Annotated in this window: 211 protein-coding genes, 6 tRNA genes, 1 pseudogene and 1 riboswitch (2 of these 219 running past the window's edge); of the genes and pseudogenes, 135 read left to right on the forward strand and 83 right to left on the reverse strand. The window is 73.6% G+C overall.

Annotated elements, in window-relative coordinates:
- A protein-coding gene (locus FB458_RS08925) for a deoxyribonuclease IV (RefSeq protein WP_141848188.1) crosses the window boundary here: on the forward strand, nt 1–449 show its 3' portion. It extends 355 nt beyond the left edge of the window; only the last 449 of its 804 coding nucleotides appear in the window; its start codon lies beyond the left edge, outside the window; it ends in the stop codon at nt 447–449.
- A 51-nt stretch (nt 450–500) separates the two neighbouring features.
- On the opposite strand, the gene FB458_RS08930 is transcribed toward FB458_RS08925, so the two are convergent.
- Genes FB458_RS08930 through FB458_RS08945 form a run of 4 tightly spaced genes read right to left on the reverse strand, consistent with a single transcriptional unit; the run spans nt 501 to nt 2,949 of the window.
- Nucleotides 501–1,784: a Gfo/Idh/MocA family protein gene (locus tag FB458_RS08930; RefSeq protein ID WP_141848189.1), complete on the reverse strand. Its 1,284-nt coding sequence runs from the start codon at nt 1,782–1,784 to the stop codon at nt 501–503.
- A 23-nt stretch (nt 1,785–1,807) separates the two neighbouring features.
- Entirely contained in the window at nt 1,808–2,209 is a 402-nt protein-coding gene (locus FB458_RS08935; RefSeq protein ID WP_141848190.1) for a hypothetical protein, read from the reverse strand.
- 12 nt (nt 2,210–2,221) lie between these two features.
- Nucleotides 2,222–2,608, reverse strand: a complete 387-nt coding sequence (locus FB458_RS08940; protein ID WP_141848191.1) for a hypothetical protein — start codon at nt 2,606–2,608, stop codon at nt 2,222–2,224.
- The gene (locus tag FB458_RS08945; protein WP_246061133.1) at nt 2,605–2,949 is read right to left on the reverse strand and encodes a PadR family transcriptional regulator; all 345 of its coding nucleotides are present in this window, start codon (nt 2,947–2,949) and stop codon (nt 2,605–2,607) included. Before FB458_RS08945 ends, FB458_RS08940 begins: the two co-directional genes overlap by 4 nt.
- A gap of 63 nt (nt 2,950–3,012) precedes the next feature.
- On the opposite strand from FB458_RS08945, the gene FB458_RS08950 reads away from it, so the two are divergent.
- Nucleotides 3,013–3,522, forward strand: a complete 510-nt coding sequence (locus tag FB458_RS08950) for a hypothetical protein (protein ID WP_141848192.1) — start codon at nt 3,013–3,015, stop codon at nt 3,520–3,522.
- Between the two features lie 15 nt (nt 3,523–3,537).
- Here FB458_RS08950 and FB458_RS08955 read toward each other — a convergent pair whose 3' ends face one another.
- Nucleotides 3,538–4,419, reverse strand: coding sequence for an alpha/beta fold hydrolase (locus tag FB458_RS08955; RefSeq protein ID WP_141848193.1), 882 nt, complete (start codon nt 4,417–4,419; stop codon nt 3,538–3,540).
- Nucleotides 4,420–4,454: 35 nt separating this feature from the next.
- Entirely contained in the window at nt 4,455–5,258 is an 804-nt protein-coding gene (locus FB458_RS08960; protein WP_141848194.1) for an exodeoxyribonuclease III, read from the reverse strand.
- 24 nt (nt 5,259–5,282) lie between these two features.
- On the opposite strand from FB458_RS08960, the gene FB458_RS08965 reads away from it, so the two are divergent.
- The 7 genes from FB458_RS08965 to FB458_RS08990 all read left to right on the forward strand — a co-directional run bounded on the left by FB458_RS08965 (nt 5,283) and on the right by FB458_RS08990 (nt 10,919).
- A complete protein-coding gene (locus FB458_RS08965) occupies nt 5,283–6,065 on the forward strand; it encodes an SDR family NAD(P)-dependent oxidoreductase (protein ID WP_141848195.1) in 783 nt (260 codons plus the stop codon).
- A 153-nt stretch (nt 6,066–6,218) separates the two neighbouring features.
- Complete coding sequence (locus FB458_RS21275) at nt 6,219–6,383, forward strand: hypothetical protein (protein ID WP_170185612.1); 165 nt, start codon at nt 6,219–6,221, stop codon at nt 6,381–6,383.
- Nucleotides 6,384–6,755: 372 nt separating this feature from the next.
- Nucleotides 6,756–7,514, forward strand: coding sequence for a 2-phosphosulfolactate phosphatase (locus FB458_RS08970; protein ID WP_246061134.1), 759 nt, complete (start codon nt 6,756–6,758; stop codon nt 7,512–7,514).
- A 10-nt stretch (nt 7,515–7,524) separates the two neighbouring features.
- Complete coding sequence (pyrE, locus tag FB458_RS08975) at nt 7,525–8,079, forward strand: orotate phosphoribosyltransferase (RefSeq protein ID WP_141848197.1); 555 nt, start codon at nt 7,525–7,527, stop codon at nt 8,077–8,079.
- Nucleotides 8,080–8,138: 59 nt separating this feature from the next.
- Complete coding sequence (locus FB458_RS08980) at nt 8,139–8,798, forward strand: LemA family protein (RefSeq protein ID WP_342778046.1); 660 nt, start codon at nt 8,139–8,141, stop codon at nt 8,796–8,798.
- A gap of 13 nt (nt 8,799–8,811) precedes the next feature.
- Complete coding sequence (locus FB458_RS08985) at nt 8,812–10,017, forward strand: polysaccharide biosynthesis protein (RefSeq protein ID WP_141848198.1); 1,206 nt, start codon at nt 8,812–8,814, stop codon at nt 10,015–10,017.
- On the forward strand, nt 10,014–10,919 hold the full coding sequence (locus FB458_RS08990; protein WP_170185613.1) for a glycosyltransferase: 906 nt from the start codon (nt 10,014–10,016) through the stop codon (nt 10,917–10,919). Before FB458_RS08985 ends, FB458_RS08990 begins: the two co-directional genes overlap by 4 nt.
- Before the next feature lie 165 nt (nt 10,920–11,084).
- Here the strand turns inward: FB458_RS08990 and FB458_RS08995 are convergent, their stop codons facing one another.
- Nucleotides 11,085–11,603 (reverse strand): winged helix-turn-helix transcriptional regulator, encoded by a 519-nt coding sequence (locus FB458_RS08995; protein ID WP_141848200.1) that lies wholly within the window; start codon nt 11,601–11,603, stop codon nt 11,085–11,087.
- 81 nt (nt 11,604–11,684) lie between these two features.
- Between FB458_RS08995 and FB458_RS09000 the strand changes: the two genes are divergently transcribed.
- Both FB458_RS09000 and FB458_RS09005 read left to right on the forward strand, forming a co-directional pair.
- Nucleotides 11,685–13,178 carry an MFS transporter gene (locus FB458_RS09000; RefSeq protein ID WP_141848201.1) on the forward strand — a complete coding sequence of 498 codons (1,494 nt, stop codon included), beginning with the start codon at nt 11,685–11,687 and terminating at the stop codon, nt 13,176–13,178.
- A 33-nt stretch (nt 13,179–13,211) separates the two neighbouring features.
- A complete protein-coding gene (locus FB458_RS09005; protein ID WP_141848202.1) occupies nt 13,212–13,622 on the forward strand; it encodes a PaaI family thioesterase in 411 nt (136 codons plus the stop codon).
- A gap of 36 nt (nt 13,623–13,658) precedes the next feature.
- On the opposite strand, the gene FB458_RS09010 is transcribed toward FB458_RS09005, so the two are convergent.
- On the reverse strand, nt 13,659–14,315 hold the full coding sequence (locus tag FB458_RS09010) for a DedA family protein (protein WP_141848203.1): 657 nt from the start codon (nt 14,313–14,315) through the stop codon (nt 13,659–13,661).
- An 18-nt stretch (nt 14,316–14,333) separates the two neighbouring features.
- Nucleotides 14,334–14,981: a VTT domain-containing protein gene (locus tag FB458_RS09015; RefSeq protein WP_141850430.1), complete on the reverse strand. Its 648-nt coding sequence runs from the start codon at nt 14,979–14,981 to the stop codon at nt 14,334–14,336.
- A gap of 82 nt (nt 14,982–15,063) precedes the next feature.
- On the opposite strand from FB458_RS09015, the gene FB458_RS09020 reads away from it, so the two are divergent.
- From FB458_RS09020 to FB458_RS09070, 11 genes are all read left to right on the forward strand, one after another.
- Nucleotides 15,064–15,678, forward strand: a complete 615-nt coding sequence (locus tag FB458_RS09020; protein WP_211355983.1) for a TrmH family RNA methyltransferase — start codon at nt 15,064–15,066, stop codon at nt 15,676–15,678.
- A 203-nt stretch (nt 15,679–15,881) separates the two neighbouring features.
- Entirely contained in the window at nt 15,882–17,192 is a 1,311-nt protein-coding gene (locus tag FB458_RS09025; RefSeq protein ID WP_141848205.1) for a glycoside hydrolase family 125 protein, read from the forward strand.
- Nucleotides 17,189–18,355, forward strand: a complete 1,167-nt coding sequence (locus FB458_RS09030) for an ROK family protein (protein WP_170185614.1) — start codon at nt 17,189–17,191, stop codon at nt 18,353–18,355. Before FB458_RS09025 ends, FB458_RS09030 begins: the two co-directional genes overlap by 4 nt.
- A gap of 88 nt (nt 18,356–18,443) precedes the next feature.
- Nucleotides 18,444–19,814, forward strand: coding sequence for an extracellular solute-binding protein (locus tag FB458_RS09035; RefSeq protein ID WP_211355984.1), 1,371 nt, complete (start codon nt 18,444–18,446; stop codon nt 19,812–19,814).
- Nucleotides 19,815–19,817: 3 nt separating this feature from the next.
- Entirely contained in the window at nt 19,818–20,798 is a 981-nt protein-coding gene (locus FB458_RS09040; RefSeq protein WP_141848207.1) for a carbohydrate ABC transporter permease, read from the forward strand.
- Nucleotides 20,795–21,700 carry a carbohydrate ABC transporter permease gene (locus FB458_RS09045; RefSeq protein ID WP_211355985.1) on the forward strand — a complete coding sequence of 302 codons (906 nt, stop codon included), beginning with the start codon at nt 20,795–20,797 and terminating at the stop codon, nt 21,698–21,700. Before FB458_RS09040 ends, FB458_RS09045 begins: the two co-directional genes overlap by 4 nt.
- Nucleotides 21,697–23,004 (forward strand): alpha-L-fucosidase, encoded by a 1,308-nt coding sequence (locus FB458_RS09050; RefSeq protein ID WP_141848208.1) that lies wholly within the window; start codon nt 21,697–21,699, stop codon nt 23,002–23,004. The genes FB458_RS09045 and FB458_RS09050 overlap by 4 nt, the downstream gene beginning before the upstream one ends.
- 2 nt (nt 23,005–23,006) lie before the next feature.
- Nucleotides 23,007–25,535 carry a glycoside hydrolase family 2 protein gene (locus tag FB458_RS09055; RefSeq protein ID WP_141848209.1) on the forward strand — a complete coding sequence of 843 codons (2,529 nt, stop codon included), beginning with the start codon at nt 23,007–23,009 and terminating at the stop codon, nt 25,533–25,535.
- Nucleotides 25,528–27,606, forward strand: a complete 2,079-nt coding sequence (locus FB458_RS09060; protein WP_141848210.1) for a glycoside hydrolase family 3 protein — start codon at nt 25,528–25,530, stop codon at nt 27,604–27,606. Before FB458_RS09055 ends, FB458_RS09060 begins: the two co-directional genes overlap by 8 nt.
- Before the next feature lie 37 nt (nt 27,607–27,643).
- Nucleotides 27,644–27,799, forward strand: a complete 156-nt coding sequence (locus FB458_RS21280) for a hypothetical protein (RefSeq protein ID WP_170185615.1) — start codon at nt 27,644–27,646, stop codon at nt 27,797–27,799.
- Between the two features lie 15 nt (nt 27,800–27,814).
- Nucleotides 27,815–30,916, forward strand: a complete 3,102-nt coding sequence (locus FB458_RS09070; RefSeq protein ID WP_141848211.1) for an alpha-mannosidase — start codon at nt 27,815–27,817, stop codon at nt 30,914–30,916.
- Nucleotides 30,917–31,018: 102 nt separating this feature from the next.
- On the opposite strand, the gene FB458_RS09075 is transcribed toward FB458_RS09070, so the two are convergent.
- Nucleotides 31,019–31,801 carry an exodeoxyribonuclease III gene (locus FB458_RS09075; RefSeq protein ID WP_141848212.1) on the reverse strand — a complete coding sequence of 261 codons (783 nt, stop codon included), beginning with the start codon at nt 31,799–31,801 and terminating at the stop codon, nt 31,019–31,021.
- A gap of 73 nt (nt 31,802–31,874) precedes the next feature.
- Between FB458_RS09075 and FB458_RS09080 the strand changes: the two genes are divergently transcribed.
- Nucleotides 31,875–33,215, forward strand: coding sequence for a flavin-containing monooxygenase (locus FB458_RS09080; protein ID WP_211355986.1), 1,341 nt, complete (start codon nt 31,875–31,877; stop codon nt 33,213–33,215).
- Here the strand turns inward: FB458_RS09080 and FB458_RS09085 are convergent.
- Nucleotides 33,188–34,408, reverse strand: coding sequence for a DUF480 domain-containing protein (locus FB458_RS09085; RefSeq protein WP_211355987.1), 1,221 nt, complete (start codon nt 34,406–34,408; stop codon nt 33,188–33,190). The two genes, FB458_RS09080 and FB458_RS09085, sit on opposite strands and share 28 nt — an antisense overlap.
- Before the next feature lie 106 nt (nt 34,409–34,514).
- Between FB458_RS09085 and fbaA the strand changes: the two genes are divergently transcribed.
- From fbaA to FB458_RS09120, 7 genes are all read left to right on the forward strand, one after another.
- Complete coding sequence (gene fbaA / locus FB458_RS09090; protein WP_141848214.1) at nt 34,515–35,537, forward strand: class II fructose-bisphosphate aldolase; 1,023 nt, start codon at nt 34,515–34,517, stop codon at nt 35,535–35,537.
- Nucleotides 35,534–35,947, forward strand: coding sequence for a DUF3151 domain-containing protein (locus FB458_RS09095; protein ID WP_141848215.1), 414 nt, complete (start codon nt 35,534–35,536; stop codon nt 35,945–35,947). Before fbaA ends, FB458_RS09095 begins: the two co-directional genes overlap by 4 nt.
- A gap of 201 nt (nt 35,948–36,148) precedes the next feature.
- Entirely contained in the window at nt 36,149–37,027 is an 879-nt protein-coding gene (locus tag FB458_RS09100) for a helix-turn-helix domain-containing protein (RefSeq protein WP_141848216.1), read from the forward strand.
- Between the two features lie 50 nt (nt 37,028–37,077).
- Nucleotides 37,078–38,436: an adenylosuccinate synthase gene (locus FB458_RS09105; protein WP_141848217.1), complete on the forward strand. Its 1,359-nt coding sequence runs from the start codon at nt 37,078–37,080 to the stop codon at nt 38,434–38,436.
- Between the two features lie 2 nt (nt 38,437–38,438).
- Complete coding sequence (locus FB458_RS09110; protein WP_141848218.1) at nt 38,439–39,662, forward strand: glycoside hydrolase family 32 protein; 1,224 nt, start codon at nt 38,439–38,441, stop codon at nt 39,660–39,662.
- Between the two features lie 111 nt (nt 39,663–39,773).
- Nucleotides 39,774–40,292: a SigE family RNA polymerase sigma factor gene (locus FB458_RS09115; protein WP_141848219.1), complete on the forward strand. Its 519-nt coding sequence runs from the start codon at nt 39,774–39,776 to the stop codon at nt 40,290–40,292.
- Nucleotides 40,289–41,569, forward strand: coding sequence for a hypothetical protein (locus FB458_RS09120; protein ID WP_141848220.1), 1,281 nt, complete (start codon nt 40,289–40,291; stop codon nt 41,567–41,569). Before FB458_RS09115 ends, FB458_RS09120 begins: the two co-directional genes overlap by 4 nt.
- Here FB458_RS09120 and FB458_RS09125 read toward each other — a convergent pair whose 3' ends face one another.
- Entirely contained in the window at nt 41,570–43,804 is a 2,235-nt protein-coding gene (locus FB458_RS09125) for a HelD family protein (RefSeq protein ID WP_141848221.1), read from the reverse strand. It lies immediately after the preceding gene.
- 109 nt (nt 43,805–43,913) lie between these two features.
- On the opposite strand from FB458_RS09125, the gene FB458_RS09130 reads away from it, so the two are divergent.
- The gene (locus tag FB458_RS09130) at nt 43,914–44,561 is read left to right on the forward strand and encodes a GNAT family N-acetyltransferase (protein WP_141848222.1); all 648 of its coding nucleotides are present in this window, start codon (nt 43,914–43,916) and stop codon (nt 44,559–44,561) included.
- A 52-nt stretch (nt 44,562–44,613) separates the two neighbouring features.
- Here the strand turns inward: FB458_RS09130 and FB458_RS09135 are convergent, their stop codons facing one another.
- The gene (locus FB458_RS09135) at nt 44,614–45,645 is read right to left on the reverse strand and encodes a helix-turn-helix domain-containing protein (RefSeq protein WP_141848223.1); all 1,032 of its coding nucleotides are present in this window, start codon (nt 45,643–45,645) and stop codon (nt 44,614–44,616) included.
- A 251-nt stretch (nt 45,646–45,896) separates the two neighbouring features.
- On the opposite strand from FB458_RS09135, the gene purD reads away from it, so the two are divergent.
- The 6 genes from purD to purL all read left to right on the forward strand — a co-directional run bounded on the left by purD (nt 45,897) and on the right by purL (nt 52,043).
- The gene (gene purD / locus FB458_RS09140; protein ID WP_141848224.1) at nt 45,897–47,180 is read left to right on the forward strand and encodes a phosphoribosylamine--glycine ligase; all 1,284 of its coding nucleotides are present in this window, start codon (nt 45,897–45,899) and stop codon (nt 47,178–47,180) included.
- Between the two features lie 15 nt (nt 47,181–47,195).
- Nucleotides 47,196–48,116: a phosphoribosylaminoimidazolesuccinocarboxamide synthase gene (locus FB458_RS09145; protein ID WP_141848225.1), complete on the forward strand. Its 921-nt coding sequence runs from the start codon at nt 47,196–47,198 to the stop codon at nt 48,114–48,116.
- Complete coding sequence (locus FB458_RS09150; protein ID WP_141848226.1) at nt 48,113–48,724, forward strand: LURP-one-related family protein; 612 nt, start codon at nt 48,113–48,115, stop codon at nt 48,722–48,724. The genes FB458_RS09145 and FB458_RS09150 overlap by 4 nt, the downstream gene beginning before the upstream one ends.
- Before the next feature lie 63 nt (nt 48,725–48,787).
- A complete protein-coding gene (gene purS, locus FB458_RS09155) occupies nt 48,788–49,072 on the forward strand; it encodes a phosphoribosylformylglycinamidine synthase subunit PurS (RefSeq protein ID WP_141848227.1) in 285 nt (94 codons plus the stop codon).
- On the forward strand, nt 49,069–49,740 hold the full coding sequence (purQ, locus tag FB458_RS09160) for a phosphoribosylformylglycinamidine synthase subunit PurQ (RefSeq protein ID WP_141848228.1): 672 nt from the start codon (nt 49,069–49,071) through the stop codon (nt 49,738–49,740). Before purS ends, purQ begins: the two co-directional genes overlap by 4 nt.
- A complete protein-coding gene (purL, locus tag FB458_RS09165; protein ID WP_141848229.1) occupies nt 49,737–52,043 on the forward strand; it encodes a phosphoribosylformylglycinamidine synthase subunit PurL in 2,307 nt (768 codons plus the stop codon). Before purQ ends, purL begins: the two co-directional genes overlap by 4 nt.
- Nucleotides 52,044–52,103: 60 nt before the next feature.
- Here the strand turns inward: purL and FB458_RS09170 are convergent, their stop codons facing one another.
- From FB458_RS09170 to FB458_RS09195, 6 genes are all read right to left on the reverse strand, one after another.
- A complete protein-coding gene (locus FB458_RS09170) occupies nt 52,104–54,191 on the reverse strand; it encodes an acyltransferase family protein (RefSeq protein WP_170185616.1) in 2,088 nt (695 codons plus the stop codon).
- 240 nt (nt 54,192–54,431) lie between these two features.
- Complete coding sequence (locus tag FB458_RS09175; protein WP_141848231.1) at nt 54,432–55,733, reverse strand: UDP-glucose dehydrogenase family protein; 1,302 nt, start codon at nt 55,731–55,733, stop codon at nt 54,432–54,434.
- Between the two features lie 39 nt (nt 55,734–55,772).
- Nucleotides 55,773–57,545, reverse strand: a complete 1,773-nt coding sequence (locus FB458_RS09180; protein WP_141848232.1) for a glycoside hydrolase family 26 protein — start codon at nt 57,543–57,545, stop codon at nt 55,773–55,775.
- Nucleotides 57,526–58,938 carry a glycosyltransferase family 2 protein gene (locus tag FB458_RS09185; RefSeq protein ID WP_141848233.1) on the reverse strand — a complete coding sequence of 471 codons (1,413 nt, stop codon included), beginning with the start codon at nt 58,936–58,938 and terminating at the stop codon, nt 57,526–57,528. The genes FB458_RS09180 and FB458_RS09185 overlap by 20 nt, the downstream gene beginning before the upstream one ends.
- Nucleotides 58,939–58,943: 5 nt before the next feature.
- Nucleotides 58,944–61,202 (reverse strand): acyltransferase family protein, encoded by a 2,259-nt coding sequence (locus FB458_RS09190; RefSeq protein ID WP_170185617.1) that lies wholly within the window; start codon nt 61,200–61,202, stop codon nt 58,944–58,946.
- Between the two features lie 240 nt (nt 61,203–61,442).
- Nucleotides 61,443–62,330: a spermidine synthase gene (locus FB458_RS09195; RefSeq protein WP_246061135.1), complete on the reverse strand. Its 888-nt coding sequence runs from the start codon at nt 62,328–62,330 to the stop codon at nt 61,443–61,445.
- Nucleotides 62,331–62,352: 22 nt separating this feature from the next.
- Between FB458_RS09195 and FB458_RS09200 the strand changes: the two genes are divergently transcribed.
- The 6 genes from FB458_RS09200 to purM all read left to right on the forward strand — a co-directional run bounded on the left by FB458_RS09200 (nt 62,353) and on the right by purM (nt 69,582).
- Nucleotides 62,353–63,231 (forward strand): LLM class flavin-dependent oxidoreductase, encoded by an 879-nt coding sequence (locus FB458_RS09200; RefSeq protein WP_342778047.1) that lies wholly within the window; start codon nt 62,353–62,355, stop codon nt 63,229–63,231.
- Nucleotides 63,231–63,608, forward strand: a complete 378-nt coding sequence (locus FB458_RS09205) for a sterol carrier family protein (RefSeq protein WP_141848235.1) — start codon at nt 63,231–63,233, stop codon at nt 63,606–63,608. The genes FB458_RS09200 and FB458_RS09205 overlap by 1 nt, the downstream gene beginning before the upstream one ends.
- 20 nt (nt 63,609–63,628) lie before the next feature.
- A complete protein-coding gene (locus FB458_RS21285; protein ID WP_170185618.1) occupies nt 63,629–63,835 on the forward strand; it encodes a hypothetical protein in 207 nt (68 codons plus the stop codon).
- Nucleotides 63,836–63,895: 60 nt separating this feature from the next.
- Entirely contained in the window at nt 63,896–65,500 is a 1,605-nt protein-coding gene (gene purF, locus FB458_RS09215; RefSeq protein WP_141848236.1) for an amidophosphoribosyltransferase, read from the forward strand.
- 109 nt (nt 65,501–65,609) lie between these two features.
- A complete protein-coding gene (locus FB458_RS09220; RefSeq protein ID WP_211355989.1) occupies nt 65,610–68,426 on the forward strand; it encodes an FAD/NAD(P)-binding protein in 2,817 nt (938 codons plus the stop codon).
- 34 nt (nt 68,427–68,460) lie between these two features.
- Complete coding sequence (gene purM / locus FB458_RS09225; RefSeq protein ID WP_141848238.1) at nt 68,461–69,582, forward strand: phosphoribosylformylglycinamidine cyclo-ligase; 1,122 nt, start codon at nt 68,461–68,463, stop codon at nt 69,580–69,582.
- Nucleotides 69,583–69,632: 50 nt separating this feature from the next.
- Here the strand turns inward: purM and FB458_RS09230 are convergent, their stop codons facing one another.
- Complete coding sequence (locus tag FB458_RS09230) at nt 69,633–71,240, reverse strand: HNH endonuclease signature motif containing protein (RefSeq protein WP_170185619.1); 1,608 nt, start codon at nt 71,238–71,240, stop codon at nt 69,633–69,635.
- Between the two features lie 631 nt (nt 71,241–71,871).
- On the reverse strand, nt 71,872–72,072 hold the full coding sequence (locus FB458_RS09235) for a DUF3073 domain-containing protein (protein WP_141848240.1): 201 nt from the start codon (nt 72,070–72,072) through the stop codon (nt 71,872–71,874).
- Between the two features lie 481 nt (nt 72,073–72,553).
- On the opposite strand from FB458_RS09235, the gene FB458_RS09240 reads away from it, so the two are divergent.
- Entirely contained in the window at nt 72,554–72,745 is a 192-nt protein-coding gene (locus FB458_RS09240; RefSeq protein ID WP_141848241.1) for a BldC family transcriptional regulator, read from the forward strand.
- Between the two features lie 124 nt (nt 72,746–72,869).
- Entirely contained in the window at nt 72,870–74,075 is a 1,206-nt protein-coding gene (locus FB458_RS09245) for an AI-2E family transporter (protein WP_141848242.1), read from the forward strand.
- A 67-nt stretch (nt 74,076–74,142) separates the two neighbouring features.
- Here the strand turns inward: FB458_RS09245 and FB458_RS09250 are convergent, their stop codons facing one another.
- Together FB458_RS09250 and FB458_RS09255 are read right to left on the reverse strand one after the other, a co-directional pair.
- A complete protein-coding gene (locus FB458_RS09250; RefSeq protein ID WP_141848243.1) occupies nt 74,143–75,726 on the reverse strand; it encodes a hypothetical protein in 1,584 nt (527 codons plus the stop codon).
- Between the two features lie 66 nt (nt 75,727–75,792).
- A complete protein-coding gene (locus FB458_RS09255) occupies nt 75,793–77,247 on the reverse strand; it encodes an MFS transporter (RefSeq protein WP_141848244.1) in 1,455 nt (484 codons plus the stop codon).
- An 80-nt stretch (nt 77,248–77,327) separates the two neighbouring features.
- On the opposite strand from FB458_RS09255, the gene FB458_RS09260 reads away from it, so the two are divergent.
- The 6 genes from FB458_RS09260 to FB458_RS09285 all read left to right on the forward strand — a co-directional run bounded on the left by FB458_RS09260 (nt 77,328) and on the right by FB458_RS09285 (nt 85,721).
- Entirely contained in the window at nt 77,328–77,966 is a 639-nt protein-coding gene (locus FB458_RS09260; protein WP_141848245.1) for a TetR/AcrR family transcriptional regulator, read from the forward strand.
- A 119-nt stretch (nt 77,967–78,085) separates the two neighbouring features.
- Entirely contained in the window at nt 78,086–79,318 is a 1,233-nt protein-coding gene (locus tag FB458_RS09265; RefSeq protein WP_141848246.1) for an ROK family transcriptional regulator, read from the forward strand.
- Between the two features lie 204 nt (nt 79,319–79,522).
- Nucleotides 79,523–80,875, forward strand: coding sequence for an extracellular solute-binding protein (locus tag FB458_RS09270; protein WP_141848247.1), 1,353 nt, complete (start codon nt 79,523–79,525; stop codon nt 80,873–80,875).
- Nucleotides 80,872–81,807 carry a carbohydrate ABC transporter permease gene (locus FB458_RS09275; protein ID WP_141848248.1) on the forward strand — a complete coding sequence of 312 codons (936 nt, stop codon included), beginning with the start codon at nt 80,872–80,874 and terminating at the stop codon, nt 81,805–81,807. Before FB458_RS09270 ends, FB458_RS09275 begins: the two co-directional genes overlap by 4 nt.
- A 1-nt stretch (nt 81,808) precedes the next feature.
- Nucleotides 81,809–82,660 carry a carbohydrate ABC transporter permease gene (locus FB458_RS09280; RefSeq protein WP_141848249.1) on the forward strand — a complete coding sequence of 284 codons (852 nt, stop codon included), beginning with the start codon at nt 81,809–81,811 and terminating at the stop codon, nt 82,658–82,660.
- A 73-nt stretch (nt 82,661–82,733) separates the two neighbouring features.
- Nucleotides 82,734–85,721, forward strand: a complete 2,988-nt coding sequence (locus FB458_RS09285; RefSeq protein ID WP_141848250.1) for an alpha-mannosidase — start codon at nt 82,734–82,736, stop codon at nt 85,719–85,721.
- Here the strand turns inward: FB458_RS09285 and FB458_RS09290 are convergent.
- From FB458_RS09290 to FB458_RS09305, 4 genes are all read right to left on the reverse strand, one after another.
- The gene (locus tag FB458_RS09290; RefSeq protein WP_141848251.1) at nt 85,696–86,529 is read right to left on the reverse strand and encodes a glycerophosphodiester phosphodiesterase family protein; all 834 of its coding nucleotides are present in this window, start codon (nt 86,527–86,529) and stop codon (nt 85,696–85,698) included. The two genes, FB458_RS09285 and FB458_RS09290, sit on opposite strands and share 26 nt — an antisense overlap.
- Nucleotides 86,526–87,620: a glycosyltransferase gene (locus FB458_RS09295; protein WP_141848252.1), complete on the reverse strand. Its 1,095-nt coding sequence runs from the start codon at nt 87,618–87,620 to the stop codon at nt 86,526–86,528. Before FB458_RS09295 ends, FB458_RS09290 begins: the two co-directional genes overlap by 4 nt.
- Before the next feature lie 10 nt (nt 87,621–87,630).
- Nucleotides 87,631–88,725: a glycosyltransferase family 4 protein gene (locus FB458_RS09300; RefSeq protein WP_246061136.1), complete on the reverse strand. Its 1,095-nt coding sequence runs from the start codon at nt 88,723–88,725 to the stop codon at nt 87,631–87,633.
- A 122-nt stretch (nt 88,726–88,847) separates the two neighbouring features.
- Entirely contained in the window at nt 88,848–89,051 is a 204-nt protein-coding gene (locus tag FB458_RS09305; RefSeq protein ID WP_141848254.1) for a hypothetical protein, read from the reverse strand.
- A gap of 203 nt (nt 89,052–89,254) precedes the next feature.
- Here FB458_RS09305 and FB458_RS09310 point away from each other — a divergent pair, with 203 nt between their 5' ends.
- Nucleotides 89,255–89,764, forward strand: coding sequence for a DUF4395 domain-containing protein (locus FB458_RS09310; RefSeq protein ID WP_141848255.1), 510 nt, complete (start codon nt 89,255–89,257; stop codon nt 89,762–89,764).
- A 110-nt stretch (nt 89,765–89,874) separates the two neighbouring features.
- Nucleotides 89,875–91,743 (forward strand): CocE/NonD family hydrolase, encoded by a 1,869-nt coding sequence (locus FB458_RS09315; protein ID WP_141848256.1) that lies wholly within the window; start codon nt 89,875–89,877, stop codon nt 91,741–91,743.
- Nucleotides 91,744–91,913: 170 nt separating this feature from the next.
- Here the strand turns inward: FB458_RS09315 and FB458_RS09320 are convergent, their stop codons facing one another.
- The 4 genes from FB458_RS09320 to FB458_RS09335 all read right to left on the reverse strand — a co-directional run bounded on the left by FB458_RS09320 (nt 91,914) and on the right by FB458_RS09335 (nt 97,064).
- Nucleotides 91,914–93,536 (reverse strand): GAF domain-containing sensor histidine kinase, encoded by a 1,623-nt coding sequence (locus FB458_RS09320; RefSeq protein WP_211355990.1) that lies wholly within the window; start codon nt 93,534–93,536, stop codon nt 91,914–91,916.
- Nucleotides 93,533–94,249 (reverse strand): response regulator transcription factor, encoded by a 717-nt coding sequence (locus FB458_RS09325; RefSeq protein ID WP_141848257.1) that lies wholly within the window; start codon nt 94,247–94,249, stop codon nt 93,533–93,535. The genes FB458_RS09320 and FB458_RS09325 overlap by 4 nt, the downstream gene beginning before the upstream one ends.
- A 63-nt stretch (nt 94,250–94,312) precedes the next feature.
- On the reverse strand, nt 94,313–95,059 hold the full coding sequence (locus FB458_RS09330; RefSeq protein ID WP_141848258.1) for an LLM class flavin-dependent oxidoreductase: 747 nt from the start codon (nt 95,057–95,059) through the stop codon (nt 94,313–94,315).
- Nucleotides 95,060–95,069: 10 nt separating this feature from the next.
- Nucleotides 95,070–97,064, reverse strand: a complete 1,995-nt coding sequence (locus tag FB458_RS09335) for an acetoacetate--CoA ligase (protein ID WP_141848259.1) — start codon at nt 97,062–97,064, stop codon at nt 95,070–95,072.
- Between the two features lie 164 nt (nt 97,065–97,228).
- Here FB458_RS09335 and FB458_RS09340 point away from each other — a divergent pair, with 164 nt between their 5' ends.
- Together FB458_RS09340 and FB458_RS09345 are read left to right on the forward strand one after the other, a co-directional pair.
- Nucleotides 97,229–98,221, forward strand: a complete 993-nt coding sequence (locus FB458_RS09340; RefSeq protein ID WP_141848260.1) for an LLM class flavin-dependent oxidoreductase — start codon at nt 97,229–97,231, stop codon at nt 98,219–98,221.
- A gap of 2 nt (nt 98,222–98,223) precedes the next feature.
- Nucleotides 98,224–98,664, forward strand: coding sequence for a PNPOx family protein (locus FB458_RS09345; RefSeq protein ID WP_246061137.1), 441 nt, complete (start codon nt 98,224–98,226; stop codon nt 98,662–98,664).
- Nucleotides 98,665–98,758: 94 nt separating this feature from the next.
- Here the strand turns inward: FB458_RS09345 and FB458_RS09350 are convergent, their stop codons facing one another.
- Nucleotides 98,759–101,782, reverse strand: coding sequence for a sensor domain-containing protein (locus FB458_RS09350; protein WP_170185620.1), 3,024 nt, complete (start codon nt 101,780–101,782; stop codon nt 98,759–98,761).
- Between the two features lie 120 nt (nt 101,783–101,902).
- Here FB458_RS09350 and FB458_RS09355 point away from each other — a divergent pair, with 120 nt between their 5' ends.
- The 4 genes from FB458_RS09355 (at nt 101,903) to FB458_RS09370 (ending at nt 106,358) form a co-directional block, all read left to right on the forward strand.
- The gene (locus FB458_RS09355; protein WP_141848262.1) at nt 101,903–102,529 is read left to right on the forward strand and encodes a 2'-5' RNA ligase family protein; all 627 of its coding nucleotides are present in this window, start codon (nt 101,903–101,905) and stop codon (nt 102,527–102,529) included.
- 193 nt (nt 102,530–102,722) lie between these two features.
- Nucleotides 102,723–103,175, forward strand: a complete 453-nt coding sequence (locus FB458_RS09360) for a MarR family winged helix-turn-helix transcriptional regulator (protein ID WP_141848263.1) — start codon at nt 102,723–102,725, stop codon at nt 103,173–103,175.
- A 55-nt stretch (nt 103,176–103,230) separates the two neighbouring features.
- A complete protein-coding gene (locus tag FB458_RS09365; RefSeq protein WP_246061138.1) occupies nt 103,231–104,517 on the forward strand; it encodes an ArgE/DapE family deacylase in 1,287 nt (428 codons plus the stop codon).
- Nucleotides 104,518–104,798: 281 nt separating this feature from the next.
- Entirely contained in the window at nt 104,799–106,358 is a 1,560-nt protein-coding gene (locus FB458_RS09370; protein WP_211355991.1) for a methyl-accepting chemotaxis protein, read from the forward strand.
- A 266-nt stretch (nt 106,359–106,624) separates the two neighbouring features.
- Here the strand turns inward: FB458_RS09370 and FB458_RS09375 are convergent.
- A tRNA-Phe gene (locus FB458_RS09375) sits at nt 106,625–106,701 on the reverse strand.
- A gap of 140 nt (nt 106,702–106,841) precedes the next feature.
- Nucleotides 106,842–107,672 (reverse strand): SDR family oxidoreductase, encoded by an 831-nt coding sequence (locus tag FB458_RS09380; protein WP_141848265.1) that lies wholly within the window; start codon nt 107,670–107,672, stop codon nt 106,842–106,844.
- 115 nt (nt 107,673–107,787) lie between these two features.
- On the opposite strand from FB458_RS09380, the gene FB458_RS09385 reads away from it, so the two are divergent.
- Both FB458_RS09385 and FB458_RS09390 read left to right on the forward strand, forming a co-directional pair.
- Entirely contained in the window at nt 107,788–108,078 is a 291-nt protein-coding gene (locus FB458_RS09385) for a metal-sensitive transcriptional regulator (protein WP_141848266.1), read from the forward strand.
- 73 nt (nt 108,079–108,151) lie between these two features.
- Entirely contained in the window at nt 108,152–109,492 is a 1,341-nt protein-coding gene (locus FB458_RS09390) for a chloride channel protein (protein WP_211355992.1), read from the forward strand.
- A 115-nt stretch (nt 109,493–109,607) separates the two neighbouring features.
- Here FB458_RS09390 and FB458_RS09395 read toward each other — a convergent pair.
- The 8 genes from FB458_RS09395 to FB458_RS09430 all read right to left on the reverse strand — a co-directional run bounded on the left by FB458_RS09395 (nt 109,608) and on the right by FB458_RS09430 (nt 114,168).
- Nucleotides 109,608–109,681: transfer RNA gene (locus tag FB458_RS09395), tRNA-Asp, on the reverse strand.
- A 23-nt stretch (nt 109,682–109,704) separates the two neighbouring features.
- Nucleotides 109,705–109,777 (reverse strand) — tRNA-Glu (locus tag FB458_RS09400).
- A 98-nt stretch (nt 109,778–109,875) separates the two neighbouring features.
- The gene (locus FB458_RS09405; protein WP_141850439.1) at nt 109,876–110,928 is read right to left on the reverse strand and encodes a PHP domain-containing protein; all 1,053 of its coding nucleotides are present in this window, start codon (nt 110,926–110,928) and stop codon (nt 109,876–109,878) included.
- A 22-nt stretch (nt 110,929–110,950) separates the two neighbouring features.
- Nucleotides 110,951–111,649 carry a hypothetical protein gene (locus FB458_RS09410; protein ID WP_141848268.1) on the reverse strand — a complete coding sequence of 233 codons (699 nt, stop codon included), beginning with the start codon at nt 111,647–111,649 and terminating at the stop codon, nt 110,951–110,953.
- Nucleotides 111,646–112,182 carry a SigE family RNA polymerase sigma factor gene (locus FB458_RS09415; RefSeq protein ID WP_141848269.1) on the reverse strand — a complete coding sequence of 179 codons (537 nt, stop codon included), beginning with the start codon at nt 112,180–112,182 and terminating at the stop codon, nt 111,646–111,648. Before FB458_RS09415 ends, FB458_RS09410 begins: the two co-directional genes overlap by 4 nt.
- A 24-nt stretch (nt 112,183–112,206) precedes the next feature.
- Nucleotides 112,207–112,884 (reverse strand): hypothetical protein, encoded by a 678-nt coding sequence (locus FB458_RS21290; protein WP_170185621.1) that lies wholly within the window; start codon nt 112,882–112,884, stop codon nt 112,207–112,209.
- A gap of 78 nt (nt 112,885–112,962) precedes the next feature.
- Nucleotides 112,963–113,553 carry a peroxidase-related enzyme gene (locus FB458_RS09425; protein WP_141848270.1) on the reverse strand — a complete coding sequence of 197 codons (591 nt, stop codon included), beginning with the start codon at nt 113,551–113,553 and terminating at the stop codon, nt 112,963–112,965.
- A gap of 33 nt (nt 113,554–113,586) precedes the next feature.
- Nucleotides 113,587–114,168 (reverse strand): TMEM165/GDT1 family protein, encoded by a 582-nt coding sequence (locus tag FB458_RS09430; protein WP_246061139.1) that lies wholly within the window; start codon nt 114,166–114,168, stop codon nt 113,587–113,589.
- A 283-nt stretch (nt 114,169–114,451) separates the two neighbouring features.
- On the opposite strand from FB458_RS09430, the gene FB458_RS09435 reads away from it, so the two are divergent.
- The gene (locus FB458_RS09435; RefSeq protein WP_141848271.1) at nt 114,452–115,297 is read left to right on the forward strand and encodes a PrsW family intramembrane metalloprotease; all 846 of its coding nucleotides are present in this window, start codon (nt 114,452–114,454) and stop codon (nt 115,295–115,297) included.
- Here the strand turns inward: FB458_RS09435 and FB458_RS09440 are convergent.
- On the reverse strand, nt 115,287–115,478 hold the full coding sequence (locus FB458_RS09440) for a hypothetical protein (protein ID WP_141848272.1): 192 nt from the start codon (nt 115,476–115,478) through the stop codon (nt 115,287–115,289). The two genes, FB458_RS09435 and FB458_RS09440, sit on opposite strands and share 11 nt — an antisense overlap.
- 498 nt (nt 115,479–115,976) lie before the next feature.
- Between FB458_RS09440 and FB458_RS09450 the strand changes: the two genes are divergently transcribed.
- Complete coding sequence (locus FB458_RS09450) at nt 115,977–116,555, forward strand: AAA family ATPase (RefSeq protein WP_141848273.1); 579 nt, start codon at nt 115,977–115,979, stop codon at nt 116,553–116,555.
- 13 nt (nt 116,556–116,568) lie between these two features.
- Here the strand turns inward: FB458_RS09450 and FB458_RS09455 are convergent, their stop codons facing one another.
- The 3 genes from FB458_RS09455 to FB458_RS09465 all read right to left on the reverse strand — a co-directional run bounded on the left by FB458_RS09455 (nt 116,569) and on the right by FB458_RS09465 (nt 118,125).
- Nucleotides 116,569–117,072 (reverse strand): hypothetical protein, encoded by a 504-nt coding sequence (locus FB458_RS09455; RefSeq protein ID WP_141848274.1) that lies wholly within the window; start codon nt 117,070–117,072, stop codon nt 116,569–116,571.
- Between the two features lie 97 nt (nt 117,073–117,169).
- On the reverse strand, nt 117,170–117,706 hold the full coding sequence (locus tag FB458_RS09460) for an endonuclease V (protein ID WP_141848275.1): 537 nt from the start codon (nt 117,704–117,706) through the stop codon (nt 117,170–117,172).
- Nucleotides 117,703–118,125, reverse strand: a complete 423-nt coding sequence (locus tag FB458_RS09465; RefSeq protein WP_141848276.1) for a hypothetical protein — start codon at nt 118,123–118,125, stop codon at nt 117,703–117,705. The genes FB458_RS09460 and FB458_RS09465 overlap by 4 nt, the downstream gene beginning before the upstream one ends.
- Nucleotides 118,126–118,229: 104 nt before the next feature.
- Here FB458_RS09465 and FB458_RS09470 point away from each other — a divergent pair, with 104 nt between their 5' ends.
- Nucleotides 118,230–118,889, forward strand: a complete 660-nt coding sequence (locus FB458_RS09470; RefSeq protein ID WP_141848277.1) for a GntR family transcriptional regulator — start codon at nt 118,230–118,232, stop codon at nt 118,887–118,889.
- Nucleotides 118,890–118,921: 32 nt separating this feature from the next.
- Entirely contained in the window at nt 118,922–119,944 is a 1,023-nt protein-coding gene (locus tag FB458_RS09475) for a 1-aminocyclopropane-1-carboxylate deaminase (protein WP_141848278.1), read from the forward strand.
- Between the two features lie 40 nt (nt 119,945–119,984).
- Here FB458_RS09475 and FB458_RS09480 read toward each other — a convergent pair.
- Nucleotides 119,985–120,057: transfer RNA gene (locus FB458_RS09480), tRNA-Lys, on the reverse strand.
- A gap of 140 nt (nt 120,058–120,197) precedes the next feature.
- Nucleotides 120,198–122,021, reverse strand: coding sequence for an AAA family ATPase (locus FB458_RS09485; RefSeq protein WP_170185622.1), 1,824 nt, complete (start codon nt 122,019–122,021; stop codon nt 120,198–120,200).
- A 490-nt stretch (nt 122,022–122,511) separates the two neighbouring features.
- Here FB458_RS09485 and FB458_RS09490 point away from each other — a divergent pair, with 490 nt between their 5' ends.
- From FB458_RS09490 to FB458_RS09500, 3 genes are all read left to right on the forward strand, one after another.
- Nucleotides 122,512–123,663, forward strand: coding sequence for a tyrosine-type recombinase/integrase (locus FB458_RS09490; RefSeq protein WP_141848280.1), 1,152 nt, complete (start codon nt 122,512–122,514; stop codon nt 123,661–123,663).
- Nucleotides 123,664–123,733: 70 nt separating this feature from the next.
- Entirely contained in the window at nt 123,734–124,081 is a 348-nt protein-coding gene (locus FB458_RS09495; protein ID WP_141848281.1) for a hypothetical protein, read from the forward strand.
- A gap of 80 nt (nt 124,082–124,161) precedes the next feature.
- Nucleotides 124,162–124,476 (forward strand): hypothetical protein, encoded by a 315-nt coding sequence (locus FB458_RS09500; protein ID WP_141848282.1) that lies wholly within the window; start codon nt 124,162–124,164, stop codon nt 124,474–124,476.
- Between the two features lie 78 nt (nt 124,477–124,554).
- On the opposite strand, the gene FB458_RS09505 is transcribed toward FB458_RS09500, so the two are convergent.
- Nucleotides 124,555–125,685, reverse strand: a complete 1,131-nt coding sequence (locus tag FB458_RS09505) for a hypothetical protein (protein WP_141848283.1) — start codon at nt 125,683–125,685, stop codon at nt 124,555–124,557.
- 1,087 nt (nt 125,686–126,772) lie between these two features.
- On the opposite strand from FB458_RS09505, the gene FB458_RS09510 reads away from it, so the two are divergent.
- The 3 genes from FB458_RS09510 (at nt 126,773) to FB458_RS09520 (ending at nt 129,770) form a co-directional block, all read left to right on the forward strand.
- Nucleotides 126,773–127,192, forward strand: coding sequence for a hypothetical protein (locus FB458_RS09510; protein WP_141848284.1), 420 nt, complete (start codon nt 126,773–126,775; stop codon nt 127,190–127,192).
- 383 nt (nt 127,193–127,575) lie between these two features.
- On the forward strand, nt 127,576–128,235 hold the full coding sequence (locus FB458_RS09515) for a helix-turn-helix domain-containing protein (protein ID WP_141848285.1): 660 nt from the start codon (nt 127,576–127,578) through the stop codon (nt 128,233–128,235).
- Nucleotides 128,236–128,297: 62 nt separating this feature from the next.
- The gene (locus FB458_RS09520) at nt 128,298–129,770 is read left to right on the forward strand and encodes a type IV secretory system conjugative DNA transfer family protein (protein WP_141848286.1); all 1,473 of its coding nucleotides are present in this window, start codon (nt 128,298–128,300) and stop codon (nt 129,768–129,770) included.
- Here the strand turns inward: FB458_RS09520 and FB458_RS09525 are convergent.
- Nucleotides 129,758–130,929: pseudogene (locus FB458_RS09525) on the reverse strand (IS3 family transposase). The gene FB458_RS09520 and the pseudogene FB458_RS09525 sit on opposite strands and share 13 nt — an antisense overlap.
- 183 nt (nt 130,930–131,112) lie before the next feature.
- Here FB458_RS09525 and FB458_RS22250 point away from each other — a divergent pair.
- Nucleotides 131,113–131,679 (forward strand): DUF2958 domain-containing protein, encoded by a 567-nt coding sequence (locus FB458_RS22250; protein ID WP_141848287.1) that lies wholly within the window; start codon nt 131,113–131,115, stop codon nt 131,677–131,679.
- A 110-nt stretch (nt 131,680–131,789) separates the two neighbouring features.
- Here FB458_RS22250 and FB458_RS09535 read toward each other — a convergent pair whose 3' ends face one another.
- A complete protein-coding gene (locus tag FB458_RS09535) occupies nt 131,790–132,230 on the reverse strand; it encodes a PIN-like domain-containing protein (protein WP_211355993.1) in 441 nt (146 codons plus the stop codon).
- The gene (locus FB458_RS09540) at nt 132,205–133,083 is read right to left on the reverse strand and encodes a DUF433 domain-containing protein (RefSeq protein WP_211355994.1); all 879 of its coding nucleotides are present in this window, start codon (nt 133,081–133,083) and stop codon (nt 132,205–132,207) included. Before FB458_RS09540 ends, FB458_RS09535 begins: the two co-directional genes overlap by 26 nt.
- Nucleotides 133,084–133,091: 8 nt before the next feature.
- Between FB458_RS09540 and FB458_RS09545 the strand changes: the two genes are divergently transcribed.
- Nucleotides 133,092–135,014, forward strand: a complete 1,923-nt coding sequence (locus FB458_RS09545; protein WP_141848288.1) for a hypothetical protein — start codon at nt 133,092–133,094, stop codon at nt 135,012–135,014.
- A gap of 133 nt (nt 135,015–135,147) precedes the next feature.
- Here the strand turns inward: FB458_RS09545 and FB458_RS09550 are convergent.
- Nucleotides 135,148–135,237, reverse strand: a tRNA-Lys gene (locus FB458_RS09550).
- A 74-nt stretch (nt 135,238–135,311) separates the two neighbouring features.
- Here FB458_RS09550 and FB458_RS09555 point away from each other — a divergent pair.
- From FB458_RS09555 to FB458_RS09575, 5 genes are all read left to right on the forward strand, one after another.
- Nucleotides 135,312–136,508 carry an MFS transporter gene (locus FB458_RS09555; RefSeq protein ID WP_141848289.1) on the forward strand — a complete coding sequence of 399 codons (1,197 nt, stop codon included), beginning with the start codon at nt 135,312–135,314 and terminating at the stop codon, nt 136,506–136,508.
- A 58-nt stretch (nt 136,509–136,566) separates the two neighbouring features.
- Nucleotides 136,567–136,872, forward strand: coding sequence for a DUF6349 family protein (locus FB458_RS09560; RefSeq protein ID WP_141848290.1), 306 nt, complete (start codon nt 136,567–136,569; stop codon nt 136,870–136,872).
- A gap of 274 nt (nt 136,873–137,146) precedes the next feature.
- Nucleotides 137,147–138,607: an NAD-dependent succinate-semialdehyde dehydrogenase gene (locus FB458_RS09565; protein ID WP_141848291.1), complete on the forward strand. Its 1,461-nt coding sequence runs from the start codon at nt 137,147–137,149 to the stop codon at nt 138,605–138,607.
- 164 nt (nt 138,608–138,771) lie between these two features.
- Nucleotides 138,772–139,962 (forward strand): RCC1 domain-containing protein, encoded by a 1,191-nt coding sequence (locus tag FB458_RS09570; protein ID WP_170185623.1) that lies wholly within the window; start codon nt 138,772–138,774, stop codon nt 139,960–139,962.
- 115 nt (nt 139,963–140,077) lie between these two features.
- Nucleotides 140,078–141,988: a glycoside hydrolase family 76 protein gene (locus FB458_RS09575; RefSeq protein WP_211355995.1), complete on the forward strand. Its 1,911-nt coding sequence runs from the start codon at nt 140,078–140,080 to the stop codon at nt 141,986–141,988.
- 89 nt (nt 141,989–142,077) lie between these two features.
- On the opposite strand, the gene FB458_RS09580 is transcribed toward FB458_RS09575, so the two are convergent.
- Nucleotides 142,078–143,454, reverse strand: a complete 1,377-nt coding sequence (locus FB458_RS09580) for a S53 family peptidase (protein WP_141848293.1) — start codon at nt 143,452–143,454, stop codon at nt 142,078–142,080.
- Nucleotides 143,455–143,649: 195 nt separating this feature from the next.
- On the reverse strand, nt 143,650–144,396 hold the full coding sequence (locus tag FB458_RS09585; protein WP_141848294.1) for a S1 family peptidase: 747 nt from the start codon (nt 144,394–144,396) through the stop codon (nt 143,650–143,652).
- Nucleotides 144,397–144,616: 220 nt separating this feature from the next.
- Between FB458_RS09585 and FB458_RS09590 the strand changes: the two genes are divergently transcribed.
- Nucleotides 144,617–145,378: a hypothetical protein gene (locus FB458_RS09590; protein ID WP_211355996.1), complete on the forward strand. Its 762-nt coding sequence runs from the start codon at nt 144,617–144,619 to the stop codon at nt 145,376–145,378.
- A 33-nt stretch (nt 145,379–145,411) separates the two neighbouring features.
- Complete coding sequence (locus tag FB458_RS22055) at nt 145,412–146,086, forward strand: PspC domain-containing protein (RefSeq protein WP_141848295.1); 675 nt, start codon at nt 145,412–145,414, stop codon at nt 146,084–146,086.
- A gap of 132 nt (nt 146,087–146,218) precedes the next feature.
- On the opposite strand, the gene eccCa is transcribed toward FB458_RS22055, so the two are convergent.
- Nucleotides 146,219–150,103, reverse strand: coding sequence for a type VII secretion protein EccCa (gene eccCa, locus FB458_RS09600; protein ID WP_170185624.1), 3,885 nt, complete (start codon nt 150,101–150,103; stop codon nt 146,219–146,221).
- 282 nt (nt 150,104–150,385) lie between these two features.
- Between eccCa and FB458_RS09605 the strand changes: the two genes are divergently transcribed.
- The 6 genes from FB458_RS09605 to FB458_RS09625 all read left to right on the forward strand — a co-directional run bounded on the left by FB458_RS09605 (nt 150,386) and on the right by FB458_RS09625 (nt 155,438).
- Nucleotides 150,386–150,706 carry a WXG100 family type VII secretion target gene (locus FB458_RS09605; RefSeq protein ID WP_141848297.1) on the forward strand — a complete coding sequence of 107 codons (321 nt, stop codon included), beginning with the start codon at nt 150,386–150,388 and terminating at the stop codon, nt 150,704–150,706.
- A 55-nt stretch (nt 150,707–150,761) separates the two neighbouring features.
- Entirely contained in the window at nt 150,762–151,067 is a 306-nt protein-coding gene (locus FB458_RS09610) for a WXG100 family type VII secretion target (RefSeq protein ID WP_141848298.1), read from the forward strand.
- Nucleotides 151,052–152,527, forward strand: coding sequence for an EsaB/YukD family protein (locus tag FB458_RS09615; protein WP_141848299.1), 1,476 nt, complete (start codon nt 151,052–151,054; stop codon nt 152,525–152,527). Before FB458_RS09610 ends, FB458_RS09615 begins: the two co-directional genes overlap by 16 nt.
- The gene (eccB, locus tag FB458_RS21295) at nt 152,524–154,065 is read left to right on the forward strand and encodes a type VII secretion protein EccB (protein ID WP_170185625.1); all 1,542 of its coding nucleotides are present in this window, start codon (nt 152,524–152,526) and stop codon (nt 154,063–154,065) included. Before FB458_RS09615 ends, eccB begins: the two co-directional genes overlap by 4 nt.
- A gap of 199 nt (nt 154,066–154,264) precedes the next feature.
- Nucleotides 154,265–154,882 (forward strand): hypothetical protein, encoded by a 618-nt coding sequence (locus tag FB458_RS09620; protein ID WP_246061140.1) that lies wholly within the window; start codon nt 154,265–154,267, stop codon nt 154,880–154,882.
- Nucleotides 154,883–155,249: 367 nt separating this feature from the next.
- A complete protein-coding gene (locus FB458_RS09625; protein WP_141848301.1) occupies nt 155,250–155,438 on the forward strand; it encodes a hypothetical protein in 189 nt (62 codons plus the stop codon).
- A 47-nt stretch (nt 155,439–155,485) separates the two neighbouring features.
- On the opposite strand, the gene pstB is transcribed toward FB458_RS09625, so the two are convergent.
- From pstB to mshD, 7 genes are all read right to left on the reverse strand, one after another.
- The gene (gene pstB, locus FB458_RS09630) at nt 155,486–156,262 is read right to left on the reverse strand and encodes a phosphate ABC transporter ATP-binding protein PstB (RefSeq protein ID WP_141848302.1); all 777 of its coding nucleotides are present in this window, start codon (nt 156,260–156,262) and stop codon (nt 155,486–155,488) included.
- 33 nt (nt 156,263–156,295) lie between these two features.
- Nucleotides 156,296–157,252 carry a phosphate ABC transporter permease PstA gene (gene pstA / locus FB458_RS09635; protein ID WP_141848303.1) on the reverse strand — a complete coding sequence of 319 codons (957 nt, stop codon included), beginning with the start codon at nt 157,250–157,252 and terminating at the stop codon, nt 156,296–156,298.
- Complete coding sequence (gene pstC, locus FB458_RS09640) at nt 157,249–158,256, reverse strand: phosphate ABC transporter permease subunit PstC (RefSeq protein WP_141848304.1); 1,008 nt, start codon at nt 158,254–158,256, stop codon at nt 157,249–157,251. Before pstC ends, pstA begins: the two co-directional genes overlap by 4 nt.
- Nucleotides 158,257–158,342: 86 nt before the next feature.
- The gene (gene pstS / locus FB458_RS09645; RefSeq protein WP_211355997.1) at nt 158,343–159,449 is read right to left on the reverse strand and encodes a phosphate ABC transporter substrate-binding protein PstS; all 1,107 of its coding nucleotides are present in this window, start codon (nt 159,447–159,449) and stop codon (nt 158,343–158,345) included.
- A 210-nt stretch (nt 159,450–159,659) separates the two neighbouring features.
- A complete protein-coding gene (locus tag FB458_RS09650) occupies nt 159,660–160,613 on the reverse strand; it encodes an NUDIX hydrolase (RefSeq protein ID WP_141848306.1) in 954 nt (317 codons plus the stop codon).
- A 20-nt stretch (nt 160,614–160,633) separates the two neighbouring features.
- On the reverse strand, nt 160,634–162,913 hold the full coding sequence (locus tag FB458_RS09655; protein WP_141848307.1) for an RNA degradosome polyphosphate kinase: 2,280 nt from the start codon (nt 162,911–162,913) through the stop codon (nt 160,634–160,636).
- Nucleotides 162,910–163,869 carry a mycothiol synthase gene (gene mshD, locus FB458_RS09660; RefSeq protein WP_141848308.1) on the reverse strand — a complete coding sequence of 320 codons (960 nt, stop codon included), beginning with the start codon at nt 163,867–163,869 and terminating at the stop codon, nt 162,910–162,912. The genes FB458_RS09655 and mshD overlap by 4 nt, the downstream gene beginning before the upstream one ends.
- A gap of 154 nt (nt 163,870–164,023) precedes the next feature.
- Between mshD and FB458_RS09665 the strand changes: the two genes are divergently transcribed.
- Complete coding sequence (locus FB458_RS09665) at nt 164,024–165,907, forward strand: bifunctional metallophosphatase/5'-nucleotidase (protein WP_141848309.1); 1,884 nt, start codon at nt 164,024–164,026, stop codon at nt 165,905–165,907.
- Nucleotides 165,908–165,971: 64 nt separating this feature from the next.
- Here FB458_RS09665 and FB458_RS09670 read toward each other — a convergent pair whose 3' ends face one another.
- On the reverse strand, nt 165,972–166,670 hold the full coding sequence (locus tag FB458_RS09670) for a response regulator transcription factor (RefSeq protein WP_141848310.1): 699 nt from the start codon (nt 166,668–166,670) through the stop codon (nt 165,972–165,974).
- 150 nt (nt 166,671–166,820) lie between these two features.
- Here FB458_RS09670 and FB458_RS09675 point away from each other — a divergent pair, with 150 nt between their 5' ends.
- Together FB458_RS09675 and FB458_RS09680 are read left to right on the forward strand one after the other, a co-directional pair.
- A complete protein-coding gene (locus FB458_RS09675; RefSeq protein WP_246061141.1) occupies nt 166,821–167,060 on the forward strand; it encodes a MoaD/ThiS family protein in 240 nt (79 codons plus the stop codon).
- Between the two features lie 16 nt (nt 167,061–167,076).
- Complete coding sequence (locus FB458_RS09680) at nt 167,077–167,979, forward strand: hypothetical protein (protein WP_141848312.1); 903 nt, start codon at nt 167,077–167,079, stop codon at nt 167,977–167,979.
- Between the two features lie 102 nt (nt 167,980–168,081).
- Here the strand turns inward: FB458_RS09680 and FB458_RS09685 are convergent, their stop codons facing one another.
- Nucleotides 168,082–168,462: a DsrE family protein gene (locus tag FB458_RS09685; RefSeq protein ID WP_246061142.1), complete on the reverse strand. Its 381-nt coding sequence runs from the start codon at nt 168,460–168,462 to the stop codon at nt 168,082–168,084.
- A 46-nt stretch (nt 168,463–168,508) separates the two neighbouring features.
- Between FB458_RS09685 and FB458_RS09690 the strand changes: the two genes are divergently transcribed.
- The 3 genes from FB458_RS09690 to ygfZ are packed head-to-tail and all read left to right on the forward strand — an operon-like array spanning nt 168,509 to nt 170,567.
- On the forward strand, nt 168,509–169,009 hold the full coding sequence (locus tag FB458_RS09690) for a heme-binding beta-barrel domain-containing protein (RefSeq protein ID WP_141848313.1): 501 nt from the start codon (nt 168,509–168,511) through the stop codon (nt 169,007–169,009).
- 38 nt (nt 169,010–169,047) lie between these two features.
- Nucleotides 169,048–169,533, forward strand: coding sequence for a Fur family transcriptional regulator (locus FB458_RS09695; protein ID WP_211355998.1), 486 nt, complete (start codon nt 169,048–169,050; stop codon nt 169,531–169,533).
- A complete protein-coding gene (ygfZ, locus tag FB458_RS09700; RefSeq protein WP_141848314.1) occupies nt 169,530–170,567 on the forward strand; it encodes a CAF17-like 4Fe-4S cluster assembly/insertion protein YgfZ in 1,038 nt (345 codons plus the stop codon). The genes FB458_RS09695 and ygfZ overlap by 4 nt, the downstream gene beginning before the upstream one ends.
- 93 nt (nt 170,568–170,660) lie before the next feature.
- Here ygfZ and FB458_RS09705 read toward each other — a convergent pair whose 3' ends face one another.
- Nucleotides 170,661–171,494 (reverse strand): beta-keto acid cleavage family enzyme, encoded by an 834-nt coding sequence (locus FB458_RS09705; RefSeq protein WP_246061143.1) that lies wholly within the window; start codon nt 171,492–171,494, stop codon nt 170,661–170,663.
- 106 nt (nt 171,495–171,600) lie between these two features.
- Here FB458_RS09705 and FB458_RS09710 point away from each other — a divergent pair, with 106 nt between their 5' ends.
- The 6 genes from FB458_RS09710 to FB458_RS09735 all read left to right on the forward strand — a co-directional run bounded on the left by FB458_RS09710 (nt 171,601) and on the right by FB458_RS09735 (nt 175,227).
- A complete protein-coding gene (locus FB458_RS09710; protein ID WP_141848316.1) occupies nt 171,601–172,065 on the forward strand; it encodes a helix-turn-helix domain-containing protein in 465 nt (154 codons plus the stop codon).
- Between the two features lie 29 nt (nt 172,066–172,094).
- The gene (locus FB458_RS09715) at nt 172,095–172,829 is read left to right on the forward strand and encodes a hypothetical protein (RefSeq protein ID WP_141848317.1); all 735 of its coding nucleotides are present in this window, start codon (nt 172,095–172,097) and stop codon (nt 172,827–172,829) included.
- A gap of 103 nt (nt 172,830–172,932) precedes the next feature.
- Nucleotides 172,933–173,940 carry an asparaginase gene (locus FB458_RS09720; protein WP_141848318.1) on the forward strand — a complete coding sequence of 336 codons (1,008 nt, stop codon included), beginning with the start codon at nt 172,933–172,935 and terminating at the stop codon, nt 173,938–173,940.
- Complete coding sequence (gene dtd, locus FB458_RS09725; protein ID WP_141848319.1) at nt 173,941–174,366, forward strand: D-aminoacyl-tRNA deacylase; 426 nt, start codon at nt 173,941–173,943, stop codon at nt 174,364–174,366.
- 42 nt (nt 174,367–174,408) lie between these two features.
- Nucleotides 174,409–174,738 carry a DUF2516 family protein gene (locus FB458_RS09730; protein ID WP_141848320.1) on the forward strand — a complete coding sequence of 110 codons (330 nt, stop codon included), beginning with the start codon at nt 174,409–174,411 and terminating at the stop codon, nt 174,736–174,738.
- A gap of 75 nt (nt 174,739–174,813) precedes the next feature.
- A complete protein-coding gene (locus FB458_RS09735; protein ID WP_141848321.1) occupies nt 174,814–175,227 on the forward strand; it encodes a phosphomannose isomerase type II C-terminal cupin domain in 414 nt (137 codons plus the stop codon).
- Here FB458_RS09735 and FB458_RS09740 read toward each other — a convergent pair.
- Entirely contained in the window at nt 175,215–176,045 is an 831-nt protein-coding gene (locus tag FB458_RS09740) for a class I SAM-dependent methyltransferase (RefSeq protein ID WP_141848322.1), read from the reverse strand. The genes FB458_RS09735 and FB458_RS09740 overlap by 13 nt on opposite strands.
- Before the next feature lie 172 nt (nt 176,046–176,217).
- On the opposite strand from FB458_RS09740, the gene mshA reads away from it, so the two are divergent.
- Both mshA and FB458_RS09750 read left to right on the forward strand, forming a co-directional pair.
- Complete coding sequence (gene mshA / locus FB458_RS09745) at nt 176,218–177,480, forward strand: D-inositol-3-phosphate glycosyltransferase (RefSeq protein WP_141850446.1); 1,263 nt, start codon at nt 176,218–176,220, stop codon at nt 177,478–177,480.
- Between the two features lie 3 nt (nt 177,481–177,483).
- On the forward strand, nt 177,484–178,041 hold the full coding sequence (locus FB458_RS09750; protein WP_141848323.1) for a type III secretion system chaperone family protein: 558 nt from the start codon (nt 177,484–177,486) through the stop codon (nt 178,039–178,041).
- A gap of 156 nt (nt 178,042–178,197) precedes the next feature.
- On the opposite strand, the gene katG is transcribed toward FB458_RS09750, so the two are convergent.
- Nucleotides 178,198–180,432, reverse strand: a complete 2,235-nt coding sequence (gene katG, locus FB458_RS09755; RefSeq protein ID WP_141848324.1) for a catalase/peroxidase HPI — start codon at nt 180,430–180,432, stop codon at nt 178,198–178,200.
- A 97-nt stretch (nt 180,433–180,529) separates the two neighbouring features.
- On the reverse strand, nt 180,530–180,958 hold the full coding sequence (locus FB458_RS09760; RefSeq protein ID WP_211355999.1) for a Fur family transcriptional regulator: 429 nt from the start codon (nt 180,956–180,958) through the stop codon (nt 180,530–180,532).
- 117 nt (nt 180,959–181,075) lie between these two features.
- Between FB458_RS09760 and FB458_RS09765 the strand changes: the two genes are divergently transcribed.
- On the forward strand, nt 181,076–181,819 hold the full coding sequence (locus FB458_RS09765) for a phosphoglyceromutase (RefSeq protein ID WP_141848325.1): 744 nt from the start codon (nt 181,076–181,078) through the stop codon (nt 181,817–181,819).
- Between the two features lie 67 nt (nt 181,820–181,886).
- Here FB458_RS09765 and phoU read toward each other — a convergent pair whose 3' ends face one another.
- Complete coding sequence (phoU, locus tag FB458_RS09770; RefSeq protein ID WP_141848326.1) at nt 181,887–182,585, reverse strand: phosphate signaling complex protein PhoU; 699 nt, start codon at nt 182,583–182,585, stop codon at nt 181,887–181,889.
- 171 nt (nt 182,586–182,756) lie between these two features.
- On the opposite strand from phoU, the gene FB458_RS09775 reads away from it, so the two are divergent.
- Both FB458_RS09775 and FB458_RS09780 read left to right on the forward strand, forming a co-directional pair.
- Entirely contained in the window at nt 182,757–184,007 is a 1,251-nt protein-coding gene (locus tag FB458_RS09775; protein WP_211356000.1) for a sensor histidine kinase, read from the forward strand.
- Nucleotides 184,004–184,687 (forward strand): response regulator transcription factor, encoded by a 684-nt coding sequence (locus tag FB458_RS09780; protein WP_141848327.1) that lies wholly within the window; start codon nt 184,004–184,006, stop codon nt 184,685–184,687. The genes FB458_RS09775 and FB458_RS09780 overlap by 4 nt, the downstream gene beginning before the upstream one ends.
- Nucleotides 184,688–184,821: 134 nt before the next feature.
- On the opposite strand, the gene FB458_RS09785 is transcribed toward FB458_RS09780, so the two are convergent.
- Nucleotides 184,822–185,466, reverse strand: a complete 645-nt coding sequence (locus tag FB458_RS09785) for a hypothetical protein (RefSeq protein ID WP_141848328.1) — start codon at nt 185,464–185,466, stop codon at nt 184,822–184,824.
- A gap of 272 nt (nt 185,467–185,738) precedes the next feature.
- Here FB458_RS09785 and FB458_RS09790 point away from each other — a divergent pair, with 272 nt between their 5' ends.
- From FB458_RS09790 to FB458_RS09860, 15 genes are all read left to right on the forward strand, one after another.
- Nucleotides 185,739–186,221 (forward strand): CarD family transcriptional regulator, encoded by a 483-nt coding sequence (locus FB458_RS09790; RefSeq protein ID WP_141848329.1) that lies wholly within the window; start codon nt 185,739–185,741, stop codon nt 186,219–186,221.
- Nucleotides 186,221–186,952: a 2-C-methyl-D-erythritol 4-phosphate cytidylyltransferase gene (ispD, locus tag FB458_RS09795; protein WP_141848330.1), complete on the forward strand. Its 732-nt coding sequence runs from the start codon at nt 186,221–186,223 to the stop codon at nt 186,950–186,952. The genes FB458_RS09790 and ispD overlap by 1 nt, the downstream gene beginning before the upstream one ends.
- Nucleotides 186,953–187,036: 84 nt before the next feature.
- Complete coding sequence (locus FB458_RS09800) at nt 187,037–187,798, forward strand: SDR family oxidoreductase (RefSeq protein ID WP_141848331.1); 762 nt, start codon at nt 187,037–187,039, stop codon at nt 187,796–187,798.
- Nucleotides 187,791–188,294: a 2-C-methyl-D-erythritol 2,4-cyclodiphosphate synthase gene (ispF, locus tag FB458_RS09805; RefSeq protein ID WP_141848332.1), complete on the forward strand. Its 504-nt coding sequence runs from the start codon at nt 187,791–187,793 to the stop codon at nt 188,292–188,294. The genes FB458_RS09800 and ispF overlap by 8 nt, the downstream gene beginning before the upstream one ends.
- 81 nt (nt 188,295–188,375) lie before the next feature.
- A complete protein-coding gene (locus FB458_RS09810; RefSeq protein WP_141848333.1) occupies nt 188,376–189,458 on the forward strand; it encodes an S-(hydroxymethyl)mycothiol dehydrogenase in 1,083 nt (360 codons plus the stop codon).
- Nucleotides 189,455–190,126 carry an MBL fold metallo-hydrolase gene (locus FB458_RS09815; RefSeq protein WP_211356001.1) on the forward strand — a complete coding sequence of 224 codons (672 nt, stop codon included), beginning with the start codon at nt 189,455–189,457 and terminating at the stop codon, nt 190,124–190,126. Before FB458_RS09810 ends, FB458_RS09815 begins: the two co-directional genes overlap by 4 nt.
- A gap of 29 nt (nt 190,127–190,155) precedes the next feature.
- Entirely contained in the window at nt 190,156–191,052 is an 897-nt protein-coding gene (locus tag FB458_RS09820; RefSeq protein WP_141848334.1) for an AAA family ATPase, read from the forward strand.
- 1 nt (nt 191,053) lies between these two features.
- Nucleotides 191,054–192,463 carry a vWA domain-containing protein gene (locus FB458_RS09825; RefSeq protein WP_246061144.1) on the forward strand — a complete coding sequence of 470 codons (1,410 nt, stop codon included), beginning with the start codon at nt 191,054–191,056 and terminating at the stop codon, nt 192,461–192,463.
- A gap of 149 nt (nt 192,464–192,612) precedes the next feature.
- A complete protein-coding gene (locus FB458_RS09830; protein ID WP_141848335.1) occupies nt 192,613–194,199 on the forward strand; it encodes a carboxylesterase/lipase family protein in 1,587 nt (528 codons plus the stop codon).
- 59 nt (nt 194,200–194,258) lie between these two features.
- Nucleotides 194,259–195,302 (forward strand): adenosine deaminase, encoded by a 1,044-nt coding sequence (locus FB458_RS09835; RefSeq protein WP_141848336.1) that lies wholly within the window; start codon nt 194,259–194,261, stop codon nt 195,300–195,302.
- Between the two features lie 28 nt (nt 195,303–195,330).
- Nucleotides 195,331–195,723, forward strand: a complete 393-nt coding sequence (locus tag FB458_RS09840; protein WP_141848337.1) for a PPOX class F420-dependent oxidoreductase — start codon at nt 195,331–195,333, stop codon at nt 195,721–195,723.
- 63 nt (nt 195,724–195,786) lie between these two features.
- Nucleotides 195,787–197,256 carry a cysteine--tRNA ligase gene (gene cysS / locus FB458_RS09845; RefSeq protein WP_141848338.1) on the forward strand — a complete coding sequence of 490 codons (1,470 nt, stop codon included), beginning with the start codon at nt 195,787–195,789 and terminating at the stop codon, nt 197,254–197,256.
- Nucleotides 197,256–198,230 carry a 23S rRNA (guanosine(2251)-2'-O)-methyltransferase RlmB gene (rlmB, locus tag FB458_RS09850; RefSeq protein ID WP_141848339.1) on the forward strand — a complete coding sequence of 325 codons (975 nt, stop codon included), beginning with the start codon at nt 197,256–197,258 and terminating at the stop codon, nt 198,228–198,230. The genes cysS and rlmB overlap by 1 nt, the downstream gene beginning before the upstream one ends.
- Before the next feature lie 72 nt (nt 198,231–198,302).
- Nucleotides 198,303–199,172, forward strand: a complete 870-nt coding sequence (locus tag FB458_RS09855) for a DUF929 family protein (protein ID WP_170185626.1) — start codon at nt 198,303–198,305, stop codon at nt 199,170–199,172.
- A 13-nt stretch (nt 199,173–199,185) separates the two neighbouring features.
- Nucleotides 199,186–199,662 (forward strand): vitamin K epoxide reductase family protein, encoded by a 477-nt coding sequence (locus tag FB458_RS09860; RefSeq protein WP_141848341.1) that lies wholly within the window; start codon nt 199,186–199,188, stop codon nt 199,660–199,662.
- A 271-nt stretch (nt 199,663–199,933) separates the two neighbouring features.
- Here the strand turns inward: FB458_RS09860 and FB458_RS09865 are convergent, their stop codons facing one another.
- Complete coding sequence (locus FB458_RS09865; RefSeq protein ID WP_141848342.1) at nt 199,934–201,190, reverse strand: DUF4032 domain-containing protein; 1,257 nt, start codon at nt 201,188–201,190, stop codon at nt 199,934–199,936.
- 68 nt (nt 201,191–201,258) lie between these two features.
- Complete coding sequence (locus tag FB458_RS09870) at nt 201,259–202,362, reverse strand: ABC transporter ATP-binding protein (RefSeq protein WP_141848343.1); 1,104 nt, start codon at nt 202,360–202,362, stop codon at nt 201,259–201,261.
- A gap of 177 nt (nt 202,363–202,539) precedes the next feature.
- Here FB458_RS09870 and FB458_RS09875 point away from each other — a divergent pair, with 177 nt between their 5' ends.
- From FB458_RS09875 to FB458_RS09905, 7 genes are all read left to right on the forward strand, one after another.
- Complete coding sequence (locus tag FB458_RS09875; RefSeq protein WP_141848344.1) at nt 202,540–203,538, forward strand: cation diffusion facilitator family transporter; 999 nt, start codon at nt 202,540–202,542, stop codon at nt 203,536–203,538.
- A gap of 233 nt (nt 203,539–203,771) precedes the next feature.
- On the forward strand, nt 203,772–205,100 hold the full coding sequence (locus tag FB458_RS09880) for a sugar ABC transporter substrate-binding protein (RefSeq protein ID WP_141848345.1): 1,329 nt from the start codon (nt 203,772–203,774) through the stop codon (nt 205,098–205,100).
- A gap of 117 nt (nt 205,101–205,217) precedes the next feature.
- Nucleotides 205,218–206,834, forward strand: a complete 1,617-nt coding sequence (locus FB458_RS09885; protein WP_141848346.1) for an ABC transporter permease subunit — start codon at nt 205,218–205,220, stop codon at nt 206,832–206,834.
- A 1-nt stretch (nt 206,835) separates the two neighbouring features.
- A complete protein-coding gene (locus tag FB458_RS09890) occupies nt 206,836–207,759 on the forward strand; it encodes a sugar ABC transporter permease (protein WP_141848347.1) in 924 nt (307 codons plus the stop codon).
- A gap of 73 nt (nt 207,760–207,832) precedes the next feature.
- Nucleotides 207,833–209,755, forward strand: a complete 1,923-nt coding sequence (locus FB458_RS09895) for a glycoside hydrolase family 13 protein (protein ID WP_141848348.1) — start codon at nt 207,833–207,835, stop codon at nt 209,753–209,755.
- Nucleotides 209,752–210,780: a LacI family DNA-binding transcriptional regulator gene (locus FB458_RS09900; RefSeq protein WP_141848349.1), complete on the forward strand. Its 1,029-nt coding sequence runs from the start codon at nt 209,752–209,754 to the stop codon at nt 210,778–210,780. Before FB458_RS09895 ends, FB458_RS09900 begins: the two co-directional genes overlap by 4 nt.
- Nucleotides 210,781–210,830: 50 nt before the next feature.
- A complete protein-coding gene (locus FB458_RS09905; RefSeq protein ID WP_170185627.1) occupies nt 210,831–211,826 on the forward strand; it encodes a glycoside hydrolase family 26 protein in 996 nt (331 codons plus the stop codon).
- Between the two features lie 7 nt (nt 211,827–211,833).
- Here the strand turns inward: FB458_RS09905 and otsB are convergent, their stop codons facing one another.
- Both otsB and FB458_RS09915 read right to left on the reverse strand, forming a co-directional pair.
- Nucleotides 211,834–212,643 carry a trehalose-phosphatase gene (gene otsB / locus FB458_RS09910; RefSeq protein WP_246061145.1) on the reverse strand — a complete coding sequence of 270 codons (810 nt, stop codon included), beginning with the start codon at nt 212,641–212,643 and terminating at the stop codon, nt 211,834–211,836.
- Nucleotides 212,640–214,184, reverse strand: coding sequence for an alpha,alpha-trehalose-phosphate synthase (UDP-forming) (locus tag FB458_RS09915; RefSeq protein ID WP_141848351.1), 1,545 nt, complete (start codon nt 214,182–214,184; stop codon nt 212,640–212,642). Before FB458_RS09915 ends, otsB begins: the two co-directional genes overlap by 4 nt.
- Before the next feature lie 100 nt (nt 214,185–214,284).
- Here FB458_RS09915 and FB458_RS09920 point away from each other — a divergent pair, with 100 nt between their 5' ends.
- From FB458_RS09920 to FB458_RS09950, 7 genes are all read left to right on the forward strand, one after another.
- Nucleotides 214,285–214,713: a CBS domain-containing protein gene (locus FB458_RS09920; protein WP_141848352.1), complete on the forward strand. Its 429-nt coding sequence runs from the start codon at nt 214,285–214,287 to the stop codon at nt 214,711–214,713.
- Between the two features lie 175 nt (nt 214,714–214,888).
- Nucleotides 214,889–216,787, forward strand: a complete 1,899-nt coding sequence (locus FB458_RS09925) for a serine/threonine-protein kinase (RefSeq protein WP_141848353.1) — start codon at nt 214,889–214,891, stop codon at nt 216,785–216,787.
- 354 nt (nt 216,788–217,141) lie between these two features.
- Nucleotides 217,142–217,230: riboswitch (cyclic di-AMP (ydaO/yuaA leader) on the forward strand.
- Between the two features lie 27 nt (nt 217,231–217,257).
- The gene (locus FB458_RS09930; RefSeq protein ID WP_141848354.1) at nt 217,258–217,986 is read left to right on the forward strand and encodes a LysM peptidoglycan-binding domain-containing protein; all 729 of its coding nucleotides are present in this window, start codon (nt 217,258–217,260) and stop codon (nt 217,984–217,986) included.
- A gap of 104 nt (nt 217,987–218,090) precedes the next feature.
- Nucleotides 218,091–218,163, forward strand: a tRNA-Thr gene (locus FB458_RS09935).
- A 40-nt stretch (nt 218,164–218,203) separates the two neighbouring features.
- Entirely contained in the window at nt 218,204–219,037 is an 834-nt protein-coding gene (locus FB458_RS09940; RefSeq protein ID WP_141848355.1) for a class II fructose-bisphosphate aldolase, read from the forward strand.
- Nucleotides 219,038–219,086: 49 nt separating this feature from the next.
- A complete protein-coding gene (locus FB458_RS09945; protein WP_141848356.1) occupies nt 219,087–220,535 on the forward strand; it encodes an aromatic amino acid lyase in 1,449 nt (482 codons plus the stop codon).
- A gap of 37 nt (nt 220,536–220,572) precedes the next feature.
- Nucleotides 220,573–220,857, forward strand: coding sequence for a Dabb family protein (locus FB458_RS09950; RefSeq protein WP_141848357.1), 285 nt, complete (start codon nt 220,573–220,575; stop codon nt 220,855–220,857).
- A 19-nt stretch (nt 220,858–220,876) separates the two neighbouring features.
- Here the strand turns inward: FB458_RS09950 and FB458_RS21300 are convergent, their stop codons facing one another.
- The 4 genes from FB458_RS21300 to FB458_RS09970 all read right to left on the reverse strand — a co-directional run bounded on the left by FB458_RS21300 (nt 220,877) and on the right by FB458_RS09970 (nt 224,100).
- Nucleotides 220,877–221,077, reverse strand: coding sequence for a hypothetical protein (locus FB458_RS21300; RefSeq protein WP_170185628.1), 201 nt, complete (start codon nt 221,075–221,077; stop codon nt 220,877–220,879).
- Between the two features lie 131 nt (nt 221,078–221,208).
- Nucleotides 221,209–221,712 carry a hypothetical protein gene (locus FB458_RS09960; RefSeq protein ID WP_141848358.1) on the reverse strand — a complete coding sequence of 168 codons (504 nt, stop codon included), beginning with the start codon at nt 221,710–221,712 and terminating at the stop codon, nt 221,209–221,211.
- On the reverse strand, nt 221,709–223,442 hold the full coding sequence (locus FB458_RS09965) for a PHP domain-containing protein (protein ID WP_246061146.1): 1,734 nt from the start codon (nt 223,440–223,442) through the stop codon (nt 221,709–221,711). The genes FB458_RS09960 and FB458_RS09965 overlap by 4 nt, the downstream gene beginning before the upstream one ends.
- A 157-nt stretch (nt 223,443–223,599) precedes the next feature.
- The gene (locus FB458_RS09970) at nt 223,600–224,100 is read right to left on the reverse strand and encodes a MarR family winged helix-turn-helix transcriptional regulator (RefSeq protein WP_141848359.1); all 501 of its coding nucleotides are present in this window, start codon (nt 224,098–224,100) and stop codon (nt 223,600–223,602) included.
- Nucleotides 224,101–224,189: 89 nt separating this feature from the next.
- On the opposite strand from FB458_RS09970, the gene FB458_RS09975 reads away from it, so the two are divergent.
- Both FB458_RS09975 and FB458_RS09980 read left to right on the forward strand, forming a co-directional pair.
- A complete protein-coding gene (locus FB458_RS09975) occupies nt 224,190–226,487 on the forward strand; it encodes an MMPL family transporter (RefSeq protein WP_141848360.1) in 2,298 nt (765 codons plus the stop codon).
- A 342-nt stretch (nt 226,488–226,829) separates the two neighbouring features.
- Nucleotides 226,830–227,111 (forward strand): ANTAR domain-containing protein, encoded by a 282-nt coding sequence (locus FB458_RS09980; protein WP_170185629.1) that lies wholly within the window; start codon nt 226,830–226,832, stop codon nt 227,109–227,111.
- Nucleotides 227,112–227,130: 19 nt separating this feature from the next.
- Here FB458_RS09980 and FB458_RS09985 read toward each other — a convergent pair whose 3' ends face one another.
- Genes FB458_RS09985 through FB458_RS09995 form a run of 3 tightly spaced genes read right to left on the reverse strand, consistent with a single transcriptional unit; the run spans nt 227,131 to nt 229,998 of the window.
- Complete coding sequence (locus FB458_RS09985) at nt 227,131–227,982, reverse strand: FAD:protein FMN transferase (protein WP_246061147.1); 852 nt, start codon at nt 227,980–227,982, stop codon at nt 227,131–227,133.
- A complete protein-coding gene (locus FB458_RS09990; protein ID WP_141848362.1) occupies nt 227,979–228,536 on the reverse strand; it encodes an FMN-binding protein in 558 nt (185 codons plus the stop codon). Before FB458_RS09990 ends, FB458_RS09985 begins: the two co-directional genes overlap by 4 nt.
- Before the next feature lie 40 nt (nt 228,537–228,576).
- Nucleotides 228,577–229,998, reverse strand: coding sequence for a ferredoxin reductase family protein (locus FB458_RS09995; RefSeq protein ID WP_141850454.1), 1,422 nt, complete (start codon nt 229,996–229,998; stop codon nt 228,577–228,579).
- A 220-nt stretch (nt 229,999–230,218) separates the two neighbouring features.
- On the opposite strand from FB458_RS09995, the gene FB458_RS10000 reads away from it, so the two are divergent.
- A complete protein-coding gene (locus FB458_RS10000; protein WP_141848363.1) occupies nt 230,219–230,440 on the forward strand; it encodes a hypothetical protein in 222 nt (73 codons plus the stop codon).
- A 186-nt stretch (nt 230,441–230,626) separates the two neighbouring features.
- Here the strand turns inward: FB458_RS10000 and FB458_RS10005 are convergent, their stop codons facing one another.
- Nucleotides 230,627–230,686, reverse strand: the end of a protein-coding gene (locus FB458_RS10005; RefSeq protein ID WP_141848364.1) for a right-handed parallel beta-helix repeat-containing protein. The gene runs 1,413 nt beyond the window's last position; only the last 60 of its 1,473 coding nucleotides appear in the window; its start codon lies off the right edge, out of view; the stop codon is at nt 230,627–230,629.

The raw sequence follows: 230,686 nt of genomic DNA on the forward strand, positions 1-230,686 counted from the left end.
TCGACAACTGGCGCAAGTGCATCGAGGGCCTCGAGATGCCTGTGCCGCTGCTCATCGAGAACACCGCGGGCGGCGACAACGCGATGGCCCGCCGGCTCGAGGCGATCGCGCGGCTGTGGGACGCCATCGGGCAGGCCGAGGGCGGGGACACCGTCGGGTTCTGCCTCGACACCTGCCACGCACACGCCGGCGGCAACGAGCTCGAGACCGTCGTCGACAAGGTCCGCGGCATCACCGGCCGCATCGACCTCGTGCACTGCAACGACTCGCGCGACGAGTTCGACTCCGGCGCCGACCGGCACACCAACCTCGGCTCGGGCCACATCGACGGCGCCGACCTCGCCCACGTCGTCCGCGAGGCGTCCGCTCCCGTCGTCGTCGAGACGCCCGGCGGCGTGCAGGGCCAGACCGACGACATCGACTGGCTGCGCGAGCAGGTCGGGTCCTAGCGTCCGAGGTCGCGGCGGTCGCCGCCGCCACCCTCTCGGACGCAGCGCGGGTCAGAGCACGCCGAGACGGTCGAGCCGCTCGACCGTCCCGAGCCGGCGGGCCCGCTCGGCGGCGAACACCGTGCGGTGCGTCTCGAGCGAGACGTCGATGCCGGACCAGACCCCCGACCGGTCACCCGTCGCCACGGCGTGGACCACCGCGTCCATCAGCCCGCCGTCGCCGCCGCCGTGCCCACCACCGGCGGTCGCGTCGCCGAGCGACCCGACGTCGATGCGCTCGCGCCGACTCTCCCCGGGCAGCCCGCCGAACTCGACGACCTCGACCGTCCCCCCGTCGCACCGCACCTCGCCGTGGGTGCCGAAGATCCGCGTCTCGCGGTGGCCCGCCTCGGCGAACGCCGTCATCGTGAACGACGCCGTCGCCCCCGAGGCGTACTCGAGGGCGACGACCTGGTGGTCGACGACGTCGTTGTCGCAGTCGTAGACGCACCGTCCCCACGGCCCGGTCGCGAGCGCCTCCTCGAGCGCCGCAGGCGTCACCTCGTCGACGACGGTCGAGACCGGCCACCCGGTCTCGCCCCGCGCGAGCAGCCCCCGGTAGAGCCGGGTCGCGGAGTACGGGCAGGTGTCCTGCAGGTCGCACGTGACGCACCGGTCCGACGCCCGGTCGGGCCGGTCCTTGGCCGTGAAGTGCTGCAGCGAGCCGAAGCTCGACACCGCGACCGCCGGCTCCCCGACGACGTGCTGGAGCCAGTCGACGTCGTGGCACGACTTCGCGAGCAGCATGAACGCGCCGTCGTCCTCGCGCGCCCAGTGCCCGCGCACGAACGAGTGCGCCTGGTGCCACCACCCGACCGGTTCGAGGTGCTGCACGCTCATCACCCGCCCGATCCGCCCCGACCGGACGACGTCGCGGACGACCTGCGTGTACGGCGTGTAGAGCAGCACGTGGCAGACGGCGACCAGGACCCCGGCGGCGTGCGCGGCCGCGGTGATCTCCCGGCACTCGGCCTCGGTCGGCGCCATCGGCTTCTCGAGCAGCAGGTGGTAGCCGGCCCCGGCGAGCGCGACCGCGGGGTCGCGGTGCTCGCGGTCGCGCGTCGCGACGACGACGAGGTCGGCGACCCGCGGGCCCTCGAGCAGCGCGCGCCAGTCGTCGTACCGCTGCCCGGCCGGCACCTCGTGCGCGTCGGCGAGCCGCTCGCGCCGTACGGCGTTCGGTTCGGCGACCGCGACGACCCGCGCCCGGTCGGGGTGGTCGGCTGCCCAGGCGGCGTAGGCGCTGCCCCGGTCGCCGGCCCCGACGACGGCGATCCGGACGGGGGAGGTGCTCATCCGGTCACGCTAGACCGGGCGGGTCACAGCAGCCCGCCGGTGGGGTCCAGCTGCGACCCGAGCACGAGAAAGAGGGTGATCGCGGCGGCGGCCCCGAGCACCGCCGCCGCGAGCTGCCACGCCGTACGGCGTCGCGCCCGCCGACGCGCCGCCTCGACGAGGGAGTCGAAGCCGACCGCCGCCGGCAGGCCGTCCACCGTCCGGGCGGCGCGCTGGGCGCGCTCGCGCAGCCAGGCCTCCGGGTCGGGGGCGACCGCGAAGGCGCGCGGTCGCCCGAGCGCGTCACGGACGGCCGCCTGCAGGCAGCGCTCCGCCTCGGCGTCGTCGGCGGTCAGGGGTCGGACCTGGTCGAGCAGGGCGGCGTGCCGGTCCTCGTAGACCCGGCGCACCCGCTCGACGTCCGTGGTGCCCGTCGTGGTGGTCATCGAGCTCCCCTGTCAGTGGATGGTCTGGGAGAGACCCCAGGCCAGGTCGTCGCCGGGGCCACCGGCGGGCTCGAACCAGGCGTCCCGGACGCGCCCGCAGCGGCAGCACTCGCGGCTGACGACCTGGGGGTCCTCCGGGTTGTCGTGCACCTCGATCTCGCGGTGCAGGTGCAGCCGGCACAGCACCGGCAGGCCGGGGGCGTCGTCCTCGCGCAGGGCGGCGCGCAGGGCCAGCACCCGGGCGAGGACGCCGACGGCGTAGGGCAGCACCTCGTGCTGCGGCGCCCAGGCGAGGTCGGCGCGCCACTCGTCGAGGTAGCGCTCGCGGACCTCGGCGGGCAGCAGCCGGGCCGCGGCGCCGCAGGCGGCCCGACCCAGCAGGTGCGCGGCGGAGGTCACGACGCACCCCCGGCCAGGCCGTCGGCGGGGCGCAGGACGCCGGTCCGGGCGCGGCGCTCGGCGGTCACCCGGGCGATCGCGAGCCGGGTCGACTCCAGGCCGTCCGGCGTGAGCCGGTAGTAGCGGCGGGCGGGGCGGCGGACCTCGCTCGGGTCGACCTGCTCCCAGCCGCTCTCGAGCCAGCCGCGCGCCTCGAAGCGGGCGAGGATGGGGAAGACGGTGCCGCTCGGCAGCCCCGTCTCGGACATCACCTGCAGGCCGTAGAGCTCCTGCTGCGGGTCGGTGAGGAACGTGCGCAGGACGTCGACGGTCGTGGCCGTCATCCTCGGGTCGGTCGCCATACGTAGAACTCTACATAGGTTGACGGCGTGGTGGAAGGGTGTCGGCGCGACTAGCGTGGCGCCATGTCGACCGACTGGGGCACCGCGCTGCTCGCCTTCCTCGGCGGTGCGGTCGGGGCGGCTTTGTCCTACCTCGCCGTCGTGCGGGGCGACGCGCTGCGCGAGACCGCGGCCCGCCGCGAGGAGTGGGGTCGGCGCTTCACCGCGGCGCTGGACGACCTCGGCGACGACAGCGCCCGCCGCCGGCTCCTCGGGCAGACCCTCCTCGAGGAGCTGTCCGGCAGCCCGCTGGCCACCGACGAGGAGCGGCGGCTCGCCGTCGAGGTCCTCACCCAGGCGGCGGCGACGACGCCCGACGGGCACGACCTGCGCGCCCTCGACGACCACCAGGTCCAGGCACTGACGGTCGTCCGCGCGGACGACGTGCCCCGGGCCGGCGCCCGGCCCGACGCCGTCGGCGGGACCGGGCTGGTCGTGGTGTCCGCCGAGCAGGTCGCCGCCGCGCGCGCGGTGTTGCGGCTGGAGCCCTCGGTCGGCTCCGCCGTGGTGCGGGCGGTGGCCGCCGCCGAGTGAGCGGGGCCGCCGGGGTCAGCCGCCGCTCGACACCGGGACCAGCAGGTCCGCGATCGCGGCGGTGACCTCGCCCGTGGCCTCGTAGGGGAGCATGTGACCGGCTCCGTCGAGCACCTCCAGCCGGGCGTGCGGCAGGGCGGCGACGAGGGCGCGGGCGTGGCGCTCGGGGGTGAGCCGGTCCCGGGTGCCGACGAGCACGGTGACGGGCACGTCGGCGAGGACGGCCAGTGACGCCACCTCGTCGTGGGCCATCAGCGCGCCGTAGAACCCGCCGAAGGACGCCAGCCGGGTCGCCGCGACCTGGTCGCGGGTGGCCGCGACCGCGCCCGGGTCGGCGTGCTCGCCGAAGAGCAGCGCCCGCTGCCCCTGCAGCGTGATGGTCCGCCCGAGCGGGACGGCAGGGGCGTGCGCCGCGAGCCGGGCGCCCCACCGCTGGGCGGGTCGGGTCCCCTCGGCCAGCCCACCGGCCGACGTCGCGACGAGCGCGACCCCGCGCACCCGGCGCGTGACGAGGCCGGGGTCGCGGCCGGCGAGGGCCATGACGGTCATCCCGCCCATCGAGTGCCCGGCGAGCACGAGCGGGCCCTCCGGGGCGGTGGCGTCCACCACGGTGCGCAGGTCGGCCGCCAGCCGCCGGACGGACACCCCACGGGGTCGCCGACGTCCCCGCGCGAGGGTCGAGCGGCCGTGCCCGCGCTGGTCCCAGGTGACGACGCGCAGCCCGGGCCGGCCGGCGAGCCCGGCGACGACGGGGTCCCAGGTGCGGTGGCTGAGCGTCCACCCGTGCGCGAGGACGAGGGTGGTCACCTCGTCGTCGGGGCCGTCCGCCGGGTCGTGCACCTGGACGGCCAGCAGGGCGCCGTCGTCGGCGAGGACGGTCAGCTCACGCGCGCTCACGCCGCGATGCTACCGAGAGTAGGGAAGCGTCCGCGTCACGACGGGTCGGTGACCTGCACCACGACCGGCGCGTGGTCGCTCGTGCCCGCCGCGGCCCGCTCGGCGACGTCGACGGCGGCCCCCTCGACCCGCGCCGCGACCGCGGGCGAGCCGAGCAGGAAGTCGATCCGCAGCCCCTGCCGCTTGACGAACCGCTCGTGCAGGTGCTCCCAGAACGTCCAGCCCCCCGGGCCCGGCGTGTGCGGCCGGGCCAGGTCGACCAGCCCGACCTCGAGCAGCGCCGCGACGGCGGCGCGCTCCGGGGGCGAGAAGTGCGTGCGGGTCGACCAGAAGTCGACGCTCCACACGTCCTCCTCCTGCGGGGCGACGTTGAAGTCGCCGGCCAGCACCAGCGGCAGCCCCGGGTCGGCCGCGAGCCAGCCGGCGCTCGCCGCCCGCAGGGCCTCGAGCCAGGCCAGCTTGTACTCCCAGTGCGGATGCCGCAGCCGGCGCCCGTTCGGCGCGTAGAGCGACCACACCCGCACGCCCCCGCAGGTGGCGCCGACCGCGCGCGGCTCCGACCGGCCGTCGTACGGCGGCTCGTCCGGCAGCCCCCGCTCGACGTCCTCGAGCCCGACGCGCGAGGCGATCGCGACGCCGGCGTACCCGCCCGTGCCGTGGTGCGCGACGTCGTACCCGAGGGCGGCCAGACGCCGCTCGAGCCCGGCGAGGGCGGGGTCGTGCGTGCTGAGCTTGGTCTCCTGCAGCGCGACGACGTCCGGCTGCACCCGCTCGAGCCACGGCTCCAGCCGCGGCATCCGCGAGCGCAGGGAGTTGACGTTCCACGTCGCCAGCCGCACGCGGGCCACCTTAGGGTGGAGCGCATGTCCTGGGTCCTCGTCACCGGCGCGACCGCCGGCATCGGAGCGCAGTTCGCGGGGGTCCTGGCCGAGAAGGGCCACGACGTCGTCCTCGTCGCGCGCGACCGCGCACGGCTGGAGAACGTCTCGGACGACCTGCGGCGCACGTACGGCGTCGCGACGGAGATCCTCGTCGCGGACCTCGCCGACCGGGCCCAGGTGGGCAAGGTCGCCGAGCGCCTCGCCGACGAGGCCGAGCCGATCGACCTGCTCGTCAACAACGCGGGCTTCGGCATGTCGCGCTCGTTCCTGCGCAACCCCGTCGAGCAGGAGGAGGAGCTGATCGACGTGCTGTGCCGGGCCGTCCTCGTCCTCTCCCACGCCGCGGCCACGGCGATGCGCGCCCGTGGCCGCGGGGCGATCGTCAACGTCTCCTCCGTCGCCGGCTTCGCCGCGATGGGGACCTACTCGGCGGCCAAGTCGTGGGTGACGGTGTTCTCCGAGTCGCTCGGGACCGAGCTGGCCGGCACCGGGGTGACCGTCACGGCGCTCTGCCCCGGCTTCGTGCGCACCGAGTTCCACGAGCGCGCGGGCATCGACATGGGCGCGCTGCCCGGCCCGATGTGGCTCGACGCGCGGCGCCTGGTGGTCGACGCCCTCGACGACGTCGCCCGTGGCCGGCTGGTGTCGGTCCCGGGCCGGTCGTACCGCCTCCTGGTCGCCGCGATGCGCCTCGTCCCGCGGTCCGTGGTCCGTCGAGGTTCGAGATCCGTGCAGAAGCGGCGCAACCACGAACGGAATTCGTAGCACCACCCCGGACTAGTCCCGGAAACCGCGAAAGATAGTCCTAACGGGTGAAGGTAAAGGGCTGGTCAAGAAACCGTCAGGTGCGTACATTTGAGGCACACCGGTCGTCACGGCCGGAACCGCCCGACCCACCCGACGCACAGGAGGACCGCGATGACCGTCTCCATCGCTCCCCGCCCGGCACGCGCTGCCGGCGGGTGGCAGCCGACGGACGCCCCGCTGGTCCCCGGCTGGTGGTGGGTGGCGGTCGCCGCCTGGGGGATCCCCGAGCCGCGACCGACCTCGTCCCCGGATCCGCAGGAGACGCCGACGAGGTGAGGCGGGTCGGACCTCGCTGGGGAGCAGGGGATCCGACCGCCGGGAGGCGCCCGTGGGGGGCGTCGTTCCGAACCCGCTCGACGCGGGGAGCAGGACCGGGCTGGGGAGCCCGGAGCACGGACCCGGCTGGGGAGCCGGTGCCGCGCACCCGACCTCGGTCGGGAGGCATCCGGCTGGGGAGCCGGACACGCAGGACCCGACCACCAGGTCGGTGGCTCGAGCCCGGTGGGGACCGGGGAGCAGGATCCGACGACGCGCCGGGTCGCTGCTCGACTCGAGGACACACGGATGAGGCGCGGGTCACCCGCTGGGGTGGTGACCCGCGCCTCGTCATGTCCGGGGCCGGCGGCGCACCGTCGGCATGATGGGGGCGTGCCCGCCCCGTCCGCACGCGCCCGGGTCCGCCTCGAGTGGGGACCCGTCGGCGCCGCCGCGCTGCTGCGCGAGCTCGACCCCGCCGGGGCCCTCGCCGTCGTCGTCGACGTGCTGAGCTTCACGACCACCCTCACCGTCGCCGCCGACCGCGGCGTCGTCGTCCACCCGCACCCGTGGCACGAGGACGCCCACGAGCGGGCCCGCGCCCTCGGCGCCACCCTCGCGGTCGGCCGACGGGCGGCCGGTCCGGGCGAGGTCAGCCTCTCGCCGCGCACCGTGCGCGACGCCGTGGGGCTCGAGCGGCTCGTCCTGCCCTCGCCGAACGGCGCGTCCATCGCGCACGCCCTCGCCGCCACCGGGGCGACCGTCCTCGCCGCGAGCCTGCGCAACCGGGCCGCGGTCGCCGCGCACCTGCGGGCCCGGCTCGCCGCCGACGAGCGCGCGGTCGTCGTGCTCGTCGCCGCCGGCGAGCGGTGGCCCGACGGGTCGCTGCGCCCCGCGGTCGAGGACCTGTGGGGGGCGGGTGGCGTCGCTGCCGGGCTCGAGGAGGCGACGCTCGACGAGGAGTCGCGGGCCGCGAGGGCGTCGTACGCCGTCGTGGCCCCGCGGATCGGCGACGCGCTGCTCGCCTGCACGAGCGGGCGCGAGCTGGTCGACGGCGGGTTCGACGGCGACGTGCTCGTCGCCGCCGAGCTGGACGCGAGCCGGGTCGTCCCGGTGCTCGGGGCCGACGGCGCGTTCCGGCCCGCGCACTAGGCTGCCGACCGTGAGCGACGTGAACCAGGACCGCGCCCGGCTGCTCGAGGTCATCAGGGAGAAGGCGATCGTCCACGGGCGCGTCACCCTCTCCTCCGGCAAGGAGGCCGACTACTACGTCGACCTGCGCCGGATCACCCTCGACGGCGAGGCCGCCCCGCTCGTCGGGCGGGTGCTGCGCGACCTCACGGCCGACCTCGGGTACGACGCCGTCGGTGGCCTCACCCTCGGCGCCGACCCCGTCGCCACGTCGATGCTCCACGCGGCGGCCGCCGCGGGCGAGCGGCTCGACGCCTTCGTCGTGCGCAAGCAGGGCAAGGCTCACGGGCTCCAGCAGCGCATCGAGGGCCCGTCGGTCGCGGGGCGGCGCGTGCTCGTCGTCGAGGACACGACGACCACCGGCGCCTCGCCCCTCGACGCCGTGGCCGCGTGCCGCGAGGCCGGCGCCGAGGTCGTCGCGGTCGCGACGATCGCCGACCGCGACACCGGGGCGGGCGAGAAGATCCAGGCCGAGGGCGTGCCCTACCGCTTCGCCTTCACGCTGCAGGACCTCGGGCTCGCCTAGGCTGCCTCACCACCTCGTTCGCCGTCCGGAGAAGGGGGACTCCTCGCATGATGATGGGAATGGGCATGGTCGTCGGGTTGGTCGTCCTGGTCGTCGTCGTCCTCGCCGTCGTGGCGCTCGTCGGGATGTACAACGGGCTCGTCCGGCTGCGCAACCGGGTCCAGGAGGCGTGGGCCCAGGTCGACGTCGAGCTCAAGCGCCGCCACGACCTCATCGGCAACCTCGTCGAGACGGTCAAGGGGTACGCCGCCCACGAGGCCGGCACGCTGCAGGCGGTCACCGCGGCCCGCACCGCGGCGATGACCCCCGGGCAGAGCCCGGCGCAGGCCGCCGAGTCCGAGGCGGCGCTGAGCCAGGCCCTGGTCCGGCTCAACGCGGTCTCCGAGGCCTACCCCGACCTCAAGGCCAACCAGGGCTTCCTCGCGCTGCAGACCGAGCTGTCCTCGACGGAGGACCGGATCGCCAGCGCCCGGCGCTACTACAACGCCACCGTGCGCGAGCTCAACACCAAGGTCGACACCATCCCCACGAGCTTCCTCGCCGGCCCGGCCGGGGTGAGCCGGATGGAGTACTTCGAGGCCGAGGGCCTGGAGCGGCAGGCCCCGCAGGTCAGCTTCGGGAGCTCGAGCGGCGGGTACGGCGCCGTGCCGCCACCGGCGGCCCCGCCGTCGGTGGGGTCCGGCCCGCAGGACGCGCCGCCCACCTCCCCGCAGGCCTGAGCCGGGCCGCCGGGTGCTGCGCCGGCTCGGCGGCTTCACGCTCCTCCCGCTGCTCTCGCTCGTCACCCCCTTCGTGCTGCTGCCCGTCGTCGCCCGGGTGGCCGGCCCGCAGGGGTGGTCCAGCGTGGTCGCCGGGCAGTCGGTCGGGACCTTCGGGGCCACGGTCGTCTTCTGGGGGTGGAACGTCATCGGCCCGGTCGAGGCCGCCCGCGCCCGCGGGCCCGAGCTCACCGGCCTCTACGGCAGCAGCCTGCGCACCCGGCTGCTGCTGCTCGCCCCCGTCCTGCCGGCCGCGGCGCTCGTGAGCGCGGTCGTCGCCCAGCCGGGCTACCGCGCCGTCGCGGCGTCGATGGCGCTCGCGACGTCGCTGCTCGGGCTGTCGCCGGCCTGGTGGGGGATCGGGGTCGGCCGTCCGGCCGTGCTGTTCTGGTACGACACCGTCCCGCGCGTCGCCGCCGCCGCGCTCGCCGTCCCGGTGGTGCTGGCGACCCGCGCCATCTGGACCTACCCGCTGCTGCTCGTCGTCGCGACGGTCGTCGGGCTCGTCGCCTTCCAGCGCCGCCACGCGCCGGGCGCGGACTGGTCGCCGCTGCCGCTGGGCCGTGCGGCCCGCGAGCTGCAAGCGCAGGCCGGCACCGCCGGGGTCAACCTCGTCGGGACGGCGTACGCCGCCACGCCCGCCCCCGTCGCGACGGCCGCCTTCCCCGGCGCGGTCGCCTCGCCGCTCAGCTCGGCCGACGCGGTCTACCGGCTGGGGCTCTTCGCCGTCGTCGCCACCGGCAACGCCTTCCAGGGGTGGACCCTCGAGCCGGACGCCGACCGGGGCGAGCGAGCGCGGCGCCACCGCACCGCCGTCCTCGCCCACCTCGCGCTCGGCGTCGCCGGCCTGCTCGTCCTCGCCCTGCTCGGGCCGTGGCTGACCGGGCTGCTCTTCGGTGCACCGGTCGCCGCGTCGCGCGAGCTGGGGGTCGCGTACGGCGCCGCGTTCCTGCTCATCTCGGCCAGCACGCCGTACGTGCGCAACCTGCTGCTGCCGGCCGGCCGCACCCGGCTCGTGCTCGCCTGGACCGCCGCGTCGGCCGTCGCCGGGCTGGCCGTCATGCTCGTGGCCGCCGCCCGCGGGTGGCTCGCCGGAGTGGCCTGGGGGATGGCGGCCAGCGAGCTCGTCCTCCTGCTCGGGGTGCTCGGGCCGGCGCTGCGGGTGCGGAGGGCGCTGTGAGCCCGCCGCCGCCGCTGCACCCGGACCGCGTCGCGGCGGTCGTCGCCGCCCTCGACCCGCCGGCGTCGCTCGTCGACGCAACCCGCGAGACCCTGCGCCAGGTCGGGCGCGTCGTCGTCGTCGACGACGGCTCCGGCCCGGCGTCGGCTCCGCTGTTCGCGGCGCTCGAGGACCTCGGGGCCGAGGTCCTGCACCGGCCCAACGGTGGGATCGCGGCCGCCCTCAACACCGGTCTCGAGCACGTCCGGCGCACCGGCGGGGCGCCGTACGTCCTCACGCTGGACCAGGACAGCCGGCTCGGGCCGGACTACGTCGTGCGCGCGCTCGCGACGGCGGCGCGGCTCGAGCGCGCTCGCGTGGGGTACGGCGTCGTGGCGGCCGAGAGCTACCGCGGGCACCGCTCGCCCACCGACGGCGGGGTGGACCTGCTCGAAGGGAGGGTGCGGTGGGCGTTCGACCCGATGCAGTCGGGGTGGCTGCTGCCGGCCCGGACGGTCGCCGCCGTCGGGCTCCTCGAGGAGGGGCTCGTCATCGACGCGGTCGACTCGGAGTACACCGCCCGCTGCCGCGCCCACGGGCTGCCGCCGGCGGTGGGCGAGGGGTGCGCCCTCGAGCACGGGCAGGGCGAGCGGCGGCCCGCCCGGGTGCTCGGTCGCGCGGTCGGCGGCTTCAACCGGCACTCCCCGCTGCGGGTGCGCTACCTCACCCGCAACGGCACGCTGCTCACCCGCCGCTACCTCGCGACCCAGCCGCGGTGGGTCCTGCGGCGGCTCGCGACCGAGACCGTCGCCCACCTGCTGCGGCTCGCCTTCGACCACGAGCAGCGCGGCGCGCTGGTGCGGGCGGTGGTGCTGGGCTGGCGGGACGGGCTGCTCGGTCGCACCGGCCGGATCGAAGGCTGACCCACCCGAATCGGATTCGGCCCGGTCGGCTCGGGTCGGGACGGGAGCCGAGTGGGCCGAATCCGAGTCGGCCGGCTCACTCGAATCGGATTCACCGGTCTTGGCTCGGGTCGTGACGGGAGCCGAGTGGGCCGAATCCGATTCGCGGGGGTTGCGCCGGGCGCGTCAGGAGGCGGCGTCGAGGTGGAACCGACGGCGGACCTCGGGGCGGTCGCGCAGTCGCTCGGGGAACCCGGGGCCCATGACCATCTCCACGTCGCCGGAGCCGAGCCGCTCGTGGCACTCGCCGCACACCAGCTCGGGGGTCGCGACGTGCTCGCCGTGGCGGTGGCTGCGGTGGCGGACCTGGACGGCCGGACCGTCCTCGTCGGCGAGCCAGCGGTTGCCGAACTCGAGCAGCGCCATGAGGACCGGCTGCACGTCGCGGCCCTTGGGCGTGAGGACGTACTCGTACCGCACCGGGTCGCTCGCGTACGGCTCGCGCTCGAGCAGGCCGTGCTCGACGAGGAGCCCCAGCCGGTCGCTCAGCGTGCTGCGGGCGATGCCGAGCGAGGCCTGCAGGTCCTCGAAGCGCCGCAGGCCGTAGAACGCCTCGCGCAGCACGAGCGGGGTCCACGGGTCGCCGATGACGTCGAGGGTGCGGGCGATCCCGCACGGCCAGGTGGCGAAGGAGGTCCGGCGCATGAGGGACATCGTACGCCCCTTATCGGGGTCTTGACGTGCACCGTTGCATCATCAGACTTCAGCGGGCTATCGTCCCGTCTCATGACGAGACCCACTGCCGACGGGGTGCACGCCCGCCGTACGGCGTCCCCGCGGCTGCTGTTCGCGATGGTGTCCCTCGGGGTCTTCGCGGCCTCGCTCGACCTCTTCGTCGTCAACGTCGCCATGCCCGACCTCGTCCGCGAGTTCGCGCAGCGGGACCTCGGTGCCCTGTCGTGGGTGCTCAACGGGTACGCGATCGTCTACGCCGCGCTCCTCGTCCCGGCCGGCCGGACGGCGGACCTGCTCGGGCGGCGGCGGTCGTTCGTCGTCGGGATGCTGCTCTTCACGGCCGCGTCGGCGGCCTGCGCGCTGGCCCCGTCGGTCGGGCTGCTCGTCCTCGCCCGCCTCGTCCAGGCGGCCGGGGCCGCGATGCTCACGCCGGCCTCGCTCGGCCTCGTCCTGCCGGCCTTCGCGCCCGCCGCCCGGGGCGGCGTCATCGCCGCCTGGTCCGCGGTGGGCGCCGTGGGGGCGGCCACCGGTCCGGTCCTCGGCGGGGCGCTGACCGAGGTCAGCTGGCGGCTGATCTTCGCCGTCAACCTGCCGCTCGGGCTGGCCGCGGCGGTCTTCGCCGCCCGGCGGGTGCCCGAGACGCGCCCGGAGGGCGGGGGACGGCTCCCGGACCTGCTCGGGTCGCTGCTCGTCATGGTCGGGGTCGCCGGGGTCGTCCTCGCCATCGTCCAGGGCCGACCCTGGGGCTGGACCTCGGGCGGCGTGGTCGCGTCCGCGGTCGTCGGGGTCCTCGCGCTCGCCTCCGCCGTCGTCCGCTCGACCCGGCATCCCGAGCCGGCCCTCGACGTCGCCCTGCTGCGGGTGCCGTCGCTCGCCGTCGCGGTGGCCGCGGCGACCGTGTTCTTCACCGGCTTCGCCGCCATGCTCATCGCCGGGGTCCTCTTCCTCACCGGCGTGTGGGGGCACTCGGTCCTGCGCGCCGGCGCCGAGATGTCGGTCGGGCCGGCACTCGCCGTCGTCGGCGCGGTGGCTGCCTCCCGCCTCGGGCCGCGGTACGGCGCCGGCCGCGTCGGGGCGGCCGGGGCGGTCGTCGTCGCCGTGGGCTTGAGCACGTACCCGCTGCTCGTCACCGCGACCCCGGCCTACACCCGGACGTTCCTGCCCGGGCAGGTGCTCACCGGACTCGGCGTCGGCCTGGCGCTGCCGGCCTTCACCTCGCTGGCCGTGGCCGCCGCCCCGCCCGCGCGGTTCGCGACGGCGATCGGGCTGTCGACCGCGTTCCGGCAGGTGGGCAGCGCGCTCGGCGTCGCCGTCTTCGTCGCCGTCCTCGGCACCCCCGGACCGGGCCAGGCGGTCGCCGCGTTCGGCACGGCGTGGCACGTCATGGCGGTCTGCGTGCTGGCCGCCGCGGTCCTGCTCGCGACGGCGCGTCGTACGGCCCCGGCGACGGCCCCGGCGACGGCCCCGGTGACGGCCCCGGCGACGGTCTCCGAGCCCGCGGGGGAGGCCGACCCGGTGCGGGTCGTGGCCGACCCGGCCACCTGACACCCCTCCAGCCACCCGACCCGAGAGGCCCCCATGACCGACCCCACCCCCCTCACGCCGGGCACGACCTTCGAGCACGCGACGACGGTCACGGTCCTCGAGACCGCGGCGGACCGGGTCGTCGCCCGGGCCACCCTCGGCCCGGCGAACCACACCCCGTGGGGCATCGTCCACGGCGGCACCTACGCCTCGTTCGTCGAGACCGTCGCCAGCGTCGGCGCCTCCGCGGCGGTCGCCGGTCGGGGCCAGGTCGCCGTCGGCCTCAGCAACGCGACGCACTTCCTGCGCGCGCTCACCGCCGGCGAGGTGACCGTCACCGGCGAGCCGGTGTTCCAGGGCCGCACCCACCAGCTGTGGCAGGTGCGTGTCGTCGACGAGGAGGACCGCCTCGTCGCGCACGGCGAGGTGCGCCTGCAGAACATCGACCCGCCCGGCGCGCGCTGACCTCGTGGACCACCAGGGCGCCGTACGGCGGCGTGCTCAGCCCAGGTCGGTCGCGCCCGACCGTGCCCGCAGCCGGCGGACGACGACGACGACGGCCGCGACGGTGACGGCCGCGACGACGAGCTTCTGGACGATCCCGGCGTAGTCCTCGACGAGGTACCAGCTCTCGCCGAGCAGGTAGCCGGCGGTGACGAAGACGGTGTTCCAGACCAGGCTGCCGAGCGCGGTGAGGCCGAGGAAGAGCGGCAGCGGCATGCGCTGGATGCCCGCCGGCACGGAGATCATGCTGCGGAACAGCGGCACCATCCGGCCGAAGAACACGGCCTTGGCGCCGTGCCGGGCGAACCACGCCTCCGACCGGTCGACGTCCTCGACCTTGAGCAGCGGCACCCGCGCGACGAGGGCGCGGGTGCGCTCGCGGCCGAGCGCCGCCCCGACGGCGTAGACGACCCAGGCGCCGACGAGCGAGCCCAGCGTCGTCCAGAACAGCGCGCCGACGAACGAGAAGGTGCCCTGGCTGGCGGCGAACCCGGCCAGCGGCAGGACGAGCTCGCTCGGCACCGGCGGGAACACGTTGTCCAGTCCGACGAGGACGGCGGCGCCGGGCCCTCCGAGGGTCTCCATGAGGCCGACGGCCCAGCCGGCCATCCCCTCGGGCTCGGGCGTGGCGCGCGGCAGCGTCGTGGTGGTCATCGGGGCATCACTCTCGGGTCAGAGGGCGTCGTCGACGGCCTTGCGGTGGCGCCACCACTCGATGGCGACGGGGATGAGGGACAGCACGACGATGACGACGATGGCGGCGTCGAGGTTCTTGCCGATGGCGGGGAAGGCGTTGCCGAGGAAGTAGCCGAGGAGGGTGACGAGCAGGACCCACAGCAGCGCGCCGACGGCCGACCACTCGAAGAAGCGACGCCGCGACATCTGCGAGGCGCCGGCGACGAGGGTGACGTAGGTGCGCACGATCGGCACGAAGCGGCCGATGACGAGGGCCTTGTTGCCGTGGCGGTCGAAGAAGGCGCGGGACTGGTCGAGGTACTTGCGCTTGACGATGCGGCCGTCGCGTTCGTAAAAGCGGTGCCCGAGCAGGCGTCCCAGCTCGTAGCCGACGACGTTGCCGAGGAACGCGGCGAGGACCATGAGCGCCAGCGCGACCGGGAGCGAGGGCAGGTGCGGCTTGCCGGCGGCGATGAACAGGCCGACGGCGAAGAGCAGCGAGTCGCCGGGCAGGATCGGGAAGAGCAGGCCGCACTCGACGAAGACGATGACGAGGGTGAGCACGAAGAAGGCGGCCCCGTACGTCTCGAAGAGGTAGTTCGGGTCCAACCAGCTGGGCCCCAGGGCCGGCGCGAGCGTCGTCATCACCTGGCAAACGGTAGGGGGTCGCGGCGGGTTCCGCGGTCGCCGTCCGGCGCCGCGGCCCCGGGCGGCTAGCGTGCCGTCGGTGAGCGAGCAGCCGCCGGTGGGCGTCGGGCCGTGGGAGGGCCCGTGGCCGGCCGGCAACCACTGGGACCCCGAGCTGCTCGCGGGCGGCGACCGGCGCAACGTCGTCGACCGCTACCGCTACTGGCGGCTCGAGGCCGTCGTCGCCGACCTCGACCGGACCCGGCACCCGGTGCACGTCGCCGTCGAGAACTGGGGCCACGACTTCAACATCGGCTCGGTCGTGCGGACCGCCAACGCCGTCAACGCGGCCGCCGTCCACATCGTCGGCAAGCGGCGGTGGAACCGCCGCGGGGCGATGGTCACCGACCGCTACCTGCACGAGGTGCACCACCCGGACGTCGCCGACCTCGTCGCCTGGGCGGGCGAGCGCGGGCTGCCGCTCGTGGCGATCGACAACGTCCCCGGGTCGCGGCCGATCGAGCGGGCGCGGCTGCCACGGGAGTGCGTCCTGCTCTTCGGGCAGGAGGGTCCGGGGCTGACCCCGCAGGCCCTCGCGGCCGCCGCAGACGTCCTGCACATCACCCAGTTCGGGTCGACGAGGTCGATCAACGCCGGCGCCGCCGCCGCGATCGCGCTGCACACCTGGGTGGTCCAGCACGCCGACTTGGGCTAGCCCCGAGGGGCGACTCCTTGCTCCGGAAGTGACCAAATCCGACTGCACGACAACGGATCCGGGCACATCCGGAGCAAGGAGACGTCGTCCTGGCGGGAGCGGCGGAGCCGAGCGCGTTCCCTGGCAGTTCGCCCGGAGGGGTTGACGCCGGACCGTCGTGCGCTGTTATCTATTAGGCAACCTTCCTGATAGAAAGGCTCACCATGACGACGACGTCCAGCGGGGTCCGGCTGCGCAGCCGGCGCGCCACCGCCCTCGTCGACGCCGTCGCGTCCCTGGGTGACCCCGCCGTCACCGCCCTCGTCGAGGCGTGCCTGCACCGCACCCCCGAGCGCGCCTTCGTCCCCCAGCCCGACGGCACGACCGCCGTCCTCACCGGCGACATCCCGGCCATGTGGCTGCGCGACGCGAGCATCCAGGCCGGCACCTACCTGCGCTTCACCGACGACGCCGACCTCCAGGACGTCCTCGCCGGCGTCGTCGCCCGGCTCACCGCCGCCGTCGTCCACGACCCCTACGCCAACGCCGTCAACCTCGGCCCGACCGGCGCCAGCTGGGACGCCAGCGACGGCCACGACGACCCGTGGGTGTGGGAGCGCAAGTACGAGATCGACTCGCTCGCCCACGTCCTGGACCTGCTCGGCCGCTGGTGGCGCACCACCGGGCGCACCGACGTCCTCGGCGAGGCCGCCCGCGCCGCCGTCGCCACCGCCCTCGAGATCCTCGAGCTCGAGCGGGACCACGCGGCGTCGTCGTACCGGTTCACCCGCGACACCCACCTGACCATCGACACCCTCGGCCGGGGCGGTCTCGGCAGCCCGGTCGCCGTCACCGGGATGAGCTGGACCGGCTTCCGCCCCAGCGACGACGCCTGCACCTTCCACTTCACGAGCGCCGGCAACCTCTTCGCCGCCGCCGCGCTCGAGCGGCTCGCCCCGCTCGCCCGGGCGGTGTGGGCCGACGAGGCCCTTGCCGCCCGGTGCGTCCGCCTCGCCACCGGTCTGCGCGACGCCACCCTCGAGCACGCCGTCGTCGACGACCCGCACCACGGACGCGTCCTCGCCTACGAGGTCGACGGCCTCGGTGGCACCCTGCTGGCCGACGACCCGAACAGCCCGAGCCTGCTCGGTCTGCCGCTGCTCGGCGCGCTCCCGTACGGCGCCCTGTACGCCGCCACCCGCACGCTCGTCCTCTCCGGCGCCAACCCCTGGTACTACGCCGGCGTGCACGCCGCCGGCCTCGGCTCCCCGCACACCGAGCCGGGCTACGTGTGGCCGATCGGCCTCGTCGCGGCCGCGCTCACCGGCACCGCCGACGACCGCCGCGCGACCCTCGGGCGGCTCGCGCGGACCGACGGCGGCACCGGCCACGTCCACGAGTCCTTCCACGTCGACGACCCCTCGCGGTGGACGCGGGAGTGGTTCTCGTGGGGCGACTGCACCCTCGTCGACCTCGCCGCCGCGGTCGCCACCGACCGCGGCCGGCTCGTCGCCGACCCGCTGGAGGCCCCGTGAACGCCGCCGCCGCCCCGCGCCGCGCGGGCACCTTCGAGCGGGCCGTCGTCGACCAGCTCCTCGAGCGCGGTCCGCTCGACCGGCCCACCCTCGCCTCGCTCGTCGGCATCTCCCGGCCGAGCGCCGGGGAGCTCGTCTCCCGCCTCGTCGCCACCGGCCTGCTCGAGGCGCGCGGCGAGGTGGCGACCGGGCGTCGCGGCCCCAACTCGACCCTCTACGCGCTGCGCCACGGCGTGGCGCGGGTCGCCGGCGTCGAGCTCCAGCCCGAGGGCGCCTGGTGCCGGGTGGCCGACCTCGACGGCACCGTCCTCGCCGGCGTCGGGCGCCGCGCCCGTCCCGACGACACCCCCGAGCGGCTGGCCCGCCGGGTCGTGCGCGCCGCCGCCAAGCAGGCGGGGACCACCGCCGACGCCCTCGACCGCGTCACCGTCGCCGCCCCCGGCGTCGTCGGGCCCGACGGCGAGATGCGCTACGTCGAGGGCCACCCCGGCTGGAGCCAGGGGCTGCGCGCCCGGCTCGCCGACGCCCTCGAGCTGCCGACCCGGCTCGAGAACGACGTCAAGCTGGCCGCCCTGGCCGAGCAGCACGGCGGCGCGGCCGAGGGGGTCGGCAGCTTCGTCCTGCTGCGCCTCGCCGAGAGCGTCAGCGCCGCCGTCGTCCTCGAGGGCCGCCTGCTGCGCGGCTCCGGGGGCGCGGCCGGCGAGATCGGCTACCTGCCGGCCTGGTCGACCGAGGTGGGCGGGTTCGGCGCGCCGCACCTGCACGAGTTCCTCGGCGCCCGGGCGCTCTCCGCCCTGCTCGGCGACGACGCGGACGGCGCGTCCGGCGGCGCCGGCGTCCAGCACCCCAGCCGCGCCGACGACCTGCGCGAGCTGGTCCGGCGCACCGCGGTCGCCGTCGTCAGTTGCTGCGCGGTCGTCGACCCGGAGCTCGTCGTCGTCACCGGGGCCTCGGTCCGGGCCGCGGGCGCCGAGTTCCCCGCCCTGCTCGAGGCCGTCGTCCACGAGGCCACCCCGTTCCGGCCCCGGGTGCGCCGCAGCGCGCTCGACACCGACGACGTCACCCCGGCCACCGTCGGCGCGCTGTCGTCCGCCCTCCTCGAGGCCCGCGACGCGACGTACGGCGTCGGCCCGGCCTACCAACCGGCGTCCTCGCCGCTCTGACCCACCCGCCGCCCCACCCACCGCGCGCGGCGGCCCGCCGCTCCCCGGCACCCGTTCACCCACCCACCCATCCCGCAGGAGTCCGACCATGTCCGTCCGTACCCCCCTGGCCGCGCTGTCGGCCGTCACCGTCGCCGGCCTGCTCGCCGCGTGCGGCGTCGGCGGCAGCTCGGCCTCGTCCGCGCCCGGCTCGGGCACCCAGGCCGGCAACTGCGACGTCAATAGCCAGGTCGCCGCCGGCACGCCCCTCACCGGCACGCCGAGCGGCTCGATCACCTTCCAGACCACGGCCCTCAAGGCCGACTTCTCGCCGTACTTCGAGAAGGTCATCGCCGACTTCGAGAAGAAGTACCCCGGCACGAAGGTCACCTGGCAGGACGACCCCGGCGACTCGACCTTCACCCAGCGCATGGTCGGTGACGCCCAGGCGTGCACGCTGCCCGACGTCGTCAACCTCAACCAGATCACCGCCTACGCGCTGCAGAAGTCGAACTTCCTCGTCGACCTCGACAAGAACGCGCCCGGCGCGGGCGACGAGTTCATCCCGAGCCTGTGGTCGAGCCTGAAGATGCCCGGCAGCGACGGCCACTTCGTCATGCCGTGGTACTGGGGCCTGACCGGTCTGCAGAGCTTCAACGCGAGCCTGCTGAAGAAGTCCGGGCTCAACCCCGACCAGCCGCCGCAGACCGTCTTCGAGCAGTTCGCCGACGCGGCGACGATCGCCAAGACCTCCGGCGGCGCCTACTACGCCTTCTCGGCCAACCCGGCCTTCCGGCTGCCGTCCGACTGGCAGCTGATGAAGGTGAGGATCAGCTCCGAGGACCAGAAGACGTTCACCTTCGCCGACGACCCGAAGGCCGTCGAGTGGGTGCAGAAGATGGCCCAGCTCTACCAGGCGGGCGCGCTGCCCAAGGACTCGCTCGCCAGCTCGGACGACCCGGTGAAGCTCTACACCGAGGGCCAGCTCGTCTGGGGCTCGACCAATGCCTCGTCGCTGCGCACCGTGCAGTCCGGCAACCCCACCGTCTACGCGAGCACCGGCGTCAGCCAGCTGCTCGACGCCCGCGGCCAGGCCATGGAGGACGGGCAGCTCGTCGGCGTGACGAGCACGTCGAAGAACCCGGTGACGGCCCTGGCCTTCGCGAGGTACCTGCTGAGCCCGGACGTGCAGACCGCGTTCATCTCCGACCCGCGGATCCAGAACTTCCCGAGCACCACCGCGTCGCTCAAGGCCGACAAGTTCACGAAGATCAGCGGCACCGACGCCTACGCGCAGGCGGCCAAGCTGTCGGCGCAGCTCGCGCAGAACGCCCAGAACGCGTTCCTCTACTCCTGGAACGACGCCGTCAACACCGTCGTCGTCCAGCAGGTCCAGCTCGCCATGCAGGGCAAGAAGACCCCGCAGCAGGCGCTGAGCGACGCGCAGTCGCAGGCCAACGCGATCGTCGCGAAGAGCTGACCCGTGGCGTCCACCACCGCTCCAGGCACCGTCGCCGGCCCCCGCGCCGGCCGACGAGGCCGTTCCCGGTCGCCGCGCCCGTCGGGCGTGTCCGGCGCCGCGCTCTACCGGCGGTGGTGGACGCCGCTGGTCTGGGTGGCGCCCACCGTCGTCGTCATCGCGATCTTCGGCGTCTTCCCCTTCGTCAACACCGTCGTGCTCTCCTTCACCGACGCCAAGCCGCTCGGCGGCGGCGGGCAGTTCGTCGGCCTGGAGAACTACCGCACGCTGCTGAGCGACCCCAGCTTCTGGCAGGCCACCCGCAACAGCTTCCTGTACGCCGCCATCGCGGTCCCGCTGCTCGTCGTCCTGCCCCTCGTGCTGGCCGTCCTCGTCCAGGACAAGATCCCGTTCATCGGGGTGTTCCGGTCGGCGTTCTACGCGCCGGTCATCGCCTCGGTCGTCGCCGTCGGCCTCATCTGGCAGAACCTCTTCGCCGAGCAGGGGCCGATCAACACGGTGCTCCAGCGGCTGCACGTCGTCAGCTCGCCGATCCCGTTCCTGTCCGACTCGACGCTCATCCTGCTGTGCGCCGTCGCGCTCACGGTCTGGAAGGGCCTGGGCTGGTACATGATCTTCTACATGGCGGCGCTCGGCAGCGTCCCCAAGGAGCTGTACGACGCCGCGAAGGTCGACGGGGCGGGCGCCGTGCGCCGGTTCCTCGTCGTCACCGTCCCCGGGGTGCGGCTGACGATGCTGCTCGTCGGGCTGATGTCCGGCATCGGGTCGCTGCGCGTCTTCACCGAGATCTACGTCCTCGGTGGGCCCACCGGCGGCCCGGGCGGCGGCGCCCAGACGCTGCCCTTCTACATCCAGCGCGCCGCGCTCGACCCCATCTCCGGCAACGCCGGGTACGGCGCCGCGATCAGCGTCGCGCTCTTCCTCATGACCGGGGTCCTCGCCCTCGTCTCGCAGCGGCTCGGATCCGACCGGGAGGACTCGTGAGCACCCTGACCGCCCCGCGGCCGACGACGGCCGCCCCCGTCCCCGCCCGGCCACCGCACTCGCCGTGGCCGCGGCGCCGGGCCCGGCTGCGCAGCCTCGGGCCGCGCTACCTCGCGCTCCTGTTGCTGCTCGCGCTGACGGTCGGGCCGCTGCTGTGGCAGCTGTCCGCCTCGCTCAAGGGCCGCAGCGAGCCGGTCTACGGACCGGACGCGACGCTCCTGCCGCGCCACCCCTCGTTCCAGGCCTACCTGACGATCTTCGACCAGGTGCCGATGGCGCTCTACATCCGCAACAGCCTCATCATGTGCGCGCTCGGCATGGTGTCCCAGCTCGTCTTCCCGACGCTGGCCGGCTTCATGCTCTCCCGCAAGGGCTGGCGCGGCACCACGGTGTTCAACCTGCTCCTCGTCGCCTCAATGATGTTCCCGTTCGAGGCCGTCATGGTCAGCCTCTTCCTCATGACCCAGAGCATGGGTCTGGTCGACTCCTTCGTCGGCGTCTGGCTGCCCGGCGCGATCTCCGCGGTCAACGTCTTCATCATGCGGGCCGCCTTCTCGGCCGTCCCCGACGAGGTCGAGGACGCCGCCCTGCTCGACGGCGCGACCGAGTGGCAGCGGTTCTCGCGGGTCTACCTGCCGGCGGCGAAGGGCGCGCTCACCGTCGTCGCCATCAACTCGTTCATCAGTGCCTGGGACGACTTCCTCTGGCCGTTCATCGTCCTGCGCAGCGAGAACCACTTCACCCTCAGCCTCGGCCTGTCTCGGCTGGCCCAGTCCTCGCTGGGGTACGACCCCCGCGTCGTCATGGCCGGGTCCATGATCGCCATCGTCCCCATCATCGTCCTGTTCGTCCTGGCCCAGCGGTGGTTCTACCGCGGGGTCTCCGAAGGAGCCGTCAAGTGACCTCCACGATCCCGACCCCCGTCGGCGACCGTCTGCGCCCCACCCCCGCCCAGCTGCGCTGGCAGCAGCTGCGGCTCGGCACGTTCGTCCACTACGGGCTCAACACCTTCCACGGCAAGGAGTGGAGCGACGGCACGCTGCCGCCGTCCTCGTTCGACCCGACCGCGCTCGACGCGCGGCAGTGGGCGCGGACCGCGCGCGAGGCCGGCTCGCGCTACCTCGTGCTCACCGCCAAGCACCACGACGGCTTCTGCTTGTGGCCGACCGCGACGACGTCGTACGGCGTCGTGTCCTCGCCCTGGCGCGGTGGGCGCGGCGACCTCGTCGAGGAGGTCGCGCAGGCCTGCGCCGACGAGGGGCTGCAGCTCGGGCTCTACCTCTCGCCGTGGGACCGCAGCCACCCGGCGTACGCCGACCCGGCCGCCTACGACGAGGTCTACTGCCGGCAGCTGGCCGAGCTGTGCACCCGGTACGGCGCCCTCACCGAGCTGTGGTTCGACGGCGCCGGCTCGGAGGGCCGCGTCTACGACTGGGCCCGGATCATGGACGTCGTCGGCGAGCACCAGCCGGACGCGATGGTCTTCAACATGGGCCGGCCGACGATCCGCTGGGCCGGCAACGAGGACGGCATCGCGCCGGACCCGGTCGACTACGTCGTCGGGCACAGCAAGATGAGCCAGTACACCGTCGTCACGACGACGTTCCAGGAGGCGCTCTACCTCCCTCCGGAGTGCAACGTCTCGCTGCACCGCGGCTGGTTCTGGCACCCGCAGGCCGAGGCGAAGACCGTCGACCACCTCATGGCCGTCTGGTACCGCTCGGTGGGCCGGGGTGGCAACCTGCTGCTCAACGTCCCGCCGGACACCCGCGGTCTCGTCGCCGAGGGCGACGTCGAGCGGCTGCGCGAGTGGACCGCCCGCCGCGAGGAGCTCTTCGGCCGACCGGTCGAGGTCGACGTGGTCCCGTCCTCGGAAGCAGGTGACGAGGACGAGGTCCGGACCGTGTCGCTGACGCTGCCGACCGGCACCCGGCTGGACCACCTCGAGCTCCGGGAGGAGCTGAGCGGCGGCCAGCGGGTGACGTCGTACGTCGTCCGCGCGGGCGACCGCGTGGTCGCCGCGGGCGACCGGGTAGGCGCCCAGCGGGTGCTCGTCACGCAGCCGCTCACGACCGACCGGCTCGAGGTCGAGCTACACGGACGCGGCGCCGGGCTCGTCGGCGCCACCGCGTGGGACACCGGCGGCGCGCAGGTGCCGGGGCTGCCCGAGGGCTACCGCGCCCCCACCGACTACCCGGAGGACTGAGCGTGCTCGAGCCCGTCGACCTCGGCGGGGACGGCTGGACGCTGCGGCTGCTCGGCGGGTGGGACGACCTGCCCGCGGGGATGCCGCTCCCGGCCGTCCCGCCCCCCGCCGTGCCCGCGCAGGTGCCCGGCACGGTCCACACCGACCTCATGGCCGCCGGCCTGCTCGCCGACCCGCACCTCGGTCTGCAGGAGGCCGCGGCGCAGTGGGTCGGCCTCCTCGACTGGTCGTGGTCCCGCCCGCTCCCCGCGGAGCTCGCGCCGCAGCAGGGGGAGCGGGTCGACCTCGTCCTCGAGGGACTCGACACGGTGGTGACGGTGCGCGTCGGCGACGAGGTCGTCCTGCGCAGCGAGAGCATGCACCTGGCGCACCGGGTCGACGTGACCGACGCGCTGTCGCGGGCCGCGGGTGAGGGCCCGCTCGTCGTCGACGTCCGCTCGGCGATCCGCTTCGCGCGGGAGCGGCGCGACGCCCTCGGCGACCTGCCCCAGGACTACGAGCACCCCTACAACTTCGTCCGCAAGGCCGCGTACTCGATGGGCTGGGACTGGGGGCCGACGCTGTCGACCGCCGGCGTCTGGCGGCCGGTGCGGCTCGAGCGCTGGCGGACCGCGCGGCTCGGTGAGGTCCTGCTGCGCGCGGACCTGCCGCCCGGGTCCGACGTCGCGACGGTCGTCGTCGAGCCCGACGTGGTCGTCGCCGACGGTGTCGACCCCGCGGGTCTGCGGGTCGAGGTCGAGGTGGCCGACGCCGACGGCGTCGTCGTCGCGTCGACGGACGCCGGCGGCGACGCGGCCCGGGTCGAGGTCGCCGTCGCGGCTCCCCGCCGCTGGTGGCCGCGGGGGTACGGCGCGCCGTACCGGCACCGGGTGACCGTCCGCCTGCGCGACGCCGACGGCGGGCTGCTCCACGAGCACGTCCGGCACGTCGGCTTCCGCAGCGTCGCCCTCGACACCACGCCGGACGAGATCGGGCGGCCCTTCACCCTGCTCGTCAACGACCGTCCCGTCTTCGTCCTCGGCGCGAACTGGATCCCGCGCGACTCCTTCCTCCCGCGGGTCACGCCCGACCGGCTGCGGGCGAGCGTCGGCGACGCCCTCGACGCGGGGATGAACCTGCTGCGCGTCTGGGGCGGCGGCGTCGTCGAGGACGACGCCCTCCTCGAGCTCTGCGACGAGGTGGGGCTGATGCTCTGGCAGGACTTCCCCTTCGCGTGCGCCGCCTACCCGCAGGACGAGGGGACCGTCGCCCTCGTCCGGGCCGAGGCGCAGGACGCCGTACGGCGTCTCGTGCCGCACCCGAGCGTGGTCCTGTTCAACGGCAGCAACGAGAACGAGCTCGCCGCGTCCGACTGGGGCTGGGACGTGCGCGCCCCCGGTCGTCCGTGGGGCGAGCGGCTGTGGGAGGAGGTGCTGCCCGCCGTCGTCCACGAGCTGGCCCCGCAGCACCCCTACATCCCGTCGAGCCCGACCTCGCTCGACCCGCAGGTCCACCCCAACGACCCGGACCACGGCGCCACGCACCAGTGGGACGTGTGGAACCGGCTCGACTTCACCCACTACCGCGACGCGGTGCCGCGGTTCGCCGCGGAGTACGGGTTCCAGGGACCGCCCGGTCGCAGCACCTTCCGCCGGGCGCTCGGCCAGGACCCCGTCGACTGGCGGTCGCCGCTGGTCCGCGCGCACCAGAAGCAGGCGGGCGGCACCGAGCGGCTCAACCGCAACCTCGCCGGCCACACCGCGCCGCCGGCGACCTACGCCGACTGGCACCTCGCCACCAGCCTGAACCAGGCCTGGGCGCTGCGGACCGCCGTGACCCACCTGCGCTCGTGGTGGCCCCGCAGCGCCGGGTCCGTCATCTGGCAGCTCGACGACTGCTGGCCGGTCGTGTCCTGGTCACTGGTCGACGGGGACGGGGTCCGCAAGCCGGCCTGGTACGCGGTCCGCGCGGCGCACGCCCCGCGCCTGGTCACCGTCCAGCCGCGCGAGGCGGGCCTGGTCGCCGCCCTCGTCAACGACACGGACGAGGAGTGGGCGGCGACGCTGCGGCTCGTCCGTCGGCACGTCGACGGCCGCGAGCTCGCCACCGCGGTGCGCGAGGTGCGGGTGCCGGCGCGCGACGTGGCGACCGTGCCCGTGCCGGTCGCGGTGCGCTCCGCGCGACGGCGCCGCGAGGAGCTGGTCGTCGCCTCGGTCGACGGCCTCGAGGGCGTCGTCGGCGGTCGCGACGTCTGGGCGCTCGTCGACCAGGACGCGCTGCTGCTGCCCGCAGGGCGTCGTACGGCGTCGGTCGTCGTCACCGGCCCCGGCGAGGCGGACGTCGTCGTCGAGGCGCAGGAGACCATGCTCGACACCGTCCTGCTGCCCGACCTCGTCGCCCCCTCGGCCCGCGCGGAATCCTGCCTGGTCACCCTCTTCCCGGGGGAGCGACACGTCTTCCGGGTCATGGGTCTCGGCGACGCCGACCCGACGCTGCTGACCGGCCCCGAGGTGCTGCGCTGCGCCAACGAGGTGACCCGGGCGCATGGCTGACGTCGTGATCCAGGACGGGGTCGAGACGCTGCTCGACGGGCTCGACCCGGTCGCCCTGGCCGGACAGGTCAACCAGCGGCTCAAGGGCTGGGACTGCGTCGAGCGACGCGGCGGCGGCTTCGTCGTCACCGACGCGCTGCGCGCCGAGGTCGACCGGTGGGGCGGGCTCGGCGCGCTCTACGGGCTGTTCCGCGCCGACGCGTGGAGCGGGCGCACCTGGGAGTCCGGGGTGCGACCGGAGGAACGCGCCGAGGTCGCGGCCCTCGTCCAGGACGAGGTCCGGCGCCGGTCCGGCCGCCCGACCGGGGTGCTGCTGTCGGAGGAGGCGCCGCACGGGCACCAGGCCCTCGGCGCCGCCCTGCTCCCCGTCCACCTCAACGTCGCCGCCGCCCTCGACCCCGCGTGCTACGAGCAGGCCTGCGCCGCGGTGGCGCTCGGCCTGCGCCAGGACGGGGTCCACCTGGCGCTGGTCTCCGCGCTCGACCTGCTGCGCGACCCACGGTGGGGGCGCAGCGAGGAGTGCTTCGGCGAGGCTCCGGCGGTCGCGGCGCAGCACGCGGCCGCGCTGGTGCGCGGGTTCCAGGGCGAGGACCGGGCCGGGATCGCCGACGGCAGCGGCGTCGGCGTCGTCCTCAAGCACTTCGTCGCGCAGGGCGCCGCGACCGGCGGCCGCAACGGCCAGTCCGCGCCGATCGGCCCCCGCGAGCTCGAGGAGGTGCACCTGCCCGCGGCGGTCGCCGGGGTGGAAGCCGGGGCCGTCGGCATCATGGCGGCGTACGACGACGTCGACGGCGACCCCTGCTGCGGGTCGCGCGCGCTGCTCACCGACCTGCTCCGCGGCCGGCTCGGTTTCGACGGCGTCGTCATGGCCGACGGCGGCGCCGTCGACCGGCTCGTCGAGATGACGGAGAGGCGGGCCGCGGCCGCGTGGCGAGCCCTCGACGCCGGCGTCGACCTCTCGCTGTGGGACGAGTCGTGGACCCTGCTGCCGCGGCTGGCCGCCGACGACGAGGTGGTCCACGCCGCGCTGCGCCGGGCGGCCGGTCGGGTGCTGCGGCTCAAGGCCGCCTTCGGGCTGCTCGGCGAGGGCGGTGCGCCGACGCCCGGTGCCGGGCGCGCGGCCCGGGCCCGGGTCGAGCTCGTCGACCTCTCGCGGCGGCTCGCCGCGCGGTCGCTCGTCCTCGTCGCGGGCGACCTGCCGCTGCCGACGACCGTCGACGGACGACCGGCGCGGGTCACCGTCACCGGTCCCTACGCCGACGAGCACACCGCGCTGCTCGGCGACTACGTGGCGCCGCTCGCGCCCGAGGAGCAGGTGAGCGTGCGTGACGCCCTCGCCGACCGGGTCGAGGTGGTGGGGGCCGGGCCGGTCGACGCCGCGGTCGTCGTCGTCGGGGGGACCAGCCACCGTCGGTACGACGACGCCTTCGCCGACAACGGCGCCCTCGCCTCGATCGGCGCAGGCACCCGCGCCACCTGCGGCGAGGGCGTCGACCTCGCCGACCTCCGGCTCCCCGCCGACCAGCTCGCCGCCCTCGACGCGGCTCGGGCGTCGACGAGCGGGCCGGTGGCGGCCGTCGTCGTCAGCGGCCGACCGCACGTCCTCGACGACGTCCTCGCCCGCGCCGACGTCGTCCTCGTCGCCGGCTACCCCGGTCCGTACGGCGCTCCCGCCGTCGCCGACGCGCTGCTCGGCGACCTCGTCCCGTCCGGTCGGCTGCCCGCGACGTGGCCCTCGGGTCACGGGTCGTCGGGCGTCCTGCACGACGACCGCTACGCCGTCGACGGGGGTCTACCTCGACCTGCCGCACCCGGTCGGTCTGCCCCTCGGCTTCGGCCTCGGACCCGGGCCGGCCCCGGTCCCGCAGGTCGACCTCTCGCTCGAGGACGACGAGGTCGTCGTCGTGGTCCGCCCCGGCGCCGACGGGATCGCCACCCCGGCCCACCCGTTCGTGCTGCTCGGCCGGCGCGCCGGCGGCCGCGACCGCCCCCGCGGCGCCGAGGTCCTCGCCACCGGCCGCTGGCCCGACGCCGACACCTCCCCGCCCGACACCCCACCTGTTGCCACTGATGACACGGCCCTCACGTGGCGGCTGCCCGCGTCGGCCGTGTTCGCCGCGCCGTGGACCGACGCGGCCGGCCGCCCCCAGGGCGACCCGGCGACCCGGCTGTGGCTCGGCACCGGCCCGACCCGCCTCGATCTCGGCACCCTCCACCCCGACGGCCGTCTCGACGCGCCCGGCCGGCCCCCCCGACCCAGCTGACCCGCGAGAGGTCCCGTGCACTCCCACCCCGACACCGTCCTCGGCCGGATCCGTCGCCTCGTCGACGAGCGGGTCACCCCCGCCCGCGTACGACGCCGCCACCCCCTGACCGTCGCCTCGTGGGCGGCTCCCGGCGAGCCGGTCGACGTCGCCGAGGCGCTCGGGGCGTCGTACGGGCCGGCGGAACCGGGGCTGCGCTGGGGCGCGCCGTGGAGCACGTGGTGGTTCCGCGTCACCGGGGAGCTGCCACGCGAGTGGCGTGACGACGGTCTCGACCCGGCCGACCCGGAGGTGCTCGCGCGGCTCGACGTCCGCGTGGACCTCGGCTTCGTCACGGGGTCGCCCGGCTTCCAGTGCGAGGGGACGGCGTGGTCGCCGGACGGCCGGGTGCTCAAGGGGATCTCGCCGTTCAACCACCACGTCCCCGGCCGCGCCGTCCTGACGCGAGGGGGCGAGGACCGTTGGGACGTCGACCTGCTCGTCGAGGCGGCGGGCAACCCCGACACCAACCCCGACTTCGACTTCGCCCCGACCGGGCTCGGCTCGCTCGACACCGCGGGCGACGAGCCGCTCTACGTCCTCGGCGCGGTGGAGCTCGTCGAGCGCGACCTCGAGGTCGAGGCGCTGGCCGCCGACCTCGCGACCCTGCGCGGGCTGCTCGACACCCTCGACCCGACGCGCCCGCGTCACGGCCGGGTGCTCGAGGCGCTCGACCGCTGCGCCGACGCGCTCGACCCCGACGACGTCGCCGGCACCGCCACTGACGCCCGCGCCGAGCTGGCCGCCGTCCTCGCCAGTCCCGCCCACGCCAGCGCGCACCGCGCCGTCGCCGTCGGCCACGCGCACATCGACTCGGCCTGGCTGTGGCCCGCGCGCGAGACCGTGCGCAAGTGCGCGCGCACCTTCGCCAACGCGCTGTCGCTCCTCGAGGAGGACCCCGACGCCGTCTTCGTCGCGTCGTCGGCGCAGCAGTACGCGTGGGTCGAGGAGCGTTACCCCGACCTCTTCGCGCGGATCCGCGACGCCGTCGCCGCCGGGCGCTGGGTGCCCGTCGGCGGGATGTGGGTCGAGTCCGACACCAACCTGCCGAGCGGGGAGTCGCTCGTGCGGCAGCTCGTCGAGGGCACCCGCTACTTCCTCGAGCGCTTCGGCGTCGAGACCGACGACGTCTGGCTGCCCGACTCGTTCGGCTACACCGCGGCGCTGCCGCAGCTCGCGCGCGCGGCCGGCAAGAAATGGTTGCTCACCCAGAAGATGTCGTGGAACGACAGCAACCGCGTCCCGCACAGCACCTTCTGGTGGGAGGGCCTCGACGGCACCCGGTTGCTCACCCACCTGCCGCCCGTGGACACCTACACCTCGCACCTGTCGGCCGCCGAACTGACCCACGCCGAGACGTCGTACGCCGAGCACCGGGTCGGCACGGTCTCGCTCGTCCCCTACGGCTACGGCGACGGCGGTGGTGGACCGACCCGCGAGATGGCCGCGCAGGCGGCACGGACCCGTGACCTCGAGGGGTCGGTCCGCGTCGGGCACGGCGTGCCCGACGACTTCGCACGCGCGGCGCGGGCCGAGCTCGTCGCCGCCGCCCGGCCCGGGCGACCGGCGCCCTCGTGGTCGGGCGAGCTCTACCTCGAGTTCCACCGCGGCACCTACACCTCGCAGGCACGGACCAAGGCGGGCAACCGGCGGGTCGAGCACCTGCTGCGCGAGGCCGAGCTGTGGTCGGCGACCGCGACGCTGCGCACGGGCCGGCCCTACCCGGCCGACCTGCTGCGCGCGTCGTGGCGCGAGCTGCTGCTGCACCAGTTCCACGACGTCCTGCCCGGCAGCTCGATCGCCTGGGTGCACGACGACGCGCAGGCCGCGCACGCCCGGCTCACCGAGCGGCTCGAGACCGTGGTCGCCGACGCGCTCGCCGCGCTGGCGGGCGACGGTGACGACGAGCTGGTCGCCAACGCGGCACCGCATTCCCGGGACGGGATCCTCGCCCAGGGCCTCGGCGCCCCGACCCCGGTCGAGGACCGGCCGGTGCGCGAGCGCGACGGTGACGGGTGGCGGCTCCGTACGGGCTCGGTGTCGGTCGGGGTTGACGCCGCGGGCCGCGTCGTCTCGCTGCGCGGGGCGGACGGTCGCGAGGCCGTCCCGCCCGCCGGGGCGGTCGGGGCCCTCGCGCTGCACCGCGACCTGCCCAACCGCTGGGACGCCTGGGACCTCGACCGGCACCACCGCCAGGTCGTGCTGCCGCCGACCGCCCCGGCGAGCGTCGAGCCGGTCGACGTCGACGGCCTGCCGGCGCTGCGGGTCACCCACCGGCTGGGCGCCTCGACCGTCGTCCAGGACCTCGTCCTGCGGCCCGGTGCGGTCGGGCTCGAGCTGCGGCTCGACGTCGACTGGCACGAGCGGGCCAAGGCGCTCGTGCTCACCGTCGACACCGACCTGCGCGCCGACGACAGCGCGGCCGAGATCCAGCACGGGCACGTGCGGCGGCCGGTGGCCGAGAACACGTCGTGGGACGCGGCCCGTTACGAGGTCTGCGCGCACCGCTGGCTGCACGTCGGGGAGCGGGGGTACGGCGTCGCGGTCGTCAACGACGCGACGTACGGGCACGGCGTGACCCGGGCGGTGCGTGAGGCCGACGGCGGCACGACGACGACCGTCGCGCTCACCCTGCTGCGGTCGGCGACCTACCCGGACCCGCGCGCCGAGGAGGGGCGGCACGTGCGCACCGTCCTCGTCGTCCCCGGCGCGGACGTCGCCGACGCCGTCGTCGAGGGCCACCGGCTGGGCCTGCCGCGCCGCGTAGTCCGCGGGAGCGGGCCGGTCGACCCGGTCGTCACGGTCGCGCCGGTGGCCGGCGCGGGTGACGCCGTCGTCGACGCGGTGAAGCTCGCTGACGACGGCTCGGGCGACCTCGTCGTGCGCCTGTACGAGGCCCTCGGTGCCCGGACCACGGTCCGCGTCGACGCCCCCGGTGTGCCGGGCGGGTGGCAGGCGGTCGACCTCCTCGAGCGCCCTCTGACGCCCGACCGCCCGGTCGCGCTCGAGGCCGACGGCACCCTCGTCCTGCGTCCCTTCGAGCTCGCCACCCTCCGCCGGAGCCCGGGGGCCTACTGACCCCTCCATCCCGTCGACACCCCACATGTTGCTGCGTCTGGACCAGCCGGAACCGTCCAGACGCAGCAACAAGTGGGGTGTTCGCCCCGGGGGAGGGCTCGGTCAGGTGAGGTCGACGACGACGGGGGCGTGGTCGGACGGCGCCCCACCGAAGACCGCCGGGTCGCGCTCCTCGCGGTCGACGAAGGCGCCGGTCACCCGGCCGGCGACGGACGGCGTGCCGAGGAGGAAGTCGATCCGCATGCCGCGGTTCCGCTCGAAGCGCTGCCGGTAGTAGTCCCAGTAGGTGAACTGGTCGGGAGTGCGCTCGCGCGCCAGGTCGACCCAGCCGGCGTCGAGGAAGGCCCCGAAGGCGGCCCGCTCGGGCGGCGTCACGTGAGTGTCCTTGGCGAACGCCGCCATGTCGTACACGTCCTCGTCCCGCGGCGCGATGTTCCAGTCGCCGACGAGGACGGCGTCGTCACCGAGCCATTCCTGGGAAGCGACCTCCAGCCGGGCCAGCCAGTCGAGCTTGTAGTGGTAGTGAGGGTCGTCGACCTTGCGGCCGTTCGGGACGTAGAGCGACCACACGCGCACACCGCCGCAGGTCGCCCCGATGGCCCGCGCCTCGGCGACCGCCGGGTCGCCCCAGGTCGGCTGCTCGGGGAAACCCACCTGGACGTCCTCCAGCCCGACCCGCGAGATGACCGCGACCCCGTTCCACTGGTTCGTCCCGGCGGCCGCGACCTCGTAGCCGGCGGCCTGCAGCCCCATGACCGGCAGCTGCTCGGGCGTCGCCTTGGTCTCCTGGACCGCGAGGACGTCGATGTCGTGCCGGGCGAGGAAGGCCTCGACCCGGCCGATCCGGGAGCGGACGGAGTTGACGTTCCAGGTCGCGATGCGCACGGCCCCGAGGCTAGCCGGACCACCTCGCCCCCCGACCCTTGACCGGTCCCCTCCGGCGCTCCACGCTGACCCTGTGTCCGACGCCACCGCCCGGGTCCTCGTCATCGGCGCCGGCCCCGCCGGGCTGGCCACCGCCCGCGCCCTCCTCGGCCACGGCGTCCCCTACGACCACGTCGAGCGCCACGCGAGCGTCGGCGGCATCTGGGACATCGAGGCCCCCGGCTCCCCGATGTACGACGCCGCCCACCTCATCTCCTCGCGCACGATGTCGGGCTTCGACGGCTACCCGATGCCGGACGACTACCCCGACTACCCGAACCACCGGCTGGTCCTGGCCTACCTGCGCGCCTTCGCCGACGCCTACGGCCTGACCGGCCGGATCCGCTTCGGCGTGCAGGTCGAGCGCGTCACCGCCGCGCCCGGCGGAGGCTTCGAGGTCCGGCTCGACGACGGGACGACCACCCGGTACGAGGCCGTCGTCTGCTGTCCCGGGATGCAGTGGAACGAGTCGATGCCCACCCTCCCGGGGGAGTTCGCCGGCGTCCTGCGGCACAGCCGCACCTACCGCTCCGCCGACGAGGTCGCGGGCCGGCGGGTCCTCGTCCTCGGTGGCGGCAACAGCGCCTGCGACATCGCGGTCGACGCCTCGCGCACCGCTGCCCGCGTCGTGCTCAGCATGCGGCGCGGCTACTGGTTCATCCCCAAGCACCTCTTCGGGCTGCCGTCCGACGTCTTCGCCGCGTCGGGGCCGCACCTGCCGGTGCGGGTGCAGCAGGTCGCCTTCCAGGGGGCGCTGCGGCTGCTGCTCGGCGACCCGCGCAAGGTCGGGCTGCAGCGGCCGGAGCACCGGCTCTTCGAGACCCACCCCGTCCTCAACAGCAGCCTGCACCCGGCCCTCCAGCACGGCGACGTCGTCGCCCGCCCCGGCGTCGCCGCCGTCGACGGGCTCCGCGTCACCTTCACCGACGGACGGAGCGAGGAGGTCGACGAGATCATCGCCGCCACCGGCTACCGGCACGGCATCCCCTACGCCACGGAGGTCTTCGGCCCCGGTCGGCCGGACCTCCACCTCACCGCGTTCTCCCGCGACCACGAGGGCCTCTTCGCCGTCGGGCTCATCGAGACCAACTCCGGCGCGTACGGCCACCTCGACGGTGTCGCCCAGCTCGTCGCCGCCCACCTCGACGACCGGGTGCACGACCCGGAGCGCTACCGCCGCTTCCGCGACCTGGTCCGCACCGACCACCCGGACCTCAGCAGCGGCATCCGCTTCGACGGCTCGCCGCGGCACGAGGGGTACGTCGACGCCGACGCGTTCACCCGCTATCGCCGCAGGATCGTGGAGCGGATGGGCTGGTCGACCCGGCTCCCCGAGCGGGTCCCGGTTCAGGCCGGGGCGCGCCCCAGCACGTAGAGCCGGTCGGTCGTCTCGCCGCGCTCGGCAATGGGGCCCCGCAGGTACCACTCGACGTCCACCAGGCCCGCGGCGGCGACGGCGGCGCGCACCGCGGCCGGGTCGTGCAGGACGACGTCGAGGTCGACCTCCTGCTCCAGCCACTCGTCGGCGTGCTTGATGCCGGCGCCGGCGTGCATCGCCAGCACGAGCAGGCCACCCGGCGCGAGCGGCCGCGCCACCGCCGCGACCGCGGACGCGAGCTCGCTCTCGGCGAGGTAGATGAGCGAGTACCAGGCCAGCACGGCCCCCCACCCGTGCGCACCCGCCGGCCGCATGAGCCGCCGCAGGTCGCCGACCTCGAACGTCAGCCCCGGGTGGAGGCGCCGCGCCTCGGCGACCATCTCCGGCGAGAGGTCCACGCCCTGCGCCGCGACCCCGCTCTCGGCCAGCCACGCGGTCACCTGGCCCGGGCCGCAGCCCACCTCGACGACCGGTGCCTCGTCGACCTCGACGGCGACCCGGTCGAGGAGCCAGCGCTCGAAGGGCAGCCGACGGATCTCGTCGCCGAACGTCTCGGCGTACGGCGTCGCGACCGCGGCGATGCTCGCGAGCACCCGCCGGTCGCGGGCGTCGGGGCCGTCGCGCAGCACCGACTCGCGGTCGACGACCGGGGCGCCGGCCGCGCCCGCCGCCGGGCCCGTGTCGACCGGTCCCAGCAGGTGCACCCAGCGGTGGTCCTGCTGCCCGGGTCGACGCTCGAGCTGCGCGACGAGCGGCAGCGACCTCGCGGCCAGCCGCTGGAGCACCGCCTCGACGGCCTCCCGGTCGGCGAACGGGTGCAGCCGCTCGGTCCGTGTCCGCAGCTCGCCGGGCGCCTGCGCCCCGCGCAGGAGCAGCACCGTCAGCAGCGCGCGCTCGTCGTCGGCCAGCTCGAGCACCTCGTCGAGCGTCTGGTGGAACTTCAGGGTCCGCTGCCCCGCACCGGCCCACACCACCCGCACCAGGCCGCGGTCCTTGAGCGAGCGGGCCGCCCGCTCGACGGTGCTCTCGTCGTAGTCGACGACCGGCTCGCGGCTGCTGCTCTGGTTGCACGCGGTCCGCAGCGCGTTGACCGACAGGGGGTACGACGCCGGGACGGTCCGCTGCTTCTCCAGCAGGCTCCCCAGCACCCGCTGGTCGACGGCATCGAGGACGGGCAGCTCGTCGGGCACGAGCCGACCCTACGGCCCCGTGACCGAGCGGTGGGCGGCTCCGCCGACACCGCTCGCCCCCGTGGAAGGATGGCGCCGACCCGCCGGCCCGTTCGAAGGAGAGCAGATGCCCATCGCCACCCCCGAGGTCTACGCCGACATGCTGGACCGCGCGAAGGCCGGGAAGTTCGCCTACCCGGCCATCAACGTCTCGTCGTCGCAGACCCTCAACGCCGCCCTCAAGGGGTTCGCGGACGCGGGCAGCGACGGCATCATCCAGGTCTCGACCGGTGGCGCCGAGTACCTCTCCGGCTCGCTCAAGAGCATGGTCTCCGGCTCGCTGGCCTTCGCCGCCTACGCCGAGCAGGTCGCCAAGGACTACCCGGTCCACATCGCGCTGCACACCGACCACTGCCCGAAGGACAAGCTCGACGGCTTCGTCCGTCCGCTGCTCGCCGCGTCGACCGAGCGGGTGAAGCAGGGCGGGCTGCCGTGGTTCCAGTCGCACATGTGGGACGGCTCGGCCGTGCCGCTCGACGAGAACCTCGAGATCGCCCGAGACCTGCTCGAGAAGTGCGTCGCCGCGAAGATCGTCCTCGAGATCGAGGTCGGGGTCGTCGGCGGCGAGGAGGACGGCGTCGTCGGCGAGATCAACGACAAGCTCTACTCGACCCCCGAGGACGCCATCGCCACCGCGAAGGCCCTCGGCACCGGCGAGAACGGCTACTTCATGACCGCCCTCACCTTCGGCAACGTCCACGGCGTCTACAAGCCGGGCAACGTCAAGCTGCGCCCCGAGGTGCTCAAGGCGGCCCAGGACGCGGTCCACCGCGAGTTCTCCACGAGCGACGACAAGCCGTTCCACCTCGTCTTCCACGGCGGCTCCGGCTCGGCCCCCGAGGAGATCGCCGAGGCGGTCTCGTACGGCGTCGTGAAGATGAACGTCGACACCGACACCCAGTACGCCTTCACCCGCCCGATCGCCGGCTGGATGCTCGCCAACTACGACGGCGTGCTGAAGATCGACGACGAGGTCGGCGACAAGAAGAAGTACGACCCGCGTGCCTGGGGCAAGGCCGGCGAGGCCGGCATGTCGGCCCGCGTCGTCGAGGCCTGCGAGCACCTCGCCTCCGCCGGGAAGCACGCGTGAGCGGGCTCGACGGGGGGCTGCTCGGCATCCCCGAGACCCGCCTGCCCGTCGACCCGGCGGCCGAGCGGCTCGCGGCCGGGGAGGACCCGGCCGCGGTCGCCGCGGACCACCCCACCTCGTCGCTGGCCTGGGCGACCCTCGCCGAGCAGGCGCTCGCCGCCGGCCGGACCGTCGAGGGCTACGCCTACGCGCGCACCGGGTACCACCGCGGGCTCGACGCCCTGCGCCGCGCGGGCTGGCGCGGTCAGGGCCCCGTCCCGTGGTCGCACGAGCCGAACCGCGGCTTCCTGCGGGCGCTCGCCGCGCTCGGCCGGGCCGCACGCGGGATCGGCGAGCAGGACGAGGAGGCGCGGATCGCGACCTTCCTGCGGGACTCCTCGCGCGAGGCCGCCGAGGCCCTCGACACCTGAGCCCGTACGGCGCCCCGTCCGGCGCCCCGTACCGCCCCCGTACGGCGCGCTCGGCGGACGCGGGTTGGCGCCCCTGCCGGCCGGGCGGGGACGGATCCCCGAGTGCGTCCGCCTCGTCCGGCCGGCGGGGCGGGCCCATCGAAGCATCTCGTCGGGCGAACGAACACGTGTTTTCGTGCCAATGGCCCTAACATGCCATTGGTGAGCACCACCGCACCCGGACGCCGCCCCGCGGCCCGCTCGACGCTCGTCGACGAGGACCCGCGCGCCATCCTCGCCCGTGCCCTGGCCAGCGTGCAGGAGCGCCGGACCCAGGACGACATCGAGCTCGCCGAGGCCCGCCACGCCCTGGCCCGTCTGCGCGACACCGGCGAGGACCGCGAGCCCGGGGTCGCCCGGGTCACGCTCGAGGTCGCCTCGAGCCTGGTCCAGGAGCTCGTCGCGACGACGACCGGGCCGATGCGCCAGCTGATCATGTCGACCTCGGTCGGGGCCACCCCCCAGGACGACGCCGTCGACGCCTACACCCGCGACGTCATCGCCGCCGGGCGCCCGCAGCTGGCGGTCTACGACGCCAGCCTGCTCGACGACCCCGAGGCGGTGGCCAACGCGGCGTCGTACCGGCAGATCGGCGAGCAGCAGCGGATCGTCGAGGACGTGCCGACCGAGTTCGGCGTCTACGGCACCGAGGCCGTCGTCTGCGTCGAGACCTGGGGCGACCCGGGGTCCGACTACGTCCTCGTGCGCGAGCCGATGCTCGTCGCCGCCTTCATCGCGTACTTCGACGAGGTGTGGGCCCGGGCCCTGCCGATGCCGTCGGGGCGCGTCGGGGGCGACGACGACGACGAGCAGCTGCTCGACCTGCTCGCCCGCGGCTACAAGGACGAGGCCATCGCGCGCTACCTCGGCTGGAGCCTGCGCACCGTCCGCCGCCGGGTCGCGCGGCTGATGGAGGAGCTCGGCGCGCGCACCCGCTTCCAGCTCGGCGCCCAGGCCGTCCGATCCGGACGGCTCAGCGAGGCGCCCCGGCCGGGCACCCTGCCGGGGGCACGGTTGGGCCGGGCTCCCGCCAGCCGATAGCCTCGTCCGGGCCGACCGCCGTCGGCCCGACGGATCGGGAGGAGCCGCGGATGCCGGCGATCGTGCTGGTGGGTGCCCAGTGGGGCGACGAGGGCAAGGGCAAGGCGACCGACCTGCTCGGGTCGAGCGTCGACTACGTCGTGAAGTTCAACGGCGGCAACAACGCCGGCCACACCATCGTCATCGGCGAGGGCGAGGCGGCGCAGAAGTACGCGCTGCACCTGCTCCCGAGCGGGATCCTCACCCCGACCTGCACGCCGGTCATCGGCAACGGCGTCGTCATCGACCTCGGCGTCCTCTTCGAGGAGATCGACGGGCTGTCGGCGCGCGGCGTCGACCCGTCCCGCCTGGTCGTCAGCGCGACGGCGCACGTCATCACGCCGTACAACCGCACCCTCGACAAGGTCACCGAACGCTTCCTGGGAAAGCGGAAGATCGGGACGACCGGTCGCGGGATCGGCCCGACCTACGCCGACAAGATGTCGCGCACCGGCATCCGCGTGCAGGACCTCTTCGACGAGGGCATCCTGCGCCAGAAGGTCGAGGGCGCCCTCGAGGTGAAGAACCAGGTCCTCACGAAGATCTACAACCGCCGCGCCGTCGAGGTCGACGAGGTCGTGCAGGAGCTGCTCTCCTACGCGGAGCGGCTGCGCCCGATGGTCGCCGACACGACGCTGCTGCTCCAGCAGGCCCTCGACCGCGGTGAGACGGTGCTGCTCGAGGCCGGGCAGGCGACGCTGCTCGACGTCGACTTCGGCACCTACCCGTTCGTCACCTCCTCGAGCGCGACGGCCGGCGGCGCGTGCACCGGCTCGGGCATCCCGCCGACGCGCATCGACCAGGTCATCGCCGTCCTCAAGGCCTACTCGACCCGCGTCGGCGAGGGCCCGTTCCCGACCGAGCTGCACGACGACATGGGCGAGTTCCTGCGCAAGACCGGCGCCGAGTACGGCACGACCACCGGCCGCCCCCGCCGGTGCGGCTGGCTCGACACCGTCGTCGGCCGCTACGCGACGCGGGTCAACGGCGTCACCGACTTCGTCGTCACCAAGCTCGACGTCCTCACCGGCCTGGAGAAGGTCCCCGTCTGCGTGGCGTACGACGTCGACGGCGTCCGGCACGACGAGATGCCGGTCGACCAGAGCGACTACCACCACGCCACGCCGGTCTACGAGGAGCTGCCCGGCTGGTGGGAGGACATCTCCGGCTGCCGCCGCTTCGAGGACCTCCCCGCCAACGCGCAGGCCTACGTCCTGCGCGTCGAGGAGCTCGTGGGCGCGCGGGTCTCGGCCATCGGCGTCGGCCCCGGCCGCGACGCGATCATCGAGCGCTTCGACATGCGCGAGACCGCCGCGGCCGCCCGTACGGCGCCCCGTACGGCCCCCGCCACCTCGGGCACCGCGGGCTGACCGTGCCCGCCGCCTACCACCCGAGGCCGCGCCGGGGCTGGCTCAACGACCCCAACGGGATGATCTTCCGCGGCGGGCGCTGGCACGTGTTCTTCCAGCACAACCCGGCCGCCGCCCGGCACCACGCCATCGCCTGGGGGCACCTGTCGTCCGAGGACCTCGTGCGCTGGCACGCGCACCCGGTGGCCTTCGGGCCGGAGCCGGGCGCGGTCGACGCCTTCGGCTGCTGGAGCGGGGTCGCGACCGACCTCGGCGACCACGTCGCCGTGCTCTACACCGGCGCGGAGGTGACCCCGGCCGACACCACGGTCTGCCTGCGCCGCTCGCTCGACGACGACCTCGAGACGTGGTCGGCACCGCAGGTCGTCGCCGCCCAGGCGCAGGTGCCCGCGGAGGTGGGGCTGGTCGAGATGCGGGACCCGTTCCTGCTCGAGGCCGGAGGGCGCCGGTGGGCGCTGCTGGGGGCCGCGCTCTCGGTCGAGGGCGAGCGGCGCCCGGCGCTGCTGCTGTGGGACGCGAGCGACCTCGAGCACTGGGAGTTCGCGGGCGTCTGGCTCGACCACACCGACCCGGTCCTCGCCGGCTGCGCGCCCGCCCAGATCTGGGAGTGCCCGCAGCTGCTCGACGTCGACGGCACCGCCGTCCTGCTCGTCTCGCGCTGGGTCGACGACCGGCTCGAGGGGGTCGCGCAGGTGCTCGGCGAGCTGGGCGTCGACGAGCAGGGCCGCCCGTCCTTCGCCGCCCGCGCCGGCGGCGACCTCGACTCCGGCCCGTCCTGCTACGCGCCGCAGGTCGCCGTCGACGACGACGGCCCGTGGCTGCTCGGGTGGGTCAAGGAGGACGGCGTGCCGCAGCGCACCGACGGCACCGACGACCCGGACGCGCAGGTCGGCTGCCTCACCCTCGTGCGGCGGCCGGTCCTCGTGGAGGACGACGTGCGCTGGCGGACCGACCCCCGCTGCGAGGCGCTGCTCGGCGACCCGGTCGCGTGGGCCGACGGTGACGAGGTCCCGGCGGCCGCGCAGGTCGTCGTACCGCGGGGTGGGCGGCTGGAGCGCGGCGGGACGTCGCTCGACCTGCCGCCCGGCGCGCAGGCCTGGGTCGACGGCGACGTCGTCGAGACCTACCCCGGCGACGCCGTCCCGGCGACCACCCGGGCCGCCGGCTCCGGTGGGTGGCGCCTGTCGGCGCAGCAGGCGCGGGTCCGGGTCGTCCGCACCCCCTGACCCGCTCCCTGGCCGCTCGGCAGGAAAGTCCGGTGCGGGAGGCAACCTCCCGGGGGGTCTGCGCGACCTCCTCCCGCGACCACCACCGACACGATGCTGAGGGGGACGACCATGACGGTCGGCACAGCACACACCGTTCGCGAGGACGTCGACGTCCCCGCGATCTACCAGACCCACTGGCGACCCATGGTCCGGCTGGCGCTCCTGCTGGTCGACGACGTCGCCGCCGCCGAGGACGTCGTCCAGGACGCCTTCATCGCGCTGCACCGGCAGCAGGACCGGCTGCGCGACCCGCACGCCGCCATCGGCTACCTGCGCACCACGGTCGTCAACATGTCCCGCTCCGCCATCCGGCGCCGGGTCGTCGCCCGCAAGCACCTGCGGGTCGCCGAGCCCGAGGGCCTGCCCGGCGCCGACGAGAACGTCGTCCTGCGCGAGGAGCACGCCGAGGTCCTCGCAGCCCTGCGCACCCTGCCCGACCGGCAGCGCGAGGTCCTCGTGCTGCGCTACTTCTCCGGGGTGTCGGAGAACGAGATCGCCGCGATCCTCGGCATCTCGACCGGCACCGTCAAGTCAAGCGCCAGCCGGGGCCTCGCCTCGCTGCGCACCGTCATGGGAGGCCGAGCATGAGCCCCTGGGACCCCCGTCGGCCGTCCGACGAGCACGACGACACCCCGTACGACGACACCCCGAGCCCTCAGGGCTCGCCCAGCCCGGAGACCGCCGACATGAGCCGCACACCCACCCCCGACCTGCCCCGCCTCCCCGAGCTGGGGGACGACGACCTCGAGCGGCTGCTGCGCGGCGCCTTCGAGGAGCGGACCCGCGCCGAGGTCCCCGACGACCGGGTCCCGCCCGCCGTCGAGTGGCCGTCGGCCCGGGCCGCGCGCCGCACCTGGCTCACCCCGCTCGCCGTCGCCGCGAGCATCGCGGTCGTCGCCGCCGGGGGCGGGCTCGCGCTCGCCCAGCAGCACCGGACCCAGGAGGCGCCGCCCGCGACGCAGACGGTCACCGCGGAGCCGACCTCGGCCTCGCCGACCTCCTCGACCGGCACCCCGAGCACCACGGCGACCGGGACGGCGACCGGGACGGCGACCGCCACCGGGACCGGCACGGTAGCCCCGCCCGCCACGTCGAGCGCGCCCAGCTCGGCGACCACGACCCCGGCCCAGCGGGTGACCGCCGGGTCGGCGACGCTCCTCGTGCCCGCCGGCTACACCGTGACGCAGAAGAGCGCCCAGGGCGCCGCGGTCCCGACCTGGTGCCTCAACAGCCCCGGGACCGCCGACTGCGTCATCACGTTCATCGACTACCACGGCACGACGAGCCAGGCCCTCAGCTCCGACACCCCGGGCGGTTACGCCGCCAACCCGGAGTACTGCGGCGCCGGCGTCGTCGACTCCAACCCCACCAAGCCGGGGACGTCCTCGGTGCAGCTCGTCGACTACAGCGAGGGGCAGTGGAGCGGCCGGGCCGCCGAGTTCCGGCACTGGAGGTACGACTGCACGGACGGCACGACGTACGACGTCGCGCAGTACACCGTGATGACGGCCGCGCCGTACGGTCTCTTCACCGAGAAGGCCAGCGCGGACGTCATCGCCACGATGGCGCAGGTCGTCGCCGGCTCGACCCTGCCCCCGGCCACCTCGAGCGTCCGGCTCTACGACCACGGCATCGTCCGCTCCGTGACGACCGCGCCGGACGGGTCCGCAGTCATCGCCGTGGACCGGGTCGTCATCGGCCGCGCTAATGGCAGCACGCAGACCTACCCCTACACCGTGCCGAGCGGGACGACGTTCCCCGACCTCAAGGGGGGACCGGCCCCCCTCACCGCCGCCCAGCTGGACGGCAGGACCGTGACCCTGACGACCGACGGGTCGGTCGTCACCGAGGGCTACGCCTCCTGATCAGCGCAGCACTGTCATCCGGTGCGCCGCCCGGGTCATCGCCACGTAGGTGACCCGGGCGCCGCCGGGTGACTCCGCGGTGATCCCGTCGGGGTCGACGAGGACGGTGGCGTCGTACTCCAGACCCTTGGTCGACATCGGGTTGGCGACCCGCACCCGGCCGGACGCGCTCCCGTCGAGGTCGGCCAGCCCGGCTGCCCACCGGTCCGGCGTGATGACGGCGACCGAGCCCTCGACCTCCTCGAGGAGGTCGTCGACGGCCGTCTTCACGGCACGCCGTACGGCGTCGGGGGTGTCGCCCAGCGGCCGCTCCAGCGGCTCGACCCCCGTCTCGCGCACCGCCCGCGGGATGTCGGCGTCGGGCACGTGCCGACGCACGAACTCCTCGGCGTAGGCGAAGATCTCGCGGGCGTTGCGGTAGTTGGTGTCCATGTGGAAGCGGTGGCGCGGCAGCCGCGCGAACGCCTCCTCGCGGGCCGTCTCCGACTCCCGCGCGTCGGGCCAGGAGCTCTGCGCGGCGTCGCCGACGACGGTCCACGAGGCCCGGCGACCGCGGCGGCCCAGCATCCGCCACTGCATGGGGGAGAGGTCCTGCGCCTCGTCGACGAGGACGTGCGCGTACTCCTCGGGGCGGCCGACCGTCCCGACGAGCAGCCGGTCGCGCAGCGACTGCGGCGTGGTCGTGTAGGCGCGCTCGGCCCGGTCGCCGCCGGGGGCCGGCTGGACCTCCGCGACGCCGAAGCGGCTGACGTCCTGGAGCTCCTCGATCTCGTAGAAGCCGCGCTCCTCGCGCTCGCCCTCCTGCACGCCGCCGAGCCGTGACGCCAGCTCGTCGACGAGGGCGGCGTCGGCGACCGACCAGGTGCCGGTGCCCAGGGCCGCCCGGAGCGACTCGCCGAGGACGCTCGACTCGCGTTCGTCGAGCAGGCCGCGGGTCGCCTCGCGCCGGCGGTCGTCGTCGGCCAGCCAGAGCAGCACCTCCCGCGGATCGAGCTGCGGCCACCAGGCCGTCATGAACGCGTCGACGTCACGGGAGTCGGCGAAGCGGTCGAGGAAGAGCGGGCGGTCGTCGTGCCCGCTCTGCCGGTAGGCCGCCTCGGCGAGCAGCAGCCGCGCGGCGGAGGCGCCGAGGTTGCGCTGGTGCCCGCGCAGCACGCGGCTGCGGACCTGCTCGAGCGCGCGCCGGTCGAGGCGCACGGCCTGGCCGGCGACGAAGACGCGCAGCTCGGTCGGGGAGTCCGGCGCGTCCATCCGCACGAGGCGGCCGAGGACGGGCCGGATCCGCAGCGAGCCCTTGACGGCCGCCGCCTCGGGCGGGTCGAGCCGCTCGGTGCCGATCGCGTCGACGACGTCGCCGAGCGAGCGCAGCGCGACCGAGTCCTCTCCGAGCGAGGGCAGGACGCGCTCGATGTACGCGGTGTACGCGGCCGACGGGCCGACGACGAGGATCCCGCCGCTCTCGTAGCGGCGCCGGTCGGAGTAGAGCAGGTACGCCGCCCGGTGCAGCGCGACGACCGTCTTGCCCGTCCCAGGACCGCCGGTGATCTCGGCGACGCCGCGGCCCGGGGCGCGGATCGCCTCGTCCTGGTGGGCCTGGATGGTCGCGACGATGTCGCGCATCTGCGCGCCGCGGCTGCGGGTCAGGGCGGCCATCAGCGCGCCGTCACCGACGACGACGAGGTCGTCGGGGGCCTCGGGGACCATGAGGTCGTCCTCGACCCCGACGACGTCGGCGCCCTTGCAGCGCAGCACCCGGCGGCGCAGCACGCCGAGCGGCTCGACCGGCGTGGCCCGGTAGAACGGCGAGGCCGCCGGGGCGCGCCAGTCGATGACGAGCGGCTCGTACTGGTCGTCGCGGACCCCGAGCCGGCCGATGTAGCGCACCTCGCGCTCGAGCGCGCCGTCCGTGGCGTCGGGGGCGCCGCGGACCGGCATGTCGAGGTCGAGCCGGCCGAAGACGAGGCCCTCGTACTGGCTCTCGAGCGCGTGCCGGCGGCGGGCGGCGTGCAGGACGAGCGCGTCGCGCTCGAACAGACCGGTCAGCTCCTCGTCGCGGGCCTCGCCGACCCGGTCGGTGCGGCCGCGGGCGAGGCCGTCCGCCTCGACGGCGCCGGCGCGGACCCCGGCCTTGGCCAGCTCCTCGTACACCCGGTCGACGTGCCGCTGCTCGGCGGCGATCTCCTCCGCGACCTGCACGGCGACCGCCTGGTCGCCGCCCCCCTCGGTGCCGCTCACGCGTCCCCCGCCTCTTCTGCCGTGCCGTGCTGACCGTGATCGTCCGGTGGTGCGGGCGCCGACCGGGCGCCGCGACCCTCGGGCCGACCGTCGAGTCTAGTCTGGCGGCGTGCCGCGCCCCGCCGTCCGTCCACCGTCCGGGCAGCCGCTGGTGGGCAGGGTCGTGCGGCTGGACCCGGTGTCCGTCGGCGACGTCGACGGCCTGCACGACGTGTGGTCCGACCCGGAGGTCTACCGGCACGGCTTCCTCATGGCCCGCCCGCCGGCGGACCGGGACGAGGCGGCGGCGATGGTCGCGGCGCAGCTCGACGCCCGCCCGTCGCGGTGGGCCTACACGGTGCGGCTCGTCGACGACTCCCCGCTCGGCCCGGCCGGCACCGTCGTCGGCACCAGCTCGCTCGGCGACGTCGACCTCGGGAACGAGCACGTCCACCTCGGCTGGACGACCTACGGCTCGCGCTGGTGGGGCACCGCCGTCAACCCCGAGACCAAGCTGCTCCTGCTCGGCCACGCGGTCGACGACTGCGGCTTCGGCCGGGTCCGGATCCAGACCGACGTGCTCAACGAGCGCTCGCAGGCCGCCATCGCCCGGCTCGGCGCGGTCCGCGAGGGGGTCCTGCGCCGGGTCGTCCGCCGCGCCGACGGCACCTGGCGCGACACCGTGGTCTTCTCCGTCCTGCACGACGAGTGGCCGAGCGTCCGCGCCGGGCTGCTCGAGCGGGTCGACCGGGCGCTCGCCCAGCCGTCGGCGGGCTGAGCGGGCGCCGTACGGGGTCCTGCGCCCCCGCGTCCGTACGACGCCCCGTGGCTCAGAGCCAGCCGCGCCGCACCGCCTGCGCCCCGGCCTGGAACCGGGTGCCGGCGCCCAGCCGGTCGAGCAGCGAGCGGATCCGGCGCTCTACCGTGCGCTGGGACACGCCCGTCTGCCGGGCGATCGAGGCGTCGGCGACGCCGGCGGCGAGCAGCCGCAGGATGGTCAGGTCGCGCCGGTCGACCTCGTCGGTGACCGACCCGCGGTCCACCGGCGACGACAGCTCCCACAGCCGCTCGAAGAGCCGGCGGACGCCGCCGACCAGCCCGGGGGTGTGCAGCACGACCCCGACCGGGGCGTCGTCGGCGCCCTCCGGCGCGTCGCTCTCGGCCCCGGTCCACTCGACCAGGCACACGGAGTCGTCGACGAGCACGAGGCTGAACGGCACGCGCAGGAAGAAGCGCTGCTCCTCGCCGCCGGCCCGCCGGGCCCGCATGACCTCGTCGGCCCCCTCCTCGTCGAGGACGTCGGTGTCCCAGATCGTGCGGTGCCGCAGCGGCTGCGAGTCGAGGCCGACGGTCGGCTCGCGCTGGGACTCGAGCGGGGCCGCGAGCAGCTGCTGCGTGCGCGCGCTCGTGGCCCGGACGACGCAGATCTGCTCGAGCCCGCCGGCGACGAGCACGTTGGTCTGGGAGGCGACCTCGTCGAGGTCGTGGAGCAGCGTGATCCCCGAGTCGGGGTCGCGGCGGCGGGCGCGCGCGTTGAAGAAGACCTGGGTGAGGTCGTGCGCCGTCGCGCGGACGACCGCGGCCCGGCGCTCGAGGTCCGAGGCGAGCTGCGGCATGGCCGTCAGGGGCGGCGGCACGTCGATCTCGCCGGTCGGGCCGGGGCGCACCAGCCCGCGCTGGGCGAGCAGGGCGAGGGCTGGGTCGAGCACCCCCGCCGGGATGCCCTGCGCGATGAGCAGCGCCCGGGACGGGCGCGGGACCCGGAGCACGGACAGGTAGACGCGTGACGCGGCCGCCTCGAGGGCGCTGTCGCCGATGGCCGAGGCGATCGCCTCGGCGTGATCGTCGGCCGGGATGGACACGACGGACCTCCACATGGTGCCTGTCCCCGAGGCTTGTGGCGGGATGCCGACACTGACTTTACCCCGCCAGGCCACAGCATGTTGTGAGGACGCTGAATTTGCCAAGGTGTGATCAGGCGGGCGCGGGGTAGACCTGGCGAGCGCCACCACAGACTGCGCGGTGTTCCCGGGTGATTGTCCCCCCTGCCTCTCGGGAGCACCGCGCTCTGCGTTGTCCGGCCCCCGTCGTGCGGGGCCCCTAGGGTTGGGCCGTGGTCGTCCTCGTCCTCGGCTCCGGAGCCCGTGAGCATGCCCTCGTCCGCACGCTGCTGGACGACGACGGCGTCGACACCGTCGTCGCCGCGCCCGGCAACCCCGGGATCGCCGCCGAGCCCGGCGCCTCCTGCCGGGCGATCGACCCGACCGACCCCGCCGCCGTGGTCGCGCTCGCCGACGAGCTGCGCCCGTCCCTGGTCGTCGTGGGCCCCGAGGCGCCCCTGGTCGCCGGGGTCGCCGACGCGCTGCGCGCGGCGTCGTACGACGTCCTCGGCCCGTCCGCCGAGGCGGCACGGCTCGAGGGGAGCAAGGCCTTCGCCAAGGAGGTCATGGCGGCGGCCGGCGTGCCGACCGCGCTCGCCCACGTCTGCACCACCGACGCGGAGGTGACCGACGCGCTCGACGCCTTCGGGGCGCCGTACGTCGTCAAGGAGGACGGGCTCGCGGCCGGCAAGGGCGTCGTCGTCACCGACGACCGCGACGCCGCCCTCGAGCACGCGCGCGCCTGCCTGGCCCGCCCCGGCGGGCGGGTCGTCGTCGAGGAGTACCTCGACGGCCCCGAGGTCTCCGTCTTCTGCGTCAGCGACGGCACGAGCGTCGTCGCGCTCCCCCCGGCCCAGGACTTCAAGCGCGTCGGCGACGGCGACGCCGGCCCCAACACCGGCGGCATGGGCGCCTACTCGCCGCTCGACTGGGCGCCCGCCGACCTCGCCGAGCAGGTCCTCGCGCGGGTCGCGCAGCCCACGGTCGACGAGATGCGCCGCCGCGGCACCCCCTTCGTCGGGGTCCTGTACGTCGGCCTCGCCCTCACCTCCCGCGGGATGCGCGTCGTCGAGTTCAACGTCCGCTTCGGCGACCCCGACGGTCAGGTGTCGCTCGCCCGGCTGCGCACCCCGCTCGGCCGGCTGCTCACCGCCGCCGCCACCGGCACCCTCGACGAGCTCGGCCCGCTGCGGGTCTCGCCCGACGCCGCCGTCACGGTCGTCCTCGCCGCGCCGGGCTACCCCGCCGCGCCGACCACCGGCGGCCCCCTCACCGGTCTCGACGAGGCCGCCGCCGTCGACGGCGCCTGGGTGCTGCACGCCGGCACCCGGCTCGACCGCGACGCGCTGGTCAGCGCGGGTGGCCGCGTCCTCGGGGTCGTCGCCACCGGCGGCACGCTCGCCGCCGCCCGCACGACGGCGTACGACGCCCTCTCGCGGATCCACCTCGACGGCGGCCACCACCGCACCGACATCGCGCTCGCCGCAGAGCGCGGCGAGATCGCCCCCGCCTCCTGAAGGGAAGGACGACCGATGACCTCAGCGGCTCCCGAGCTCGACGGCTACCGGCACCTCTACAGCGGCAAGGTCCGCGACCTCTACGCGCCGGTCGGCGCCGACGGGCAGCCGTTGGAGGACCGGCTGCTGCTCGTCGCCTCGGACCGGCTCTCCGCCTTCGACCACGTCCTGCGGACCCCGATCCCCGACAAGGGCCGGGTGCTGACCCAGCTGTCGCTGTGGTGGTTCGAGCAGCTCGAGGACCTCGTGCCGCACCACGTGCTCGCCAGCGACGGCCCCGAGATCCCGGCCTCCGTGGCGGGGCGGGCCGTGCTCGTGCGACGGCTGGAGATGGTGCCGGTCGAGTGCGTCGCCCGGGCCTACCTCACCGGCGGCGGCCTGCGCGAGTACGTCGAGACCGGCACGGTCAGCGGGGTGCGGCTGCCCGAGGGGCTCGTCGACGGCGACCGGCTGCCCGAGCCGGTCTTCACCCCGTCGAGCAAGGCGCCCGCCGGCCAGCACGACGAGCCGATCGACGAGGCGCAGGTGGACGCGCTCGTCGGCGAGCCGATGCGCCGCCTGCTGTCGTCGCTCACCACGCGGATCCTGGCCCGCGGCAACGAGATCGCCACCGAGCGCGGTGTCATCATCGCCGACACCAAGGTCGAGTTCGGGCTGGCGCCGGGGTCCGACCCGGCCGACCCGCAGGTCGTCCTCGCCGACGAGGTGCTCACCCCCGACTCGTCGCGGTTCTGGCCCGTGGAGGGCTGGGAGCCGGGGCACACCCAGCCGTCGTACGACAAGGAGTTCGTGCGCGAGTGGCTGCTGGACCCGGCCACCGGCTGGGACCGTCACTCCGGCGAGGCGCCGCCGCCCATGCCCGAGGCGATCGCTCTGCGGACCCGGGCCAAGTACGTCGAGGCCTACGAGCGGCTGACCGGGCGGACCTTCTCGTGAGCACCCCCGCCGTCCCGGGCCTCGAGCGCTTCCGGGTCCGGCAGCGGGTGACCCTCATGGTCAACCGCTACGAGATCCACCACGTCGACGCGTCCGGTCGCGAGGCCGGGTTGGTCGCCTTCGCCGAGCAGAAGCGGTTCGCGTTCAAGGAGCAGGTCACCTTCTTCACCGACGACACGCGCAGCGTCCCCCTCTTCGGGTTCAAGGCCCGGCAGCGGATCGACCTCGGGGCGACGTACGACGTCACCGACGCCGCCGGGGCGCCCATCGGCTGGTTCAGGAAGGACTTCGGCCGCTCGCTCGTCTCCTCGACCTGGCACCTCGGGACGGCGGACGGGTTCCAGGGCACAGGCACGGAGCGGAACGCGACCGTGGCGATCCTGCGGCGGGTGTGGGACTTCCTGCCGTTCCTCGGGGACGTCTGGGTGCCGTGGATCTTCCACTTCGACTTCCGCGGCCCGGACGGCTCGCTCGTGCTCAGCAGCTCCCGCAAGCCGCAGCTGCGCGACGTCTACGAGGTCGAGGTGCCGGCCGTCGGCGGGTGGCGGCTCGACTGGCGCGTCGCCGCCGCCATGGCCGTCGCGCTGGACGCGTTGCAGGGACGGTGACCGCAGGCCGGTAGCCTTCGGTCGTACGCGGCCGGACCCACCTTTGCGAGGAGCCCCCCAGCCATGGGAGCGATCGTCGTCGACGTCATGCTCAAGCCCGAGATCCTCGACCCCCAGGGACAGGCCGTCGCCGGTGCCCTGCCGCGGCTCGGGTTCGAGGGGATCACCGACGTGCGCCAGGGCAAGCGCTTCGTCCTCACGGTCGAGGGTGAGGTGACCGACGCGCACCTCGCGCAGGCGCGGCAGGCCGCGGAGACCCTGCTGTCCAACCCCGTCATCGAGGACGTCGTGGCGGTGCACGCGCTCGACGACTCCGAGGTCTCGGCGGCCGCCGGAGCCCCAGCGTGAGGGTCGGGGTCGTCACCTTCCCCGGCTCGCTCGACGACCGCGATGCGCAGCGCGCCGTCCGGGCCGCGGGCGCCGAGCCCGTCGCCCTCTGGCACGGCGACGCCGACCTGCACGGTGTCGACGCGGTGGTGCTCCCCGGCGGGTTCTCGTACGGCGACTACCTGCGCTGCGGCGCGATCGCCCGCTTCGCCCCCGTGATGGACCGGCTCGTGCCGGCCGCCCAGGGCGGCCTGCCGGTCCTCGGGATCTGCAACGGGTTCCAGGTGCTCTGCGAGAGCCACCTGCTGCCCGGCGCGCTCATCCGCAACGACCACCGCAAGTTCGTCTGCCGCGACCAGCGGCTGCGCATCGAGAACGCGTCGACGGCCTGGACGGGCGACTACGCGGCCGGCCAGGAGATCGTCGTCCCGCTGAAGAACGGCGAGGGCGGCTACGTCGCCGACGAGCGCACCCTCGACGCGCTCGAGGCCGAGGGCCGCGTCGTCGCCCGCTACCTCGGCGACAACCCCAACGGCTCCTACCGCGACATCGCCGGCGTGAGCAACGAGCGCGGCAACGTCGTCGGGCTCATGCCGCACCCCGAGCACGCGGTCGAGCCCGGCTTCGGGCCGACGACCGACGGACTCGCCTTCTTCACCTCCGTCCTGCACCAGGTGGTCTCCGCGTGAGCAACGAGCTCGACACCGTCGCCGTCGCCGGCGGCACCCCCGACACCGAGCAGCCGTGGTCCGAGCTGGGCCTCAAGGCCGACGAGTACGAGCGCATCCGCGAGATCCTCGGGCGCCGACCCACCTCGGCCGAGCTGGCGATGTACTCCGTCATGTGGAGCGAGCACTGCTCCTACAAGTCGAGCAAGGTGCACTTCTCGCTCTGGGGCGAGAACACCACCGACGAGATGCGCGAGAAGCTCCTCGTCGGCATCGGCGAGAACGCCGGCGTCGTCGACATCGGCGACGGCTGGGCGGTGACCTTCAAGGTCGAGTCGCACAACCACCCGTCGTACGTCGAGCCGTACCAGGGCGCCGCGACCGGCGTCGGCGGCATCGTGCGCGACATCATGTCGATGGGCGCGCGGCCGATCGCCGTCATGGACCCGCTGCGCTTCGGCAACCTGCACCACCCCGACACGCTGCGCGTCCTGCCCGGCGTCGTCGCCGGCGTCGGCGGCTACGGCAACTGCCTCGGCCTGCCCAACATCGGTGGCGAGGTCGTCTTCGACGACTGCTACCAGGGCAACCCGCTCGTCAACGCCCTCTGCGTCGGGTCGATGCGCGTCGAGGACATCCACCTCGCGTCGGCGCGCGGCGCCGGCAACAAGGTGGTGCTGTTCGGGGCCAAGACCGGCGGCGACGGCATCGGCGGCGTCTCGGTGCTCGCGTCGGAGACGTTCGACGAGGGCGGCCCGACCAAGCGACCCGCGGTCCAGGTCGGCGACCCGTTCGCCGAGAAGGTGCTCATCGAGTGCTGCCTCGACCTCTACGCGGCCAAGGTCGTCGCCGGCATCCAGGACCTCGGCGGCGCCGGGCTGTCCTGCGCGACGAGCGAGCTGGCCTCCAACGGCGACGGCGGCATGGCCGTCGAGCTCGACCTCGTGCCGCTGCGCGACGCGTCGTTGCGGCCCGAGGAGATCCTCATGTCCGAGTCCCAGGAACGGATGATGGCCATCGTCGAGCCGGGCCAGCTCGACGCGTTCCTCGCCATCACGACGAAGTGGGACGTCGAGGCGACGGTCATCGGCGAGGTCACCGACGGCGACCACCTCGTCATCACCTGGCACGGCGAGACGATCGTCGACGTGCCGCCGCGGTCGGTCGCGCACGACGGGCCGGTCTACCACCGGCCGCTCGCCGAGCCGTCGTACCGGCAGGTGCTGTCCCAGGACACGACCGCGCGCTTCGAGAAGCCGGCCACCGGCCCGGCCATCCGCGAGACGCTGCTGACCCTGCTCGGCAGCCCCAACCTCTGCGACAAGTCGTGGGTCACCGACCAGTACGACCGCTACGTCATGGGCAACACCGCGCTGGCCATGCCCGACGACGCGGGCGTCGTCCGGGTCGACGAGGAGACCGGGCGCGGGGTCGCGGTCGCGACCGACTGCAACGGCCGCTTCGCCAAGCTCGACCCGTACGTCGGCGCGCAGGCGGCGCTCGCGGAGGCCTACCGCAACGTCTCGACGAGCGGGGCCGCGCCGCTGGCCGTCACCGACTGCCTCAACTTCGGCTCGCCCGAGGACCCGGGCGTGATGTGGCAGTTCCGCGAGGCGGTGCGCGGGATCGCCGAGGGCTGCAAGACCCTCGGCATCCCCGTCACCGGCGGCAACGTGTCCTTCTACAACCAGACCGGCGACGTCGCGATCCACCCGACGCCGGTCATCGGCGTGCTCGGCGTCCTCGAGGACGTGTCGGTGCGGACCGGGTCCGGCTTCTCGGTCGACGGGTCCCGGGTCTACCTGCTCGGCGAGACCCGCGACGAGCTCGACGGGTCCGAGTGGGCCAACGTCGTCCACGGCCACCTCGGCGGCCGGCCGCCGGTCGTCGACCTGGAGCACGAGATGCGGCTGTCCGCGCTGCTCCAGCAGGGCGTGGCCGCTGGGTGGTTCAGCACGGTGCACGACCTGTCCGAGGGTGGTCTGGGCCAGGTGCTCGCCGAGTCGGTGCTGCGGCACGGTCTGGGCGCGCGCATCGACCTGTCCGCGCTGCAGGAGGCGTCGGGTCTCGACGCGTTCACCGCGCTGTTCTCCGAGTCGACCGGGCGGGTGCTCGTCGCCGTGGCCCCGGGCCGCGACGAGGAGTTCCTCGCCGCCGTCGGCGACCTCCCGGGCGTCGAGCTCGGGGTCGTCGACGACGAGCACGTCGACGGTCTGCTCGTCACCGCTCGCGGTGCCGACGGCTCCGACGCCGGCTTCGGCGTCGACCTCGCCACCCTCGACGCCACGCACACCCAGACCCTGCCGGCGCTCCTCGGTCGCTGACGTCCCCGCAGCGTCCGAGGGGTTGGCGGGTGCCGCTGCCGTCGTCTCGGACGCAACGGGTCAGGGTGCGGCGCCGTCGAGGAGGGGACGCAGGACCGGGGTGAGGTACAGGCTCCAGGGCACGGTCACGTGGCTCTCGTTGCGGTAGACGAGCAGGTCGCCGACGACGACCGGGCAACGGGTCTCCCCGCACAGCAACGGGACGAGCTCGAGCACGGGGATGCCGGCCCTGGCGAGCGCGGACGCGACCGCCGCGTGCCGGTCCGGGAACGGCAGGGCGCGCGAACGCTCGAAGGTGCACGCCGACACGTCGTCCAGGTGCGCGGCCAGGCAGGCCGGGACGTCGACCCCGGGCGTGGGGATCTCCCCGACGACGGCGACCCGGGGCACCCCGGCGGCCCGCAGCCGCTCGAGGGTCCCGACGGTCGCGGCGGCGAAGAGCGCCGGTGACACCTCCGGCGGGGCGTTGCCCTCGGACTGGCTGGCGATGACGAGGTCCGGGTGCAGCGCCGCGATCCGCGCCACCGTCGCCGCCCGCCAGGTGTCGCACTCGGTGTAGTCGCGCTGCAGGGTCTCGTTGAACACGGGGACGTCGGCGACGGCGCACGCCGCCTTGGTCCAGCTGACGACCCGCCAGTGCTCGTCGCGCCCGAGTCGGTCCAGGGCGGGCAGCCACTGCTCGGCGTGCGAGTCGCCGAAGAGCACGACCGTACGGCGAGCCGACGGGTCGCCGTACCGGCAGTCGCCCTGGGTCAGTGCGAGATAGGGGGCCTGGCACCCGTTCCGCGTGGTCGGTGGCACGGAGTCAGCGGCGTCACGCAGGGCCGGGGTGAGGTTCACAGGCACCGAGGTCGCGCCGAGCGAGCTGCGGGCCAGCCCGGACAGGGTCGTCGCCGCGGCCACGGGGTCCCGCGGGAGGGACGGGACGGTGGCCGCCGCGCCGGGGCCGGTGACGTCGGGCGGGAGCACGAGCACCGCGGTGGCGGTGACGAGGGAGACGAGGGTGGCGCCGGCCGCGAACGCGAGCCATCGTGCGGTCGACCACGTCGCCGCGCGGGCGGGCTGCTCGACGAACCGGTACGCCGCCGCGGCCACCGCGAGGGACGCGAGCGCCACCGCGGCGCGGCCGACGAGCGCGCCGGCCCCGTCGGCCGGGACCGGCACGAGGACGAGCAGCGGCCAGTGCCAGAGGTACCAGGAGTACGACCGCCGACCCACCCACTGCGTGGCGGGGTGGGCGAGCACCGGTTCCGCGCCGGCCCGCCCGTCGCACCCGGCGGCGACGACGGCCGCCGTCCCCAGGACCGGGAGCCACGCGGCCGTCCCGGGGAAGACCGTGCGGTCGCTCAGCCCGAAGCACGAGGCGGTCACGACGAGCAGCCCGGCCACCGACAGCGGTCCGGTGAGCCGGTGCGGAAGCCGTTCGAGCCGGGGGAGGGCCACCGCGAGCAGGGCGCCGACGCCGAGCTCCCAGGCGCGTGTGGTGAGCCAGAAGTACGCGGGGCCCGCGTCGGCGGCGGTGACGACCGCCGACCGCCAGGCCGACCAGGCGACGAGGCCGACCAGCAGGACGAGCAGCGCGCCGCGCACCCGGGCTCGCAGGAGTCGCGCGACGACGAGGACGACGAGCGGCCAGCCGAGGTAGAACTGCTCCTCCAACCCGAGCGACCAGTAGTGCGTCAGCGGTGACAGGGCGCCCGTGCCGGCGTGCAGGTAGTCGACCTGCAGCGTGGCGAGCCGCCGGTTCAGCACCGAGAGCGCGGCGTGCAGGCCGTACGCCGCCGTCTGGTCCGAGTCCAGCGGCGGCCCGAGGAAGCGGGCGGCGAGGAGCGTCGTGACGAGGACGAGCGTCGACGCCGGCAGGAGCCGGCGGACGCGGTGCGCGTAGAACCGGCCGAGGGCCGGCAGGCCCCCGTCGGGGAGGTCGCGCAGGAGCCGACCGGTGATGAGGAAACCGGACAGGACGAGGAAGACGTCGACGCCGACGTAGCCGCCCCGCACGCCGAGGTGGGCGTGGTACGCCACGACGGCCGTGACGGCGAGGGCGCGCAGACCCTCGATGTCGGGCCGGAAGGCGCGCCCCGGCCCGTCCGGCGGCGGGGAGGACGCCGTACGGACGGGCTGGGGGCGCAGGGTGGTGGTCGTCATGGCAGGCCGGGGGAGGTGCTCAATTCTGGACATACCGCACCGGGGTGCGGCAGGCCGGAACGGTCCGGCGTCCCCCGCCGTTCGGCCGACCCCTGCGTCCGAGGGGGTGGCGGCTCTGACGACCGCGGTCTCGGACGCGACGCCGTCGCGTTCGGGAGCGTCCGTGGAGCTGGCAGCCGCCGCCACCAACTCCTCGGACGCATCCGGGGGGGGGGGGGGGGGGGGGGGGGGGGGGGGGGATCAGATGCTGCGGCGGCCGAGGGCGCGGTGGGTCCAGCCCTCGGCGGTCCAGCGCTCGCGGTCGAGGGCGTTGCGGGCGTCGACGACGTTGCGCTGGCGCACGACCTCGCCCAGCGCCGCCGGGTCCATCTCGCGGAACTCGCGCCACTCGGTCAGGTGCAGGACGACGTCGGCGTCGCGGCAGGCCTCGACGGCGGAGTCGGCGTAGGCGAGCGTCGGGAACGCGGTGCGGGCGTTGGCCATCGCGTGCGGGTCGTAGACGCGGACGGCGGCGCCGGCCTGCTGGACCCCGAGCGCGACGTCCAGCGCGGGGGAGTCGCGGATGTCGTCGGAGTCCGGCTTGAACGCCGCCCCCAGCACCCCGACCCGCATCCCCGCGAGCGACCCGCCGCACATCTCGCGGGCCAGGTCGACGGTCCGCGCCCGACGGCGCACGTTGATGGCGTCGACCTCCTTGAGGAAGGTCAGGGCCTGGTCCGCTCCGAGCTCGCCCGCCCGGGCCATGAAGGCGCGGATGTCCTTGGGCAGGCAGCCGCCGCCGAAGCCGAGCCCGGCGCCGAGGAAGGCGTGCCCGATCCGTACGTCGTGCCCGATCGCCTCGGCGACCATCGTCACGTCGGCGCCGACGACCTCGCACACCTCGGAGATCGCGTTGATGAAGCTGATCTTGGTGGCGAGGAACGAGTTCGCGGAGACCTTGACCAGCTCGGCGGTCGGCAGGTCGGTGACGACGACGGGCGACCCCTCCGCGACCATCGGGGCGTAGACGTCGCGCAGCACCTTCTCCGCCCGCTCGCTCGTCACCCCGAGGACGATGCGGTCGGGGTGCAGCGTGTCGGCCACGGCCTTGCCCTCGCGCAGGAACTCCGGGTTCCACGCCAGGTCGGCCCCGCGGGCCTCGACCAGCGCGGCCAGCCGCGCGGCCGTCCCGACCGGGACGGTCGACTTGCCGGCGACGAGCGACCCGACCGCGAGGTGCGGCAGCAGCCCGGTGACGGCGGCGTCGACGTACGTGAGGTCGGCCGCGAGCTCGCCCTTGCGCTGCGGCGTGCCGACGCAGAGGAAGTGCACCTCGCAGTCGGCGGCCTGCGCCAGGTCGGTGGTGAACCGCAGCCGGCCGGTCCCGAGCATCGCGGTGAGGAGCTCGGGCAGACCCGGCTCGTGGAACGGGACGACGCCGGCGTTGAGGCTGGCGACCTTGGCCGGGTCGACGTCGATGCCGACGACGTCGTGGCCGATCTCGGCCATCGCGGCCGCGTGGGTGGCGCCGAGGTAGCCGGTGCCGATGACGGAGAGCTTCACGGGTGTCCTCCTGGGACGATGCTGACGAGGAAGGGAGGTTCAGGGGGTGGTGTCGGCGTCGAGACCGACCATGCCGGTGCGGAAGACGTCCGACGCGATGTCGGTGACGAACTGCTTCTGCGCCGCCGGGTTGCTGACGAAGCGCCAGTCGTTGCTGATCGGGATGCCGTCGACGACCTGGGTGGCGATGTTGTTGTTCCACAGGAACCCGACGATGCGCGGGTCCGCCGCGAACGCCGACAGGGTGTTGTGGATGAAGTCCGTCTTGAGCCCCGCCTCGTCGGTGGTGCCGTCGGTCTCGATGGCGCCGACCTCGCAGAAGAAGATGGGCTTGCTCGTCGTCGCCTTGAGCGCGGTGACCGTCTTGGCGAAGCTGGCGTCGTACGTCGACCCGGTGGTGGCCCGCCGCAGGTAGACCGAGGCGCCCACCCAGTCGACGTACTGGTCGCCCGGGTAGTCGTCGGCCATCGCGGTGATCCCGTTGGTGGGGCTGGGCTTGAGGTTGTCGACGCGGCTCGGCGACCAGATCCACACGACGTTGTCGTTGGCGCCGACCGACTGGAAGACCTGCCACACGTGGATCCAGGCCTGCTTGAACTTGTCGGGCGAGTTGTTGAAGTCCTTGCGGCCCGCCGACCACGGGTACCAGCCGCCGTTCATCTCGTGGCCGAAGCGGATGCCGACCTGGAGGTTGGTCCGGACGACGTCGCCGGCGAACTTGCGCAGGTAGTCGTCGTTCGCGCCGGAGATGATGGTCGAGAGGCTGTAGTGGTTGCCGCTCTGGCCGTTGTCCGTGGGCATCCACGTCATGACCGGCAGGGCGCCGCGCCGCCACGCGTTGGTGACGAGGTCGCCCCGGAAGGTGTCGTCGAAGGACTCGTACCAGCCGACCGAGCTCGGCGCCTTGCCGGCGGCGGCCTCGACGGTGTCGAACATCGTCGTGTCACCCGGCAGCCCGTCCTGGGAGAAGCCGAAGTACTTCGTCGTCGAGCCGACGATGGTGGCCTTGGTCTGCGCCGACGCCTTCGGGGCGACGTACTGCCCGACGGGGATCGAGGCGGCGCGGTTGGGGTCGACCGGCAGGTCGCTGCAGGCCAGGCCGTCGGCGTCGTACGGCCCCGGCAGGCCGTCGAGACCGTAGGGGTCGGACAGGTTGGCGACGTAGACCGCCTGCGCGTCCTGCTGCCAGTCGAACTGCCAGCACTTGGTCTTGGCCGGCGGCGCCGTCGTCGTCGGCGAGCTCGGCGTGCCGCCCGTCGGGCTCGTCGTGCCGGCCGGGTCGCTCGGGGTCGGCGTCCCCGTCGTGTTCGGCGTCGCGGGACCCGGCGCCGGCACCGGCACGGTGCGCGTGAACACCGTGCTCGGCGTGCGGACGGTCACCGTGTAGCCCGCTCCGCGCGCGAAGAACGCGGAGGACGACAGCGGTGCGCGCAGCGCCGACACCGACGAGGCCGTGCCGCCTGTGCGGGTGCCGGTGGTCCTGCGGCCGGAGGAGGTCGAGACCGACGGGGCGTACGGCGCCCCGTACCGCGACCGCACCACGGACCCGGTGACGGAGCCGGTCGACACCGGTCGCGGCTCGGACGCGGCGGACGGCACCGACAGGTTGCGCTGCACCTCCTGGCGCAGCGGCGAGGCGACGGGCGAGAGGTAGAGCCCGGCCGAGATCGACGTGAGGGCCAGCACCAGCAGCGACAGGTTGAGCTTGCTCACCCGGACGATGCCGTCGGGCGGCGTGACCGCCGGCGTCACCGCCGGCGGCGTCGTCGACGCCACGGGCGCGGTGGTCTGGTCAGCGGACGTGGATGTCATAGAGGACTCCGAGGGGGACGAGGGCGGTCACGAGGAGGTAGGGGATCAGTCCGCGCGGGTCACCGCTGACCAGCGCGGGGAGGGGCCGCGACCGGGTGGGACCCCCGGCCGGGACGGTGGAGGGGGTGGCGGCGTCGCCGGCCTGGTCGGCGCTGTACGCCGCCGCCCGGGTGCCCCAGCCGCCGACGTGCCCGAGGCGCAGGAAGCCGTAGGCGCGGATGGGCATGAGGAAGGCGGTGGAGAACAGGACGTAGGCGGGCAGCCACAGCAGGTCGCGCGGACGCTCCTCGATGTGGCGCAGCTGGCGGATCGTCATGCCCAGCGCCGAGAGCAGCATGGTGATGGCGACGATGCCGGGCAGCATCCACGGCCGGCCGGAGGCGTTGAGCAGACCGGCGTACAGGTTGACGTCCGAGCCGTTCCACCACCGGATGCACCAGGCGACGAGGATCGTCGCGAGGAGCATCGGCATGACGATGTCGCTGACGAAGAAGAAGGCCAGCACGGGCGTGTGCCGCAGCATCCACGGCAGCATCCGCAGGGTGTTGTACTGGCTGCCGCGCGACCACCGCAGCTGCTGCTTGAGCAGCTTGCGGATCTGCAGGGGGGCGTCGGTGTAGCACAGGCTCGTGGACTGGTAGACGGTGCGGAACCCCTTCTTGAGCGTGAGGTTCGTCAGGGTCCGGTCGTCGGAGACCTCGAGGAAGACGCCGAGGAAACGCTGGTTCATGAAGTCGTCCATGACGTCGACGAGGATCGAGCGGCGGAAGGCGATCGTGCGCCCCGGCAGGCAGCCGACCGACCCGAGCACGCTCTGGGCCGGCATCGAGTACTGCGCGCGGGTGTTCTCCATCCAGTCCGCCCAGCGGGTGTAGAACGAGCGCTCCGGCTCGAGGATCCGTTGGCGCGTGGTGACCCCGCCGATCGCCTTGTCCGCGAAGGGCTTGACCAGCTCAGGGAGCGTCCCCGGCGTCCACACGGTGTCGCTGTCGACGAGCAGGACGATCTCGCCGGAGCAGCGCTCGACGCCGACCTTGACCGCGTTGCGCTTGCCCGCGATCGGCGTCCAGGTCCACTGCACGTGCGGCGCGAACTCCTCGCAGACCCGCTCGAGGTCGGGGTTGCGGGGACCGTTGATGACGACGACGGTCTCGGTCGGCCCCTGCTCGACGATGCGGCGCAGGACGTCGCGGAAGAGGTCGAGCGGCTCGTCCACGACGGGGATGACGACGCTCGTCGTGCACGAGTACGGCGCCCGCCACGGCCGGTAGCGCGCGGCGAGACCGACCTTGGCGAGCCACACGACCCAGGTGAGGGCGACGTAGAAGATGAACAGGTAGAGGTGGCCGTGCTCCGTGAGGGCATGGCGCAGCTGCAGGAGGGCGATGAACACGGCGATCAGGCTCCGGTCGTGGTGAGGACGGGGGCGAGCACCGGCGCGAGCCACCGGCTGAAGGGCACGGTCAGGTGCGACTCGTTGCGGTAGACCAGGACGTTGCCGACGACCGCCGGGCAGCGGGTCGCCGTGCACAGCCACGGTGCCGGGTCGAGCACCGGCACGGAGGCCGTGGCCAACGCGGGCGCCAGGGCGGCGTGCCGGTCGGGGTAGCGGTAGGCGGCCGACCGGTCGTAGGTGCACGGCCGCACGTCGTCCAGGTGCGTCGCGACGCAGCCCGGCAGGTCGGTCCCCGGGGTCGGGATGTCCTGCACGTAGGCGACCCTCGGCGCCCCGGCGGAGCGCAGCGCCCGCACCGTCGCGACCGTCGCGGCCGAGAAGGCCTGCGGCACCACGCTGCTCGAGGCGACGTTCTCGCTCTGGCTCACGACGACGAGCGCCGGGTGCAGGGCGCCGATCCGCGCCACGGTGGCGTCGCGCCAGGTGTCGCACTCGGTGTAGCTGCGCCCGAGCGAGGGGTTGTCGACGGTGAGCCGCGCCGCCGGGCACGCGGCCTTGGTCCAGCTGACGACCTGCCAGTGCTGGGCCTTGCCGAGCTGGTCGAGCGCGGGCAGCCACTGCTCGGCGTGCGAGTCGCCGAAGAGGACGAGCGTGCGGGCGGCGGTGAGGTCGCCGTACCGGCAGTCGCCCTGGCTGACCGCGGTGAAGCCGGCGTGGCAGCCGTTGCGCGAGGTCGGCGGGAGCGAGTCGGCGGCGTCCTGCGGCAGGGGCGTGAGGTTCGAGGGGACCTGGACGGTCCCCACGGCCGCGGCGACGGTCCGCGCGACGGCCTGCTCGGCGGCGCTGGTGGCCGCGCTCGCGGCCGGCCCCGTGCCCGCCACCGCCGGGGCGACGGTGACCGCGGCCGCGCCCGGGGCGTCGACGGAGGCGAGGACCGCGGCGGCACCGGTCCCGGTGGTGACCGGGCCGAGGACCATGACCAGGGCGGAGCAGGCGGTGACGACGCCGCCCAGGGTCGCGCCCGTCCCGATCCAGCCCCAGGTCGGCCAGTGCAGGAGGCGCACCGGCTGCTCGACCCACGTGAAGGAGGCGATGGCGAGGACCAGCGAGACCCACACGACCGCGAGCCGCTCACCGACGCCGAGGGCGTGCCCGAGGGCGTACGGCGCCACGACGAGCAGCGGCCAGTGCCAGAGGTACCACGAGTAGGAGACCCGCCCGAGGCACTGCACGAGCGGCTCGCCGAGCAGCCGCTCGGCCCCGACCCGCGGGCCGCAGCCGGACGCCACGACGAGCGCCGCCCCGCCGACGGGCAGCCAGGCGGCCACACCGGGGAAGGGGGTCGCGTCGGTGAACCGCACGGCGGCGACCGCGATCGCGGCCAGCCCCAGCCAGGCGGCGAGACCGGCGAGCCGGCGCGGGAGCGCGACGAGCCGCGGCGCGGCGAGGGCGAGCAGCGCGCCGACGCCGAGCTCCCAGGCGCGGGTGTGCAGCGAGAAGTAGGCCCACGGCGCGTTGGCCGGCGTGAGGGTCGCCGACGCCCAGCCCGACGCGGCGACGACGCCGACGACGAGCAGGGCCAGGACGAGGCGCAGGTGCCGGCGCCGGGTGGCCACCGCCACGACGGCGATGACGAGCGGCCAGACGACGTAGAACTGCTCCTCGACCGCCAGCGACCAGAAGTGCTGCAGCGGGCTGGCCGCCGCCCCCATGTGCTGGTAGTCCGTGCCGACCCACGCGAGGCGGTAGTTCAACCCCGAGAACGCGGTGAAGAGCGCGTCGGTCGCGACGTCGCGGACCTTGAGCGGCGGCCCGACGAAGCGGAACGCCACCGTCGTCGCGAGGACGACGACGACCGCGGCCGGCAGCAGCCGGCGCACGCGGTGCCCGTAGAAGGTCGGCAGCGCGCGCAGCCCGCCCCGGCCGACGCTCTTCAGCAGCTGGCGCGTGATGAGGAAGCCGGAGATGACGAGGAAGACGTCGACGCCGACGTACCCACCGGGCAGGGCGAGCCCCGCGTGGTAGACGACGACCGCGACGACGGCGAGCGCGCGCAGGCCCTCGATGTCGGGGCGGAAGTCGCGGTCGGCCGGCCGCCGGCGAGCGGCGAGCACGCGGCGGGCGCGGCGGGCGCGTCCGGTGGTGAGGGGGGCGGGGGAGCGACCGGCTCGGCGGTGCCCGACCAGCCCCGCGGGCGCGGGGGAGCGCACGAGGGTGCTGACGGAGGACACGACGGAGGGGGTCGGCGAGGTGGCGGTCATGGGAGGAGGGGGCTCCTGGGCCGGGGCGTGGGGTGACCTCCGCGCGGGGAGGCGGAGGGTGTCGGGAGCGGCGCCGATGCCGTCGGCCGCGACATGTCCACTTTGTCGGTTCGGGACGGATCGCCACCACCCGCAAAACGTTGTCTTTCGGTCAAGAAACGGCATGTTAAGCGGATATTTCCTGAACCGACCCACTTGCTCTCCGGTGCAGGACGCCTCCCCCGAGGTGGGTCGTCCCCCTCAGGTCCGGCGCCAGGCGTCCCCCGGGGGCGCCGGCGACGGCTGCGGGTCGGCCGCGGTGAGGGGCCGCGCCGACCGGGCCATCCGGGTCACGTCGGCGCCGCGGCGCAGCCCCGTCGGCAGCGCCTCGCGGGCGACCTCGCGCGCCAGCGCCGCGACGTCGAGCGGCGCGCCGCCCACCCGCGTCGCGGCGAGCACGACGTTGCCGAAGCGTCGTCCCTTGAGCACCTCGCCGGTCGCGAGGAGCACCGGCGCCCCGTACGACGCCCCCTCCGCGCCCGCCGTCGCGACCGTCGCGACCGTCGCGACCGTCGCGACGACCCGCGAGACCCACCGCAGCCCGGGCTCGTCGGTGAGGTTCATCAACAGGGTCCCGCCGGGTCGCAGCACCCGGGCCACGTCGGCGAGGTACTCCCGGGTCACGAGCCCGGCGGGGACCCGGCCACCGGCGAACGCGTCGACGACGACGGCGTCCGCGCTCGCGTCGCGCAGCGCCGCGGTGCCGGGCTCACCGGCGACCGGCCGCACGCGGATCCGGTGCCGACGCGGCAGCGGCAGCTCGCGCCGGACCAGCTCGGTGAGGGCGCTGTCGGGCTCGAGGACGACCTGCGGCGAGCCCGGCCGCGTCGCCTCGACCCAGCGGGCCAGCGTCATCGCGGCGCCGCCGACGTGGGTGACGGCGAGCGGCGCGGGCGGCGGCGGGGTCAGCGTGCGCAGGACGAGCGCGAGGTGGGCGACGTACTCGAAGGCGAGCAGGTGCGGGTCGCCCGGGTGGACGTGCGACTGCGGGGCGCCGTCGACGAGGACGGTCACGCCACCGCGGTCGTCGGGCACGAGCCGGACCCGGTCCCCGGCCACCTCGTCCCGCCGCCGGCCACCGCCTGTCACCGGCTCAGCCTAGGGTCGGACCATGACCACCCTGCGCGTCGGCGTCACCGTCCTGCCGGAGCTGCGCTGGCGCGAGGCCGAGCCGCGCTGGCGCGCCGTCGAGGACCTCGGCTTCGACCACGGCTGGACCTACGACCACCTCGTCTGGGGCGGCCTGCCGCAGTCGCCCTGGTACGGCACCACCCCCACGCTCGCCGCCGCCGCGCTCGTCACGAGCCGGATCGGGCTGGGCACCTTCGTCACGAGCCCGAACTTCCGGCACCCGGTGACGCTGCACCGCGACGTGCAGTCCCTCGACGACCTCTCGGGCGGCCGCTTCGTCCTCGCCGTCGGCGCCGGGGCCACCGACGTCGACGCCCGCATCCTCGGCCTGCCCGCGCTGTCGGCGCGCGAGCGCGCCGACCGGTTCCACGAGTTCGTGCGCCTGGCCAAGCGGCTGCGCGACGAGGACCACGTCAGCCAGGAGGGCCGCTGGTTCTCGGCCGACGACGCGCGCACCCTCCCGCGCGTCGAGCACGTGCCGATCGTCGTCGCCGCCGGTGGCCCCCGCGGCATCGACCTCGCCGCCGAGGTCGCCGACGGCTGGATGACGCTCGGCCGCCGCACCGACGACCTCGAGCAGTGGTACGACGGCCTGCGCGAGGAGGGCGGTCGGCTCGACGACCGCCTGGCCGCCCACGGCCGCGACGCGGCGAGCGTCGCCCGCTACGTCAACCTCGACTCCTCGCCGCGCTTCAGCCTCGAGTCGGTCGACCTGTTCGAGGAGATGGCCGGCCGCGTCGCCGACCTCGGCTTCACCGACGCCATCACGCACTGGCCCCGGGCCGAGTCGCCGTACGCCGGCGCGCAGGCCACCCTCGAGGCGGTCGCCGCCGACGTGCTGCCCCGGCTGCGCGGCTGATGCCGCCGCGTCGTCGTACCGACCCCGCCGCCGGCCGCTCCGCCCTCGAGGCGGTCCGGGCCGCGGGCGGCGACCCGTCGGGTCTGGACCGCGCCACGGTCGGGGCCGCGGTGCGCTACACCCTCGAGGAGTTCGCGGTCCGCCACCCCGGCCGCTCGGTCGAGCTGCGGGTGCCGCCGTACGGCGCCGTGCAGGGCATCGAGGGCCCCACGCACAAGCGCGGCACCCCGCCCAACGTCTTCGAGACCGACGCGGCGACCTGGCTGGCCCTGGCCACCGGGACGCTGGCCTGGGACGAGGCGCTGGGCTCCGGCGCCGTCCGGGCCAGCGGCCTGCGGGCCGACCTCGCGCCGTACCTGCCCCTCGGTGCGCTGTGAGCGCGACCTACCCTGGACCCATGCCCCGTCGCTCACCCGCCTTCCTGCGCTGGATCGGCACCGGCGCGGTCGTCGGCTTCCTCGTCGGCCTCGTCATGGCGGTCGTCTCGGCTGACGCCGCCAACTACGGTCTCGGCTCGCAGGTGGCCTACCTCGGGGTGATGTTCGCCTTCCTCGGCGCGCTGCTCGGGGCGCTCGTCGCCGTCCTCGTCGACCGCCGCGCCTGACCCGCCCACGCCTCGGGCGGCGGCGGTGGGCGGCCAGGTCGCTGTGCGAGACTGAGGCACGTGGCTCGCGGAGACGGACGACTCTCGCACGACCTCGACTCCCTCCAGGGGGGTGACAAGGGCCCGCAGGACGCCTGCGGCGTGTTCGGCGTCTGGGCCCCCGGGGAGGATGTCGCCAAGCTGACGTACTTCGGGCTCTACGCGCTGCAGCACCGCGGCCAGGAGTCCGCGGGCATCGCCACCGGCGACGGCAGCAAGATCCTCGTCTACAAGGACATGGGGCTGGTCAGCCAGGTCTTCGACGAGACCGCCCTGTCCTCGCTGCGCGGGCACCTGGCCATCGGCCACACCCGCTACTCCACGACCGGCGGCTCGACGTGGGAGAACGCCCAGCCGACCCTCGGGGGCGGCGGTGACAGCACCGTCGCGCTCGCCCACAACGGCAACCTCATCAACACCGTCGAGCTGCGCGACCTCGTCACCGAGCGCCTCGGCGCCGGCGCCTCGCGACGCGGTGAGCTCGGCCGCGGCAACACCAGCGACACCGCCCTCGTCACGACGCTGCTCGCCGCCGACCCGGACCGCAGCCTCGAGGCCACCGCGCTCGAGGTCCTCCCGCTGCTGCGCGGTGCGTTCTGCTTCGTCTTCATGGACGAGAACACGCTGTACGCCGCCCGCGACCCGTACGGCGTGCGCCCCCTCGCCCTCGGACGGCTCGAGCGCGGCTGGGTGGTCGCCTCCGAGACGGCCGCGCTGCAGACCATCGGGGCCAGCGTCGTGCGCGAGATCGAGCCCGGCGAGCTCGTCGTCATCGACGAGAACGGGCTGCGCTCGCACCGCTTCGCCGAGGCCCAGCCCAAGGGCTGCGTCTTCGAGTACGTCTACCTCGCCCGGCCCGACGCGGTCATCCGCGGCAAGGTCGTCCACGAGGCGCGCGTGGAGATGGGGCGGCAGCTGGCCCGCGAGCACCCCGTCGAGGCCGACCTCGTCATCGGGGTGCCGGAGTCGGGCGTGCCCGCCGCGGTGGGGTACTCGCAGGAGTCGGGGATCCCCTTCGGGCAGGGCTTCGTCAAGAACGCCTACGTCGGGCGGACCTTCATCCAGCCCTCGCAGACGCTGCGGCAGCTGGGGATCCGGCTCAAGCTCAACGCCCTCGAGCACACGATCCGTGGCAAGCGGCTCGTCGTCGTCGACGACTCGATCGTGCGCGGCAACACCCAGCGCGCTCAGGTGCGGATGCTGCGCGAGGCGGGCGCCGCCGAGATCCACGTGCGGATCTCCAGCCCGCCCATCACCTGGCCGTGCTTCTACGGCATCGACTTCGCGACCCGGGCCGAGCTCATCGCCACCGGGCTCGGCGTCGAGGAGATCCGCGCGTCGATCGGCGCCGACTCGCTCGGCTTCATCTCCGAGGAGGGGATGACGGGCGCGACCGAGCAGCCGCCGAGCCAGCTGTGCACGGCGTGCTTCACCGGCCGCTACCCGATCGAGCTGCCCGAGGACGGGCGGATCGGCAAGCACGTCCTCGAGACGCTGCCGATCTCGGTCCGCACCGGCCACGACGCGGCCCTCGACCTCGGGGTCGACGAGCGGACCGAGCGCGACGCCGAGGGCGTCCCCCTCGGGCTCGGCGGCGGGGCCGCCGACGCGCTGCTGCGCCCCTGACGACGCCCTCGTGCGCCGGATCGGCGTACGGTGCCTCCCGGCCCGTGGCACACTGGCGGCCAAGACCTACTTGAACGGTAGGAATTGACAGGGGATGCAGGAGGACACGGTGGCCGGGGCGGACGTTCACAGCGACACGCAGGGGTACGACGCAGCGGGTCACCCGGGTCCGGCCCGGGTCGCCGTCGTCGGCGCGGGACCGGCCGGCACGCTCGTCGCCGCGGCCCTGGCCCGGCTCGGCGCGCTCCCGACCGGCCTCGAGGTGCTGCTCGTCGACGACGACGCCGGCGACGGCCGCGGGACGGCGTTCTCCACCTCGTGCCCGGACCACCTGCTCAACGTGCGGGCCCGCGACCTGTCGGCCCGGCCGGAGGTCGCCGGCGACTTCGTCGACTGGGTCCGCGCGCACCGCGACCCGGCCGCCGGACCCGACGACTTCCTCCCGCGCGGGTGGTTCGGCGACTATCTCGCCGCCCTGCAGTCGCAGCTGCTCGCGCCCGACGCCACCGACGCCACCGACGCCATCGACGCCACCGGCGTGACCGTCCGCCGGGTGCCGGCCGGCGCGCTGGCGGTCGACGAGTCCGGTGAGGGGGCCGAGCGCCGCACGGCGCTGGTGCTGCGCTCGGGGGAGCGGCTGCCCGTCGACGCCGTCGTGCTCGCCGTCGGGACGGAGCGGCCCGGCCTGGACTGGGTGCCGCCGACCCTGCTCGCCTCCGACCGGCTCGTCGCCGACCCCTGGCGCCCGGGAGCGCTCGACCGACCGGCGGGCGCGCCTCCGGGTACCGTCCTCGTCGTCGGCACCGGGCTGACGATGGCCGACATCGCCCTCACCGTCGCCGCCGACGGCGACCGCGTCGTCGCCCTGTCGCGGCGCGGCCGCCTCCCCCTGCCGCACAGCGCGCAGCGCCGCGCCCCGCGCCCGTCGACCGCGCTCACCGCCGCCATCGGCGACCAGGTCGCGCTGCCGGCGGAGCGCGTGGAGCGGCTCGTGCGCGAGCACCTGCTCGCCGGCGCCCGCGGCGGCGACTGGCGACCCGCGATGGACGGCTTGCGCCCGCTCACCGCCCTGCTGTGGCAGCGGGTGCCCGAGGACGAGCGCCGCGCCCTGCTGCGCGACGGGATCCCCGCGTGGGAGGTGCGCCGGCACCGGATGCCCCCGGCCACCGCCGCGGCCCTGGCCCGGCTGCGCCGCGAGGGCCGGCTGGAGGTGCGCCGCGGCGAGGTCGCCGACGTCGAGCCGCTGCCCGACGGCCGGCTGCTCGTCGCGCTCGCCGACGGCGGGCGCGTCGTCGTCGACCGGGTCGTCAACGCCACGGGGCCCGAGCGCGAGGTCTCCCGCAGCCGCAACCCCGTCGTCGTCGACCTGCTCGCCTCGGGCCTGGGCACCGCCGGACCGCTCGGCATGGGGCTGGCGACCGACCCCGGTGGCCGGCTGCTGGGGCGTCGTACGGCCCCGGCGGTGTGGGCGGTCGGCGCGCTGCGCCGCGGTGAGCTGTGGGAGACCACGGCCGTCCCCGAGCTGCGGGCACAGGCCGTCTCGGTCGCCGCCCAGGTCGTCGCCCGGCTGCGCACCCGCCCGACCGCCACGGGTCCCGCGAGCCGGCCGCAGGTCCCCCGTCGGGACCGTCCGTCGCGCCCGCTCGACCGGCACGGCAACCCCCTGACGACGACAGCCGAGGCCGCGGCAGCGTTCGACCGCGGCCTGCTGCGGGTGCTGCGCGTCCAGTCCGGCGCCGAGGAGGCCTTCGCCGAGGCGGTCCGCCTCGACGGGGGGTTCGCGCTCGGGCACGCCGCGCTGGCCCTGGTCACCCACGAGCTCGGGTCGACGGGGGACCCGGCGGAGGCGCTCGCCACCGCCCGGGCCACGCTCGACCACCGGGCGACCGACCGCGAGCGCAGCCTCGTCGACGTCGTCACCCGCCGCCTGCACGGCACGCGCCTCGACGGCGACCGCGCGCTGCGGGCCCACGTCGACGCCTTCCCGCGCGACGGGCTCGCGGTGAGCGTCGCCGTCCCGACCATCGCCTTCTCCGGCGTCACCGACCTGCAGCACGAGGCGTGGGCGCTCGTCGAGTCGCTGCGCCCGGCCTGGGGGGACGACTGGTTCTTCACCGGGCTGCTCGCCTTCGTGCGCCAGGAGCAGGGCCGGTACGACGAAGCCGACCGCCTGTCCGCCCGTTCCCTCGCGCGGGAGCCGGGCGCCGGTCACGCCGTGCACGCCCGCACCCACGTGTTCTACGAGACCGGCGCGCACGCCGAGGGTCTGCGGTGGCTCGACGGCTGGATCCGCGGGGGCGGGCACGAGGCCTCGCACCGGGCGCACTTCGCCTGGCACGCGGCCCTGCACGAGCTCGCCCTCGGCTCCGTCGAGGACCTGCGGCGCCGCTACGAGGCCCAGCTCGCCCCGCCGATGGTGTCCGGCGTGCGGGCCCTCGTCGACTCGGCGTCGCTGCTGTGGCGGTGTCGGGTCACCGGCAGCTGGGACGACGAGCTGCCCGTCCGCGCGGTGCTCGACAGCGTCGACGACCGGCTGCTGGCGCAGCCGACGACGCCGTTCACCGCCCTGCACGCGGCGGTCGCCCTCGCCGCGGCGCGCGACGTCGCGGGGCTGGCCCGGCTGCGGGCCCACGCCGCCGCGCGGCCGCACCCGGTCATGCGCGACGTCGTCGTCGCCCTGTGCGACGCGCTCACCGCGGTCGCCGAGGAGCGCTGGGACGACGCCGTCCGGACCCTGCGGCTGCTCGGGCCGTGGGTGGCCCAGCTGGGCGGCAGCGACGCGCAGCGCGAGGTCGTCGAGGAGACGCTGCTGCTCGCGCTCGTCCGGGCCGGACGGTGCGGCGAGGCGCGCCGGCTGCTCGAGGCCCGGCTCGACCGGCGCCCGTCGCCGATCGACACCCGGCGTCTCGCGGGCGTCCCGGGCTGAGGCCCGGGGGCGCGGCGCCGATACGCTGGCGGGCGTGACTGACGACGCGCCGATCACCTATGCCGCCGCCGGGGTCGACGTGGAGGCGGGTGACAAGGCCGTCGAGCTGATGAAGGCGGCCGTCGCGCGGGCTCAGCGCCCCGAGGTGCTCGGCGGCCTCGGCGGGTTCGCCGGGCTGTTCGACGCGAGCGCGCTGGCCCGGATGAGCCGTCCGGTGCTCGCGACGTCGACCGACGGCATCGGCACCAAGGTCGCCATCGCCCAGGCCCTGGACCGCCACGACACGATCGGGCTCGACCTCGTCGGCATGGTCGTCGACGACATCGTCGTCTGCGGGGCCGAGCCGCTCTTCATGACCGACTACATCGCGACCGGCAGGGTCGTCCCCGAGAGGGTCGCCGCCATCGTGTCCGGCATCGCCGCCGGCTGCGCCCAGGCCGGCTGCGCCCTCGTCGGCGGCGAGACCGCCGAGCACCCCGGGCTGCTCGAGCCGGACGAGTACGACGTCGCCGGCGCCGCGACCGGCGTCGTGGAGCACGCCGACCTGCTCGGGCCCCAGCGGGTCCGCGCCGGGGACGTCGTCGTGGCCCTGGCCAGCAGCGGGCTGCACTCCAACGGCTACTCGCTGGTGCGCCGGGTCGTCGCCGCCGCGGGCTGGGCGCTCGACCGCGACGTGCCGGAGTTCGGCCGCACCCTCGGTGAGGAGCTGCTCACCCCCACCCGGGTGTACGCCGCCGACCTGCTGGCCCTCGTGCGCACGCCCGGCGTCGACGTGCACGCGCTCAGCCACGTCACCGGGGGCGGCCTCGCCGCCAACCTGGCGCGGGTCCTGCCCGGCGGGGTCACCGCCGTCGTCGACCGCGCCACGTGGACCCCGCCCGCCGTGTTCGGGACCGTCGCCGCGCTCGGCCGCGTGCCACGGGCCGACCTCGAGCGCACCCTCAACCAGGGCGTCGGGTTCGTCGCCGTCCTGCCCGCCGAGGACGCCGACGAGAGCCTCGCCGTCCTCCGCTCGCGCGGCATCGACGGGTGGGTCGCCGGCCGCGTCCACGCGGACGAGGACGCGCCGTACGGCGACGCGGTGGAGACCGTCCGCGGCGCCAAGGGCGTCGACGGCGGGTCGGTCCGGATGGTCGGCGAGCACCCGCGGGCCTGACTCCTCCCGTCGTCTCCCCACGTCGTCTCCCCCCGTCGTCGCCTCCCCGGTCACGCTGCACGCTCCCGGACCGCTGCCGGTTCGGTGGCGTACGTGCGTCCTAGGGGCGAGGTCCACGTGCAGATCCCGTCGGTGGTGAGGGCGTAGGTCCACGGTGTGTGGGTCTTGAAGCGGTGGTGGGTGACGCAGAGGCAGGCGAGGTTGTCGACGGTCGTGGGGCCGGTGGGGAACGGGACGACGTGGTCGAGCTGGGTGCGGGCGGCGGGGACGGAGCAGCCGGGGAAGCGGCAGTGGCCGTCGCGGGCGCGTACCGCTCTGGCGACCGCGACGGCGGGTCGGTAGGTCGTCGGGTCGTGGGTCAGGAGGGCGCCGGTCCTCGGGTGGCACCCGTGGAGGCGTACCCGGGTGTCGGGGTCGGCCAGCAGTCTGGCGACCGCCTCGGCGAGGACGAACCCGACCATGGGGTGCTGCACCCCGATCGACCAGCCGATCGACCAGCCGACCGACCAGCCGACCGCCGGATCCGCAGGGGCGGCGGCCCGGGGTGGTCTCGACGACGGCGGCGGGTCCGTTGGTGCGCCGCCGGTCGTCGGGACGAGATGGAGGTCCCGCTCCTGCTCGGCGACCTCCACGAGCGCGGCCAGCCCACGCTCGGCCACCGACCACGTGAGGTCGGGGACCAGACTGAGCGCCGGGCGGCGATCGCCGTGCACGTCGGTTATGGAGGCATCGGCCCCGCGATCGTCTACCACGCCGTCGCCTGCCATGCCGACCGTCTCGGGCCAGGCGTCGAGGGGGACGGTCAGGTCGACCGTCGTCGTGATGGTGGCCCGACCGAGGACGAGCGAGACCAGCGCCTGGGCCCGGGCCGGACCGACGGTGAGGGACGGGTCGGCCCGCAGGTACTCCCCCGCCAGCTCGTCGATGGCCGCCCACACGGACAGCGAGTCCTCGGACGGCAGCGACGCCGACCAGGTGCTCATCCCGGGGTCCAGGCCGGGTCCGACGCGCACGAACGCGTCGCGTCGGGCGCTCTCGGCCCGCCGCTGCTGGGACTCGGGGTCGACGTGGGCCGCGGCCGCGGCGACGCGCTTGCGCAGGGCCGGGACGTCGAGGTCGGTGGGGCCGAGGCGGTACCGCGTCGACACGAGCTCGGGGTGGACGACGGCGTCGTCGTACGCCGGACGGTGCTCACGGGCGACCTCGAAGGCCTGGTGGGCGACGACCCGCGCGCGGGCCAGGTCGAGCCGGCCGGCGCGCACGAGCCCGAGGGTCTGCGGCAGGTCCCGGGCGAGCATGCGGGCGTCGTCGAGCAGCGCGCTCACCGCCCGACGGCCCAGCCGCAGCGCGGGGGCCAGCTCGACGGCGGCGACGTCGTCCCCCTCGGGACCGAGGGCGCACCTGCCTCTCGCGCGCAGGTCGGCCTTGTCCTGCTCCACCTCCTCGACCGTGCGGCGGGCGAAGGCCTCCAGGGCCAGCACCTGGATCGCGTCCAGTGCCGAGGTCGCCCGGCGGACCAGCTCCACGACGGCCAGCGCCTCGTCGACCTCGAGGTCCACCAGGGCGGTGTCCGTCAGCGACTCGAGGTCCGGGACGACACCCAGCGGCGAGCGCAGGCCGTCACCGACCTGCTCCATGGTCCCCCGCCACCCGGTCATCGCCGTCTCCTCGTTCGAACGTGTGTTCGATTCTACGACGAGAGCGTCACGGGGACAAGGGTGATGTCTCAGGACATCGGTGACGGCCCACCGTGAGATCGCCAGACGGGCGCCTGCATCTGTGGGGTCATGAGGAGGCATCGTCGGACACCCGGGGCAGAAGTGTCACCACCTCGCCGCGCGGAAGAGTCGCGACGACATCGGCAACCCCGGGGCGCCCGCTGCCGACGTCGGATCCGCCGGGGGAGGGGCAGGTGCAGGCGGGGGACGACGCCGTGCCCTCAGCTGACGACGGTGTCGCCGTCGACGTTGCCGTCACCAGGGTACCGGTACGTCACGGCAGCAGTGAGTGAACGCGGTGCCGTCCAGCAGGACACCGGTGACGATCCCGCACCAAGATCGGACGCGCTCGGCCTCCGCAGGCGGCGCAGAGCAACCGCGCCGGCGCCCTCGCCGCTCAGCCGTCCCGGGCTGGCGACAGGAAAACCAGCAGGATCGCACCGTGGAGACCACAGCGGGGCAGCAAGGACCCGCTTCACCTGGTACGACGACGTGCGTCACCGACGCGGTCCTGGCGGACCGAGCACACGACCCGCGGGGCGGGTCAGACCGACCGGAGGGCCGGCGAGCGTCATCGCTCGCCGGAGGCCCACCGTCCGAAGTCGTCCTCGTCGTCGTCCCCGGCGTCGTCGGTCCCGGGGGACCACCGCTCGGGAGCGTGCGACGTGGAATGCAGTTCTCGCTCAAGCGAACTGAAGTCGGTGTTGGGAGAGAAGTACTTCAGCTCCCGAGCGACCTTGGTCTGCTTGGCCTTCGCCCGGCCGCGCCCCATGGCGTGACCCCCTCGTGCGTCTGCCGGGGCAGCATCACAGGATCAGGCAGCGCAGGCCGCTCGACCCCGCGGAGCGGACCCGGGAATCGTGTGTACTCGTGGTGACAACGCTACCTCAGCCCTGCGCCGTTCGCGTAGCAGGGCGCGAGAGCGGTCGGCGGCGGCAGCCGGGCCCGGCCGGCGGGAGGGCCGCGGTCGGGGCCGAGTGTCGGCAATCCGCCGTCGCGGATCTCGACGGTGACTCTGGACCGCCTACCCTACTTCGGGTAAATTGACCGATTGGGGCTGGATGCACGGTCGGTCCGCGGCGGGGAGCCGTGGCCGGCAGGACGCGCGGGGGCGCGTTCACGAGGCGCGTACGACATGGCGACAAAAGACTCCAAAGTCCGTTTTGTCGGTGTATCGTGGGCGTGGGGAAACAGCACGATCACCTGGTGGGGGCACCGGTGACCAACCGATGAGGAAAAGCGGGGAGAACGACATGGCAGTTTCCATCGAGACGCAGGAGCACGAGAAGCTCCTGACGCCGGCCGAGGTGGCCGCGATGTTCCGTGTGGACCCGAAGACCGTGACGCGCTGGGCCAAGGCCGGCAAGCTCACGGCGATCCGGACCCTGGGCGGGCACCGGCGCTACCTCGAGAGCGAGGTCAGCCGCCTCCTCGGGTCGCACTGACCCGGGCGGCGCAGCACCGCTCGACGCAGCACCAGCACCACCAGCAGCACCAGCACGACGGACGGCCGTGACCCGCGGGGGCGGGGAGCGGCCGTCCCGTGCGTCCGGGCCCTAGGCTGACGCGGTGGAGCGCAGCACGCAGGGGCACGACGAGAACGCCGTACGACGCCCCACCTGGGTGGCGATCACCCCCGGGTCGGCCAAGCGCACGGCGCTGCTCGCGATCCTGCTCGTCGCCGGGCTCCTGCTCGGGATCTGGGCCTTCGGCGCCCTGTCCGGGTTCCTCTTCCTCCTCGTCCTGTCCTGGCTGCTCTCGATCGCCATGGAGCCGCCGGTCGTGTGGCTCATGCGGCACGGCGTGCGCCCGCGGGGCCTCGCGACGGGCCTCGTCATGCTCGTCCTGCTGCTCGTCACGGGCGCGATCCTCCTGCTCTTCGGGCAGGTCTTCTTCCTCCAGGCCACCCAGCTCGGGCAGACCCTGCCGGGGACGACGGCGTCGGCGCTGGCCTGGGTCAACGAGCACCTCAACACCGACATCGACCTGACCAAGATCCAGACGACCCTCGACCTCACGCCGTCCAGGCTGGGCGAGCTCGCGGGTCGCTACGGCGGCGGCATCCTCGGCGTCTTCGGCTCGGTGCTCACCTTCCTCTTCGACCTGCTGACCATCCTCGTCTTCGCCTACTACCTGTCGGCGGACAGCCCGCGTCTGCGCCAGACCATCGGCTCGTTCCTCAACCCGCGCTACCAGGAGGTCATGCAGACCGTCTGGCAGATCGCGGTCGAGAAGACCGGCGGCTACGTCATCTCCAAGGTCGTCCTCGCGACCCTGTCCGCCGTCTTCCACGCGGCGTTCTTCTGGTACATCGACGTGCCGTTCTGGCTGCCGCTCGGCCTGCTGGCCGGCATCGTCGGGCAGTTCATCCCGACCATCGGCACCTACATCGGCATCCTGCTGCCCGCGCTCTTCACGGTCGTCTACAACCCGCGCAACGTGCTGTGGATCGTCCTGTTCGCGACGGTCTACCAGCAGGTCGAGAACTACGTCTTCACCCCCCGCATCAGCCGGCGCACGATGGACGTGCACCCCGCCGTCGCGCTGGGGTCGGTCTTCGTCGGTGCCGCGCTCTTCGGACCGATCGGGGCCATCATCGGCATCCCGGTCGCGGCCGCGGCCATCACCATCATCGACACCTTCCGCCGGCGGCACGAGCTGCTGCCGCAGCTGGCGGCCCTGCGCGAGGACGAGCTGCCGCCGGAGTCGGAGGAGGACGACGCCCCGGACGACGGCCCGGCGCCACCGGACCGCGTCCCCACCACCACCGGATGAGCCGGCGGCCCGGGGAGGAGCGCCGCCCGGGGGGTGCGGCCGACCCCGGTGAGAAGGCCCGGCCCGGTCAGCCGGCGCGCGGGACGGGCGGCCGCAGCACCTCGGGCAGCGTCGCCCACCACGTGAGGGCGCTGACCCACGCCGCGTCGTCGCGCGGGTGCGCGCGGTCCAGCAGGTCCTCGAGCAGGTCGAACCGGCCGCGCATCCCGAGGGCGTAGCAGACGCCCCACGCGTTGCCCGGGTCGACGGGCGTCCGCGGCGCCGCCGGGTCGGTGAGGTGCGCGACGGCGTACGCGTGCAGCTGCGGGTCGACGGTGTCCGCCCCCGGGGCCGGTGGGGGGACGTTGCCGAGCGCGGCGCCCGCGTGCGACATCAGCTCGGCGTCGCCGCGTCGGCCGAGGGCCAGGTCGAGCAGGAGCGGGACGTCCTCGGGCTGGGCGAGGAAGGACAGCATCGACAGGTCGGCGACGGCGCGACCGGTGTCGTCGGCGTCGACCGCCCCGGCGAGGTCCTGGGCCACCACCCGTCCCAGCGTGCGCCCCTGGGGCGCGAGGAGCAGGACCGCGAGCGCGGTGTCGCGCCGGTCCAGGTGCGGCTCGTCGAGCGCGGTGTCGAGCAGCGCGGCGAGGTCCGGGTCGCGCACGTCGGAGGGCACGTCGCGGGCCAGCGCGTCGAGGGTCGCCGCCCGTACGGCGTCCTGCCGCTCGCGCTCGAGCCCCGTCCAGGCCAGGACGTCGCGCACCTCGCGGCGCTGCTGCGCCGTGAGCCGCAGCCGACGTCCGCGGCCCGTCGCGTCGGGGAAGGTGCGGCTCTCGGCGCGCAGGGCGAGGCTGGCGCCGGCCTTGCGGGTGCGCAGCGGCTGGGCCTCGTCGGCGACGACGTCGGCCGCGACGGCGAGCATCTCCTGGGCCACGCCGTGGTCGACCAGCCCGTGCCGCACGAGGGTCGTCGCGGTCGACAGCGAGGCCCACAGCGAGCGCGGGTTCGGCGGGGCGGTCAGGGCGCGCAGCAGCACGTCGTGACCGCGGGGGTCCGGCGTGTAGCGCAGCAGCGTCGCGTAGTCGGAGTAGAGCTGGACGTCGTCGTCGATGAGCGCGCTCTCGATGAGCTCGATGAGGACACCGGTCACCGACCGGTCACCGCCGAGCCGGACGGCCGCCTCCCACCGGTGCGCGTACTCCAGCCCGGTGGACACCGACGTCTCGAGGGTCAGCCGGTGCAGCAGCGTCTCCCAGTCGCGGGAGCGGACGAGGACGTGCGGGACGAGCGAGACGAGCATCGAGAAGCGGTCCCACTCGACGCCGGTCATCGGCTCGTAGGTGAGCACCTTCTCCAGCAGCGGCATCGCCTCGAGGACGACGTCGTCGGGGACGGTCGTCGGTGGCAGGGCCGGGCCGCGGCGCAGCGGGTCGTCCTCGCGCGCGAGCAGGTCGACGGAGCGCAGCAGCTGGCCCTCGGGCAGCTCGAGCGCGGTCTCGTAGCGCCGGACGAGGTCGTGGCCGAGGACGACCGACCCGTCCTCCCAGCGCTTGACCTGTGCCCGGTGCGGCTGGTCGGGCAGCACCCGGACGAAGCCGGCGGCCGAGCGGCGGGAGCGGTCGGCGGCGTGCCGGCGCGCGGTGCGCAGCACCCACTGGAACCGACCGATCACGGCTTCCCCGACCCTTCCTGCAGGCCGTTTCCCTCCCCGTGCGCTGCGGGAGCCCATCGTAGGCGGTCAGGCGTCCGTACGGGCCCGACCGGCGGGCAGGCGCGTCGCGACGAGCGTCGCGACGACGAGCGCGGCGGCCCCGACGAGCACCGCCGGCCGCGCCGCATCGACGTACGACGTCGGGAGCAGGCGCCCGCCCGCCCCGGTGAACACCGCGGTGAGCACGGCCGTCCCGAGAGCGACGCCGAGCTCGCGCACCGTCGAGTTCACCCCCGAGGCCTTGGCGTGGTCGGCCTCGTCGAGCTCGGCGAGCAGCGCGGTCGCCGACGGGGCGAAGACGAGCGCCATCCCCACCCCGGCGAGCAGGAACGAGGGGACGAGGACGCCGTACGCGACCGTGGGCGACATCGTCAGGGCGATGGCCGCGAGCGCGACCGCCTGCAGGGCGAGTCCCGTGACCATGAGCGCGCGGGTGCCGACCCGGGGCGCGACCGCGCCCGCGATCGGCGCGACGACCATCGGCGCGAGGGTCCACGGCATCGTCTGGACGGCGGCGTGCAGCGGCGAGCTCCCCTGGACGACCTGGAGGAACTGGATGAGCAGGAAGATGGCGCCGAAGGTGCCGAAGCTGAAGGCGAACCCGACGACGTTGGTCACCGAGAACGAGCGGTCGCGGAAGAGCCGCAGCGGCACCAGCGGCGAGGCGGTGCGGCGCTGGCGCTGCAGGAAGGCCGCGAGGAGGACGACGCCGACGGCGAGCTCGCCGACGACGCCCGCGCTGGACCAGCCGTCGTCGTTGCCGCGGACGACGGCGTGGACGAGCGCGAGCACGCCGAGCGCGGCCAGCCCGGCGCCGAGGACGTCGAGCGGGGCGCGGACCCCGCGGTCGTCGCGCAGCGCCCAGACGGCGAGCGGCACGGCGACGACGGCGACGGGGACGTTGATCCAGAAGATCGCCTGCCAGCTCCAGCCCTCGAGGACGGCCCCGCCGACGAGCGGGCCGACGGCGACGCCGAGGCCGGAGATCCCGCCCCACACGCCGATGGCCAGGGCGCGCCGCTCCCGGCTCACGGCGCCCGCGATGAGGGCGAGCGACAGCGGGAGGATGGCCGCGCCGCCGAGCCCCTGGACGGCGCGGGCGGCGATGAGCTGAGCCGGGGTCGAGGAGAGCGCGGCGAGGGCCGAGCCGACGGCGAAGACCGTGGTGCCGGCGAGGAAGACGGTCCGCCGGCCGAGCCGGTCGCCGAGGCCGGCGGCGAGCAGGATGAGGCTGGCGAAGGCGAGCGTGTAGGCGTTGACGAACCACTGCAGCTGCTCGACCGAGGCGCCGAGCCGCTCGTGCAGCACCGGGAGCGCGTTGGTCATGACGAGGTTGTCGAGCGTCGCCATGAACATCGGCAGCGACGCGGCGGCGATGACGAGGGCGACGGGACGTCGCCGTCCCGTCGGTGGCGCGGGGGCGTCCGCCCCGACGGGCAGGACGGGGGTCGGGGGGACGGCGGGCGTGGTGTCGAGGCTCATGGGTGGCTCCGGGGACTTGTAGTAATCGGATGATTACCTCTCACGGCAGACGGTAGTAATCAACTGATAACCTTGTCAACATGGTCGACGCGCAGCCCCCCCAGCCCGCCGCGCGCCGGATGTCCGCCACCGAGCGCCGGGAGCAGATCGTCCAGGCCGCCACCGCGGTCTTCGGCGCCCGGGGGTACGGCGGCACGACGACGGACGACATCGCCCGCGCCGCGGGGGTGAGCCAGCCGTACGTCGTCCGGCTCTTCGGCACCAAGGAGGCGCTCTTCCTCGCCGCCCTCGAGGACGCGGTCGAGCACCTCGTCGTCACCTTCCGCGGGGTCCTCGAGCAGGAGGCTGGCACCGCGCCGGTCGACGTCGAGCAGCGCTACGGCACCCTCGGCGAGGCCTACGTCGAGCTCCTGCGGGTGCGCGGTCTGCACCTGCTGCTCAGCCAGGCCTTCCTGCTCGGCGCGCACCCGGTCATCGGCGCGGCGGCCCGGCACGGGTTCGCCCGCATCTGGCGGCTGCTGCGCGACGAGGCCGGGCTGAGCGGCGAGGAGGCGCACGAGTTCCTCGCCCACGGCATGCTCATCAACACGATGCTGGGCCTGCGCGTCACGGAGGACTACGGCCGCGACGACGACATGACCGAGCTCCTCGACACCTGCTTCCCGACCAAGATCCACTCGGTGCTCGCCGTCGCCCCCCGCGTCGCCGAGCCCTGGTGAGCGGCGGGCACGCGACCGGCCTGCCACGTCACTGGGCGTAGCCTGCGACACCACGGCCCGCAGGACGGGACCGACGCCGACCGGGCACCGGCGGGCGGAGCGCGCGAGGAGGGGAGCGGATGCGTCGCGGCACCAACCTCCCTGCCGTCGGCGGGTTCAACCAGTCGGTCGTGCTCGACCTCGTGCGCCGCGCCGGCGAGGGCATCTCGCGGGTGGAGATCGCCGAGGCGAGCGGCCTGTCGCCGCAGACGGTCAGCAACCTCACCCGACGGCTGCTCGCCGACGGTCTCGTCCGCGAGAGCGGCAAGCGGATCGCCGGGCCGGGCAAGCCGCGCACGATCCTCACGCTCGACCCCCGAGGGGGGTACGCCGTCGGGGTGCACCTCGACCCGAGCGTCGTCACCTACGTGCTGGCCGACCTCGAGGGTCGCGTCGTCCTCGACCGGCGGGTGCGCACCCCTCGCCAGGTGCAGCCCGAGGCCGTGGTGACGCAGATGGCGCAGACCATCGGCGCCCTCGTCGAGGCCTCCGGGGTCGCGCCGGACCGGGTGCTCGGCGTCGGCATCGCGGCGCCGGGGCCCATCGACCGAGAGACGGGCACGGTCCTCGACCCGCCGCTGCTCGCCGGCTGGCACCGCGTCCCGTTGCGCGCGGCGCTGGCCGAGCGGCTCGGCCTGCCGGTCGGTCTCGAGAAGGACGTCACCGCCGCCGCCACCGCGGAGCTGTGGTCGCCGGAGGGGACGTCGCACCCGCACCAGGCCTTCTTCTACTACGGCACCGGTGTCGGGCTGGGGGTCGCCCTGGACGCCGAGGTGGTGCGCGGGTCGTCGGCCAACGCCGGCGACATCGGCCACCTCCTGGTCCGCGGCGACGGACCGCCCTGCGCGTGCGGGCAGCGCGGCTGCCTGGGGGAGAGCGCGAGCCCGGCGCGGATGGTGCGCGAGGCGGCGGACCTCGGCGTGCTCGACCTCCCGGCTCGCGACCTCACCCTCGTCGAGGTCGACCGCGCCTTCACCCGGCTCGCGACCGCGGCGGCCCGCGAGGACCCTCAGGCGATGGAGATCCTGCGCCGCGCCGGGCACGACATCGGCCGCGCCCTCGTCCTCGTCGCCAACCTCCTCGACATCGACACGGTCGTCTGCGGCGGACCGTTCTGGGACCGGCTGGCGCCGGTGGCGCTGCCCGAGGTGCGTCGCGTCGTCGACGGCGACCCGGCCGTCGTCACCACCCACCCGGTCCGGGTCCTCGAGACCGCGCTGGGCTCCGACGTCACGGCGCTCGGCGCCGCCGCGCTCGTGCTCGACGCGGTGCACTCGCCGCGCCCGGCCGGGCTGCTCATCACCGCGCCCTGACCGCCGGTCGGGCGCGAGGAGGTCGGCGCTGCCGGCCTCCTCGAGGCGGTGGGGCGTCGTACCCCGTCGGGCCCGGGATCGAACCCACGGTTCGGTGACGATTCCCGGGAAGGCCTTGACAACGGGTTCGTCCACCGTCTTTATTAACTCCCATCGGCACGGCTGCGGGGTCGCACCGGCCACCGTCACGAAGGAGTGAATGGGATGAGCAAGCGCGTCGCTGCGGTCGTGTCCGTGGGGCTGGTGGCCGGACTGGCGTCGGCCTGCGGCGGTGGGGGCAGCAGCTCCTCGTCGTCCGACACCATCAAGGTCGCCTACCAGAAGTACGGCACCTTCACGCAGATGGACGACCTCATGCAGAAGGTCAAGAAGGACTTCGAGTCGACGCACAAGGGCGTCACCGTCCAGCTGGTGCCGATCCAGGCGACCGAGGGCGACTACTACACGAAGCTCGCGCTGATGAACAAGTCCGCGTCGACGGCGCCGGACGTCATGTACGAGGACACCTTCCAGGTGAAGTCCGACGTCAAGGCGGGCTACCTCGCGCCGATGGACGACTACCTCGCGAAGTGGTCGGACTGGAGCCAGTTCTACGACAACGCCAAGCAGGCCGGCCTCGGTGACGACGGCAAGACGTACGGCGTCTCGATGGGCACCGACACGCGCGCCCTCTGGTACAACAAGGAGCTGTTCGCCAAGGCGGGCCTGCAGGTGCCGTGGCAGCCGAAGACGTGGGCCGACATCCTCACCGCGGCCAAGACGATCAAGGCCAAGCTCCCCGGGGTCATCCCCTTCAACATCTACTCGGGCAAGGCGCAGGGCGAGGGCGCGACCATGCAGGGCTTCGAGATGCTGCTCTACGGCACGAAGGACACGCTGTACGACGCCTCGTCGAAGAAGTGGATCGCCGGCTCGCAGGGCTTCAAGGACTCGCTCGGGTTCCTGGGCAACGTCTTCTCGCAGGGTCTGGCCCCGACGCCCGAGCAGTCGCTGGACAAGAACATCGGCACGACCATCGCGACCGAGTGGCTCCCCCAGGGCAAGCTCGCCATCGACCTCAACGGCTCGTGGCAGAGCGGCACCTGGATCGAGGGCGGCTCGAAGCCGTGGCCGGAGTGGAGCACCGTGATGGGGCAGGCCGCGATGCCGACCCAGGACGGGCAGGACCCGGGCTCGACGTCGATGTCGGGTGGCTGGACCCTCGCCATGGGCTCGAAGAGCAAGAACAAGCAGGCGGCGTTCGACTTCATCTCGACGGCGCTCAACAAGGACAACTCGATGGCCTACGACATCGCGGCCAGCCAGATCGCCGTCCGCAAGGACGTGTCCGAGGACCCGTCGTACGACAAGGCGAACCCGTCCTTCGCGTTCTTCTCCTCGCTGGTCAAGGTGACGCACTTCCGTCCCGCGACCGCCGACTACCCGAAGATCTCCAACGACATCCAGGTCGCGATGGAGTCGGTCATGACGAGCCAGCAGACCCCGGAGCAGGCGGCCTCCACCTACGACCAGGCGCTCGAGGGCATCGTCGGCCCGGACAACGTCACCAAGCAGTGACCGCCCAGGTCGCTCCCTCCGCCGCCGCCCGGGTCGCCCCGGGCGGCGGTGGGGAGCGCCGCTCCGGCTGGCGCTCCGCCGGCCGCGCGGCGCCGCTCCTGCCGGCGGTCGTCCTGCTGGCGATCTTCCTGCTCGGCCCGGTCATCAGCGCCTTCGTCGGCGCCTTCACCAACTCGGCCCTCACCGGCGCCGCGGCGCAGGACACCCAGTTCGTGGGGTTCGCCAACTTCACCGAGCTGTTCGCGGACCCGAACTTCCCCAAGTCCGTCGTCCTCACGCTGGTCTTCCTCATCGGGTCGGCCGTCGTCGGGCAGAACGTCCTCGGGATGACGCTGGCGGTGCTCATGCGCTCGGCCTCGTCGGTGGTGCGCACCATCACCGGCACCGTCGTGGTCGGGGCGTGGATCCTGCCTGAGATCGTCGCCAGCTTCGCCGCCTACGCGTTCTTCGGCAAGGACGGCACGGCCAACGCGATCCTCGGTCTCGTCGGGATCACCGGTCCGTCGTGGCTCTACAGCCTGCCCATGCTGTCGGTGATCATCGCCAACGTGTGGCGCGGCACGGCCTTCTCGATGCTCGTCTACTCCGCCGCGCTCAACGACGTCCCCCTCGAGATCGTCGAGTCGGCCGAGGTCGACGGGGCCTCGGGGTGGCAGCGGCTGACCCGGATCACGCTCCCGATGATCCGGCGCAGCATCTCCACCAACCTCATGCTCACGACGCTGCAGACCCTGTCGGTCTTCACGCTCATCTACGTGATGACGGGCGGCGGCCCGGGGACCAACTCCTCGACCCTGCCGATCCTCGCCTATCAGGAGGCCTTCTCCTTCGGGCAGCTCGGCTTCGGTACGGCGATCGCCCTCATCCTGCTGCTGGTCGGCGCGCTCTTCTCGTTGATCTACATCCGCGCCCTGCGACCGGAGGTCGACTGACATGTCTGCCGGGAGCCTCGCGCTCACCTCACCGCGCCGCCGCAACCTCGCGGTGGTCTCCAACCTCCTCCTGCTCGTCATCGCGCTGCTCTTCGTCCTGCCGATCGTGTGGATCGTGCTCGGCGCGTTCGACGCCACGACGAACCTCTCCGTCAAGATCCCCGACCCGTTCACGCTGCAGAACTTCCAGGACGTCCTCACGCCCGACCAGGCGTGGATCCCGTTGCTCAACAGCGTGATCCTCTCGGGCGGCTGCGCCGTCGTCACGGTCGCCGTGGCGGTGCTGGCGGCCTACCCGCTCTCGCGCTACCGGATGCGGATCAACAAGCCGTTCCTGTACGGCGTCCTGTTCGGCACCTGCCTGCCGATCACCGCGATGATGGTGCCGGTCTACTCGCTCTTCGTCCTCTTCAACGGCCTCAACTCGTTCGTCGCGATCATCTTCTTCCTCGCGGCGACGAGCCTGCCGATGGCGATCTGGATGATGAAGAACTTCATGGACGGGGTGCCGATCGTCCTCGAGGAGGCGGCCTGGGTCGACGGCGCGTCGATGCTGCAGACGCTGTGGCGGGTCGTCGTCCCCCTCATGCGCCCGGGCATCGGGGTGGTCTTCATCTTCGTCTTCATCCAGGCGTGGGGGAACTTCTTCGTCCCCTACATCCTCATCACCAACCAGGAGCAGATGCCGGCGGCGGTGACGATCTACAACTTCTTCGGCGCCTACGGCACCGTGGCCTACGGCCAGCTCGCCGCGTTCTCGCTGGTCTACTCGCTGCCGGTCCTCGGCCTCTACGCCCTCGTGCAGCGCTTCTCCGGCGGCAGCTTCGCGCTCGCCGGAGCCGTCAAGGGCTGACCCGGGCCGCACACCGGACCCCCTCACGTCCACCCGCCCTCCCCTCACCTCGACGACCCCGGAAGGTCCTCCCGTGCACGACACCGTCGCCCTCATCGAGGCGCGTATCCGCCGCAGCTACAGCCAGCGCGTCGCCCGCGCCACCCACACCGACCACGTGCAGGTCACCGTCGAGACCTGGGACGTGCCCGACGAGCCGGTCCCCTTCGCGCAGGCCGTGACCCGCGAGTTCGCGCCGCTCGAGGCCGGCACCCCGTGGGGCCGCCCCTGGGGGACGACGTGGTTCCGGATCTCCGGCACCGTCCCGTCGTCCTGGGCCGGCGACACCCGGCGCGAGCTGCTCGTCGACCTCGGCTGGGTCGGCGGCAACCCCGGCTTCCAGTCCGAGGGCCTGTGCTACACCCCGGACGGCACCGTCATCAAGGCGCTCGAGCCGCGCAACTCCTGGGTCCCCGTGACGGCGGCACCGGGCGAGGACTTCACCGTCCTCGTCGAGGCGGCCTCCAACCCCGACGTCGGCGGCACCTGGACCCACGAGCCGACCCCGATGGGCGACCTCGCCACGGCCCCGCGCCGACCGCTCTACACGTTCGCGTCGGCCGCCCTCGCGGTCCTCGACGAGGACGTCTTCGCGCTGGAGCGCGACATGTGGGTCCTCATCGGCGTCATGGACGAGCTGCCCGCGTCGTCGCCGCGCCGGGCCGGGATCCTGCGCGCGCTCGAGCGGGCCGTCGACGTCCTCGACCCCGACGACGTCCCGGCCACCGCGAAGCAGGCGCGCATCGAGCTGGCCCCCGCGCTGGCCTCGCCGGCCGCGGCCACCTCGCACCGGCTCGTCGGCGTCGGCCACGCGCACATCGACTCGGCGTGGCTGTGGCCGGTGCGCGAGACCAAGCGCAAGGTCGCCCGCACCTTCTCCAACGTCCTCGACCTCATGGACCGGTACGACGACTTCGTCTTCGCCGCCTCGAGCGCGCAGCAGTACGCGTGGCTCAAGGAGGACCAGCCTGAGGTCTTCGAGCGGCTGAGGAAGCGCGTCGCCGACGGTCGCTTCGTCCCCGTCGGCGGGATGTGGGTCGAGTCCGACACCAACCTGCCCGGCGGCGAGGCGATGGCGCGCCAGTTCGTCGCGGGCAAGCGGTTCTTCCTCGAGGAGCTCGGGGTCGAGACCGACGAGGTGTGGCTGCCCGACAGCTTCGGCTACTCGGGGGCCCTCCCGCAGATCGTCGCCGCGTCGGCCTCGCACTACTTCCTCACCCAGAAGATCAGCTGGAACGAGACCAACGTCATGCCGCACCACACCTTCCAGTGGGAGGGCATCGACGGCACCCGGGTCTTCACCCACTTCCCCCCGGTCGACACCTACAACGCCGAGCTCACCGCGGTGGAGCTGGCCCGGGCCGAGCGGCAGCACGCGGAGCGGGGGGTGAGCGACCTGTCGCTCGTCCCGTTCGGCTACGGCGACGGCGGCGGCGGGCCCACCCGCGAGATGGTCGAGACGGCGCGCCGCAAGGCCGACCTCGAGGGCTCGCCGAAGGTCCAGCTGGCCCGGCCCGACGAGTTCTTCGGCCAGGCCGCGCAGGAGCTGCCCGAGCCGGCCGTCTGGGCGGGCGAGCTCTACCTGGAGTTCCACCGCGGGACCTACACCTCGCAGGCCCGCACCAAGCTCGGCAACCGCCGCTGCGAGCACCTGCTGCGCGAGGCCGAGCTGTGGGCCGCCACCGCGACGGTGCGCACCGGGGCGACGTACCCCGTCGACGTGCTGCGCGAGGCCTGGGAGACGGTGCTGCTGCAGCAGTTCCACGACATCCTGCCCGGCTCCTCCATCGCCTGGGTCTACCAGGTGGCCGAGGAGAACTACGCCCGCGTCGAGGCGGCGCTGACCGCCGTCGTCGACGAGGCGCAGCGCGCGCTGGCCGGCACGGGAGGGCGCACCCTCGTCTTCAACGCCTCCCCCTTCGCGGTCGCCGGGGTCCCGGCCCTCGGGGCGGGCACCGCCACCCCGGCCGCCGCCCGGGTCGCCGCCGACGGCGACGGCGTCGTCCTCGAGTCCGACGCGGTCACCGCCCGGCTCGACGCGCAGGGCCACGTCGTCTCGCTCGTCGACCGGCGCACCGGCCGTGACGCGATCGCCCCGGGGGAGAAGGGCAACGAGCTCCTCGTCTTCCGCGACACCCCCAACCAGTGGGACGCCTGGGACGTCGACAAGGCCTACGAGCGGATGCCGCTCGACGTCGTCGCGACGACCGGGGTCGAGGTCGACGGCGACACCGTCGTCGTGCGTCGTACGGTCAGCGCGTCCACCGTCGTCCAGCGGGTGCGGCTCTCACCGGACGGCGGGGCGCTGGAGATCGAGACCGAGGTGGACTGGCACGAGAAGCAGAAGCTGCTCAAGCTCGCGTTCGTCCTCGACGTGCACGCCGAGACCTCGGCGAGCGAGATCCAGTTCGGTCACGTCCGCCGCGCCACCCACACCAACACCTCGTGGGACATGGCCCGCTTCGAGATCTCCGGCCACCGCTGGGTCCGCGTCGACGAGCCCGGCTTCGGTGTCACTCTCGCCAACGACCGGGTCTACGGACGCGACGTCACGCGGCGCCCCCGCGAGGGCGGCGGCCTGGTCAGCGTCGTGCGCGAGTCGCTGCTGCGCGCCCCGCTCTTCCCCGACCCGCACGCCGACCAGGGCACCCACGTCTTCCGGCACGCGCTGCGGGTGGGCGAGCTCCTCGAGGGCGTCGCGGAGGGCTACCGGCTCAACCTGCCCTCGCGCACCGTCGACGGTGCCGCCGTCGACGCGCTCGAGCCGCTCGTCGCGGTCGAGGGGGAGGGGATCGTCGTCGAGGCGGTCAAGCTCGCCGAGGACGGGTCGGGCGACGTCGTCGTGCGCCTCTACGAGGCGCGCGGCACCCGCGCCCGCGGCCGCGTCGTCCCCGGCTTCGACGCCGGTACGGCGACCCGCACGGACCTGCTCGAGCGCGCCTGGCCCGAGCAGCCCGCCGACGCGCTCGAGCTCGACCTGCGGGCCTTCGAGCTGGTCACCCTCCGGCTGCCGCGCGCCTGACCCGCGGCCGGGCGGGCCCGGGCGCGGGGACGACCCACTCGCCGCGGGACAGCAGGACCTCGCGCAGGACGTCGGGGCGGTCGGTGACGACCGCCCCGACGCCCGCGTCGAGCAGGTGCCGCATGGTCGGGGCGTCGTCCACCGTCCAGACCGCGACCCGGACGCCGAGGCCGTCGGCCATCCCGACGAGCCGGGTCAGCACCGCGGGCCGTCGCACCAGCGCCCACGGCACGTGGGCGAACTCGCCCGTCGCGACCGTCCGGTGCGGCCGGACGCCGGTGCGGGCCGCGGTGACCAGCGCGGCCAGCGCCCGCCACCCCAGCGCCGTCCGCACGCCCGGGAGGTCGGCGCGCACCTGCGCCAGCCAGCCGTCCCACGCCCCGGCGACGCACACGCGCTCGGCCGCACCGGCCCGCGCCACCGCCTCGACGAGCGGGCCGACGGCGGCCCGGTCCTTGACGTCCACCGCGATACGGCTTCCCGGGAAGGCGTCGAGCACCTCGTCGAGGGTCGGCACGAGCCCGCCGCCGGTGACCCGCAGGCGACGGACCTCCTCGAGGGTCCGGTCGCGCGCCCGCCCGCGGCCGTCGGTGGTCCGGTCCAGCCTCGCGTCGTGCAGGCAGAGCAGCCGGCCGTCGGCGGTGAGCCGCACGTCGGTCTCGAGGTAGCGCACGCCCAGCGCGGCGGCGAGCGCGAAGGCGGCGTAGGTGTTCTCGGGCGCCAGCCCGGCACCGCCGCGGTGCGCGAGGGCCAACGGCCCCGGCTCGTCCCCGTACGGCGCGCCGGACCTCCCGGTCGACGTGCTCACGCCGCCGCCCCGTGCAGGGCGAGCAGCCGCGCCGTCGTGCGGTCCCAGGGGAACTCCTCGGCCCGGGCGCGGGCGGCGGCCCGGCGTCGGGCCGGGGGGACGGCGAGGACCTGCGCCACCGCGTCGGCGAGCGCCGCGGGGTCGGGGTCGGCCACCGCGCCGGCGTCCCCGACGACGAGCTCGGCGAGGGCGGAGGTGCGGGCGGCGACGACGGGGGTGCCGCAGGCGAGGGCCTCGAGCGCGGCGAGGCCGAAGGTCTCGATGGGGCCGGGTGCGAGCACGACGTCGGCGGCGCCGAGCAGGTCGGCGACGGCGCGCCGCTCCGGGAGGTGGCCGACGAAGGTCACCGGCCGGCCCCGGGCCATCCGCTGCAGCGTCCGGCGGGCGGGGCCGTCGCCGGCGACCACGAGCCGGGCGCGCACGCCGCGCCGGGCCAGGTGGTCCAGGGCGTCGACCGCGAGGTCGGGCCGCTTCTCCCGGGAGAGGCGGCTGCACACGACGACGAGGGGCGCGTCGGGCGGCCGCACCGCGCGCAGCCGGGGACGGAAGAGCGCCAGGTCGACGCCCAGGGGCACGTGCTCCGTCGCGGCGCCGATCCGCTCGAGCTCGCGCGCGGCGAACCTCGTCGTCGTGACGACGCGGTCGAACCGCTCGACGGTCCCGGCGTTGTGCCGGTCGACCACCGGGCGCCAGCGGTCGGGGCCGAACGGGGAGAAGGCGGCGAGGACGCCGGCGAGCTGCTCGTGCAGGAAGACCGTCGACGGCACCCCGGCCGACCGGGCCCAGTCGCCGAGGCCCCGCAGGGTGAGCCGGTCCGACACCTCGAGGCGGTCGGGCCGCAGTGCGTCGAGCAGGTCGGTCACCGGACGCAGCCGGGTCAGGGCGCGGTAGCCACCCGAGCCGGGGACCGCGAGGCCGGGCAGGACCACGTGCCGCCCCCATTCCCGGGAGATGTCTTCCGGGGACCCGCCGGGGGTGACGACGACGAGCTCGTGGCCGGCCTCCCGGTAGCCGGTCCCCAGTGCCCGGAGGGTGGTCCGGATGCCGCCGCTGTGCGCGGCCCAGGCGTTGGCGACGTGGACGATGCGCATGGGCCCGGCCTCAGGCGGTCCGCAGCCGGACCGCGCGGACCGCGCGGTAGTGGTCGACGAGGCGCCCGCAGACGCTCTCCCAGGTGCGCCCGCGGACGGCGTCGTACGCCGCCGCGCCCATCGCCTCGCGCTTGCGGCGGTCGCCGACGAGGTCGGCCACCCGCTCGCGCAGCACAGCCGTGTCGCCCGGTGGGTAGAGCCAGCCCGTACGGCTCGAGTCGACGAGGTCGAGCAGCCCACCGGCCCCGGCGGCCACGACGGGGACGCCGCTCGCCATCGCCTCCTGGGCGGCCTGGCAGAACGTCTCGTGCGGCCCGGTCTGGACGGCGACGTCGAGCCCGGCCGTCTCGCGGGACAGGGCCGCGCCGCCGAGGAGGCCGGTGAAGCGGGCGGTGGGCAGCACCCGTCGCAGCTCCTCCCGCTCGGGGCCGTCGCCGACGACGACGAGCTCGACGCCCGGCAGGTCGGCGACCGCGGCGAGGTCGGCGATCCGCTTCTCGGCGGCCAGCCGACCGACGAACCCGACCCGCACGACCCCGTCCGCCGGGTCGCGGTGCCGGTGCGAGGGGTGGAAGGCGGCGACGTCGACCCCGCGCGGCCACACGAGGACCCGGGGCACGCCGTGCGCGCTCAGCTGGCGGGCCACCGTGGCCGTGGGCGCGAGGGTGACGTCGGCCCGCTCGTGGATCGACACGACCCGGCGCCACAGGGCGCTCGTGACGGGTGCGTGCCCCAGCCGGGTGTACTGGGCGGCGTAGCCCGGCACGTCGGTCTGGTAGACCGCGACGACGGGGATCCCGAGCCGACCCGCGGCGCGCACGACGGGGCCGCCGAGGACGAAGGGCGAGGCCAGGTGGACGACGTCGGGCCGCAGCGCCTCGAGCTCGCGCGCCAGGCGGGCGGCCGAGGCCAGGGACACCCGCACCTGCGGGTAGCCGGGCAGCCCCACCGAGGGCAGACCGGTCACGCGGGCGCCCTCGCAGTCCCCGGGCGGGTCGCCGGGGGTCAGGACGTGGGCCTCGTGACCGTGCGCCACGAGGTGGCGCAGGACCTGGATGACCGAACGGGTCACGCCGTTGACGTGCGGCAGGAAGGACTCGGTCACGACGGCCACCCTCACGGCCTCCATGAGAGCAAGCCCGGGTGGTGCGGTCGGTGGTCGCCCGGTGACGCGTCCCGGTCGCGGAGGTGAACAGTCGGAAGGCCCGCGCCGGGCACGACGGCGGCTCAGTGCGAGGGCGTCGTCCGGGTCCAGACGGTGGTGCCGGCCTCGTCGGCGCGGCGGCGGGCGTCGAGGACGTCGAGGGCGCCGGGCGTCGGCGCGGGGTCCATGGCGACGAGGTGGCGGCGCACCCACCGGCGCAGCGTGGAGCGGGCCGGGGACACGGTCCGCGAGCGGGTGGACGAGGTGGGGTGGACGACGTGGGTCATGGGGATCTCGGCGTTCTGTGGGGATCGGTGGCGACTGGGACCACCGTCGTCCGAGCGTGTTCGACCAACCTGTGCCGGGCCGCAGTCCCGCCCATGTGTCGGCTGCGGGGTCGCTGGGTGGTGCGTGCACGACGGCGGTCCGCCACCTGACCGCGGGCTGGACGTGCCGCACAGAGGCCATTGACGAGGCATAATCTCGTGTTATGGCACCTGTGAGGTCGGCGTTCGGTTTTCCCGACGTGGTCAACGAGAAGGCGGCCCGCTGCGTGGCCGCCGGGGTCGTCGCGCTGACCGCGTGCACCCTCGCCAGCGGGTGGCTGTGGCTGAGCGCCCTGCTCGCCGTCGGGTTCGCGCTGCGGGTCGCGGCGGGGCCCCGGTGGAGCCCGCTCGGCCGGCTCGCCGCCGGCGTCGTCGCCCCGCGACTGGGACCGCCGCGCCTCGTCTCCGGCACGCCCAAGCGCTTCGCCCAAGCGGTCGGCCTGACGTTCACCCTCGCGGCCACCGCGGCCCTCGTCCTCGGTGCGCCGACGGTCACCGTCGTGCTCCTCGCCGTGCTCCTGGTCTTCGCCACCCTCGAGGCCGTCCTCGGCTTCTGCGCCGGCTGCTGGGTCTTCGCCCGGCTCATCCGCCTCGGGGTCGTGCGCGACGACGTCTGCGTCGAGTGCGCCGACCTGGGCGCGCGCCGGCGCCCCGCGCAGCTCGAGGCGCACTGACCCGCGCGCTCACGGCCCGTTCTCAGCGCGCGCCCAGCCGGGTCCCGGGTTAGCGTCGCAGGACAGTGTCGTCCGGGAGGGCGGGCGACCTCCCGACGGAAGAGATGCGCATGCGCCTGCCCCGTAGCACCCGCTCGACCCGGCGACCGGCCGTCGTGGCCGTGACCGTCCTGGCCTCGGCCGGCCTCCTCGCGACCGGGACCGCTGGGGCGGCGACGCCCGCCGGACCGGCGCCGGGGGGCGTCGGCACCACCGAGGCGCGGGACGTCGACCGGGGCGTCACCCACGAGCGCAACCCGCTCGTACCGGTGGGCGCCTCGTGGACCGAGCACTACTTCTCGTCACCGCAGGAGGACTCGCCGACCCCGGTGCAGCTGCACGCCGACGTGCTGCGTCCGACGACGGTGCCGGACGGCACGCCGACGCCGGTGATCCTCTCGGTGGGGCCGTACTTCAGCCACGCCGGGCAGACCGGCACCGAGACCGATGCGACCGGGCCCTCGCAGCGCTTCGCCGACCTCATCGAGGGCGCCAAGCCGCTCGCCCGCGGCTACACCGTCGTCATGGTCGACCTGCGCGGCTTCGGCGGCAGCACGGGCTGCCTCGACTGGCTGGGCCGCGGCGAGCAGGCCGACATCAAGGCTGCCGTCGAGTGGGCGGCCGCCCAGCCGTGGTCGACCGGGAAGGTCGGCACCTACGGCAAGTCGTACGACGCCTCGACCGGCCTGTGGGCCAACAACGTGCGCCCCAAGGGCCTCGCCGCGGTCGTCGCGCAGGAGCCGCTGTGGAACGGCTACAACTACTACTACTCCAACGAGGTCGCCCGACCGAACAACCGCTACACCCCGTTGGCCTACAACGGGATCGCGCAGATCCCGGCGACGCCCGGCGACACCGACCACTACGCGCGCAACGCCGCGTACGAGGCGACCCACCCCGAGTGCACGCAGGCCAACCTCGTGGGCGGCCTGACGAACACGCGGCCCACCGACCCCTACTGGCTCGAGCGCGACAGCGTCCGGCCGGCCGCGGGGACGACGACGCCGATCTTCTTCACCCAGGGCTTCACCGAGTCCAACACCAAGCCCGAGCAGATGCAGGACTACCTGCAGGCGCACACGGGCGTCGAGCACGGCTGGATGGGCCCGTGGGAGCACGTGCGCGGCAACGAGCGCGACCCCGCCACGGGACGGCTGCTCGAGGGTCGCGGCGGCTTCTTCGCCGAGGTGATGAGCTTCTACGACCAGTACCTCAAGGGCCTGCCGCCGGCCGTCACCCCGCCGGCCTTCGCCATCCAGGGCAGCGACGGGCAGTGGCGCGGCCAGGCGTCGTGGCCGGGAGCGACCCGTCCCGGCACCGTGTCGCTCGGTCGCGGCAGCTACGTCGACGACGGGCGGGCCGGCACCACGACCGAGGTGACCGGGGCGACCGGCGACGTCGACCGTCAGGTCCGCAGCCGGCTCGTGCCGACCGCGGCGAGCGCGAAGGCGGCCTCCCCGGCCGCGACGGCCGCGTCGTCGTACCAGGTGCTCAGCAAGCCCGTCGCCGTCGCGACGCGGCTGACCGCGACGCCCTCGGTCACCCTGCGCACGACGGGCCACGGTGACGTCATGGTGCGCCTGTACGACGTCGACCCGGCCGCCGGGACCGGCGTGCTGGTCGACGAGAACGTCGCCCGTCTCCAGCCCGACCGGACCTCGTTCGAGCTGAAGTCGCTCGACTGGGAGCTGGCGCCCGGGCACCGGCTCGCCGTGAGCGTGGGCACCATCGACCCCACGGGTTACTGGAACCCGAGGCCGAGCGGCACCACGGTGACGGTCACGGCGGTGTACCTGACGCTCGAGACGCAGTCGCCGAGGAACGACCGGCCGACCCATGGCGAGGAGTCCGCGTTCCTCGCCGGCTACGTCGCGGACAACACCGTGCCGGTGGCGGTGGACGGGCCCGGGACCTTCGCGGTGCCGGTCCCGCGCGGCTGACGGGGAAGTGCCTCGTGGCCGGCGTCCGTGAGGTCGTCGACGCCCCGCCGGCACCGGGGTCCAGTCCGGCGTCGTCGGCGCGGCGACCATGGTCATCCAGCACGTGCTGTCCGCCGACCGGGTCGACCTCGCGATCGCCCAGCGCACCTCGGCCGCCTCGTAGGAGCCGGTCAGCCGCGGCCGGCGGGCAGGTCGACGCACACGGTCGTGCCGACGCCCGGCGTGCTGTGCACCTCGAGGGAGCCGGCCATCGCCTCCGTGAGCCCGCGGGCCAGCGGCAGGCCGAGCCCGACCCCGCCGTCCGCGTCGCGGCCCAGGCGGTCGAAGGGGACGAAGAGCCGCCCGAGGTGCTCGCGGGCGATCCCGGGACCGTTGTCGCGCACGGTGATCCGCACCTGCCCCTCGTCGACGCTCCAGCCGACGAGCACCCGTCCCCCCGGGCGGTGGTAGCGCAGCGCGTTGGTGACGAGGTTGAGCAGGATCTGCCGGACCCGGCGCTCGTCGGCGTGGACGAGCACCGTCGTCGTCATCGGGGCGGTGTGCAGGGTGACCCGCTCGGCCGCGGCCAGCGGCGCGACCATGGCCAGGACGTCGGCGACGACCGGCTCGACGGGGACGTCGCGCAGCGACAGGGGCAGCGAGCGGGTCTCGATGCGGGACACGTCGAGGACGTCGGCGACCATCGTGAGGATGTGCTCGGCGGCCCCGCCGATGTGCCGCAGGGCCTCCGCCCGCCGGTCCGGGGGCAGGTCGAGGGTGGCCAGCAGCTCGGTGAACCCGGTGATCGCCTGCAGGGGCGTGCGCAGCTCGTGCCCGAGGGCCGTGACGAAGTCGGTCTTGGCGCGGTTCGCGGACTCCGCGGCGGCGGCGGCCACCTCCGCCTCGGCCCGTGCGCGGCGCTCGCGCTCGGCGGCCCGCGCCGCGGTGACGTCGAGGACGTTGACCGACAGGGCCCGTGGCAGGCCCCGGGCGTCCATGATCGGTGAGGCGGCGACGACGAGGTCGAGCGGGCCGCCGCCCGGGGACCCGGCCGTGGCGTCGTACTCCTCGTGCCGGGCGCCGCGACGGCGGGGGGCGAGCGGCACGACGACGTCGTCGAGGGCCGCACCGACGAGCTCGTCCTCGGGACGCCCCAGCAGCGCCACGAGGGCGTGGTTGACCCGCGTGACCTCGCCCTGCGGCGTGGTGAGGGCCATGCCGACCGCGTTGTCCTCGAAGGCGCGGCGGAAGCGCTCCTCGCTGACGGCCAGCGCCCCGACGACCGCGTCGTGGTCGATGGCCACCGACGCGAGGTGCGTGAGCCGGGCGACGAGCAGCTCCTCGCGCGCCGACGGGAGGTGGGGCTCGTGGTGGTAGACGGCGAAGGTGCCGCAGACGCCGTCGCGCCCGCGGATGGGCGTGGACCAGCAGGCCCGCAGCCCGGCCGCGTCGGCGAGCGAGCGGTAGCGGGCCCAGCGCGGGTCGGACCGGATGTCGTCGGCGACGACCGGGAGGCCGGTGTGCGCGGCGGTGCCGCACGACCCGGCGTCGGGGCCGATCGCCATCCCGTCGATGTGCGCGGAGTAGTCGGTGGGCAGCGTGGGTGCGGCGCCGTGCCGCAGCGTGCCGGCGACCCGGTCGAGGAGCAGCACCGAGCAGTGGCTTCCCGGGACGAGGTCCTCGTACGTCGTCGCGACGTCGGTGAGGACGCCGACGAGGGGCCCGCCGACGGCGATCCGCTCGAGGATGCCGGTCTGCCGGGTGAGCAGCGCGACGGCGTCCTCCTGCGCGAGGGGCAGGTCGAGGGCGGTCACGGGCCGGACCGGTATCCCACACCGCGCACGGTGACGAGGTGGCCGGGTCCGAGCTTGTGCCGCAGCCGGTGCACGTGCTCGGTCACCGTGGCCTCGCTCTGCCAGCCGTGCGAGCTGGCCCAGACGTGCTCGAGGAGCTGGGCCCGGGTGAAGACCTGACGGGGATGGGCGTGCAGGAACGCGACGAGGTCGAACTCCTTGGCGGTCAACGGCACCGGCTCGCCGTCCACCTCGACCTCCCGGGTCCCGTGGTCGATGCGCAGCCGCGCCGCGCCACCGCCCGTCGCCGGGGGCCGCGGGGCCTGTCCGTCCGTCGCCCCACGGCCGGAGGGGTCCCTCCCGACGGTGCGCCGCAGCACGGAGCGGACCCGGGCGGCGAGCTCGCCCGGAGAGAACGGCTTGACGAGGTAGTCGTCGGCGCCGAGGTCGAGCCCGGTGATCCGGTCGCCCTCGCCGTCCCGACCGGACAGCACGACCACGGGGGTGACGTCGCCCGCGGCGCGCAGCCGGCGCAGGAGGTCGAGACCCGAGAGGCCCGGCAGCGACAGGTCGAGGACGACGAGGTCGGGACGGTGCCGTTCGATCCCGGCCCAGGCGGCGTACCCGTCGGCGGCCTCGTGGACGTCGTACCCCTCGGCCTCGAGCTGCCAGCACACGACCGTGCGGACGCGCGCGTCGTCGTCGACGACGAGGAGCGACGCCGCACCACGCATGCACGGACGGTACCCGCCGTCCCTGGGTGGGGCGAGGCGTTCGAGCGGAACGGCGCCGTCCGCTCAGGGGAAGCGCGCGCGGGCCGCCTCCGCCGGGGGGCCGTCGGGGGACAGGAGGAGGACCGCGTCGTCGACGCCGGCGGCGTCGTACCGGCGCAGCGTGGGGCCGAGCGCCGCGAGGTCGTCGTCGTCGCGGACGGGGACGGCGCACACGACGGCGCGCCGCCCACCGGCGGCCCGGAAGCGCTCGTGCGCGGCCAGGATCTCGTCGGGGGTGGTGCGGTAGCCCGAGGCCAGCCACCCCTCGAAGTCGCGGGCCGCGCGCTCGACGTTGCGGCCCCACGAGCCGAGCAGCATCGCGGGTCGGCCCCCCGGACGAGGCGCCACCCGCGCCGCACCGTCCCCGCCCTCCTCGAGCAGGGTGCGCAGCCGGGCCGCGCGCTCGCGGAAGACGGCGAACCGCGTGCCGTACGACGCGTCGAGGGCCGCGTAGTCGTCGGCCGTCGAGCCGGGGCTCACCCCGAGCACGAGGCGTTCGCCGCACAGGGAGCGCAGGGTGAGGACACGGTGCGCGACGTCGACCGGGTGCAGCAGCGGGAGCTGCACCGTCGCCGTACCGAGCTCGACGTCCTGCGTCACCGCCGCGGCGGCGGCGAGCACCGTGAACGGGTCGGGCACGAGGGGGCCGCGGCCCACGACGTGCGGCGCCCAGAGCGACTCGAACCCGGCGGCGGCGAGCCGCCGGGCCCAGCGCACGACGTCGTACGGCGCCGCGTCGTCGAGGTGGACGAGGGTCGCGCCGAGGCGCACGGGTCCGCCCTCAGCCGTCCCGGCCGAGGCGCTCGGCCGCGAACCGCTGGTACCAGTACAGGGTCTCGGGGTCGTCGACCGAGGCGACGTTCGCGGCCTTCTCCAGGGGCGTGCCCCGCATGAGCTTCTTGACCGGCACCTCGAGCTTCTTCCCGCTGAGGGTGTGCGGGACCGCCGGCGCCCGGAGGATCTCGTCCGGGACGTGCCGCGGCGTGAGCCGGGTGCGCAGCGTGGTGACGATCCTCGCGCGCAGCTCGTCGTCGAGCTCGTGGCCGTCGGCCGGGACCACGAACAGCCCCAGCCAGTACCCGTCGTCGGGTTGCTCGACCCCGATGACGAGGGCCTCGGCGATCTCCGGGAGCGTCGCCAGCACGTCGTAGAAGTCGCTGCTGCCGAGCCGCACCCCCTGGCGGTTGAGGGTCGAGTCCGAGCGGCCGTGGACGGACACGCTGCCGTCGTCGTGGAAGGTCACCCAGTCACCGTGCCGCCAGACCCCGGGCCAGGTGTCGAAGTACGACTCGGCGTAGCGGTGGCCGTCCGGGTCGTCGACGAGGTGCACGGGCATCGACGGCATCGGCTGGGTGACGACGAGGTCGCCGACCTCCTCCACGACGGATCGGCCGTCGTCGTCCCACGCGGCGGCGTCGACCCCCGCCAGCCGGCCGCCGATCCGGCCGGGACGCACGACGGAGTACTCGTTCGCGCCCACGAAGGCCCCGGAGATGTCGGTGCCACCGCTCGTGGAGTCGATGCGCAGGTCGGGGCTCACGTGCTCGGCGACCCAGTGGTAGCCGGCCGTCGGCAGGGCCGACCCACTGACCATGAGGTGCCGCAGCCGGCCGAGGTCCCATGCCTCGCGCGGGGACACGCCCGAGGCCTGCGACGCGGTGACGACCGCCGCGCCGAGCAGCACGACGTCGGCGCTAGTGCGGGCCGCCACCTCCCACACCGCGCCCGGCGGGAAGCCCGGGCTGCCCTCGTACAGCACGATGCTCGCGCCCTGGGTCAGCGCGCCGAGCTGCATGTTCCACAGCGCCCACCCCGTGGAGGTGAAGGTGAACATCCGCTCGCCGGGCCGCAGCCCGCAGTAGAGACCCGCCCACTTGCTGCCCTCGAGGGCGATGCCGCCGTGCGAGTGGACCAGGCCCTTGGGGCGGCCCGTCGTCCCCGACGTGAAGAGCACCCACAGGGGGTGCGAGAACTCGACCTGCTCGAAGACCGGGTCGGTCCCCTCGCGGACGAGGTCCTCCCACGGGACCGCGCCGTCCGGGCCGGTGCGGTCCGGGAAGGCCACGGGGACGTGGACGGTGCGGCGCAGGGTCGGCAGGGCGGCCCGCAGCTCGGCGACGACGTCGGCGCGGTCGACCGTGCGGCCGTTCCAGTGGTAGCCGTCGGCGGCGAGCAGGACGACCGGCTCGAGCTGGGCGAGCCGGGCGATCGTGCCGTCGGCGCCGAAGTCCGGCGAGCAGCAGGACCACACGGCCCCGACCGCGGCCGCCGCCAGGACCCCGACCACGGCGTGCTCGGTGTTGGGCAGGTACGCCGCCACCGTCTCACCGGGCCGCACGCCGGCCGCGCGCAGCCAGGCGGCGAGGGCACCCACCCGGCGGCGCAGGTCGCCGTACGTGATCTCGTGCGCCGGGTCGCCGCCCTCGCGGGCGACGACGAGCGCGGTCGCGTCGTCGTCCCCGCGGCGCAGGGCGTGCTCGGCCCAGCTGAGCCGGCCACCGGTGAACCACCGCGTGCGCGGCATCGGGTCGTCGGTGCGCACCTGCTCCCACGGCGTGGAGAACCGCACGTCGAAGTGGTCGACGATGCTCAGCCAGAACCGGTCGAGGTCCTCGACGGACCAGGCCCACAGGTCGTCGTGGTCGGCGAAGGGCCGTCCCTCGCGCTCCTGCAGCCGGTCGAGGTAGGCGCGCAGCGCCGACCCCTGGATGCGCTCCGCCGAGGGGCGCCACAGGACGTCGCTGTCGTCGCGGCTGTCGCTGCCGTCGCTGGCCATGGCCCGACCGTACGGCGCCCCGGCCCCGCGCGGACAGGCGGGCGGGCGCCGTTGAGACTCCGTTGAGGGAGGGGGGTGGCTGCGTTGAGGAACGTTGTCGACGCTGGGCCCGACCGGGCGTCGACGACGCCGCCCGCCGCTCGTCAGACCCGAAGGAGCCGACGATGAAGCTCGCTCTCTACCTGCCGAACTTCCGCGACCACGTGACGATCAAGGAGCTCGAGGACCTCACGGCCCTCGCGGAGGAGCTCGACTTCGACTCGGTGTGGACCCTGGACCGGATCATCGTCCCGGAGGCCTCGGACCGCGGGGAGATGCAGTTCCCGTTCGGGATGATGATGGACTTCCCGCCGCAGATGCCCGTCATCGCCAAGGGCAAGTGGTTCCAGGGCATGCCGCTCATCCCGTGGCTGGCCGCCAAGACGCAGAAGGTGCGGATCGGGATGAGCATCATCGACACCCCGTACCGCTCCCCGGGGGTGCTGGCCGCCGAGCTCGCGACCCAGGACCACCTCTCCGACGGCCGGCTCAACGTGGGCGTGGGGTCGGGCTGGATGCCCGAGGAGTTCGCCGCGGCGAGCGTCCCGCACCTCTTCCCCCGTCGTCACGGTCACGTGCGCGAGACGATCGAGATCATGCAGGGCATCTGGGAGAACGAGCTCTTCGAGTACCACGGCGAGTTCGCCGACTTCGAGCTCTCCGGCTTCGGTCACCAGCCGCTGCAGAAGCCCGGTCCGCCGATCTACTTCTCGGGGTTGAAGGACCCGGCCCGTTCGGCGAAGCGGATCGCCAGGTACGGCCTGCAGGGCTGGATCGGCATCCAGGACTCGCCCGAGGACATCGCCCGGTGGAAGGGCGCGATGAAGGAGGAGCTGGAGAAGATCGGCAAGGACTTCCCCGACGGCTTCGACATGTGCTCGATGATCTGGTTCACCATCACCGACGAGGACGTCGACCAGACCCCGGCCGGCAAGGGCAGCAACCTGCTCGTCGGCAGCGCCCGGCAGATCGAGGACATCCTCAAGCGCTACCAGGAGGCGGGGATGACGATGCCGCTGCTGTGGCCCCCGTTCCGCGACGTGCCGACGAGCAAGACCCTCGACGACCTCAAGCGGCTGGTCGAGGAGATCATGCCCAAGGTGAACGCCGAGGCCTGAGCGTGAGGCTGCCCGAGGGCGAGGCGCGCGAGCGCCTCGCCCGCGAGGTCCACGGGGTCCTGGTCACCCTCCACCCGGAGCGGGGTCCGGACCCGCAGCCGGTCGTCTTCGCGGTCACCGAGCAGGACGGCGCGGCGTTCGTCGGCGTCCCGATCGACAAGGTCAAGCCGAAGCGGTCGTCGCGGCTGCGGCGCGAGGACAACCTCGAGGCCGACCCGCGCGGGTCGCTCCTCGTCGAGCACTGGGAGACCGACGACTGGTCGCGGCTGTGGTGGGTGCGAGCTCAGCTCGAGCACGTCCCCGACCCCGCGGAGCCGGTCGTCGAGGACCTGGCCGACCGGTTGGCCGGCGCGGTGCCCCAGTACGCCGACAAACCGTTCCACCGGGTGCTCGTGTGCCGCGTCGTCGGGATCACCGGCTGGGCGGCGTCCGAGGACGCCTGACCCGTCTCTTCGTCATCATCTTCCCAGGACGCGTCAGGTGCGTTCCCCTGGCTCGCTGAGCGACGGCTGGTCAGGGGCCGCCCCGGCGGCGGCCTCACGCGGCGGTGGCCGCCCCTGGGAGGTAGCGGGCGACGAAGTCGTCGTACGTCGTGGGGCGGCCGACGTCGTAGCCCTGGGCGAGGTCGACGCCCTCCGCGCCGACGATCTCGAGGATCGCGGGCTCGGCGACGAACTCGGCGACGGTCTGCTTGCCCAGGTCGCGGGCGATCCCGACGATCGAGCGCAGGATGGTGCGGTCGATCCCGGAGCGGTGGCAGTTCGCGACGAACTCGCCGTCGATCTTCACGTAGTCGAAGACGAGGTGCTTGAGGTAGTAGAAGGACCCGAAGCCCGCGCCGAAGTCGTCGAGCGCGAAGCGGCAGCCGAGCGCGGTCATCCGGTCGGCGAACTCACGCGCCCGCTCGACGTCGGCGACGGCGGCGGTCTCGGTGATCTCGAGGATGAGTGCGGAGGGCTCGACGTCGTGACGGCGCAGCCCCTCGACGAGCGCCCGCTCGACGCGGTCGTCGCCGATGGAGTGGCCGGACAGGTTGACCTCGAGGCGGAAGAGCGGGTCGAGGCGCCGCAGCGAGGCGAGCAGGCCGAGCGCCCGCTCGACGACCCAGGTGTCGAGGGCGGGCATGAGCCCGGACTGCTCCGCCACGTCGAGGAACCGGCCGGGCGGGACCAGCTCGTCGGCGTCCGCGAGCCGCAGCAGCACCTCGGCGGAGTGGATCTCGCCGGAGCGCAGGTCGAGGATCGGCTGCAGGTGCAGCTCGAAGGCGCCGTCCTCCAGCGCGTCCTCGATGCGTCGTTTCCACGCCATCCGCGCTCCGGTCCGCGGCTGCCGGCGGGCGTCCTCGTCGAGGACGACCACCCCGTCCCGGCCGGCGTCCTTGGCGTCGTACATCGTCATGTCGGCGAGGGCGAGGATGTCGACGTCGTGGTCGTGGGCCGCCCGCACCGTGACGACGCCGACGCTCGCCGTGACCCGGCGCCGGCTGCCCTCGAGGGTCGCCGCGTGCTCGCGCACCCGGTCGACGATGGAGTGGGCGACGGCCTCGGCCGCGACGCGGTCGGCGTCGACGAGCAGGACGGCGAACTCGTCGCCCCCGAGCCGGGCGACGACGTCGGTGCTGCGCACCCGGCTGCGCAGGAGCTGCGCCGTGGACACGATGAGCTGGTCGCCGGCGGCGTGCCCGAGGGTGTCGTTGACCTCCTTGAAGTTGTCGAGGTCGATCATCAGCAGCGCGCCGTCGGGGCCGTGGCGTCGGCAGCGCTCGAGGTGACGGGTCAGCTCCTCGTCGAAACGGCGCCGGTTGGCCAGCCCGGTGAGCTCGTCGTGGTCGGCGAGGTGGGCCAGCCGCTGCTCGTAGCGCCGCCGCTCGGAGACGTCGACGACGTTGACGAGGACCAGGTCGTCGGTGTCCTCGTCGCCGACGACGAGCCGGCTGCTGAGCAGCGTGTGGACCTCGCGCCCCTGCGGGGTCGCGAGGCTCCAGTCGGCCTCGACCCGGGTGCCGGGGGCCTCGCGCGCCGCGCGCAGGTGCTCGCGCAGCGTCGTGTCCTTCGGGCAGGCGACGGCGGCGAACGGCGTCCCGACCAGGGTGCCGGCGGGGCGGCCGACCATGGTGCAGAGCGCCTCGTTGACGTCGAGGACGACCCCGTCGGGGGTGAGCAGCGCGACGCCGTACGGCGCGTCGGAGAGCAGCCGCTCGGCGCGCTCCTTGGCGCGCAGCACCTCGCGCTCGTGCGCGCGCTCACGGCTGACGTCCCGGGCGATGACGAGCGCCCGCCGGCCGTCCTCGCCCGGGAGCAGCGGGGTGACCGTGACCTCGTGGGCCGCGTCCGTCCGGCCGCCGCGCAGCTCCGCGGTCCCCTCCACGCCGTCGAAGGCGCCGCGCACGAGGGGCGTGAGCGCGTCAAGGCTGTCGGGCTTGACGAGCTCGGCGAGCGGGTGCCCCTCGGCGCCGGTGAAGCCCTGCGTCACCGCTCCCTCACCGCCGACCGCGACGACCGTCAGGTCCTCGTCGAGCATGAGCACGGTCGTGTCCGGCAGGTGCTGGAGCACGGCGCGCAGGGTGGCCTCGCTGCGGGCGACGGCGCGCTCGGCCTCGACGGAGGCGGTGGAGTCGATGGCGATGCCGAGGCAGCCGGTGACCCGGCCCTGCTCGTCGCGGAGCTCGGTGAGGGCCAGGCGGACGTAGGCCCAGGTGCCGTCAGCGCGCAGCTGGGCCCAGGTGCGCGGCGGGGCGTCCCGGCGCGCCAGCTCGGCGAACACCTCGTGCGGGCGGACGCCGAGCTCGGTGGCGGCGGCGAAGATCTCGGCCGGGTCGTGCAGCGCCTCGCGACGCACCGCGGCGCCGACGATGTGCTCGCAGCGGTGGCCGAGCAGGAGCTCGGCCCCCCGGCTGAACGAGGTGATGACGCCGTGGGTGTCCGAGGCGATGATGCTGCTGAGGTGGGCGGCGCGCATGACCCCGGCCACCTCCGCGTGCGCCTCGCGAGCCCGGGCCGACTCGCGGTGGACCCGCCCCACGACCCGGTGGATCTCCGGGGCGATGAAGACGGTGACGAGCGTCCACATCAGCCCGTGCAGCCAGTCGGTGGGGGAGTAGAGGGGTGGCCCGATGACGAGGATGGGCGCCACGAAGACGACGAGGGTGAGTCCCGAGGACACCCAGACGTCGCGGCGGGTGCCGGTGAGGGCGAGCCAGAGCGAGGGGATCGCGACCAGCGCACCGAGAGGGGAGGCCGACCCTCCCGAGACGTCGCGGGCGACCATGATGGCGAGGAAGCTCAGCCACGGCCCGACCGGGTCGACCCAGGTCCGCCGGTCGCGGCGCAGCGAGATGCCGAGGTAGACCAGGGCGACGGCGTAGCAGACCGGGACGAGCCAGGCGTGATCGCCGCGGTCGCCGTGCGGCGTGACGAGGGCGATGAGCACGCCGATGAGGCCCGTGAGGACGAAGGGCGCGGCGGCACGCGACGTCGCGCGCGGTCGGCTCGGGTCGAGCGGCGGGGCGCCGGTGACCGAGGGTGCCGCGGGCGCGGCGGCACGGACGGTGGGGCGCTTCATGCTCCGAGAATAGTGCAAAGCGGACAATGACCCCATAGTGCACACGGCCCATCACGGGCCTGCGGAGTGTCCCGTCGTCGCCCTCCGGTGGGGCTGCCGTCGGGGGTGCAGGATGGGGCCGTGATCCTGTTCGCGGCCGTCGTCCCGCCTCCGCCGGTCGTGGAGGCGGCCCTCGCGCGGGTCCGGCGGGCGCTCGCGCCGGCGCCCGCGCCGCCGCGTCGCTGGTGGCAGCGCGGTGGCCGCTCCACCGCCGAGGCCGCGCCGCCGATCGAGGTGCTCCCCGCCGACCGCGTGGTGCTCACGGTGGCCCGCTTCGGCAACCTCACGACCCCCGACGCGCACCGGCTCACCTCCGCCCTCGTCGAGGCGGCGACCGACTGGTCGACGCCGACGGTGCGGATCGCCGGCGCCTCGGTGTGGGAGTCCTCGCGCATCCCCCAGCTCGCCCTCGACCTGTCCGGCGACCTCGACGGCCTCCACGGGATCGCGCGCGACGTCCGCGCCACCGTCCAGGGGCTCGGTCTGTTCCTCGACCGGCGCGACTTCCGCCCGTCGCTCCCGGTCGCGCCGTTGCCGGAGGGTGGCGCCGACGACGAGGTCGCCGCCGTCGCGGCCGCCGTCGCGGGCGAGGTCGGCGAGCCGTTCACCGTCACCCACCTGTCCCTGCTGCGCCAGGCGACGGAGACCTCGCCGCTCCTCGAGCACGCCCGGGTCCCCCTGTCGTCGGACGCGGCCGGCTGCGTCTGAGACCCCCGTCGTCGCGCCGGTAGCCACATGGCGAGACAGTCGCCCACTAAAAGGTCCGTAGCCCGTACCTTTATCTCGGCGCCCGCGGCGGACCCCCCGAGCGGCCGCGGGCGCCACCTCTCGACCACCACGGGCGTTTCATGTCTGTGTCGACGGGAACTGTTGTCCCTCAACACGATTCGTGGAGGGTGCAATGGGGCGTCAGGACATCGACAGCGCTGTGCGGCAGCTCGTCGACCGGGTCGAGCAGTACCGGCTGGCGGTGTCGGCCTTCCTCGGCTGCTCCGCCTCCGAGTCCCGGGTGCTCGACCTCATCCGCGAGCGGGGGCCGCTGGGCGTCGGCCAGGTCTCGCGTGCCGTGGGGGTCCGGCACAGCGTGGTGACCGGGATCGCCGATCGCCTCGTCGCGAGGGGTCTGCTCGAGCGGCGGCCGGACGCCACCGACCGGCGTCGCAGCATCCTCGCCCTGCCCGAGGAACGGGTGGCGGCCCTGGACACGCCGTACCAGCTCTTCGGGGAGGCGATGGTCGACCTCGACGACGAGCGTGCGCAGGAGGTGATCGACGCGCTGCGCGTCGTCGGCGAGATGCTGGATCGTGGCAGTGACGCGCTCGTCCGGAAGGGGCGTCGCCGGACGCTGGGCTGACCGACGGCCGTTGGGTCGACGGGTACGCCCCCGGACCACGGGCTAGGTTGCCGCCGTGCGCCCCCTGCTCTCCACGGCCGAGACCCGCGTCCTGCAGGCGATCGACGACGAGATGCTGGTGAGTCAGCTCGTCGAGCTGGTCCGGGTCCCCAGCGTCACCGGCACCGACGCCGAGTCGGAGCTGCAGCACTGGCACGCGACCCAGCTGGGACGACTCGGGTACGACGTCGACCTGTGGCCGCTCGACCTCGACCAGCTCGCGGCCGACCCCGGCTTCCCCGGGACCGAGGCACCCCGCACGGAGGGGTACGGCGTCGTCGCGACCACCGGCCCGTCGGGGCCGGACGCCCCGCCGGCCCTCGTGCTGCAGGGGCACGTCGACGTCGTCCCGACCGGCGACCTCGATCGGTGGGAGGACCGCGACCCGTGGAGCGGGACGATCCGCGCGGGCCGCGTGCACGGGCGCGGCGCGTGCGACATGAAGGCGGGCGTGGCCGCCAACCTCGCTGTCGCACGGGCGATCTCGACGTCCGGGGTGCGACTCGAACGGGCCTTCGGGGTGCACGTCGTCGTCGGCGAGGAGGACGGCGGGCTGGGCGCGTTCGCGACCGTCCGGCGTGGTCACGTCGCCGATGCCGCCGTCATCACGGAGCCGACGAGCGGTCGGGTCGTCGTCGCCAACGCCGGCGCCCTCACGTTCGCGCTGCGGGTGCCGGGCCGGGCCGCCCACGGCAGCACGCGACGCGAGGGACGCAGCGCGTTCGAGGCGTTCCTGCCGGTGCACGCAGCGCTCGGCGAGCTCGAGCGGGAGCGCAACATCGACGTCGACCCGCTGTACGGCGACCTGACCCTGCCCTACCCAATCTCCGTGGGCATCGTCCGCGCCGGTGACTGGGCCAGCTCGGTGCCGGACCTGCTCGTCGCGGAGGGCCGGCTGGGTGTCCGGCTGGGGGAGCCGGTCGAGCAGGCACGGGCGGCCCTCGTGCACGCCGTCGCCGAGGTCTGCGCGCGGGACCCTTGGCTGCGGGACCACCCGGTCGACGTGTCGTGGCCGGGTGGCCAGTTCGCCAGCGGGCGGATCGACCCCGGGCACCCCCTGGTCGCCGACGTGACCGGGGCGGTCGCGGCGGTCGAGGGCCGCGCGGTGTCGCTGGGCGCGGCGCCGTACGGGAGCGATCTGCGGCTGTACGCCGACGAGGGTGGGGTCCCGACGCTGCACTACGGGCCGGGCGACGTGCGGTTCGCGCACGCGCCGCGCGAGCAGGTCGACATCGAGGAGCTGCTGCGGGTGACGAGGTCGCTCGCCGTGCTCGTGGCGCGGCGCTGCGGCGCACGCGTGTGAGCACGCCACCCGGGTAACTTGTGCAGGTTGTTCCGGTTTTGCGTAAGTTCGCGTACCTTCGATCTCCAGCACTCGGTGCTGTGGCGACCCCTCGGCATCCGTGATGCTCGCTGGGCGAGATATCTGGACGGTTCCTCTCGCAACCGGGGTCGGCGGTGCCGATGTCCGGGATCGATCCGTCCGTCCGTCCGTCCGGGAGGCCCTCGGTGCCTGAGCTCCTGTCGTCGTCCTCGTCCTCCGCACGTCGAGGTGGCGTGCACACGGTGTTGTCCGACCGACCCGTGGCCGTGCAGATCGGCGCCGCCGTCGGTGTGCTCGTCACGGTGATCCTCGTCGTCGGGACGCTCGGGGTGCTCAAGCTCAACTCGGCGACGTCGACGCAGGAACGGCTGTACGACGACCACGTCGTGCCCCTGACCCAGCTGGACGAGCTGCAGGCCCAGGTCGGTGCGATCCGGCTGGCGTCGACGAAGTACGTCCTCGCGGACGCCGCCGAGCGTCCCGCCCTGGCCGCTTCCGCCGCGAAGGCGCTGGCCGACCTCACCGCCCTCGCGCCGGTCTACCAGGCGCACGCCTCGGACCCGAAGGACTTCTCGGCGGCCGTCAGCAGCATCACGCAGCTCGCGGCCGGCGCTCGGACCCAGGTCTTCTCGCTGGCCGACGCGGGCCGCACGACCGAGGCCTTCGCGCTCGTGCAGCGCGTGCTCAAGCCGCTGGGCGACGCCGCGGTCGCCGACCTCGAGAAGGAGGCGGCGGCGCAGAAGGCTCAGAGCGACGCCCTGGCGGTCGTCGCGCTGACCCAGGCGGACGAGGCGCGGACGGTCATGCTCGTCTCGATGGGCATCGGCGTGCTCGTCGGCCTGCTCATCTCGGTCGTCGTCGTGCGCGCCATCCGCGGCAACATCCGCAAGGTCCAGGTCAGCCTGGCCGCGCTGGCGGACGGCGACCTGACCGTGGAGTCCGGGGTCGACAGCCGCGACGAGCTCGGTCAGCTCGCGCAGTCCCTGCGGCGGGCCCAGGGCGCCCTCGGCGCTCTCCTGAGCAAGGTGTCGCAGTCCGCGTCGTCGGTGGCCGCGGCGTCGGTCGAGCTCGCGGAGTCCTCCGCGCTCATCGCCTCGGCCACGGAGGAGGCCAGCGCCCAGTCCGGGGTGGTCTCCGCGGCCGCGGACCAGGTCTCCCGCAGCGTCTCCATCGTCGCCGCCGGCGCGGAGGAGATGGGCGCCTCCATCCAGGAGATCGCCGCCAACGCCGCCGAGGCCGCCGCGGTCGCGCAGCGTGCCGTGGCGGAGGCCGCTCAGACGACCGACACGGTGACGACCCTGGGGGCCGCGTCGGCCGAGATCGGCACGGTCGTCAAGCTCATCACCTCGATCGCCGAGCAGACCAACCTGCTCGCCCTCAACGCCACCATCGAGGCCGCCCGCGCCGGTGACGCGGGCAAGGGCTTCGCCGTCGTCGCCGGCGAGGTCAAGGAGCTCGCCCGCGAGACCGCCCGCGCCACCGAGGACATCGCCACGCGGGTGTCGAGCATCCAGCAGATGACGACCGACGCGGTCACCGCGATCGGCTCGATCTCGACCGTCATCGGCACCATCGACGACTACCAGACCACCATCGCCTCCGCCGTCGAGGAGCAGACGGCCACGACGAGCGAGATGAGCCGCTCGGTCGCCGAGGCCGCCAGCGGCACCGAGCACATCGCCTCGAACATCGGCGGGGTGTCCGACTCGGCGAGCACGACGACCGTCGCGGTGCTGCAGACGCACGCCGCCGTCGAGGAGCTCGCGCGGCTGGCCACCGACCTCGAGACCCACGTCGGGGCCTTCCGCTTCCGGGGTTGACGCCGGTCGTCCGCCGGTCGCGGAGCTCGGGCGCCACCGCTCACCCCGGCCGACCGGTGGGCCCCCGGCCGCGGCGCGACCGGCAGGACACGGCGAAGCGACTCTACGAGAGGGCAGGGTTCCAGCCCGTCGAGAACGTCAACGGGCACCCGTGGGCCACGTACTTCGGTGAGCTCCGGCTGCGGGATGACGCATGGCGGTGCAGCGGGGACCCGACCCGAACGAGAGAACCGCAGGCAGCCGTCCGGGGCGACCTGCGGTTCCGGTGGTGGCCAGGGGCGGGGTCGAACCGCCGACCTTCCGATTTTCAGTCGGACGCTCGTACCAACTGAGCTACCTGGCCGGAACGCGGGCGGGGCCCGCGCACTCGACGCCGCATCCCTGCGGCGTCGGGAGGACTATACCGGAGTCCGGGGGTGGCCCTGATCTCGAGGACCACCGCCCGGACTCCCGGAGACGCCGTACGGCGTCCTGCGGCGGGGCTCAGCCCTGGGCGAGCTTCGCGACGTCGTCCCAGCGCTCCCAGGTCTCGATGCGCTGCGCGTAGTCGGCCTTCGCGATGTCGATCGGGGCGGCCCCGAAGAAGACCCGCAGCGGCGGCTCGTCGGCGTCCACGACGCGCAGGATGGCCTTGGCCGAGGCGGTCGGGTCGCCCGGCCCACCGGCGCCGACGCGCTCCTGGCGCTGGCGCTCCATGTCCTCGCGCGCCTGCGCATACGCCTCGAGGGGCTGCGAGCGCTTGGCCGAGGGACCGGCCCAGTCGGTGGCGAACCCGCCCGGCTCGACGAGGGTCACGTGGATGCCGAAACGCGCGACCTCCTGCGCCAGGGCCTGGCTGAAGCCCTCGAGGCCCCACTTGCTCGCGTGGTAGAGCCCGACCCCCGGGAAGGCGCTGATCCCGCCGATCGAGGACACCTGCACGATGTGGCCCGAGCCCTGCTCGCGCAGGAACGGCAGCGCCGCCTGCGTCACCCACAGCGCGCCGAAGAGGTTGGTCTCGAGCTGCGCCCGTGCCTCGTCCTCGGTGACCTCCTCGACGAACCCGAAGTGCCCGTAGCCCGCGTTGTTGACGACGACGTCGAGCCGGCCGAAGCGCTCGTGCGCCTGCCCGACGGCCGCGACGTCCGCCGCGCGGTCGGTGACGTCGAGCTCGATCGGCAGGAAGGCGTCGCCGTACGTGCTGACGAGCTCGTCGAGGGTGGAGGTGTCGCGCGCCGTACCGGCCACGCGGTCGCCGCGCTCGAGCGCGGCGGCGGCCCACTCGCGGCCGAAGCCACGTGAGGTGCCGGTGATGAACCAGGTCTTCTGCGTCATGTCCTCGACGCTACGTCCGCCCGGAGCGCCGCGTCCCGCGAGGTAGATTGGAGGGGCGAAAGATACCCCCATGGGGTACGTCGCGTCGTCGACCAGGACGCAGGAGGCGGACACCATGACGGCCACCCCGGGCTACCACGACCACCGCGCCGCCCACCTCAAGCGGCTGCGCCGCATCGAGGGCCAGGTGCGCGGTCTGCAGCGCATGGTCGAGGAGGACCAGTACTGCATCGACATCCTCACCCAGGTCGCGGCGGCCACGAAGGCGCTCCAGTCGTTCTCGCTCGAGCTGCTCGACGAGCACCTCGCGCACTGCGTCGTCGACGCCGCGGCCAAGGGCGGCGACGAGGCCCAGGCCAAGGTGCGCGAGGCGAGCGAGGCCATCGCGCGGCTCGTGCGCAGCTGATCCCCAGGACGTGGGCGCCCGTCCTCGTCGCGGTCCCGGGCGTGCCCCCCGGGCCCGCGAGCCCCGACCGCTCGTGCCGTACCGGATCCTCTCCGGCCGCGGCGCCACCGAGCAGCCCAACACCACCGGCGACGGCGACGTCCCGCTCACGCCGCTGTTCTGGCTGGCCACCCTCGTCACCGGGGTCGCCGCCGGGCTCGCCGGGATCGCGACGACCGAGCTGCTCCAGCTGGCCAGCCGGCTCGCCTACGGCCCCGACGTCGTCCGCGGCGAGCTGGCGCCGGTGGTCGAACGGCTCGGGTTCGGGGCCCGGTTCACCCCGCTGCTCGTCGCCGGCGTCGTCGGCGGCGTGGGGTGGTACCTGCTGCGTCGCTACGTGCGCGGTCGCACCGACGTCGACGACGCGATCTGGACCGGCGACGGGCGGCTGGGGCTGCGTCGCAGCCTCGGCACGGCCGCCCTCTCGCAGGTCTTCATCGGCCTCGGCGCGTCGCTGGGGCGCGAGGCGGCGCCGCGGCTGCTCGGGGCCGCCGCCGGCAGCGTCCTCGCCGGCCGGCTCCGCCTCAGCACCCCGCAGCGCCGCCTGCTCGTCGCCTGCGGGGCCGGCGCGGGCCTGGCCAGCGTCTACAACGTGCCGCTCGGGGCGGCCCTGTTCACCGCGGAGGTGCTCATCGGGACGCTGCGTCTGCCCGTCGTCCTCCCGGCGCTGGCGTCGTCGGGCGTCGCGACCCTCACGGCGCACCTCGTCCTGCCGGACCGGGCGACGTACCCCGCCCTCGAGCGGGGCACCACCGACGCGCGCACCCTGGTGTGGTCGCTGCTGGCCGGGCCGGTCGTCGGGTTGGTCGCGGTCGCGTTCGTGCGGCTCATCGCCCTCGTCTCGCACCGACAGCCGCGCACGACGGCGTTCCGGCTGCTCGCCCCGCTCGGCGCGTGCCTGGTCCTCGGTGTCGTCGGGCTGGCGTACCCGCAGCTCTACGGCAACGGCCAGGAGATGGCCCAGCTCGCCTTCCTCGGCCTGTCACCGATCGGCCTGTACGCCGTCCTCGCCCTCCTCAAGCCGCTCGTCACCTGCCTGTTCCTCGGCAGCGGGGCGTCGGGCGGTCTCTTCACGCCGACGCTGAGCACCGGGGCGGTCCTCGGGGCGGCGCTCGGTGGGCTGTTCGGTCTCGTGTGGCCGGGCGGGTCGGTCGGCGCGTACGCGCTGCTCGGCGCCGCGGCGATGCTGGGCGCCGGGATGCAGGCGCCGCTCGCCGCGCTCGCCCTCGTCCTCGAGCTCACGCACGGCGGCTTCGAGCTCCTCGTGCCGCTCGTCCTCGTCACGACGATCGCCACCGCCGTGGCGCGCCGGGTCGACGGCTACTCGATCTACAGCGCCAGGCTGACCGCCGAGCACCCGCCGCAGGCGACCTGAGCGGCGACGTACGGCGAGCGTCGTCGAGAAACGGGGCCGGGTCCGGGCCGGGCGCGAGCGGCGACGTACGGCGAAGGGCCCGTCACCGTGATGGTGACGGGCCCTTCGATGTGGGCGACCCCGACCGGGCTCGAACCGGCGACCTCCGCCGTGACAGGGCGGCGCGCTAACCAACTGCGCTACGGGGCCTAGATGATGGTGCTGGTGGTGCGTATCCCCAACGGGATTCGAACCCGTGCTACCGCCGTGAAAGGGCGGGGTCCTAGGCCGCTAGACGATGGGGACGCGGTCTTGCGACCGTTCCTCGGCGTCTCGGTGGGCCCGGGCGTCGGTTCCGTCGAGGACGTCCTGAAGCATAGGGGATGCCGGGCAGCCCGCCCAAATCAGCCCTTGCCGGCGCGGCTCCAGGCCAGCACCTCGTCCACCGGCCAGGTCGTGACGATGCGCTCCGGCGGGATCCCGAGGCGCTCGGCGCGCTCGCAGCCGTAGGCCTTCATCTCGAGCTGCCCGGGCGCGTGCGCGTCGGAGTCGATGGTGAAGAGGCAGCCGAGGTCGCGGGCCAGCTCGACGAGCTCGTCGGGCGGGTCGCACCGCTCCGGCCGCGAGTTGATCTCGACCGCCGTGCCGCCCTCGAGGCAGGCCTCGAAGACCGCCCGCGCGTCGAACTCCGACGGCGGACGCGTCCCGCGGCTGCCCTCGACGAGCCGCCCCGTGCAGTGCCCGAGGACGTTGACCCGCGGGTCGAGCGCGGCCGCGACCATCCGCGTCGTCATCGGTGCGCTCGCCATCCGCAGCTTCGAGTGGACCGACGCGGTGACGACGTCGAGCTGCGCGAGCATCTCGTCGCTCTGGTCGAGCCCGCCGTCGTCGAGGATGTCGACCTCGATCCCGCTGAGCAGTCGGAACCGCTCGCCGAGGGAGGCGTTGACCGCGGCGACCACCTGCAGCTGCTCGGTCAGCCGCGCAGCGCTCAGCCCGCGCGCCACCTTGAGCCGGGGGGAGTGGTCGGTCAGCGCCAGCCAGTCCTGCCCGAGCTCGACCGCGGCGAGGACCACCTCGTCGATCGGGCTGCCCCCGTCGCTCCAGTCCGAGTGGCAGTGCAGGTCGCCGACGACCGCGGCGAAGAGCTCGTCGCCGCCACGGACCAACGGCTCGGACGCCTTCTCCTGCCACGACTGCAGGTACGACGGCAGCTCGCCCGCCACCGCCTGCGCCACCACCGACGCGGTGGCGTCGCCGACCCCGGCCAGCTCGGTGAGCGTGTCGGTCGAGGCCCGCCGGTCGAGCTCGTCGTCCTCGAGCGCGGCGACGACGCGGGCGGCCTTGCGGAAGGCCTCGATCCGGTAGCTGCCGGCGCGGGAGCGCTCGAGGAGGAGGGCGATGCGGCGCAGCGCCTCGACCGGGTCGACGGGGGCCTCCAGCGGCCGCAGCGGCATCACCGCGCCAGTCTGTCAGCCCTCAGGGTGCGCGGTACTCCACCGGGGTGCCGGCGGGGAGCGACCGGGACACGAGGTCGACGAGCGCCGGGTCCAGGGCCGGACGGCGGTCGACCGAGACCTGCAGGGTGACCACGACGGTGCCGCCGCGCAGCGCGACGGTCGGCCGGAGGTCGAAGAAGGGTGGTTCCCGCAGCCGCTGCTGCAACCGCGCCACGGCGTCGGGGAGGGAGGTCGTGGCGGCGCCCGTGGCCGATCCCTTGCCCAGCAGCGACGCACCGGGAACGGTGCTCCCCGCTGTGCCCGCTCCGGATCCGCCGGCCGCGTCGGCGGGGGCGGGACGGTCCGCCGACGCCGGCCCCTGGGCGGTGCCGGCCTCCGGCTGGGCGGCGGCACCCGAGCTGGCCGAGCTGCCGCCCCCCACGTGCTGCAGCCCGCTCAGCGCAGCCGTCCCGAGGACGAGGGCCGCGGCCACCCCGGTGAGGGCCCGGGCCCAGGGCCGGCGGTGCAGCGGGACCACGGGTACGAGGCGCTCGGCGGGCTCGGTGTTCCCGGTGTCCTCGGCGTCCGCGGTGGTGGCGCGCGACGTCGTACGGGCGGCGGCCATGGCCCGGGCGGCGAAGTCCGGCGCGGGGGGCGGGGTGAGGTCGTCGACGGAGCGCAACCGGTCGCGCAGCGCGCGCTCGAGCCCGGCCTCGGGGGAGAGGTCGTCGTCGCTCACGTCGCCACCTCCCCGTCCTCGGCGAGGCGACCGCGCAGCGACGCCAGGGCGCGGGAGAGCTGGCTCTTGACCGTGCCCTCCCGCAGCTGCAGGGCGGTGGCGATCTGGGGCACGGTGAGGTCCTCGTAGAAGCGCAGGACGACGACGGCGCGGTGCGCCGGGGGCAGCTCGTCCAGCAGGTCGCGCAGGGACACGGCCAGCGCCGTGTCGGGCCCGTCCGCGCCCGCCTCGGGCAGCGTCTCGACGGCCACTTCCTTGAGCACCCGGCGGTGCTGGTTGAGCCAGGTCCGCACCATCGTCGTGCGCGTGTAGGAGAACGCGGCGGCGGGGGACTCGATCCGCGGCCACGCGAGGTAGACCTTGGTCAGCGACTCCTGGAGCAGGTCGTCGCCGTCGGTCCAGCTGCCCGTGACGAGGTAGGCGGTGCGCCGCAGCGCCGCCTGTCGCTCCTGCACGAACCGCATGAACTCCTCGTCCTGGTCGCGGCCCCGGCGCTGCTCGCCGGACCCCTCACCCCCGGGGACACCGTCCATGCCGTCGACCGTTCCCGTCCGGGGTCAGCGGGCCGGGACCGGGCCCAGCGTCTGACCGCCGACGGTGGCCAGGCAGTAGCCCGCGCCGTCGCCGCCGTTGACCGTCATGGTCACCGAGCCCGGCCCGCGGACACCCGACGCGACCTTGCCGCCACCCACGAGGTAGGCCTGCACCGGGGCGGTCGTCGTGAAGCTGAGGGTCCCCTTGACGGCGTTGCGGGTCCGCTTGCACGACAGCTGCGCGTTGGTCACCCGCGGCTGCGCCGGGGCGGTCGTCGGGGGCGGCTTCGGGGCCGGGGTGCTGCGGTTCGGGGCCGGCGCCGTCGTCCCCGCGGGGACGGTCGCGGTCGGCGCGAGGGTGTAGGTCGGCAGCTCCGGCGGCGGCAGGTCGAGCGTGGGGGAGGGCGTCGTCGTCCGGCTGGTCGAGGTCAGGGTGCTCGTGATCGTCGTCGGGCCCTCGTCCGGCGTGGTGGTCGTCGACGACCCGCTCGTCGACACCGCCGGCGCGGCGGCCGCCGCGCCCCCGCCGGTGGTCGACCCCCCGAGACCGGAGGTGACCAGCCAGAACACGCCGCCGACGGCCAGCAGGCCGAGCAGCGCCGCGACCGCGAGCACGGCGACCGTACGGGGCCCCTCGCGGCCCTCCGGGGCCGTGTGCCGCCCCGGCTCGCGCTCCGGTCCGCCCAGTGCGTCGACGTCCATGTCACCTCCTGAGCCGGCCCCTGGCGGCCGGTGGTCGCCGGTCAGGATAGGCCAGCGAGGAGCCGGGTCGGGGGAGGTTCAGCGCTGCCGGGGGACGCGGCCCATGAGGTAGAACTCCTCGTTGGGCATCAGCCCGGTCGTGCTGGCGATCCGGTTGGACAGCCCGAAGAAGGCGGTGATGCCCGCGATGTCCCAGGCGTCCTCCGCGTCGAGGCCGTGCTCGGCGAGCGCGTCGAGATCCGCCTGCTCCACCTCGGCGCTCGCTGCGTTGACCTTGTGGGCGAAGTCAAGCATCGCCCGCTGGCGCGGGGTGATGTCCGCCGTGCGGTGGTTGGTGGCGACCTGGTCGGCGACGAGCGGTTTCTTCTCGTAGATCCGCAGCAGCGCCCCGTGCGCGACGACGCAGTAGGTGCAGCGGTTGGCCGCCGAGATGCTCGTGACGACCATCTCGCGGTCGCCCTTGCTCAGGTGCGACCCGTCCTCCTCGGTGCGCAGCATGAGCGCGTCGTGGTAGGCGAAGAAGGCGCGGAACTCGGCCGGTCGACGCGCCAGCAGGAGGAAGACGTTCGGCACGAAGCCGGACTTCTCCTGGACCGCGAGGATGGCCTCGCGGACGTCCTGCGGCACGTCGGCCAGGTCGGCGTACGGGTAGCGCGGCGGGGTCGTCATGCTCGCAGCGTGTCACGGCCCACCGGTCGCCGCTCAGCGCGAGGTGAGGCCCTCGACGATGAGCAGGATGCCGAAGGCCACGAAGGCCAAGGTGGCCACGATCTTGATGACCTTCTCAGGAAGCTTCTTCCCGAGAGCGCGTCCGACGACGATGGCGAGGGCGTCGGCGGCGACCATCCCGACCGTGCTGCCGATCCACGTGCCGACCCACTCCTCCTTGGCGGCGAGCGTGATCGTGGCGAGCATCGTCTTATCGCCCAGCTCGGCGAGGAAGAAGGCGACGCCGACGGCGACGATGGCGGCGCCCTTGCTGCGGCGCGCCTTGTCGGCCTCGTCGTCGCTCAGCTCGTCGCCGCGCAGGGTCCACGCCGCGAAGGCGAGGAAGGCCACGCCGGCGACGATCGAGATGATCCACTGGTACGACGCGAAGCTCGTGCCGATGAGGCGGCCGATGCCGACCGAGGCGAGGTGGACGACCGCTGTCGCGGCGGTGATGCCGAGGAGGACGTCGCGTGTGCGGTAGCGGGTGGCGAAGGTCATCGCCATCAGCTGGCTCTTGTCGCCGAGCTCGGCGAGGAAGATGACGGCGGTGCTGACGAGCAGGGCGTCGATCACGGGGGTGGCTCCTTGGTCCGCCGCCCAGCCGAGGCGCGGCGCCCAGGTGGTCCGGGGACGACTCCTCGACCAGGACGGCACGGGGTCGTCTACTGGCCGAGAGTCTCGTCCGCCCTCCGGCTCTCGCCGGCTGGCCCACCGCACCGGGCCGCGAGGCCAGTGTGTCGACACGGTGGTCGGGGACTACTCCCTCTCGCTGCTCCCAGGGTACCGGCAGGCGGCGCCCAGGCCCAACTCAGCCCGACCGGGGCCGACCCACGGGTGCGGTGGGGATGATCGCCTCATGTCGACCTCCCCCGCCCCCGTCCGCTCCTGGTGGTCCCGCGCCTCGTGGGTGCTCGTCCTGGTCCTCGGCATCGCGACCTACGTCGCGGAGCAGCAGGTCATGCTCGCGACCCGCAACCCCAACCTCTTCCCGTCGCTGCTGCTGCTCGGCGCCGCGGTCGTCCCGATGACCGTGCTCGCCTACGCCGCGACGAGCAGCCGGACGGCGCTGGCGCCGTCGACGTGGGTCGCGGTCTCGGCGTTCTTCGGCGGCGTCGTCGGCACCCTCAGCGCGGGGGTGCTGGAGTACGACGTCCTCACCCGCCTGGGCGTCGGCTCGATGCTCGCCGTCGGGGTCATCGAGGAGGCGACCAAGCTCGTCGTCCCGCTCGTCGTGCTGCTGCTGGTCGGGCGCTGGTACCCCTTCGCCGGGGTCGTCCTCGGGGTCGCGAGCGGCGCCGGCTTCGCGACGCTGGAGACGATGGGCTACGGCTTCACCGCGCTGCTGGCCAGCCGGGGCGACGTGCTCGCCGCCGAGCGGACGCTGCAGCTGCGGGCCCTGCTCGCCCCCGCCGGGCACGTCGCGTGGACGGGGGTGGCCGCTGCGGCCCTGGCCGCCGCGCTGGGGGCGCGCGAGCCGGGACGGCGCTCGCGGGCGACCCGCCGCTTCGCGTGGACCTTCGTCGCCGTCGTCCTCCTGCACGCGGCCTGGGACGGTCTGCCGTCGACCGCGGTGCGGGTCGCCGTCGCGGTCGTCAGCGTCGGCTGGCTCCTGCTCGTCGTGCACCGCCCGCACGTCGCGGCGCGTGGGGCGGAGCCCATGACGGGATGGCCGCCCGGGGCGTCGTACGGGGTCAGGGCATGAAGGCGAAGCCGATGATGCTCAGCGCGACCATGAAGACGACGAACCCCAGCGTCTTCTTGTCGAAGCCGAGCGCGCGGTCGGGGCCGTCGAGGTCGACCTCGTCGGTGGCGGGCTCGGCGGCCGCGGTGGCGAGCCCCGTCGACGTCGGATCGGACGGGGGCACGGGCACGATCGAGGTCATGCGGACATCGTACGGAGACCCGCGCCGGTGCGCCTCTCACCCGGGGACGCCGGACGAGGTTGAGTGACCGTCCGAGACGACGTCTGACCCGCCCGTCCTCGACGTGCAGCGCGGTCCTGTCGTCGATGGCGTAGGACCGGGACCCCGATCTCGCCGGCCCACCGCGGCGCCTCGGCGAGGCTGTTCTCCGGTCCCTCGTCCAGGTGGGGGAGATCGCGACGTCGACGACGCCGCCGACGTCGACGACGCCGAGGGCGCGGTCGTCGGGGCCCGCCGGGCAGGTCGTCGGCTGCCGGGGTCGTGACGTCGACCGAGGTGAGGAGCAGCTTCGGGCCCGGTCCTACGCCACCGCAGGGGGAGCGCGTCGGCCGCGCGGGCCCCACGGGCTGTGGTGGGCGGGATCGATGGGGTCAGGGCACCACCGATCCCGCCCACGAGGCGGCAGGGTCCGTCGGACAGCGCTCGCGGCCCGGTCGCCGGGGCTCTAGGTTCGCGATCGTGGGGACCGAGCGAGCACGCACCCCGACGACGAGCCCGCTGGACCACGGTGCGGTGGCGCTGCTCGTCACCGGGTCGCCCGGCGCCGGCAAGTCGACCGTCGCCCGTGCCGTCGCCGGTGCGCTGTCCCGCTCCGCGCTCGTCAACGGCGACGCCGTCGCCCGCCTCGTCGTCGGCGGGTACGTGTGGCCGCTGGGCGAGCCGGCCGACGAGGCCGCCCGGCAGGTGCGGCTCTGCAACGACAACCTCTGCTCCCTGGCGCGCAACCTCCTCGCGGCCGGGTTCACCCCGGTCATCGACTGGATCGTCCCGGACGGCGACCAGCTCGAGGTCTACCGCGCTGCCCTGGGCGAGCGCCTCCGCGTCGTCGTCCTCGACCCGGGCGCGGACGTCTGCGTCGCGCGGGACCGGCAACGGGCACCGCTGGAGCAGTTCGCGTTCGACGGGCACGACGCGCTGCGGGCGACGATGGTCGAGGGCTTCGGTGGGCGCGGGTGGTGGCTGGACTCGTCGCACCTCACCGCGCAGGAGACCGCCGCCCTCGTCCTGCGCGAGGCCGACGAGCGGGCCCGGGCCTGACGCCCACCCCGGGTCAGGGGGCGAGCGCACCCACCGGGACGGAGCCGCCCCCGGACGGACACGTCCAGCGCACGGAGGCGACGGGCCGGTCGGGGCGCTCCTGCCCGTCCCACCCCGGAGTGTCGAGCCGGGGCCGCAGCGGGTGGACGCCTCCGTGGTCCGGGCACGGCGGCCACGTCGGGTCGGAGCCGTTCTCCCACAACACCATCTGCGTCACCTGCTGCGCGACGTCCGCGACGTCGTGGGCGGTGTCGAGCGCCGACAGGTCGCCGTACGGCGACGCCAGGCCGGTGGGGTGCGCTCGCGGCGGGTGCAGCGCGAGGCCGGCGCCCGGACCCAGCAGGCCGATCGTCTCCCACACCGCGTGGGTGGGGCGCTCGGTGTCGGTGTGCAGGAGGGCGGCCACGCCCTCGGCGGGGTCGTCCCAGGGCGTGAGCACCAAGCGGATCCCGGTGGTCCGCTCGACGTCGGTCGCCACGACGAGCAGACCGCTGCTCAGGAGGCCGAGATCATCCACGCGCGACAGACTGTCAGGAACCACACGGGAGGTGACGCCTGTCGGTGCCCCACACCCGTCCGCCGGGCCCGGGCGGCGGGCCGATGGCGTGGTCGGCTCACTGGTGACGGGTCCTCGCCAGCCGGTCGACGCGGCTCAGGGGGTCCGGGATGCGGTGGGAGCCGGCCATCTCCGCCACCATCGTGGCGGCCTCGTCGATCGGGAGGCCTCCGGCCGACGTCACGTAGAGCGGGCGGGTCGCCCGCCTCCGTCGCACCTCCACGGCATGGGTGGCGCCCGCGAACGCCGTCTTGGCCACACCGACGACCGGGATCCCGAAGGCCGCCGCGGCGTGGGCGCCGAGTCCGGGGCGGCCCGACGGCGCGAGCGTCGCGTAGCCGTCGACCACGAGCAGCGACAGCCGCGGACCCAGCGCGAGCACCGCACGCAGACAGGGCAGCTCGCGGTCGGCCAGCCTCCCCGGCACGTACGGCGCCACGTCGGCGACCCGCGCGACGTGCTCCGACACGACCTGCGCGAAGGACCGGTCGCGGCCGACCACGAGAGCGGCGGTCGCCGAGCCGTCCGGCCGGTAGTGCACGTCGACCGCTCCGACGGGCCCGGTCGTCGGCGGCCGCGGGGCTGGATCGGTCATGCGTACGGTCCGGGCGGGAGGTCGACGATCCGGACGGCCGACGGGTCGAGTCGGACCTCCTGCGGGGTCCAGCAGTCGTCGCGGATGACGCCGATCTCGGCGCCGCAGCGGGGGCAGACGATGTTCGGGCCGTGGCCGCCGTCCCGACCGCAGCACCCTACGTGCCGGCGCGGGTCCGGGTGATCCGTGAGGTCCGTCAGGTCCTCCCGGTTGAGCACCAGGAAGCTGTCGATCGTGACGCTGCGGCCGTCGTCCGTCGGCACGACCCGTCGAGGCTCCGTGGCCCAGGTGCCTTGTGCCATCGTCGGGTCGAACTCGAAACCGCCATCGTGGTGGCGCTCCGGGACGGCCTCGAGCCGACGCACGGGTCGGGTGAGCGTGCCGCCGCAGCGACGGCAGGTGAAGCGCACGTCCCCCATGGGTCGATCGTCGCACCGTCGGGGTGTCGTTCGCTGTGCCCTGTGGACGACGGTCGCGTCCCTTCCCCTTGACAGTGCGCCGCCTGCAGCGTGCAATATATTGCATGCCGGTTCCCGAGGGTCACCACGTCGCGTCCCGGTCGCTCCTGCGCGACGACGCGTTCCGCGCCCTCCGTGACGCGATCGTCGACGGGACGCTCGCGCCGGGAGAGCGGCTCGTCGACGCCGAGCTCATCGCGTGGCTCGGAGTGAGCCGCACCCCGATCCGCGAGGCGCTCGCCCGACTCGAGCAGGCCGGTCTCGTGCAGACCAGGCCCGGTCGGTCGACGACCGTCAGCCCGCTCGACGTCCGCGAGACGCGCGCGGCGCAGTCGGTCGCGGCGGCGATGCACGAGCTCGCGGTCCGTGAGGCGGTCCCTCAGCTCGCCGAGGCCGATCTCGAGGCGATGACGAAGGCCAACGGACGCTTCGCCAAAGCCCTGCGTCGCAAGGACGTCGACGCCGCGGTGAACGCGGACGACGACTTCCACGGGGTCGCCGTACGGGCCTGTGGGAACGCGATGGTGCGCACGGTGCTGGACCAGGTGACCCCGCTCGTACGGCGCGCCGAGCGGCTGCGCTTCACCTCGCTCACCGGTCGCGGCTCGGTCGCCGTCCACGCCGCCATCGTCGAGCTGTGCCGCGCCGGCGACGCGGACGGTGCCGGCCGCGAGGCGCGCGCGAACTGGCTCACCCTGCAGCTGCTGCTCGCCACCGACGACTGACCAGCCCCGCCTACCCCTTCCCAGGAGGACTCTTGTCCATCACCGACTTCCCGCGACACCAGCTGACGTTCGGTCCGAGCCCGGTCCACCCGCTCGAGCGGCTCACCCAGCACCTCGGTGGGGCGCAGGTGTGGGCCAAGCGCGAGGACTGCAACTCGGGACTCGCCTTCGGCGGCAACAAGACCCGCAAGCTCGAGTACCTCGTCCCCGACGCGGTCGCGCAGGGCGCGACGCACCTGGTGTCGATCGGTGGCGTCCAGTCCAACCACACCCGCCAGGTCGCCGCCGTCGCCGCGCGGCTGGGTCTCCAGGCCGTGCTCGTGCAGGAGAGCTGGGTCGACTGGCCCGACGCCGTCAACGACCGCGTCGGCAACATCCTCCTGTCGCGGATCATGGGCGCCGACGTCCGGCTCGTCGACGCCGGCTTCGGCATCGGCTTCAAGGACAGCTGGGAGCGGGCGCTGCAGTCCGTGCGGGACGAGGGCGGGACGCCGTACGCCATCCCGGCCGGCGCCTCCGACCACCGCCTCGGCGGGCTCGGCTTCGCGAACTGGGCGTACGAGGTCACCGAGCAGGAGCGCGAGCTCGGCGTCTTCTTCGACACGATCGTCGTCTGCAGCGTCACCGGTTCGACGCACGCCGGGATGATCGCGGGGTTCGCCGCGCTCGAGGACGCGGGCGGCCGCCCGCGCCGCGTCATCGGCATCGACGCCTCGGCCAAGATCGACGAGACCCGGGCGCAGGTGGAGAAGATCGCGCGCCGTACGGCGGAGCTCATCGGCGTCCAACGGCCGCTGCGGGACGACGAGATCACCGTCCTCGAGGGGTGGGCCGGCGACTACTACGGCATCCCCGTCGAGTCGACGCTCGACGCGGTGCGGCTCAGCGGCCGGCTCGAGGGGATGATCATCGACCCCGTCTACGAGGGGAAGTCGATGGCCGGGCTCGTCGACCTCGTCACGCGCGGCGACATCGGGAAGGACTCGACGGTGCTCTACGCGCACCTGGGCGGGCAGCCGGCGGTCAACGCGTACAGCGCGTTGTTCCGCAGCTGACCCTCGAGGATCGCCGGCAACGACGTCGTCCGGGACGCGGTGGGCCCCGTGGGGCTCGAACCCACAACCTACGGATTAAAAGTCCGCAGCTCTGCCAGTTGAGCTAGAGGCCCTGACAGTCCAGAAGTGTAGGGCAGAGCCTTGAGAAGGGCTCTGACCTGCGACGATGCCACCCACTCAGGTGGGTGTGCATGCTCACCAACGCGCACGCTTTCGTATGAGCTTGCACCGAGTTGCGGACCTGTCGCGGACTCTATGCCGCAGGTGGTTCGAGTAGCGCACCCACCAGAGTCTTCAGTCCCTCGAGGCCATCAGGACTGGGCTGAGCCAGAGCGACCGCTTCAAGGAGTGCTGGCCCAGACCGCACCTCAGACACCCGGTCGGCAAATGACCCAAGGATGTACTTCCCGCGCACGATCGTGAAGAGGTCGGGCGCGGCCTGGGTCCACGCTGACCTGGCCGCCGCGAGAGCGGCATCCAGATCCTGCGATGTAGGTGCACTCAAGTTGCCAATCGCAGCTCTTAAGCGCTCCACGGGTTGTTGGCCCCGAGGCGTCGGCCATTTGTCGTTGTTACTGTCCCGCAGTTGTCGTTGCGCCAATTCCGCCACAGTGTTTTCTTCGTAATCCTCCAGCAACTCCTGTAACACCGCCTTCAAGGCTGCGAGCGAGCGATACTCGGTTTTAATCAACCCTCTATCGAGCATCACTTGTAGGCACTCGTCAGAAGAGAGCAGGACCCCCTCAAGGTCTGCTGATGGCCAAATAACGATAAGCGGCTCAACGTCCGTGGGAACGGTAGGCGCCAGTACGTCTCTATCTACGACGCCTGCACAGGGAAGCTCTAATGGTGAAAGAGCCTTAACGTCCTTGAAGACCGACGAACGACCCCCTGCGGGCCTAAGAGTCGCTCGGCTCAGCTCGGGAAGCAGGAGAGGAAGGAGGCCAACATCGGTCTGTCCTTCCACGACTAGCAACAAATCAGACTGCGTCAGAGCGCTAGCGCGGAATCCAGCCGAGCGGTAGACGTCTAGGCGCTCCTCCTCGTCGCTGATAGGCCGTGGAGCCTCGTCGTGGGACAGTCGGAGAATGCTTGAAGGCGATAGCGCATCTAAGACTGATGGGCTGTGCGTAGCCACTATGAGCTGCCCTGCCGCGCCTACGGACTCCTGAAGCGCCACAGCGAGGCGCCGACTCAGATGGGGGTGTAGGTATGCATCCGGCTCATCAATGAGAACCACTGAACGCTTCGACCCTGCTCGTAGGATGCGACTGATGATGATCAGGGCTTGACGCTCGCCGCTACTTAGGTCCTGGACGCCATGGAAATTGCCGTCAGGTGTCCGAATTCTTAAGGATTCAGCATGGTGACGCGTCAATGGCAACAGTCGCTTTGGGCCAATCAGATTGTTCGCAGTCTGTTCCAACTGCTCCCACGACACAGAACCGCCGAGCGATTCGGCGTCCTCGTCTTCATCTGGATCGGAACCCAGCTGGGCGGCGACACTCAACGCCTTAGCAAACTGCTCGAACTCGGCATCATCAAGGCGGCCGTACTGCTCGACGGTTCGTCTTGCGTTATAGGTGGCCTGCCTCGAAACTCGGTCGCTGAGCTGGTTTAGGTCGACCCCGGCCACGTTTGAAGGCAGTAGTCGGCGCTCGGCCGGAAGGTAGACGACGTCAAGGCTGGGCACGCTCGCCAGGAGGGCATCTTGAGTCGCAAATTCCTGGATGACCGTATAGGCGGGTTCAGCGAATCGACGGACGCCGGCGAGTGGATCCCGCGTGAGCCTGATCAAAGCCTGCGTTGGAACGTCATACTCGCCCCAGCCGACGGTGCGTGAAAGCTCGTTCAGTGCAGCACGCTCCGCTTCTTCAAAGCGAAGAGTCAATTCGATGGTGCTCAAACCCTCTTCTGACGCGTTGGGCATGATGTTTGTCCAGGGAGCGAGCAGGCATGCGAGAAATTTGCTCTTCCCGGTGCCGTTCGCGCCCGCAAGGGCTGCGACTGAGCCGTCAGGGAGGTCGGTTGCTCCGTCCTTCAGGCCACCAATGTTGCGGGTCTCCAGTCTGATCATGCGCACGGTGTCTCTTATACAGCAGGACGTCGACATCTGGGGGTCTTGGGCTCAGGCATTCTGAAGCCGAGTGGCAGAACTATCCAGGTGCCACGCTCGCCATCGAGATGCCTTCACTCGGGCCACCTACGTTCACCATGAGTGGCGAAAGAATTGAGAGAAACATTGCAACCTCCGGATGCGGGCCTGTCATATGCGTGTCGGGGCCGGCCGCCGCAGTCAACCATTTCCCAGCAGGATGTGATGGCCGCAGGTCGTGACAGGATCTGTGACAGGATCTGTGACAGGATCTGTGACAGGATCTGTGACAGCACCGTGACCGCCTCATTGTCAAGTATGGTTTGGGACCGATAGACAAAACCCCAGCTCAGGGGCAGTGGAGCTACAGGGACTCGAACCCTGGGCCTCTTCCATGCCATGAAAGACATCGTGCCCGCGAGCTGGGCAAACACCACGGTTTCATGACCGTTCGTGACAGCACAGGGGCGATATGGGCAAAATCAATGGTTCAGAGGGTTGGTCGAATGCCGATGCAGAGGACATGGCGACCGGCGTCTTCAAGCACCGCGAAGGAAACTGGGGATTTCGGGCAAACGTCCCGGGCGGTGCGGGACAGCAAGTAAAGAGAGTTGGGTTCGCCACGATGCTGGCGGCCTACGCCGCCAGGGCTCGCTACATCGGCGGCGAGCACGATCTGCGCAAAGGCTCTCAGATCTCGGTTGACGAGTGGTTCGCCAGTCGGCTCATGGTGATCCGAGAGACTCGACGCGCAACAACTGCGGCGAATTATCGCTATGCGTTCGACCGCATGTCTCCTTACATCGGCGAGCTATCTCTGGCCGACTTGGATGAGGAGTCTTTGCGGGCCATGTACCGCAAGATGGCGACTCGATACACGAACGACACGTTGACCACGACCCATGGCCGGCTCCGCGCAGCACTGCGCGCTGCTGTTCGAGAGCGAAAGATTGATCGCTGCGTGACAGACAGCGTGTCCCCCCCTCCTGGTCTTCGGGGCCGGGTCAAGCGGACGTGGACGTTCGAGCAACTCCTGACTTTTACACGGCATGTAAGCACTCATCGAGATCGGGCTATGTGGTTGTTGTGGGTAACCACGGGAGTGCGAAGAGGCGAAATCTGCGGCTTGTATTGGCCCAAGGTCCTGCTCGACCGGAGTGAAGTGCTCATCAACTGGCAGCGCACCATCACGGCTGAAGGCCGAATCGTGGAGGGCATCCCGAAGACAGACAGGGCTGAACGAATAGTGCCCATCAATGACCAAGTCGAAGGAGCTGTTCGGGAGTGGCGGTCGCTGCAGGCGGAGCAGCGCCTTGGGGCTGGCTCTGAGTGGCTTGGAGACGATTACGTGTTCACGACCTACCAGGGCCGGCCGCACCATCCCAGTGCGTTTGACGACCGACTAGCGCATCTGGCTAAAGGGGCTGGTCTGCCCGTACTCACGCCTCATGAACTGCGTCACACGTACGCATCACGCTGTCTCGAGCACGGAATGGACGTCAAGTTGGTTTCAGCAATGCTCGGCCATTCCAAGGTCGAGACAACTATGAATCTCTATCAGCACGTCAACCCACTGGTTGCACACGAGGCCGCAAACGCTCTGGCGGCGAAAATGCTGGGCTAGGTGCGGTTGCTAGTCCGTTGACCAGGACGGTCGATTTTCAAGCCACCCCAGCACTGGATACTCTAATTCTGTGAGGACGAAAACTGAGCAAGCGCAGGCAATCGCAAAAGCAAAGCAGGCGCTGAAGGCGGACTTAGCGGAAGCAGAGACCCTTGCCTCCCAGATGGAGAGGCATCTCCGAAATAAAGACGTTACGGGAGCCCTAGCCGCTGCAGAGAGGTTGGCGGAGGTGACGAAAGACGTCCGAGACGGCACCGTCTTTGTTGTCAATGATGTGATCTCCTTAAAGGAGATTGGGGCGTCCGTAGGTCATGGCAAGAGCACCTTGAGTGCTCGGGCCAATGGCTACGTTGAGCGACGACTTGATAGTGCAGACCCGACGGCGAGCCTCGAGCCTCACCCATTGCTCGACCTGTAGCCGGAAAAGCTTTCCGTGGGCAGCGTCTACAACGCAACGCTGATTAATTTGTCGGATGATAATTCGTTATTCTCAAGAAAATGAACAACAAAAACGATCGGGCCAACCTGCTGGAGCTGTCCAAAACAGTGGTTGCGGAAGAATTGCCGGCGGTTCAGTCCTTGGTACGCCAAGTGCAAAGAAGTCTCCGAACGGGTGATGCTCTTGGCGCCGCCGCTGCCGCCTATCGGTTGGCGGATGCGGCCAGGGACGTTCGAGATTCGTTTTGCGTTGTCGCGAGTGAGGATCGCACAATGGCGGAAATTGGGATGGCCGTTGGTCAGTTTCCTCAACAGTCGCTTTCCGAATCGACGCCTTCAAAGACAGGCGCACTCATGGCAAGGAGCCGAAATTGAACGAGGAGCCCTCGGGCCCTTTCTTGGAGACCTGACCCCTTCATCCGGGCGGTGGGGCGAATAGCTTCTGGGCAAAGTTCAGGTCCAGCGAAGTAGGTGTGCAATCGTCGAGCGACTCCAAGCGTACTCCGGCGTGGTCAATATGAACCTTTGGCGCTTCTGATAGAGGTCATGCACAGACTGTTCGAATGAGTACGTCAGAAGACTTTTGGTTACTTCAGAGGTGTCTGTGCGGGTTGAGTCACGCGCGTAGGCGAGCGCTTGACTGCTTCGGTAAAGAGGGGTCCGCGACAAAGGCTTCAAGGCGCGAACAATGGCAGCGCTGGAAGTTTTATTGGCAAGGGCCACGCTGCATTCGGTTCGTATCAGTGAATGCACGAGATCGGACAGTTCCCTGATAACCGAAGCATGCTCAATGCAGTCTTCCATGAGCCATTCCAGGTACGTCGCTCGATTCGCGTTTTCCGATTTCGAGGAGAGTGTGAGATGAGATCGGGAAAATTTTAAGAGAGTGTGAAACGCCAACAAGCTTAGGCTGTCAATGTCGCCTGCGACACGGGATTCGCTTGAGGGTTCGTAGGGTGAGATTGGACTGCCATTATCGTCGTCGACCGTCCAGATGCGTAGGGGTTCCCAAATGTAGTCGTCGTAGCCCATCTGACGATTGATCGCTCGACGTTGCTGTATGCGCACATATTCGTGAGTTGCGTAGCGACCGTTTCTGCCTTGAATTTGGCGCAGTTCTGTGTGCGGTGCTGAATTCAGATGCTTAAGGGCGTGAGAGATACTTCCCTTCGAGTTCCACGTAGTCAACCCAGCATTGCGAGCGCTTTCGGCGATTGCGGCCAGTGGCACGCCTTCAACGTTCAGTAGATCTAATTCATAGACGGAAATTGTGGCTAGGGATTTCGCAACCGCACTTATTGCGTTGAGATTGAAGGCATGAAATTCTGCGCGCTGTTCCCTGGAGGGTCTCTTAAGTCGACTGTTTGCGGAGCGCTGCATGTCGAGGTGGGCTGCCGCCAGGTCCCACAAGACAAGGCTCAGAATTGTTGCGGCGTCGCCCAGGAGGAAGGCCTGCGTCTGTACTCGGCGGCGAGGGCGCGCGCTCGGGGTCCGGGGTCGCGGCACCTCCTCAGGCTGACCCATGCCGCGGTCGAGCACAAGGATCGTGGACTTGGCCCACGGTCCTTTGGATTTGGTTGCCATCCGGGTGGAAGATTCGTCGGCTTTGCCTGGGGTACGAAAGTTTTAAGCAGGATGACAACGGACCAGGTCGTTGAACTGTGTAACTCCGTATGGCCGTGAGCGGCTGCGTCGAGACTGCTCTGCTGATGAGGCGAGCTGAGGGCGACCGGACTTCGGTCCTTGGCGGCGCACTTGTCCGAAGGGAGGCACCGATGGTGCTTGGTCTCGTTCAGATCGTTGAGCGCGTTGTGTTGGCGTTACTCGCTGCGGCGATCTCGCTGATCGTCATGCTCGTACCGGTGCTGGTGCAACTACTCACCTTCCTCGTCGCGGAGGTGGTGGGTCCGTCGCTCAGGGCGATCGGAAGTTTGGTGGCAGCTTTGGCTGAGGCCACTGCGTCCACCGGGAGCGACTCCCGGAACGAGCGCGCGAGGCGACCCCGTGGTTGAGGTAGCTAGCGTGGCAGCCGACGAGATCAACCAGCTGGTCCAAGTTCTCACCTGCGCCCTGCCGAACGTCATCGCGTCAGCCACCAACGTAGGTTGCATGCTCGTCCTTGGCGCTGGACTGGTACGCGGGATCGCCTACCTCCGCAGGCATTGGAACGATCGCGCCGTTCCAATGATGGGGACGCCGGGCTCGATACAACCCCCAGAGACGTCAACCCAATCGAGCGACCCCATACAGGTGCCCGCACGCACGTCGAAGCCGCCCTCGGTTGGTCCGTATGGGGCCCTGATTGCGCGAGGAGCTGAGACACACGGCTCCTCCGTGCCTACACAGATCGAGACGCCCCCGGCGAGGCGGTCGGGTGCGTTACCCAGTCGAGGGGGTGAGTCCCGTGATTCGTAAGTCGCTCGCTCTGGGGTTTCCTGTCGGCGTCGCCCTCGCACTCGCGGCGGAGGTCTACGGGTGGGGTGTGGTCTTAGGGGGCCTCATTTGGATCGGTGGTCTCGCATGGGCAGGAAGGCGGTTGTTGCAGGGGCGGGGCAGCGGTTCCTTCCGATCGCAGCCTCCACCGCCCATGGGCGAACCCGTACACGAGTGGTACTGGACAGGGCCGCAGGAGGCGGTGCAGCCGAGCTCCGTCAACCCTCCGCCTTCCGAGATGCACTACGACGCCTTCCCGCTCCGCGACGCCGACAGCGGCCGCGACCTGGAGGCTCCTCAGACGTTCATCGAGCGACGGACAGCGTGTACGTGGGGGTCCGCTGTCGGCTTGGGGAAGCCGGCGTCGGAGCTCCCCAGCGGTGCCAGTCCGTGGTGGCCGATCCGCGGCTACCTGGAGCTCGACCGCGCAGTCGTGACTGCGCCGAAAGGCTTGACGCGTAGCCAGGTGGCCGGCTTTCTCGACGCGGTCGAGTCGTGGTGCGGTGCGAGCGTTCAGTGCATCCGCATCCGAAGAGGCGAGTGCACGGTGCTGTCCTACATCGCTCTCGAAGCCAAACGCCGGGGCTACGAGGTGACGCGACTCGACCAGCGCGAGTTCAGCCGCCGCGGCTTGGTGCTCGACCGGAGCCTCACCTAGGGCGGCGCCAACCCGCACCCCCAACCCGCACCCCCGCCGAGGCGCCGGGCGTGCTCAATCCACCCCTCCCGCGCCCGGCCGTCTTGGACGGTTCGGAAGAACACGTCTCACCCCAGACATAGGTGCGAGAGGTGTTCTTCCCCGGGCGCGGGTGGGGTGGAGATGAAGACCCAAGAGATAAGGACCAGACCATGTCGACCCTTCCCCCTACCCCCAAGAACCACAACAACGGTGATGGATTCGCTGACGCTCAGCCATCCCTTCTATCTAACGAAAACTCGACGTCGATGACGTCGAGTGGCTCCCTAGGTGGTGATCGAGCGGTAACGACGAGGCAGCGTCGGCGGTCTGCTGGCCACGTCGTCACCGAGCGCGATCGTCTCGTGCTCGGCTTCATCGGTGAGATGTACGGCGCTCGGTACTCCCATCTGCGGGCACTCAACTTCGTCGTCGAGGCAAGAGTGGCCTCTGACACCGCTGTCCGGCGACGTGTCGACCGCCTGGAGGATCTCGGCCTTGTCTCACGCCGGCTAGTGCTGGGCCAGGTCTGGGTGACGCTCACTCGCAAGGGAGCCGAAGTCATCGGCGAGACCTGGGTGCCTTGGCAGGTTCCGATGACTCGAGTGCAGCACTGCGACGCTGTCAACACCGCCCGCCTTTGGTACGAGTCGTCGGCCAGCCGGGTGGCGGCGTCGGGCGCTTGGGTGAGTGAGCGTTTGCTCTACCGGGAGCGAGCTCGTGCCTCGGGCAACTGGCACATCTCTGACGCAGAGTTGCGGGACGAGTCATCGGGGCGGACGACGGCTCTTGAGGTGGAACTTCACCTCAAGACGCCGAGAACCCGCTATGTGGACGAGGTCTTTGCGCACCTGCGTGCCGACGTCTCAGTGGTGTTGTACTTCAGTCCGCCATCGATCGCAGCGAGTGTGCGAGCGAGTGTCGAGTGGGCGGCTCGCTCGGCGAGCGCAGCTGCGCTGGTGCAGGTGGCGACGCTGCCCAAGTTTGACCTTCGCGCCCTTCGTCCATTCGGGCGCTCGTCGTGAACGGGCCCACTGGCGTCCCTGGTTCTCTCGGGATGAATGCTCGCTCGAGTGAGTACGCCCGAGTGGGACTCACCTTCGTTGCCGTTGCGTTCGGCCTACCCGCCGTCATTTCGCTTTGCATCGGTGTTGCGGTGGTCGCTCGACAGCGGACGCTGAACTGGTGGGAAGCCATGGCGGCACCCGTTCTCTTCATGGTGGGCTTGGTTGCTGGCTTTTTGAGTCGAGGAGTGAACCCTTTAGCGTTCCACTTCGAGCCACTCGGCCAGTGGTTCCTGCACCCAAGCCTGAGCGCTAGTGCGATCAACACGGTCCTGATTGCGCAGCTGCCATTGGGCGTTCCAGTGGGCAGCTTGTGCGGGTGCCTCATCATCGGCGTGCTTGAGCGCGAGGTTGCGGGGACGGAGTGGCATCCCCTTGAAGTTCGTCGGCTGGCGATTGCCGAAAACCGCAAGCAGGGTCATGTCCTGCGCGCCCTGGTAGCGGCTCGCCGCCAAGACACTTCCGACACCCCAGTGCTCGGCGTCGTCGTCGACGGAGACCTCGACGAGATGCGCCAAGGCAAGCACGCTGTCCTGCCTGAGGCCTATGCCAACCGAAGCTTTCAGCTCAGCGGCAAACCCGGCTCGGGCAAGACCGTGACGGCCGAGAGGCTTGTGTTTCTGCTGGCGAAGATGGGTCGTCGCATCGTCTACGTCGATTGCAAAGGCACCGACCCTGACCTGGCTATGCGCCTCAGCGCTGCATGCATCGCCGCCCGAGGGCCGGGCGTGCGAGTCCATCACTTCCCGTCTGAGCCCCTCAACGGGTGGATTGGCACGCCGGCCGAGGTGGCGAATCGCCTCATCGCCACGCAGGACACAACCGAGCCCTACTACGAGTCGACACTGCAGACGGCCGTGCGAGTCGCCATGGGTGTTCACGCTTCGCAGGCGGCCGGGGGAACGGTCACCTCATCGACTGAGCTCATGCGGCGCTTCGACGCAGCGTTTCTCACTCGTGCCTACCAAGGCACCTCTCAGCAGAGCCTGGTGGCCGACCTGGTCCGTGACCGTCAGGTCCTACCGGGAGTGAAGATGCGCTTTGCGGCGCTCTTCGAGGCGGTGGCCGGTGGCTTCGACGGCACCGCCTCCTACGGCGACGCCGACTTGATCTTCCTGTCGCTGCCCTTCGCCTCGAAGGCAGATGCCACAGCTGTTGTGCGGCTCCTGCTGGCTGACTTCACGCACTACTGCAGCGACCCGAGTCGGAAGGACCGACGGGGCGATGACGTCAAGATGATCATTGACGAGGCCTCGGCGCTGACGCACCTGAGCGACCAGATCATCGATCTCGCCGAGCGGGTGCGAGACGTTGGTGGCTCAGTGGACGTGTCTAATCAGTCGTTCGAGGGCTCGGGCGACAACGAGGATCAGCGCAAGCGCCTACGGGGCGCCATGGCGGGCGGGACCATTCTGCACAGCTCGGACAATCCGGAGCCGTTCGGGACTGCTGACGATCCGGTTGACACTCGGGGTGTGGTGGTTCAGGCCGCGTGAGCGGCTGCGTAGATGGTCTCAAACTCGATGGGCGTGAGCTTGCCGAGGGGGCGTTGTCGACGTCGGCGGTGGTAGGTCCTCTCGATCCAGGTGACGATCGCCAGGCGTAGCTCATGGCGGGTGGTCCAGCGGCGGCTGTCGAGGACGTTCTTCTGTAGGAGCGCGAAGAAGCTCTCCATCGCGGCGTTGTCGGCGCTGGAGGCGACGCGTCCCATCGACCCGAGCAGGTGACGACGCTCGAGTTCGTGGACGAATCGCCGCGACCGGAATTGGGACCCTCGGTCGCTGTGGACCACGCAGCCGGCCACGGCCTGGTCCCCGCCGCGGCGGGTGACGGCCATGGTCAGGGCGTCGACGGCGAGGTGGGAGGTCATCCGGTCGTCGATGGCATAGCCGACGATCCGGCGCGACCAGGCGTCCTTGACCGCGCACAGGTAGAGCTTGCCCTCACGGGTGGAGTGCTCGGTGATGTCGGTCAGCCACAACCGGTTGGGGTGCTCGGCGGTGAAGTCACGTTCGACGAGGTCGTCGTGCACCGGTGGCCCTGGCCGGCGGGACTTTCCCCGTTTGCGGGCGTGGAGGGAGACGATTCCGGCCTGCGAGCACAGCCGCCACACCCGCCGCTCCGAGACGGCGTGCCCGGCGTCGTCGAGCTCATCCGCGATGAAGCGGTACCCAAAGCCGGGGTCGTCGGCGTGGACGTCGAACGCGGCGTTCGTGGCGTAGGCGTCGACGAGATCGTGATCGCTGACCGGTGCCCGGCACCAGGCATAGAAGGCTTGACGCGAGAACTTCAGAACCCGGCAGGTCACCGCTACGGGGATCCCGTCAGCAGCGAGATCAAGGACCAGCGGGTACCTCATTTTGGGTGGTGACCCAGCCTCAGGTTCGCTTGGGAGAGGTAGGCCGCCGCTCGGCGCAGAACCTCGTTCTCCTGTTCGAGCAACCGGTTTCGACGTTTGAGCTCGCGCAGCTCGTCAGAATCCTGCCGGGTCATGCCCGGACGGACACCGTCCTCGACGTCCGCGGTCTTCAGCCAATTGCGTAGGCAGGATTCGCTGATCCCGAAGTCCTTGGCGACTTCGGCGATCGGGGCGTCACCGCGGCGAGCGACCGCGACGACGTCGTCGCGGAACTCCTTGGGGTGTGCAGCAGGCATGCTCGACATCCTTCCAGCGGCGACCGATGTCGCCACAGATCAGATGTCAACCAAACCGTCAGCAGTCCCGCCTCCACTGCTTGACCCGCTGAACCCAGCGCCTAAGGGATTTTTGCGCCTCCGCAAAAGAAGCGGAGGCCGCTTCGCAGAGAAGCCCCAGATCCGTTCACGGCGGAGGGCGCTATGACTGAGGAGAACCCATTGAATATTGACCAAACCCCGTCCGGACAATTCGATTGCGACCGACTGTGTGATGCCTGTTCAAAGGCCTTTAGCGCAGACGAATGGGACGATCGACACTGGGAGCACGAGCCCCAGTGTCCTCGAGACATTGATTCTGATCCCTCTTGTTCGTGTGACCGTGAGGTGCACGCCGGGTGCTGTCGTTGCGTCGTTGCGGAAGATCGGGTGGAGCGCAACGCCGAGTGGCGCGGACATCGCTTCTATCCTGCGCCGTCGATAATCAAGTTGATCCCCTCGCTCTACGGGACCGAGTCGGTGCCGCTCGGCGACAAGTGGCTGTGGCTCCACTACTTCGTGGGGGCTTGCGACTGGTGGTTGGCTGAGTACGACTCGGCTAGCGGCGTTGGGTGGGGCTATGCATGTCTTGGCGACCCCGGCGTTGCGGAGTGGGGCTACGTGTCGCTCGTGGAACTCGAGTCCCTGAACAACGGCTGGGTTGTCGAGCGTGACCGCCATTGGACCCCCTGCACTGCTATGCAGGCGCACCTTCCCGGACGTGCGGTGTAGTGCACAGCGCTCAGCCGTCACGATAGGCGGCGGCTGGGCGGCGCCGTCGCGAGCGCTGGCGCGCTCACCAGTTGCAGCGCCGACGTGACGTCGGCGAAGGCGCATAGTCGTCAGCCGAGTGGCAGCGAGCGGATCTCGTCGGTGTAGACGCCGTAGATGTACGGTCCCGGCTGTTGGGCAGCACGCACGATGGCTGCAATGTTGTTGAGGTAACGGGCTGCAAGCTCGTCGGCGGTGATGTCGGCCCGGGGGACACAAAAGAGCCGGGCGCCGGTAGAGCGCACGGCTGCTCGTTCGAGATCGTTGCGGCGGATGGCGGCGTCTTTGTGGAAGCCGATCCAGCCTCGCTCGGCAGTTAGCGCAATCCAGTCAGGGTCGGCCGTGGCTTGAGCGAGGGACTCGCCGTAGTGCTCGCGCATTGTCGTGAGCTCGATGCCTGCCGCCCGCAGCGCCCGGGGCAACTGGACTGCACCGAGGCTTCGATCAATGAAGACGTGCGGAAGGCCAACCAGTCGGGCGTTGGGCTCAGGCGCTGAGCTCGAGTGCGTCACGAAGCTCGCCTACAGGCACGCCGTAGTCCTCAGAGACGGCGTCAAAGCTCTCGCCGGCGTGGAGCGGGCCGAGGGCGTCGGACACACGCACCCCGCTGTTGCCGAAGACGGGTTGGCCGCGTCCGCGCTGGGGGTCGAGGACCACGTTGGCGTGTTCGAACTGGGGCAGGCGGATCAGGTTGGCGTAGTTGTCGTCGCTAAAGCTGATCTGCTTGAGATAGTGCTTAACGACGTCCTTGAACACGTACTGGCCTGACCGCGGCACGATGAGGTGTCGTGCGACGGAGCCGTCAGGGCTGTCTTCGCCTGTCTGCTGAGCGAACTGCCAGAGCACCTCGGCGCCGTCGGTGTAGAGGTCCTTCGACGCTAGGGCATGAGGGCCAACGTGCTGCACGAGCCAATCAAGCGACGGGCGGATGCGCTGCATCGGGACGCCGGAACGGCGAAAGGCGTTGAGGACGTAAGCCTCAGCGATGCCAATGAACGGCAGGCGAGCATGCCCGCGCTGGCTGGCCTTGATCGAGGTGATGATCGGCAGGCCGCTGACGGTGCGTTCCTCGGTGCGATCGTGGCGGCGCTGCTCGTAGCCATCGGCCCAGGTGCGCAGGGTCGTCTGAGGAACGCGAAGGTATGTAGACGCCTCGGCCAGAGTGTAGAGGGGAACGGTGAACCGCTCGTCACGCTTAGCTGGTCTCACGAACACCCTCCTCATGCTTGATGTTGCCAGTCTGTCACCAAAGTGGCGGGCAAGGTGCCGTGCCTGCAGCGTGAGGTCGTCCTGATCCGCGGTGACTGCCTGAACCCCATGCCCGTAGCTGATTTCACCGCTGCTGAGCGAGAGCGGTGATGCCATGATTGGCCATGATGATCGACTATAACGTCTGCGACCATTGGGCCGACGACACGCCGGCGTGGGTGAAGTCGCTGGTGTCTTCGCTTGACCGTAATCACGGATTCAGTGGCGTGCTTCCGCTAACGGTAATCGTGAGTGAGATCGCCGAGTGGCTCGAACTCGCCAGCGGGGTTGACGCTTGGGCGAAGTCTTCTAATCGACGCTCCCTTCTACTAGACCTAGATCAGTCGGTCGCAGCAATTGGAAAGAATTTGACGGTGGTTGTTTCATCAGCTTTCGCCGAGTTTCGAGGTCATTTCTTGGCTCTGGACTCCAGTCCTCGAGAGGTTTTGATGGCTGATCCGGGTCGACGAACGGGCCTTGCGTGGACCCGTGTCCTTAAGAGCTCGCAAATTTTGCTCGACACACTCAAGGGTGACGACGCTGTGCGCGCAAGCTGGGTAGATCTCGTGGCGGCATCGCAAGATAGATCCTCAAACAAACGAGAGTATCGGCCTATAGCCGAGGTGCTTCACGACCAGTTACGTCTTCGCGGCCGAACAGCCGACGGCGTCTTTCGCGATCTGGCGTCCATTGTCGCCTACGGCGCGACCTCTCTTGAAATCACGGGGGAAGTTGTCAGTGAGCCAATTCCGGATCGTCTGGCAAACGCTGGCCATCTGGTCGCTCAGCGGCCGGAAGAGGAGTCCATTGTCGTCTGGATGGGGTATAGGGGCAGGATCGCTCATGATCTCCATGCGGGTAGCGTCGCCTTCTTCGACGCGCACTGGGCAGTGCCGAACGCGGACCCCACGAGAACTTCCTTCCCTTTCAAGTGCGAACTGTGGGAAATCGTGAAGTATGGTTTCGCCTTTAGGGTGGGGAACCAGGCGCTCAATGAGCCGGGTGTTGACTCGGTGGTGCGTATCGATCTAGGGCAAACCACGGCCGCGGGCGCGTTTGCCCGAGCAAAAAAAATTGTGGACACGCTTCTGAATGTGGCTATTCATCGGTCAGGGGGAATTCGCCCGCAACTAGTGGAGTATCACGTGCTGCGCTCCGGAGTTCCGGCTGGGAGTGGGCATTATGCGCTCAACTCGGCAACAGGATTTCCAGACGACAACTACGGCGCAGGCATCACGATGAGGGCGATCGGAAGACACGTGCCCCGTATCGCTGAAGCTTTATCCCGTGCGGATTTGCCTGTATTTCTGAGTGCTGCCGTCGAAGTTCAGGTGGCAAGTGAGCATCCGTTCAGCCGCGATATGGCTCTTCGGACGCCGTCAGAGGCAGACATAAGCAGCGTTGTGCCTCTGACAGATCGTGTTGTTCAACACGTTGCGGCCTACGCAGGAATGAAGCCTGGAGATTTATTTGAAGCTCTTGGTCAGAAATGGGCTCACGCGCGGTGGCTCACGGACGTTCAGCGTGCCGTGCAAATGTGCCTATTAGGTTCGGGATGGGCGCAACCGCAGGAACTGTTGCATGAACTGACTGTGGAGTGGTTCTCGGAGCGCCCTGCTAGTCCATGGATTTTGTGGGTGGAGGATCGGGCCGAGGATCTTTTGAGTTTGTGTCGACTCGAGCATGAGCGACGCTGGATTGAGCGCATGCTTGTCAGCGTCAGCACTCACGAGATGTATGCATCGCTTGAGCGTGAATACGCAACCGAGGGGCAAATCCTAGAGGCCCGAAGAACTCGTGTACGCAATGCCCTAGTCCATGGCAATCCCGCCTGCTTCGCTTCGATTGAATCGGTTCGGGAGTACGCCGAATTCGCGAGCCGCTCTTCGCTCAATATCGCGTTGGAGTCCTACGTCGACGGAACCTCTGTGGCAGAGGCACTCCTAGAGATTCCTGACGATTACAAGGCTCTCAAGAGTGGGCTCGATGCTTCGAGCTACTGGCGAGAGCGAGTGGCACGTGAGGGATGGCCGCCCAGCGAGCTCTGAGCGGGTTGACACCCCAGACGCGCCTCATCGGTGTCACCGGGAGACGCTCGTTCGGTTGAGGGTGCGTCCCGGCTGCGGACTTGACGCGGACTTGACCCAGCGGATCGTTACTGTCATCCCTGCCTCATGCGTCTGACCTCGGACGACACAATTGATCGGACGGGGCCGAACGCGAGGACTTGCGGATTAAAAGTCCGCAGCTCTGCCAGTTGAGCTAGAGGCCCGGCGGTGCACGAGCGTACGACACCGGAGCGCCTTGCCGCGGCTGACCGCGCGTCCGTGGGTACGGTCCGACCCGTGTCGCCACCCACCACCCCGCCGGGCACGCGCCCCGGTCGTGGCCTCGTCCTCCTGCTCGCGGTCGCGGCGGGCGCGGCCGTCGGCAACCTCTACTGGGCCCAGCCGCTGCTGGAGGTCATCGGGCGCGAGCTCGACGTCCCGTCCGGGCACGCCGGCTGGCTGGTGACCGCCACCCAGCTCGGCTACGCCGTCGGGATCCTCCTGATCGTCCCGCTCGGCGACGTCCTCGACAGGCGACGTCTCGTGCCGCTCCTGCTCACCGTCTCCGCGGTGATGCTCGTCGGCTGTGCGGTGGCGCCCACCTTCCCCGTGCTCCTCGCGGCGGTCACCCTCGTCGGCCTCACCACCGTCTCCGGCCAGGTGATCGCCCCGCTCGCGGGGGACCTCGCCGACCCGGCCGAGCGGGGCCGCGTCGTGGGCACCGTCACCTCGGGCATCCTCACCGGCATCCTGCTCTCCCGCACCGTCAGCGGGCTCGTCGCCGGGGCGTTCGGCTGGCGGGCCATCTACGTCGCCGCCGCGGTGCTGGCCCTCGTCCTCGCCGTCGTGACCTGGCGCCGACTGCCGGTCCTGCCGGCCAAGACGCACCTGCCCTACCCGGCGCTCCTCCGCTCGGTCTTCACGGTCGTTGCCCAGGAACGTGTCGTGCGGTGGTCGCTCGTCCTCGGGGCCCTGCAGTTCGGTCTCTTCACGATGTTCTGGACGGCGCTGACCTTCCTGCTCAGCGCGCCACCGTACGAGTACTCGGAGGCGGCCATCGGCCTCTTCGGCCTCTTCGGCCTCGCCGGGGCGGTCGCCGCGCAGCGCAGCGGCCGGCTGCACGACCGGGGCTGGTCGCTGCCCGCGGCCGGGGTCGGGTGGGTCGCCGTCCTCGCCTCGTTCGTCGTCGCGGCCGTCTCCGGTCGGCACGTCGTCGGGGTGGTCGTCGCCATCGTCCTGCTCGACGTCGCCATCCAGTCGCTGAACATCCTCAACCAGACGCGCCTCTTCGCCGTGTCCCACGAGGCTCGCAGCCGGCTCAACACGGCGGCCATCACGACCAACTTCCTGGCCGGGGCGGTCGGCTCGGCGCTCACCGGACCGCTCTGGCAGGCCGGGGGGTGGACCGCCGTCGCGTCCGCCGGGGCCGCCCTCTCGCTCGTCGGCCTCGGCGTCTGGGCGGTCGGGCGCCGCGGCGCCCTCGTCGGCAGCTGACCGACGGCCGTCCTGAGACAGGAGCCGGCGCGACAGGTCCGGGTGACACACTGCGCACGTGGGTCGAACCAGCCGTGCCCTGACGTTCCTGCGTCGACGTGGCCACGCCGTCGCCGTGCGCGGCGCCGACGGCAGGAAGCACGAGGCGACCCTCGTCAAGCTGCCGAAGGTCGAGCGCGAGGACTCGCCGGCCGTCGTCGAGAAGGGCAGCTTCACCTTCGGCTACTGCAAGAGCTGCGACTGGACCGGACCCGCCCGGCGCGCCCGGGACAAGGCGGTGCGCGACGCCGTCCGCCACGACGGCGCCTGCCCCGGCAAGCCCAACGTGCGGGTCGGGGTGCTCGACGGCGACCCGCGCCCCTGACCGTCGCCTCGACCGCAAGGGACTTGCGCAAAAGGTAAAACTCGGGCATTCTCCTGGGGTCGATGCGGGAACGCCTGTGGGGGCCGACCCGCCGCCCGGCACCGGACCTGTGGGGGTTCGACCGCCGGCCGTGACGCGAGTGGGGCCCCACCCCGGTGCGGGGTGGGGCCCTTGTCACGCCCCCGGTGGTGGACTCGCGGCACCCCCGGCGAGAGGCTGACCCCGTACGCCGTCGTGCGGGCACCGCCCGCCACCACCTCCCGGAGGAGCCCCCGTGCCCGTCAGCCAGAAGTCCCTGCTCGAGTCCGTGCCGACCGGCCTCTACATCGACGGCCGGTGGCGCGACTCCTCCGACGGCGCGACCGTCGCCGTCGAGGACCCGGCGACCGGGCGCCCGTTGCTCCACGTCGCCGACGCGACCCCCGCCGACGGGTTGGCCGCGCTCGACGCCGCCGTCGCCGCGCAGGCCGATTGGGCCGCCACCGCGCCACGCGACCGCGGCGAGATCCTGCGCGCCGCCTACGAGCTCATCACCGAGCGCACCGAGGAGTTCGCGCTCCTCATGACCCTCGAGATGGGCAAGCCGCTGGCCGAGGCCCGTGGTGAGGTCGTCTACGGCAGCGAGTTCTTCCGCTGGTTCTCCGAGGAGGCCGTGCGCATCTCCGGCCGCTGGTCCACCGCCCCCAACGGCGCCACCCGGCTGATGACGATGAAGCAGCCCGTCGGGCCGGTCCTCATGATCACGCCGTGGAACTTCCCGCTGGCCATGGGTACCCGCAAGATCGGCCCGGCCATCGCCGCCGGCTGCACCATGGTCGTCAAGCCCGCCACCCAGACGCCACTGACCATGCTCGCGCTCGCCGCGCTGCTCGAGGAGGTCGGTGTGCCGAAGGGTGTCGTCAACGTCGTGACGACGACCCGCACCGCCGAGCTGTGCGAGCCGCTCATCCGCGACCCGCGGCTGCGCAAGCTGACCTTCACCGGTTCGACCCCGGTCGGCCGGATGCTCGTCGAGCAGTCCGCCGAGCAGCTGCTGCGCGTCTCGATGGAGCTCGGCGGCAACGCGCCGTTCCTCGTCTTCGCCGACGCCGACGTCGACCGCGCCGTCGAGGGGGCCATGCTGGCCAAGATGCGCAACATCGGCGAGGCCTGCACCGCCGCCAACCGCTTCTACGTGCACGAGTCCGTCGCCGAGGAGTTCTCCGCCAAGTTCGCCGAGCGGATGGGCGCCATGACGATGGGCAAGGGCACCAAGAAGGGCGTCACCGTCGGGCCGCTCATCGACGCCCGCGCCGTGGAGAAGGTCACCGAGCTGCTCGACGACGCGGTGTCGAAGGGCGCGCGGGTCGTCACCGGCGGCCAGCCGCACAAGGGGGCCGGCCACTTCTTCCAGCCCACCGTCCTCACCGACGTCCCGACCAGCGCGCGGCTGCAGAAGGAGGAGATCTTCGGGCCGGTCGCCCCGATCACGACCTTCACCGACGACGACGAGGCGGTGCGGATGGCCAACGACACCGAGTTCGGGCTCGTGGCCTATCTGTTCACCCGCGACCTCAGCCGTGCGGTCACCGTGAGCGAGCGGCTCGAGTACGGCATGGTCGGCGTCAACCAGGGCGTCGTGTCCAACCCGGCGGCGCCCTTCGGCGGCGTCAAGGCCTCGGGCTACGGGCGTGAGGGCGGCTTCGAGGGCATCGAGGAGTACCTCGAGACGAAGTACGTCGGTCTCGCCCTCTGACGGGGTCTCGTCCGTTCGGCCAGCGCCCCACACCGGACGGTGTGGGGCGTATCCGCCGAAACGCCTCTTTCGCCCACATCCGCTGCTAACGTGATGTATCGCCGCGGAGGGGAGAGCCGCGGACCATGCTGGGGATCTGGGTGAGGGGCTTCGCCATGCCATCGATGGCTTCTGCACGTCCGGGGCGCCGTACGGCGTCCGTCGCACGACCGCTGGGCGCGGCGCTGGTCGCCGCCCTCGCGCTGCTGGGGGCGCTGGTCACGCCCGCCACGGCGTACGCCGCCCCGTCCCCCTCGGGGGGCCTGGCGACGGTCGTCACGCTCGAGCGAGCGACCTGCGGGGTGACCGCCGCGCACGGGGTCGTCTGCTGGGGGGCCGACGACCTCGGCCAGCTCGGCACCGCGCCCGGGCGCGACAGCACGGTGGCGCGTCCGGTGCCCGGGCTCGGCTCGGGGGTCGTCTCGCTCGCCGCCGGCTACGCCCACGCGTGCGCCGCGCTGACCTCGGGCGAGGTGCGCTGCTGGGGCGCCGGCGAGTCGGGCCAGCTCGGCACCGGGCCCTCGCTCGGCGCCGGTGACGGCACGCCGCAGCCGGTCCCCGGCGTCAGCGACGCCGTGGCGGTGTCGGCCGGCGGCAACACCTCCTGCGTCCTGCGTCGCGGCGGTTCCGTGAGCTGCTGGGGCGAGAACGTCTTCGGCAGCGTCGGCGACGGCTCGACCGCCAACCGCGACCACCCGGTCGCCGTCTCCGGCCTGGCCGGTCCCGCGACCAAGGTGAGCGTCGGGCCGGGCTACGCGTGCGCCCTCGTCTCCGGCGCCGTCGCGTGCTGGGGTGCCAACTTCGACGGTCGTTTGGGCAACGGCACGATCGGTGGCTACAGCACCACCGCCGCGCCGGTCACCGGTCTGCGGGGCGCGACCGACCTCAGTGCCGGCGCCGTGTCGGCCTGCGCCGTGGTCGGTGGGGGCGTGCGCTGCTGGGGCAGCGGCATCTTCGGCACCCTGGGCAACGGCAGCCGCGACATGACGGGCACCCCGGTGACCGTCCGCGGCCTCAGCGGGGTCACCTCCGTCGTCGGCACCTCGCAGGAGGTGTGCGCCACGACGGCCGGTGGGCGGCTGTGGTGCTGGGGTGACAACCAGGGCGGCATCGTCAAGGTCTCGGCCGGCTCGACCACCGTGCCCGTCCTCTCGCCGCTGGTCGGCGTGACCGCGGTCGCGCCGGGCTCCCGCCACGCCTGCGCCGTCTCGTCGGTCGGCGCCACCTGCCAGGGCCTCAACGGCAGCGGGATGCTCGGCGACGGCACGCGGACGTCCTCGCGGACCCCGGTCGGGGTCGTCGGGCTCACGGCCTGACGCCGCGCCACGCAGGGACCCCGGGCCGTCGCGCCCTCGGCGACGTCGAGGTGCGCGACGGCCCGTCCGGTTCTACGGTGCTGGATGACATCGTTGTCATCGACAGGAGCCCATCGTGCCGCACCTCATCCCCCACCGACCCGGAGGCCGGGCCCTGCTGTCGGCCGTCGCGGTGGCCCTCGCCGTCGCCCTCGCGGGCGTCGGCGGAGCCGGTACGGCGCACGCCGGGCCGCCGACCGGCTCCGAGGGTGTCCCCGTCACCCGCTCGGACGCCCAGGCCGCCGCCGACGTGCTCATGACGTCGTACGACCCGGTCAAGGCGTGGTTCCCCTCGAGCTGGTGGAACTCGGCCGTCGCGCTGCAGACCGTGGGTGACTACATGCAGCGCACGGGCGACCGGCGCTACCTGCCCGAGCTGGAGAGGACGTTCACCCAGGACCAGGGTGCCTTCCCGGCTGGATACCTCTCAGGAGACCCCCTCCTGGGCAACTTCACCAGCCGCGCCATCGACGACACCGAGTGGTGGGGGCTGACCTGGCTCGAGGCCTACGACCTGACCCACGAGCAGAAGTACCTCGACATGGCCGTGACCATCGCCGAGTACGTCGAGGGCTACTGGGACGACAGCACGTGCGGCGGCGGCGTCTGGTGGGACGCCGAGCGGACGTACAAGAACGCCGTGACCAACGGGCTGTGGGTGCGCCTCACGGCCGAGCTGCACAACCGGCTGCCGGGCGACGCCCGCTGGCTCGACCGCGCCACCCAGGCCTTCGACTGGTACGTCGGCTCCGGGCTGGTCGACGCCGCCGGCCTCGTGAACGACGGACTGACAACCGACTGCCGCAACAACGGGTCGACGGTCTGGAGCTACAACCAGGGCCTCGGGATCGGGGGTGCGCTCGAGGTCTACCGGGCGACCCACGACCCGGCCGCGCTGGCCTTCGCCCGTCGCCTCGCCGACGCCGCGCAGGCCCGGCCGGAGCTGGTGACCGACGGGGTGCTCACGGAGTCCTGCGACCCGGTCGGGCGCTCCTGCGACGACAACCAGAAGCAGTTCAAGGGCGTCTTCATGCGGTACTGGACCGACCTGGTCGACACGACGGGCGACGCGACGTACGCCGCCTTCGCGCAGCGCCAGGCGGTCTCGGTCGTCACCACCGACCGCGACGTCGTCGGACGGCTCGGCCAGCGCTGGGCCGGTGCCGGCACCGCGGACTCGCCCAACGTGCGCGACTGGCGCACCCAGGCCTCGGCGCTCAGCGCCGTGCTGTCCGCCCTGCCCGCCACCGGTGGAGCCCGGCGCTCGCTCAGCGCCGCCCTCGCGCCGACCTCCGCCGTCGTCATGCCCTCGGCCACGGCGAGCGGCCGTCAGGACCTCACGCTCACCGTCGTCGGCACCCGGCCCGCCGCGACGGCGGTGCGGCTGCGTCCGGTCGCGCCCGACGGGTGGACCGTGCGGGTGCGCCAGCAGGTGACCCTGCGCCCGGGCGGGTCGACGACGCAGCAGTCCGTGCCCGCCGTCGTGACCGTGCCGGCCGGCATGCCGGACGGGACCTACGACGTGGGGGTCCGGGCCGCCGCGGGGGCCCTCGCCTGGACGGCGACGGCGCAGGTGGTGGTCGCCCGCACGGCGGACTTCGACACCGGGACGGCGGCGGAGGCGCCCTGGCTCGTCGACCCGGACGGCTCGCAGAGCAACGGCGTCGGCAACCGGTTCGCGGACGGGACGGCCCACTTCACCTACCGGTTCCCGCTGCCGTCGGACACCCGGGCGGCCACGGTCGTCCTCACGGTGGACAACGAGTACGCGGTGGACGTCAGCCACGACGGCGTGACCTGGACGAGCGCGGCCCGCGAGTCGCAGCGGGTGACCGACGGCTCCAACCGCACCGACCTGCGCGTCGACCTGGCCCCGGTCCTGCCGAGCAGCGGGGCCGACCGCACCGTCTACGTGCGGGTCTCGGACGCGTTCCCCGAGGACGGGTGGGGCGGGCGCGTGTCCCACGTCGCGCTCGACCTGGGCTGAGCCCGGACGGCGGACGGGCGGGTGGGGGAGACCCACCCGCCCGTCGCGCTCAGCCGGCGGCCGCGCCGCCGGGGTCGATCAGTGCCGCGTCACTGCTTGTTCGACGCGGCCAGCGACAGCGCGAGCGCGTCGACGACCGGCGAGCCCAGGCCGCTGGCGGCGTCCCAGCCGGTGCCGGCGGTGAACCCGCCCAGACCGAAGTCGCCGTTCTGGCCCTTGGTGATGTCGTGGAACGCGCCGGGCATCGTCCGGGCCGTCTTGTACAGCGCCGGGTTGATGAAGCCGAGCGAGCCCTTGTTGAGCTGGGCGATGTCGGCGGTGATGCCCGCCATCTGCGGGCTGCCCGAGCTGGTGCCGCCGAAGATGTAGAAGCTGCCCTGCAGCGCGACGATGACGCCGCCGTCGATGGCGGCGTCGTACGAGACGTCCGGCACGCCGCGGCTCGGCAGCGAGCCCACCGACTGCTGCCAGTACGGCGTCGCGTACGTGGTGCTGAAACCGCCACCACCGGAGGTCCGGTAGCCGTAGGTCTTCTCCTCGTTCCAGACGACCTCGCGCTGGTAGGCGCCGGTCACCGGGTTGGCGAAGAGCTGGGTCCCGCCGACCGAGGTGACGAACGGGTCGCTCGCCGGGGTCGAGGCGGCGATCATGTTGCCCTTGCCGTCGCAGGTCGGCTCGGTCGAGCCGGAGTCGCCGGCCGACGCGAAGACCGTGATGCCCTGGCGGCGGGCCTTGTCGAGGATGGTGTGCTGGGCGGCCAGGGTGGTCCCGGGCTGCTGGGTGCCGTCCGCGTTGACGCCGTAGCAGGCCTCGGCCTCGCCGAAGCTCATCGACATCGTGTCGCCGAGCTTGTGGTCGACCGCGTACCGGATCGCGCTCTGCAGGTCGCTGTCGTTGCTCGTCTTCGCGAGCACGAGCACGATCTTCGCGTCGGGCGCCATCGCGTGCGACCACTCGACGTCGAGGTTGATCTCGCCGGCCCAGCCCTGCTGGGTGGCGTCGTTCGGGTCGAACGGCGTGAGCCCGTCGGGGGCGACGATCTGCAGCGGCGCGTCCGGCAGGCCCCAGACATTGTCGAACGCGGCGAGGTCGTCGCGCAGGGTCGGGCTCTGGTACGCGTCGACGATGACGACGGTGCGGCCCTTGCCGCCGTAGCCGGCGCCGATGAGCTTGTCGGTGCCGTACGCCGTGCGCATCTGGCTGGGGCCGTAGCACCGCGGGCTGGCCGTCGTCGACTGGCACTTGAAGACGACGCTCGACGGGGTGGCGCTCTTGGCCATGGCGCTGACGTCGGGCGACGGCACCTTGACCTTGGGGGGGCCGACGACGGAGCTGGGGGTCATGTGCCCCGAGGAGCCGGCGGGGGCGGCCGCGGTGGCGGCACCGGTACCGGCGGCGGTGGCCGCGGCGACGAGCGCGGCGGTGGCGACGGCCACGGCGCCGTACCGAAGGGTGGATCGAGTCACGTGGGTGGAACCTTCCCTCGACTCAGGGCGGCTCCACGTCGAATGACCTGCAGCGTCCCCTGGCGACAGCGGTCTACCAGAAACACCTCGGGTCCCGACAGGTTGTTCTGAGAAACCGTCCGGATTGCGGCAAACGTACGGCGGGCCGGGCCGCCCCTGCTGGACCCCGGCCCGCCGTACGGCTCGTGGGACCGCTCAGACGCCCGTCGTCGAGGCGATCCAGCTGCGGCTGCCGGTGAGGTTGGCGTAGTTGGACCGGGCGTTGATGTCCGCGCCCGGGTCGGCCACGTCACCGGTCGAGCAGACCCCGACGATCTTGCCGCCGATGACGAGCGGACCACCGGAGTCGCCGTGGTTCGAGGCACCGTCGATGCCCTCGACGTGGATGGCGCGCCCCCCGTAGGCGTCGGTGCTCGAGCCGAGCACGTCGACCGTGGCCTTGTAGAGGTGGTCGGACTGGGCGCCGTTGGCGCGCGCGCCGTAGCCGTAGATCGTCCCGGAGTCGGCCGTCGACGGCGAGTAGGAGCTCGCCAGCTGGCCGTAGGAGCTGACCGACTTCGGGGACGAGAGGTGCACCAGACCCACGTCACCGTACGGCGAGTTGTAGACCGCGTCGGCGGCGACGGGCGTGCCCGGGTTCGTCGTCGAGTTGCTGTAGTAGACGTCCATCCACTGGTCGCCGTCGGTGCAGTGCTGGGCGGTGAGCACCCACTCGCTCGAGATGGCCTCGCCGGTGCAGCCGTAGGTGCCGCCGTTCTGCGAGAAGACGAGCTGCACGATGTACGGCGACGTCGCGTAGGTGCCGCCGATGATGTTCGGCGTCGTCGTGCTCGACGTGGTGCTCGGGATCGGGTGCTCGGCCGCGGTCGCGGCGGAGGCGCCGGAGGCCGCCAGGGTGAGGGCGGCGAGGGTGCCGAACAGAGCGCGGGTCGGGGTCTTCATCAGTGGATGTCCTTGTCGGTCAACGGTGTCGGGGACGGTCGGCCGTCGCTGCGCCGGTCGGTGGACCGGGGTGACGGCGGTGCCAGGGAAGCCCGGCACCAGGGCCGGCGCAAACGCTGGTGACCCGCTCCTGACGATGTTGACCGAGTCCTGACCGAATGCTGGGACGGCGGTGAGGACGGCCCGGGGGGCTCGTGACGCGGCGCCGTACGGTGGCCCCGTGCCGGAGCGCAACCGCGTCACTCCCCTGGGGGAGGTCGTCGCCGTGCCCCTGCGCGGGGCCTGGACCGGCAACCGGGGCGTCGTCCACGGCGGTGCCTCCGGGCGCGAGATCGTGCGCAGCCACACCACGACGGCGTGGATCGTCTGCGCCCTCGAGTACCGCGGGTGGGTGGCGCCGCGCTGGGCGCCGGGACGGTGGACGGCGCTGTTCTTCCACGACGAGGCGGTGGCGCTCGCCGCGGGCCACCGGCCCTGCGCGCTGTGCCGACGCCCCGCCTTCACCGCCTTCCGCGACGCCGTGCGCGCGGCGACCGGCCGCACCGGTCTGCGGGCCCCGGAGCTGGACCGGGTGCTGCACGCCGAGCGCCTCGGCCCCGGACGGGGGCCGCGGGCGGGGCGCACGCACCGGGCCGACTGGGCGGGGCTCCCCGACGGCGTCGTCGTCCTCGACGGGGGAGGTCCCCGGCTCGTCCTCGAAGACCGGACCGTCGCGTGGACCGCGCAGGGGTACGGCGCCGCCCTCCCGCGGCCGGCGGCCGGGCCCGTCGTCGTCGTCACGCCACCGACGACCGTGGCCGCCCTGCGGCACGGGTACCGCGTGCAGGTCGATCCCTGCGCGCTGTCCGCGGTGGGCCGGGCCGTGGACGGGGGCGACCCTGACCCGGCTCCGGGACGGACGGCCGTGCCGACCCCGACGTCGGGAGGAGTCCCGGGAGGGGTCGGGGTCCGGTCAGGGGCCGGTCAGGGAGGCACCCACTGACCCCTCGGGCGCGACCGGAGCACGCTCGACGACATGACCACCACACCCACTCCCGTCCCTCCGTCCTCCACCACCCCGGCCCTCGACCGGTTCTTCGACACGCTGCGTCGCAGCCCCGTCCGGCGCAGCCGGGAGCGCGTCCTCGCCGGCGTGTGCTCGGGCGTCGCCGAGCGGCTCGGCGTCTCGACCGCGATCGTGCGGGTCGTCGCCGTCGTGGCGGCGCTGCTGCTCCCGGTCGTCGCGCTCTACCTCGCCGCCTGGCTGCTGCTGCCCGACGCCGACGGCCGCGTCCGCCTCGAGGGCGCGGTCCGCCGGGGCGAGGCGTCGTCCATCGTCCTGCTCGTCCTCACCCTCCTGGCCGTGCTTCCCGACGCCGGGGCCCGCAGCCACGTGCCCTTCGGCCTCGCGGTCGTCGCGGCCCTCGTCGTGGGCGCCTTCGTCCTGGGCAACCGCCGCCGGCGCTCGGACCAGGCCGGGACGGGCGCGCAGGGGTGGACCGCTCCGACCGGGCCGACCGGGCCGACCGGGCCGACCGGGCCGACCGGGCCGACCGGGCCGACCGGCCCGGCCCACCCGACCTCCCCGACCTACCCGACGTACCCGACGTACCCGACCTCCCCGACCTCCCCGGCCTCCTCGGCCTCCGCGGCGGGCGAGCAGGGCCCGGCGTCCGCGACCACCCCGACCTGGCCGCAGGACGGCCGCTGAGGGTGAGCGAGCTCGACGGGTGAGGTGACGACGACGGGGACCCCGCCGCGCCCCACCTCGGGTGCTCGGACCCCCGCGTCGATGGCGGCCCACCGGCCTCGGTCGGTGGGCCGTCGGCGTGCCCGCAGGTCGTCAGGCGAGGGCGTCCGCGACGGCGACCTGGAGCTCGGTCACGCCCGACCGCCGGGTGAGCCGGCCGCGCCCGACGACGGCCGCCGGCCGGGTGGCGGTGGCGAGCGAGCCGGCCGGGGACCGGCCGTCGCCGGGTCCGCCGGGTCCGCCGAGGAGCAGGACGGGCTGGTCGAGGTCGTCGAGGGCGGTGACGACGGGATGCGGCCGACGGGACAGCCCCGCCGACCGTCGCGCGAGCAGGACGTGCAGGCCGACGTCCCGGGCATGGGGGAGCAGGGGCACGAGCGGCTCGAAGGCTGCCCCCGGCAGCAGGTCGGCGTCGTCCACGACGAGGAAGGCCGCGGCGCCGCTCCACCAGGAGCGGTCGCGCAGCTGGGCCGCGGTGACGCCGGGGCCGGGCAGTCGCTCCCGCAGCGCCGCCGCGAGCTCGCGCACGAGGCGGGCGGCGTCGTCGCCGGTCGAGGCGCGGTCGGCGCAGAGGTCGTCGTCCAGCTCGCCGAGCAGACCGCGGCGGGGGTCGACGAGGAAGACCTGGGCCTGCGCCGGCCGGTGCCGCCTCGCGATCTCGCGCAAGAGCGTGCGCACCGTCGCGGTCCGACCGGCGCGGCTCTCGCCGAGGACGAGCAGGTGGGGGTCCTGGGTGAGGTCCAGACCGACGGGGGACAACCCCGTGGAGTCGAGGCCGAGGAGCAGCTGCCGGTCCTCCGTGCCGAGCGCGGGGTGGCGCCGGACCTCGTCGAGGCGGACGAGCGAGGGGAGCACGCGCAGCCGGGTCGGCACCGGGCCGTCCCAGGCGTCGTGGACCGCGGCGACCAGTCCGGCCAGACCGTCGTCCGTGCACGGGCCGGGGTCGTCCGCGAGCTGGGGACGGGCCACGAGGGCGTGGTGGCCGCCGACGCTCAGAGCGCGACCCGGCCGGCCGAGGGGGACCCGAGCGGCCTGCCGACGGTCGACCTCGGAGTCGAGCGGGTCGCCGAGGCGCAGCTCGACGCGGGTGCCGAGGACGTCACGCAGCGCGGGCCGCAGGTCCGCCCAGCGGGTCGTCGCGAGCGCGAGGTGGACCCCGTGGCTGAGCCCGCGCTGGGCCAGCTCCGTCAGCACCGGCTCGAGCTCGGGGAAGTCGCTGCGCAGCGTGGCCCACTGGTCGACGACGAGCAGCACCTCCGCCCGGTCGTGGCCCGCCCCGGCCTCACGGGCGTCGGCGACGGCCCGCACCTCGGCCACGACCCGGCGGACGAGCTCCGGCTGGGCGCGGCCCGCGACCGCGGCCACGTGCGGCAGGTCCGCGAGCGGCGCCAGGGCCCCGCCCCCGAAGTCGAGGACGTGCACCCGCAGCTCCTGCGGGGAGTGGGTGAGCGCCAGCGCCCCCACGAGCGTGGCCAGGGTCGTCGACCGTCCCGAGCGGGGCGCGCCGACGACGGCCACGTGGCCGGCCTCGCCGGAGAGGTCGGCCGTCAGGACGTCGTACCGCTGCTGGCGCGGGCGGTCGACCACCCCCAGCGGGACGGTGAGCCGACCCCTGGCGCGCCAGGAGGGCGAGGTCAGACCCTGCCCGTCCACGCGGGCGAGGTCCGGCAGCAGCGACCCGAGCGAGGGGGACCGGTCGGGTGGGGGCAGCCACACCGGGCGGGCTCGCGGGGACGAACCCCGCAGCCGGTCGACGACGACCTCGAGCACGGAGGGACCGGTCCCCGCGGCCGGCCCCTGCCGTCCGGCCCCGACGACCGTCGGCTCGGGGGAGGTGCCCGGCTCCAGCGGGTGCAGACGGAACGGCCGGACCTCCGGACGGTCGGCGGGGGCGGCCGCCCGGGTCGGGGGCGGCGCGTCGGCCTGCATCCCCTGCAGGCGCCGGGACGCGCCGGCCGGCCCGGAGACGTACGTCGTCGTGAAGCGGACCGGTGCGTCCGGACCGGTGCGCAGGAACCCCACGCCCGGCGTGGTCGGCAGCTCGTGCGCCTGCGCGGTGCCGATGACGGCACGCGACTCCGTCGCCGAGAAGGTGCGCAGGGCGACGCGGTAGGACAGGTGGCTGTCGAGCCCGCGCAGCCGGCCCTCCTCGAGACGCTGCGCGGCCAGCAGCAGGTGCAGGCCGAGGGAGCGGCCGACCCGACCGACGGTGACGAACAGGTCGACGAGCTCGGGGCGGGCCGAGAGCAGCTCCGAGAACTCGTCGACGACCACGAGGAGGCTCGGCAGCGGGGGCAGGTCGGGGCGCCCGGCCAGGCGCGCCGCCTCGTACGCCTGCCGCGAGGCCAGGCCCCCGGCCGCGCCGAGCAGCTCCTGCCGGCGGTGCAGCTCCCCGTCCAGGGCGTCGCGCATCCGGTCGACGAGGCCGAGGTCGTCGGCGAGGTTGGTGATGACGGCCGACACGTGCGGCAGGTCGCGCAGCCCGGTGAAGGTGGCACCCCCCTTGAAGTCGACGAGCAGCAGGTTGAGCCGATCGGGTCGGTGCGCGGTGACGAGCCCGAGCAGGAGGGTGCGCAGCAGCTCCGACTTGCCCGAGCCGGTCGCCCCGATGACGAGGCCGTGCGGTCCCGCACCGCCGAGGGCCGCCTCCTCGAGGTCCAGGACGACGTGCCGCCCGTCGGGGGAGCGGCCCAGCTCGACCTGGAGCCGCGGGTCGCCGGTCCGGTCGACGCACACCCGGGGACGGCCGTGGGCGTCGAGGTGCAGCAACCGCGCGAGGTCGTCCTCGGCCCGGGCGTCGGGGGGCTCGGCCTCCCAGGGCGGCACGCGGCGCGCCAGCGCGTCGGCGCACGTGAGGTCCAGTCCGTCCGCCACCGCCCGCTCCCGCACCCCCGAGGGGGTGACCAGCTCGACGACGGTGACCGCTCCCGCCCGTGGTCCCGCGTCGGCGACCACGAGGACGGTCTCCTCCGCGGCGGTGCTCAGGTGGTCGACGGGTGGACGATGCGCTCCCGGGTGGTCCTGCCCCCGATCCGCGCCGAGCACCAGGTACGTCGCCCGGCCGACCGGGCCCGGCGGCGGTGGACCCACCGCGGTCGCATCGTCCACCACCACGAGGACCCGGGCGTCGGCGTCCCGTCCCGATGCCGCGCCGACCGCCCGCCCGAGCAGGTCCTCGAGCCCGTCCGGGTGGTCGACGACGAGGTGACGGGGTCCGAGGTCCGTGGGTCGTGCGGCCCCGCCGTCGGCCCGCACGTGCGGCAGCCACTTCAGCCATTCCCACTCGGGCCGTCGACCCGGGGGTGCGACCAGCGCGACGGCGAGGCCGCGGGGGTCGTGGGCCGCGACGGCCTGGCCGACCAGGGCTCGGACGAGCGCCCTGGCGGCCTCGGCCGGCCCCTGCACCCGCACGACCCCTCCCCTCTCGAGCCGCAGCACCGCCGGCACCCCGCCGACGCGGGTGTGCGTGACCAGGAACCGGTCGAGGGCGTGCTGCGCGACGGGGTCGGTGTCCTGCTCCGGCGGCGGGTCCGCGACCTGCAGGGTCAGCTCGAGCGGGGCGTCGGTGACGCCGTACCGCACGAGCAGGTGGTCGGAGCCGCCGCGCCGACGCCCGTCGACGCGGGCGGCGCCGCTCGCGAGGGCCAGCGGGTCCGGGTGGCGGCGCAGCGAGTCATCGCGCTGCCGGCGGGCCGCGGACAGGACGGTGCGTCGGAGCTCGTCGAGGTGGGCGCCGTGAGCCAGACGACCCCGACGGATCCGGTCGTCACGCACCGCCCGGGTGCGCCACAGCGTCGCCGCCGCGAAGGCCGACGACGCCAGCATCACCCCGCCCGCCATGAGCCATCCCTGCACCGAGCCGTGCCCCGTCGAGACGACGACGGCGACCGACCCGACGGCGCCGAGCAGCGGGACGGCGGCGCCGACCGCGGTCAGCGCCGCGCCCTCCGCCTCGGGCAGGGCGGGCGCGGGCCTCACCTCCAGCCTCTCGACCCTCTCGACCCTCTCGACCCTCTCGACCCTCTCGACCCTCTGGCCGGTCTCGACCACGTGGACCACCTCGCCGTCCCGGGACCGTCCCGGTCGTCGCAGGCTAGGCGCTCGCGACCCCCGGCCGCGGGCGAGCGCCGGTCCGCTGTGGACAACCCGGCCGCGGGCGCGCGAGCCGAACAGGGCCTGTGGACAACAGGATCCGTCGGTCACGGCCGGCTCCTAGGGTCGGTCCGAGCCGCCCGATCCGGGCGCCGGACAGGAGGAGCCATGACCGTCACCCAGCAGCAACGCACCGGGGCCCAGCGCGTCGCGGCGGGGCGCGTGCGCGAGCAGCGCGCCGTCTTCGACCGCGACCTCGCCGCGGTGCTCAGCGAGGCGCAGTCCCTGCGCGCCACCTACCAGGGGCCGGCCGCCACGGCCTTCTTCGCCCTCGTGGGTCAGTGGCTCGACGACGCCGGCGCCATCGTCCGCGACCTCGAGGGGTTCGCCGAGCGGATGGACCGCCAGGAGGTCGACGTCGCGGCCCAGCAGGAGGCGTCGGCGTCGGGCTTCACCCGGGCGGGCCACCGGCTCGCCACCCGCTTCTGAGCGCCTCGGCCCACCCCGTCACCCCCAGTCCACGACCTGACACCCAGGAGTTCCCATGACCGACGGCCTGATCCGGGTCGGAGCCGACCAGCTCGACCAGATGTCCGACCACCTGCGAACGACCCACGCGAGGATGAGCACCGGCTTCGCCGACCTCTCGGGTGACCTGCTGCGCACCATCGCCGACTGGGGTGACGGCACGGCGTCCCGCGAGGCGTACGACGCCTTCAAGGTCCGGGTCGACCGCCTGTTCCAGGAGATGTTCGCCGCCGTCGAGGCCATGCCGCCGCTGGTCACCCAGGCGGCGCAGGACGCCCGGGACGGCGAGAGCCGACGGGCGGCGATGTGGAGCGGGCACTGACGCCCGCACCGCTGCTCGCGCTGCGGGTCGTGAGCGACGGTGAGGACCGTGACCTGCTCGTCCCCGGCGACGTCCCGGTGGTGGAGCTGCTGGCCGAGCTCGTCGGCGTCGACGGTCGCTCGGCCGCGTCGGGGCGGGCCCCGTCGGGGCGGCTGGTCCGGGTGGACGGCACACCGGTGCGGCCGGAGCTGGGGCTGCGCGACCAGGGCGTGCCCGACGGCTCGGTGCTGACCCTCGTGGCGGCCGAGGGGCCGTCGGACCACGACGCGGTCGACGACCCGGTCGCCGCCGTCGACGCGGTGCTGCTGAGGCGGGCCGGCGCATGGTCCGGCGGGCGGTCCGGCGGGCGGTCCGGCGGGCGGTCCGGCGTCGCGGCCGCACGCGCGGGCGGCTCCGTCGGGCGATCGCTCCTGTTGGGACTGCTCGGTGTCCTGTCGGCCGGGGCCCTCGTCCCGTCACCGCTCCTCCCGCTCGCCCGCGGGGGGACCCTCGTCCTCGTCCTCGCGGGCGTCCTCGCTCTCGTCACGGCCGTCGGCGGGGTCCTCGCGGCCCGTCTGTCCGGCGACGTCCGGACGGCGTCGACCGGGCTCGGCGCCGCCGTCCTCGTCGCGGCCGCCGCCACCCTGCCCGGGGTCCCGTCCGTCCCCGGTCTCCTCGTCCGCGCGAGCGTCCTGCTCGGTCTGCTCGCCCTGACGATCGGCCTGGCGTTCCCGTGCCGACGGGACGCGGCCCTCGCCCCGGCCCTGGTGGCCCTCGGGGCCCTGGGCGCGGCCGGCGCGCTGCTCGCCGCACCCGTGACGAGCCTCCAGGTCGCCGTCGTCTCCCTCGGCGCCGGCGCGCTCGCCGTGCGGGCGGTCCCGTGGGTGGCGGTCGCCGCGGCCGGCCTCGACCGGACCACGCAGGTCTCGCCCGCCGGTCGGCACCGGCCGGGGTCCCTCGGCGGGGTCGACCTGGACGCCGTCGCGGTGGCCGTCGACCGGGCCCGACGGATGACCCGGGCCGCGACGTGGGGCCTGGGGGCGGTCGCCACGGCCGCGGCCGGGGTCGTCGCCGGGTCGGGTCACGGCGGGCTCCTGCTGGTGGCCTGCCTGGGACTGCTGCTCGCCTCGGTGGAGCGCCGCAGCGAGCCCGGCCTGCGCGTCGCCCGGTGGACGACCGGTGGGGCGGTCCTCGGTGTGGGGTGGCTGGCGGCGGGCGCCCGCCTCCCGGGAGCGGTCCCCGTCGCTCTGGGGGCTGCCGTCCTCGTCGCGGTGGCCGTCGTGGCCCAGGTCGGGACGAGTGCGGCAGCGGCCCGGTCGGGCCACGCCGTCGTCGGCGTCGGCGGCGTGGGCGGGGGCAGCGCCCTCACCGCCGTCGCAGGTCGGCTCCGGGCGACCGCCGAGGTCGTCGCCTACACCGCCGTCCCAGCCCTGGTCGCCTGCACGCTCGGGCTGCTGCCCACCCCGTGGGGTCTGCCGTGACGGCCGGCCCGGACGACCGCAGCGTCCTCGGCCCGCGCCCCCCGGTGGACCGGGGGACCCGCGACAGGCTGGTCCGCTCCGCCACCCGCGACCCGGCCCGGTGCGGTGTCGCGCCGGCGGGGGGTCGCGGCGCGAGCCGTGAGCGGCGACGGTGGCCGGCGTTCGTCGGCGGGGTGCTGGTCACGTCGGTCCTGGTCGCGGTGGTCTCGGTGGTCGCCGCCGTGCGTGCCCCCGCCCGCACCGCCCTCGCCGAGGGCGACCTCCTCGTCGGTCGGGTCTCGGCCGCGCGCTACCTCGAGCTGGGTGGGCGGTTGCACCCGGTGCTCAACGTCGCCTCCGCCCGGCTCGTCACCACGACCGCGCCCCGGACGGTGGTCGTCGACGACGAGGTGCTCACGTCGATGCCGCACGGGCCGACGCTCGGCATCGCGGGTGCCCCCGACGACCTGCCGGCCCCCGACCGGCTGCTGCCCACGGCGGGGTGGCTGGCCTGCGCCGACGGTCCGGCCGTGCGACTGCGGCTCGGCGACGGTGGCGGCCGGACCGGCTCCGCGTCCCCGACCACCACCCCGACCACCACCCCCTCCACCGCACCGGCCTCCGCACCGACCACCGCCTCGACCGCGCCGGGGACCGGATCCGGGTCGCTCCCGGCGGCCACCGTGGTCGGCCCCGGCCCCTCGCCGGTCCGCTACCTCCTCGTCGACGGACGGCGTCTCGCCCTGCCCCCCGGCGCGGCGGCGGCGCTGACGGACGCGGTGGGCAGGTCCGCGCCGACGCAGCCCCTGCCCGCCGCCCTCCTCGACCTCTTCCCACCGGGGACGCCGCTCGATGCCGCGTCGCTCACCCTCGGCCCGGGCGTCGGCGCTGCTCTCCCGGCGTCCCTGCGGCGCCCGGGCGTCGAGCGCGTCGGGCAGCTCGTGCGCACCGGCGGGTCGACCGCGGTCGCGCTCGCCGACGGTCTGCTGCCGCTGGACCCGTTCGCCGCCGCCGTCTACGCCGCGACGGCCCCGTCCGCGCTCGGCCACCCGGTCGAGCTCGCCGAGGCGGACCTCGGGTCCGTCCCGCTCAGCGACCACGACGACCCGGCACCGGACGACTGGCCGCGCGAACGGCCGGGACCCCGGACGGGGACGCCGTGCGCCGGCCTCGCCCCCGCCGTGGACGGAGCGACGGCGGCAACGACGCTCGTCCTCACGCCGCCCACCTCGCCCACCGCGCCCACCCCGCCGGCCGCCACGGCCGCGGCACCCGCTCCCGGCTCGGCCGACCCGCCCGACGGCGCGGTGCGCGCCACCGTCGACGTCCCTCCCGGTGGGGGTGCGCTGGTCCGGGTCGGCCCGGCCGGGGCTGACGGTCCGGTGCTCCTCGTCGACGGGACCGGTACAGCCTTCCCCGTTGCCGACCCCGTCGAGCAGACCCTGTCCCGTCTGGGGTACTCCGGGCAGCCCGTACCGAGCGTCCCGGCCGCGTGGGCCGCCCTGCTGCCCCGGGGTCCGGAGCTGTCGATCGTGGCGGCAGGACGGGGGCCGCGGTAGCGGGGCGGGGTAGCGGGCGGGGTAGCGGGGGGAGTGGCCGGGCCGGCGGCACCGGCGGTGCGCATCGCGCCGAGGTCCGGGCGAGGTCCGGGCGGGGTCCCGACGAGGTCGTGGCGGGGTGGCGGTGAGGCCCCGAGGGTGGGTCGGGAGTTCGGGCCGCCCTTGCCGGTCGGACGACGCTGTGATGGGCTGGGCGGTCGTGCCCCCCACCGACCCCTCGGACCACCGCCCGCGGCGCCCCACGTTCCTCAGCCTCGCCGCCCTCGAGGCGCACGGCGGCACCCACGACCCGCTGCAGGAGATCGAGGCGGCCCACCAGACCGCCGCCGTCCTCGTCCACGCCGGACGCGCGGCCCACGACCCGGTCCTCACCGCGCGTCTCGTCGCCCTCGTCGAGGAGCTCGGACTGTCGACGGTCGCGGACCTGTGGGCCGGCCGGCCCGCTCGGAGCCTGCCCGGCGCCCTGTGGCGCCTCTACGTCCTGCGGGAGTGGGTGCGCCGCGACCCGGCCGAGGCGAGCGCCGACTACTCGGCCGGTCGCCGGTTCTCCGACGTCGACCACATCGTCGCCGGCGCCGCCGACCCCACCGGTCCCGAGGAGGTCCGTCAGCTCACGGACGCCATCCTCACCGGGGTCTTCGAGGGCGACCTGGCCGTGGCGCTCGACCGCGCCGCGTCGTTCTGCCGGGTCGTGGCCGCCGGCCGGGGGGAGCGCACCGAGGGGGAGGCCGCGGCCGAGCGGGCGGCGCAGCTGCTGGGCACCGCCGACGACCTCACCGCGGCGGCGGCGCTCTGGCGGACCGAGCAGCTCATCTGATCCGGGCTCATCCGACCCGGGCTGATCCGACCGGGCCACCACGGGAGGGGTCGAGCGGACGAGGACCGGACGTTCGGCCGAGTGGGCGCCGATACCGCCGCGTCCTACAATGGAGACGCGTCGGGCCGCGGTAGCCCCGGGTCCCACATATAGCCGCTACGAGCGGCCATGCGCCGTGAGGCGCTCCCGGCCCGACGTGCCCCCGGGGGCTTCGCCCTCCCGAGCGCGCTCCGCGTCCCTCATCCCACCGTTTCGGGTGGTTCGTCGGACTCCGCGGATGGCCCGGTCGGACCATTTTCCGGCGTGCGCCCAACCGTTGCGTCCGTGCGACTCCACGCCCGAGCGGGCCCGCCTAGAGTGAGCGATCATGACCGGTCCCGAGGACGAAGAGCTGCGCGACGACGCTCTGGCCGACGAGATCACGCTCGTCGGAGAGCTCATCGTGGCCGCGAGCGCGTCCGACGGGCCCCTCAGTGCGGCCGAGGTCGACGAGGCCCTCGGGGTGCGGCGCGGACCGGTCGACCCCGGCCTGCGCCCCGCCGGCAGCCCCGGCTGACGCCGGGGCTCGCCGGCAGCCCCGGCTGACGCCGGGGCTCGGTCGGCTCAGCCGAAGCGACCCGAGATGTAGTCCTCGGTCGCGCGCTCCTTCGGGTTGTTGAAGATCCGCGTGGTGTCGTCGATCTCGATGAGCTTGCCGGGCTTGCCGGTGGCGGCGAGGTTGAAGAACGCCGTCCGGTCCGACACCCGCGCGGCCTGCTGCATGTTGTGGGTGACGATGACGATCGTGTAGTCGGTCTTCAGCTCGTTGACGAGGTCCTCGATGGCGAGCGTCGAGATGGGGTCGAGCGCGGAGCACGGCTCGTCCATGAGCAGCACCTGCGGCCGCACCGCGATGGCGCGCGCGATGCACAGCCGCTGCTGCTGGCCGCCGGACAGGCCCGCACCGGGCTTCTTCAGCCGGTCCTTGACCTCGTTCCACAGGTTGGCCCCCTTGAGCGAGGTCTCGACCGCCTCGTCGAGGGCCTTGCGCCCCTTGACGCCGTTGAGCCGCAGCCCGGCGACGACGTTGTCGTAGATCGACATCGTCGGGAACGGGTTCGGCCGCTGGAAGACCATGCCGACCGAGCGGCGGACGGCCACCGGGTCGATCTCCTTGGCGTAGAGGTCCTGGTCGTCGAGGCGCACGCTGCCCTCGACCCGACCGCCGGGGATGACCTCGTGCATCCGGTTGAGGGTCCGCAGGAAGGTCGACTTGCCGCAGCCGGACGGACCGATGAAGGCGGTGACCGAGCGGGGCTCCACCGTCATCGTCACGCCCTCGACAGCGAGGAAGTCGCTGTAGTAGACGTTGAGGTCCTTGACGTCGATGCGCTTGCCCATGGTGTGCGTGGTCGCTTTCGGGGTCGGGGCGGGTCAGCTCTTGACCGCGCCGAAGCGGGCGATGACCCGGCCGGCGAGGTTGAGCAGGAGCACGAGCAGGATGAGGGTGAGTGCGGTGGCCCACATGCGCTGCACCGCCGGGGCGAGCCCCAGCTCGGTGCGGTCCTGGTTGATCATCGTCGGCAGCGTCGGCATCAGCCCGCCGAAGAGGTTGGTCGCGATGCTCTTGGTGTAGGGCCCGAGGATGAGCAGCGGCGCGGTCTCGCCCATGACGCGGGCGAGGCCGAGCAGCACCCCGGTGACCATCCCGGAGAAGGCGGTGGGGATGACCACCTTGGTGATGGTCTTCCACTTGGGCACGCCGAGGGCGTACGACGCCTCGCGCAGCTCGTTGGGCACGAGCTTGAGCATCTCCTCGGTGCTGCGGACGACGACCGGGATCATCAGCAGCACGAGGGCCAGGCAGACGGCGAAGGCGACCCGCTCGAAGCCGAAGGCGGTGACCCAGATCGCGTAGACGAACAGGGCGGCGACGATCGAGGGCACCCCGGTGAGGATGTCGACCATGAACGACACGGCGCGCGCCAGCGGTCCACGGCCGTACTCGACGAGGAAGATCGCCGTCAGCACGCCGATCGGCACCGCGATGACCGCGGTCGTCAGGGCCTGGATGACCGTGCCCTGGATGGCGTGCACGGCGCCGCCGCCGACGTCGTCGGAGTTGATGTTGCGCTGCGACAGCGTCCACCAGCCCGACGAGAGGAGCAGCGACAGGCCGCGCGAGGCGACCGTCCACAGGATCCACACGAGCGGGATCGTCGCGAGGGCGAAGGACAGCCACATGACGACCCGGGCCACCTGGTCGCGGGCGGCGCGGCCCCGCGACTTCGACCCGAGGTCGAAGTCGCCCCCGGACGCCGTGCGGGCGGTGGGGGCGGCGACGACGCGACCGGCGTCGGCCGCGCGGCTGGTCTCGGCGGCGGAGCTCATTCGGAGAAGGCCTTCCTGCGCTCGATGACGACCCGGGCGATGGCGTTGACGACGAAGGTGAGGACGAAGAGGACGAGACCGGCGGCGATGAACGCGCCGGTCTTCTGCGGGTTGTCGAACTCCGCCGCGTTGTTGGCGATGCGCGAGGCGAACGTCTCGCCGCCGTTGAACAGCGACCAGGTCCAGGCGGAGCCCGGGGCCAGGGTGGAGACGAGGAAGGTCACGGCGATGGTCTCGCCGAGCGCGCGTCCGAGGGCGAGCATGGCGGCCGAGATGACGCCGGGCCGCCCGAAGGGCAGCACCGCAGTGCGGATCATCTCCCACTGCGTCGCCCCGAGGGCCAGAGCGCCCTCCTTGTGCGTCGACGGGGTCTGGTCGAAGACCTCGCGGGAGAGCGCGGTGACGATCGGCAGCACCATGATGGCCAGAACGATGCCGATGAAGAAGATCGTGCCGCCGCTCACCCCGGTGGCCGAGAACAGCGGGAACCAGCCCAGGACCTTCTGGAAGAACGCCTCGACCGGGTCGATCACCGAGGAGAAGACGAGCGCGCCCCACAGCCCGTAGACGATCGAGGGCACCGCGGCGAGCAGGTCCACGAGGCTCGCGGCGGGGCGGCGCAGCCAGCGCGGCGCGTACTGGGTGATGAACAGGGCCACGCCGACCCCGACCGGCACCGCGATGAGCATGGCGATGACCGACGACGACACCGTGGTCCACAGCAGCTCGACGATGCCGAACCGCGGCTGGTCGCCGTCGACGTTCCACTCGCGCGAGGTGAGGAAGTTGACCTGGTCGCGGGCCAGCGCCGGGATGGCCTGGGCGAGCAGGAAGACGCCGATGAGCGTGACGAGCGCGATGACGACGATCCCCGCGGCGCTGGCGGCGCCGCCGAAGACGCGGTCCCCCAGCCGGCCGGTCGAGGCCAGGTCCGGTCCGGGTCCACCCGACCCGGGGCCGTCGGGGAGATCGTCGACGGCGGAGACGCCGGTGACGGATGACACGGGACAGGGTCCTCTCGGCTCGGGATCCAGGTGCCGCACGGGCCGGGCGGGGCGACCGCCCGGCCCGTGCGGCGTCGTACGGAGGGTCAGCTGATCGCGTCGACCGCGGTCTGCACCTTGGTCGCGATCTCCGACGGAAGCGGAGCGTAGCCGAGCGACTCCAGCGACTTCTGGGTCTCGTCCGAGGAGAAGGACTTGAGGAACGCCTTGACCTTGGTGGCCTTGGCCGAGTCCGAGTACTTCGAGCAGACGATCTCGTAGGTCACCAGGACGATCGGGTAGGCACCCTCGGCCTTGGTCGCGTAGTCGAGCTTGAGGGCGAGGTCGTTGCCCGAGCCCGACTGCGTGGCGGCGGCGATGGCCTTCCCGGCCGAGTCGCCGGTCAGCTCGACGGGGGTGCCCGAGCCGGTGTCGATCGCGGCGATCTTGAGGTCGTTCTGCTGGGCGTAGGACCACTCGGTGTAGGTGATGCCGCCGTCGGTCGACTTGACCGCGGTCGAGACACCGGCCGACTTCTCCTTGCCCTCGCCCTTGCCGGCCCACTTCTTGGCCGGGGTCGCCGTCCAGACGTCGGGGGCCGTGGCGTTGAGGTACTTGGTGAAGTTCTCGGTGGTGCCCGACTCGTCGGAGCGGAAGAAGACCTTGATGGCCGTCGACGGCAGCGTGACGCCCGAGTTGAGCTTGGCGATGGCCGGGTCGTTCCAGGTGGTGATCTGGCCCTGGAAGATCTTGGCGGTCGTCGAGGCGTCGAGCACGAGCTTGTCGACCCCGGAGACGTTGTAGGCGACGGCGATCGGGCCGGCGACCATCGGCAGGTCCCAGGCAGGCGAGCCGCACGTCTTGGTCGCGGCCTCCTGCTCGGAGGACTTCAGGGCCGAGTCGGAGCCGGCGAAGTCGACCTGGCCACCGGTGAACTGCTTGATGCCCGCGCCGGAGCCGGTCGCGTTGTAGTTGATCGTGGCGTCGCCGCAGGCGGTCTGGAAGGCCTTGATGGCCTGCTCGATGGCGTTCTTCTGGGCCGTCGAGCCCTCGGCGTTGAGCTGCCCGGAGAAGCAGTCGGCGTTGGTGGCGGCGGACGCGCTGGAGCCGGAGCCGGAGCCGCCGGTCGAGGTGTTGTCGCTGCCGCACGCCGAGAGCGCGAGCGCTCCGACGAGGGCGACGGCGCCGACGGCGCTGGTTCGGGTGATGCGCACGAGAGTCCCTCTCAGGTCACGGATGTCGGTCGGGCGGCGGCGCGGCTGCACCACGGCACGCCTCCCGCGACGAACCATAGGGACGTCGGGTGACGGGACCCGCTCGATGGGTGAACGGCCGGTGAACGCCGGTCGTCCATCGCGTGAGCCGGTGACGGAGCCTTGACCGTGCCCGGATCGCGGGTGTACCACCCGAATCGCGGGTGTGGCTCAGCCGCGGGCCGGGTGCCGCTCCACGGCCACGACCCGGGCCTGCCGCCCGGTGGAGACCAGGTGGCAGACGAGGGCCTCGCCCTTGCCCATCGCCTCCGCGCCGGCCTCGGCCAGCACCCGGTCCGCCTCGCGCCCGCCGACCGTGGTGAGGTCGACGAGGTCGCGCAGGCCGCCGAGCAGCGCCGGCAGCACCGGCCCGTGACTGCACATCGCCGTCGGCCGGCCCCGCTCGAGGGTGCGGTGCAGGTGGTGCTCCGACCGGGAGGGGTCGGCGGCGTAGCCCTCCTCGGACAGCCCGTCGCGCAGCTTGAGGTCGCGTCCCACCGACGCGGCGTACGGCGCGACGGTGTCCACGCAGCGGCGCGAGGACGAGGTGACGACGCGGGTGACGCCGTACGACGCCAGCAGCGGCACGAGCGCGCGGGCCTGCGCCTCACCCCGGGCGTCGAGCGGTCGCCCGCGGTCGTCCTCGCCCCAGCCGTCGCGCGGGCGCGACTTGGCGTGCCGGACGAGGACGACGGGCCACGTCGTCAGCGCCCCCTCGGCGTCGGCGCGCACGAGCGCGCGCAGCTGGTCGCGGTCGCGCGCGTAGTCGAGCCGGTCGTGCGCCGCGACGACGTCGAGCCAGCGCACCTCGTCGATCTCGTTCTCCAGCGCGCCGCTGCCGCCGACGACCTCGGCCGCCCAGTAGTGGACCTCCTTGGTCGCCGGCTGCCCCTCGCGGTCCAGGACGGTGTACGACGCCGCCGGCAGCGGCCGGCCGAGGTGGACCTGCAGGCCCGTCTCCTCCAGCGTCTCGCGCGCCGCCGTGACGGGGGCGGCCTCGCCGGGGTCGGTCTTGCCCTTGGCCCACGACCAGTCGTCGTACTTCGGGCGGTGGACCATCGCCACCTCGAGGCGCCCGCGACGGCGGCGCCAGGGCAGCGTGCCCGCAGCGGGGATGACGGCCATGGGAAGGAGGGGTGCTCGGCTCAGCGGCGGCGGGCCCGGCGCCGACGCTTGGTGTAGGTCTCGATGAGCCGGGTCTGCACGTCGGTCAGCGGCTCGCCCTCGGCCGAGCGGTGCACCCGCGTCCACCGGCCGTCGCCGGACAGGTCCCAGCGGGAGCTGTCGTCGGCGAACCCCAGCCGGAGCAGCGAGCGCAGCTCCTCCACCTGCGCCGGGTCGGCGATCCGCACCAGTGCCTCGACCCGGCGGTCGAGGTTGCGGTGCATCATGTCGGCGCTGCCGATGTAGACCTGCGGCTCGCCACCCGCGCCGAACCAGAAGATCCGCGAGTGCTCGAGGAACCGGCCGAGGGTCGAGCGGACGCGGATGGTCTCGCTGAGCCCGGGCACGCCGGGGCGCAGCGCGCAGATGCCGCGCACCCACACGTCGACCCGCACGCCCTCGCGCGAGGCGCGGTAGAGCGCGTCGATGACCTGCTCGTCGACGATCGAGTTGACCTTGATCGCGATGTAGCCGTCGCCGTGCCGGTGGTGGCGCTCGATCTCCTCCTCGACGAGCTCGACGAGACCGGTCCGCACGGTGCGCGGCGCGACGAGCAGCCGCTTGAACCGGCTGCGCGGGGCGATGCCCGACAGCTGGTTGAACAGGCGGGTGAGGTCCTCGCCGACCTGCGGGTCGCACGTGAGGATCCCGACGTCCTCGTACAGGCGGGCGGTCTTGGGGTTGTAGTTGCCGGTGCCGATGTGGCAGTAGCGCACCAGGCCCTCGGACTCCTGGCGCACGACGAGGCAGAGCTTGGCGTGGGTCTTCAGGCCGACGATGCCGTAGACGACGTGGACGCCGGCCTGCTCGAGCTTGCGGGCCCAGCTGATGTTGTTGACCTCGTCGAAGCGGGCCTTGATCTCGACGACGGCGAGGACCTGCTTGCCCGCCTCCGCGGCGTCGATGAGGGCGTCGACGATCGGGCTGTCACCGGAGGTGCGGTAGAGCGTCTGCTTGATGGCGAGCACGCGCGGGTCGGCGGCCGCCTGCTCGATGAAGGACTGCACGGACGTCGAGAAGGCGTCGTACGGGTGGTGGAGCAGGACGTCCTTGGCGCGGACGGCGGCGAAGACGTCGCTCGGCTTCGAGGACTCGGTCGGCGAGAGGTCGGGGTGGGTCATCGGCACGAAGGCCGGGTCCTTGAGGTCGGAGCGCTCGAGGTCGCCGACGATGAAGAGCGAGCGCAGGTCGAGCGGCGCCGGCAGCCGGTAGACCTCCTCGGGGGTGACCTGCAGCTCGCGGGCCACGAGGTCGAGCACGTGGTCGTCGATGTCGGCCTCGACCTCGAGGCGCACCGGCGGGCCGAAGCGGCGCCGGGTCAGCTCCTTCTCCAGCGCGGTGAGGAGGTTCTCGGCGTCGTCCTCCTCGACCTCGAGGTCCTCGTTGCGGGTGACCCGGAAGGTCGTGTGCTCGTGGACCTCCATCCCCGTGAAGAGCTGGTCGAGGTGGGCGGCGATGACGTCCTCGAGGGGGACGAAGCGGGCGACGTACGCCTCGCCCTGCCCGCCGGGGCGACCCACCTGGAGCAGCCGCGGCAGCGACGGCGGGACCTTGACCCGGGCGAAGTGCTCGTTGCCGCTCTTGGGGTTGACGAGGGTGACGGCGAGGTTGAGCGAGAGCCCGGAGATGTAGGGGAAGGGGTGCGCCGGGTCGACCGACAGCGGGGTGAGGACCGGGAAGATCTGCTCGGTGAAGAGCCGGTGCAGCGGCTCGCGGTCCTCCTCGCTCAGCTCGTCCCACCGCGAGATGGTGATGCCCTCCTCCGTCAGGGCGGGGCGCACCTGCTCGCTGAAGACGCGCGACTGCAGCTGCGTCAGCTGCTGGGCGACCTCGGAGATCCGGTCGAGCACCTCGCGCGGCTCGAGGCCCGCGGCGGAGCGGACGGCGAGACCGGTGGCGATCCGCCGCTTGAGGCCGGCCACCCGGACCATGAAGAACTCGTCGAGGTTGCTGGAGAAGATGGCGAGGAACTTGGCCCGCTCGAGCAGCGGCACGCCCTCGTCCATCGCCAGCTGGAGCACCCGCTCGTTGAACTGCAGCCAGGAGATCTCCCGCTCGAGGAAGCGGTCGACCGGCAGCTCGTCGGTGTCCCCGTCCTCGGGCCGGCTGACGAACCGGCCGTTGGCCGCGCGCGGCTGGAAGGGCCGGTGGGTGGGGATGGCGCTCGCGAGCGAGCGGACGCGCACGTCGTCGGCGCCGTCGGCGGCCGGGGCACCGGGGTCGACGTCCGGGACGGGGTACGGCGTGACGTCGGTGCTCATGCGCCCATCGTGTCACCAGCGACGTCGGCCGTGCGCGCCCACATCCGGTCCGTTCCGCGGGTCGAGAAGCCCAGCGAGCGGTAGACCTTGAGGGCGGCGGCGTTGTCCCCGTCGACGTAGAGGACGACGTCGCGCAGGCCCGGGTGACGCGGGTCGTGCGCGAGGTGGTGCAGGCCGAGGAGGGTCACCGGGCGGCCGAGCCCGCGGCCCTGGTGGACCGGGTCGACGCCGACGACGTAGACCTCTCCGACGGGCTCGTCGCCCAGCTCGCCGGCCGGGTGCACCTTCGTCCAGTGGGAGGCGACGACGGTGCCGGGGTCGTCGTCGGGGACGACGAGGACCAGCCCGGCCGGGTCGAACCAGTCCTGCGCCGTCCGCTCGTCGAGGTCCTCGCGGGTCATCCGCCCCTGCTCGGCATGGTGGGCGAAGGCGGCGGCGTTGACCCGCAGCCACTCGTCCTCGTCGCGGCCGGGCTCGAAGGGGCGGGCGCGCAGGCCGTCCGGGAGCGTCGCCTGGGGGAGGGGGTCGCCCTCCGGGGGGAGGGGGCGGGCGAGGAGGAACAGCTCGCGCACGACCTGCAGGCCGCGCGACGTCGCGAGGGCCCGGGCCGCCGGCAGCTCGCCGTGCGCCCAGACCCGGGCCGCGGGGTCGGTGGCGAGGACGGCGTCGAGCAGGGCACCGCCGACGCCGCGGCGGCGCGCGGCGGGGGCCACGGCGAGCTCGGCCGCGTCGTCGACGAGCTGGGCGTAGCCCACGGTCCGGCCGCCGGCCTCGGCGACCAGGTGGGTGACACCGTGGTCGCGGTGCACGTCGAGGCGCCCCTGCTCGGACAGCGGGGCGACGCCGTCCTCGGCGGTGGCGTCGGCGACCAGGGTCTCCACGGCCCGCCGTACGGCGTCCTGCGGGGCCTCGTCGACGAGCGTGCGGACGGTGGGCTCGGAGCTCGCGGACGCCATGGGCCGCATTCCACCACGCCGCCCGTCCCGGCCCCGTCCCCCAGGCGGCACGCAGAGGTCTCCCAGTTGTCACCCAGCGGGGCTAGGGTCACCCTCGCCGCACCGACGCCGACCGGCGCAGCGGCACTCCGCACCCTGCCACTCCAGGAGAGTCATGAGCTTCACGCGTCGACGCCTCACCGGCGTCATCGGGGCGGCCGCCTGCGCCCTCGCCGTCGTGGCCGCCGCCGGCCCCACGCAGGCCGCGCCGGCCGCCTCGGGCCCGTCGGGGGCCCAGCCGGACAAGGACGGCAACGTCAAGATCCAGCTGCTGTCCTTCAACGACTTCCACGGCAACCTCGAGCCGCCCGCGGGCTCGAGCGGTCGCCTCGTCGTCGACCACCGCCTCGACCCCGGGGCCACGACCCCGGTCGACGTCACCCAGGACGCCGGCGGCGCGGAGTACCTCGCGACGACCCTGAAGAAGGAGCGCGAGGGGCACCCGCTGTCGCTCACCGTCGCCGCGGGCGACCTCATCGGCGCCTCGCCGCTGCTGTCGGCCGCCTTCCACGACGAGCCGACGATCGAGTCGATGAACGCGATGGGGCTCGACGTGAGCGCCGTGGGCAACCACGAGTTCGACGAGGGGTACCGCGAGCTGCAGCGGATGGCCGACGGCGGCTGCATCAACGACGGCGCCGGGGCCAACAACCAGAACTCGTGCCCCGCGGGGAAGTTCGCCGGGGCCTCGTTCGACTACCTCGCGGCCAACGTCAAGTACCGGTGGGACACCCAGGGCCACCGCGCCGGCGACACCATCCTGCCGGCCTACACGGTCAAGCAGGTCGGCCCGGCCAAGATCGGCTTCATCGGCATGACCCTCAAGGACACGCCGTCGATCGTCACCGCGGCGGGGGTGCGCGGCCTCGACTTCACCGACGAGGTCGACACGGCCAACGCGCTCGTGCCGGTGCTCAAGCGCCAGGGCGTCCAGGCCATCGTCGTGCTCATCCACCAGGGCGGGGTCCCCTCGCCGCAGCAGTGGACCGACCCGGTCTCGGGCAAGACGTTCTCGGTCAACCCGACCTACGACTACACCTGCGACAAGGGCGGCAGCCTCATCGCGGCGAGCTCCCCGATCCTGCCGATCGCCGCCAAGCTGTCGCCGGAGATCGACATGGTCGTCTCGGGCCACACCCACCAGCCCTACGTCTGCTCGGTCACCGACCCCGCGGGCAAGCCGCGGCTGCTCACCTCGGCCTCGTCCTTCGGGCGCCTGGTCACCGACACCACGCTGACCTACAACACGCGCACCAACGACATCCTGCGCGGCTCGGTCCAGGGCTCGAACGTCGTCGTCGACCGCACCCAGGCCAAGGACGCGGACCAGACGGCGCTCATCGCCAAGTACAAGACGCTCGTGACGCCGATCGCCAGCAAGGTCGTCGGCTCCGTCACGGCGGACGTCACCCGCAGCGGCAACCCCGCGGGGGAGACGCCGCTCGGCGACCTCATCGCCGACGCGCAGCTGGCCGACCCGTCGACGGTCACGAATGGTCAGCAGCCGGTCATCGCGTTCATGAACCCCGGCGGCATCCGCGCGGACCTCACCTACGCCAGCTCGCCGTACGGCGAGGCGCCCGGCGACATCACCTTCGACGAGGCCTTCACGGTCCAGCCGTTCAACAACTACCTCGTCTCGCTGTCGCTGACGGGGCAGAGCATCTACGACCTGCTCACGCAGCAGGTGACCGGGCTCAACGCCGGCGCCGTCAAGACGCTGCAGGTCTCGAAGGGCTTCACCTACACGATGACGCCGACCGGTCCGGTCGACGGCTCGGTCGCCCTCAACGGCACGCCGATCGACAAGGCCGCGACCTACCGCGTCGTGACGAACAACTTCCTGGCCGGTGGCGGCGACAACTTCGCCGCCTTCACCACGGGGACGGGCGTCTACTACGGCGGCCTCGACATCGACGCGTTCAGCGCCTACCTGACGTCGGTGTCGCCGTACGCGCCGTCGACGCCGACCCGGATCTCGGGCACCGTCACCCCCTGAGGGTGACGTGACCACGAGCCCCCGGCGCCGCACGGCGCCGGGGGCTCGTGCGTGCCAACGCCCGTCAGGCCTCGGCGGCGACGCCGTCGCGGGGGCGCTCGGCGACGAAGCGGTAGCCGACGTTGCGGATCGTGCCGATGAGGAACTCGTGCTCGTGGCCCAGCTTGGCCCGCAGCCGCCGCACGTGGACGTCGACCGTCCGGGTGCCGCCGAAGTAGTCGTAGCCCCAGACCTCCTGGAGCAGCTGCGCGCGGCTGAAGACCCGCCCCGGGTGCTGGGCGATGAACTTCAGCAGCTCGAACTCCTTGTAGGTGAGGTCGAGGTGCCGCCCGCGGACCTTCGCGCTGTAGGTGTCCTCGTCGATGACGAGGTCGCCCGCGCGGATGGGGCCCGACTCCTCGACCTCGCCGCCGTCGCCGCGGCTGACGGCGAGCCGCAGGCGGGCGTCGACCTCGGCCGGGCCGGCGCTGTCGAGGACGACGTCGTCGACGCCCCACTCGGCGGTGAGCCCGGCCAGGCCGCCCTCGGTGAGGACGGCCACGAGCGGGCTGGTCAGGCCGGTCGCGCGCAGCACCCGGCACAGCGACTTGGCCTGGGCCAGGTCGACCCGGGCGTCGACGAGGACGACGTCGCCGTGAGGTGCGTCGACGAGCGCCGTGGGCTCGGCCGGGAGGATGCGCACGGGGTGGCTGAGCAGTCCGAGCGCCGGCAGCACCTCGGCGCTGGGGGCCAGCGCGTTGGTGAGCAGGAGCAGGGAGGCCATGGACGGACTTTAGTGCGTGCCCGGATGGCGGACCGAAGGTCTCGCGGGGTGAGCGGGGCCGCCGGGGGCGTCGTACGGTGTCGTCGTCGGGGCCCGTACGACGCCCCGCCCCTCCCGACCCACCCCATCCCCTCCCGAACGGAGAGCACCGTGGCCGCCACCGTCCGCTACTGGGCCGGCGCCCGGGCCGCTGCCGGCGTGAGCGAGGACCCGGCGGTCCCCGGCGCCCTCGTCGGCGAGGTCGTCGACGCCGTCGTCGCCCGTCGGCCGGCGCTCGCCGAGGTCGTCGCCGTCGCCTCGCTGCTCGTCGACGGACGCCGGGTCGGGCGCGACGCGCCGGTGCCCGACGGCGCGGTCCTCGAGGTGCTGCCGCCCTTCGCCGGGGGGTGATGCGAGGATGCCCGACGTGCCCGAGGGTCCCGTCGACGCAGCCCCCGTGGGCGACGTCCCCGCGGACGTGCCGACGCGGCTGCTCCCCGCGACGGAGACGCGCGCGTCGCGCCGGGCGGCCCGAGAGGCCGCCGCCCGCGCCGCGCGGCTGAGCGGCCCGCACGACGCGGCGCTCGTCCCGGTGCCGCTCGTCACCGTCGCGTCCGCGGTGGCGCTGGCGGCGCTCGTCGCCGTCTGCGCCCTGACCGGCCAGGTGCCGGCCGGGCTGGCGGTGGGCTTCGCGGCGGTCGTCCTCGCCTACGGGTGGACGCGGCTCTTCGAGGCACCGACCCCGGGCTGGGGGGCGCTGGTCGTCGGCGCGGGCGGGGTGGCCGTCGCGCTCACCGCGGCCCTCACGCCGGACGAGCCGCTGCTGCGGTGGGTGCCCGCCTCGCTCGGCGTCAGCCTGGTCGTCGGGTTCCTCCAGCAGCTGCTGCGCCGCGAGCGCGCCGGGCTGACCCTCGGTCTGGCGGCGGTCGTCGGGGGGCTCTCGGTCGTGAGCATGGGCGTGCCGGTCGTCGTCCTGCCGTTCTACGCGCGCGGCAGCGCCCACGTCGTCGTCGCGATGACCGCCGTCGCGCTCGCCGCCCTCACCGAGCTGCTCGGGCGGGTGGGATCGGTGCAGCGCTGGCTGCTGCTGCCGGTCCTCGTCGCCGGCGGCGCGGGCGCCGCGGTCACCAGCCTCGCCCTCGACGCCGCCGCCGTCCTGCCCGCCACCCTGCTCGGGGTCCTCGTGGCGGGGGTCTCGCACGTGCTGCGTCGCGTCCTCGCGCCGCTGCCCGGCGCGGCCGGGCTCGCCGCGCGCCTGGCCATCGGGGCGGCGTCGGTCCTGTCGGTCGGCGTGCTCGTCTACCTCGTCACGCGCCTGCTCGTCGCCTGACCCGGACGTCCGCACCGATGGGGCACCGGTGCCCCACCGCACCGACGTCTGAGCGCGTCCAGAAGCAGCAACATGTGGGGTGTCCTGGAACGGACGCAAGCATCAGTAGACGAGTGCCTGCACTCCGGGGGCGAGGACCTCCTCGACGAACGCGGCGGCACCGGCGATGCGCGCGCCCGGCAGCAGGTCGTCCGGGGTGAGGTCGCGCCGGGCGGCGCACTGGCTGCACACCGTGACGACGGCGCCGCCGAGCAGCGCGTCGCGCAGGTCGGCGAGCGGGGCGGCGTGCGGCAGGTCGAAGGCCTCCGCCCGCCCGGGCACGACGAGGTACGTCGCCTCGCCGGTCAGCCACAGGCTCACCTCGGCCCCGGCGGCGAGCGCGGTCGCGGCGACGGTCACCCCCTGGGAGAAGCGCTCCGGTGCCTCGGCCCCGGCCGTGACCTTGACGACGAGGGGGCGCAGGTCGGCGGGGGAGGTGCTCACGGCGCCAGGCTAGGTCAGGCCACGGTCGCGGCTACGATCGTCGACCGTGTTCACCCTCGACGCGGACCTGCCCGAGCGCCTCGCGCCCCTCGCCTGGCTGATCGGCCGCTGGGAGGGGGTCGGCGTCGTCGGCTACCCGACCATCGAGTCGGTGAACTTCGGCCAGGAGGTCGAGTGCTCGCACGACGGCCGCGGGTTCCTCGAGTGGCGCAGCCACACCTGGCTGCTGGACCAGGAGACCGGCGAGAAGGTCCGCCCGCTCGCGACCGAGCTCGGCTTCTGGCGCCCCAGCGAGGACGGCACGGAGGTCGAGCTGCTGCTCACCCACCCGACCGGGATCCTCGAGATGTACTTCGGACCGATCAGGCCGGCCAAGCTCGAGCTGCGCACCGACAGCGTCGTGCGCAGCCCCTCGGCGAAGGAGTACAACGCCGCGACGCGGATGTACGGCCTCGTCGAGTCGCAGCTGATGTGGGTGATGGACATGGCCGCCGTCGGCCAGCCCCTGCAGAGCCACGTCTCGGCGACGCTGCAGCGGGTCGGCTGAGCAGCACGCCGTACGGCGCCCCGCTCTAGGCTGGGGGCGTGCCCGACCTCGGTGACGCCCTGCGGGCGCAGGGCAAGCGGATGACGCCCCAGCGGCGCCGGATCCTCGACGCCCTCGGGCGGCTCGAGCACGCCACCCCCGACGAGGTGGCCGCCGCGGTCGAGGCCGACGGCGGTCCGTCCCTGCCGGCGTCGACGATCTACCGCGGGCTCGAGGTGCTCGAGGAGCTGGGCTTCGTCGACCACACCCACCTCGACCACCGCGCCCCGAGCTACCACCTGGCCGGTCACAGCGACCACATCCACCTCGTCTGCCTCGGCTGCGGGCGGGTGGCCGAGGCGCCGGTCGCGGAGGCTTCCGCCTTCGTCGGGAATCTGCGGGCCGCCCACGGCTTTGACGCCGACGTGACCCACATGGCGGTCCACGGCTGGTGCGCCGACTGCCTGGCCCGGCCCGATGACGAGCCGCCCGCCGCGGACCACGAGCACCACCACCACCACCGACCCGACGAGAGCCACCCATGAGCACCCCCGCCGCCCCGACCACCGTCCGCTCGCCGCTGCTGGGCGCCCCCGGCGCCGTGGCCGGTGAGGGCGTCGACGCGCCGGTCGCCGCGCACTACGGCGACCCGATGCGGGAGCAGCGGCTGCTGGCCGAGGGCCTGGCCGTCGTCGACCTGTCGCACCGGCGCGTCCTCACCGTCACCGGACCCGACCGCCTCACCTGGCTGCACTCGCTGACGACCCAGCAGCTCGCCGGGCTGGCGCCGCGCACCTCCGCCGAGACCCTCGTGCTGAGCCCGAAGGGCCACGTCGAGCACGACCTGCACCTCGTCGACGACGGGGAGACGACCTGGGTGACGACCGAGCCGCAGGACGGCGAGCCGCTGCGCGCCTGGCTGGACTCGATGCGCTTCATGCTCCGCGTCGAGGTCGCCGACGTCACCGACCGCTTCGCCGTCCTCGGGGAGCCGTACGGCGTCGAGTCCGCCCCCGGCGAGCCGCTCGCCTGGCGCGACCCGTGGCCCGCCCTGGTGGGGGACACGGCGGCGTACGGGCCGGTCGAGGGCCACCCGGGCGCGGACCGGACCTGGCGCGAGCTCATCGTGCCGCGCGAGGGGCTGGCCGCGGCGGTCGGCGACCGGCCGCTGGCCGGGTCGTGGGCGGCCGAGGCGCTGCGCGTCGCTGCGTGGCGGCCGCGGCTCGGGTTCGAGACCGACCACCGCACGATCGTCCACGAGGTCGACTGGCTGCGCACCGCCGTCCACCTGCACAAGGGCTGCTACCGCGGGCAGGAGACCGTCGCGCGGGTGCACAACCTCGGCCGGCCGCCGCGGCGGCTCGTCTTCCTGCACCTCGACGGGTCGGGCCACGTCCTGCCCGAGCGGGGCAGCGAGGTCGTCCTCGACGGCCGCGCCGTCGGGTTCCTCACCTCGGTCGCCCGGCACCACGAGGACGGCCCCATCGGCCTCGCCCTGGTCAAGCGCAGCACCCTCGTCGACGCGACCCTGTCCGTCGCCGGCATCGCCGCCGCCCAGACCGTCGTCGTCACCCCCTGAGGGACGCACCGCAGCAGGACACCCCACATGTTGCTGGGATGGACACGTCCATCCCCAGCAACATGTGGGGTCCTCGGTTCCTGGAGGTGGGCGTCAGCGGCGCTTGACGTGGAGCAGCTCGCGCGCCTGGGTCGTCGTCATCGGCGGGCGCTGCAGGATCGTCGCGACCTCGGCGGCGCGCGAGACCAGCTCGTCGTTGTGCTGGACCGGGCGGCCCTTGGCGTAGACGAGGTTGTCCTCCATGCCGACCCGCAGGTGGCCGCCACCACCGAGGGCGGCGGCGAGCACGGGCAGGTGGGTGCGCCCGATGCCGGTGGCGGACCAGCTCGTCACCTGCGGCGGCAGCATCGACACGGCGGCGGCCACGGCCTGCGCCGTGCCGGGCATCCCGCCGGGGACGCCGGTGACCAGGTCGACGTGCACCGCGCCGCCGTACGGCAGTCCCTCGGTGTCGAGCAGCCGGCGCAGCGCCGCGACGTGGCCGAGGTCGAAGAGCTCGAACTCCGGCACGATCTCGCGCTCGACGCTCTGCCGGTAGAGCTGCACGACGAACGGCCACGGGTTGAGGAAGACGTCGTCGCCGAAGTTCGTCGTGCCGCAGGTGAGCGAGCACGAGTCGGGCTCGGCGTCGAGGACGGTCAGCCGCAGGTCCAGCGGGTCGTGGACCGACCCGCCGGTCGAGAGCTGGACGACCAGGTCGGTCGTCTCGCGGATCGCGTCGACCGAGGCCTTGAGCAGGCCGTGGTCGAGCGTCGGGCGGTGGTCGGCGTCGCGGATGTGCAGGTGGATCATCGACGCCCCGGCCGCCTCGCAGCGGACGGCGGTCTCGACGAGCTCCTCGAGGGTGGTGGGGAGCTGGGGGGCGTCGCTCTTGGCGACCTCGGCGCCGGTGGGCGCGACGGTGATGAGGGTGGCAGCGCTGCTCATGGGCGTCATCCTGCCGGGTGCCCGAGGGGAGTTCCCACCGCGGCTGTGGGTCAGGTCACGCTGCCTCGAGTTTGCACTTGCTAACTCCGGCAAGCAGACTGGAGGCATGAGCAAGCTGTCGCCGCACGAGCTGGGGGCGTTCCTGCGCGAGCAGCGCCAGTCCGCCCAGCTCTCGCTGCGCCAGCTGTCCGACCTCGCCGGCGTCTCCAACCCCTACCTCAGCCAGATCGAGCGGGGCCTGAAGAAGCCGAGCGCCGAGATCCTCCAGCAGCTCGCGAGGGCGCTGCAGGTCTCGGCCGAGTCGCTCTACGTCCACGCCGGCATCCTCGACGCCGTCCCCGCCCCGGCGGGCACCCCCGGCGTCCTCGAGGCCATCGCCGCCGACCCCGCGCTGACCCCGCGCCAGCGCGCCGTCCTCACCGACGTCTACGTCTCCTTCGTCGGCGTGGCGGCCGAGCCGGCCGCCGCCGCGCAGGAGCCGGACGAGGACGCCACCGACCCGGACCCGACAGGGTCCCCGCGCAGCGCACCGTCGCGCCGGCGCACCCGCACCGCACGACCGACCCGCTGACCGCAGCACCCACGTCCAAGGAGGACACCATGGCCCGCACGCCCGACCTGAAGAAGACCGCCACCGACGCCGGCGAGGCCCTCGTCGGCCTCGTCGACCTCGCCGTCGCCCGCGTCCGCGACGCACAGGCGCAGACCGTCGCCACCACCCGCGCCATCGGCCAGATCGACCCCAAGGGCGTCCAGCGCGAGCTCGTCGCCCAGGCCGACCGGGCCGTCAAGCAGGCGGTCAACGCGCCGTCGTACGCCGTCCAGCGCGCCCAGGCCCTCGTCACCCAGGTCGAGGGCGACGCCAAGGCCCGCGTCGGCCAGCTCGAGGAGCGCGGCGAGAGCCTGCTCCAGCGGCTGCGCACCCAGCGCGCCACCAAGGACCTCGTCGCCCAGGTCGACACGACGATCGCCCTCGGGCGCGGCGCCGTGACGACCGCCCGCAAGGCCGTCGACGCGACGACCTCCTCGGCCAAGGCCACGCTGACGACCGCCCGCCACGGCGTCGAGGAGACCGCCGCGACGATCGAGGACGTCGTCGCCGACGACGTCGAGACCGTCGTCGAGGCGATCAAGGACGACGCCCCGGCCGTCGAGCCGGTCGCGAAGGAGACGGTCAAGCGCACCCGTACCGCGGCCAAGCGCACGAGCACGACCGCCCGCAAGAGCGCCGCCCGCACCACCTCGCGCGCCAAGGCGACCACCACGGCCGCCAAGAAGACGACGACCCGCGCCCGCAAGGCCGTCGCCGACGGCGCCGCGAAGGTCGGCGACTGACCGCACGCCGTACGGCGCCCCGTACGGCGCCGGCGCACCACCTCGTGATCGCCCGGACGGCCCCGTGCCGTCCGGGCGCTCGCGTGCTGGGACACTGACCGCCGTGACCGAGCCCGCGACCGCCGCCTCCCCGTCCGTCTCGCCCGCCCTCGCGCAGGCGCCCGTCCTCGCGCACGTCGTGCGCGGCGGGGTCGTCGAGAGCGTGCACCGGGCCAGCGTCGTCGTGACCGCCGCCGACGGGTCGACCGAGTGGGTGCTCGGCGACGCCGACGGGATGGTCTTCCCACGCTCGTCCAACAAGCCGCTGCAGGCCGTGGCGCTGCTGCGCGCCGGCTGGGACCCGACGCCCGAGCAGCTGGCCCTGGCCTGCGCCAGCCACCTCGGCGAGCCGTTCCACCTCGAGACCGCCCGCGGCACCCTCGCCGCCGCCGGCCTCGGTGAGGGCGACCTGCAGAACACCCCCGACTACCCGATCGACGAGCCCTCCCGGCTGGCCTGGATCCGGGCCGGCCACGACAAGGAGGCCATCGCGCAGAACTGCTCCGGCAAGCACGCGGGCATGCTCGCCGCCTGCGTCGCGGCCGGGTGGGACGCGGCGTCGTACCGCGACCCCGAGCACCCGCTGCAGCAGCTGGTCACCCGCACCGTCGAGGAGCTCGCCGGGGCGCCCGTCGAGGCGGTCGTCGTGGACGGGTGCGGCGCCCCGCAGCACGGGTTCCCGCTCGCCGGGCTCGCCCGCGCGTTCGGCCGGGTCGCCGCCGCCGCGGAGGGGACCCCCGAGCGGCGGGTCGCCGACGCGGTCGGCGCGCACCCCGAGCACGTCTCCGGCACCGGTCGTCCCGCGGCCCGCCTCATCGCCGCCGTCCCCGGGCTGGTCGCCAAGGAGGGCGCGGAGGCGGTGTTCGCCGTCGGCCTCCCGGACGGGCGCGGCGTCGCGGTCAAGGTCGTCGACGGCGGCGCGCGCGCCGCCTCGGTCCTGCTCGCGGCCGCGCTGCGCCGGGCCGGGCTCGGCGCCACCACCGAGGAGCAGGCCGCCCTCGCCGCCCTCGAGGACGCGCCCGTCCTCGGGCACGGCGAGCGCGTCGGCGCCGTCGTCGCCGTCGGGATCTGAGTGCGCGCCGTCCTCCAGCGGGTCAGCCGGGCGAGCGTCACCGTCGACGGCACGGTCGCCGGCGAGCTCGACCGGCCCGGGCTGCTGGCCCTCGTCGGCGTCACCCACGACGACGGCCCGGAGCAGGCGCAGGCCCTCGCCCGCAAGATCGCCGAGCTGCGCATCCTCGACGGGGAGCGGTCCGCGAGCGACCTCGACGCGCCCGTCCTCGTCGTCAGCCAGTTCACGCTCCACGCCGACACCCGCAAGGGGCGGCGCCCGTCGTGGAGCGCGGCCGCCCCCGGCCCGGTCGCCGAGCCGCTCGTCGAGGCCGTCGTCGCCGCGCTGCGCGAGCGGGGGCTCACGGTCGCCACGGGAACCTTCGGGGCCCACATGGAGGTTTCCCTGGTGAACGACGGCCCGGTCACGCTCGTCCTCGACGTCTGACGAACCCGCCGTCCCCCGACACCCGACCCCTAGGCTGGAGCCATGGACGTCTTCTCCACCGTGCAGGGCACCCTGCTCCTCGTCCTCGGCGTGGTCGCCCTGGCCTGCGAGGTGTTCGCCCTCGTCGACGCCCTGCGCCATCGCCCGGACGCCTACACGGCGGCCGGCAAGCGGACGAAGACGTTCTGGACGATCGTGCTGGCCGTCGCGCTGGCGGTCGGCATCATCACCGTCTTCAACGTGCTCGGCTTCGTCGGCATCATCGCCTTCGTCGCCGCCGCGGTCTACCTCGCCGACGTGCGCCCCGCCCTGCGCCAGGTCAGCGGCCGCGGCGGTCGCTCCTCGTCGTCGGGCCCCTACGGACCCTGGTGACCGCCGTCGGCGCGGTGCGGCACACTGTGCCGCACACCGCACCGGCCTGACGGCCGCACCAGCAGCTGGGGAGCCATGAGCCAGGACGTCACCGACGCCATGCACACGCCGGACGAGTACGACGGGCCCGACCCGCGCAACCCGACGGCCGACATCTTCAGCGCCCAGCGACCGTGGGGCGGCTTCCAGCAGTTCGTCTCCAACGAGCAGGTGACGGTCAAGATCATCACCGTGCAGCCCGGCCACCGGCTCTCCCTGCAACGCCACGAGCACCGCGGCGAGATGTGGACGGTCCTCGACGGGCCGATGGACATCACCGTCGGCGAGCGGACCTGGGTCGCGCAGCCGGGGGAGGTCATCTGGGCCCCGTCCGCCGAGCTGCACCGGATGGGCAACAGCGGCGACGCGCCCGCACGGATCCTCGAGGTGGCCTTCGGCCACTTCGACGAGGGCGACATCGAGCGCCTCGAGGACGACTACGCCCGCTGAGGGTCCGCGGGGGCGGTGAGGGGGGCGACCGCCGCCCACGCCACGCCCACCTCGCCCAGCCGCCAGCGGCCCGGCCCGTCCTGGACCGGCCAGCCCTGGTCCCGGACGGCGCCCACGGCCGACACCCAGCGCTGCCGGACGCCGTACGACGCCAGCGGGGCCGCGACGTCCCACGCCCGGTCGAGCGCGGTGAGCCAGTCGTGCACCCGCTCGCCGGGGACGTTGCGGTGGATGAGCGCCTTGGGCAGCCGCTCGGCGACGTCCGAGGGGCGCTCGAGCCCGGCCAGGCGCAGCGAGAGGGTGAGCGTGGCCGGGCCGTCCGCGTCGAGAGCCACCCACGCGTGCCGGCGGCCGAGCTCGTCGCAGGTGCCGTCGACGACGAGGCCGCCGGGCGTGAGCCGCTCGCGCAGCCGGTCCCACGTGGCCGGGACGTCCGACTCGTCGTACTGGCGCAGGACGTTGCTCGCCCGCACGAGGGTCGGGCGCTCGCCGTCCTCGAGCGGGACCTCGAAGCCACCGAGGCGGAAGGTCAGCCCCGGGCGCTCGAGCGGGCGGCCCGCCTCGACCCGGGCCGGGTCGATCTCGATGCCGACGACCCGCACGTCGGGCCGGACCCGGCGCAGGCGCTCGTGCAGCTCGACGGCGGTGACCGGCGAGGCGCCGTACCCCAGGTCGACGACGACCGGTGACCTGGGGGCGCGGCGCAGCCGCCAGGCCTGCGGCCCCGCGAGCCAGCGGTCGAGCCGGCGCAGCCGGTTGGGGTTGGTCGTGCCGCGCGTGACGACGCCGACCGGTCGGGTCGGGGTGCTGCGCGCCACCCCGCGAGCCTACGGCGACCCACTCGAATCGGATTCGCTCCGCTCGGCTCGGGTCACGACGGGAGCCGGGCGGACCGAATCCGATTCGCGGGGGCTCGGGGGCGGGGGGAATGGGGGTCGGGGGAGCGGTGTTGGCGCGGTCGTGCCGCCGTCCCCGATCCGTCGCGTCGCGATGCTCAGCGTGCACACCTCACCGCTCGAGCAGCCCGGGACGGGTGACGCCGGCGGCCTCAACGTCTACGTCGCCGAGACCGCCCGCGAGCTGGCCGCCCGCGGGGTCGAGGTCGAGGTCTTCACCCGCGCGACGACCGGGTCGCTGCCGCCCGTGGTCGAGATGACGCCCGGGGTGCAGGTGCGCCACGTCGTCGCCGGCCCGTTCGAGGGGCTCGGCAAGCACGACCTCCCCGGCCAGCTGTGCGCCTTCGCGGCCACCGTCATGCGGCAGATGGCCGTCCACCCCGACGGCTGGTACGACGTCCTGCACAGCCACTACTGGCTCTCCGGCCAGGTCGGCTGGCTCGCCGCCGACCGGTGGGACGTCCCCCTCGTGCACACCATGCACACGATGGCGCGCGTGAAGAACGCCGCGCTCGCCTCGGGCGACAGCCCCGAGCCCCCCGGACGCGAGATCGGCGAGGTCCAGGTCGTCGAGGCCGCCGACCGGCTCGTGGCCAACACCGACCGCGAGGCCCGCGAGCTCGTCGAGCTGTACGACGCCCAGCCCGACCGGGTCCGCGTCGTGCCGCCCGGGGTCGACCTGTCCGTCTTCACCCCCGGCGACCGCACCGCGGCCCGGGCCGCCGTCGGCGTCCCGGACGACGCCGTGCTGCTGCTCTTCGTCGGCCGGATCCAACCGCTCAAGGCGCCCGACGTGCTGCTGCGGCTGGCCGCCGAGCTCGTCGCCCGTGACCCCGGGCTGCGCTCGCGGCTCGTCGTCGGCGTCCTCGGTGGGCCGAGCGGCAACGGCCTGGCGCGCCCCCGCGCGCTCGAGGAGCTGGCGGCGCGGCTCGGGATCCGCGACCTCGTGCGGTTCGTCCCGCCGGTCGACCGGGCCACGCTGGCCCGGTGGTACCGCGCGGCCGACGTCGTCACCGTGCCGTCGCACAACGAGTCGTTCGGGCTCGTCGCCATCGAGGCCCAGGCCTGCGGTACGCCGGTCGTCGCGGCCGCGGTCGGGGGGCTGCCGGTGGCCGTCGGCGACGCCGGGGTGCTCGTGCCGACCCACGACCCGGCCGACTGGGCCGACGCCGTCGGCGCGCTGCTCGCCGACCCGGCCCGCCGCGCGGCGCTCGGCCGGCGGGGCGTCGCGCACGCCGCCGGTTTCGGCTGGGGGACGACGACCCAGCGACTGCTGGAGGTCTACGCGGAGGCCCGTACGGCGCGCCGTACGGGTGCGACGACGCTCGCGGGCGTCCCGACCGCCGTGGTTCCCTGAGGCGTGACCACCAGCGAGACCACCGCCCCGCCCACCGACGACGAGGCGGTCGCGGCCGCCGCCGAGACCGTGCTGCGCGACTGGCTCGGCGAGAACGACCTCGAGTGGGAGCTGGGGGGTCGGCGCGGTGAGTACGTCGTCACGCTGCCCGGGGAGAAGAAGCTCAAGACCGTCGTCTCGGTCGTCATCAAGCCGCGGCAGACCAGCGTCTCGGCCTTCGTCATCCGCCACCCCGACGAGAACGAGGGCGAGTTCTACAAGGCCCTGCTGCGCCGCAACCTGCGGATGCCCTCGCTCGCCTACGCGGTCGACGCGTCGGGCGACGTCTACGTCAAGGGGGAGGTGCCGACGGCCGGCGTCGACGCCGAGACGGTCGACCGGCTCCTCGGCGTCGCCCTCGACGCGGCCGACTCACCCTTCGACGACCTGCTCGTCATCGGCTTCCTGTCCTCGATGCGGAAGGAGTGGGCCTGGCGGGTCTCGCGCGGCGAGTCGCTGCGCAACCTCGAGGCCTTCCGCCCGCTCCTCGAGCGCGCCGGCGACCCGCCCCCCGCCGACTGAAGGACGAACACCCCACTTGTTGCTGCTCCTTGACCCACCGGTGGACGGCCCGCCGCCCGCGGATCGGTCAAGAAGCAGCAACACGTGGGGTGTCCTCCCACGCACGCGGAAGGGGCGGGAGCCGCTGGCTCCCGCCCCTCCGTCGTGCCTATCGCGTCAGCGGTGCAGGTCGAACCGGTCCGCGTCCATGACCTGGACCCACGCGTCGACGAAGTCGCGGACGAACTTCTCGTGCGCGTCGTCGGCGGCGTAGACCTCGGTGAGGGCCCGCAGCTCGGAGTTGCTGCCGAAGACGAGGTCGTTGCGCGTCCCCGTCCAGCGGGTCGCCCCGCTCGCGTCGGTGGCCTCGAAGACCGTCGCCGTCGCGCCGCCGACCCCGTGCCACTCCACGTCCATGTCGACGAGGTTGGTGAAGAAGTCGTTGGTCAGCTGCCCGACCCGGTCGGTGAGGACGCCGTACGACGACCCCTGGTAGGTCGCGCCGAGGACGCGCAGCCCGCCGACGAGCACGGTCATCTGCGGGGCGCTGAGGCCGAGCAGGTTGGCCTTGTCGACGAGGGTGAACTCCGCCGGCAGGTGGCTGCCCTTGCCGAGGTAGTTGCGGAAGCCCTCGGTCTGCGGCTCCATCCAGGAGAACGACTCGACGTCGGTCTGCTCCTGGGTGGCGTCGGTGCGGCCCGGGTGGACCGGCACGGTGACGGAGACGCCGGCGTCCTGCGCCGCCTTCTCGACCGCCGCGGCCCCGCCGATGACGACGAGGTCGGCGAAGCTGACCTTCTTGCCGCCGGTCTGCGCCGCGTTGAACGACTGCTGCACGCCCTCGAGGGCGGTGACGACGGTCGCCAGCCGGCCGGGCTCGTTGACCTCCCAGGACTTCTGCGGCTCGAGGCGGATGCGGCCGCCGTTGACGCCGCCTCGCTTGTCGCTCCCGCGGAAGGACGACGCGGCGGCCCACGCGGTCCACACCAGGTCGCTGACGGAGACGCCCGTGGCGAGCACCTGCTTCTTCAGCTCGGCCACGTCGGCCTCGGAGACGAGCTCGTGGTCGACGGCCGGCACCGGGTCCTGCCACAGCAGCTCCTCGGCCGGGACCTCGGGGCCGTGGTAGCGGTCCTTCGGACCCATGTCGCGGTGGGTCAGCTTGTACCAGGCGCGGGCGAAGGCGTCGGCGAACTCGGCCGGGTTCTCGTGGAAGCGGCGCGAGATCTTCTCGTAGACCGGGTCGACGCGCAGCGACAGGTCGGTCGTCAGCATCGTCGGCTGGCGGCGCGGCGAGTCGGGGCTCGGGCCGGGGACGGTGCCCTCACCGGCGCCGTCCTTCGGGCGCCACTGGTACGCGCCACCCGGGCTCTTGTGCAGCTCCCACTCGTACTGGAAGAGGTGGTCGAAGTAGTCGTTGCTCCACCGGGTCGGCGTCGTGGTCCAGGTGACCTCGAGGCCGGACGTGATGGCGTCCTGGCCCTTGCCGGTGTTGTAGCCGTTCTTCCACCCCAGGCCGAGCTGCTCGATCGGCGCGCCCTCCGGCTCGGCCTCGACCAGCTGCGGGTCACCGGCGCCGTGGGTCTTGCCGAAGGTGTGCCCGCCGGCGATGAGCGCGACGGTCTCCTCGTCGTTCATCGCCATCCGCTTGAACGTCTCGCGGATGTCGTGCGCGGCGAGCAGCGGGTCCGGCTTGCCGTTGGGGCCCTCGGGGTTGACGTAGATCAGGCCCATCTGGACCGCGGCGAGCGGGTTCTCCAGCTCGCGGTCTCCGTGGTACCGCTCGTCGCCGAGCCAGGTGCGCTCGGGGCCCCAGTAGACGTCGTTGTCGGGCTCGTAGACGTCGGTGCGACCACCGGCGTAGCCGAAGGTCTGGAAGCCCATCGACTCCAGCGCGACGTTGCCGGCGAGGACGATGAGGTCGGCCCACGACAGCTTGCGCCCGTACTTCTTCTTGATCGGCCACAGCAGGCGGCGGGCCTTGTCGAGGTTGCCGTTGTCGGGCCACGAGTTGAGCGGGGCGAACCGCTGCTGTCCGGTGCCGGCACCGCCGCGGCCGTCCTGGACGCGGTAGGTGCCCGCGGAGTGCCACGCCATCCGGATCATCAGGCCGCCGTAGTGGCCGAAGTCGGCCGGCCAGAAGTCCTTGCTGTCGGTCATGAGGGCCGTGAGGTCGGCCTTCACCGCCGCGAGGTCGAGGGTGTCGAACTCCGCCGGGTAGTCGAAGTCCTCCTCCATCGGGTTGGCGGTGACGCCGTGCTTGCGCAGGACCGCCAGGTTGAGCTGGCCGGGCCACCACTCGTGGTTGCTGCCGCCAGCGACGGGCTCGGGCATGCGGTCGCCGTGGGCGACGGGGCACACCCCCGCCTCGGACTCGTTGAGGTTGCCCTCGCGGGTGTCGTGCTCGGTCACGTCAGGTCCTTTCCTGGTGAACGGTCGTGCTCTGTCGGGGGACGAGAGGGGCAGGTGGGGACGCCGTACGGCGTCGTGGGGCCGGGGGCGGCGCCGCTCAGGGGGCGGCGCCCCGGCACGCGGGGCAGGTACCCCAGAAGAGGACCTCGGCCTCGTCGACGACGAAGCCGTGGTCGGTGGACGGGGTGAGGCAGGGGGCCTCGCCGACGGCGCAGTCGACGTCGGCGATGGTGCCGCAGCGCCGGCAGACGACGTGGTGGTGGTTGTCGCCGACCCGGACCTCGTAGCGCGCGACCGAGCCGAGCGGCTGGATCCGGCGCACGAGACCGGCGTCGGTGAGGACGCGCAGGACGTCGTACACCGCCTGGTGCGAGACCTGCCCGAGCTCGCCGCGGACCTCGGCGATGACCGACTCGGTGTCGGCGTGCGCCCGGCGCCGCAGGACCTCGAGGACGGCGACCCGGGGTCGGGTCACGCGCAGGTCCGCCTGCCGCAGCAGGGTGACGACCTCGGTCTCGGGGGGCACGTCTCCACCCTTCCCCGTGAACTTGAACGAGTCAAGTCTCGAGGGGGTCAGGATTCCGTACGGAGTGCCTGTGAGACACCCGGGGCGCGTCCGGGAGGGCGCACTAGGGTGACGCGCATGACCTCCACCCTCGTCCTGCTCCGCCACGGCGAGAGCGTCTGGAACGCCAAGAACCTCTTCACCGGCTGGGTCGACGTCGACCTGTCCGACACGGGCCGCAGCGAGGCCGTCGCCGGCGGCCGGATGCTCGCCGACGCGGGCGTGCTGCCCGACGTCGTGCACACCTCGGTGCTGCGCCGGGCGATCACCACCGCCCACCTCGCGCTCGACGCCGCCGACCGGCACTGGATCCCCGTCCGGCGCGACTGGCGGCTCAACGAGCGCCACTACGGCGACCTGCAGGGCAAGGACAAGAAGCAGACGATGGAGCAGTTCGGCGAGGAGCAGTTCATGCTCTGGCGTCGCTCCTACGACACCCCGCCGCCGCCCATCGCCGACGACAACGAGTACAGCCAGCAGGGCGACCCGCGCTACGCCCACCTCGGCGACCAGATGCCCCGCACGGAGTGCCTCAAGGACGTCGTCGCCCGACTGGTGCCCTACTGGGAGACCGAGATCCGGGCCGACCTCGAGGCCGGCCACACCGTCCTCGTCGCCGCCCACGGCAACTCGCTGCGCGCCCTGGTCAAGCACCTCGACGGGATCGGCGACGACGAGATCGCCGCGCTGAACATCCCCACCGGCATGCCGCTGGTCTACGAGCTCGACGACGACTTCACCCCCGTCACGAAGGGCGGGCGCTACCTCGACCCGGAGGCGGCCGCGACCGCCGCGGCGGCGGTCGCCAACCAGGGCCGCTGACGGCGGAACCGACGAGGGCTCCGTACGGCGCGCCGTACGGAGCCCTCGTCGGTCTCGCGGGGTGGGCTCAGCCGAGCAGCCGCGCCTCGCGGTCGTCCTCGACCGACTCGTGGTCGAGCTCCTCGCGCTGGAACTCGCCGGTGACGAGGAAGACGACGCGGCGCGCGACCGACACGGCGTGGTCGGCGAACCGCTCGTAGTACCGCCCCAGCAGGGTGAGGTCGACGATGGTCTCGGGCTCGTAGACACCGCGCTCGGCCAGCAGCGCCGCGAACAGCCGGCGGTGCAGCTCGTCCATGTCGTCGTCCTCGCGCTCGAGCTGCAGCGCGGCCTCGGTGTCCTTCGAGGCGATGACGGAGCCCGCTTTGGCGACGATCCGCTCGGCGACCTGCCCCATCTCGACGACCTGGCCGACGAGCGCCGCGGGGATCGCCTTCTCCGGGTAGCGCAGTCGGGCGACCTTGGCGACGTGGCGGGCGAGGTCGCCCATGCGCTCCAGGTCGCTGCTCATCCGCATCGAGGTGACGACGATGCGCAGGTCGGTGGCCACCGGCTGCTGACGGGCGAGGAGGTCGATCGACAGGGCGTCGAGCTTCTCCCGGATGGCGTCGAGCTCGTCGTCGGCGGCGATGACGCTCTCGGCGAGGTGGACGTCGGCGTCGATGAGCGCCGTCGTGGCCCGCGCCATGGCCGACCCGGCCAGCCGGGTCATCTCGACGAGCTGGTCGGTGATGGTGTCGAGGTCCTCGTGGAAGGCGTCGCGCATGTCGTGGGCATCCTCAGGGTGGTGGGGGTCGTCCGAGTGCGATCGGCTGCGACGGTGGCAGTCCCCGGTGAACGGCTGGCACAGATCAGGTGAACATCATGCCCGGACCCCCTCACGGGGTCGTCCCGGACGCGCGCGGCGGGTGAGACTCGCACCCGTACGCTGAGGGACGTGACCCCTGCGGTAGCGGCGATCGGTGGTGTCCTCGTGGGCATCGCCGTCACCCTGCTCGTCGTGCTCGCGGACCGGGACCGCAGGCGAAGGGAGTCGCTCCGCATGGAGGGGACGTCGACGGCGTTGCCCGACGGGGTCGGGGACGTCCTCGCCGTGCTGCGCAGCAGCGGCGTCGTCGTCGACGCCTCGGACGCCGTCGAGACGTACTCACCGAGCGCCGAGTCCTCGGGGCTCGTGCGCGGCGGTGAGCTCGCGCACCCGGAGCTGCTCGAGATGGCGCGGGCGGTGCGCCGCGACCACCGCATCCGCGAGGCCGAGCTCGAGCTGCGCCGCGGGCCGCTGGGGGAGCCGTCCTTCGTCGTGCACGCGCGGGTCGCCCCGCTCGGTGCGGCGCACGTCCTGCTGCTCGTCGAGGACCGGACGCAGGCCCGCCGCGTCGAGGAGGTGCGCCGCGACTTCGTCGCCAACGTCTCGCACGAGCTGAAGACCCCGGTCGGCGGTCTGGCCCTGCTCTCCGAGGCGGTGCTCGACGCGCACGACGACCCGGAGGCGGTCGCCCGCTTCGCCCGGCGCATGCAGGTCGAGTCGACGCGGCTGACCCGGCTGGTCAAGGAGATCGTCGACCTCTCGCGGCTCCAGGCGGCGGACACGCTGACCGATCCCCAGCTCGTCGACCTCGTCCCCGTCGCGCGCGAGGCCGTCGACGCCGTCCGGGTCACGGCCGAGGACAAGCGGATCGCGCTCGTCGTCGTCTCCGACTGCGGCGACCACCAGGTGTGGGGCGACCACGACCTGCTCGTCACCGCCGTGCGCAACCTCGTCGGCAACGCGGTCGCGTACTCCGAGAGCGGGACCCGCGTGACCGTGCGCGTGGCCGCCGGCGACGACCTGGTCACCGTCGCGGTGACCGACCAGGGTCTCGGCATCCCGGCCGCCGAGCGCGAACGCATCTTCGAGCGCTTCTACCGCGTCGACGGGGCCCGCTCGCGGCAGACCGGCGGGACAGGCCTGGGGCTCGCGATCGTCAAGCACGTCAGCAGCAACCACGGCGGCGACGTCGCCGTGTGGAGCGAGCCCGGGCAGGGCTCGACGTTCACCGTGCGGCTGCCCGCCGCGATCGGCGGGCGCGCGCCCGAGCCGTCGGCGTCGTCCGAGACGCCCGCCGACCCTGACCACCCCGAGCCGCCCCCGGCGGCGACCCACCCCGCCCGGTCCGTCGTGGCCGCGCCGACCACCGAGGTGCCATGAGCCGCATCCTGCTCGTCGAGGACGAGGAGTCGTACTCCGACCCGCTGTCCTACCTGCTGCGCAAGGAGGGGTACGAGGTCGCGGTGGCCGGGACGGGCCCCGACGGGCTGGCCGAGTACGATCAGAACGGCGCCGACCTCGTGCTGCTCGACCTCATGCTCCCGGGGCTGTCCGGCATCGACGTCTGCCGCGCGCTGCGCCACCGCTCCGCCGTCCCGATCATCATGCTGACGGCCAAGGACAGCGAGATCGACAAGGTCGTCGGCCTGGAGATCGGCGCCGACGACTACGTGACGAAGCCGTACTCCTCGCGCGAGCTGCTCGCCCGGGTCAAGGCGGTGCTCCGGCGGCTGGCCGAGCCCGAGGACCTCCTGCCCGCGACGCTGGAGGCCGGACCGGTGCGCATGGACGTCGAGCGCCACGTCGTCACCGTCGACGGCCGCACGACGTCGTTGCCGCTCAAGGAGTTCGAGCTGCTCGAGATCCTCCTGCGCAACGCCGGCCGGGTGCTCACGAGGATGCAGCTCATCGACCGGGTCTGGGGGAGCGACTACGTCGGCGACACCAAGACCCTCGACGTCCACGTCAAGCGCCTGCGCGCCAAGATCGAGCCCGACCCCGGCCGGCCGCAGCACATCATCACCGTGCGCGGGTTGGGCTACAAGTTCGAGGCCGTCTGACCGTCGCGGAACTACTGCGAAGCCGGGACGTCGAGGTCCCGGTCCCGCAGCAGTCGGGATCCGAGGGGGACGTCGAGGTCCCGGTCCCGCAGCAGTCCGTATTCCGGCGGCAACGTAACGGACGGGCTCGGGGGTCAGCCGGCGGAGGTCGTCGCCGAGGTCGTGGCGGCGGGGCCGGTCGTCTCCGACGGGGTCTCGCTGCTGGTGGCCGTGCTGGTGGACGTGCTCGTGCCCGACTCGATGCCGTCGGGGGTCTCGCCCGGGGTCGGGGTGACCGTCGAGTAGTAGAGGTCCGGGGGCAGGACGGGGACCTGGGCGACGACGTCGCCGGCGCCGGTGGACATCACCAGGCCCGTGAGCGCCCCGGGGGCCGCGGCGACCGACTTGATCTCGATGCCGGTGATGTCCCGCTGCTCACGGGGGCCGAGGTCGACCTTGCCGGCGGTGGCGCCGGTGCCGTCACCCGAGTCGGTCGCGAAGGTGACCGTCACGTCGTCGGTGCCGAGGTTGACGAGGTTGCCCGACAGCACCCCGGCCTCGCCCTTGGCCTTCGTGACGATGAGCAGGTTGCGCGCGTCGACCTGGCCGCTGGAGACGGCGATGCCGTCGGCCGGCTGGTAGGGCACGAGGGTCTGGGTGGGCGACTTCACCGTGCAGGCCCCGAGCAGCGTCAGCGAGCCCGCGGCCCCGGCGGCGAGCACCAGCGAGCCGAGGCGACGTCGGCGACGGGGAGCGACGGGGCGGGTGGGGGCAGCGGTGCGGAGCGCCGGTCGGGTCACACCAGCAGGGTACCGGTGGGCGCCCCCGGTGCCGCACCCGTCCCCGGCCGCGTCGCAGCGGCGGCGCCGACGCCCCCGGTCGGGGTGCGGCGGCGCCGTACCGCTGCGCGTGCGCACCCTCGCGTTGCACGCGGGGAGCGTCGTTGTCAAGGGTTCACATCGGGCGGATGCGACGCCGATAGGGCCTCTGACCTGCGCAAACAGCAGGCTCCGACTCGCTCCACAGGTCTATCCCGTGGTATTCTGGGGGTCGCGAAAGGGGAAAACACCACATGGTTTTCAAGGTCGGCGAGACGGTCGTGTACCCCCACCATGGGGCGGCACTGATCGAAGAGATGAAGACCCGCACGATCAAGGGCGAGGACAAGCTCTACCTGAAGCTCAAGGTCGCTCAGGGCGACCTGACCATCGAGGTCCCGGCAGAGAACTGCGATCTGGTCGGCGTGCGAGACGTCGTCGGCCAGGAGGGTCTCGACCGCGTCTTCGAGGTGCTGCGGGCTCCGCACACCGAGGAGCCGACGAACTGGTCGCGGCGCTACAAGGCCAACCTCGAGAAGCTGGCCTCGGGCGACGTCATCAAGGTGGCCGAGGTCGTGCGCGACCTGTGGCGCCGTGAGAAGGACCGGGGCCTGTCGGCCGGCGAGAAGCGCATGCTCGCCAAGGCCCGTCAGATCCTGGTCAGCGAGCTCGCGCTCGCGGAGAAGACCAACGAGGACAAGGCCGAGGCCATCCTCGACGAGGTCCTCGCGTCCTGATCGACACCACGCACACCGCAGCGCCGCCTCCCGGCCCCCGGGGGGCGGCGCTTCGCGTCGCCGTCGTCGTCGTCGCCGCGGGTTCCGGCTCACGGCTCGGCGCGGAGGTCCCCAAGGCGTTCGTCCGGCTCGCCGATCGGCCCCTGCTCGCCCACGCGCTGGAGCGGGCGGGGCGGTGCCCGGGCCTGGTGCGGGTCGTCGTCGTCGCACCCGCCTCCCACGTCGCGGACGCCCTCGCGCTCACGGCGGGGGTCACCGTGCCGACGCAGGTCGTGGCCGGCGGCGCCGAGCGCTCGGACTCCGTCGCCGCCGGGCTGGCCGCCGCGGGGGACGACGTCGACGCGGTCCTCGTGCACGACGCGGCCCGGGCGCTCGCCCCGCCGTCGCTGTTCGCGGCCGTCGTGGCGGCGCTCGCCGAGGGGCACCCGGCGGTCGTGCCGGGGCTGCCGGTGGTCGACACGGTCAAGGAGGTCGACAAGCACGGGGTCGTCGTCGCCACCCCGGACCGCTCGCGGTTGCGCGCCGTCCAGACGCCGCAGGGCTTCGACCGCGCGGTGCTCGCCCGGGCCCACGCGGACGCCCCGCCCGGGGCGACCGACGACGCCGCCCTCGTCGAGCGGCTCGGGCTCCCGGTCGTCGTCGTCCCCGGCGACCCGCTGGCCGAGAAGGTCACCACCCCGCGCGACCTCGCGGTCGCCCACGCCGTCCTCGCCGGCGCCGGGCCCCGCTGAGGCCGGACGGACGCCGTACGGCGCCGGTGGTTGGATGAGTCCGGCGGCCGCGCCGCCGACCCGACCCAGCAGGAGGAGCCGAGCATGCCCGTCGCACTCGTCACGGGAGGGGGCTCCGGCATCGGGGCCGCGACCGCCGCCGCGCTGGCGCGGGACGGCCACGAGGTGGTCCTCGCCGGACGCCGCGCCGACCGCCTCGAGCAGGTCGCGGCCGGGCTGCCGGGCGCCCGCACCCTGGTCCTCGACGTCACCGACGCCGACGCCGTCACCCGGGCCGTCGCGGAGCTCGGCGACGTCGACGTCCTCGTCAACAACGCGGGCGGCGCCTTCGGCATGGACACCGTCGAGCACGGCCGCGCCGAGGACTGGCGGGCGATGTTCGAGGTCAACACGATCGGCGCGCTGCTCGTCACGCAGGCCCTCCTGCCGGCGCTGCGCCGCTCGCCGCACGGCACGATCGTCAACATCACCTCGACCGCCGGGTTCATCACCTACGAGGGCGGCGGTGGCTACACCGCGGCCAAGCACGCGGAGACCGCGCTCACCGAGACGCTGCGGCTCGAGCTGAGCGGGAGCCAGGTGCGCGTCGTCGAGGTCTGCCCCGGGATGGTGCGCACCGACGAGTTCTCCACGACCCGGTTCCGCGGCGACGAGGAGCGCGCGGCCAAGGTCTACGAGGGCGTCGACCGGCCGCTCGTCGCCGAGGACGTCGCCGAGTGCGTCGCCTTCTGCGTCCGGCTGCCGCAGCACGTCAACATCGACCGGCTCGTCGTCAAGCCCGTCGCCCAGGCGGCCCAGCACAAGGTGTGGCGCGAGCCCCTGCCCTGGGACGGGGAGCGTGGCTGACCGGCCGCCGTACGGCGTCCCGCGGGTGGGGGTGGGGGTCGACGTCCACGCCCTCGCGCCCGAGGGGTCGGACCGGCCGCTGTGGGTCGCCGGGCTGCACTGGCCGGACGAGCGCGGGCTCGACGGGCACTCCGACGCCGACGTCGCCGCGCACGCCTGCTGCGACGCGCTGTTCTCCGCCGCCGGGATCGGGGACCTCGGCGCGCACTTCGGCACCGCCCGACCAGAGTGGGCCGGTGCCTCCGGCGTCGCGCTGCTGGCCGAGGCGGCCCGGCTCGTGCGCGGGGCCGGCTTCGTCGTCGGCAACGTCGCCGTCCAGGTCGTCGGCAACCGGCCCAAGATCGGGACCCGTCGGGCCGAGGCCGAGGCCGCGCTGTCCGCCGCCGCCGGCGGGCCGGTGTCGGTGAGCGGGACGACCACCGACGGGCTGGGGCTCACCGGCCGGGGCGACGGCGTCGCCGCCGTCGCCACCGCCCTCCTGCTGCCCGCCGGCTGACGCGACCCGGCGTGCGCGGCGCCGTAGGGGCGTCGTCCGGGAGGGTGGAGCGGCGGGTCGCCGGCGTGATGTGCTGGACCCATGCCGCAGACCGTCTCCGCCGTCATCGCCCGCGCCAAGGGCGCCCCCGTCGAGCTCGTCGACATCGTCGTCCCCGACCCGGGACCGGGCGAGGCCGTCGTCGCCGTCGAGGCGTGCGGCGTCTGCCACACCGACCTGCACTACCGCGAGGGCGGCATCAACGACGAGTACCCGTTCCTGCTCGGGCACGAGGCCGCCGGCCGCGTCGAGGCCGTCGGCGAGGGCGTCACCCAGGTCGCGCCGGGCGACTTCGTCGTCCTCAACTGGCGCGCCGTGTGCGGTGAGTGCCGCGCCTGCGCCAAGGGGCAGCCGCAGTACTGCTTCGCGACGCACAACGCCACGCAGAAGATGACGCTCACCGACGGCACCGAGCTGTCGCCGGCGCTGGGGATCGGCGCGTTCGCCGAGAAGACGCTCGTCGCCGCGGGCCAGTGCACCAAGGTCGACGAGGTCGACGCCCGCGCGGCCGGGCTGCTCGGCTGCGGCGTGATGGCCGGGTTCGGTGCGGCGGTCAACACCGGTGCGGTGCAGCGCGGCGAGACGGTCGCGGTCATCGGCTGCGGCGGCGTCGGCTGCGCCGCCGTCGCGGGCGCGGTCGTCGCCGGCGCGACGACCGTCATCGCCGTCGACCTCGACCCGCGCAAGCTCGAGTGGGCCGAGGGCTTCGGCGCCACGCACACCGTCGACGCCAGCAGCGAGGACGTCGTCGAGCGGATCCGCGAGCTCACCGGCGGGTTCGGCGCCGACGTCGTGGTCGAGGCGGTCGGCCGTCCGGAGACCTACGAGCAGGCGTTCTACGCGCGCGACCTCGCCGGTCGCGTCGTCCTCGTCGGGGTGCCCACCCCGGACAAGGAGGTGACCCTGCCGATGATCGAGATCTTCGGCCGCGGCGGGTCGCTGAAGTCCAGCTGGTACGGCGACTGCCTCCCCTCGCGCGACTTCCCGATGCTCGTCGACCTGTACCAGCAGGGGCGGTTCGACCTCGACGCGTTCGTCACCGAGACGATCGGGCTCGGCGACGTCGAGGCGGCGTTCGCCAAGATGCACGACGGCACCGTCCTGCGCTCGGTGGTCCGGCTGTGACGGACCCGTCGCAGGCCGCCGCCGGGCTCGGCCGGTCCGCGGGCGGGGTGCGCGTCGAGCACGCCGTCACCGCCGGCACGTTCAGCCTCGACGGCGGCACCTGGGACGTCGAGAACAACGTCTGGGTGATCGGTGACGACGAGGAGTGCGTCGTCGTCGACGCCCCGCACGACGCCGGGCCGATCCTCGAGCTCGTCGGCTCGCGCACGGTGAAGGCGATCCTGCTCACCCACGCGCACGACGACCACGTCACGGTGGCCCGCGACCTCGTCACGGCGACCGGGGCGACGGCGTACCTGCACCCGGACGACGGAGCGGTGTGGCAGCTGAGCCAGGACGGCGACCCCGGCGGGGACCTGCACGACGGCGACCTCGTCGGCGTCGGCGACGTCGAGCTCCAGGTGCTGCACACCCCCGGCCACTCGCCCGGCGCGTGCTGCTTCCACGTCCCCGAGCTCGGCGTAGTCCTCACCGGCGACACGCTCTTCGCCGGCGGGCCGGGCGCGACCGGCCGCTCGTTCAGCGACTTCCCGACGATCGTCGACTCGATCCGCCGCCGCCTGCTCACCCTCCCGCCGCAGACCGTCGTCCTCACCGGGCACGGCGACGCGACGACGGTCGGCGACGAGGCCCCGCACGTCCAGGAGTGGCTCGACCGCGGTCACTGACGCCGAGGTCGACAGGTGAGGATGGGGACATGACGACCGCACCCGCGTCCGGCACGACCTTCGCCTCCGTCGACGACGTCGTCACCCGGCTGGCCGCGGTCGGCTACCTCGCGTCGGAGTCGGTCGCGACGACCGTCTACCTCGCCGCCGTCCTCGGCAAGCCGCTGCTCGTCGAGGGGCCGGCGGGCACCGGCAAGACCGACCTGGCCCGCGCCGTCGCCGAGGCCACCGGGGCGGGCCTCGTGCGGCTGCAGTGCTACGAGGGCGTCGACGAGGCCCGCGCCCTCTACGAGTGGAACCACGCCAAGCAGCTGCTGCGGATCACCGCCGGCCGCGACGAGTCCTGGGACGCCGCCCGGACCGACGTCTTCTCCGAGGAGTTCCTCCTCGAGCGGCCGCTGCTCACCGCGATCCGGCGCGAGGAGCCCACGGTCCTGCTCGTCGACGAGACCGACAAGGCCGACGTCGAGGTGGAGGGGCTGCTGCTCGAGGTCCTCGGCGACTTCCAGGTCACGGTGCCCGAGCTCGGGACGATCCGTGCGCGGCAGCGCCCGTTCGTCGTCCTCACCTCGAACGCGACGCGTGAGCTGACCGAGGCGCTGCGCCGGCGCTGCCTGTTCCTGCACCTCGACGTCCCCGAGCCGGCGCTCGAGGAGGACATCGTCCGGCTGCACGTCCCCGGCATCGACGAGGCGCTGACGACGTCGGTCGTGCGGGTGGTCGCCGCGCTGCGGGGTCTGCCGCTGAAGAAGGCGCCGTCGGTCTCCGAGACGATCGACTGGGCCCGCACCCTGCTCGCCCTCGGTGCCGACCGGCTCGACGCGCGGACCGTCGAGGAGACCCTCGGCGTCGTCCTCAAGCACCAGGAGGACGTCGTCCGCGCCCGCGCCGGTCTCGACCTCGACACCCTCGCCCGACGGGCCTGAGGTGCCGGTCGCGGCGGACGTCACCCACGGGACCCCGTACGGCGCCCCGTCCGACGGCCTGCCCGCGCGCCTCGTCGCGATGGTGGGAGCGTTGCGCGACAAGGGGATCCCGTGCGGCACGAGCGAGACCGTCGACGCCGCCCGGGTGGCGCAGGTGCTCGGGCTCGACGACCGCGGCCGGCTGCGCGAGGGGCTGGCCGCCGCCCTGGTGCGGCGCGGCGGGCAGCGCGCGGTGTTCGATGCCGTCTTCGACCTCTACTTCCCGGCCGGCGTCGGCGCGACGCAGGGCACCCGCGACGGCGAGGACGACCTGCCGGCCGACCCCGACGACCGGGTCGAGCGGTTGCGCGAGGAGCTGCGCGACGCGCTGGTCGCCCGCGACGCGGCCGCCCTCGAGGCGCTCGCCGAGCGGGCCGTGGACGCCCTGGGCCGGGTCGGCGGGGAGGGCAACCGCTCGTTCTCGGCCCTGCAGACGCTCGAGCGGCTGCGTCCGCAGACCCTCGTCGCGGCGGTGGTGCAGGAGCGGGGCGACGACGGCGACCTCGGCGACCGGCTGGTCCGCGACGAGGTGCGCCGCGACGTCGAGCGGCTGAAGGCCCTGGTCGCGGCGGCCGCGCGCCGACGGGCCGCCGAGCTGCGCGGCCGCGAGCGGATGGCGACGTACGCCGTCCCGGACCCGGCCGAGCGGCAGGACTTCCTCACGACGAACCTCGCGCAGTTCGCCGCGCTGCGGGCCGCGGTCCGCCCGCTGTCGCGCAAGCTCGCGACCCGGCTGGCCGCGCGCCGCCGTGCGGCCCGCCGGGGCGAGGTCGACGTGCGGCGGACGCTGCGCCGGTCGATGTCGACCGGCGGCGTCCCGATCCGCCTGGTGCACAAGCGTCCTCGGCCCTCACGACCCGAGCTCGTGCTGCTCTGCGACGTCTCCGGGAGCGTCGCCGGGTTCTCCGGCTTCACGATGCTGCTCGTCCGCGCGCTCGCCGACCAGTTCACCCGGGTGCGCGTCCTCGCCTTCGTCAACGTCACCGACGAGGTGACGATGCTCGTGCAGGAGGGCCGCCCCGACCTCGTCACCGCCATCCAGCGCGAGGCCCGGGTCACCGGCTGGCACGGCAGCAGCGACTACGGCGAGGCGCTCGCCGACGTCGCCGAGTCCTACCTGGACGCCATCGGCCCGCGCACCGCCGTGCTCGTCCTCGGCGACGGCCGGAACAACTACGGCGACCCGAACCTCGCTGCGCTGCAGCGGATCCGGGACCGGTCGCGACGCACCTTCTGGCTCAACCCCGAGCCGCGTGGCCGCTGGGGGAGCGGCGACTCGTGCGCCGACGAGTACGCCACCGTCGTCGAGATGCACGAGTGCCGCACCATCGAGCAGCTCTCCCGCTTCATCACCCACCTCCTGCCGGTGTGACACCTCACTTGTTGCCACTTTCCGCCCGGCGCCGGAAGGGACCGAGCAACACCTGACGCGCGAAAAGTGGCAACAAGTGGGGTTCCGGGTTGCCGACCCGGGTGGGCGGGGCCATGGTGCAGGGACGCGACGAGGCGAAGGAGCCTGCGATGAGCCGACGACGGTGGTGGACCCGGGCGGTCCCGGCCCTGACCCTGCTGGTGGCGGGAGGGCTCGTGACGCCGGCCCTCGCGGCCCCGGCCCAGGCGGCGCCCGGAGCGCCGCCGGTGGTGCGCACCGGGCAGGGCACGCTGCAGGGCGCGCTCGTCGACGGGGTCGACGACTTCCTCGGGGTGCCGTACGCCGCCCCGCCGACCGGCGCCCGTCGCTGGCAGCCCCCGGCGCCGGCGCCGACGTGGAGCGGCTCCCGCGAGGCGACGTCGTACGGACCCCGGTGTGCGGCCCTGGCCAGCAGCAACGGCGCCCGGTCCGACTCCGAGGACTGCCTCTACCTCAACGTCTACCGCCCGCACGGGGCGACCGCGTCGTCGGCGCTGCCCGTCTACCTCTTCATCCACGGCGGGGGCCTGGTCAACGGCAGCTCGAACCAGGCCGGCGGCGAGCAGTTCGCCCGCGAGACCGGCGCCGTCGTCGTCTCGATCAACTACCGACTCGGTGTCTTCGGCTTCCTCGGCCTCGCCGGGCTCTCCTCGCGCGGCGAGGGGAACTACGGGTTCCTCGACCAGCAGGCCGCGCTGCGCTGGGTCCAGCGCGAGATCGGCGCGTTCGGCGGCGACAGCGGCCGGGTCACCGTCGGCGGCGAGTCGGCGGGTGGCTTCTCGGTCTGCGGGCACCTGGTGGCGCAGTCCTCGCGCGGTCTCTTCGCCCGGGCGATGATGCAGTCGGGCGGCTGCCCGAGCCGCCCGGTCGCCGCGACCGAGAAGGACAGCCGCACGTTCGCCGCGACGGCGGGGTGCACGACCGACCGGGTCGCGTGCCTGCGCACCGCCTCGGCCGCGGCCCTGCTCGACGCGAGCACGGGGTTCTCGCCGACCCTCACCACGGGCGTCGCGCCGTTCCCCGTGCCGCTGGTGACCGCGGTCGAGCGCGGTGACGTCGCCCGGGTGCCGATGGTCGTCGGCTCCAACCGCGACGAGGGTCGCACCTTCTTCACGAACCTCATCGGCGGGAGCCGCGCCGACTACGTCGCCTTCGTCCGCGGTCTGTACGGCGCCTCGGCGGACGCCGTCCTCGCCCGCTACCCGTGGCCGGCGCGGTCCGACCGCTTCACCGCGGCGTACCTCGCGAGCGACGTGGCCACCGACTCCGGGATCCTCGCCGGGATCGGCGGCTGCGGCACCCTCGCCACGGCGAGCGCCTTCGACCGCGTCAACCCCGTGTGGATGTACGAGTTCGACGCCCGACGCGGGCCCGGCCTCACGCCGATCCCCGGCTACGTCTGGGGCGCCGGGCACGCGGCCGAGCTGGCCTACCTCTTCCCGAGCTTCGACAACGGCACCCCGATCGCGCCGACCTTCGACTCGGGGGAGCGGCAGCTCTCGCGCGACATGACGGCGTACTGGGGCGCGTTCGTCACCACCGGCACCCCGCAGGCGACGAACCGGGCCCTGTGGCCCGGGCTCGCTGACGGCTCGGTGCTGTCGCTGCGCCCGGGTGGTCGCAGCACCGCCATCGGGGTCGACGCCTACCGCGCCGAGCACCGCTGCGACTTCTGGGCGTCGCTCGGCCGCGCCTGACGGGGACCCGCCGACGACCGGCGGGACGGGCGGGGCGCGGCCCCACTAGCGTTCGACGGATGAGCACCACCGCGCCCCGCCCCGACCTCGCCGCGTTCGTCGCCGGCCTGCCCAAGGCCGAGCTGCACGTCCACCACGTCGGGTCCGCGTCCCCCGCCATCGTCGCCGAGCTCGCCGCCCGCCACGAGGGCAGCAGCCCCGTGCCCGCCGACCCCGAGCGGCTCGCCGACTACTTCACCTTCACCGACTTCGCGCACTTCGTCGAGGTCTACCTCTCCGTCGTCGACCTCATCCGCACCCCCGAGGACGTGCACGCGCTCACCCTCGGGGTCGGCCGCGACATGGCGGCGCAGCGGATCCGCTACGCCGAGCTGACCCTGTCGCCCTACACCTCGATCATCCGCGGGATCGACGCCGCCGACTTCACCGGCGCCGTCGAGGACGCCCGCCGCACCATCGAGGCCGAGGGCGGACCGGTCCTGCGCTGGGTCGTCGACATCCCCGGCGAGTCCGGGCTCGACGCCGCCGAGGTGACGCTCGACTACGCGCTGCACCGCGCACCCGAGACGCTCGTGGCGTTCGGTCTCGGCGGGCCGGAGATCGGCGTCCCCCGACCCCAGTTCCAGCCGCACTTCGACGCCGCCCGCGCGGCCGGGCTGCACAGCGTCCCGCACTCGGGGGAGTCGACCGGACCCGAGACCGTGTGGGACGCCGTGCGGCTGCTCGGCGCCGAGCGGGTCGGCCACGGCATCACCTCGGCCCAGGACCCGGCGCTGCTGGCGCACCTCGCCGAGCACGGCATCGCGCTCGAGATCTGCCCGACGTCCAACGTGCGCACCCGCTCGGTGCCGTCGCTGGAGGAGCACCCGCTGCCCGTCATCGCCGCGGCCGGCGTGCCGTTCAGCATCGCCAGCGACGACCCGCCGATGTTCGGCACCGACCTCGGCCACGAGTACCTCGTCGCCGCCGACCTGCTCGGTCTCGACGAGACCGGTGTCGCCGACCTGGCCCGGGACGCCGTACGGCAGTCGTTCCTCGACGACGCCGGGAAGGCGTCGTTGCTGGCCGAGATCGACGCGTACGCCGGCAGCGGCGAGGCATAGCCGCGCGCCGGCCGGCGTTGCGACCGGCATGACCACGACGCTCCCCGAGCCCGCCCGTGCCGTCCTCGACGCCCCCGAGCAGATCACCGTCGCCACCATCGAGCCCGACGGCCGACCGCAGCTGAGCCCGGTGTGGGCCAAGCGCGACGGCGACGACATCCTCTTCTCCACCGTCCGCGGCCGCCGCAAGACCGACAACCTCGAGCGCGACCCGCGCGTCTCCGTCGTCGTCTGGCCCAAGGACGACCCGTACTCCTACCTCGAGGTCCGCGGCACCGCGACGGTCACGGACGACCCGGGCGGCTCGCTCATCCAGGAGCTCTCGCGGAAGTACACCGGCGGCCCGTACACCGCCGACGCCCCGGACACCCCTCGCGTCGTCGTCCGCATCACCCCCGACAAGGTGCACTGGCGCGGCTGACCGGCCGCCGGCCGGACGACGGCGCGGCGGGCGGCCCCCCGCCGCGCCGGTAGCCTTGGGTGGGTGAGCCTCCGCCTGTACGACACCGCCGCGCGCGAGCTGCGCGACTTCGAGCCCCTGCGGCCCGGCACGGTGGGCATCTACATCTGCGGGCTCACGACGCAGGGCGCCCCGCACATCGGGCACGTCCGCTTCGCGGTCGCCTTCGACGTCCTGCGTCGCTGGCTGCAGACCGGTCACGGCTACGACGTCACGGTCGTGCGCAACGTCACCGACATCGACGACAAGATCCTGCGCAAGTCGGCCGAGGCCGGCGAGGACTGGTTCGCCCTGTCCTACCGCAACGAGCGGGCCACGAGCGAGGCGCTCGACCTGCTGGGGGTCCTGCCGGCGACGTACGAGCCGCGCGCGACCGGGCACGTCCCCGAGATGGTCGAGCTCATCGACACCCTCGTCGAGAAGGGGCACGCCTACCCGGCGCCCGACGGCACCGGCGACGTCTACTTCGACGTCGGCTCCTGGGGGGAGTACGGCGCCCTCAGCCACCAGTCGCCCGACGACATGGCCGCCGCCGAGGACGCCGACCCGCGCGGCAAGAAGGACCCGCGCGACTTCGCCCTCTGGAAGGGCCGCAAGGCCGACGAGCCGGAGTCCGCGTCCTGGCCGACGCCGTACGGACGCGGTCGCCCGGGCTGGCACCTGGAGTGCTCCGCGATGGCGCGCAAGTACCTCGGCGACACCTTCGACATCCACGGCGGCGGCATCGACCTGCGCTTCCCGCACCACGAGAACGAGCAGGCGCAGAGCCACGCGGCCGGCCTCGGCTTCGCGCGCTACTGGCTGCACAACGCGTGGGTGACGGTGCGCGGGCAGAAGATGGGCAAGTCGCTCGGCAACGCGCTCGAGGTGCGTCGCGTGGTCGACGTCGAGTCGCCGCTCGCCGTGCGGTACTACCTCACCGCCGCGCACTACCGCTCGCAGATCGAGTACCACGAGGGGTCGCTGCACGAGGCCGCCGCGAGCGTCGAGCGGATCGCCGGGTTCCTCGACCGGGCCGAGCGGGTCCGCCCGCTCGACGGAGTCGTCGGCGACCTGCCGGACGCCTTCCGCGACGCGATGGACGACGACCTCAACGTCTCCGGTGCGCTCGCCGTCGTCCACGACACCGTCCGCGCCGGCAACACCGCGCTCGACGACGGGGACGACGAGGGCGTCACCGCCGCGGCCGCCGCCGTCGTCGCGATGACCGAGGTACTGGGTGTCAACCCGCTCTCCCCGGTCTGGCGGCGCGAGCGGCCCGGTGCGTCCTCCGACGTCGACGACGTCCTCGACGCGCTCGTCCGCGAGCGCCTCGAGGCCCGCCAGACGGCCCGCGCCGCGCGCGACTTCGCCGCCGCCGACGCCATCCGCGACCAGCTCACCGCCCTCGGCATCGCCATCGAGGACACCGCGTCCGGCGCCCGCTGGAGCCTCGTCCGACGCCCGTCGGCCGCCGTCGACACCACCGACCACCCCTCGACCCCGGAGATCTGATGCCCGGCAACTCCCAGCGCCGCGGCGCGATCCGCAAGAACGCCAAGGGCGCGACCGTCGGCTCCGGCGGTCAGCGTCGTCGTGGGCTCGAGGGCAAGGGCCCGACGCCGAAGGCGGTCGACCGCGAGTACCACCCCGCGGCCAAGCGCGCCCGCAAGGCCGCCGGCCCGGGCCGGGCCGGCGCCCGCTCGGGAGGCCCCGCCCGGGGCGCGGCCCGCAAGGGCAAGGCGTCCAGCGAGGTCGTCGCCGGGCGCAACTCGGTCGTCGAGGCGCTGCGCGCCGGGGTCCCCGTGACGACGATGTACGTCGCCTCGCGGATCGACGCCGACGACCGCGTCCGCGAGGCGCTCAAGGCCGCCGGCGAGCGCGGCCTGCCCATCCTCGAGACCCCGCGCGGCGAGCTCGACCGGATCACCGACGGCGCCGTCCACCAGGGGCTGGCGCTGCAGGTGCCGCCGTACGACTACGCGGAGGTCGCCGACCTGCTCGACCCGCAGGCGCCGGGCATCCCGCTCGTGGTCGCCCTCGACGGCGTCACGGACCCCCGCAACCTCGGCGCCGTCGTCCGCTCGGTCGCCGCCTTCGGCGGCCACGGCGTCCTCGTGCCGGAGCGCCGCTCGGCCGGGATGACGGCCAGCGCGTGGAAGACGTCGGCCGGGGCCGCCGCGCGCATCCCCGTGGCCCGGGCGACGAACCTCACCCGCGCGCTGCAGGAGCTGCAGAAGGCCGGCTTCTTCGTCCTCGGCCTCGACATGGAGGGAGACGTCGACCTGCCCGGGCTCGCGCTCGCGACCGAACCGGTGGTCGTCGTCGTCGGCTCGGAGGGGAAGGGCCTGTCGCGGCTCGTCGCCGAGACCTGCGACCAGATCGTCTCCATCCCGATGAGCTCGGCGGTCGAGTCGCTGAACGCCGGCGTCGCCGCGGGCGTCACCCTCTACGAGATCGCACGGCAGCGGGCTGCCACGGGTCGATGAAGTAGCGTGACCCCCGGCTCGGGACGCCCGTCAGACACCCCGAGCCGACCCAGTCCTCGAAGGAGACCCCCGGTGGCCAAGAGCGCGCGGCAGAACAACGCCCAGCTCCAGAAGATCCGCGCCGAGCAGAAGGCGGCCGAGCGCCGCCGGAGCCTGATCATCGCCGGCTCGGCGACGGTGGTCGTGCTCGCCATCGTCGCGGCGGTCATCATCTTCGCGGTCAACGCCCCCAAGGCCCCGCAGACCGCGGCGGCGACCTCGGGCACGGCGTCCGAGACGGTCGTCAAGGACCTCACCACCATCCCGGCCAGCGCGTTCGACACCGTCGGCGCCGGGTCGGCGCAGGGCACCGTGGTCAAGGACGTCAGCGGCGGGTCGGTCGTGGAGAAGGACGGCAAGCCGCGTCTGATCTACGTCGGCGCCGAGTACTGCCCCTACTGCGCGAGCGAGCGCTGGTCCCTGGTCACCGCCCTCTCGCGCTTCGGCACCTGGTCGGGCCTCGACTACGCCGTGTCCTCGGACACCGACCAGCCGGCCAGCATCCCCACGCTGAGCCTCAAGGACGCCAAGTTCACCAGCGACTACCTCAGCTTCGAGTCCTACGAGGCGCAGGACCGCAACGGCAAGCCGCTGCAGGCCGTGCCGGACGACGTGCAGAAGATCGAGCAGTCGACGGGCACGACGGGCATCCCGTTCGTCTGGTTCGCCGGCAAGGCCTACCAGTCCGGGGCCCTCTACGACGGCACGGTGCTCCAGGGCCTCTCCCAGGAGAAGATCGCCGCCCAGGTGAAGGACCCCTCCACCGCCATCTCCAAGGGCGTGCTCGGCGGCGCCAACCTCACGACCGCGCGGCTGTGCCAGCTGACCGGCAACAAGCCCGCCGACGTCTGCACCTCGTCCGGCGTCACCAAGGCGGCGGCCGCGCTGCAGTCGGGCTCCTGAGGGCTGCCGCGCCATGGCGACCACGCACGACGCCGTACGCCGCCCCGCGGTGCGCCACCCCCGGTGGCTCCCCCCGGTGTCGCTCGGGCTGTCGGTCCTCGGGCTGCTCTTCGCGCTCTACCTCAGCTACGAGCACCTGACGCAGAACGCGACGCTCGCCTGCGCGGAGAACTCGACCATCAACTGCGCCAAGGTGACCGAGAGCCAGTGGAGCTCGTTCCTCGGCATCCCGGTCGCCTACCTCGGCGTGCTCTTCTTCGTCTCGATGATCGCGCTGACCCTGCCCGCGACCTACCGTCGCTCGACCCGAGCCGTCGACCTCGTGCGGGTCGCCTGGTGCGCCGTCGGACTGGTGTTCGCGCTCTACCTCGTCTTCGCCGAGCTCTACCACATCAAGGCGATCTGCCTGTGGTGCACCGGGGTCCACGTCATCACCCTGGTCCTGCTGCTGACCCTCATCTTCGGGTCGCTGCTCACCGAACGCGACTGACCCCGTACGGCGGACTGCTGCGCGTCCGGGACGTCGCCGTCACCTCCGACATCGGACTGCTGCGCTTTCGGGACGTCGACGTCATCTCCGACATCGGACTGCTGCGCTTTCGGGACGTCGACGTCACCCCCGACATCGGACTGCTGCGCCTCCGGGACGTCGACGTCACCCCGTACGGCGGACTGTTGCGCCCGCGGGACGTCCCGCCCCCGCAGCAATCCGGGGTGGGGGAGGGACGTCGAGGTCCCGTTCCCTCAGCAGTCCGGACCGGTCAGTCGAGGTCGACCTCGCCGTTGGCGAGGACGGGCATCTCGACGGTGTCGACACCGAGCACCGACTGCTCGTCGGGCTTGGCGGGCAGCACGGTGCGCAGGTAGTCGTCGACGGCGTCCTTGACGGTGACGTCCCGGCCGGCCCGCTCGGACATGTACCACCGGTGCTCGAGGACCTCGTGGAAGACCTCGGCGGGCTCGAGCTTGCCGGCCAGCTCGCGCGGCACGGCGCGCACCGTCGGCTCGTAGACGCGGGCCAGCCAGTCGTGGGCGACGATCTCCTCGTCGTCGTTCTGCCGGTCGGTCGCGGCCTGGAACGAGTCGAGGTCGTTGAGCAGGCGGCGGGCCTGGTTCTCCTCGACGTCGAGGCCGGTCAGGCGCAGCAGGCGCCGCGAGTGGTGGCCGGCGTCGACGACCTTGGGCTGGATCGAGATCGTCGTGCCGTCGAGGTCGGTCGACATGGCCAGCTCGTCGACGTCGAACCCCAGCTCGTTGAGGCGGCGGATCCGCTCCTCCACGCGCCACCGGTCGCCGCGCTCGAAGCGCTCGGTCTCGGTCAGCTCGGCCCACAGCGAGGTGTAGCGCTCGACGATCTGGTTCGACACCTCGATCGGGTCGGCCCGCTCCTCGAGCAGCCCGCCCGCCTCGAGGTCCATCAGCTCGCCGGCGATGTTGACCCGGGCGATGTCGAGGTCGTGCTCGCGCTGGCCGTCGGTGAGCGACGCGTGCAGCTCGCCGGTCTCGGCGTCGACGAGGTAAGCGGCGAAGGCACCGGCATCGCGGCGGAAGAGGGTGTTGGACAGCGACACGTCCCCCCACCAGAAGCCCGTGAGGTGCAGCCGCACGAGCAGGACGGCGAGGGCGTCGACGAGCCGGTCGGCGGTGTCGGGCCGCAGCGTCTGGCTGTAGAGCGCGCGGTACGGCAACGAGTACTGCAGGTGGCGGGTGATGAGGCAGGCGTCCAGCGGCTCGCCGTCCGCGCCGATGCGCCCCGTGACGACGCCGAACGGCTCCACCGACGGCACCTCGAGCCGGCCGAGGTTGCGCAGCATCTCGTACTCGCGCCGCGCCAGCTCGGCCTTGATCTCCTTGATGGCGATGACCCGGCCCTGGAAGCGCACGAAGCGCACGACGTGCCGCGAGATGCCGCGGGGGAGAGCGGCGAGGACCTCCGAGGGCCAGTCCTCCAGGGGGACCGACCACGGCAGGTCGAGCAGGGCCGGCGCGGGTCGCGCCGTGGTGAAGTCGAGCGCCACCTCGGCATCCTCGCAGACGACGACGCCTCCCCGGGGAGACCCGGGGAGGCGTCGTACGGGAGCGGGGCTCAGGCGCCGATGCGGGCGCCGGAGTCGCTGTTGAAGACGTGGAGGTGACCCTCGCTGGGCACGAGGTGCACCGTCGAGCCCTTCTCCGGGGGGCGCCGGCCGTCGACACGGGCGATGAAGGGCTTGACCGACTCTTCGTTGTCGCCGGAGGGGATGGCCTGCTTCTCGCTCGTCGTGCCGTAGATGTACGCGTCGGCGCCGAGCTCCTCGACGACGTCGACGGTGACGGCGAGCCCGCCGCTCTCCGACAGGGTCATGTCCTCGGGGCGGACCCCGACGGTGACGGTCTGGCCGGCCTTGGCGAGGTCATCGCGGGAGATCGGGACGATCGTGTCACCGAACTTCACGCCGCCCTCGGTGACCGGCACCTGGAGGAGGTTCATCGCCGGCGAGCCGATGAAGCCCGCGACGAAGACGTTGTTCGGGTGGTCGTACATGTTGCGCGGGGTGTCGCACTGCTGGAGCAGGCCGTCCTTGAGGACCGCGACCCGGTCGCCCATCGTCATGGCCTCGACCTGGTCGTGGGTGACGTAGACCGTGGTGACCCCGAGGCGGCGCTGCAGCGACGCGATCTGGGTGCGGGTCTGGACGCGCAGCTTGGCGTCGAGGTTCGACAGCGGCTCGTCCATGAGGAAGACCTGGGGCGAGCGGACGATCGCGCGGCCCATGGCGACGCGCTGGCGCTGGCCACCGGAGAGCGCCTTCGGCTTGCGCTCGAGGTAGGGCTCGAGGTCGAGGATCTTCGCGGCCTCCTTGACGCGCTTGCCGATCTCGTCCTTGGAGACGCCGGCGATCTTCAGCGCGAAGCCCATGTTGTCGGCGACCGACATGTGCGGGTAGAGCGCGTAGTTCTGGAAGACCATCGCCACGTCGCGGTCCTTCGGCGACAGGTTGGTCACGTCGCGATCGCCGATGAGGATGCGACCGGCGTTGACCTCCTCGAGCCCGGCGAGCATGCGCAGCGAGGTGGACTTGCCGCAGCCGGAGGGGCCGACGAGGACGAGGAACTCCCCGTCCGCGATCTCGATGTTGAGCTTGTCGACCGACGGGACGGGGTTGCCCGGGTACTGACGGGTGGCGTTGTCGAACGTCACGGTGGCCATGAGCCATCTCCTTCACCGGCAGGAACGTGCCGGACGATCCGTTGTAAAGGCGGGAACCGGGCGTCGTCGCCCGGCCCCCGCATCATGCACGACATCGCCCGGACCCGCCAGCACCTGGCGCGGACCGGACACCCGGCCCGCGGGACGCCGGCGGGCCCGCCTGGGTAGAACTGTCAGGTGACGTCCAGCGACCTCGACGCGACCCTCTCCCACCAGCGCCCCGGCACGACGGCCGACGGCGAGCAGTCGGGCGGGGAGAGCGTCCTCACCGTCGTCGTCGCCCTGGTCGCCAACGGGCTCATCGCCCTGGCCAAGTCGGCGGCCGCCCTCCTGAGCGGGTCCGCGTCGATGGTCGCCGAGGCCGCGCACTCCTGGGCCGACACCGGCAACGAGGTCTTCCTCCTGCTCGCCGAGCGGCGCGGCAGCCGCCCCCGCGACGCCTCCCACCCGCGCGGCTACGGCCGCGACACCTACGTGTGGTCGCTCTTCGCCGCCTTCGGCCTCTTCATGGTCGGTGCCGCCGTCTCGATCCAGCACGGCGTGCAGAGCCTGACGAGCGAGGTCGAGGAGACCGACTACCTGCTCAACTACGTGGTCCTCGGCGTCGCCTTCGTCCTCGAGGGGATCTCGTTCGTCCAGGCGCTGCGCCAGACCCGCGGCAACGCCCGCCGCACCGGCCTGCACCCGCTCTCCTACATCAACCGCACCTCCAACCCGACGCTGCGCGCGGTCTTCGTCGAGGACTCCTCGGCGCTCGCCGGGCTCGTCCTCGCCGCCCTCGGCGTGCTGCTGCACGAGCTGACCGGCAACGCCGTCTGGGACGCGGTGGGGTCCATCGCGGTCGGCGTGCTGCTCGGGGTCGTCGCCATCTTCCTCATCCGGCGCAACCACCAGTTCCTCGTGGGGGAGGAGCTCGGTCCGGAGCAGCGCGAGCGCGTGCTCGAGACGCTGCTCGACCTGCCCGACGTCGACCGGGTGACCTACCTGCACCTCGAGTTCGTCGGCCCGCTGCGCTTCTTCGTCGTGGCCGCCGTCGACCTCACCGGCGACGACCCCGAGCACACCCTCGCGATCCGGTTGCGCGCGCTCGAGCGGCGCCTGGAGGAGCACTCGACCATCGAGGACGCCGTCCTCACCCTCTCGACCCCGGACGAGGTCTCGCTCGTCCCGCGGTGAAACCGCGGCGCCGGTGGCGCCCCGGATGACAGCGTTGACAGCGGCTGCCAGCCGCTGACGGCCGCGCACCGGCCCACACGACGCCGTACGGCGTGTCGTGCGGCGTGTCGTCGTCGAAGGTCACGACTTGGCCTGCAAGTTCTTGCAGGGACTGGCGCAGTCTTGCAAGAACTTGCTACGTTCCCGCCCGCCACGGCGACCGGGACGGTCGCGGGAGTTTCGAAGGAGAGACCATGCACAAACGTGCGTACGCCACCGTTGTTGCCGCATCCGGCGCGGTGGCCCTGCTCGTCTCGGGCTGCGGCGGGGGAGGCAGCTCCACCGGCGGCTCGACGGGCGCAGCGGCGCCGGCCACGACGTCGTCGACCACGACGACGGCCGCCGCGTCGCCGACCACGACCGGCGCGCCCAAGCGCGACGCCAACGCCGACCTCGTCATCTGGACCGACGCGGACCGCGCCCAGGCCGTGACGAAGTACGCGGACGCGTTCGGCCAGGAGAACGGCGTGACCGTCGCCGTCCAGATCTCGACCGACGTGCGCCAGCAGTTCAAGGACGCCACCAAGGTCGGCCAGGGCCCGGACGTCATCGTCGGCGCCCACGACTGGCTGGGTGAGCTCGTCCAGAACGCCACCGTGGCCCCGATCAACCTCTCGCCCGACGTCACCGCCAAGCTGGCTCCCAACGCCGTGGCGGCGACCAAGTTCAACGGGCAGACCTACGGCGTGCCCTACGCCGTCGAGAACATCGCGCTCATGCGCAACACGGCGCTCGCCCCCGACGCGCCGACGACGATGGACCAGCTGGTCGCCGAGGGCACGAAGATCAAGGACGCCTCCGGCGGCAAGGTCACCAACGTCCTCATCCAGCAGGTCGGCAAGACCGGCAACGCCTACTACTCCTACCCCTACCTGGCGGCGTACGGCGGCGGCATCTTCGCCACCAAGGCCAACGGCGACTACGACTCCACGAAGCTGCTCGTCGACAGCGCGGGCTCGCTCAAGGGCGCGGCCGAGCTGGCGAAGCTCGGCAAGTCGAAGGTCCTCAGCACCAACGTCGGCGACGACAACGCCGAGGCGCTGTTCGACGCGGGCAAGGCGCCGTTCTTCATCACCGGCCCGTGGGCGCAGACCAACGCCAAGAAGGCCGGCATCAAGTACGCCGTCAGCAACCTCCCGAGCCTCGCCGGCGGCGGCCCCATGGAGCCCTTCCTCGGCGTGCAGATGTTCTACGTCTCGGCCAAGGCCAAGAACCCGACCATCGCGCAGGAGTTCGTGACGAACTACGTGACCCGCGAGGACGTCCAGATGGCGCTCTTCGAGGCCACCGGCCGCCCGCCGGCCCTCACCACCGCCTACGAGAAGGCGGCCGCCGAGGACCCGATGGTCAAGGCGTTCTACGAGGCCGGCAAGAACGGCAAGCCGATGCCGAACATCCCGGCCATGAACTCCGTGTGGGGCCCGCTGGGGCAGGCCGCGGCCGACGTCATCTCCGGCGCCGACCCGACCTCCCGCTTCACCGCGGCCCAGAAGGAGATCGCGGCGAACATCGCCAAGGGCTGAGGCCCGCCGGGTCGGCCACCGCTCCCCACGAGCCCTCGTGGAGGAGCGGTGGCCGACCCACCCCCGGCCGCCTCGCGGCCACCCCGTCACCGTCGCCGGACCCGCGGAGATCACCCCATGAGCACCGACCTCAAGCCGACCACCCCCGTGGAGCAGGGCCCGCCCCCGCCCGCCCGCCCGCTGGGCCGCGGCACCGTCCGGGCCCCCCTGTGGGCGACCGTGACCAAGTGGGTGCTCATCGCCCTCGCCGTCCTGCTCGGGGCCTACCTCGTCCAGCGGGTCATCTCGGCCGGGTACGGCATCGGCGTCGTCGTCGTCGCGGTCGTCGTCATGGCGGTCGTCGCGGTCTACTCCACGCGTCGCGCCGTCCCGATGAAGTACCTGCTGCCGGGTCTCGTCCTGCTCCTCGCGCTGCAGGTCTGGCCGATCGTCTACACGGTCGCGACCGCGTTCACCAACTACGGCGACGGCCACGCGGTGAGCAAGGAGGAGGCGACCCGCTCGATCATCGCCAACTCGGTGCAGGAGGTCCCGGGCACGCCCCGCTACCGGATGAGCGTCGCCGTCCCGGCGGGGTCGAGCCCGGACACCGGCGACCTCGCGCTGCTGCTGACCGACCCCCAGGGCAAGAGCTACGTCGGGACGTCCAAGGGCCTGAAGGACCTGCCGTCCGACGGCGTGAGCAAGACCGTGACCGGCAAGATCACCGCGGCCAAGGGCTGGACCATCCTCACCGCGCGGCAGGTCAACGCCCGCAAGGACCTGGCGAACCTCGCCGTCCCGACGTCCGACGGTGGCGGGATCAAGCCGGTCGGCCTCAGCGAGGCCTTCGTCGGGAAGACGACGATCGTGTACGACGCCGCCAAGGACACCCTGACCAACACGACGACCGGCAAGGTCTACGTGCCGCGCAACGCCTTCTGGGTGCCGCAGGACGGCCAGGGCGACGCCTTCCCCACGGGGTGGAAGGAGAACGTGGGCCTCAAGAACTTCTCGACGCTGCTGACCAACGAGACGATCCGCGCCGGGTTCCTGTCGATCTTCGTCTGGAACGTCGTCTTCGCCGTCGTCTCCGTCGGCTCGACGTTCCTGCTCGGGATGCTCCTCGCGCTGCTCTTCGACGACAACCGGATCAAGGGCCGCAAGGTCTACCGCTCGATCCTCATCCTCCCGTACGCCATCCCCGGCTTCGTCACGGCGCTGCTGTGGCGCTCGATGTTCAACCAGGACTTCGGGCTGATCAACAACCTCACCGGCCTCGACGTCGACTGGCTCGGCAACCCGTGGGCGGCGAAGGCGGCGATCCTCCTGACCAACCTGTGGCTGGGCTTCCCGTACATGTTCCTCGTCTGCACCGGCGCCCTGCAGTCCATCCCCGGCGACGTCCGCGAGGCCGCCAAGATCGACGGCGCGTCCCCGTTCCGCACGCTGCGCTCGATCATCATGCCGCTGCTGCTCGTGGCCGTCGGGCCACTGCTCATCGCGTCGTTCGCCTTCAACTTCAACAACTTCGGGCTCATCTACCTGCTGACCAAGGGCGGCCCGTACGAGTCGGCCGACACCTCGATCGGCTCGAGCGACCTGCTCATCACCTACGCCTTCCGGCTCGCCTTCTCCGGCGTGACGCCGAACTACGGCCTCGCCTCGACGGTCTCGATCTTCATCTTCGTCATCGTCGCCCTCATGAGCTACGCCGGCTTCCGCCGCACCAAGAACCTGGAAGAGGTCAACTGAGATGACGTCGCTGACCCAGACCACGGCGGCGACCGCCGCCGCCACGCGGACCGGGGAGAGCACACGCCGTACGGTGCCCCGCGGCAGCGGCGGGGTGTGGTGGCGGTACGCCGTCGTGGCGCTCGCCCTGCTCTTCGCGCTCTTCCCCGTCGTCTACCTGCTCTCGGCCTCGCTCAACCCGGCCGGCAGCCTGCAGACGGCGACGCTGATCCCGACCTCGTTCTCGCTCAACAACTTCCAGACCCTGTTCAGCGACGAGTCGCGGCCCTACGTCGAGTGGTACAAGAACGCCTTCGTCATCGGCGTCGTCGGGGCGTTCGGGCAGACGTTCATCGGGGCCGCCGCGGCGTACGCCTTCTCGCGGATGCGCTTCGTCGGACGCCGCGCGGGCCTGCTCACGCTGCTCCTGCTGCAGCTCTTCCCGGCGCTGCTGACCTTCACCGCGCTCTACCTCACCTTCGCGGCGGTCAGCGACATCGTCCCCGGCGTCGGCCTCAACACGGTGTGGGGCCTCATCCTCGTCTACATGGGCGGGGCGATGGGCGCCAACGTCTGGCTGCTCAAGGGCTACTTCGACACCGTCCCGCGCGAGCTCGACGAGGCGGCCAAGGTCGACGGGGCCAGCCACGCCCGCATCTTCTTCACCATGACGCTGCGCCTGGTCATGCCGATCCTCGTGACGACCTTCATGATCGGCTTCGTCGGGCTCTACAGCGAGTTCCTCCTGGCCAGCATCTTCCTGCGCGACGTCGACGCGCAGACCCTCGGTGTGGGCCTCTACTCGATGACCCAGGGCAACGAGCAGTCGCGCCTCTTCGGCCAGTTCGCCGCCGGCTCGCTGCTCGCCTCGCTCCCGGTCGTCGCCCTCTACCTCGGCGCCCAGAAGTACCTCGTCGGCGGCCTGACCCAGGGTTCGGTCAAGTAGCACCGGGGCAGCCCCGGTTGTGCCATCGTGACCTCCGCCGCACCACAGTGACAACGTTGACAGGAGCACGTCCGTGTCCGACACGACAGGGAGGGTGACCGGTCTCGACCTCCCGCACCACGACGGCTCGGAGCTGTACGTCTCCGACGTCGCGCCCCGCCTCGGCGACACCGTGTCGGTGTGGGTGCGGGTGCCGCGCGAGACCCCCCTGGACCGGGTGCACGCCCGCGTCGTCCACGACGCCGAGCCGCACTTCGTCCCGCTGCGGGTCGACCGCGCCCGCAGCGACGCCGCCGAGACCTGGTGGCGCGGCGAGATCGTCGTCCACAACCCCACGACGTCGTACCGCTTCATCCTCGCCGGGGGGCCCACCCGTTACGCGTGGCTCAACGCCGCCGGGGTGCACCGGCGCGACGTCCCCGACACCGGCGACTTCCGCCTCGTCGGGCACGACTCCCCGCCGCCCGCGTGGGCGCGCGAGGCGGTCGTCTACCAGGTCTTCCCCGACCGCTTCGCCCGCTCGCGCCGCGCCGTACGGCGCTCGGCCATGCCGGAGTGGGCGATCCCGGCGGCGTGGGACGACCCCGTCTTCCCGCGCAAGACCGAGAGCGACGAGATCGGCCACCAGCTCTACGGCGGCGACCTCGACGGCGTCACAGAGCACCTCGACCACGTCGAGGAGCTCGGCGCCGACGTCGTCTACCTCACCCCGGTCTTCCCCGGCGAGAGCAACCACCGGTACGACGCCGCGACGTTCGCCGCCGTCGACCCGGTCCTCGGGGGCGACGCGGCGCTGCGCCGGCTCACCGACGCCGCCCACGCCCGGGGCATGAAGGTCATGGGGGACTTCACGACCAACCACACGGGGGTCACGCACGAGTGGTTCCGCGCCGCCGAGGCGAGCACCTCGGCGCCCGAGCGCGACTTCTACTTCTGGCTCGGCCGCAAGCGGTACGTCTCGTGGCTCGGGGTGAAGACCCTGCCCAAGCTGGACTGGTCGAGCACCGAGCTGCGCCACCGCGTGCTCGACGACCCGCAGGGCGTCGTCCGCAAGTGGCTCGGCCCCGACGGCGGTCTCGACGGCTGGCGCGTCGACGTCGCCAACATGACCGGGCGGCAGGCCGGGCAGGACCTCAACCACGAGGTCATGCGCCTGCTGCGCGACGCCGTCGCCGACGCGGACCCGCAGGCGCTGCTCGTCGGCGAGCACACCAACGACTACACCGGCGACGTCGACGGCGACGGCTGGCACGGCGTGATGAACTACGCCGGCTTCGGCAAGCCGATGTGGACCTGGCTGTGCGACCCCGAGGACGCGCCGGACTTCCTCGGGCAGCCCGTCCTCGTCCCGCGGCTCGGTGGGGAGGCGGTCGTCGAGACGATCCGCGAGTTCACCTCGCACCTGCCGTGGACCTCGCTCGTGCACTCCTTCAACCTCGTGGGCTCTCACGACACGACCCGCATCCGCAGCCTCGTCGGCGCGGACTCCCGGCTGGTCGACGTCGCGGCCGGGCTGCTCATGACCTTCCCCGGCATCCCGATGCTCACCTACGGTGACGAGATCGGGATGGAGGGGACCTTCGGCGAGGACGGCCGCCGGACCATGCAGTGGAGCGGGAAGGGCTGGGACCGTAGGCTGTTCGAGGTCTACCGGTCGCTCATCGCGCTGCGCAAGCGGTCGCGCGCGCTGACCCACGGCGGGCTGCGCTGGGTGCACGCCGAGGAGGACGCGCTGGTCTACCTGCGCGAGGCCGCCGGCCAGAGCGCGCTCGTGCACGTCGCCCGCGCCGAGCACGAGCCCATCGTCCTCGACGCCGCGCGGCTGCCCGGTATCGGTCGCGGCCGGGCGTCGTACGGCGACTCGGTGCGGGTGCGCGGCGACCGGGTCACCCTGACCGCCGACGGGCCGGGCGTCGGGGTGCGGGTCTGGTCGACCTCGGCCCAGGGGGCCACGGGCGGAGCGACGCGGCGGGGCAAGGGTCGGCGGTCACGATGACCGTCGGCGAGGTCGGGTCGCGGCTGGCCGACATCGCCCGCCAGGCGCAGGTCAGCGAGTCGACGGTCAGCCGGGTCCTCAACGACAAGCCCGGCGTGGCCGAGTCGACGCGCGCCGCCGTGCTCACCGCGCTCGACGTGCTCGGCTACGACCGGCCCGCCCGGCTGCGGCGCACCAGCGCCGGGCTGGTCGGCCTCGTCGTCCCCGAGCTGACCAACCCGATCTTCCCGGCCTTCGCGCAGGTCATCGAGACGCTGCTCGCCCGTTCGGGCTACACGCCCGTGCTGTGCACGCAGACGGCGGGCGGGATCCACGAGGACGAGTACGTGCGGATGCTGCTCGACCGCGGCGTCGCCGGGATCGTCTACGTCTCGGGCCAGCACGCCGACACGACGACCGACCCGGGCCGCTACCGCCGGCTGCGCGAGCAGGGGCTGCCGATCGTCCTCGTCAACGGCTGGGTCGAGGGTGTCGACGCCCCGTTCATCTCCGACGACGACGTCGCCGCCATGCAGATGGCCGTCACCCACCTCGCCGACCTCGGCCACCGCGACATCGGCCTGGCCATGGGGCCGCGCCGCTACGTCCCCTCGATCCGCAAGGAGCGCGGCTACCGCGAGGCGATGGCCGCCGTCGTCGGGCGGGCCGACGTCGACGACCTCGTCGAGCACGCGCCGTACACCGTCGAAGGCGGGGCGGCCGCCACCCTGCGGCTGCTCGAGCGCGGGGTCACCGCCGTCGTCTGCGGGTCCGACCTCATGGCCCTCGGGGCGGTCCGGGCGGTGCGCTCGCTCGGGATGTCGGTGCCCGGCGACGTCTCGGTCGTCGGGTACGACGACTCGACCCTCATGAGCCACACCGACCCTCCGATGACGACCGTCCGCCAGTCGGTGCTGGCGATGGGCGAGGCCGCCGTCTCCGCCCTGCTCGACGAGATCGTCGGCCACCCCACCCCCCGCAGCGAGCTGGTCTTCCGGCCCGAGCTCGTCGTCCGCGGCACGACCGGGGCGAGCCGGCGCCGTTGACGCCCGTGGACGCGCAGGCGCCCGACATGTCCGTTAGGTACCCTGCGGTGGTGCGCGCCGACGACCCGACCGCCACCGGTCGTCGGCGGCGACCGGCCGTCCGCTGGGCCGCCGCGATCCTCACGGGGCTGGTGGCGCTGGCCGTCCTCGGTGGCTCGAGCCGCCCGTCGCCCGACCCGACGCCGGCGCCGTGGCACCCCGTCTTCTTCGGCCTCGACGTGCCGAACGCCCGCACCTCCACCGTCGCCTCCGTCGGCGAGCGACTGGGCACGCGCCCCACGGTGGCGGGTCTCTTCATCCGCTACGACTCGACCTGGACGGCTTCGGCGCTGCGGCAGCTGGCCGCGGCGCGGCTCACCCCCTTCGTCACCCTCGAGCCGTGGCACGTGTCCGCGCGGACCGGCACGCCGGACCCCACCGACTCGCTCGCCGAGCTGCTGACGGGCCGCTTCGACGCCGCGCTCGCCCGGCAGGCGAGGGCGCTGGCGTCGTCCCCCGGCCCGATCTACCTGCGCTTCGCCCACGAGATGAACGGCGACTGGTACCCGTGGTCGATGGGCAAGAACGGCAACACCCCGCAGGAGTACGTCGCCGCGTGGCGCCACGTGCACGCGCTGTTCGCCCGGGTCGCGCCGGCGCTGCGGGTGCGCTGGGTGTTCGCCCCGGCGGCGCTCGGTCCGACCCGACCGGCGGCGGACCTCGCGCGGCTCTACCCCGGCCGCGACGTCGTCGACGCGCTCGGGCTCACCGGCTACGAGCACGGCGGCACGTCGCCGTGGTCGACCTTCGGCCCGACCGTCGACGCGCTCTCGGCGCTCGGCCCGCAGCCGGTGCTGCTGGCCGAGATCGGGGTCGACGGGGCGGGCAAGGCCACCTGGCTGCGCGAGCTGGGGGGCTACCTGCGCGGCACCGCCCGGGTGCGCGGCTTCGTCTACTTCGACACGACCCCGGCGACGACCGGGGCGACCGGCGACTACGCCCTGGGCCGCGACGACCTGCCGGCCCTCCGGGCCGCCCTGCGCGAGGTCGGTCCGGCGTCCCCCTGAGGCCGCGTCAGCGGGCGCCCGGGGCGAGGTCGCTGCGCAGGGCCAGCAGCCGCCGGACGACGACGACGAGCGCGCCGACGGACGGCACGCGGTGCTCGGCGGCGGTGCCGCCGTCCCCGACCTTGACCGTCACGTGGCCGTCGGCGGCGGGCAGCACCCGGAAGGCGTCCTCGTCGGTGACGTCGTCGCCGCTGTAGAAGACGGACTCGGCGCCGACCACCCGGGCGAGGGCCAGCAGCGCGGAACCCTTGTCCGCGTGGGACACCGACAGCTCCACGACCGACTTCCCCCGCAGGACGCGGACGTCGTCGCGGCCCTCGCCGAGCCCCACCGCCTCCTCGAGGGCGGCCTGCTCGGCGTCGTCGGACAGCCCGCGGGTGTGCACGGCCACCGCCGCGCGCTTGCGCTCCAGGCGCGCTCCGCGGTGCCGCTCGATCAGCTCGGCGACGGTCGTCGTCAGCTCGTCGAGGAGGGCGCGCTGCCCGTCGTCGAGCCGCTGCGCGGTCACCCCGGCCACGCTCGACTCGGCGCCGTGGCTGCCGACGAGCGCGACCGGGTCACCCGGGCGCACCCCCGTCAGCTCGGCCAGCGTCGCGGCGTCGCGGCCGGAGACGACGGCCACCGACGTCCCGGGCAGGCGGGCCAGGCCGCGCAGGGCGAGCATCGCCCCCGGGGCGGGCACGGTGTCGGCCGGGTCGCGGGTGAACTCCGCCAGGGCCCCGTCGAGGTCGGACGCGACGAGCACCGTCCGGCGGCGGGCGAGCCCGGTCAGCGCGTCCTCCAGCGCCGGGTCGCCGAGGGCGCCGACGTCGCTCACCGCTGCCCCCGGTCGGCGCCGGCCGGCGTCGAGGACGTCGTACGGCGTCGGGGGCCGCGGCGCTCGTCCGCCGCCCAGCGCGCCTCCTGGCTGGCCTCGTCCTCCGCGTCCTGACGCGCGGACCGCTGCGGGGCCCCCGGGGCGGCGGCGAGGGCGTCGAGGAAACGCTGCGCCCAGCGCTGGACGTCGTGGTCGGCGACCCGCCGGCGCAGGGCGCGCATGATCCGGGCCTTGTCCTTGGAGGGCGTGTGGATCGCCTTGAGGATGGTCTGCTTGAGGCCCTCGACGTCGTGCGGGTTGCAGACGAAGGCCTGGTGCAGCTCGTGGTAGGCGCCGGTGAACTCCGACAGCACGAGGGCGCCGCCGTTGTCCCAGCGGCAGGTGACGTACTCCTTGGCGACGAGGTTCATCCCGTCGCGCAGCGGCGTGACGAGCGCGACGTCGGCGGCGAGGTAGAGCGCCGCCATCTCCTCCAGCGGCTGCGTGTGGTGGATGTAGTGGACCGCCGGCGACCCGATCGCGCCGTGGTCGCCGTTGATCCGCCCGACCGTCGTCTCGATCTGGGTGCGCAGCTCGCGGTAGGAGTCGACGCGCTCGCGGCTCGGGGTCGCGACCTGGACGAGGGTCACCTGCGGCGGGGCGATCGCCCCGTCCTGGAGCAGCTCCTCGTACGCCTTGAGCCGGTGCCGGATCCCCTTGGTGTAGTCGAGCCGGTCGACACCGAGCATGAGCACCTCGGGGTCGCCGAGCTGGTGGCGCAGCTCGGCCGCGCGCTGTCGCACCGACTCGGAGCGGGCCAGCTCCTCGAGGCCGCGGAAGTCGATCGAGATGGGGATGGCCGCCGCCCGCACGGTGTGCGTGCCGCCGTCGGGGCGGTGCACCGTCACGGTGTCCTTGCGGGTCTGCGCGCGCAGCAGCTGGCGGCAGGCCCGGACGAAGTTCTGGGCGTCGGCGACGCGCTGGAAGCCGAGGAAGTCGGCGCCGATGAGGCCCTCGAGGATCGGCCGCCGCCACGGCAGCTGGGCGAACAGCTCGACCGGGGGGAAGGGGATGTGGTCGAACCAGCCGATCCGCAGGTCGGGCCGCAGCTCGCGCAGCATCGCCGGCACGAGCTGGAGCTGGTAGTCCTGCACCCACACCGTCGCGCCATCGTCGGCGACCTCGGCGGCGGCCTCGGCGAAGCGGCGGTTGACCGTGGTGTAGGCCCGCCACCACTCGCGGTGGAACGAGGCCTGGACGATGACGTCGTGGTAGATCGGCCAGAGGGTGTCGTTGCTCATGCCCTCGTAGTAGTGGGCGACCTCCTCCTCGCTGAGGGGCACCGGTCGCAGGTACATCCCGGCCTCGGTGAAGGGCTCCGGCGCCTCGCCCGGGTCGCCGGCCCAGCCCACCCACGCGCCGTCGCGGCCGCGCATGACGGAGTCCATGGCGGTGACCAGGCCCCCCGGGCTGCGGCCCCACGACGTCGACCCGTCCGCCGCGACGACGCGGTCGACGGGGAGTCGGTTGGCTGCGATGACGAGGTCGTACCGCCGGGTCACGGGTGCGTCGCTCCTGGGTCGGGGGAACGGCTCCTACCCTAGGGGGCCGTCGCCGACGCGGGGTCTGGCGTGTCCCGGCGCGGGCCTCTACCGTCTGGTCATGAAGATCTCAGACGTGCTGCGCAACAAGGGTGACGGCGTCGTGACGGTCGGTCCGGACGAGACGGTCGCGCGACTCCTCGAGGTCCTCGCCGAGCACGGCATCGGCGCGGTGGTGGTCAGCGGCGACGGCCGCGCCGTCGACGGCATCGTCAGCGAGCGCGACGTCGTCCGGCACCTGCACCGTGACGGCGTCGGCGTCGTCGACGGCCCCGTCTCGGCGATCATGACCCGCGACGTGGCGACCGCGGAGAGCGACGAGGAGCTGGAGGCGCTCGCCCGGACGATGACGGAGCGGCGGATCCGCCACGTGCCGGTCACCGTCGACGGCGTGCTCCACTCGATCGTCAGCATCGGCGACGTCGTCAAGCTGCGGATCGACACGCTGCAGTCCGAGCGCGACCAGCTCGTCGGCTACATCCAGCAGTAGCGCGGTCACGTTCGCGTCCCCGTTCCTCGACGATCGTCGAGGAGCGCAGGCGCCCGGCCTGGTTCCGGCCGCGTTCCTCGACGATCTTCGAGGAACGCGCGACCCGACCCGATCCTGAGCCGCCCTTGAGCCGCGCCGCCCCGGCGCCGCCACCGGATGCGCTTACCGTAGGGACATGACGACGCACGCCGGTCGCGACGGCAGGGTGGGCGACCCCACCCGGCCGGTGCCGGCGGCGGAGCCGACCACCGCCGTGCCCGCCCCGCCCGGCGCGGTCGGCGAGGCGGCGGAGGCCCGCGAGCCCCAGACGCACGAGCGGCTCGGGCCGTACCGGCTGCTGCAGCGGATCGGCGAGGGCGGGATGGGCGTCGTCCACCTCGCCCTCGACCCGCAGGGCCGGGCGGTGGCCATCAAGGTGCTGCGGCCGCACATCGCCTACGACCCCGACGCCCGCGCCCGGCTCGAGCGGGAGGTCGACACGCTCGGCCGGATCCGCGACGAGCGGGTCGCCGCGGTCATCGACGCCGACATCCACGGCGAGCGGCCCTACCTCGTCACGCGCTACGTCCCCGGCCCGTCCCTCGACGAGGTCGTCGCGAGCGACGGCCCGCTCGGCGGCCCGGACCTGCTGCGCCTCGGCCAGGGCCTCGTCGGCGCGCTCGAGGCCATCCACGCCGTCGGCGTCGTGCACCGCGACCTCAAGCCGGGCAACGTCCTGCTTCTCGACGGTGACCCCGTCCTCATCGACTTCGGCATCGCGCACGTCGCCGACGACGTCCGCCTCACCAGCACCGGCCTGGTCATGGGCACCCCCGGCTACCTCTCCCCGGAGGTGCTCGCCGGGGGTGAGGTGACCGAGGCGACGGACTGGTGGGGCTGGGCCGCGACCATCGCCTTCGCCGCGACCGGGCGGCCGCCCTTCGGCCGCGGCCGGATGGAGGCGGTCCTCGCCCGGGTCCGGCACGGCGAGTGCGACCTCACCGGCGTGGACGGCCGGCTGCGACCGCTGCTCGAGGCGGCGCTCGCCCCCGACCCACCCCGCCGCCCCCCGACGAGCGAGGTCGTCGCCGCCCTCGCGCGCTACCGCTCCGGCGGCCGCGCCACGGTGGCCGCGCCCCGCGTGCAGCCGACGGCCGCCTCCCCGAGGGACCCGGACGACGTGTGGGCGCAGGCGCCGCTCGACTGGGACACCCCGCTGCCGGCCGAGGACGCCACCGCCCCGGGCTGGCGCGACCGGCTCGCCGAGCGGCGCGAGGCCCGCACCGAGCGACGTCGCCGGGAGCTCGAGGAGCAGGCGGCCGCACCGCCGACCGAGCGGCAGCAGACCTGGCGCACCTCCGCGCTGCCCGCCCAGCCCCCGCCGCCGCAGGGCACGCCGTACGACGTCCCGTACGGCGCCCCGGTCGAGCAGGGCGGCTGGGGCGAGCCGGACCCGGCGGTCGAGCCGGCGTACGGCGAGCCGGGCGGGCAGGACCCGCGGCGCGGGTTGCCGCTGCGCAGCGGCACCCTCGCCGCGCTGCTCACCCTCGTCGCCGCCGGGGCCGCCACGTGGCCGGGGGTCACCGCGGTCGCGGTCGTCGCCTGGTGCTGGCTGGCCCGGACCAGCGACCGGACCGTCACCTCGCTCGTCGTGCGCCGCTACGAGCGCGGTCGGCGCGGCTCCGACGTGCCGCGCGCGGTGGTGACCGGACCCTGGCACCTGCTCGCGGCCCTCGCCTCGACGGCGCTCGCGCTGCTGCTGCCGGCCGTCGTGACCGTCGCCGGCACGGTGTGCGCCGCGCTGCTCGTCTCCGCCACGCTCGGCGGGTCGCCGTCGGAGTCGGCCGGCCCGTCGCTGGCCGTCGGGGTGCTGGCGGGCGCGCTCGTCGCCTGGTGGGGGCCCGGGGGGTCGTCGCTGCGGCGCGGCTCGCGCTCGGTCGTGCGGGGCGTCGTGCCCGCCCGCGCGGCCCGGGTCGTCGTCCCCGTCCTCGTGCTCGCCGCGCTGGGCCTGGCCGCCCTCGTGCTCGCCCGTGACGGCGCGGTCGTCTGGTGGCCGCTGACCACCGACCCCCTCGCCTCGCTCCGCTCCACCTGACCCGCCTCTCCGCCGGGACGTCTTCGTGCTCCGGACGTGCCCGGATCGGGCGTAGTACGGGCCGGGACGGGCACCTCCGGAGCAGCAAGACGTCCTCGGCGACGTGGTCGCTTGGCCTGGGAACCGTCTCACAGGTCACGGAAAGGTCACGGAAAGGTGCTCCGCGGGCTTGGTTCGTGGCGCGAAACGTCGTACCGTCGTGAGGCCGACCGGTCCCTCACGACCGAGCGCGCCCCCCGTCCGGCACCGTCGGCGGGGGTCACTCCAGCACATCGCACGCACGTCCGCCGCGCCGAGCCTCGCCAGGCGGACGTCCCGCCCGGTCCCCACGGGGGCCGGGGCCCATGGCGAGGACGGGGGACCCACCTGGGTCGTAAGACCCCCGGGGAGAAGCCGGTCCGCCGGCCGGGCACCTGACAGCCCGATCCCGTCAGCTCACCTCGCAGGCGCGCGTCAGGAAAGGGAACCAAGTGCAGCACTACACCCCCAAGCACGCCTCGGCCCGTCGCTCCCGGGCCCGCTCGCTCCAGGTCCGGCTCGCGGGCGTCGGCGTCGCCGGCCTCGGTGCCGTCGCCGGTGGCATCGCCACCTCCTCCTCCGCGCACGCCGCCAGCGTGTGGGACACCGTCGCCGCCTGCGAGAGCGGTGGCAACTGGGCCATCAACACCGGCAACGGCTTCTACGGCGGCCTGCAGTTCACCCAGCAGACCTGGGCCGGGTACGGCGGCACGGCGTACGCCTCGCGCGCCGACCTCGCCTCCCGCGACCAGCAGATCGCCATCGCCCAGCGCGTCCTCCAGGGCCAGGGCCCCGGCGCCTGGCCGGTCTGCGGCGCCCGCGCCGGTCTGAGCCGCACCAACGGGGGCGCCAGCAGCGCCGCCGCCGCGGCGCCGAGCACGGTCCGCCAGGCCGCCCCGCAGACCTCGCGCTCCACGGTCCGCTCGGCCCCGAAGACGGTCGCCCCCAAGACCGTCGCCCCGAAGGTGGCCCCGAAGGCCGTCGCGCCCCGGGCGACCGCCCCCACGACGTCCCTCAAGCCGGGGGCCGTCTACACCGTCAAGAGCGGCGACACCCTGAGCAAGCTCGCCACCGCCGCGCACGTCCAGGGCGGCTGGCAGTCCCTCTGGGCGCTCAACGCCAAGTCGATCAGCAACCCGAACCTGATCTTCGTCGGCCAGCAGATCCGCATGCCGGCCTGAGCAGCACCCAGCACCACCAGCAGGGGCCCCGCGGCGACGCCGCGGGGCCCCTTGCGCATCCTCTAGGCTCGATCCGTCGCGTCGTACCGCCCGTACGGCGCCCGGCCGGCATGGCGCAACTGGCAGCGCACCTGTCTTGTAAACAGGGGGTTCCGGGTTCGAGTCCCGGTGCCGGCTCCCCTCCCGTCCCGGGGGACCTCTTAGCCGAAGGATCCGCGTGCCCCTCGTCACCACGGCCGAGCTCGTCGACGAGGCCCGCGCCGGCCGTCACGGTGTCGCCGCGTTCAACGTCATCACCCTCGAGCACGCCGAGGCCATCGCCGCCGGCGCCGAGCGTGCCGGCCGGCCCGCCGTCCTGCAGCTGAGCGAGAACGCCGTCCGGTACCACGGCGGACGACCGGCCCCGCTCGCCGCGGCGCTCGCCGCGCTCGCGCAGGAGTCGGGCGCGCGGCTCTCCCTGCACCTGGACCACGTCGAGGACGGCGCGCTGCTGCGCCGCGCCGCCGACGTCGGCGCCAGCTCGGTCATGGTCGACGCCTCGCGCATGCCGTACGACGCCAACGTGGCCGCCACCGCCGACGCCGTCGCCTGGGGCCACGAGCACGGCCTGTTCCTCGAGGCCGAGCTCGGCGAGATCGGCGGCAAGGACGGCGCGCACGCCCCCGGGGTGCGCACCGACCCGGACGACGCGGCGGCCTTCGTCACCGCGACCGGCGTCGACGCCCTCGCCGTCGCGGTCGGCAGCTCGCACGCGATGGTCGACCGGACCGCGGCGCTCGACCTCGACCTCGTCGCCGCCCTGGCCGCCCGGCTGCCGGTCCCGCTCGTCCTGCACGGGTCGTCCGGCGTCCCCGACGCCACCCTGGCCGCCGCGGTCGCGGCCGGGGTGACCAAGGTCAACATCGGCACCATCCTCAACGTCGCCTTCACCGGCGCCGTGCGCGAGGCCCTGCACGACGAGGGCCTCACCGACCCGAGGCGCTACCTCGCCCCCGCCCGGGACGCCGTCGCCGGCACCGTCGCGCACCTGCTCGGGGTCGTCGCCGGCTGATGGTCGACCGTGGCTAGGGTGACGTCGTCCCCGGCGCCCTGGAGGTCTCGTGCTCGTGCTCGACGGGAGCAGCCTCTCGCTCGACGACGTCGTCCGCGCCGCCCGCCGTCCCGGTCCGGTCGCGGTGAGCGACGAGGCCCGGGCGCGGGTCGCGGCGTCGTACGCCTTCGCGGGCACCGTGGCCGAGCAGCGCTCGGTCTACGGGCGCTCGACCGGCGTGGGGGCCAACCGCGACCAGGAGGTGACCGCCTCCGCGGAACGGGCCCTGCAGCTGCTGCGCTCGCACGCGACGAGCTCGGGGGAGCGGCGGGCCCCCGAGCGGGTCCGGGCCATGCTGCTGGTGCGGGCCAACCAGCTGGCCGCCGACGGCTCCGGGCTCGACCCGCGCGTCCTCGACGCCCTCGTCGCCATGGTCTCGGCTGACGCCCTCCCGCCGGTCCGCGAGGGTGGCAGCGTCGGCACGGCCGACCTCGCCGCGCTCGCGACCACCGCGCTCGTCCTCACCGGCGAGCGGCCCAGCGCCCCCGCGGTCCCGGCGGTGCCCGCGACCGTGACCTTCGACGCCGGCGACGCGCTGACCTTCATGTCGAGCAACGCCGCGGTGCTCGGCGACGCCGCGCTCGCGGTCGCGGACCTGCGCCGGCTCGTGCGGGCTTCGGTCGTCGTCGCGGCCCTCGCCTTCCACGCCGTCCGAGGCAACGTCGAGGCGTTCGGCGAGCCCGTCGAGGTGGCCACCCCGTTCCCCGGCGCGCAGGCGGTGTGCCGCGCGATGCGGACCCTGGCCGGTCCGTCCCCGCAGGCCGCCCGCATCCAGGACCCCTTCGGCCTGCGCACCTTCCCGCAGGTGCACGGCGCCGTCGTCGACCGGGTCGGCTTCGCCGAGCACGTCGTCGTCGCGATGGCCAACACCGCGTCGGAGAACCCGCTGCTCAGCGCCCGGTACGGCGTCGCCCACCACGGCGCCTTCCACGCGGCCTACCTCGTGCAGTCGCTCGACGCCCTCACCCTCGCGGTGGCGCAGTCGGCACAGCTGAGCCTGGCCCGGCTGGCCATGCTCACGGAGCCGGCCTACACCGGCGAGCGGCCCTTCCTCGGGGACGGGACCCCGGCTGCCTCGGGCGTGATGATCGTGGAGTACTCCGCCGCGTCGGCGCTCGCGGAGCTGCGGGCGCTCGCCACGCCGGCCGGGCTGCAGGTCGTCACCCTCTCGCGCGGGGTCGAGGAGGACGCGTCGTTCGCGACGCTCGCCGCCCGGCAGGCCCTCGACGCCGTGTCCCGCTACCGCGCCGTGCTCGCCGCCGAGCTCGTCGCCGCGGTCCGCTGCCTGCGGCTCCAGGGCGCCCGGCCCGCGCCGCTCGCCGAGGCGCTGCGCTGGCTGGACGACCGCGACGGCGGGGCGCCCGACATGCGCGACCGCGACCTCACCGACGACCTGCTGCTGGCCGAGGAGAGCGTCGTGGGGCTGCCCGACACGGTGAGCGTGCCGTGGCCGGCCTGACGGGTCGCCGCCGCCGGCCCCGGCACAGGCTCCGCGGGTGATCCGCAACGTGGTCCTCGTCCGGCTCCGCGACGGCGTCGACCCCTCGTGGGCGGCCCACTGGCGCGAGCGGGTGGCCGGTCTCGACCTGCCCGGCACCGTCGCCTACACCCAGGGCGCCGACCTCGGGCTGCGCGACGGGACGTGGAGCTTCGCCCTCGTCGCCGACGTCGTCGACGAGGAGGCCTACCGGCGCTACGACCTCGACGAGGAGCACAACCGGCTGCGCGACGAGCTCGCGCCGTGGGCGCAGGACGTCGCCCGGGTGCAGTTCGAGCTCTGACCCGCGATCGCGGGCCCTCTCAGGCCGCGTCGGGCTGGGCCAGGCCGGGGACCTGCTCCCGGGCGGGGGCCTGGACCGGGGTGGCGGCCCGTTCGGCCGGGGCCGGGAGGGCGTCGCGCCCCGAGAGGCTGTCCTCGAGACGGTGCATGACGAACGGCAGCGACGCCGCGCCGGTGACGGTGAGCACGGCGGTGGTGCCGAAGAGCAGGGCGGTGTTCACGAGAGGGCTCCGGTGGGGCTGTGGAGGTGCCTGGTGCGGCCGGTCGGTGCGGGGCGCCCGTCGCGCCCGCCGGCACCCCGTACCCCCTCGGTCGCGGCTCACACCGACACGCCGTACGGCGTCCCTCCAGGTCAGGAGTGGGCCGCGCAGCAGGGGGTGGGGTCGGGCTGCTCGAAGCAGGCCACCCGGCCGCCGGCGGCCGGCCGCACGAGCAGGCGCAGCCGCCCACCGGTGAAGGTCGGGCGGACGAAGCGGCGTGTCACGAGCACCGCGGACGGGTCGACCGGGGTCCCACCCAGCCCCTCGACGACGTCGACCGACGTCGTGGTGAGCAGCGTCGCCACCGTTACCTCCTCCTCCAGGAGGAGGCTTCCCGAGAAATGGAACACCCGGCCCGAGGTGCGCGAGCGGTGTTCTCCCGCCACGATCTCCGCGTGCGGACCACTGGCCCCCAGCACCTCCAGCGACCCGTCGGTGCACTCGAGGACGACGGCGACGCCGGCGTGGTCGGGCAGGAAGTGGGTGGCGGCCAGCACGACGTCGTCGCCCAGCAGCGGCTGGGTGTCGTGCTCGGCCGCGACGGTGGTCCGCCAGGTCGTGACCTGGCGGACCACGGCGGTGTGCTGGTCGGTCACCGGGGCAGCACCCAGATGGGGTTGGTGTAGAACCACAGGTCCTGCCACGGGTCGGCGTCACCGAGGACGTCCGCGGCGGGGCCCGCCGGGTCGACCGCGGCCCCGTTGAGACCGACCGCCTGTCGCTTGCCGTCGGTGCCGCGCAGGCGGACGTAGAACGGCTCGTCGACGTAGCCGAGGTCGACCGTGAAGACGACCTTGCCCTTCGCGCCGGAGACGTCGCGCTGCACGAGGACCTTCGTGTCCGGGGCGTGGAAGGTGTCCCGGTCCGAGGCCGCCCCGGTGACCGAGCCGCGCACGACGTCGACGCGCGCCAGCTGCGGGAGGAACTGGGCGAAGTTCGGCAGGACGGCCGGGGTCACGGCGACGACCAGCTCGGTGCGGGTGCCCCGCTTCGGCGTGACGACCGAGCCGAGGGTGGCGCCGGGGGACCGGTCGCCCTTGGCGCGGACGCCGACCTCGAGGCCGCCGACCAGACCGCCGTGGTCGACCCAGACGCGGCCGGCGCGCAGGCCGTCCATGACCGCGGCGAAGCTGAACCGCGAGGCCCCCACGTGGGTCTTGGAGTAGTAGCCCGGCCAGAAGTCGCCCTGCGTCGTCCTGGCCCCCGTGGTGCCGTGCACCGGCGGGACGTAGTGCCCGAGGGCGGTGAACTCGTCGATGGTGCCGGCGCCGCCGCGCACGGAGTCGTCGAGGTAGATCTGGTGCGAGTCCGAGTTCGCGGTGATCCACCACGCCTTGCCCTCGGCGAGGAGCGAGTCCCAGAGCCCGCCGACCGTGGCGGTCATCCAGTCGAAGCCGCCGTACGTGACGTAGGACTCGAGCGGGTAGCCGGCGAAGCTGTCGGCCGACGGGGAGTTGTCGTAGTAGCCGCGGCCCGAGCCCGGCCCGTACGGCGCGGGGATGCCGGCGGCCTGGTGGCCGGGGGCCCCCTCCATGCCGAGCGCGACGGTCGGCTGGCGGTCGCGCCACCCGCGGATCTCGTGCGGGGAGTCGATGCCCTTGCGTGCGGGGTGGTTGGCGAAGAAGGCGGCGTCCTTGACCCGGCCGGACGTGACCGAGCCGGCGAGGAAGTCGAGGCCGTCGAGGGCGTGCGCCTCGTTGGCGGCCGAGGAGGAGGTCCAACCGTTGACGACGCCGTCGAAGGAGTTCTCGAACTCCTTGAGCACGGCGACCTCGAGCGCGCCCGGGTGCACGAAGACGGTGCCGTGCTCGGCGCCGGGGATGTTCCACTCCAGGCCCTGGAAGACGAGGGTGCGGTCACCGAACTGCTGGCGAGCGGCGACGATGTCGGGGTTGACCTGGTCGACGCCGAGCTTGGCGTGGGTCACGCTGCCGTGGTCGGTGATGACCATCCAGTCCAGGCCGTAGGCGCCGGCGTGCTGCACCTGGTCGGCGACGCGGTACATCGCGTCCGAGCTGTACTGCGTGTGGATGTGGTGGTCGCCGGCGAGCCACTGGTAGGAGCCGGTGCTGGGGCGGGCCGTCGGCGCCGCGCCGTCGGCGGCGGCGGACTCGGTCTGCCCGAGGACGCTGGCCCCCGCGGCGGCCGCGCCGATGAGGCCGGCCCGCGTGAGGAACTGGCGTCGGCGCAGGCCGGCGGCGGTCAGGTCGTGGTCGGGGATCTGCGTGTCGACCGCCTCGACCGTGGACATCGGCAGGTCGGCGTGGGAGTGCGGGTGGTCGTGGTCGTGCGAGTGGGTGTGGCCACCGTGGGTGTGCGACGTCACTGGGAGGGCTCTTCCTCGTGGTCCGACCGCGCCCGTCGGGCGCGCCAGGTCCGGGCGCGGGCCTGCGCGGCCAGCCCATCGGCCGCCGGTGACCTCCACGCGGGGACGAGGTGAACATCCGGCGACGGCTGGGAGGGACCTGGGAGGCGCCGCGCGGTCAGAGCAGCGTGCGGATGGCGGCCGTCGCCCCGGCGAGGTACCGGTCGACGACGGCCCGCTCCTCGTCGGACAGCGACCCGTCGAGCCGGGCCAGCGCCTCGAACATCGGCGCGAGCCGGGCGAACGCCTCGGTGCGTCCGCCGTCGGTGAGGACGACGACCGTGCGTCGCCCGTCGCTGGGGTGCGGCCGGCGCTCGACGTGACCGTGCGCCACGAGCCGGTCCACGACGCCGGAGGCGGCGGCCGTCGTCACCCCCAGGCGGTGGGCGAGCTCGGCGGGGCCGAGCGGTTCGGCGGACAGGTGACGCAGGGCGTGCAGCTCGGAGGCGCTGACCTCCGCCCGACGCGCGACGGCCGCGGGCACGGTCGACGCGGCGTCGATGAGCGTCTGCAGGGCGGTGAGGGTCGACGTCTGCTGCCACCCGGGGAGAGGCTGGAGGGCGGGGTCGCGCACCGGGGTGTCGGCCGGCCGCGGCCCGGGGCGTCCGGTGGTGGGCATAATAGGTAACCTACTTAGCAATCTGTTGACCAAGATCCTGAGCATCCTACGCCGACGCGCTGTCGGCGCCCCCGGAAGGACGTCCCGCCGTGACCGCCACCCCCTCCTCCGTCCCGGACGCCGAGTCGCCGTCGGGCTCCGGCCGCCGGCGCCGACGCGGTCGCCACGAGCGCACCCCGCGGCTCGGGCCCCGGGTCGTCCTCGGCGCCGTCGTCGTCCTGCTGGCCTGGCTGGCGCTCGCCGGGGTCGGCGGCCCGAAGACGGGTGAGCTGTCGAGCCTGCAGAAGAACGACAACGCCTCCTTCCTGCCCGCCGACGCCGAGTCGACCCGGGTGGCGGACAAGGTCGCCGCGCTCCTCTCGGACCCCTCGCTCCCGCTCATCGTCGTCGCCGAGAAGCCGCAGGCCCTCTCCGCCACCGACCAGCAGGACGCCCAGCGCTTCGCCGCGGGTCTGCCCGGGCTCCCGCTGCCGGGGCTCGCCGGTCGCACGGTGGGGGACTACCTCACCGCGGGGGCCCAGGCCGTCGCCGTCCCGAGCAAGGACGGGCGGGCGGTCCTCGTCGTCCTCCCCCTCGCGGCCGACAGGGCCACGCAGACGGTCGGGGACAGCACCGTGCTCGCCGAGGTCGTCGCCGCCGTGAAGGACTCGGTCAAGAACGACCTGCGCGCGACGGGCTGGACGGCGTACGTCACCGGCCCCGCCGGCACCGTGGCCGACTTCGTCACCGCCTTCGCCGGCATCGACGGCATCCTGCTGCTCGTCGCGCTCGGGGTCGTGCTGCTCATCCTCCTCGTCGTCTACCGCAGCCCCGTCCTGCCGTTCGCCGTGCTGCTCACCGCCGGCTTCGGCCTCGCCGCGGCCGGCCTCGTCGTCTACCTCGTCGCCGACGCCGGGTGGATCACGGTGAGCGGACAGAGCCAGGGCATCCTGTCGATCCTCGTCGTCGGCGCCTCGACCGACTACTCGCTGCTGCTCGTGGCCCGCTACAAGGAGGAGCTGCACGACCAGGAGTCGACCTGGGCCGCGCTACGCACCGCCTGGCGCGCGACGATCGCGCCGATCGCCGCCAGCGCCGCCACCGTCGTGCTCGGCCTACTGGCCCTCACCCTCGCCCAGCTCAAGGCGACCTCGGGTCTCGGCCCCGTCGCCGCGCTCGGCATCGTCGGCGCGTTCCTGTCGGCGACGACCCTGCTGCCGGCCCTGCTCGTCCTCGGCCGCCGGTGGATCTTCTGGCCGGCCGTGCCGCGGGTCGACCACGTGCACCGGGCCGACGCGGTGGAGGCCGGCGGCGGCTGGGGGCGGGTGGCCCGCGCGGTCGGCGCCCACCCGCGCCGCACCTGGGTCCTGGTCACCCTCGTCCTGCTCGGCGCGTCCGCCTTCCTGCCGACCCTGCGCACGGCCGGGATCTCGCAGACCGACACCTTCCTCACGAAGGTCGACTCGGTCCTCGGGCAGGAGGTGCTGGCCCGCCACTTTGACGCCGGGTCGGGCTCGCCCGTGCTCGTCGTCGCGCCGCAGGACCAGGCCCAGCGCGTCCTGGCGCAGCTGCAGCAGGAGGAGGGCGTGACGACGCCGTACGTCGGCTCGCAGCCGGGCCGGCCGCCGAAGGTGGTCGACGGGCAGGTGCTCGTGCAGGCCACCCTGACCGCGCCCGCGGACGCCCCCGCCGCCGTCGCGACGGTGAGCCGGCTGCGCACCGACCTGCACGCGATCTCGCCCGACGTCCTCGTGGGCGGCGAGACCGCCCAGACCCTCGACGTGCGCACCGCCGCGGACCGCGACATCAAGGTCGTCATCCCGACGATCATCGGCATCGTCTTCGTCGTCCTCGTCCTGCTGCTGCGGGCCCTGGTCGCCCCCGTGCTGCTCGTCCTGGCCAACATCCTGTCCTTCGGCGCGACGATGGGCGTCTCGGCGCTCGTCTTCAACCACGTCCTCGACTTCCCGGGCGGGGACCCGACGACGGTGCTCTACGGCTTCGTCTTCCTCGTCGCGCTCGGCGTCGACTACTCGATCTTCCTCATGACCCGGGCCCGCGAGGAGACGGCCGAGCACGGTCACCGGCGGGGCGTGCTCGTGGCTCTCACCGTCACCGGCGGGGTCATCACCAGCGCCGGCATCGTCCTCGCGGCGACCTTCGGCGCGCTGGCCGTGCTGCCGATCCTGTTCCTCGCCCAGATCGCCTTCATCGTCGCCTTCGGCGTGCTGCTGGACACCGTCGTCGTCCGCTCGCTGCTCGTGCCGGCGCTCGCCCTCGACCTCGGTCCGCGCACCTGGTGGCCGGGACGGCTCGGGCACGGCGAGAGGGACGCAGCGACTGCGGGCCGAGCAGAGAGCCGGACGGAGGACCGCACCGGCGGCCCGCAGGCGCTGGACCGAGGCTAGCGGCGCCCACCGACAACCCTCGGCGGCCGCGTCACCGCGGCCGCCGGGGGGACCCCCGGGCGGGCGCTCTCTGCTCGACGTCCGCCCGGGAGCCATGGCGCCTGTACCCAGGTGCCGGGCTCGGACCACGGCGGTGGCGCCACGGATCCGGTGGAGCGGTGGAGAAACGGTCCCTGGCAGGTGGGTGCCACGGCGTCACGGCGGGGCCGAACCGTGACGGACCCTGTCTGTCAGGCGGGCGGCGATGTGCAGTAGGTTCGGCATCCCCGGGTCTTCCGCTCCAGCAAAAGGGCCGCCCATCTGTCCCGGAGACGTACGAAGAGATGAGCGTTGACGCCTGATGTGACCGGGCCGTCCACACCGGACGGCGACGACCGCGAGAGCCGGGAGAGCCGTGAGCTCGCCGCCCTCTCGCCGGACGACCTGCGTCGGGAGGTCCTGCACCTGCGCCGGGCGCTGTCGAGCAACCGCCGGATCGGGGCCGCGGTCGGCATCGTCATGCACCAGCTGCAGGTGGACTACGACGAGGCCTTCGCGCGGCTGCGCAAGGAGAGCCAGAACACCAACACCCCGCTGGCGCAGGTCGCCGACTCGGTGGTCTACCTGCGCCGGCTCTGGGACTGAGCCGGGCCGGGCGGCCGGCTCAGGCGGCCCGCAGCAGGGCCGTCGAGTCCACCTGACGGCGGAACCAGCCCGGCAGCGGGGCGGGATCGGGCCGGCCGTCGACGAGCAGCGCCGTCGCGTCGACGTCCGCCCACAGCAGCGAGGGGCCGACGACGGTCGCCGAGGCGAGGCGGGTCGCCGCGACCCCGGTGCGCGGGTCGTGCACGTGCGCCCCCCGGGCGGCCGTCCCCGACGTCGCGACCGCGCCGGTGCGCAGCCGCACCGTGGCCAGCAGGCGGGCGCGGTCGGCCGGGTCCTCGACCCCGACCACCCAGTCGGGGGTGTCGGTCCGCGCGCACGCGACGGCCACGTCGCCGCCGGCGACGGCGAGGAGGTCGTACCCGCCGTGCCGGCGCCCGAGGCGCTCGAGCTCCTCCCGCAGACCCCGTACGGCGTCCTGCACCGCCCAGCCCTTGACGAGCCCCGTCGGGTCCCACCAGCGCCGGCCCGTCACCGGGTCGGGACGCACGGCGTCGAAGGCGCCGTCGGTGCGCTCGCGCGCCTCGTCGCACAGCGACGCGACCAGGCGCACCCGCGGGCCGCAGCCGGCGAGCCGGGCCCGGCCGTCGCGCACGCGGCTGACGACGCTGTCGGGGCGGTAGGGGCTGAAGGTGGCGTCGTCGGCGCGCAGCCGCTCGTACGCCGCCGCGAGGGCCGCCGCGACCGCGTCGCCGTGCGCCCCCGGGCCGCGCACGTGCAGGCTGACCGGCAGGCCCATGACCTGCTCGACGACGGCGCGGCGGGGCATGGCGGGGTCGTCGTCGCGGGCCGGCTCGGTCCGCAGGCGCGGCAGGTCGGCCGGGCGGGGGAGCGCGGCCGCGTCGGCCGTCACGCGTGCGCCTGGTCGAGGGCGGACTGCAGCGAGGTGACGTAGCCGTCGCTGGTCACCGTGGCGCCGGAGACCGCGTCGATCTGCGCCGACTGCGCGGCGACCGCCTCCTGGGCGAGGATCGGCAGGGCGTAGGCGTTGATCTCCTGGTCGCGGCCGTTGCCGTCCGGGTAGACGACGGCCTGCGCCTGGGTGATCCTGCCGCCGCTCACCGTGACCTGCACCTGGACCGGTCCCCAGCGGGTGTCGGTCGAGTCGCCGGTGAAGGTGCCGTCCTTGAGGCCCGTGGAGGCGTTCGAGGAGCCCGAGGAGCCCGAGGAGCCCGAGGAGCCGGACGGGGCGGCCGAGGGCGTGTCCGAGGGCGTCGACCCGCCGCTGGTGCCGTCGCTCGTGGTGCCGCCGGTGGTGCCGTCGGTGGTGCCGTCGGTGGTGCCGGTCGGGTCCTGCGACGGGGTGGGGCGGGCGGTGGCCAGGGCGGCGCCGTGGCTGGTCGGGTAGGCGAACAGCAGCACGAGGCCGCTGAGGGTGCTCATCAGCGCGACGACGATGCGGCGCACGGCGGTCTCCTTCTCGAGTGGCGGGTGGGGGCGCCGGGGGTCACCAGGCGAAGTGCTCGACGTGCACGGCGTCCTCGGGGACGCCGGCGGCCAGCACGGCGGTGCGCGCGGCGGCCATCCAGGCCTCGGCCCCGCACAGGTAGACGTCGTGGTCGGCGACGTCGGGCACGATGTCGCGCAGCGCGGCGGCGTCGTCCAGGCCGGCGGCGCTCTGCGGGAGCCAGGAGTCGCGGCTGCGGACCCGCGGCCCGAGCACGTAGACGACGCGGGCGCCGCGCTGGGCGGCGAGGTCCTCGATCTCCCGGCGCAGCACGAGGTCGTGCTCCCCCCGGGCCCGGTAGACCAGGGTGACGTCGCCCGGCTGCTGCGGGAGCGACTCGAGCAGGCCGCGCAGCGGGGTGACGCCGATCCCGGCCGCCAGGAGCAGGACCTTGCGGCGGGTGCGGACCCCCTCGTGGAGCCGGCCGTAGGGCCCCTCCACGGCGACCCGGGTCCCCGGCCGGAGCCCGAGGAGGTCGCCGCTGGCGTCGCCGAGGGCCTTGACGGTGATCCGCAGCGAGTCGCCGGTCGGAGGCGCGGACAGCGAGTAGGGGTGGCCGCGGGTCCACCCCGGGCGGCCGAGGAAGCGCCAGGTGAGGAACTGCCCGGCGCTGGCCGGCAGGCGGTGCAGGTCGCGCCCGGTCATCCAGATCGAGACGACCCCGGGGGCCTCGGGCACCACCGCGGTCACCCGCAGGTCGTGGCGCAGGGTGCGGTAGGTCGGCACGCCGACCCGCCAGACGAGCACGGCGGCCGCGGCGGCGCCCCACAGCGTCCACCAGTAGAGCGTCGCGAGGGGGCTGGAGAGGACCTCGGCGCCGGTCCACAGCTGGTGCGGCAGGGCGAGGCCGACCCCGAGGTAGGCGTAGAGGTGCAGCAGGTGCCACGACTCGTAGCGCAGTCGGCGCCGGGCCCGGCGGATGCTCGTGCCGGCGACGAGGAGCAGCAGGAGGGTGCCGACGAGGGCCAGCAGCATCCCGGGGTAGTCGACGAGCAGGTCCCAGGTCTGCGCGAGCACGGCGACCCGCGCCGTCATCGCGTACCCGACGGTGACGAGCACGACGTGGGCCAGCATGAGGTCGACCGACCAGAAGCCGACGAGCCGGTGCCGCCGGGCGAGCTCGTCCTGGCCGTAGCTGCGCTCGACGAACGGGATCCGCGCCATGAGCAGCACCTGCACGAGCAGCAGGTCGGTGGCGACGAGGCCGGTGACCCGGCCCAGGGTGGTCACGGTCGTGCCCCCGCCGGTCAGCAGGTCCGCCACCCCGCCGCCGTGCACCCACAGGGCGACGACGACGAGCATGCTCGCCCAGGTGAGCGCGCCGGCGGCGTCGCGCCACCAGCGGGGCACGCGGTGCGCGCCCGGCCGGACGAGCTCGTACGGCGCGGCCGCCCGGCTCCGGTCGGTGGGGTCGGCGGTCATGGTCACGCTCGGTCTCCTGGTCTCGGGGCCGCCGACGCGACCACTGGCGACGACGATCCGGAGCGGGGCTGTGCGGATGCTGTGCGGACCACGTGACCCAGGTGCGAGAGCGTTTCACCCGCGGGGAACGGGCCGTCAGGTGGGATCCGCCCCGCACCGGGAACCTGCGCAACAGGCCCCACGTTGCTCCTGACCCACGTTCGGGGTGAGACTGGAGGGTATGGACTCCCGATCGACCGCCGCCCGCTCGAAGCAGTCCACGAGTCCGTTCCGTCGGGAGGCCGCCCCGCCCACCCCGGACTACCAGGTGGACGACCGGGTGCAGCACGACCGCCACGGCCTCGGGCGGGTCGTGCGCGTGCACGGCGACCGCATGCACGTGCGCTTCGGCGAGACGACGGTGGACGTCGACTGCCGCAGCCCGCGGGTCCACCCGCTCTAGCCGACCACCGCGGCAGCGCCACTCGCGTACGGCGCCCTCCCCAGGGCGCCGTACGCCCGGCCGTTGCCGCCACTCGGGGGACGACCGCGGCCGGTGGGCCGCTGCCCCGCCAGGAACCTCCCCTCCCAGCGGGGCAGCGTGTCGGGACGGGACGGCGCCTGCCTGCAGCCGGTCCCGCCCCGAGGTTCAGCAGCCCGTGGCAGCGGGCGCCGAACCGCTCGGGGTGCTCCTGGGGGCCAGCGAGGT

Origin of the sequence: Lapillicoccus jejuensis (assembly GCF_006715055.1) — a bacterium.
Classification (GTDB): domain Bacteria; phylum Actinomycetota; class Actinomycetes; order Actinomycetales; family Dermatophilaceae; genus Lapillicoccus; species Lapillicoccus jejuensis.

Bases quoted from the DNA above. Each gene is read 5' to 3' on its own strand.
- FB458_RS08945 (WP_246061133.1), bottom strand. From the start codon at position 2,949: ATGGCGACCGACCCGAGGATGACGGCCACGACCGTCGACGTCCTGCGC.
- FB458_RS09105 (WP_141848217.1), top strand. From the start codon at position 37,078: ATGCCGGCGATCGTGCTGGTGGGTGCCCAGTGGGGCGACGAGGGCAAG.
- FB458_RS09650 (WP_141848306.1), bottom strand. From the start codon at position 160,613: ATGGCCGTCATCCCCGCTGCGGGCACGCTGCCCTGGCGCCGCCGTCGC.
- FB458_RS09780 (WP_141848327.1), top strand. From the start codon at position 184,004: ATGAGCCGCATCCTGCTCGTCGAGGACGAGGAGTCGTACTCCGACCCG.
- FB458_RS09540 (WP_211355994.1), bottom strand. From the start codon at position 133,083: ATGGCATCACCGCTCTCGCTCAGCAGCGGTGAAATCAGCTACGGGCAT.
- FB458_RS08965 (WP_141848195.1), top strand. From the start codon at position 5,283: ATGTCCTGGGTCCTCGTCACCGGCGCGACCGCCGGCATCGGAGCGCAG.
- FB458_RS09860 (WP_141848341.1), top strand. From the start codon at position 199,186: ATGGCGACCACGCACGACGCCGTACGCCGCCCCGCGGTGCGCCACCCC.
- FB458_RS09200 (WP_342778047.1), top strand. From the start codon at position 62,353: ATGACCACCCTGCGCGTCGGCGTCACCGTCCTGCCGGAGCTGCGCTGG.
- FB458_RS09425 (WP_141848270.1), bottom strand. From the start codon at position 113,553: ATGACGACCCCGCCGCGCTACCCGTACGCCGACCTGGCCGACGTGCCG.
- FB458_RS09900 (WP_141848349.1), top strand. From the start codon at position 209,752: ATGACCGTCGGCGAGGTCGGGTCGCGGCTGGCCGACATCGCCCGCCAG.
- FB458_RS09380 (WP_141848265.1), bottom strand. From the start codon at position 107,672: ATGACGCAGAAGACCTGGTTCATCACCGGCACCTCACGTGGCTTCGGC.
- FB458_RS09920 (WP_141848352.1), top strand. From the start codon at position 214,285: ATGAAGATCTCAGACGTGCTGCGCAACAAGGGTGACGGCGTCGTGACG.
- FB458_RS09890 (WP_141848347.1), top strand. From the start codon at position 206,836: ATGACGTCGCTGACCCAGACCACGGCGGCGACCGCCGCCGCCACGCGG.
- FB458_RS09735 (WP_141848321.1), top strand. From the start codon at position 174,814: ATGAGCCAGGACGTCACCGACGCCATGCACACGCCGGACGAGTACGAC.
- FB458_RS09115 (WP_141848219.1), top strand. From the start codon at position 39,774: ATGACGGTCGGCACAGCACACACCGTTCGCGAGGACGTCGACGTCCCC.
- FB458_RS09500 (WP_141848282.1), top strand. From the start codon at position 124,162: ATGAACAACAAAAACGATCGGGCCAACCTGCTGGAGCTGTCCAAAACA.
- FB458_RS09230 (WP_170185619.1), bottom strand. From the start codon at position 71,240: ATGACCGGGTGGCGGGGGACCATGGAGCAGGTCGGTGACGGCCTGCGC.
- FB458_RS09820 (WP_141848334.1), top strand. From the start codon at position 190,156: ATGACGACCGCACCCGCGTCCGGCACGACCTTCGCCTCCGTCGACGAC.
- FB458_RS09840 (WP_141848337.1), top strand. From the start codon at position 195,331: ATGACCACGACGCTCCCCGAGCCCGCCCGTGCCGTCCTCGACGCCCCC.
- FB458_RS09060 (WP_141848210.1), top strand. From the start codon at position 25,528: ATGGCTGACGTCGTGATCCAGGACGGGGTCGAGACGCTGCTCGACGGG.
- FB458_RS09415 (WP_141848269.1), bottom strand. From the start codon at position 112,182: ATGGACGGTGTCCCCGGGGGTGAGGGGTCCGGCGAGCAGCGCCGGGGC.
- FB458_RS09705 (WP_246061143.1), bottom strand. From the start codon at position 171,494: ATGAGCAGCGCTGCCACCCTCATCACCGTCGCGCCCACCGGCGCCGAG.
- FB458_RS08995 (WP_141848200.1), bottom strand. From the start codon at position 11,603: ATGCGCCGGACCTCCTTCGCCACCTGGCCGTGCGGGATCGCCCGCACC.
- ygfZ (WP_141848314.1), top strand. From the start codon at position 169,530: ATGAGCACCCCCGCCGCCCCGACCACCGTCCGCTCGCCGCTGCTGGGC.
- FB458_RS09350 (WP_170185620.1), bottom strand. From the start codon at position 101,782: ATGAAGCGCCCCACCGTCCGTGCCGCCGCGCCCGCGGCACCCTCGGTC.
- FB458_RS09440 (WP_141848272.1), bottom strand. From the start codon at position 115,478: ATGACCTCGATCGTGCCCGTGCCCCCGTCCGATCCGACGTCGACGGGG.
- FB458_RS08935 (WP_141848190.1), bottom strand. From the start codon at position 2,209: ATGACCACCACGACGGGCACCACGGACGTCGAGCGGGTGCGCCGGGTC.
- FB458_RS09035 (WP_211355984.1), top strand. From the start codon at position 18,444: ATGTCCGTCCGTACCCCCCTGGCCGCGCTGTCGGCCGTCACCGTCGCC.
- FB458_RS09280 (WP_141848249.1), top strand. From the start codon at position 81,809: ATGTCTGCCGGGAGCCTCGCGCTCACCTCACCGCGCCGCCGCAACCTC.
- FB458_RS09655 (WP_141848307.1), bottom strand. From the start codon at position 162,913: ATGAGCACCGACGTCACGCCGTACCCCGTCCCGGACGTCGACCCCGGT.
- FB458_RS09925 (WP_141848353.1), top strand. From the start codon at position 214,889: ATGACGACGCACGCCGGTCGCGACGGCAGGGTGGGCGACCCCACCCGG.
- FB458_RS09570 (WP_170185623.1), top strand. From the start codon at position 138,772: ATGGCTTCTGCACGTCCGGGGCGCCGTACGGCGTCCGTCGCACGACCG.
- phoU (WP_141848326.1), bottom strand. From the start codon at position 182,585: ATGCGCGACGCCTTCCACGAGGACCTCGACACCATCACCGACCAGCTC.
- FB458_RS09485 (WP_170185622.1), bottom strand. From the start codon at position 122,021: ATGATCAGACTGGAGACCCGCAACATTGGTGGCCTGAAGGACGGAGCA.
- FB458_RS09360 (WP_141848263.1), top strand. From the start codon at position 102,723: ATGGGGCGTCAGGACATCGACAGCGCTGTGCGGCAGCTCGTCGACCGG.
- FB458_RS21290 (WP_170185621.1), bottom strand. From the start codon at position 112,884: ATGGACGTCGACGCACTGGGCGGACCGGAGCGCGAGCCGGGGCGGCAC.
- FB458_RS09235 (WP_141848240.1), bottom strand. From the start codon at position 72,072: ATGGGGCGCGGCCGGGCGAAGGCCAAGCAGACCAAGGTCGCTCGGGAG.
- FB458_RS09710 (WP_141848316.1), top strand. From the start codon at position 171,601: ATGAGCAAGCTGTCGCCGCACGAGCTGGGGGCGTTCCTGCGCGAGCAG.
- FB458_RS08930 (WP_141848189.1), bottom strand. From the start codon at position 1,784: ATGAGCACCTCCCCCGTCCGGATCGCCGTCGTCGGGGCCGGCGACCGG.
- FB458_RS22250 (WP_141848287.1), top strand. From the start codon at position 131,113: ATGACTGAGGAGAACCCATTGAATATTGACCAAACCCCGTCCGGACAA.
- FB458_RS09765 (WP_141848325.1), top strand. From the start codon at position 181,076: ATGACCTCCACCCTCGTCCTGCTCCGCCACGGCGAGAGCGTCTGGAAC.
- FB458_RS09585 (WP_141848294.1), bottom strand. From the start codon at position 144,396: ATGAAGACCCCGACCCGCGCTCTGTTCGGCACCCTCGCCGCCCTCACC.
- FB458_RS09270 (WP_141848247.1), top strand. From the start codon at position 79,523: ATGAGCAAGCGCGTCGCTGCGGTCGTGTCCGTGGGGCTGGTGGCCGGA.
- FB458_RS09470 (WP_141848277.1), top strand. From the start codon at position 118,230: ATGCCGGTTCCCGAGGGTCACCACGTCGCGTCCCGGTCGCTCCTGCGC.
- FB458_RS09190 (WP_170185617.1), bottom strand. From the start codon at position 61,202: ATGACCGCCACCTCGCCGACCCCCTCCGTCGTGTCCTCCGTCAGCACC.
- FB458_RS09870 (WP_141848343.1), bottom strand. From the start codon at position 202,362: ATGGCCACCGTGACGTTCGACAACGCCACCCGTCAGTACCCGGGCAAC.
- FB458_RS09490 (WP_141848280.1), top strand. From the start codon at position 122,512: ATGGGCAAAATCAATGGTTCAGAGGGTTGGTCGAATGCCGATGCAGAG.
- FB458_RS09435 (WP_141848271.1), top strand. From the start codon at position 114,452: ATGTCGACCTCCCCCGCCCCCGTCCGCTCCTGGTGGTCCCGCGCCTCG.
- FB458_RS09255 (WP_141848244.1), bottom strand. From the start codon at position 77,247: ATGAGCCTCGACACCACGCCCGCCGTCCCCCCGACCCCCGTCCTGCCC.
- FB458_RS09335 (WP_141848259.1), bottom strand. From the start codon at position 97,064: ATGGCCAGCGACGGCAGCGACAGCCGCGACGACAGCGACGTCCTGTGG.
- FB458_RS09670 (WP_141848310.1), bottom strand. From the start codon at position 166,670: ATGGCCTCCCTGCTCCTGCTCACCAACGCGCTGGCCCCCAGCGCCGAG.
- pstA (WP_141848303.1), bottom strand. From the start codon at position 157,252: ATGAGCTCCGCCGCCGAGACCAGCCGCGCGGCCGACGCCGGTCGCGTC.
- FB458_RS09005 (WP_141848202.1), top strand. From the start codon at position 13,212: ATGACCGACCCCACCCCCCTCACGCCGGGCACGACCTTCGAGCACGCG.
- FB458_RS09830 (WP_141848335.1), top strand. From the start codon at position 192,613: ATGAGCCGACGACGGTGGTGGACCCGGGCGGTCCCGGCCCTGACCCTG.
- FB458_RS09180 (WP_141848232.1), bottom strand. From the start codon at position 57,545: ATGACATCCACGTCCGCTGACCAGACCACCGCGCCCGTGGCGTCGACG.
- FB458_RS09610 (WP_141848298.1), top strand. From the start codon at position 150,762: ATGACCGACGGCCTGATCCGGGTCGGAGCCGACCAGCTCGACCAGATG.
- FB458_RS21275 (WP_170185612.1), top strand. From the start codon at position 6,219: ATGACCGTCTCCATCGCTCCCCGCCCGGCACGCGCTGCCGGCGGGTGG.
- FB458_RS09170 (WP_170185616.1), bottom strand. From the start codon at position 54,191: ATGACGACCACCACCCTGCGCCCCCAGCCCGTCCGTACGGCGTCCTCC.
- FB458_RS09605 (WP_141848297.1), top strand. From the start codon at position 150,386: ATGACCGTCACCCAGCAGCAACGCACCGGGGCCCAGCGCGTCGCGGCG.
- FB458_RS09730 (WP_141848320.1), top strand. From the start codon at position 174,409: ATGGACGTCTTCTCCACCGTGCAGGGCACCCTGCTCCTCGTCCTCGGC.
- FB458_RS09120 (WP_141848220.1), top strand. From the start codon at position 40,289: ATGAGCCCCTGGGACCCCCGTCGGCCGTCCGACGAGCACGACGACACC.
- FB458_RS09835 (WP_141848336.1), top strand. From the start codon at position 194,259: ATGAGCACCACCGCGCCCCGCCCCGACCTCGCCGCGTTCGTCGCCGGC.
- FB458_RS09715 (WP_141848317.1), top strand. From the start codon at position 172,095: ATGGCCCGCACGCCCGACCTGAAGAAGACCGCCACCGACGCCGGCGAG.
- FB458_RS09800 (WP_141848331.1), top strand. From the start codon at position 187,037: ATGCCCGTCGCACTCGTCACGGGAGGGGGCTCCGGCATCGGGGCCGCG.
- FB458_RS09665 (WP_141848309.1), top strand. From the start codon at position 164,024: ATGAGCTTCACGCGTCGACGCCTCACCGGCGTCATCGGGGCGGCCGCC.
- FB458_RS21285 (WP_170185618.1), top strand. From the start codon at position 63,629: ATGCCCCGTCGCTCACCCGCCTTCCTGCGCTGGATCGGCACCGGCGCG.
- FB458_RS09505 (WP_141848283.1), bottom strand. From the start codon at position 125,685: ATGGCAACCAAATCCAAAGGACCGTGGGCCAAGTCCACGATCCTTGTG.
- FB458_RS09385 (WP_141848266.1), top strand. From the start codon at position 107,788: ATGACGGCCACCCCGGGCTACCACGACCACCGCGCCGCCCACCTCAAG.
- FB458_RS08980 (WP_342778046.1), top strand. From the start codon at position 8,139: ATGGGCATGGTCGTCGGGTTGGTCGTCCTGGTCGTCGTCGTCCTCGCC.
- FB458_RS09000 (WP_141848201.1), top strand. From the start codon at position 11,685: ATGACGAGACCCACTGCCGACGGGGTGCACGCCCGCCGTACGGCGTCC.
- FB458_RS09885 (WP_141848346.1), top strand. From the start codon at position 205,218: ATGAGCACCGACCTCAAGCCGACCACCCCCGTGGAGCAGGGCCCGCCC.
- FB458_RS09310 (WP_141848255.1), top strand. From the start codon at position 89,255: ATGGCACCTGTGAGGTCGGCGTTCGGTTTTCCCGACGTGGTCAACGAG.
- FB458_RS09810 (WP_141848333.1), top strand. From the start codon at position 188,376: ATGCCGCAGACCGTCTCCGCCGTCATCGCCCGCGCCAAGGGCGCCCCC.
- FB458_RS09025 (WP_141848205.1), top strand. From the start codon at position 15,882: ATGACGACGACGTCCAGCGGGGTCCGGCTGCGCAGCCGGCGCGCCACC.
- FB458_RS09325 (WP_141848257.1), bottom strand. From the start codon at position 94,249: ATGCGTGGTGCGGCGTCGCTCCTCGTCGTCGACGACGACGCGCGCGTC.
- mshA (WP_141850446.1), top strand. From the start codon at position 176,218: ATGCTCAGCGTGCACACCTCACCGCTCGAGCAGCCCGGGACGGGTGAC.
- mshD (WP_141848308.1), bottom strand. From the start codon at position 163,869: ATGGCGTCCGCGAGCTCCGAGCCCACCGTCCGCACGCTCGTCGACGAG.
- rlmB (WP_141848339.1), top strand. From the start codon at position 197,256: ATGCCCGGCAACTCCCAGCGCCGCGGCGCGATCCGCAAGAACGCCAAG.
- FB458_RS09315 (WP_141848256.1), top strand. From the start codon at position 89,875: ATGCGCCTGCCCCGTAGCACCCGCTCGACCCGGCGACCGGCCGTCGTG.
- pstB (WP_141848302.1), bottom strand. From the start codon at position 156,262: ATGGGCAAGCGCATCGACGTCAAGGACCTCAACGTCTACTACAGCGAC.
- FB458_RS09265 (WP_141848246.1), top strand. From the start codon at position 78,086: ATGCGTCGCGGCACCAACCTCCCTGCCGTCGGCGGGTTCAACCAGTCG.
- FB458_RS09305 (WP_141848254.1), bottom strand. From the start codon at position 89,051: ATGACCCACGTCGTCCACCCCACCTCGTCCACCCGCTCGCGGACCGTG.
- FB458_RS09240 (WP_141848241.1), top strand. From the start codon at position 72,554: ATGGCAGTTTCCATCGAGACGCAGGAGCACGAGAAGCTCCTGACGCCG.
- FB458_RS09405 (WP_141850439.1), bottom strand. From the start codon at position 110,928: ATGCCGCTGCGGCCGCTGGAGGCCCCCGTCGACCCGGTCGAGGCGCTG.
- FB458_RS09625 (WP_141848301.1), top strand. From the start codon at position 155,250: ATGACCGGTCCCGAGGACGAAGAGCTGCGCGACGACGCTCTGGCCGAC.
- FB458_RS09880 (WP_141848345.1), top strand. From the start codon at position 203,772: ATGCACAAACGTGCGTACGCCACCGTTGTTGCCGCATCCGGCGCGGTG.
- purS (WP_141848227.1), top strand. From the start codon at position 48,788: ATGGGAGCGATCGTCGTCGACGTCATGCTCAAGCCCGAGATCCTCGAC.
- FB458_RS09460 (WP_141848275.1), bottom strand. From the start codon at position 117,706: ATGACCGATCCAGCCCCGCGGCCGCCGACGACCGGGCCCGTCGGAGCG.
- FB458_RS09015 (WP_141850430.1), bottom strand. From the start codon at position 14,981: ATGACGACGCTCGCGCCGGCCCTGGGGCCCAGCTGGTTGGACCCGAAC.
- FB458_RS08950 (WP_141848192.1), top strand. From the start codon at position 3,013: ATGTCGACCGACTGGGGCACCGCGCTGCTCGCCTTCCTCGGCGGTGCG.
- FB458_RS09970 (WP_141848359.1), bottom strand. From the start codon at position 224,100: ATGCCCACCACCGGACGCCCCGGGCCGCGGCCGGCCGACACCCCGGTG.
- FB458_RS09545 (WP_141848288.1), top strand. From the start codon at position 133,092: ATGATGATCGACTATAACGTCTGCGACCATTGGGCCGACGACACGCCG.
- FB458_RS09465 (WP_141848276.1), bottom strand. From the start codon at position 118,125: ATGGGGGACGTGCGCTTCACCTGCCGTCGCTGCGGCGGCACGCTCACC.
- FB458_RS10000 (WP_141848363.1), top strand. From the start codon at position 230,219: ATGGACTCCCGATCGACCGCCGCCCGCTCGAAGCAGTCCACGAGTCCG.
- FB458_RS09790 (WP_141848329.1), top strand. From the start codon at position 185,739: ATGGTTTTCAAGGTCGGCGAGACGGTCGTGTACCCCCACCATGGGGCG.
- FB458_RS09010 (WP_141848203.1), bottom strand. From the start codon at position 14,315: ATGACCACCACGACGCTGCCGCGCGCCACGCCCGAGCCCGAGGGGATG.
- FB458_RS09295 (WP_141848252.1), bottom strand. From the start codon at position 87,620: ATGCGCATCGTCCACGTCGCCAACGCCTGGGCCGCGCACAGCGGCGGC.
- FB458_RS09260 (WP_141848245.1), top strand. From the start codon at position 77,328: ATGGTCGACGCGCAGCCCCCCCAGCCCGCCGCGCGCCGGATGTCCGCC.
- FB458_RS09995 (WP_141850454.1), bottom strand. From the start codon at position 229,998: ATGACCGCCGACCCCACCGACCGGAGCCGGGCGGCCGCGCCGTACGAG.
- FB458_RS09510 (WP_141848284.1), top strand. From the start codon at position 126,773: ATGCACTACGACGCCTTCCCGCTCCGCGACGCCGACAGCGGCCGCGAC.
- FB458_RS09205 (WP_141848235.1), top strand. From the start codon at position 63,231: ATGCCGCCGCGTCGTCGTACCGACCCCGCCGCCGGCCGCTCCGCCCTC.
- FB458_RS09145 (WP_141848225.1), top strand. From the start codon at position 47,196: ATGACCTCAGCGGCTCCCGAGCTCGACGGCTACCGGCACCTCTACAGC.
- fbaA (WP_141848214.1), top strand. From the start codon at position 34,515: ATGCCCATCGCCACCCCCGAGGTCTACGCCGACATGCTGGACCGCGCG.
- FB458_RS09340 (WP_141848260.1), top strand. From the start codon at position 97,229: ATGAAGCTCGCTCTCTACCTGCCGAACTTCCGCGACCACGTGACGATC.
- FB458_RS22055 (WP_141848295.1), top strand. From the start codon at position 145,412: ATGACCACCACACCCACTCCCGTCCCTCCGTCCTCCACCACCCCGGCC.